Genomic DNA, 180355 nt, shown 5'->3' with positions numbered 1-180355 from the left:
GGATGTGTCCCGACGGCGCCGACTGCCCCTGGCCGATGATCTCCTCGACCTGCTGGCGCACCCCCTCGAGACTGATCCCAAGGCTCTCCAGAGCCTTGGCCGCCACACCCTCACCCTCATGGATCAAACCAAGAAGAATGTGCTCAGTGCCGATGTAGTTGTGGTTGAGCATCCGAGCCTCTTCCTGGGCCAGGACGACAACCCGCCGCGCACGGTCGGTGAACCTCTCGAACATCTGCGCTCCTCGCTGCGGCGTGACCTACAATCGGAGTCTCCACTTCGGTTACAGGCTATGAAGCGGCGAATCCGTGTGTCAATCGAGGCGTGGGGAGAGCCGAGGAAATGCCGAACGACCAACGCGTTCCCGGTCCGGACACCGCCGGAGGGCCGGCCAGGACGCTGCGCGCCGACGCCCAGCGCAACCGAACGCGCATCCTTGAGGCCGCCGAGGCCGTCTTCGCGGCCAAGGGCCCCTCCGCCTCGACCGAGGAGATCGCCCAGAAGGCCGGCGTCGGGATCGGGACCGTCTTCCGGCACTTCCCCACCAAGGAGTCCCTGCTCAAGGCGATCATGCACGCGGTCGCGGTCAGGCTGACCGAGGAGACCCGGGCGCTCGCGGCCGAGGGCGACCCCGCCACCGCCTTCTTCGCCTTCTTCACCCGCACCGTCGAGCAGGCCGCGGAGAAGAAGACCGTCGTCGACCTGCTCGCGCAGGCCGGCATCCCGGTCACCGTCGCCAAGCCCGTCCTCGCCCTGCGTGAGGCCGTCGAGGTGCTCGTCGGCAAGGCCCAGCAGGCCGGGGCCGTACGTCCCGACGTCCGGGTGCCGGAGGTCATGGCCCTGCTGATCGGCGTGTGCCAGGCGTCCCTGCACACCCGGTGGGAGCCCGATCTGCGGGCCCGTACGCTCGCGATCGTCTTCGCGGGCCTGCGCCCCGCCGCGGCGGCCGGCTGACCTCCGCCACTGGGCGGTCACGCAAAACCGCAGCTCATCGGCGTGGCGGGCACGTCGTGTGAACCCTAGCTCCCCACAGCCGCAATGATTGGCTGCGCACGGTGCCGACGAACCCGTCGACGCAGAGGGGTCCGGCGCGCCGGGCAGCGGTCACCGTTGTCAGAGAGGAGACGACGTGCGGCGCCAGGACGAGGCCGAAGATCTGGTCCAGTTGCTCACGCCCGAAGGCGAGCGTGTCGCGCACCCCGAGTACGACCTGGACCTGTCGAAGAGCCAGTATCGGGGGCTGTACCGCGACATGGCGCTGGTGCGCCGGATCGACCGGGAGGCCTTCGCTCTCCAGCGCCTCGGCGAGCTGGGGATGTGGATCCCCTGCCTGGGGCAGGAGGCCGCCCAGATCGGCTCGGGCCGGGCGCTGGATCCGGACGACCACGTGTTCCCCTCCTATCGGGAGCACGGCGTCGCCTGGTGCCGGGGCATCGCTCCCCTCACGCTCATGGGCATGCTGCGGGGCACGACGAACGGCGGCTGGGACCCCCGGGAGACCCGCTTCCACCTCTACACGATCGTCCTCGGCGCGCAGACGCTGCACGCCGTGGGGTACGCCATGGGCGTCCGCAGGGACGGCGACGACTCGGCCGTCGTGGCCTACTTCGGCGACGGCGCGGCGAGCGAGGGGGACGTCAGCGAGGCGTTCAACTTCGCGGCCGTGTTCGACGCGCCGGTGGTGTTCTTCTGCCAGAACAACCAGTGGGCCATCTCCCACCCCGTCGGGCGGCAGAGCCGGGCGCCGATCTACCAGCGCGCGCGGGGGTTCGGCTTCCCCGGCGTACGGGTGGACGGCAACGACGTGCTGGCCTGCCTCGCCGTGACGAGGGCCGCGCTGCGGCACGTACGCTCCGGGGGCGGGCCGTTCCTCATCGAGGCGCACACCTACCGGATGGGCCCGCACACCACCTCCGACGACCCGGGCCGTTACCGGCCCGCCGAGGAGGTGGACGCGTGGCGGAAGAAGGACCCGATCGCGCGCATGCGGTCGTACCTGCTGCGGGAGGGCATGGCCGACGAGGCGTTCTTCGCCGAGGTCGACGAGGAGGGCGACCGCATGGCGCTCGAACTGCGCAACGGGGTCATCACCATGCCGGACCCGCCGGTGAACGCCATGTTCGACCACGTCTACGCCGATCGGCACGCGCTGGTGGAGGAGGAGCGCGCCTGGTACGCCGCCTACCTCGACCGCTTCGAGGAGCCCGGCGCGTGACCTACCGATGCCGCCGGGCCCGGCCGTCCGCAAGGGCCCCGTCTCTCACTGCCGTAATACCTCTCGAGAAGTGAGCGCGGGAGTATGATTCCGGGTATGAGCGGAGACAGGAAGACCCGGATCACCATCACGGTGGACCCTGACGTCGTCGAATACGCCGAGCATCTCGTCGCCGTCGGCAAAGCCACCAGTGTGGCCGCAGTCTTCAACGACGCCATCGCGGAAAAGCGCATCACCGACCAGCGTGCGCTCGCCCTGTTGCGTGAGCGCGCCCGGCAGGCTGATCCTGCGCGGGTCGCCCGCATGATGCGGCATGTGAACCGCCAACTCACTGAGCACGGTTTCCCGGCGGCGTCGAGTGAGTGACTTCACGCCGACGCCCTACGTTCTCGACACCAGCGTCCTGGCCGATGTCGCCCGTGGAGACGCGGATTTGATCGGGCTCCTCCAGGACTTCGACCGCGCAGGTCAATCACTCGTCATTCCCGCGCTGGCCGCCGCCGGTGCGCTCCTCGACGGCCGTGGATCGCCGGAGGCCCAGTCGCTGCTCGCCGGCCTGGCCGCGTTCGAGCACGCGGTCGTCGCCCCACTGGACGGCATCTCCCAAGCGGCCAAGCTCGCCTCGATGATGGCCGTCACCGGCCTCGGCGTTCACGATGCCCACGCCGCCGCCATCGCCGACGTGGCGATCTGCCCGATCCTCACCTTGCATGCCGGCAGATGGCAGCAATCGAGTCGTGCCCTGGACAACCCGCTGCACGTCATCGAGATCGCCGATCCGGACGAGTGACCATGGCCCTCTAACCGCGGACCGGGCGCGGCATGCCGATCCGTACGGGGACACCGCGAGACGCGTGCACGAGCGGGTCGTGGCCGGGTGTGGGAAGTCCGGCCGCTTCGAGCAGTCCCTGTTCCAGCCCGGCGAGCCGGGCACGGTGCAGGGGCCAGCGCGGGTGCTCCACCTCCGCCGTCGCCAGGCGGCCCGCGACGACCGTGAACAGCCGGTAGCGCTCGACCAGGAAATCCGCGAGCCCGCTCCGCTCGGCCTCGGTCAGCGGAGGGCCGAGGTCGACGTCCGCGTCGCAGCGCGCCCCGGAGGGCCCCGGCCACCGGCGCCGGCAGCGGTAGCGGCGCCGTGCCCCCCCGCCGGTCACGGACATGTCCGACCAGTAGTACGGCAGCCGATACGTGGCCCGGGCACCCAGCACGGCGGGCAGTCTCCCGGCGTCCAGCGACAGGAACCACAGGCCGCCCCTCCCCCGGGCGTCCCTGGCGTACGTGCGCACGTTGGTCTCGGGGAAGCGTGACAGCCACGGCAGCGGCGGCAGGCCGGGCGCCCGCACATCCCGCATCAGGAACGGCGTGAGCCCGACGTACGCGGACCCCTCGTAGGTGTCCACGGTGAGCCCGTCCGGCAGGAACGCCTGCACGAGTTCTGGCGGATACCTCCAGTGGATGAACGTGATGTCGGCCCAGCGGTGATACATCACCGGACGGTCAACCCGTCCCGGCGGCGGCGACGACGGCATGAAGACCATGCCCCGGCCCCTACCCACGACGCTGGAGGTCGGTCGCCGCGAGCGCCCCTTTCGTGTCGGTGCGCGACGCTACGATCATGCGCATGTCGGACGACTTAGCGGGGAACGCCCGATCCTTCCAGGTCGACCTGCGCGGACTGGTCGATCTGCTGTCCCACCACCTCTACTCCAGCCCGCGGGTGTACCTGCGCGAACTGCTGCAGAACGCGGTGGACGCCGTCACCGCGCGGCTGGCGGTGGACCCGGCGGCGCCGACGGACATCCGGATCACCGTCGAGGAGAACGGGCTGCGGATCGACGACCCGGGGATCGGCCTGACCGAGGCCGACGTGCACCGCTTCCTCGCCACCATCGGCCGCTCGTCGAAGCGTGACGACCTCGAAGGCGCCCGGCAGGAGTTCCTCGGACAGTTCGGCATCGGTCTGCTGGCCTGCTTCACCGTGGCCGAGCGGATCCAGGTGCTCACCCGGTCGGCCCGCGACCCGGACGCTCCGGGCGTGGAATGGTCGGCGACCTCCGACGGGACGTACACGGTGCGTACGCTTCCGCCGGACGAGCGTGCCACCCTCGTCGGCACCCCCGGGACGACGGTGCGCCTGCTGGCCAGGCCGGGGGCCCGGCGGTGGTTCGCCCCCGACCTCGTGGCCGACCTGGCCCGCGACTTCGGCGCGCTGCTGCCGTACGCGGTGACGGTGACGGGGGGCGGGCGGACGGTCCGCACCACCGACAGCCCTCCGGTGTGGGACCGCCCCTACCGTTCGGCGGCCGAGCGCCGGGCGGCGCTGCTCGCGTACGGCGAGCGGGTGCTCGGCTTCGCGGCGCTCGACGTGGTCGAGCTCGACGTGGAGCTGGCCGGGGTGCGGGGGGCCGCCTACATCCTGCCGAACGCGGCCAACCCGGCCGCCGGGGGCCGTCACCGGGTCTACCTGAAGGGCATGCTGCTGGGCGACGCGGTCACCGGCCTGCTGCCCGACTGGGCCTTCTTCGCGCGCTGCGTGATCGACACCGACACCCTGCGTCCCACCGCGTCGCGGGAGGGGCTGTACGAGGACGAGACGCTGGCCGCGGTCCGCGAGGCCCTGGGCGCCCGGCTGCGCGACTGGCTGACCGGCCTGGCCGCGCAGGAGCCGGGCCGCCTGGCCGCGTTCCTGTCCGTGCACGCCCTCGGCGTCAAGTCGCTGGCCAGGCACGACTCCGAGCTCTTCGAGATCATGCTGCCCTACCTGCGGTTCGAGACCACCGACGGCGAGGTGACGCTCGCGGAGTTCGCCAGGAAGCACCCGGTCGTGCGGGTGACGTCCTCGGTGGAGGAGTTCCGGCAGGTCGCCGGCATCGCGGCGGCCCAGGGCCTCGGGGTGGTCAACGGCGGCTACACCTACGACGGCGAGCTGGTCGCCGCGCTTCCCGGCGTCCTGCCGGGGGTGACGGTCGAGGAGCTGGACGCGGACGCGGTCACCGCGGCTCTCGACCCGGTGGACCCCCGCGAGGAGCTGGCGATGGCCGCCTTCCTCACCGCGGCACGCGCGGCGCTCGACCCGCTGGAGTGCGACGTGATCCTGCGCGCCTTCTATCCGGCGTCGGTGTCCGCTCTCCACCTCGACTCGCGGGCCGCCCGGAGCGAGCGCGCCCGCGCGGAGACCGCCGCCGAGTCCGACGAGCTGTGGGCCGACATCCTCGGCGCGCTCAAGTCGTCCGCGCCGCGCGCGCAGCTCGTGCTCAACCACCGCAGCCCGGTGGTGCGCAGGCTGGCGACGATCCGCGACCACACGCTGCTCGTCACCGCCGTCGAGGCGTTGTACGGCCAGGCGTTGCTGATGACGCATCGGCCGCTGCGGCCGATGGACACCTCGCTGCTGAACCGGGCCTTCGACCAGTTGCTCGGCTGGGCCGCGGCGAGCGTGACCGACGCGCCGGAAGGAGAGGGGCGGTGAGCGGCACCGCCGCGATCCGCGCGGGCCTGGAGGAGTGCGCGGCCCTGCCCGAGGGGCGGCAGAAGGCCGAGCGCCTGGAGGTGCTCGCCGCGCAGGCCCGCACGGCCGACGACCGCTCACTGGAGGGCGAGGTCCTGCTCGCCCTCGTCGAGGCGTACCTGTACGCCGCCGAGGGCGACCGCATGCCGGTCGCCGCGGGACGGCTCCTGCGGCTCCTCGACGACTTCCCGGCCGAGCTGGGACCGCTGACCTACTCCATCCACTGGCGGCTCAAGTGGATGACGCACAGCCTGGTCGGCAACCCCGCCGTGCCGCTGGAGACGACCCACCGCTGGCTCGACGAGCTCCAGAGCCGTTACCGGGAGCGTGGCTACAGCGCACGCCCGGTGCTCGCGCTGCGCTCGCTCCTGGCGCAGGAGACCGGCGACTTCGAGACGGCCGCCGCCGCGATGGAGGCGTCCATCGCCGCGCCCGACGACGCGATGGCCGACTGCGACGCCTGCGAACACAACGGCTGGGGCGCCTGGCGGGATGCCGCGGGCGACGACGAGGGCGCGCTGGAGTTCTGGGCGCCGCTGCTCGACGGCGAGCTGACCTGCGCCGAGGAACCCCACCGGGTGCTCGGGCAGGCCCTGCTTCCCCTGCTGCGGACGGGCCGCGTCGAGGACGCGCGCAGCGCGCATCTGAAGGGCTACCGACTGGCCCGGCGCACGCTCTCCCTCCGCGAGACGGTGGGGCAGCACATCGAGTTCTGCGCGCTGACCGGCAACGAGGCGCGCGGCCTGGAGATCCTCACCGAGCATGTCGCATGGCTCGCCCCGCACGGCGAGGAGGTCTCGCGGCGGCTCGGCTTCATCTGCGGCGCCGCCGTGCTGCTGCGCCGCCTGACCGCGCTCGGCCACGACGACCTGCCGGTGGGCGACCGTACGGCGGGGGCCGCGCTCGGCGACCTGGAGCGGGAGATCGGCGACATCTGCGCCCGTTACGACGCCCGCAACGGCACCCGCGTCGTGAGCGAGCGGGTGGCGGCGCGGCTGAGCCGGGAGCCGCTGCTCGACCGGCTGCCGGTGGGCTCCCCCGTGCGGCTGCCTCGGCCGGCGGGGGCGGGGGCGGTGGCCGCCGTCCCGGTCCCGCCCCGCACGGCACAGGCGTCGCTTGAGGATCTCGTGGCGGAGGCGCGGCGACTGTCCGCACTGCGCCATCCGCACGCGGACGAGGCGTGGGAACGGGTCGGCGCCGCCGGGACCGAGCTGCCCGAGCCGGTGGCCGCGCGGGTCGAGCTCAGGCGGGCGGGGACGGCGATGGAGCAGGACCCCGGCGCCGCGTACGCGCGGCTCCTGGCGGTCGCCGACCGGTTCGAGCGGCTCGGCGACCGGGCCGACGCGCTGGAGTCGCGCGCCGGGGCGGCCGTCGCCCTGGCCTACGCGGGTGACCGGGCCGGCGGCGAGAGCCTCGCGGAGACCGTCACCGCCGAGGCCGCCGCCGCGTACGCCCAGGGGACGCTCGACGCCGAAAAGTACCTGGCGGCCCGCAGGGCCGGGGCGTACGTCGCGGTGAGCACGCTCGCCGGGCCGGACGGGCCGGTCGAGACCGACGTCCTGGCGGCGCGTGCCCGGGTGGAGGCGGAGCTGTCCACGGCGGAGGAGCTGGGCGGGACCGGCCGGGCCGGCACCTACCACGACATGCTGGCCCGGATCTCCCTCCTGCTCGGCGACCTCGACGCCGCGCGCACGCATCTGACGGCCGCGCTGGGTTGCTACAGCGACGCGGGCATGCCCTGGCTCGCCGCGCGGCCCGCGGGCATGCTCGGTCAGATCGCCCTCGATCAAGGGGATCCGAAGAGCGCCGAGGGCCACGTGTCGACGGCCCTGGAGCACGGCGGAGACCTGCTGCCCGCCGGCGAGGCGGCGGAGCTGAGTTCCCTGCTCGTCGAGGCGCTCACCCGGCAGCCCGGCCGCGAACTCGACGTGGTGGGGGCGGCGCTCGCCGCGGCCGCCCGGTGGGACGGCCTTTCCGAGCCGGACACGCTGCACAACACCTTCGCCGCCGCCCGCGCCTACCACGTTCTCGATCGGCACGGCGAGGCGGCCGCGCTGTTCGAGGAGGTCATGCCGCGCGTCGAGGTCCCGTACGAGGGGGAGGCCGTCGCGCGGACGCGGGCGCAGTACGGCCGGTCGCTGGCCGAGCTGGGCCGGCACCGGGAGGCCGCCGAGCAGTTCGTCACGGCCGCGCGACTGGTGCAGGACGACCCCGACGCGAAGGAACTGCACGCGGAGCTGGCCTGGTCGGCCGCCGAGGCGCTGCAGTTCGCCGGGAGGCGGGACGAGGCGCTGCCCGCCTTCCAGCGGGCCGCGCGGCTGTGGGGCGACCTCGGCATGATCGTCCCGCGTGTACGCTGCCTGCGCGCCGCCGCGTGGCTGATGGACTGGACGGGCGGGGACACGGCGGAGGACGAGGACGGGGACACGGAGCCGCCCGGTGTCACCGCGATGCGGGCCGTGCTCGCCGAGCTGGAGTCCCTGGCGGGTGCCGAGCCGTCGGAGGAGGTCGCCGCCGAGCTCGCCGAGACGCGCCGGCAACTCGACGCGATGCTCGACGACGGCTTCGACTCGTGCGACTTCGATGAGAACGAGGGCGAGGACGAGGAGTAGACCCCAGGTGACGGGCCACGGCGGTGATGCCGGGCCCGAGCGGTCGCATGCCACCATTCCATCGAACTTTCGTCACAACCCAGCAAAAGTTCTGCAGTTTTGCCCAAACTATCTTCACAATTCTCCAAAAGGCGCTTACCTTCGGGGCGGATCACCGCTACGCGGCCGGTTTGTGAAGCGAACGCGTGCTCACGACCGTGCAGCGGGCCCGCACCGCACCGACGGAAAGGAAGCCCCGCCATGCCCCCCAGGCGGCCGACCTATCGCGCCAGAAAACGGATCGCGCAGACCTGCGCCTTACTCCTGGCCTTCACGGGCCTGACCGTGCTCACCCCGGCCGCGCCCGCGCAAGCGGCGCCCGTCGACGCCGCCGACTACCAGCGCGTGGAGCTGGCCAGGGGCGTCGCCGAGATGGGCGAGCCGATGACGATGACCGTGCTGCCCGACCTGTCGGTGCTGCACACCGCTCGCGAGGGAGTCCTGCGGCGCACCGACGCGCGCGGCGACACGACCGTGGTCGGCACGCTGAACGTCTACAACCACGACGAGGAAGGGCTCCAGGGAGTCGCCGCCGACCCGGGCTTCGCGACCAACCGGTTCGTCTACCTCTACTACGCTCCCCGCCTCGACACCCCCGACGGAGACGCCCCGGCCGCCGCGTCCGACTTCTCGGCCTGGAAGGGCGTGAACCGGCTGTCGAGGTTCACCGTCAAGCCCGACTGGACGCTGGACAAGGCCAGCGAGGTCAAGATCCTCGATGTGCCGGCCGACCGCGGCATCTGCTGCCATGTGGGCGGCGACATGGACTTCGACGCCGCCGGCAACCTCTATCTGTCGACCGGCGACGACAGCAACCCCTTCGACTCGTCGGGCTACTCCCCGATCGACGAGCGGCCCGACCGCAACCCGGCGTACGACGCCCAGCGCAGCGCCGGCAACACCAACGACCTGCGCGGCAAGATCCTGCGCATCAAGGTCAAGCCGGACGGGACCTACGAGATCCCCGAGGGCAACCTGTTCGCGCCGGGCACCCCGGACACCCGGCCCGAGATCTACGCGATGGGCTTCCGCAACCCGTTCCGGCTGAGCGTCGACAAGGCCACCGGCGTCGTCTACGTGGGCGACTACGGCCCCGACGCCGGCACCGCCGACCCCAACCGCGGGCCGAGCGGCCAGGTCGAGTTCAACCGGGTCGCCCGCCCCGGCAACTACGGCTGGCCCTACTGCACGGGCACCAACACGCCGGCCGAGACCTACAACACGTTCACCTTCCCCTCCGGCCCCTCCGGGGCGAAGTACGACTGCGCCGGCGGCCCGGTCAACGCCTCCCCGCGCAACACCGGCCAGCGCACGCTGCCGCCCGCCCAGCCCGCGTGGATCAGGTACGGCGGCGACGCCGGCTCGCCGCCCGAGTTCGGCGGCGGCTCCGAGTCCCCCATGGGCGGGCCGGTCTACCACTACGACGCCGCGCTCGACTCCGCGGTCAAGTTCCCGCAGGACATGGACGGCCACCTCTTCGTCGGTGAGTTCGGCCGCAGGTGGATCAAGGCGATCGACGTGCAGGCCGACGGGACGCGCGGTGACATCGCCGACTTCCCGTGGACCGGCACGCAGGTGATGGACCTGGCGTTCGGGCCGGACGGCGCGCTGTACGTGCTCGACTACGGCACCGGCTACTTCAACGGCGACGCCAACTCGGCGCTGTATCGCTTCGAGTACATCAAGGGCCGTGACCGTTCCCCGATCGCGGTGGCCAAGGCCGACAAGACCTCGGGCAAGACGCCTCTCACGGTCACGTTCTCCTCGGCCGGCTCCGCCGACCCCGAGGGCGCCACGCTCACCTACGCCTGGGACTTCGGCGACGGCACCACCTCCACCGAGGCGAACCCGGTCAAGACCTACGACAAGGACGGCACGTACACCGCGACGCTCACGGTGCGCGACCCCGCGGGCAACAGCGGCAGCGCGAGCGTGGTCGTCACGGCGGGCAACACCGCGCCGACCGTGACCATCGAGACGCCCACGGCGGGCAGCCTGTTCCAGTGGGGCGACTCGGTCCCCTTCACGATCAAGGTCACCGACCCTGAGGACGGCGACGTCGACTGCGCGAAGGTCAAGATGACCTACGTGCTCGGCCACGACAGCCACGGCCACCAGATCAGCTCGAAGAACGGCTGCTCGGGCGAGCTGACCATCCCCGTCGACGGCGAGCACGACGACGCGGCGAACATCTTCGCCGTGTTCGACGCCGAGTACACCGACAAGGGCGGGCTGACCACCCACACCCAGCACATCCTGCAGCCGCGGCACCGCCAGGCCGAGCACTACGGGGCCTCCTCCGGCGTCAACCCGATCAGCAAGAGCCAGGCGCACGGCGGCAAGACCGTGGGCGACATCAACAACGGCGACTGGATCTCCTTCAAGCCCTACGAGCTGAGCAAGGCCAAGGGGATCGCCGCCCGCGTCTCCTCCGGCGGGAAGGGCGGCACCATCGAGGTCCGCGCGGGGTCGCCGACCGGCACCCTGCTGGGCAAGGTGAGCGTGCCCGTCACCGGAGGCTGGGAGACGTTCACCGACGTCTCCGCGCCGCTGTCGAACGCCCCGGCAGGCACGACCGAGCTCTACCTGTTCTTCAAGGGCAACGACGGCGCGCTGTTCGACGTGGACGACTTCACGCTGACGGCCGAGCCGCCCGCGGGCGGCAGCCCGGGACCGATCGTCAACGCCGGCGGCCTGTGCCTCGACGTGGCGGGCGCCAACCCGGCCAACGGCACCAACGTGCAGCTCTACCAGTGCAACGACACCGGGGCGCAGGTCTGGACGGTCAACGGCTCCACGCTCCGCTCGCTCGGCAAGTGCCTCGACGTCTCCAACGGCGGCACCGCCGACGGCACGCGGGTGCAGATCTGGGACTGCGTCGCGAATGTCGGCGCGCAGGTCTGGACGATCGGCACCGACGGCACGATCAAGAACCCGCAGTCGGGCAAGTGCCTCGACGGCTCGAACACCGGGCAGATGGTCATCAAGACCTGTGACGGCGGCAACGCGCAGAAGTGGACGACCTCGACGACCACGGGCGGCGGCGCCGAGGGCGAGGTCCTGGTCTTCTCGCGTACGGCCGGCTTCCGGCACGACTCGATCCCGGCGGGCATCCAGGCCGTCAAGGACCTGGGCTTCAAGGTCACCGCGACCGAGGACCCCGCCGTCTTCACCGCCCAGAACCTGGCGAAGTACAAGGCCGTGGTGTTCCTCAGCACCACGGGCGACGTGCTGAACGACGCCCAGCAGGCGGCCTTCGAGTCGTACGTCAAGGCGGGCGGCGGCTACGTGGGCATCCACGCGGCGGCCGACACCGAGTATGACTGGCCGTTCTACGGCGGCCTGGTCGGGGCGTGGTTCGCCTCGCACCCCGCCGTCCAGCAGGCGACCGTGAAGGTGGAGGACCGGGCCCACCCGGCGACCGCCCACCTCGGGTCGACGTGGACCCGCACCGACGAGTGGTACGACTACCGCTCCAACGCCCGCACCACCGCCCACGTGCTGGCCTCGCTCGACGAGAAGTCGTACTCCGGCGGCAAGATGGGCGAGGACCACCCGATCGCGTGGTGCAAGGAGTATCAGGGCGGCCGGTCGTTCTACACGGGCGGCGGCCACACGGCGTCCTCCTTCTCCGAGCCGGAGTTCCGGCAGCACCTGCTCGGCGGCATCAGGTACGCCATGGGCGACCTCAAGGCCGACTGCCGTCCCGAGACCGGCTACACGACGCTCTACAACGGCGGCACGACCGGCTGGCAGCAGGCCGGGCCCGGCGGATTCACCAACGCCGACGGCACCCTGACCTCGCACGGCGGCCTGGGGCTGTTCTGGTACAAGGCGAAGGAGTTCCACTCCTACTCGCTCAAGCTGGACTGGAAGATGCGCGGCGACGACAACGCGGGCGTCTTCGTGGGCTTCCCCGCCTCCGACGACCCGTGGTCGGCGGTCGACAACGGCTACGAGATCCAAATCGACGCCACTGACGTTCCGGAGAAGACGACCGGGTCGGTCTACGGCTTCCAGTCGGCGGACCTCAAGGCCAGGGACGCCGCGCTCAACCCGCCGGGGCAGTGGAACACCTACGAGCTCCGGGTGGAGGGTGAGCGCCTGCAGATCTTCCTCAACGGCGTGAAGATCAACGACTTCACCAACACCGACCCGAAGCGGTCCCTCCAGCAGGGCTACGTGGGCATCCAGAACCACGGCGACGGCGACGAGGTGGCGTTCCGGAACATCCGCATCAAGGAGCTCGGCCCGGCGGAGGGCGACGTCACCGTCCAGGCCGAGAGCTGGACCGAGGCGAAGGGCGTCGACACCTACCCCCACGCTCCCGCGCACGGCGGCACCGTGCTCGGCTACGTCAACCCGGGTGACTGGGCGGCGTACGACGGCGTGGACCTCACCGGCGTCACCCGGTTCACTGCCCGGGTGGCCTCGCCCACCCCGAGCGGCGGCTTCGAGATCCGGACCGGTTCCCCGACCGGCCCGGTGCTCGGCAGCGTCACGGTCCCGAACACCGGCGGCTGGGAGTCGTACGCGGACGTCTCCACGGCGCTCACGAACGTCCCCTCCGGGAGCGTGAAGCTCTACCTGGTGTTCACCGGGGCCGACTTCGACGTGGACGACTTCACGCTCGTCCGCGACTCGAAGGACGCGAAGGCGCCGGTGACCACGGCCTCCCTCGACCCGGCGGAGCCGGCGAGCGGCTGGTTCACCGGTCCGATCTCGGTCACGCTGAAGGCCGCCGACGAGGACAAGGGCAGCGGGGTCGACAAGACCGAGTACCAGCTCGACGGCGGGGCCTGGACCGTCTACAGCGCTCCGGTCGTGGTCTCGGGCGACGGCTCGCACACGCTGGCCTACCGCTCGTCGGACAAGGCGGGCAACGTCGAGGACGCCAAGACCCTGACGGTCAAGGTGGACGCGACGGCGCCGATGACCACCGCGTCGTTCGCTCCGGCGAACGACGAGGGCTGGCACAACGGCGCGGTCCCGGTGACCCTCGCCGCGGCGGACGGCACGTCCGGCGTGGCCAAGATCGAGTACGCGATGGACGGCGGCCCCTGGACGCCGTACGCCCAGACGGTCAGCATCACCGGTGAGGGGCAGCACGAGCTGCGCTATCGCTCGGCCGACAAGGCGGGCAACGTCGAGGAGATCAAGGCCGTGACGGTCAAGATCGACACGAAGGCGCCCACCGTCGCGGTCTCCGGCGTCGCCGGCGGCCAGAAGTACGGCGACAGCCTGGACCTGACCATCGGCTGGACGGCCGTCGACAGCGGCTCCGGCATCAAGACGGTCACCGGCACGCTGGACGGCAAGCCGTTCACGGCGGGCACGGTCCAGGCGCTGTACGAGCTGGCCCTGGGCGAGCACACGCTCACCGTCACCGCCGTCAACAAGGCCGGCAACCAGACCGTTCAGACGGTGAAGTTCTCCGTCGTCACCTCGACGGACGACATCACCGCTCTGATCGACCGTTTCGAGGCCGCCGGGAAGCTCACCGGCAAGAGCGCCCACAAGCTCCAGACCAACCTGGCGACCGTCCGCGACGCGGAGAACAAGGACAAGAAGACCGACAAGATCACCAAGGAGCTGCAGAAGTTCAAGGACGTCGCCGGCGACCAGAAGGTCGTCACCGACGCCCAGGTCCGCGCCACGCTCCTCCGGGACGCCGACGCGCTGATCGTCCAGTACGGCGGCACGCCGAAGGGCTGACGCCCTGCTGAGCCCCTGCTGAGGCTCGGTTCGCCGATCTGATTCACCCGGGGTGCCCCGTGACGCGAGTCGCGGGGCACCCGCTTTCCTTTTCAGGCCGGTCCGCTTCAGGTCTTCGCGGATCCGGAATACTCCCGGCGGAGTAGCCATACCGCGGACGGAGCAGGCCCGAGGTGCCTGTGGCCGGACGACGCGCCCCGGACGCGCCCCGGCCTAGCGTTGCGTCGTCAGTCACCGCTCCCCCATGAAGACCGCTGAAAGGCCCCGCATGGCCGCACCGCACGCACTGTCCGCAACCGCCCCCGCCGGCCGGTCCGCCCGCCCATCCGTCCGCCACGCCGGCTGGATCACCGACGTCACGTTCGCCGTTCTCACCGTGGTCCTCTTCGTCGCCGTCGCCCTCGCCACGGGCGTGCACAACCCCTGGGACGGCCAGATTCCCCTCGCGCTGTTCCTCGGCGCGCTCCTGCTCGTCCGGCGTCGCTGGCCGATGACCGTACTGCTGCTGTCGGTCGCCGCCGTCTTCGCCTACCACCTGGGGCACCCCTCTCCCGCCGGGTGGATCTGGCCCGTGGCGGCGGCGTACTTCACCGCCGCCGGCGCCTCCCGCGTGCGCTGGGTGGTCGTCGTCGGCGTCGCCCAGCTCGTCTACTCCGCCGTCGACGCCCGGTGGATCATCGACAGGAACCTCGTTCGCTACTTCGTCCACACCCTCGGTGAGGGGCTGCTGCTCGCGGCCGTCGTCGCCGCGGGCCTCGCCTACGCCGCGTCGCAGCGCCGAGGCGACCTGCTGCGCGAGGCCGAATATCGCGCCCGCGCCGCGGAGGAACGCCTGAGCGTCGCGCGCGAGGTGCACGACATCGTCGCCCACACGCTGGCCGTCGTCGGCGTCCACCTCAACGTCGCCGCCGACACCCTGCGGGAGGAGCCCGCCGAGGCCGCCGCCGCGCTGCGCCTGGCCCAGGACGTCAGGAACCGGGCGATGAAGGACCTCAACTCGCTCATCGCCGTCCTGCGGGAGGGCCCCGCCGGCACCGCGCCCCAGTCCGACGTCTCAGCCCTCGGCGCGCTCGTCGCCGACGCCCGCGCGGCCGGGCTCGACGTCACCCTCCGCGAACACGGGGACCTTTCGACGATCCCCGCCCCCGCCTCCGTCGCGGTCCACCGCATCGTGCAGGAGGCACTCGCCAACACCCTCAGGCACTCGGGGGCGACCATGGCCGAGGTGGCGGTGGGCCGCCACGCGCGTTCGGTCACCGTCGAGATCGCCGACAACGGCAAGGGCGACTCCTCGGGCGGCGCCGTCACCGAGGGGAACGGCCTCACCGGGATGCGCGAGCGGGTGCGCGCCCTCGGCGGGACGCTCACCGCGGGCCCGGAGCCCCAGGGCTTCGCCGTGAAGGCCGAGATCCCTGTGGCAGGCTCGGCGGAGTGACGATCAGAGTGCTCCTCGCCGACGACCAGGCGCTCGTACGGGCGGGCTTCCGCAGCCTGCTGGCCCGCTCGCGGGACGTCGCCGTCGTCGGGGAGGCCGCCGACGGCGCCGAGGCCGTACGGCTGGCCGCGGGCACCCGCCCCGACGTCGTCCTCATGGACATCCGCATGCCGGGGACGGACGGCATCACGGCCACCCGGAGCATCGTCACCGACCAGGACTGCCGGGTCGTCATCCTCACGACCTTCGACACCGACGAGCACGTCTTCGCCGCGCTGCGCGCCGGAGCCAGCGGCTTCCTCACCAAGGACGTCGAACCGGCCGAACTGCGCCGCGCGGTGGCCGCCGTGGCCGCCGGGGACGCGCTCCTGTCCCCCGGCGTCACCCGCCGCGTCATCGAGCGGTTCGCCCGGCGGCAGGACCTCGCGCCCGACGCCGGGGAGCGCCTGGCCGCCCTCACCACCCGCGAGTTGGAAGTGGTGCGGCTCGTCGCGCTCGGCCTGTCCAACGGCGAGATCGCCGAGCGCCTGGTCATCAGCCCGCTGACCGCCAAGACCCACGTCGCCAGGGCCATCGCCAAGCTGGACGTCCGCGACCGGGTCCAGCTCGTCATCCTGGCCTACGAGAGCGGCCTGGTACGACCCGGCCGTTGACGTCCGGTCAGGCCGTCGACATGGCGGATTCGATGCTGCGGTGCCGGGCGGCGCCGTGCGCTAAATCGGGTACGCCCGGCGTGCCGCCCTCGCGCAGGTCGTGCAGGAACCGCTGGTAGGCGTGAGCGACCGCATACGCCGGCGCGTCGGCGTGGGCGTCCAGTCGCGGGACGCGAACGTACGATTCCGGCACCGTCAGGGGAGCGAGTCCGGTGGATGTCCCGCGGCCGCCTTCGATGGTGATCGGGCTGAGCTGGAGATGGCCGATCGGAGCGGTGAGGACGAGGTCGCCCTCGGTGCCGTTGATCTCCCAGCGGAAGTTGGTGCCCCGGGAGACGCCTCCGCGGTAGTGGAAGGTGGCCACGGCGCCGCCCGGCAGCCGTCCCGAGGCCACCACCTGGTCCGCGGCGGTCATGGGCACGGGCCGTCCGCTCCCGGTGTCCACGGCCGACGTACGCCGCGACGCCAGGTCGATCCGCAGATCCTCGGGCTCTCCCAGGACGGACGCGAGTCCGTCGAGGGTGTGGGCGAAGGGGATGGTCAGCAGTGTCGCGCCGTTGGCGGCGTCGAGCACGTAGTGATCGCCGGGGCCGACGGTGGCGCCCCAGGCGCCGCCGGAGCCGACGACCGTCGTGGACAGCACCTCCCCCACGTAGCCGTCGGCCACGAGATCCCGTACGTAGGCGAGGGCCGGGTGCGACCGCGCCTGGAGTCCGACGACGGTCGGCACCGCGCGGCCGCGCGCTTGCCGCGCCATGTCGGCGGCCTCCGCGAGCCCGTTGCCCAGCGGCCACTCGCACAGCACGCTCTTGCCGGCGCTCAGCGCCGTCCGCACCAGTTCCCGATGGTGCGGCACCTTCACCGCCACGACCACGAGGTCCACCTCGTCGCAGGCGGCCAGTTCGGCCGCCGTCCCGAAGGTGCGCGGCACTCCGTGCTTGTGCCCGGAGCGCTCCGCCGACTGTTTCGAACTCGTGCTCAGGGCCCTCAGCTCGTAACCCGGGACGGCGCGCAGGGCCGGCAGGTGAGAGCGCCCGGCCCAGCCTCCGTTCGCCCCGAGTCCGATGATCCCTACTCCTATCGGCTTCCCGGACCGGGCCAGCTCGGCGAGCGGTGACGCGGATGTGTTCATCATTCGCGGCCTGTTCTTTCTGTAGACGGCACAGGGGTGCGTTCGCTGTCCAGGAGAGCCATGAGGGGTGCGGCGTAGCGGGTTCCGGCCACCGCGCCGGCAGGGACGGCCTCGTCGATAGTGCGGAGGTCCGTGTCGGTCAGGGCGACGTCGGCCGCGGCCAGGGCCTCCGCGACGCGGTGCGGCCGGCGGGCGCCCAGGACGGCCACGATGGCGCCGCGCTCGCGGCTCTGGGTGATGACCCAGGCGGTGGCGAGTTGCGCGACGCTGATGCCGTGCGCGTCGGCCAGCGGCCGCAGCCGGTCGACGAGGGTGAGGTTCGCGGCGAGATTGCCGGGGTGGAAGCGGGGCAGCCAGTGGGCGCGCGGGTCGCCTCCGGCCGGTCGCCGGTAGGTGCCGGTGAGCAGGCCGTGCGCGAGGACCCCGTAGGCGGTGACGCCGATCCCCAGCTCGCGGCAGGTGTCCAGGATGCCGTTGGTTTCGGGACCACGGCTGAACAGGGAGTATTCGATCTGCACATCGCAGATCGGGTGCACGGCGTGGGCACGGCGGATGGTCTCCGGCCCCACCTCGGAGAGCCCGACGTGGCGCACGTACCCGGCCTGGACCAGCTCGGAGATCGCACCGATCGTGTCCTCGATCGGGGTGTCGGGGGCGAGGCGGGCGGGGCGGTAGATGTCCACATAGTCGCTACCGAGGCGGCGCAGCGAGTAGGCGAGCGCGTTCTTGACGTGGGCGGGGCGGCCCTCGATGCCGACGAAGGCTCCGTCGGGGCCGCGCAGACCGCCGAACTTGACGCTGAGGAGCACCTTGTCGCGATCGCCGGCGCGCAGGGCGCGGCGGATGAGGTCCTCGTTGTGGCCCATGCCGTAGAAGTCGGCGGTGTCGAGGAGGGTGACGCCGGCGTCGAGGGCCGTGTGGATCGTGGCGACGGCGTCGGCCTCGTCGGCGGGGGCGGTGTGGTCGGACATTCCGGCGCAGCCCAGCGCGAGAGGGGCGACCTGAGGGCCGCCGGCTCCAAGGGGTCGGGTGTGCATGGCGCCTCCTGTGGGGCGAGAAGCATGGACGCCGCCGACAGGGCCGCTGCGAACGCAGCCGTCTGTTAGCGTTGATATTTCAACACTAGGAAGAGGAATGTTGACATGTCAACACAGGATGGAGAGATCACCGCATCGGACGAGGCCGCGACCGGGGTCGCACCGGAGCCTGTCGACTTCTGGGTCGCCTTCAAGCGCGCACACGAGATCGTCCGAACCCTCGTGATCACGGACACCGCCGAGGCGGCGGGCCTGTCCGAGCCGGACCTGATGATCCTCGTCAACCTTGAGAAGGCGGGAGGCGCCCTGCGCCAGAGCGAGCTCGCCGCGTCGCTCGGCTGGGATCGCACCCGCGTCTCCCACCAGCTCACCCGCATGAGCGCCCGCGGGCTCGTCGCCCGCGAGCGCACCGGCGGCGTCATCGTCACCCTCACCGACACCGGCCGCGCCGCCATCGCCGCCGCGCACCCCGGCCTGGACGCCGCGGTGCGCCGCCACTTCACCGACAAGCTCTCCGCACAGGAGATCGAAACGCTGGCCTCCGTGTTCAGCCGGCTTTGACGTGCTCCCCCGGCCCGAAGACCGGAGCACTGCGGACGACTCCCGGCAGCGGGCCGGAACGTGCCGGTCCACGGGTGACTCCCGATCGTCGGCGGCAGTGGACGCCGTGCGTCAAGATCTTTTCCTTGCGCACTAAATTCAAGTATTGACCTAAGTATCGAACGCGATCATTCTCTGGGTCAGGGTTCGCCCCGTTCACCCCCCGAAGAGGAATCGCCATCATGAGACAGCGTTCGAGGATCCATCCCACGCGCCGTGCCCTGACGGCCGTGCTCAGCGCACTGGTCCTGGTCGTGACCTGCGTCGTCGCAGCGGCGGCCGTGTCCGCGCCGGCCACGGCCGCGCCCGCGCTGCTGTCGCAGGGCAAGACCGCGACGGCCTCGTCCACCGAGAACGCCGGCACACCGGCGTCGGCCGCCGTCGACGGGAACACCGGAACGCGCTGGTCCAGCGCGTTCGGCGACCCCCAATGGCTCCAGGTCGACCTCGGCACAACGGCGACGTTGAGCCAGGTCACCCTCAACTGGGAGGCCGCCTACGCCAGGTCCTTCACGATCCAGGTGTCCGCCGACGCCTCCACCTGGACCGACGTCTACTCCACCACCACCGCGACCGGCGGCATCCAGAACCTCGCCGTCAGCGGCACCGGCCGCTACGTCCGCGTGTACGGCACCACCCGCGCCACCGCGTACGGCTACTCGCTGTGGGAGTTCCAGGTCTACGGCACGACGTCCGGCACCGCCTGCGGCACGGCCGACGCCGCCCAGGGCAGGCCCGCGACCGCCTCGTCCACCGAGAACGCCGGGACGCCCGCGTCGGCGGCCGTGGACGGCGACAGCGCGACCCGCTGGTCCAGCGCGTTCGGCGACCCGCAGTGGCTCCAGGTCGACCTCGGCTCGGTCAAGACGATCTGCAAGGTCGTCCTGACCTGGGAGGCCGCCTACGCCACGGCCTTCAAGATCCAGGTCTCCGACAACGCCTCCACCTGGACCGACCTCTACTCCACCACCACCGGCACCAGCGGCACGCAGACCCTCGACGTCACCGGCTCAGGCCGCTACATCCGGCTGTACGGCACCGCCCGCGCCACCGCGTACGGCTACTCGCTGTGGAGCTTCACCGTGAACACCACGGGCGGCTCGACGGATCCGACAACCCCGCCACCCGACGCCTTCTGGGGCGACACCTCGACCATCCCGGCGGCCAGGAACGTCGTCATGGTCAAGATCCTCAACCGGACCAACGGGCAGTATCCCGACTCGCAGGTCTACTGGAGCTACAACGGCCAGGTCCACTCGATCGCCGAGCAGCCCTACTTCGACATGCCGGCCAACACGGCGGGCCGGATGTACTTCTACCTCGGCTCCCCCAACAGCCAGTACTACGACTTCATCGAGTTCACCGTCGGGCCTTCGGTCTTCAACGGCAACACGACCCGGGTGGACGCGTTCGGCCTGAAGCTCGCGATGCGCCTGCACGCCCGCGACGGCTACGACGTGGCGGTCGGCGAGGACTACGCCACCTTCGCCGAGTCCCGCGCGGCGACGTTCCAGCGGTTCGTCGACGAGGTGCCCACCGAGTTCAAGCAACTGGCCCAGGTGCAGGCGCCGTACCGCATCCCGGCCCCGGGCAGCGCGTCGGTCTTCCAGCCCGGCGGGGCGTACGCGAACTACTTCACGGGCTACGCCGCCCAGCAGGGCGTGACGGCGACGACCTCGCAGGTCACCGGGTGCGCCGGGCCGCTCGCCGAGGCCCCGAAGATGTGCGCGGCGCTCAACCGGCACGTCGCCGGGCTGTCCGACGCCCAGCAGTCGGACGCGTCGAACTACTACAAGGCCGCGCCGGCGAACTACTACGCGAAGTTCTGGCACGACCACGCGATCGGCAAGCTCGCCTACGGCTTCCCCTACGACGACTACGCGGGCCGGTCCTCGTTCATCTCACACGGCGACCCGCAGTGGCTGCTGGTCGCGGTCGGCTGGTAACGCAGGCAGGAGACGCCATGAAGCACGCCCTTCCCCCGTTCCGGCGTGGGCTCGCTCTCACCCTGGCGATGGCGCTGGCGCTGCTCGCGAGCATCGTCGCCGGGCCCGCGCACGCCGCGCCCGTCCTGCTGTCGCAGGGCAAGACCGCGACGGCCTCGTCCACCGAGAACGCCGGCACACCGGCGTCGGCCGCCGTCGACGGGAACACCGGAACGCGCTGGTCCAGCGCGTTCGGCGACCCGCAGTGGCTCCAGGTCGACCTCGGCACAACGGCGACGTTGAGCCAGGTCACCCTCAACTGGGAGGCCGCCTACGCCACGGCCTTCAAGATCCAGACGTCCGACAACGCCTCCACCTGGACCGACGTCTACTCCACCACCACCGGCACCGGCGGCACGCAGACCCTCGACGTCACCGGCTCGGGCCGGTACGTCCGGCTGTACGGCACCGCCCGCGCCACCGGCTACGGCTACTCGCTGTGGGAGTTCCAGGTTTACGGCACCACCGGCACGTCCTCGGGTTGCGCCGGCCCCAACGCCGCGCTGAACCGGCCCGCGACGGCCTCGTCCACCGAGAACGCCGGGACGCCCGCGTCCGCGGCGGTGGACGGCGACCCCGGCACCCGCTGGTCGAGCGCCGCCGCCGACCCGCAGTGGCTCCAGGTCGACCTCGGCTCGGCCACGTCGATCTGCAAGGTCGTCCTGACCTGGGAGGCCGCCTACGCCACGTCGTTCAAGATCCAGGTGTCGGCCGACGCCTCCACCTGGACCGACCTCTACTCCACCACCACCGGCACCGGCGGCACGCAGACCCTCGACGTCACCGGCTCAGGCCGCTACGTCCGGCTGTACGGCACCGCCCGCGCCACCGGTTACGGCTACTCGCTGTGGGAGTTCGCCGTCCACACCAGCGGCGGCGGCACCACCGACCCGCCGCCGAGCGGTACGCCGATCTCGGCGTACAAGCAGGTGACGGCCTCGTCCTGGGAGGGCGGCAACGCTCCGGCGGCGGCGCTCGACGGGCGGACGACGACCCGCTGGTCGAGCCAGTACTCCGACGACCAATGGCTGCGGGTGGACCTCGGCGGGGCCGGGCACATCTCCGGCGTCTCACTCAACTGGGAGTCCGCGTACGCCACCGGCTACCGGATCGAGGTGTCCGCGAACGGCACGTCATGGACGCCGATCTACACCACGACCAGCGGCAGGGGCGGCGTCGAGAACCTGAACGCCACCGGCGACGGCCGCTACGTCCGCTTCGTCGGCACCGCCCGGGCGACGGGCTACGGCTACTCGCTGTGGGAGTTCCAGGTCTTCGGCACCGTGGACACGGCGGCCACGACCGCGCCCCTGCTGTCCCCGCCCACCAAGGCCCCGGCGACCACCGGGCAGTTCGCGCTGTCCGCCCCCGCCGACAAGGTTATGATCACCGACACCCGGCGGCCCGCGTTCTCCTGGGCGGCCGTCTCCGGCGCGGTGCGCTACGAGGTCTGGCTGAACGTCAGCCGCACCGACTACGACTTCACCGCCTCGGGCAACCTGATCGACCTCTACACCAAGGTCGCCGAACCGACTGGCACGAGCTACACGCCCACCTATGACATCCCCGACCGGTGGACGTACAAGTGGTATGTCGTCGCGGTGAGCGGCTCGGGCGCCAGGACGACGTCGGACATCCGCACCTTCAGCCTCTACCTGCCCGACATCGAGCAGGTCGCCGACGGCGTCCCGATCGTCAACGGCGTCCGCGACCTCGACAAGAACGGCACGGTCGAGCCGTACGAGAACTGGCGGCTGCCCGTCGAAACCCGAGTCAACGACCTTCTCGGCAGGATGACCCCCGAGGAGAAGGCGTATCAGATGTTCTACAACGCCCAGACCTACCCGCTCTCGGGCTGGCACTTCGGCCCGGCGTTGCCGAACGACCTGCACGCCGTGCTGCTGGGCGCGTCCGGAACCCGGCTCGGTATCCCGCCCGTGTCGGCGGGCGACACCATCGCCGGATACCAGACCACCTACCCGCTGCAGAGCACGCTCGCGGCGGGCAAGGACTACGCGCTCGACTACAGGCTCGGCGACATGCAGCGCCGTGAGGAGCTGGAGGTCGGGGCGCGCGGCGTGCTCGGCCCGCTCGCCGAGGTCGGCACCAAGGTCCTCTACCCGCGCATCCAGGAGGGCAACGGCGAGAACGCCGACGTCGCGGCCGCCCAGGTCCGTGCGCTGGTGGCCGGACTCCAGGGCGGCCCCGAGCTCAACCCCGCGTCCGTGCTGGCGACCGTCAAGCACTGGCCGGGCGAGGGCGCGGGCGGCGAGGCCGGGATCACCTACGACGCGGTGACGATCAAGTACCACATGATCCCGTTCCGGGCCGCGATCGAGGCCGGGGCGGTCAACATCATGCCCGGGTACGCCGGGAGCTCCTACCTCGACCCCGGCGGGTCGGGCGCGGGCGACAGCAAGCCGATCCTCGACTACCTGCGGACCAACCTCGGCTACACCGGTCTCATCACCACCGACTGGCTGCCGTCCTCGGTCTGGGTCAAGGCCGCGAACGCCGGCTCCGACGTGATGGGCGGAGCCGACCCCGGAGCCACCGGGTTCACCATGGCGACGTTCCTCGAAGGAGTCCCGATCGCGCGGATCAACGACGCGGTGACCCGGATCCTGCGTCTGAAGTTCACGCTCGGCGTGTTCGAGCGCCCGTACGGCGACCCGGTGAACGGTCCCTACCGCTTCCACCAGCCGTCGTACGTCGCGCTCGCCAACCAGGCCGCCCGGGAGTCCGTCACGCTGCTCAAGAACAACGGCGTGCTGCCGCTGAAGCTCAAGGCGGGCGACAACGTCGTGGTCGCCGGTCCGCGGGCCACCGACGGATCGGCCTGCTGCATCTGGACGAGCTTCTTCCACCAGGAGTACGGCTCGCAGACCCTCCTCGACGCGGTCAAGGCGCGGGCGGCCACCGCGGGCGTCAACGTCTACCAGGACACCGGGCCTTCACCCAAGCTCGCGATCGTGGCGGTCGGCGAGCCGACCTACACGCACGCCACCGCCTGGGTGAAGGAGCAACCCCAGGTGCCCGCCGACCAGCTGGCCGTCATCCAGAACTTCAGGAACCAGGGCATCCCGGTGGTCGTCGTGCTGACCCTCCCCCGGCCCATCGTCATCAGCGAGTGGAACGGCCTGGCCGACGCCATCGTGGTGACGTACCGGGGTGGTGAGGAGGTCGGCCCGGCCACGGCGGGCCTCCTGTTCGGCGACTACACGCCGCGCGGCCGCCTGCCGTGGCAGCTCCCGCGCAGCCTCGACCAGATCCTCAAACCGGGCGGCGGCGACGTGCTCGCCGACGCCGTCGAGGACTGGAACCTCCCCTACGACCTGGGCGCGACGGCCGCCCAGCGGTCGGAGATCCGGGCCCGCATCGACGCGGGCCAGACCGTCCCCACCACCTACGGCAACCCCCTCTACCCGTACGGAGCCGGCCTGCAGGGCTGGTCGTGACGCCCGCTTCAGACTGAAGTGGGCAGCGGCCCGCCGTGCCAGGTCATGGCGTCGCCCAAGGCGGCGAGGAGATCCACCTCGCCGCCTTCGGCCTCGGCGTAGGCACGGTGCAGGTTGAGCACCAGCCGCTCGGCGTCCGCCCATCCGGCGAACTCGCCCAGGTCGGCCGCCTGCGCCGCGGCCAGCGGGGTGAGCCCGTTCTCACGTCCCGCCCGGGCGGCGTCGAGGACGAAGCGGTAGTACCGCTCGTGCGCGGCCAGGACCTCCGGCAGCTCGGAGGCGGTGGCGAGCGGCCCGTGTCCCGGCACGACGTGCTCGGGTTCGAAGGCCGCCAGCCAGTCCAGCGACCGCAACGCACCCTCGAGCGACCCCATCAGCACCAGCGGCGTGAGCCCGTTGAACAGCAGGTCCCCGGCGAACAGCACCCGTTCGCCGGGAAGCCACGCCACCACGTCCCCGGGGGTGTGGGCGGCGTGGCCGGGGTGCCGCAACTCGACGCGGCGCGCCCCGGGATGGACGGTCAGCTCGGAGGTGAACACCACCGACGGCGGGCGGCGCGTCACGTGTCCCCAGTCGGGCACCGGCGTCCACACCGGCGGGCAGCCGTCGATGATCGGATCGGCCAGCAACGCCTCTCTCATCGCCGCGTGCCCGAAGACGACGGTGTCACCCGGGAGCAGGCTGTTGCCGTAGCAGTGGTCCCCGTGCTGGTGGGTGTTCACCGCCATCCGGACCGGGGCGCCGCCGGTCGCCTCGGCCACCGCGCCGAGAAACCGCCGGGTGCGCGCCTCGGTCGCGCAGGTGTCGACGATCAGGACGCCGTCGTCGCCTGCCACTGCTCCGGCGTTGTTCACCCACCAGGTGCCGTCCGGCTGCACCCAGGCGAAGACCCCCGGCTCCACCTCGTGCAACCCTGCCTCTTGCGACCCTGCACCGTCGGCCCGCTCCACCACGCGCTCACGATTCCTCTCCCCGGCGTCCTACCCAGGGGACCCTATCGACGGCCTCCCTGCCGCCGTGAGCCAGCCGCGGCCGGCCGCTCCAGGTCGGCCCGCGTCAGCTCCGGCCGTACAGAGTCGGCAGGTCGATCAGGTGCACATCATCGATGTGAGCGATTCCCATCGTGTTGTTCCATTTGGCTTCGCCGATGGCCAGAAGCGGCGGTTTGCCGCCAGGCTCACTGATGCACGGTGAGCACGATCTTGCCGATCTGGGCGCCGGACTCCATGTGCCGGTGGGCCTCCACGACCTCCTCCAGCGGGAACAGGCGGTCCACCACCGGGCGGAAGGCGCCCGTACGCAGGCCCGAGGCCACGAAGGCGACGGCGCGGCGCAGCCGCTCCGGGTCCCTGGTGATCTCCAGCACCGTGTACGTACGCATGTTCAGCGCGGGCATGCCCAGGTCGAACCCCGGATAGGGCGTCGGCTGCCCGCTCTGCGCACCCCACAGCAACAACGTCCCGCCGGGCGCGACGACCCTGGCCAGTTCCGCCACGCCCGGCCCGGCGACGGCGTCGAAGACGTACTCGGCACCCCTGCCGCCAGTCAGTTCGAGCACTCGCCCGGCGACGTCCTCCTCGTCGGAGACGACGACCTCGGCCGCGCCCTCCTCGATCAGCCGCCGCCTCTTGGCACGGGTGCGGGTGACGGCGATCGGCGTGGCCCCGATGCGGTCGGCCATGTGGATCGCGGCCAGGCCGACGCTGCTGGACGCCGCGTTGATCACCGCCACGTCTCCCGCCCGCATCCCGGCCACCTCCGTCATCGCGCCGTAGGCGGTGAGGTAGGGCATCCACACCGCCGCACCGGTGACCTCGTCCATCCCGTCGGGGCGGGACAGGAGCGCGGACGCCGGCACGATCGCCTGCTCGGCGTAGACGCCGTAGTCGTTCTGCGAGAAGAAGCCGGGCAGGACGCTGACCGCCTGACCCTCCGCGAACCCGGCCACCTCCGGACCGACCGCCTCCACCACACCGGCGGCCTCGGTGCCGAGCGTGGCGGGCAGATGCTTCACCGGCTCGATGTACCGGTCGCGCCGGAACAGGATCTCGGCCCTGTTGACGCCGATCGCCTCGACCCGGATCCGCACCTCACCGGGCCCCGGCTCGGCCGGCTCCAGGTCGTCCAGCCGCAGCACCTCGGGCCCGCCGATCTCGTGGAACCGCACCGTCTTCGCCATGTCGTCGTCCTCCGCTCGTCCTTATCGCGATCCACTGTGTCGGTTCACTGTGCGGCCAAAGTACGATCAATGTCAAACTTCGACGAAAGTCGTACTATGGGGCCATGGGACGTACGCCGCCGCACCCAGAGGTGTCGCAGTTCGACCTCCAGCAGGTGCTGGAGGCCCTCGTCGATCCGGTACGCCGGAGCATCGTCGCGCAGCTCGACGCCTCCGACGCCGACATCCCCTGCGGGGGCTTCGACATTCCGGTCAGCAAGTCCACCGCCACCCACCACTTCAACGTGCTGCGTGAGGCGGGCCTGATCCGGCAGCACTACGTCGGGACGTCGCGGATGAACTCCCTGCGCCGCGCCGAGATGGACGAGGTGTTCCCCGGTCTGCTCGACGCCCTCACCCGTCAGCCGGTGAGGAAGACCTGACGCTCCGCGGCCCTGTCGTCGAACGCCTCCAGCCGGGCCTGTCCCTCGGCGGCGAGGGTGTCCAGCATGGTGTGCAGCAGCGCGGTGCACAGGACGGTCGGGCCGGCGTGGGAGTCGAACGCGAAGCCCGAGCTCACCGGGGCGAGCAAAACCTCGTCCGCGAGGTCGGTGAGCCGGCCAACAGGCTGGTCGGTGACGAGGGCGACCTTGAGCCGGACCCGCCGCGCCCAGACGAGGCCCTGCTCCAGCTCACGCGGGTAGCGCGGCAGGCCGATGGCGAGCACCCACGCGGCACCCGACTCCGCCGCCCTGCTCAGCCGGTCTTCCAGGATCGAGCCCGGCACGTCCAGCACGCGTACGTCCGGGAGCACCTTCTCGGCGAGGTAGCCGAACAGATGGGCCAGCGGCGCGGAGATCCGCAGGCCCATGACCAGAAGCGGGCTCGACCTGGCCAGTTGACCCGCCACCCGCCGGAGCTGGCCGGGATCGGCCAGGCCGTCGCGCAGCCGTTCGAGGTCGCGGATCTCGGAGTTGACCAGTTCCTGGATCTCGTTGTAGCGGTCGTCCGTCGCGACCGGCGGCCGATCGCCGAACACGGACGTGCGCAGCGCCTCCCGGAACTCCGGGAACCCGCGGAACCCGAGCGCGGCGGCGAAGCGGGTGACCGACGGCTGGCTGACGCCGGCGCGCGCGGCGAGGTCCGCGCTGGTGAAGAAGACGGCCTCCTGCGCGTTGTCCAGCAGGTAGCGCGCGATCCGGCGTTGGGACGGCGAGAGGCGGTGGCCGTCGAAGAGCGTCCGCAGGTTCGCGACGATCCGGGCGGCGTCCAGCACGGCGAGCGACCGGCCAGGCTCTGGGACGTGCCTCATCCTGGAACACTTCCCTTCTTCGTGGAGTGACGGACCCGGCCCCCTGGCCGGTCGCCTCACTCGTGAATCGCGAAGCGCCTGCCGGATGCAACGCCGCCGGGCGGCCCCCGTGGGGACCGCCCGGCTACGCCGCGTCGTGATGTCGGTCAGTTCTTCGGGCCGTTGCCGTTGAACCTCGTCTTGCACTCCTGCAGCCGCACGTCGGCCTGCTCGCCCCGGTCGACGGTCACGTGCACCGTCTCGAGAACCTCGCCAGTCGGGCGGGCGCAGGTGAGCGTCCAGCTTTCCTTGATGAAGTTGCCCGGCCCGGTGGCGACGACGCCGGTCTCGGTGTAGGCCGGGGCCGGCCGTACGGACGGATTGACGTGCCAGGCGAACTTGCCGTTGGCCGGGGTGACCAGCGTCGACTCCAGATGGGTGGGGACCCTCTGGGGCGGATCGACCACGTTGTTCGCCTGCCGGATCGGCGCGGTCCACAGGTCGAAGTCCTTTGTGATCTTCAGGACCGCACCCTTCGGCGCCTTGCCGGTGATGACCGAGTGCCCGGCCGGATCGGCCGCGTACTCCAGGGCCACCATGAACGCCTCGCGGTTCGACTTGCCCTCGTAGCGACCCGTCCCGGTGTAGTCCTCGATCACCTCGGAGTAGGTGTTGTTGGTCGACTGGGTTTTCATGATCTCGAAGGTGAACCCGAGGCCGCGGGTCGCGTAGTACGACCAGTCCGGGGTCTCGCCGGTCGTCTCGTAGTCGAAACCCGACTTCATGCCCGTGTAGCCGTTCTCGGCCGTGATCGCGTCGGTCAGGGCGGCGTAGACGGCCTCGTCCGGGGTGTCGCCCGCGCGCTTCTCCAGTGGCGGGCGAAGGACGGTGTGACCGGAGGTGTGGTTTGTGATCAGGACGGTGACCTGGTTGTTCTTGGTCAGGTCCATGATGTTCTGCACTTCGGGCTCGGAACCGGGACCCGGGCCCCGGGTCGTCGCGTTGGAACCGGCGTTGCTGCCCCAGCCGAAGGGGTAGTTGCGGTTGATGTCGACCCCGGCGCTGCTCGCGCACGTCGGGGACAGGCCGCAGCTCGTACGCCGGTTGATGACGAATCCGTCGACGTTGACGACCGGGACGAAGACGACCCGCGCCTGGTCGAGCAGGCGCGTGACCCGGGGGTCCTTGCCGTCGTTGTCGATCAGGTCGTAGGCGAACTCCATCGTGTGCTCGCCGGAGGGCCATTCGTTGCCGTGGTGGACGCCCATCATCAGCAGGACCGGCTTGCCGTCGGCGGCGCCGACGTCGTGGGTGACCTCGATGCCGTACACCTCCCGGCCCTGGCGGGTCTTGTGCGGCAGCGTGATGTGCTTGACGAGGCCGGGGTGCCGGGCGCTCAGCGCCAGCATCTCGTCGTTGTAGTCCGTGATCGTCCGGTAGGTGGTCCGTCCGCTTGGCAGGCTCGGCGCCTGCTGCTGGACGATCGCCTGGGGGTCCGCAGTGGCCGCGGCACCGGCGCCGGCGGCCGGAATGCCGAGACCTCCCAGAAAACCGACGCCCAGCGCCAGCGTGAGAACGCGTTTCCCGAGGACAGAGGCAGTGGAGGGGGACGTGCCTCCTGAAGACATGCTGAAACCTTTCTCAGCCGCGGACGAGCGGGAAACGAAAACGCATCCTTTTCTCCGGGCCGTCTTTCGGCAGTACGCGACACCCCCCGAACAGCCGCTGACTGCAAAGTTTCAGTAAGTCTGCGTGGTGAATGTGAGCCTGTCAACCACTGATCGGCGGCCTTCTCCGCACATACGGAAAATGCGTCGGTGATTTTCCGCACCCGCATATGACGCCCGAGGTGCGGGGAGACCGAGTTTTCGTTTCGCAGCGTGCACGTCCTTCGAGCAGCCGTCATCCGCGGCTCGGGCCGGCATGCCGGACGGTCGACGAGGTCGACGCCACACGCCTATCGGTCGCGGGGAGAAAAGCCTTCGCGGGGCGTGGGCCGGGATCCCGCCCGCACGGCGAGATCGGCCGTCTCGCTTTCCCGGTGGCGGAGGCATTCGACAACGCGGGGCCCGTCTCGCCGCTCACAGGTCCCGCGGGTAGGGCCGGGTTCGCGGCCACACGACCACGACCGGGTGGGCGGCGGGGAGCGGCGATCATCGTTGGACGGCTCCGACGCCGGCCATCCGGTAATCAAAGGCACCCGATTTTCCGAGCCGGGAGGGTGAAAGTTTCACCGAGATGCGTCCCACTCCGGATCGCCCTTCACTCTCGACGAACCGTCGGCCTACATGCCTTTGTCAAGGCCGACCAGGGAGCTTCTCCCGTTTCTGACACGATCGCATGTCAGATGTTCATTGACTCGACACCTGCGATTCACCTATTGTTCCGCACGGGTTTCCGAAACTTTCTTTCTTTGTTCGAAAGTTTCGATCGGGCTTGTGTGAGGAAGCGGGCGTGCCCTGCCCACCCCGGCGGCGACTCAGGAGGAACGAACGTGTTGGCACAGCTCGTCCTGTTCGCGATCGACATCTGCGCGGTGGTGTTGCTCGTCTTCGGGCTCTACTTCCCACGACACCGCCGGCGCGACCTGGTCGTCTCCTATCTCGGGGTCAACATCGGCGTCCTCGCGGTGGCGAGCGTGCTGAGCGCGGGCAACGTCGGCGCCGGGCTCGGGCTGGGAATGGCGCTGTTCGGCGTGCTGTCCATCATCCGCCTGCGCTCGACGGAACTCGACCAGCACGAGGTCGCCTACTATTTCTCGGCCCTCGCCCTGGGCATCCTCGGCGCGGTGAGCACCACCCCGGCCTGGCTCAGCGGTGGCATGATGGCGCTCATCCTCGCGGTGATGTTTCTCGGCGACCACCGGCGGCTGTTCCGGCACTACCGGCACCAGATCCTGGTGCTCGAATCGGCCTTCACCGACCATGTCGCGCTCGTCGCGCACCTGGAACAACTCCTCGACGCCCGGGTGCACGCCGTCACCGTCCAGCGGCTCGACCTGGTCAACGAGACCACCGTGGTCGACGTCCGGTACGCGCTGACCGACCGGGCGCTGACCGCCGAACCCGAGGCGCCCGCACACGCCGGAGCACGCCGATGACCACGACGCCCATCGGGGCCGCCCTGGCGCGACTGGCCCCCGTCGGACTCGGCGAGCTGGTCGACCGGGCCGCATTGCAGACCAGGGTGGACCGCAAGTACCTGGTCCCGGCGGAGGCCCTGCCCCGTCTGCTGGAACGGCTCATGCCGTACGCCCAGGTGCTGGACATCGACGGGGAACGCACCTTCCGCTACCAGTCGGTGTATTTCGACACCCCTCAGTTGGCCAGCTACCACTGCGCGGCCTATCGCAGGCGCCGGCGTTTCAAGGTGCGCACCCGCACCTATCTCGACTCCGCTCAATGCTGGCTGGAGGTCAAGATCAGCGGTGCGCGGGGCAGCATCACCAAACACCGGCTGCCCTACGACCCGCGGGACCGCGGCACGGTGGGCCCCGGGCGCGACTTCGTCGACGAGGCACTCGCCCGCGAGTCGATCGGTCCCGCCGCCAGGAGCTCCCTCGACCCGGTCCTGGTGACCGAATACCACCGCGCCACCCTGCTGCTGCCGGACACCGCGAGCCGGGTCACCCTCGACACCGGACTCGCCTGGCGGCACGGCGACTCCGCGCTGCGGCTGCCCGGCCTCGCCGTGGTCGAGACCAAGAGCGCCTCGGCCGCCACGCCAGTCGACCGCGTGCTGTGGCGGGCCGGGATGAGACCCGCCCGCATCTCCAAGTACGCCACCGGTCTGGCCGCGCTCCGCCCCGACCTGCCCGACACGCCGTGGCGGCGGACGCTGCGCCGCCACTTCCGCGGCACCGCGTCGCCGATGGACCCGGCGCCGGACCTTTCCCACCGCCCCGAACAGGAGGCATCGTGCGTCTGACGCTCCGCAGCACCGGTGTCACGGCGGCCCGCCGCGTCACGAGGACCGCGGTCGCCGCCGTGCTCCTCACCGTGCTCCTCACCGGGCTCCTCGCCGGGCCCCTCAACGCGTACCCGTCGTCGGCGGGCGCCGGATCGGCTTCCGTCACCGGATCGGCCGGCCGCGCCGCGAGCACCGCCGACACGGCGACCGCGACCGCCGATGCCGCGGCGGCGTCCGCCGCGGCGGACGACCTGACCGGCGACATCGCCTTCTCCACGCCGAGCGGCACCTTCCAGGGACAGGTGTCGGTGTCGCTGAGCACTGCGGTCAGCGACGCACAGATCCGCTACACCACCGACGGGACGCCGCCCACCGCGCAGTCGGCGCTCTACGGTGGCCAGCCGCTGCAATTCGCCCGCACCACCCAGCTGCGCGCACAGGCCTTCGTCGGCGGCACGGCGTCCGGGAAGCCCGGAACGGCCATGTACGTCGCCCAAGCCACCACCACGGCCCACGATCTGCCGCTGGTCCTGATCGACTCGTACGGCAAGGGCAAGCCCGGCCGGGATTACCTCGACGCCGCCACCATGATCTTCGATCCGGGCAGCGGTGCGACGACGTCGCTGTCCGAGGCTCCGGCGGTCGCCACCCGCGCCGGAGTCCACCTGCGGGGGCAGTCGTCGGCCTCGTTCGAGAAGGCGCCGTATCGCCTCGAGTTCTGGGACAACGACAACGACGACGCCGACTACCCGGTGCTGGGGATGCCCGCCGACTCCGACTGGGTGCTGCGCGGGCCGTTCCCGGACAAGTCGCTGATCCGCGAGGCCCTGGTCTACGACCTCGGCAAGGAGATGGGGCTGAAGGTTCCCCGGTATCGGTTCGTGGAGCTCTACCTCAACACCGACGCCGGTCCGGTGGGCGCCGACGACTACATGGGCGTCTACATGCTCGCCGAGACGATCAAGAACTCGAAGAACCGCCTCGACCTCAAGAAGCTGGACGAGGACGACACGACCCTGCCGAAGCTCACGGGCGGGTACATCTGGAAGTTCGAGTGGATGGCCGCGGAGGAGCCGACGCTGCCGTGCAGCGGGTCGTCGGCCACCTGCTGGACCTACCTCGAGGTGGTCGACCCCTCGCCGCTGCAGCCGCAGCAGAAGGACTGGCTGCGGGGCTACATCCAGGAATTCCACAACGTGCTGCACTCGCAGAACTTCGCCGACCCGAACACCGGCTATCGGGCGTACATCGACGTGGGTTCGTTCATCGATCAGTTGATCATCTACGAGCTGAGCCGGAACATGGACGCCAACTACCGCAGCGCCTACTTCTACAAGGACCGGGACACGAAGATCTTCGCAGGCCCGCTGTGGGACTACGACCTCACTTTCGGCGTGGGCGGGTTCTTCCAGAACGACCAGACCGCGGGCTGGCAGTATCAGCAGACCCGGCAGCCGCTCGCCAACGACTGGTTCGCCCAGCTCATGCGGGATCCGGCCTTCGTCGACCAGGTCAAGGCGCGCTGGCAGGCGCTGCGCCGTGGCGTGCTGTCCGACTCCGCGCTGCAGAGCAGGATCGACGCTCTCGCCCAGCCGCTGACCAACGCCGCGCAGCGGAACTTCCAACGCTGGCCGAACCTCACGACGCGCACCATCGGCTTCTTCAACACTCCGACCGCGTCCACCTGGCAGGGTCAGGTGCAGTACCTGCGCGACTGGGCGCTGCGCCGCGCGTCCTGGCTGGACTCGACGGCGGGGTGGGGCGGTGCGGTCACCTCGCCCAGCGCCAGCCCGAGTCCCAGCCCCTCGCCGAGCCCGTCGCCCAGCGCCAGCCCGAGCCGATCGCCGAGTCCGAGCCCCTCACCGTCCGGCGGAGTGTCCGGCGCGTGCTCGGCGGCGTTCCGGGTGGTCAACTCCTGGCCCGACGGCTTCCAGGGTGAGGTCACGGTGCGCGCGGGCAACGCGGCGATCAACGGCTGGACGGTGAACTGGACCTGGCCCGGTTCGCAGACCGTCACCCAGCTGTGGGGAGGTGTGCGCTCGGGCTCCGGCTCGAACATGACGGTGCGCAACGAGTCGTGGAACGGCTCGCTCGCGGCCAACGCGAGCACGACCTTCGGCTTCGTCGGCGGAGGATCCTCGGCCACCCCGGCGGTCACCTGCACCAGCCCGTGAGATGAAGCGAATCGGCGAGGTCCCGTCCGCCGGACGGGACCTCGTGCCCTGTCGCACTCAGGAGGCATCAAGCGCCTGGCCGCGTGAGGCACCACGGGCGGTGTCACCTCGTTGGCGGCCACCGCGCGGCGGACCTCGGCATGCGGGTGCGCCACCGGATCGATGTCGGCGGCCGTCAGCAGCCCCCGCTCCACGAGCCGCGCAGCGCTCCCGGCCCGGTCAGCCCTCCTTGGTGTCGACGTAGACGACAGCGTGCTTCACGGCGACCGAGGTCCACGGCACGATGACGACGGCGCCGTTCCGCTCGAAGACCCGTGCGTCGTCCCCCTCGGTGCCGTACTTCTGCGGCAGCTGCGCCACCTCGGCCGCCTTGCCGGTGGCCGCGTCCAGGCGGACGAGCCGGGGAGGCAGGTCGCGCCAGTCGCCGACCTCCAGGGCGAGCAGGCCGTGGTCGTCGGCGCGGACGAGATTCAGCATCGTGGGCTGCGTGCCGGACGACTCCCACACCTTCTTGCCGGTCTTGAGGTCGAAGGCGAGCGCCTTGTCGCTCGATCGCGCCTTGTTCGGCACGTTCTCCGGGAAGGTCGTGAGGTAGAGACGGTCGCCGTGCACGGCGTAGCGGCGCTGCTCGAACATCCCGTCCACGAACGCCACCGTGTTCATGGCGAGCATGTCCACCTTGCCGGTCGTGAACTCGCTGAGCTTTCCACCTCGATCGTCGAGAACGAGGAAGGTGCTCTTGTCGCCCTCCTCCTGCCGGACGACCAGCGGGTCGGCCGACAGCACCAGGCTCATCAGGCTGAGATCGCCCATCTTGTAGCGCCATACGGCCTTGCCGCTCTTCGGGTCGAGCACCTGCACGAAGTTGCCCGAGCCCTCGAAGCTGCAGTCGAGGAGCAGGGCCACCCGGGTGGCCGCCGTGTTCATGTCCTTGATGTGGCAGCCCTGGGGAAACTGGGCCGTCCACTGCTTCCTCCCATCGGACAGGCGGTAGCCGGACAGGACGTCGTGCGCGTACACCACGGCGACATCGCCCGCGTCCATGATCCGGGGCACCGTGAGCGAGTTTGCCAGCCGGGACTTCTCCGCCGGAATCTTGATCTTCCAGGTGATCTTTCCTGTCGCGGCGTCGACCCCGGCCAGGTGGTCGCACAGCTGGTCGCTGCCGTACGCCACGGCGCCCTTGCCGTTCGCCAGGTCGGCGGTGGCGCCGCAGAGCTGGTCGCCGGGCGAGGGGGTGCCCCAAGCGCGCTTGCCCGAGGTCAGGTCGTAGGCGAGCACCCCGTCGCGCTGCACCCGGATCACCGTCTTGTCGGTCAGCCAGCCCGCGAACGAGAGCCCCTGGGTGAAGTCCATGCTGTCGGCACTCGCGAGCGGGACGGACCATTCCCCCGCGCTCCCACCGGAATCGGTGCCGGAACCGCCGCCCGCGACGAACCAGGCGGTCCCCGCGCCCACCGCCAGCAGCACCACCAGCCCGAGCGCGACGAACAGCGCCGTCCTGCCCTTGCCGCCGGGTGCCTGCGGCGGCGGCTGCGGTGGAAGCCCCTGGGCGGGCTGCCCCGGAGCGCCATAGGCCTGGCCCTGGCCGGGGTAGCCCCCCTGCTGACCGGGGTAGCCCGGTTGGCCCGTGTACCCCTGCTGGCCCGGATGCCAGGGCGTCTGGCCCGGCTGGGGCTGCGGCTGCCCCCAGGGCTGCGGGTACGGCGAGCCCGGGTATCCCTGACCCGGCTGCCCCTGTCCTTGCTGACCCTGACCCGGCTGGCCCTGACCCGGCTGGCCCTGACCCGGCTGCCCGTACGGCGCCGGTGCGCCGGGGGCACCCGGACCCCAGGGCGCAACTTGGCCGGGCGGGCCGTACGCCGGAGGGGCCGGGGCCTGCGGAGCCGGCCCGGCCTGCTCACCCCACTGCCCCTGACCACCCGGCTGCCCGTACCCCGGCTGCCCGTATCCCGGCTGAGCGGGGGCGGCCTGGCCATAGGCCAGCTGCCCGTATCCCGGCTGAGCGGGCGCGGGCTGGCCATAGGCCGACTGACCGTACGCTGGCTGACCGGGCGCGGCCTGGCCGGGGGCGGACTGGTGGCCCCAGCTTCCGGCGTCACCCGGTTGTCCCTGGTCGAGGTAGGGCTGTTCCTGTCCGCCGTAGGGCGATCGGCCCGGGCCATAGGGGTACGGCGAGGGCGGAGTAGACGGTGTGGGCGGCGTGGGCGGTGTGGGCCCGCCGTACGGGTCCCTGTTGTGCTGATCCGTCATGCCTCTCCCCCGATCACGCGAGCTGGGCGCGGACGTAGCCCGCCCACTGCCGCTCGAAGTCCGCCCTCGTCACGCCGAGCGCCTGGAACAGGGCGGCTTCGCTGTCGTCGCCCGGCGCCCGGTAAGCCGCGACCACGCCCTCGACCAGCTTCCGCTCGCCGTACTTCTGGGCGATGAACCGCATGGCCAGGTGCCCCATGAGGTAGTTGACGCTGGTCATCTGCTTGAAGTCCCAGAGGGCGTTGGTCGGCAGCTTCCCGTCGAACGGCATGGCGAGCTGTCCTGCCACGTAGGCGCGGCCCTCACTGACACGCCGGTTTCCGTTGATCGGCCGGCCGCGGCCGGCGACGTACTCGGCGAAGCCCTCGGTGATCCAGTTCGCCCTGCCGAACAGAGCGAACTGTGCGCTGTCGAGCCCGGCGACGAGCGAGTGCGCGAGCTCGTGCTCGGAGATCTCCGTGATCCCCTGCTCGTTCCTGAAGAACTCGGACGTCGTGTCCATGACGACGCGAGTGCCGCCGATCTTCACGGTGTCGTTCCCGATCCCCCATCTCGGCATCGGGATCGAAACGCCGGCCTCGTTCGCCTTGGCCGTACGGAACAGCTTGCCGAGCTGGGCCTTCCCCTCGACCAGCGCCACCACGAACCCGGTCGGCACCGCCGCGTCCGGATCGCCGTTCTTCTGCCAGAAGGCGAGATCGCTCGCGGCGGCGGCGGAGACGGTCGGCGCGACGCGCCGGGCCAGGGCGGCGTCCTGCGGCCTGGCGAGGACGAGGCTGGCGCCCGCCTTCGCCACCACGATGTCCGGCCAGATGTCCCACGGCCCTGGGAAGTACATCGTCTTCGACACCTCGCCGGTGATCGTCGGCGGCGCGCCCTGCACCTTCGTCACGACAAGGGGCGCGTTCGGCGACGCCTTCTCGATGGTCCAGCGATACCACTCGGACACCGGGCGCAGGTCGATGCCGGCGAACCGGTGGACGAACGCGACATCCTGCGTGAACTTCACGCCCCGCCCGAAACTGTCCTGAGCCCGGCCCTGGCGCCGCAACACCTGGTAGGACTTCTCGGCCAGCGGCATCTTGCGCAGGTTGGCGAAGACTCTCGCCTGGTCGCGGACCAGAGCGGCGTTCTTCTGGTCGAAGATCGAGGTGAACGCCTTGGCGTCACCCGAGGCCAGCGCCCTGCTGTGCGACTGGACCAGCTTGCTGATCTCGTCGTCCTTCACGACGACCGTGTTCGAGTCGGTGGCGGCGTCGCCCGTGGCGTCGTCGCCTGAGCCGCCGCCCCGCAGGACGAGGCCCACCCCCGCACCCACCGCGACGACGAGGACGAGGGACAGGATCCCGAGCGTCACCCACAGCCCGGTCCTGCGTCCGGGCGCAGGAGGCGGAGGGGGAGGGGGAGGCGGAGTCTGCCACTGCTGTGGCGGAGGGCCGTACTGCCACTGCGGCGGAGAGGGAGGTGGAGACTGCCACTGCGGCGGCGGCTGCGGCGGATACTGCTGGTGATAACCGGGCCCCGTCGTCACTCTTGCCCCGTAAATGCTCAGAGTTACCGAAAGGCGTAAAGCGTATCAGTGGTCAAGAAGCGGGCACCGGCGCTTCCTCGAATGCGCCACACGCACTCTCGCTATGTCCTCTGACCAGGCGTTTTCGAGCCTCTCCACCGAATGCGCCGGACCCTCGCGGTCAATCCGCGGAGCCGTAGGGCCATTCGCGTGGACCGGCGTGTCAGGAACGAGTCGAGCTCGCACACCACTGGGCGGACATCACCGGCCGGCCTCAACGCCCGTCGCTATGGCGCGATGCCGCAGTCGCTGCGCCGTGACCATGCCGGGACCAGCGCCTTCTTCTACCTGAACGTGTCCTTTCCTGAGACGCTCCGGCGGTTGGACTTCACGCCGGACCAGATGCGGGAGTGGTATCAGGAGCGCGACCTGCTGCTACCGGACGGGTGCGAGACGGTCATCGGCGAGGACAGCCCGCTGGACGCGTCCGTGCGGCGGGTGCTTCGTCAGGTGTGACGCGCGCGGACGGTGCCCGCCCAGGTGAGAAGGTCCAGGTTCTTCTCCAGAGCGGCCTCGCGGATGGCGAGGATATCGAGCACGTCGTCCTGCGGCAGCGTCTCCACCATGATGGACAGGCCATCGCAGTCACTGACGTGCGGAAGGATCTGCCGGGTCAGCTCGATCCCGCGCTCGGCCTGGGCCTGATCGATCTGCCCGTGGTCGGTGAGCTGCGCGAGCTCGCGAACGTTGCGAATGGCGCCGTCGTGATCGGCGACCAGCTTTCTGACGTACTCCTCACCGAAAATGGGCACCAGCCGCGGATACATCGACTCTTCCTCGTAGCGGAAGTGCGGGCCGGTGGCCTCGGCGATGGCGGAAACGATGTGGCGAGCCGTCGTCACATCGTGTGCGGTGAAAGCGTCGACCAGGGCGAACAGAAGGTTCCGGACCTCGCGGTGCTCATCACGGAACGTCTCACGGAAAACATCGGAGATGGCCAAGGAAACCCCACCCAGCTGATAGGTGCCATAGGGCGGCACCGCTTATTCGGACCGCAGACAGTACAGTCGCGGTCCCTTCCGTCTCTCCAGTGACGAAGGTCCCGTCCTGGCGGGGCGATCGTCGGTCCTCACCCGCCAGGAACGTACTGAGGACTTTGGTCCCTTCGATCGTGGGCTTTACGCCGTCCTCCAGACCGGGGGCGTTCCATAGCGTGCTCATGACCCGTAGTCGAGGCTCGACCATCGGCGGGTGGTCTGCTCGGAGTGGTCGCACTGCCGGGCATTCGCGGGATGCGCCGTGTCCGTCGTCGCGGCCTCGACTGTGAAGGTGGGGAAACCGATATGGGGCCCGTCACGGTGGTGATCGGGGAGAAGGGCGGCACGCAGCCCCCGGCGCCGCGGGCGTCATGGCACCTGCGCGCCAACGCGATCGTCGTCGCCTGGATCGCACTGGCGATCGCGGCGGCGCTGTCGCCGGGCGTGTTGCCCGCGCCGCGGTGGCTGGTGATCCACGTCTTCCTGCTCGGCGCGGTCACCACCGCGATCGTGATCTGGAGCGAGCATTTCGCCGCGGCGCTGCTGCGCGCCGGAGCGCCCGGCCGGCGGTGGAGCATCACCCGGCTGGCCGCGCTGAACGCCGCGACCGTCGCCGTGCTGTACGGCGTGGCCGCCGGGCCGTGGCCTGTAGCGGCGGCCGGGGCCGCGGCGGTGGTCGGCGTGGTCGTCTGGCATGCCACAGCGCTGGCCGGGATGCTCAAACGGGCACTGCCCGGCCCGTTCCGCCATGTCATCGGCTGGTATCTGGCCGCCGCGGGTGCGCTGACGGTGGGCGGCGCCCTGGGCGGGCTGCTCGCCGCGCACGTGGGGAACGGCCCGATGCACGAGCGGCTGCACGCCGCGCACGCCGAGACGAACCTGTTCGGCTGGGTGGCCCTGACGGTGCTCGGCACGCTGTTCACGCTCTGGCCGACGGTCCTGCGGACGCGGCTTTCCCCGCTGACCCGGCGCTGCTCCCGCCTCGCGCTGCGGCTGGCCGTGGCGGGCCTCGGTCTGACACTGCCCGGCCTGCTGCTGGGGCTGCGCTGGGTCTCGGTGGCCGGGCTGACGGTGTATCTGGCCGCAGCGGCCGTCGCGCTGACACCCGTGGTGGAGACGCTGCGACGGCGCCGCCCGCACACGGGAGCGGCCTGGACGCTGGGCGCCGCAGTGGCCTGGTTCGGGATCGCGCTCGTCACCGACCTCGTGTTGGTCGCCACCCATTCCGCCGACGACCTGCCGGCGGCTCTTGAGCCGCTGCTGCCGCTGGTGCTGGCCGGATTCGCCGCCCAGGTGCTGCTCGGTTCGCTCATGCACCTGCTGCCCGCGGTGCTCGGGGGCGGGCCGGTCCGCTTCAAGCAGAACGCGGCTCTGCTGGAGCGGGGCTGGCCCTACCGCCTGGCGGCGGCGAATCTCGGAGTGCCGCTTGTCGCGCTGCCGGTTCCCGAACGCGTCGGCCTGCTCGGCTGGGTGCTCGTCCTCACTCCCGCGGTCGCCTTCGTCGCGCTGGCCCTGACCGCGCTCGTGCGGGCGCGTCACCCTCGGGGCCGGGTGTCGCCCGTTCCCCTCGGCGTGGTCGTCGGCTGCCTGCTCACGGCCGCCGCCGTCGCTGTCGCCGTGTCCGGAGGTGCCGGGCCGGCCCGGCTGGAGGTCGTCCCCGGCGTACGGAGAACGGTCGAGGTGACGCTCGCCGCGATGCGCATACGGCCCGCCGTCATCAGCGCACCCTCCGGCGCCGTGCTGACGCTCCGTGTGACCAATGCCGACGCCCAGCGACACGACCTGAGGCTGTCCACCGGAGACCACACCCCGATGCTCGGCCCTGGCGAGACCGCCGTGGTGAAGCTCGCCCCGCTGGCCGGGACGGTGGACGGCTCGTGCACCGTCGCGGGGCACCAGGCGGCCGGCATGACCATGCGCATCGTGCCCGCTCCGGCGGCCGCGAGCGCCGAACCCGCGGAGACGGGGCACGCGGCCATGGGCCGTTCCGGCACGCAGACGTCCGGCACGCAGACAGGCGACCGCGGCACGACCCTCGATCCCGGCGCGCCGATGTCGCCGGGGTGGAAACCGTACGACGCCGCCCTGAAGCCTGCGGCGGGAGGCAAGGAGCACCGGGTCGAGATCCGGGTGAAGGAGACCGATCTCGAGGTCGCACCGGGAGTGCACCAGCGCATGTGGACCTTCGACGGCTCCGTTCCCGGCCCGACACTGCGCGGCAAGGTGGGAGACGTGTTCGTCGTGACGTTCGTCAACGGCGGGACCATCGGCCACGGCATCGACTTCCACGCCGGAGCCGTCGCCCCCGACGGGCCGATGCGCACCATCGACCCGGGGCAGCGGCTCACCTATCGCTTCCGCGCCGACCGGGCCGGAGCGTGGCTGTACCACTGCTCCACCATGCCCATGAGCCTGCACATCGCGAACGGCATGTACGGCGCCGTCGTCATCGATCCGCCGGACCTGCCGACGGTGGACCGTGAGTTCGTGCTCGTCCAGGGCGAGCTCTACCTCGGGCGGCCCGACCAGGACGACCTGGTCACGCGGATCCTTGAGGGCCGGCCGGACGGATGGATGTTCAACGGCACCGCCGCCGGTTACGACCACGCTCACCTCACGGCCAAGGCCGGCGAACGGGTGCGCGTCTGGGTGATCGCCGGCGGTCCCGCGTCGGGAACCGCCTTCCACGTGGTCGGCGTGCCGTTCGACACCGTCTACAAGGAAGGCGCATATCTGCTCAAGAGGGGTGACCCGGGTGGCGCCCAGGTGCTGGACCTGGCCCCGGCCCAGGGCGGCTTCGCCGAGCTGGTGTTTCCCGAACCCGGGCACTACCCCTTCGTCGACCACACCATGCCGCGCGCCGAGTCCGGCGCCCACGGGATCTTCGCGGTGAGCGCGCCATGACCTGGTGGTCGGTCATCCGATTCCTGCACGTGCTCGGCGCGGCCCTGTGGGTCGGCGGCCAGCTGGCGGTCTCGCTCGTCCTGCTGCCGCCGGCCCGCCGCCTGCTCGACGCCGAGCGGCGGGCCACCGTGCTCGGCGCTGTCGGGCGGCGGTTCGGCCTCTTCACCGTCACCGCGTTCCTTCCCGTCCAGCTCGCCACCGGGATCGCCATCGCCGCGCACAAGGGCGTCACCTGGGCCGCGCTGGCGCAGCCGGGTTACGGGCGGATCCTGGCCGCGAAGCTCCTGCTGTTCTGCGCGGTGATGCTGACGGCCGGGCTGCACGGCTGGGCAAGCGGCACCGGGCGGCCGGCCGCCGCGCGAGCGCTCGCCACCGCCGCGCTCGTCGGCTCGCTCGGCGTCGTACTCCTGGCCACAGCCCTGCCGGCCACATAGCTCAAGGGCCGGTCGGTCAGGCCGGCGGTGCGGTGGTGCTCGACCGGACGACCAAACGCGCCGTGCTCACCTGTCGCGAGCCGGGGGAACGGTCGTCGATCGTGTCTGCCAGCACCCGTGCGGTCTGCACGCCGTACGCCTGGATGTCCCACGAGAGCGCCGTCAGCGCCGGTCGTACCATCACGCACAGCTGCGAGTCGTCACCCGCCACGATCGACAGCTCGTCCGGCACGGCGACGCCCATTTCCTGTGCCACGTTGAGCGCGGCGGTGGCCATCACGTCGTTGTCGAACATGATCGCGGTCGGGCGGTCGCGCCGGGACAGCAGCGTTCGCGTGGCCCGCATGCCTTCCTCCCAGGTGTAGTCGGTCTCGACGACCTGTGGTTCACCGAGGCCGTGACCGAGCACGGCCTGGCGGAAGGCCGCGATGCGCACTTGGGTGTGCTCCAGTGCGGACAACCCCGCGACGCGGGCGACGCGGCGGTGTCCGAGCGCCACGAGGTAGTCGACCGCCGAGACCACGGCTGCCGCGTCGTCGGTCCACACGGCGGGTATATCCGTGTCCGGCCGGGGCCGGCCGACCAGAACGGCCGGGATCTGGAGTTCCTCGAGCACCGGGATCCGCGCGTCCTCCGTCCACAGGTCGGTGATGACCATGCCGTCGACGCGCCGTTCCGCCCAGCAGAGCCGCATCGCGTCGATCGCGGCGCGATGGTCCTCGACGACCTGCAGAAGCAGAGCGGTGCGCCGCCCGGACAGTTCGCGTTCCAGCCCGGCGATGAACCGCATGAAGAACGGCTCGACACCGAGCGTGTCCGCCGGGCGGGCGATGATCAGGCCGACGCTGTGCGCCCGGGACCCGGACAGGGACCTGGCCGCCACGCTCGGCCGCCAGCCGATCTCGTTGGCGATGTCGAGGATGAGTTTGCGGGTTTCCGCGGACACCCCCGGCCGTCCGTTGAGCGCGTACGACACGGCGCCGATCGAGACACCGGCCCTTGCCGCGATCTCGGCGATAGTCGGCCGCTTCACCGCATCCCCCCTTTGCATCCTGACCATTTTGTTGCCGCTGTTGGAAGAGGAACAGCACCGGATCGCTTTTCCCTGCCTCTGCCGGAGAGGTGGGGACGTCCCGCAACAGCAGCGAGGATCCTTAAGCGCTTAAGTCACCACGTCGGCGAGATCCCCTTGGCGGCCGCCGAGGAGCACGGCGACCATCCGGCGCGCGGTCGGCGTCCGGGGACGTACTGAAAGTTTCTCGGTACGCGCACGTCATCAAGGACCTGAGCACCGCCCGCTCCAACCCTCGGCCGCTTCGGCAGTCGCCGGCGGACCAGCACGTCCGGATCGGCTTTTCGCGTGGTGTGACGACGAGGGATCGTTTCCGTCGCTTTCCGTGTCCGGTCCGCCTCGCACCCCCGCAGTGAGACGGCCTTGACTTAAGCCCTTAAGTGACCCACCGTTCTCCCACAGCGCTGCTCTCGACGGCCGTCCGGTTCTCAGTAAGGAGGCTTCGATGCAACTTCGTGTCAAATTCGCGGCAGCCGCAGCAGGAGTGGTGGCTGCAGCAGGCATGTCCGCGATAACCGTCCCCGCCGCGGCCGCCCCCGCAGGGTGCTCGGTGCAGTACAAGGTCGTCAGCGAGTGGCAGGGCGGCTTCCAGGGTGACATCGCGATCACCAGCCTCGGCGGCCCGCTGACCGGCTGGACGTTGGAGTTCGACTTTCCCTCGGCGGCTCAGGGCGTGAGCAACGGCTGGAACGCCGACTGGTCGCAGTCCGGCGCGCATGTCACCGCCAAGAGCCTGAGCTGGAACGGCAACGTCCCCTCCAACGGCTCGGTGTCGATCGGCTTCATCGGCAAGTGGAGCGGGAGCAATCCGGTTCCCGGCGCGTTCACCGTCAACGGCGTCACCTGTACCGGCGCGTCCCCCAGCCCCAGCCCCAGCCCCAGCCCCAGCCCCAGCACAAGCCCCAGCACAAGCCCGTCTCCGAAAACGAGCCCATCCCCGTCCCCGTCCCCGAGCCCCTCCCCGTCTCCCAGCCCCCAGCCCGGCGGGCCGGCCCCGCAGTTGCATGTCTCGGGCAACACGTTGGTGACTTCGGCCGGCAAGCCCTACCGGCTGCTGGGCGTCAACCGCTCCAGCGGTGAGTTCGCCTGCATCCAGGGCAGGGGCATGTGGGACGGCCCGGCGGATCAGGCCTCCGTCGACGCGATGAAGCCGTGGAACATCCACGTGGTACGGGTGCCGTTGAACGAGGAGTGCTGGCTGGGGACCGCCGACGTGCCCTCGGGCGGCACCAGCGGCGCGGCCTATCAGCAGGCGGTCAAGGACTACGTGAAGCTGCTGGTCACCAACGGGATCACGCCGATCGTGGAGATGCACTGGAACTACGGCCAGTACACGGGGGCGGGCGCGGGCTGCTCGGATGTGGTGGCGACCTGCCAGAAGCCCATGCCCGACGCGAAGTACGCCCCGACGTTCTGGACCCAGGTGGCGAACGCCTTCAAGGGCGACAACGCCGTCATCTTCGACCTGTTCAACGAGCCCTACCCGGACGCGGCCAACAACTGGTCGGACGCCACGGCGGCGTGGACCTGCCTGCGTGACGGCGGCACCTGCACCGGAATCGGCTACGAGGTCGCCGGCATGCAGGACCTGGTCGACGCGGTCCGCGCCACCGGGGCGACCAACGTCATCATGACGGCCGGTCTGACCTGGACCAACGACCTGAGCCAGTGGCTGAAGTACAAGCCGCAGGACCCGACCGGCAACCTGATGGCCTCCTGGCACTCCTACAACTTCAACGGGTGCGTGGACACCACCTGCTGGAACAACACGATCGGCGCCGTCGCCGCGCAGGTGCCGGTGGTGGCCGGTGAGATCGGCCAGAACACCTGCGCCCACGACTACATCGACAAGGTCATGAACTGGGCCGACGCGAACGGTGTGGGCTACCTCGCCTGGACCTGGAACGCCTGGGGAATCTGCGACAGCTCGGGCAACGTCCTCATCACCGACGCCAACGGCACTCCGACCAGCACCTTCGGCGAGGGATTCAAGGCCCACCTGGTGACGCAGAACCCCTACGCGTGATCCCCTGTCCCGGCCACAGGTGATTCACCCGGGCCCAGCCACCCTTCGGCTGGGCCCGTCGCCGATCCACGGGATGCGGCGGACGCGGACGTCGACGAGGCGCTCGCCCCCTTCAGGATGCGGTCCACCACATCGGCGGCCGAGTAGTCGTCCGGCAGCCCGTCGAGGAAGCCGGTGTCCTGGCCGAGGGTGAGCAGCGGGGGTTCCGGATAACCGTCCGGTCGGTGCTGCCCGAGACCGATCGCGGCGAGCAGCCCGTTGCACAGGCACCGGCGCTCGGTGGTCTCCTCCGCGCGACCGCCCTTGCGGACGTAGGTCTCCACCGGTTCCGCCGGGCAGCGGTAGCCGACCCCGCCGTCCGGCTTCTGGTAGGGCGTGCGCAGGTAGCCCAGGTCGCACAGCCGGGACCGCTCCGCGTAGACGCCGGCGTCGGACAGCGTGCCGGGGATCTGGGCGACCTTGAAGGGGAACCCGGCAGGGGAGGCATGAGGGTCGTTGTGGACCTCAAGTGTGCCGTCGGCGGCGCGGCGCAGCAGCTGCCGCCTGAGCTCGTCGTCCAGGCCGGACTCCCGGCAGAGCGCGAACGCCGACCCGACCTGGATCCCGGCGGCTCCCCTCTCCAGCGCTCTGGCGAGCCCGTCGGGCGTGCCGTACCCGCCTGCGAGCCAGAACGGCAGGCCGAGCGCCGCGACCTTGCCGGTGTCCACCTCGTCGCGCGGGCCGTAGACGGGTTCGCCCGCCCCGTCCAGCCGCAGCCGGCCGCGCGGCGGCGCGCTGTGGCCGCCCGCCGACGGCGACTCGATCACGAATCCGTCCGGCCTGGTGGCGGCCGAGCGCGCGAGGTAGGCGGCCAGGACGTGCGAGGAGACGATCGCCAGCAGCCGGGGCCGCGCCGGAGGGGCGACCGACCGGCCGAGCAACGCCGCCGGGTCGAGGCCGACCGTGTGCGGCGTCTCACCGCCGGCCACGGTCACCGAGATCTCCGCCGCGCGGTGCGCCGCGAGATCGTCGAGCAGCCGTGGAATCTCCGCCGGGATGCCGGCGCCCATCAGCACGTAGTCGACCCCGGCGAGCATCGCCCCGTAGACCGCGGCCGGCGTGGCCATCTGGATCTTCTCCAGGTAGTTGACCCCGACCAGGCCGTCGTGCCCCTCCTTCGCGAGCAGGACCTCGGCGAAGTTGGCGACCACGGCCAGTTCGTCCGCGGCCTGGCTACGTCGCAGCCCCAAACGCGGCACCGGCCGGTAGGGCCTGCCGCTGCCGGCCCCGCCGGGAACGAAATAGCGGGCCAGGATCCGCTCGGCCGTCTCGGGGACCGGAAAGCGGGCCAGCGCCCGGCGCAGATGCCCTCCGGGATCCCCCTGCTGCAGCCGTCGGGCCAGAGTGACGTCAAGCGCCGTGCCCGACACCACACCGAGCTGGCCGGCGCTCGCCACCGCACGTGCCAGTCGCCATCCGGACACCCCCACGCCCATCCCGCCCTGTATCAGGACGGGATGGGCCACCCCTGCGAGCCCGGTCCGCGCTGCCGGGAAGCCTTCCGTACGGCGATCGGCGTCGGACAACCCGTGTCCGCCCGCGCCGGCCGAAAGCGCCGCCGCCATCCCTGTGATGGACCTCATCCGTGGCTCCTCTCGCATGCCGTTCGGAGGGTCGTCTCGCGTACGGCGGCCGGCGCGGGCGGCGTGGCCGGCACGAGCCCGCGGCGCGCGCGGTAGACGACGTACGGGCGCCACAGGTAGGCCAGCGGCGCCGACCAGACGTGAACAAGCCGGGTGAAGGGCCACAACGCCAGGAACAGGAAGCCGCCGATGGCGTGCAGCTGATAGACGAGCGGCGCGCCGATCATCAGGTCGCTGCGCGGGGAGAACCAGAACACGCTGCGGAACCAGACGGCGATCGTCTCCCGGTAGTCGTACCCATGGCCGAGCAGGTTGACGGCGACCGTGGCGGTCATGCCGAGCGCGATCATGGCCGCCAGGGCGGCGTAGAGCACCTTGTCCATCGGGGTGGTCGTGCGCCGGACCCGCCCGTCGGCGAAGCGGCGGGCGATGAGCAGGACCAGTCCGGCGACGAGCATGGCGCCGGTCAGCGTGCCGCCCCAGACCGCGGTCAGGTGGTAGAGGTGCTCGGGGATCCGAAGCGCCGCGGTCACCGAGGCCGGCACCAGCAGCCCCATGGCGTGCCCGCCGATGACCCCGAACGCGCCGAGGTGGAACAGCGGCGACCCCAGACGGAGGATCCGGCTCTCCAGCAGCTGGCTGGTGTGCGTGGTCCAGCCGAACTGGTCGTGGCGCCACCGCCACACGTGACCGCCGACGAACACCGCCAGGCACAGGTACGGCAGGACGATCCAGACGACGGTGTTCATCGGGCCTCCGTCGATGGGCAGGTGGGGTAGGGGGCGAGGCCGACGCCGTCGAGCCCGCCCGAGGCCAGGAGGTCCGGGCCGAGGGAGTCCAGACCGACGGACTCGACGGGCGGGCCGTCGATGGCCAGTTCCGCGACGGCCTCCCGGTCGGCGTCGGTCAGCTCGGGCAGGACGGCGGTGACGGCGTCGAGGAGCAGGTGGTACGGCGTGCCGAGGTCGGCGAGGGCGGCGCGCAGCAGTTCGATGCCGCGCCGGTGCTGGCGCAGCGGCGCCTCCCCTTCGCCGGGGCCGACCGTGGCGGCGAACTCGAGCACGACCGGCAGCAGGTCGGGCAGTTCACCGGCGGCCAGCCGCAGGCCGTGGGCACGATAGCGCTGCTTGAGGATGAGCAGCGCCATCCCCCGCTTGCGGGTGTCGCCGTGCAGGTAGTACGTCAGGTAGAGGCCAGACCGGCGGCGCAGGTCGAAGGTCTGCACGTAGTGCCGCTGCACGTCGATCGGCTCGGTGCCGGTCAGCCAGGCGAGGAACTCCTCGGCCTGCCCGCGCAGCCGCGGGTGCTCGATCCGGCCGGCGGCGCCGCGCAGCTCGTCGCGGGCGCCGAGCAGCTCCGCGTCCGGGTAGGTGAGCAGCACCGACGCGAGCCGGAACAGCCGGGTCCGGTCGGCCGCGGTCACCGGGGCGGCGTCGGTCGGCGGCGCGGTCACGACCGGCCCCGCGACGGGTCGACGGACAGGCCGATCCGCCCGTCGGGCCGCCGCGACACGAGCCCCCGCCGGCCGGCGTGCACGTCGTCGTCGCCGCCGACGAGGTGGAAGCGCTCCACGGCGGCCGGGCCCGATCCGCCCATTCCCTGCCCACCCATGCCGGGGCCGCCCTCGCAGTCGAGCGAGCAGCCGCCCGTCGTGGCGGCCTGCGCTTCGAGGGCGGCGGCGTCCTTGCTGTAGGCGGCCGGGATGACGTACCGCTCGTCGTACTTGGCGATCGCGAGCAGCCGGTACATCGACTCGACCTGCTCGGCGGTCATCCCGATGCCGTCCAGGAGGTCCTGCGCGACCGTGCCGTCCAGGGTGCGGGCCCGCATGTACGAACGCATCGCGGCCAGCTTCATCAGGACCCCGGCGGCGGCGTCCGCGTCGCCGGCGGTGAACAGTTCGGCCAGGTACTCCACCGGGATGCGCAGGTCGCGGATGGTGTGGAAGACGTCGTCGGCGTCGGTGTCGTCGCGGCCCGCGGCGCCCGCCGCGTCGAGCACAGGCGACAGCGGCGGGACGTACCAGACCATCGGCAGCGTCCGATACTCCGGGTGCAGCGGCAGCGCGATCCGATACTCGCCGATCAGCCGCCACACCGGGGACAGCTTCGCCGCCTCGATCCACTCCCCGGGCATGCCGGCGTCGCGGGCGGCCTGCTGCACCGCCGGGTCGTGCGGATCGAGGAAGACGCCGCGCTGGGCGTCGAGCAGGTCGCGCTCGTCCGGCACGGACGCGGCGGCGAGGACGGCGTCCTCGTCGTAGAAGACGATGCCGAGGTAGCGCAGCCGCCCCACACACGTCTCCGAGCAGATCGTGGGCTGGCCGGCCTCGATGCGCGGGAAACACAGGGTGCACTTCTCGGCCTTGCCGGTGGCGTGGTTGACGTACACCTTCTTGTACGGGCACGCCGACACGCACATCCGCCAGCCCCGGCATCTGTTCTGGTCGACCAGGACGATGCCGTCCTCCTCCCGCTTGTACATCGCGCCGGACGGGCACGCCGACACGCAGGCCGGGTTGAGGCAGTGCTCGCAGATCCGCGGAAGGTGGAACATGAAGGTCTTCTCGAACTCGAACCTGACCTTCGCCGCGGCCTCGGCGGGCATCCGGGTGATGTTCGGGTCGCGGTCGGCCCGCTCGTGCGCGCCGCCGAGGCCGTCCTCCCAGTTCGCTCCCCATTCCACGGCCGTCGGCTCACCCGTCAGCGCGGAGTACGGCCGCTTTACGGGCGTGTCGGAGAGGCCGCCGGGCGCGTTCACGAGGATGTCCTTGTCGAACGTGACCGGCTCGTAGTAGTCGTCGATCGACGGCAGGTCCGGGTTGGCGAAGATGCGTGCCAGCCGCTTCACCCGGCCGCCGGAGCGCAGGGTCAGCCGACCCTTGCCGTCGAGCCGCCACCCGCCGTGCCAGCGATCCTGATCCTCGTAGTGCTTGGGGTAGCCGATGCCGGGTTTGGTCTCGACGTTGTTGAACCACACGTACTCGGTGCCCTCGCGGTTGGTCCAGGTCTGCTTGCAGGTGACGGAGCAGGTGTGACAACCGATGCACTTGTCGAGGTTCATCACCATCGCGACCTGCGCGCGGATCCTCATCAGTACTCCACTTCCTGGGAACGGCGGCGGATCACCGTGATCTCGTCGCGCTGGCTGCCGATCGGCCCGTAGTAGTTGAAGGCGTAGGTGAGCTGGGCGTGCCCGCCCGCGAGGTGGGTGGGCTTGACCAGCAGCCGGGTCATCGAGTTGTGGTAGCCGCCGCGGCGGCCGTTCTTCTCGGCCTTGGGCACGTTCACCGTCCGCTCCGGCGAGTGGTACTGGAACACCGTGCCCTCGGGCATCCGGTGGCTGACGACGGCGCGGGCGACGACGACGCCGTTGCGGTTGTGCGCCTCGATCCACTCGTTGTCCCTGACACCGATCTTCGCGGCGTCCTCGACGCTCATCCAGATCACCGGCCCGCCCCGGGACAACGCGAGCATCAGTTCGTTGTCGTGGTACATCGAGTGGATCGACCACTTGGCGTGCGGGGTCAGGAAGCGGACCGTCACGCCGCCGTCGACGAGCTCGCCGGGCTTGCCGAAGTGGCGGGCCATGTTCAGCGGCGGGCGGAAGGCGGGCAGTTGCTCACCGAGCTCGGCGACCCAGTCGTGCTCGACGAAGAAGTGCTGCCGCCCGGTGAGGGTGTGCCAGGGCTTCGACCGTTCGACGTTGAGGGTGAAAGGCGAGTAGCGGCGGCCGCCCTTCTCCGATCCGGACCACTCGGGGCTGGTGAACACCGGCTGCGGCGCGGCCTGGGTGTCCGGGTAGGAGATGTGGTCGGTCTCGTGGCCCTCGATCAGGTCGGCGAACCGCTGCCCGGTGCGCAGTTCCAGGGCGGCGAAGCCGGCGGCGGCCACCCGCCCGTTGGTGGTGCCGGACAGCGCCAGGATCGCCTCGCACATCCGGTCGGCGGTCGCGAGCGACGGGCGTCCGGCGAACGGGCCGTCGGTGACGACGCCGTTCTGGTGGGCGAGGTACTCGATCTCCGGGGCGACGTCGACGGTGATCGCCTTGGTGGTGGTGCCGAGGGTGTCGAGCAGCGGGCCCACCGCGCGCATCTTGGCGCCGATCAGCGTGTAGTCGCGTTCGATCTCGACGAGCTTCGGCATCGTCACGCCGGGTACGGGCGGGCACTCCCCCGCTTTCCAGTCCCGCACCCGGCCGCCGGGCATGGCGAGCTCGTCGGGTGTGTCGTGCTGCAGCGGCACCGCGAGGACGTCGCGGCGTACGCCGAGGTGGGTGGCCGCGAGCTCGCTGAACCGGTCGGCGAGGGCGAGGAAGGTGTCGTAGTCGGTGTGCGCGTCCGCCGGCGGCTCGACGGCCGGGCTGAACGCGTGCACGAACGGGTGCATGTCCGTGGTCGAGATGTCGTGCTTCTCATACCAGGTGGCGGCCGGCAGGACCATGTCGGCGTGCAGCCCGGTGTTGGTCATCCGGAAGTCGATCGCGGTGAGCAGGTCCAGCTTCCCGGTCGGCGCCTCGTCGCGCCAGACCACGTCTCGGGGCCGCAGGCCGGGGTCGCACTCCTGCGCGCCGGCGAGGGAGTCCACTCCGAGCAGGTGCCGCATGAAGTACTCGTTGCCCTTGCCCGAGGAGCCCAGCAGGTTGGCCCGCCACAGGGTGAGGCAGCGGGGGAAGTTCGCCGGGTCGTCGGGATCCTCGGCGGCCGCCTTGAGCCGTCCGGCTTCGAGCTCGTCCACTATGTACTGCTGCACGGTGTGACCCGCCTCGGCCGCCTCGTCGGTGAGGTCGAGGGGGTTGCGGTCGAACGCCGGGTGGCCGGGGCTCCAGCCCATCCGCTGGGCGGCGGCGATCGTGTCCGCGAACGTCATACCGGTGAACCGGCCGGTGCCCAGCGGCGAGGACAGCTCGTCGGCGGGCACCCGCTCGTAGCGCCACTGGTCGGTGTGCAGGTACCAGTACGGTGTGGCGGCCTGGTGGCGCATCGGGCGCTGCCAGTCGAAGGCGAAGGACATGTGCTGCTGGCCGGTCAGCGGCCTGGCCTTCTCCTGACCGACGTAGTGCGCCCAGCCACCGCCGTTGACGCCCTGGCAGCCGGTCAGGGTGACGAGCGCGATGAAGGCGCGGTACGTCATGTCGGAGTGGAACCACTGGTTGGCGCCGGCGCCGAGGACGATCAGGGAGCGGCCCCGGCTGCGTTCGGCGTTGCGCGCGAACTCGCGGGCGATCCGTGCGGCGAGCGCGGCGGGAACCCCGGTGATCTGCTCCTGCCAGGCGGGGGTGTTGGGCTCGCCGGCGTCGTCGTACCCGGTCGGCCAGCTGCCCGGCAGGCCGCCGCGGCGCACGCCGTACTGCGCCATGAGCAGGTCGAACACGGTCGTGACGAGGTGTCCGCCCATCCGCGTGACCGGCACGCCCCGGCGCATCGTGGCGCCGCCTTCGGTGTCGCCGACGTCGAACCGGGCCAGCTCGACCTCGACGGCGTCGCCGGTGAGCCCGAGCAGGCCGAGTGCGGGCACGACCTCGCCGAGGTCGAGGTTCCACCGGCCGGCGTCCCGCTCGCCGTAGCGGAACCCGAGCGAGCCGTTCGGCACGACCGGCTCGCCCGTACGCTCGTCGACGAGCACCGTCTTGTGCGCCGCGTCCGGACCGTGCCCGTCGTCCTGGTCGTCGTCCTCGCCGTCGCCGAGGTCCTGGGCGGTGAGGAAGCGGTCGGGCGTCCAGGCGCCGTTGTCACGCCGCCGGAGCGTGACGAGGAACGGCAGGTCGGTGTAACGGCGGACGTAGTCGGTGAAGTAGGGCACCTCACGGTCGCGGAAGAACTCGGTGAGGATGACGTTACCCATGGCCATCGCCAGGGCGCCGTCGGTGCCGGGGTGCGGCGCGAGCCAGTCGTCGGCGAACTTGACGTTGTCGGCGTAGTCGGGGCTCACCGCGACGACCTTGGTGCCCCGGTAGCGGGCCTCCGCAAGGAAGTGCGCGTCCGGGGTCCGGGTCACCGGAATGTTGGAGCCCCACATCATCAGGTAGGTGGAGTTCCACCAGTCGCCCGCCTCGGGCACGTCGGTCTGGTCACCCCAGATCTGCGGGGATGCGACCGGCAGGTCGGCGTACCAGTCGTAGAAGCTCAGCAGGGTGCCGCCCAGCAGCGCGTGATATCGGGTGCCTGCGGCGAACGACGCCATCGACATCGCCGGGATCGGGGAGAACCCCACGACGCGGTCCGGCCCGTACGTCTTCGTCGTGTAGACGTGGGCGGCGGCCGTCATGGTGATCGCCTCGTCCCATGAGGCGCGCACGAAGCCGCCGCGGCCCCGCTGGCTCTTGTACGCGCGTGCCTTCATCGGGTTCTCGACGATGTCGGCCCAGGCGAGCACCGGGTCGCCGAGGCGCCTCAGCGACGCGCGGAACATCTCGGCCAGCACCCCGCGCACGTACGGGTGCCGCACACGGGACGGCGAGTACTCGTACCAGGAGAACGACGCGCCGCGCGGGCAGCCGCGCGGCTCGTAGTCCGGCGCGTCCGGACCCGTCGTCGGGTAGTCCGTGGCCTGGTGCTCCCACGTGATGAGGTCGTCTTTGACGAACACGTTCCAGGAGCACGAGCCGGTGCAGTTGACGCCGTGCGTCGATCGGACCACCCGGTCGTAACGCCACCGGTCGCGGTAGAACGTCTCCCAGGTGTTCGGGTCGATCTGGTGCAGGGTCCGGCCACCGTCGCCGACCGTTTCCTTCGTCAGGAAACGACGCGCGGCCAGCAGCGGCGCCGCACCGGGCACCGAGTCCGTGGCGGGAGAACCGGCGGCGTCCTGGGGCGGGCGTGGCGACACGGCGGTGCACTCCTTCGATGGAAGCAGATCGATGCGACGCGCGGCGCGCCGCGTATGCCAGGTTCCTCTGATGCGGGTTGGCACGGCAGGTGCCGGCCGTCCCGGTCGGACGGGACTTAAGTCCCCCGATGACCTGTGGGCTCGGCGGCAGCCGTTTCGGGAACGAGGAGACGCGACCCGACGGCACGGCGGGCCGTCCGGGCGACGGCGGTGGTGTCCAGCAGCAGGGCGGCCAGCGCGACCAGGGCCAGCAGCGCCAACCCCAGGGCGTAGGTGCCGTACCGGCCGTAGATGAAGCCCATCAGCAGTGGCGGCACGAAGCCGCCGAGGCCGCCCGCGGCGCCCACGATCCCGGTGACCGAGCCGACCTTGTTCGCCGGGGCGAGCAGCGCCACCAGGGCGAACGTCGCGCCGCTGCCGGCGCCGAGCGCGGCGGCCATGGACAGGAACGCGACCGTGCCGAGGGGCGCAAGCGCGGGCGTGAACGCCTGGACCGCGGCGCCGGCCACGACGACGAGCAGCGAACCGGCGAGCACCCTGGTCGGTGCGATCCGGTCGGACAGCCACCCGCCGACCGGGCGCATCAGCACCGCCAGCAGCACGAACCCGGCCATCCGATCGGAGGCGTCGGCCTGGGCCAATCCGTACGCGGTCTTCAGGTAGGCCGGCAGATAGACCGAGAACGCCACATATCCGCCAAACGCCACCGCGTACAGCGCCGAGGCCTGCCAGGTCACCCGCAGCCGCAGCGTGGCCGCAAGCCGGTGCGCCAGCGACTCAGCCGGCACCACCCGGCCCGGCGCGTCCCGCAGCAGCAGGACCGCCACCACCGCGTACGCGACGAGCACGGCGGCGGTGACCGCGAACGGGGTCGCGGTGCCGCCCGCGTCGGCCAGCTTGACCGTGGTCAACGCGCTGATCGCGGTGCCGCCCATGCCCGCGCCGAACACGCCCACGGCCAGGCCGCGCCGCGTGGGCGGGAACCAGGCGTTGACGAACGGCACGCCGATCGCGAAGGCCGTGCCGCCGACGCCGAGGAAGAAGCCTCCGGCCAGCAGCCCTGCCAGCGATGTCTGCCCCGCCAGCCCCAGGTAGAGCACCGGTACGACGGTGGCCAGCGACACCAGCGGGAACATGACGCGGCCGCCGTACCGGTCCGTCAGCGCACCGACCGGGATACGGCCGAGCGACCCGACCACCACCGGCACCGCCACCACCAGCGCCTGCTGGAAGGGGCTCAGGTGCAGGGCCTCCTTGAACTTCGGCGCCAGCGGGCTGAGCAGCGCCCAGGCCCAGAAGTTGATCGCGAAGCCGACCGTGGCCAAGGTCAGCATCAGCGCCGGACGCCCGCCGGCCGCTCGGGCGTCCGGCTGTACGGCCGGCGCGTCCCCCGCACTCATGGTTGCCTCCACTGTGTATCCGCTCCGGGCGCGGCGATCGAAAGCGTCACCGCTGAGCTCACACAGCGTCTCCGGCCGGTAGATCAATGAGACAGGGACCTTGGACCTCTCTGCGAGGGCCCCGCGTCACACCGCCGCCTGACCGCTTCAGCGGGGCCTTCCTGCGGGCGTGGTGTGCTCGAACCGACGGCGGTCCACTGAGCGAACCGGAACGTCGATCCGCTGGTCGATCTGAATGAAGATGTGACGGCGGTAAGCAGGCCGGGATGAGTACCAGACATTGGTGAGGGAAGCCCGATGCATCGTCGATCTCGCATTTCAGCGTTCGCCGCTGGTCGTTCCGTTACACACAGGTTTCTGATCGTTCTCCTGTCGCTTTCCCTTTTCGCCACAGCATGTATGGACGAGGATTTCGGGGGAGGCTCGAACGCCGCGGAGACCGAGAAGGGGCAGGTTCAGCAGCCGAAGACGTCCAAGAAACCCAAGGGCCCGGTCTGCCCCGCTCCGGGGCCCATCACGAGGTCCCAACTCCCCGATTTCCCATCGGCGGACGGGGTCAGTGTGATCACTCAGAACCCCTGCGTCAGCATCGCGGGCCTGGCCGAGGATGCCCTCGGTTTCATCCCCGAAGGGCGCTCCCAGGAGTTCAAGGAGTTCCGTGGCGGGCTCGAGCGGTTCATCACCAGGGTGAACGCGGTCAACGACGCGGCGGAATGCGCCTATGAGACCGACCACTTGGCGATCGGGGTGTACCACCACGACAACACCCCATGGTCGATCGGCATGGTCGCCGTCGTACGCGGGGACCTCGACGCGCTGGTCGACAGCGGAGTCTGCTGGCTACTGAGGAGGCTGCCGTTCGAGGTCACCACAGGGCTCGCACCTGACGAGATCCGTCCCGATTTCTGCGCCGACGCCGTCATCAGGAGAAGCAACGGCTATCGCTTCACGATCCTGTGGATCGGCTCATCGAATGTCATGTGCGGGAGCCTCGCCACCCTGTACAGGGGCACCACGTAAGGAGGCCGAACCTCTACGAAACGCACCCCCGGAATCCGCACGTCTGCCGTCCCTGCACGACGGCCTGCGCCTGGCCAGGGCCCTCCTGGCGGGCCAAGACGAGGCAGAGGGAGGGCCTCTTTTCCACGCCGCTCTTGCCGCAGGCCTGACGCGGGAGCCGTTCACGCGGGCGCGCACGGAGCTCGCCTACGGCGAACGGCTCCGCAGGCAGTCCGCCACGCCGTGCCACGACATGAATCAGATGCATAACCGGAGGTGGCCGGCGCGCCCGGGGACGATCGTCGGGCTTGCGGCCTGCGTCAGGGGGTGACGGGCGTCCGCGACTGCAGCGACACGCCCATCTGCGCGAACCACTGGCGCACGCCTGGCACCTGCGCGGGATCGGCCGCGACCCGGGCCGCGTACTCCTCGACGTCGACCTCCTTGCCCGTCGCGTCGCGCAAGGTGGCGGGGCCGGTCCACGACAAAGTCCACCGGGCCCTGCCGCTACCGATCAGCACGCCCTCGACGGCGCGGGCGAGGACCTTGGCCACCAGGTCAGGCGACGGCCGCCACCCGAGGCGGACGAGCTCCTCGTGGAGGGCTGCGGCCTGGCCGCGGGCCAGCGCCTCCAGTGCTGCGTCCAGGGACGGCTCCGGCCCGCCCGCGACCCGCTGGCCCGCGGCCGACAGGTCCCGCAGCGCCTCGTCGTTGACACCCACGTACATGCCCTGGGCGACCATCTCCTCCCAGGGCAGCGGGCGCAGCTTGAGCGCCTCCTCCGTCCAGAAGGTCTGCTCCACAGCGCGCGCGGCGACGGCGGGGTCCCGCAGGAGCGCCAGCGCGGGACGCGGGTCACGGGCGTGCGGGACGTCCTGCAGGACGGCGAGCGCGGCCAGCCGCTCCGGCAGGCTCGGGTGGGAGTCGTACGGCCCGGCCTCCTCGCCGCCCCCGTCCGCCTGGGCGATCTTCGCCCGATGCGCGTCGGCGAGGGCGTGGAAGCCGCCGAACAGATCGGCTGGACGACTGCCCGCCATGCCGGTCATGCCGACGTACCGCTCCATGAACAGGTCCCAGACGTCCGCCGTGCCGTGCACCTTGCGCAGGGCGGTCCCGGCGGCCTCACGGCTCGCGACGGCGGCCGCGAATCGGTCGGCCTCCAGCTCCTGCCGGCGGGAGACGGCCTGGGAGACCCGCAGGAACAGCCTCGCGTACAAGGAGAAGAGCTTCTGGATGAAGGCGTGGTTCCGCAGGGAGGCGACCGCCGCCAGCACGGCGATCCTGCCGCGATACACCGGCGCGCCCAGCCGCGTGTGCGCACCGCTGTAGTGGCCGAGCTCGTGTCCCAGCACCGCGCGCATCTCGTCCACCGAGAGCGTCATCAGCAGGGGCAGACCGACGTACATGATGCGCCGGCCCGCCCGCAGCCCCAGCCAGCTCGTGTCCTCCCTCACCGCCGCGTTCACCTCGGCGACCAGCCGGATCTCGTCCGGCGGGCGGGTCCCCACCCGTGCGGCCAACTCCTCGACCGTCTGCCAGAGCACCGGCTCGTCCCCGCGGCCGACCGCAACGCCCGGCTCCTCCTGGCGTCCGCGGCGGTTGACCAGGATGAGGCCGCGCAGCAGCGCCAGGGCGGCCAGGGTGAGCACGATCGCGATCTTCGCCGAGCCCGCGGTGACGTGCCGCAGGACGGCGACGTCGACGAGCACCGTGGCCCCGAACACGGCGGCGACCAGCACATAGAAGCCCGCGAGCAGGCCGAATGCGATCGTCGCGCGGAAGGCGGTGACCATGTCATAACTCCGGTGGCGGTGAGGACGAGAGGCCGAAATTAACGAATCTTGTTGGATTTGTCATCCGGAGCGCGAAAGACAGCGAACCCGCGCACCTGCCGATGTAAGGCAGATCCTCACGTCCACAGCCGACCTCACGGCCTGAGGTTCCTTACGGCATCACCCGGCGCGGGTGGAGTCCATGATCCAGTTGGTCTCCCAGGTCTGGCCGCCGTCGTAGGAGAAGGCCTGCTCCCAGTGGCACGAGTCGGGCCCGATCCCCGACCAGATGAACCGGACGCGGATCGGGCGGCCGTCATCGGTGTCGTCGGCATAGAAGGTGCCGACCCCGTCGACGAAGCGGCCGACGACCGGCACCGGATCCAGACCCCGCCTGCTGTTGACCCAGTAGATGGACCACTCGTCCCGCTCGGCGTCGTACGTCCGGACGGTCGCGCCGTCGAAGTCCTTGGTGGGCAGCGTGAGCGTGTCGAAGCTGCCCGCGCCGTCGAAGAAGCCGTACGCGACGCAGCGCCCGGGGAACTCCTCCCACTCGTCGCTGCCGACACCCCGCTTCAGCAGCCTCCGGTTGGCCACGTCCCAACTGCCGACGAGGAAATCGAAGTCCTTCACAGTCCCGCCCCTTCCGGCCGGATACCGGCCAGGTAGCCGCCGCGGCCCGGGGATTCGCCCCTCGACTCGAATGCCCGCCCGGGCCGGTCGTCGTGATACCGGCCGTCGACCGCAATCGGGTCGAGCGGCCGCATGATCTCCTGGATGAACGCCATGCCCGGGACAGTACGGCCCGTCCACTGACACGTACCGTCAGTGAATGATGTCGCCCCGCTCTTGTGGACACCTGCTCGCTCGGGACGGATGTGTCCCGGAGTTCCGGCGGCAGTCGGTGCGGCTCATCCGCGCCGGCCGGACGCCGGGAGGAGCTGCTGCAGACGTGGCGCCGCGATTCGCGAATCACTGAGCACGCCTGCGTTGAAGACGAACATCAGCCCGGCGTCCCACGGCGGTGCTGGTGGCACCCATACGACACCTGCGAGCTGGACCACCGGCGACACCCCAGCGCGAAGGCGCGGTAAGGAGGCGACGTAGGCTCCGCGTCAGGCTGGAGCGAGCACGCAGAACTCGTTGCCTTCCGGGTCGGCGAGGACGATCCACGACACATCGCCCTGGCCGACGTCGGCGAGCGTCGCGCCGAGGGTCTGCAGCCGGGCGACCTCCGCCGCTTGATCGTCACCGCGGTAGGGCATCAGGTCGAGATGGACGCGGTTCCACACGGTCTTCACGCCGGGCGTCGTGCGGAGGAACTCCAGATAGGGCCCGACACCCTTGGCCGAACGCAGCACCGCGTGATCGTCGGTCACCTCGTGCAGGGTCCAGTCCATCGCCTCGCCGTAGAACCGGGCCATGGCCCGCGGGTCCGCGCAGTCGACCACCACCGCGGCGATCGGCCCGGTGTCCCGGTAGATCTCCCGAGGCTCCAGCACGCAGAACACGTTGCCCTCCGGGTCGGCCAGAACCGTCCACGGGACGTCGCCCTGGCCCACATCGGCGGGCGTCGCACCGAGCTCCTTCAGGCGCGCGACCAACTCCGCCTGATGGGCCGCGGAGGTGGTGGCGAGATCGAGGTGCACGCGGTACCTCACCGTCTCGGGGTCCGGCACGGTGACGACACAGACGCAGACAGCGACGGAGTCGGGCCAGACGAAGCCCATGGGTCCAACGCCTGTCACAGTGGGTCCCTCGCTGAAAACACCCCAGCCGAGCGCCTCCGCCCAGAACCGGCCGAGCGCCGAGTCATCCCGGGCCTTGAAATTCAGCAGACCAAGTCGCAGCGCCATGCCGCCCAACCCTATGTTCGGCAGATCAACCGGAGTGAATCCGCGCACCTCCGGCTCGACTTGCGGTAACGGGCAGGGAAGCCCAGAGCCCTATCGGGAACGACCAACACCGCCTGCCGACATGCGGAGCGGTCAGTCGCTGACCAGGAGACCCTGGAAGGTGACGTCGCCTTCGTCGCCGTCCCATTGGTAGGCGAGCCCTTCGCCGGTCTGGATCAGGGTGATCCTGCCCGCGGCGCACTTGTCCAGCCGGAAGACGAGTGCCGTGCCGGAGCTGCGCGTCAGCGTCAGACTTCCCCGGCATGAACTGTTGGTGTCCTTCCAGCTTCCGGTGCGCCTGCCCGGCTCCAGCACGATCTGGACGTCGGTCTCGCTGGTTCCCACAAGCTGGTCGGGCTCGATATGGCCTCCCCAGGTGCCGGCGAACGCGGCCGGAACCGTCCCGCCCGGCGTGGTCGACGGCACGGGAGTGGCCTTCGGAGTCGCTGTGGCATCCCCCTCGGCGTCGTCCGTCGTCACCGTGTCGTCCTGGGCCGTGCCGCCGTCGTCCTGCCCCGCGCCGGCGTCGTCCTGGTTCGCGTCGCCGTCGGCCGTGACGGTTTCCTCCGGCGTGGTGTCGGCGGGCGGTGCCGGTGAGCCGGCGGTGTGCGAGACGGTCGTCGTCGTGGCGCCGGTCGACGAAGTGGCGGCCTTGTCGCCGGACAGCAGTCGCGGCCCCAGCAGAGCGGCGGTGACCGACACCGCGGCCACGGCGACCGCCGCCCCGGCGACGATCCCGGTGCGGGAGGCCTGCCGACGGCCACCCGCCCCGGTGGTCTCCGGGCCCGGCGGAATCGTCCCGGCCGGACCGGGAGCCGGGAAGGCCGGGAGGATCGCGGTCATCTCACCCTGCCGTACCCCTTCCGGCCTGGTGGTCGCCGCGGCCGCGCCCGCCTTGAGCGGGTCGGGGGCGGACCCGACGAGTTCCAGCAGCAGGTCGCGGGAGGTCGGCCGGCGCGCGGGATCCTTGGCGAGGCACCGTTCGACCACCCCGCGCAGCGGCCGGGGCAGCGCCGATGCGTCGGGCTCGGCGGTCAGAATCCGGTGCATGACGGCGGGGACGCTGGCGGCGCCGAAGGCCGGACGGCCGGTGGCGGCGAAGACGATCGTGGCTCCCCAGGCGAACACGTCGGAGGCGGGCGTGGCCGGGTCCCCCGCGATCTGCTCGGGAGCCAGGTAGGCCGGGGTGCCGACCGGGCCCGCCGTGATCGTGTCACTCGCACCGTGCCTGGCTATGCCGAAGTCCACCACCCGGGGGCCGTCCGGCCCCAGCAGCACGTTGGCCGGCTTGAAGTCCCGGTGCACGATCCCGGCCGCGTGGATGGCCGTCAGCGCCGTGGCCGTGCCGACCGCGAGGCGTTCCAACTCGCCGCCCCGCAGCGGACCGCCGGAATCGACCCGCTGCTGCAGAGACGGCCCGTCGATGAACTCGCTCACCACGTACGGCATCCGCCCATCGACCACCGCGGTCAGCACCCGGGCGGTGCAGAAGGGCGCGATTCCGCGCATCGCGTCGAGCTCGCGGACCAGCCGCTCCTTCACCGACGAGTCGAGCCCCGACTTGAGCACCTTCACCGCGACCGATTCACCACGGGGCGACCGGCCGAGGAACACCACCCCCTGCCCGCCCTCGCCGAGCCGTCCCCTCAGTGTGAACTCACCCAGTACGCGCGGGTCATCAGGCTCCAGGGGGGTGACCATGGCACCGAACCCTAGCGAGACGGGGGCGCGGTGCGGTACGCCTCACAACAGCCGGACGCCGACCACGGAGACGAGCCCGCCGAGGGTTTCCGATGTCCTGCGACAGCACAGCCGGCGACACGGTCTGGGACGGCCACAGGGTTAGCGCGCCACGCGGTAGCGGAGGAGAACGGAATGCCACCGCCAACCAGCGAGCCGTCAAGTGAGACGCTCATCGAATAGGTCACGCTGCGCATCAGAAGTCCTCCTCGTCAACGGGTTCGACAGTACGACCGCGAGGCGTCGGACGGCGAGCTTGTCGGAGCGGCAGGCGACGGCTCGGTGGCGCTTGAGGCGATCGATCCTGCACTCGACGGCATGACGGCGGCCCTTGTAGTCCTCGCGGTTGAACGCCGGCGGCGCGGCCTGCCGCCCGAGCGGCTACGGCGCTTGCGGTTGCGGATCTGGCCGGCCGGCTCGGGAACGATGCAGGCGATGCCGCGTCTGCACAGGTAGTTCAAGCCGCCGAGCACGATCCCAGGGCGAGCAGTCTCGAATCACCCCCTGCGTGAAGGCGAGCAAGAAGCCATCACGTGGATGAGCTTCGACCGAGGTGACGGCATCGACTACGGGCGAGTCGCGTACGCGCGTCGCCCCAGCGGAGAGCCCGTCTTCGAGGAGCCAGAGATCTTCGAGATCGGGATCCGGCCGAGGACGGATGTTCCCAAAGTTGATCAGGTCCTGACTGGGGCGAGGACGATGACGCGGTCGCGTACGGGAGCCAGACAGTTGGATGGACTGCACGCCCCATAGGTGACCACCACCTCAGCACGTCCATTTCCAGCTCGGCGCACAGGGACCGCGATGGTTACGGGACCGTCCGGGTAGACGGGCAGGTCCACGTCCAGCTCCTCGATCCGTACGTCGCTCACGGGCGCGTTTGCGATCGGCCTGCCAGCCGCTCGTAGGCTGCCGTCCGCGGTCACTGTAGTGGGCACACCGAGGCCGTTCACGCCTCCCGGTGGTAGATCCATGCTGTACAGGTGGTAGCCGGTCTTCTGCGGAGTGAATATCGCTTGCACCTGCCCGGTCCCGTCCGGCCTGGTAGTCAGCGCCGCCACGACGGTGACCCCGCTCTCATCCAGACGACCCGACAGTTCGGCAGACGAGCTGCTCGCGCCGGCTCCGACGCACCCTTGGGCGAGTGACGCGATGGCCACCATGACCAGCAGAACGCGGTGCGCCGTCAATTCTTGGACGCCCAGCGAGTCAGGAACGCGTTGACCTGATGGCTGTTCATGGTGCGTGCGTTGGCGAACGAGCCGTCATTCGTGTGCACGAGAACCCTGCCGTCGGGTGCCAGCACCACCAGCGCCGGGATGCCGCTCGTCTTCAACTTCACGTACTTCGCGGCGAAGTCGAGGTTGCGGTCGAACTCGCCGACATCCACGGCTACCACATGGTAGTTGCGCTGAAGTAGCGGCTTCGTTTGTTTCGACTGGAACAGCTTGTCGAGCACCTTGCAATCGGGACACCAGTCGGCGCCAAAATCGATCAGGACCTTCTTGCCGTCGGATGCCGCCAATGTGAGAGCCCTTTTCAGGTCCGCGGCCGGATCCCGCGCTGGGTCGTAGTCGTCCGGGACCGTGTCCGCGGCAGCAGCCGACGGCGTAGGAGCCGCCGACGACGAAGAAGCTGAGGAAGAGGTGGCGGGCGCCGAGGCAGCCGCCGTTGACCTGTCCTTGTTGGCGCATCCCGTTAAGAGCAGTGCGATACCGATGGCGGCCGCGGGGCCAATCCGTCGCAACATCAACTGGTCCTCATCACAGCGATCAGGCGCACGAGAGTAGCGCACGGCGGCACGGCATCGCGATCCCTGCTGCTCATACCGCTGTTCGGCAAAACACCCCTAGCCCAGGGGCCAAGCGGGCTCTCTTGCCACTGACCGCGCCTAGGCAGTTTTGCGATTGGCGGATTCCTCGTAGGCACTCCTCAGGAGCGCGAGCACCTCGTCACTAATGTCGCACTTCAGGTAGTTGTTCTGACCGATTTGGCCGGGAAGCCGTTCGTCCAGGCGAGCCAGTGTGTTCGGCGCCTCGGCTTGGATGACAGTGCGTTGCGGGCTGACATAGGCGCCTCCGTCATTCCAGATCGTGAACATTCCACGGCTCTGACCGGGAAGACGCGGATTGAGGATCCAGCGGCCCTTGCCCACGGTGGTGAAGAGGGTGGCCAGACCGTCTGATTGCAATCGCTCTGCCCAGTCGCACAGTCGGCGGAGCAGTTCGCGATGGGAGTGATCGGCGCTGTCGATGCTGTCGCGGAAGGAAGCCGATCCGGAAGTCGGCTTGGCCTCCCGCTGAATTCTCGAGGGCGAAACCGAGGCCGCCAAAGCGCGCTCCGGCTCGACCAGTTGCGGGACGAGCACCTGGCTGCCGCGCACGTCGTAGGCCATCACCGTCACCAGGTCGATATCCAGGCGATCGTTGGTGACGGTCTGCAGATACCCGGCGAGCTCGATCAAGTCGGTCGGCGCGGCGTCGAGGACCACGACGCAGCGGGCATTGCCTTTCTCGAATTCCTCAGCCATGCCGTTGCGAAAGGTCTCGATGTCGAACGACCCATCTCCGACCTCCGCAGCCACGGCATCGGCGACGGTCGCGTGTCCGCGTTTGGTCACATGAGGCTGCATCAGCCCTTCGAACGCGGTCGCCGACAGCCGGAATATATAGGACGCGTATCCGAGTACCTGCGCGAAGACGGTTCTCCGATCCGAATTGGCAGCGAGTTTCACCTCGATGACCACTGGTCGCCCGCTGTCGGCATCCACGGCCACGAGATCGGCGTAGCCGTTGCCGAGCTGTACCTCCCGACCCAGGATCACCAGTCGTGGCTGACCGGGAAGCGGCAACATCGCGGGAGCGCGTTCGATACTGCTGTGAAGCGCCTGCTCGTTCGCGTACGACTGCGCAGGAAGAGCTACCAGCCCATTCCCTTCGTCATGCCAAATGCCCGTCACCGATGCTCCCTTGTCCGCTACCTGTCACTGCTGACCGCTCGGCCTACTGCATGCGCAATGGTCATACGCCGGATCGAGCGCGCGCGGACGCCAGCGGGCTTTCCGTCCGCTTCTCAGCAGCAGGCGGATCAATCGTCAAACTCGAAACCGTCCGCCTCGGCGGCGGCGACGAGCCGCCGCATGCGGTCGGCGTCTGTCGCGATGGCCGCCATCAGGGTGCCCAGCTCCTCCAGCGCGCCGCGGTCTCTTCCGTACGCGCAGAACATGCCGCCTTCGGGGTCGTAGGAGAACCGGCCTTCCAGAGCGGGGGCCTCGGTGCTGACGAGCAGCTGCGCGACGCCTTCCCAGAAATATCCGTTCGGCGTGTGACCAAGCTCCTCGATCGCGTCGTCAACCTGCGTGGTTCCCGCGTCCAGCAACAGCGAGCACTCTCCCGGGGCCGACTCGATCAGCCGCAATGAATGCATCGGCGCATGCTGCCACTTTCGATCCCGGGCCGCAAGGCACGCCTGTTGACCACCTACTCTTCTGCCACTGAGCGCCGTGGTTGTAATCACGGTGGATCGGTGCCATACAAAACACCTCGCCAAGCCGGTGCGTCGCTCTTAGCATGCTTTCCCGAACGAGACACGAGACGGGGTGAGAGTGCGCCTTTCGGAGCAGACATGGTCGACGTTGATCAGCAAGGTCCGCCTTGGCCGCGACGAGTACCGAGTGGTCCGGCCAGCCCGAGCCGTGAAGCACGCGATGCTGTACGAAGGCCGGCTCGGCGCGGAGCTCAGCGTGGACAAGCGAGCAGCCGTGGTGCTCGCGATGGCCTGGGGGCTGGCTGCCCGCTCCCCGCACAGCTTGATCTACCTGCCGCTACGCACGGCCCGCCCGGCTGATTCGGCCAACCGGGAACGCCTGTTGGATCTGGTCCTGCTGCATCATCGCCTGGCGTTCCCTGTCTCCCGCTGGAAACAGGTCCGCGCCCGACTGGGACCGGGTAGGCCGCATGGCGTGACACTTCCACCTCAAGCGTTTCGCCAGCGCCCCGATGGTGATCAGCGACGGTGGACCCATCAGGACTTCCGCGATCATCTCCGCTGGGACATCGCCGCGGACACCCTCTTCCTGATCGGCAGTCGCGAGGCCTTCGAGTTGGAGGCGGACCCGGTGCGTGCGCTGGCGGAAGATTGTCCGGGGCATCTCTCGGAGAGTCCCGACGCGCATTGCTGCGCTGAAATCAACCTGGGCCGGATGCGGATGGGGTACCCGGACCGCCGCCGCCCATGGGCGGAACTACACGTCGAGTACTGTCAGCACCACCGATAGCAGCGATGCTCGTCCTCATTTGCCGCCGATGACGTGACCGGTTCCTGTGTTTCGGGGAGGCGCCCGGTGGGACCGGCGGAGTTGTCGTCGCAGCTGCGGGCGCACCAACTGCGCTGGATCCTCGACATCGGCTGATCGCGCCGCTTGTGGACGACGACCGAATCACGCGTCGTGGACACCGCTCCCTGAGCGGTGATGACGGCTCCTGCGGGCGGCGCAGGTTCGCCTCCTCCGCTTCGACGACAGTGCTGGAATGAGAAAGAAGGAGGCGTCGGCCTGCCAACGAGGGAGCTGGTAGATCGACCCGCTGGTTCGAGTTCACTTGGGGAAGCCCATACAGGCGGGAACGGGCATGACATGCGGATGTGCGGTGGTCACCTCATGTTCGAGAGCCGCTTCCACCGTCGGCTGAAGGCTCTTGGCAGCGGGGAGCGGCATACGTCTACTCATACCGATAAGCCGTTATCGCGGATCGCGTTGGTGTGTCATGATCGAATGCGATGAGCAGCGGAGAGGACTCCGATCCCGTTCTGAGTGAGGCTCGCCGGCACCACCTGGATCAGGTGAACGGTGTGCTTCGTCGCCCTGGCATGTACGGCAGGGATGAGACGGCGGAACGCCTTCTGCTGGAGGCGATGGCCGCCGTGGACGGGAGCCTGACGCGGTGGTGGGCGGAGTGCGATCGACTACGCGAACGCGACGCATTCACTGCCACGGGCGTCATGGGCGCCTACAGCGATATCCTTCCCGCCGACGCCTTGCGTGATGCCACGGCCTCCGTCTATGCCGAGATCGCTCATCGTCTCGGCTGGCTGGAGCTGGATCGGGCGCTGTCGGCGGCGGAGTATCAGCAGTTGAGCGCCGACATCGGCGGGTGGGTGACGCAGGACCGCACGCTGTCCGAGGTCATTGAGACGTTCGGGCCCCCGTCGCTGTGGATCGGCGGAACCAACCCGTTCTACTCCAAGACCCTTGCCTACGTCACCGCCGATCGCGACGACGACGTGATTTGCCTTCACCTGTGGAACGCCTTCGCGAACACCGCACCCGAGACCGGATTGCGGGGCGTCCACCCCGAACCGGTGGTACTCGCCGTGCGTCATCGGCCAGGCCCTTTCCCCGGCGCCTTCTCGTTCACGCCCGAGGGCCTGCGCCGCAGGCCCGGCGCCGACCAGCGCGATCCGCTCAGGCCGGTCGTCTGGATCTTCCAGGGTTACAACGCCCGACACGCCTCCGGGGTGTTCGACACGCTGGACGCCGGACTCGCCTGGGCAGCCGAGCACCAGGTGACCGGGATCCTGGCCGAGTACCCCCACGGCGGCGCCTACGACGTCGCAGTTAGCGAAGGCCGCTTCACACCCTCGAAAGCGCACCACGGCACCGCCGATCACGTCGCCAACTTCAGCCCGGGGTTACGTCATATCCACCTGACCGGCGGCCGTCCAGACTAATAGACGTCCACTCACGCCGCTGACCGTGCGCCTGCGGGTTGCGAGCCGGCACATTGCTTAAGTCCTAGAAGGGTGATTGCTTTGAGGACTTACGTCACTCGGGCCTGACGACGCCGCTGAACTCTCGCTCCCGGCTTGATACGCCTGCCCAGGTGTCGATACGTACCGTGCTTCCGGTGAAGGGCGGTGGACCACGCGAGTGGCGTCGATCGCAATGCCGACATGGTGGATCGTCGCTGGAGAAATGGCTGCGCGCCCAGCCCGATCAGCCCGCCACCATCACCGACTTACAGACCCTCATCGACCGCTTCGCCGACGCCTACAACCACCACCGCCCCCACCGGTCGTCGCCACACCGCGCCACCCCCGCCGCGGCCTACAACAACCGGCCCAAGGCCCAACCGGCCGGCAGCCGCGACGGCGACACCCACACCCGGGTCCGGCACGACCGCGTCGACCACACCGGCGTCGTCACCCTGCGGATCGGCGGACGGCTCCACCACATCGGCATCGGACGAACCCACGCCCGAACCCACGTCATCCTTCTCGTCGAGGATCTCCACGTCCGGGTGGTCGCCGCCACCACCGGACAACTCCTCCGCGAGCTGACCATCGACACCACCCGCGACTACCAACCCCAGTACACAAAGAAACCCCCGAACCCGTAGGTTCGAGGGTTTCCGATGTCTTGCGACATCACATGGTGCCCCCTGCGTGGCACCGACCAGATCTGCGCCGACTTCATCAGCGGTTATATCCGGACGAAGCCTGACCGTCGAAGCTCGCGTCAGTTTCCGTGTCTGACCGCATCCATTACCCGTTGTGCGTGACACGGCGACGACCGTGATCCCCAGGCGCTCCTGCTCCGCTGGGACGGCAGGGCCTTTCGTCCACAGCCGACCTCGCCGGACACGAAGATATCTGTCGTGCTGACAACCGACCGGCGTGTACGTGGCTGTAGCTGGAGGATCATCCACTTCGACAGCCGTACCTGGCGCCTGTCTTATCCCTTGCGCCCGCGGTCTCCTTATCGTCCGGGTGTTAGGACGCCCACGGCGGAGACCCTGGCCTGGTCGCGCCGATCCGGGCCCAAGGTTCCTTACGGCATCACCCGGCGCGGGTGAAGTCCATGCTCCAGTTGGTCTCCCAGGTCTGGCCGCCGTCATAGGAGAAGGCCTGCTCCCAGTGGCACGAGTCGGGCCCGATCCCCGACCAGATGAACCGGACGCGGATCGGGCGGCCGTCATCGGTGTCGTCGGCATAGAAGGTGCCGACCCCGTCGACGAAGCGGCCGACGACCGGGACCGGATCCAGACCCCGCCTGCTGTTGACCCAGTAGATGGACCACTCGTCCCGCTCCGCGTCGTACGTCCGGACCGTCGCGCCGTCGAAGTCCTTGGTGGGCAGCGTGAGCGTGTCGAAACTGCCCGCGCCGTCGAAGAAGCCGTACGCGACGCAGCGCCCGGGGAACTCCTCCCACTCGTCGCTGCCGACACCTCGCTTCAGCAGCCTCCGGTTGGCCACGTCCCAACTGCCGACGAGGAAGTCGAAGTCGCTCACAGTCCCGCCCCTTCCGGCCGGATGCCGGCCAGGTAGCCGCCGCGGCCCGGGGATTCGCCCCTCGACTCGAATGCCCGCCCGGGCCGGTCGTCGTGATACCGGCCGTCGACCGCAATCGGGTCGAGCGGCCGCATGATCTCCTGGATGAACGCCATGCCCGGAACCGTACGGCTCCTCCACTGACACGTACCGTCAGTGAATGGGGGCGCGTCCCGGCTGCTGTCCATCCTTCTGCTGCTCCAGTCGCGGGGGCACCTGACGGCCCGCCAACTCGCCGAAGAGCTGGAGGTGAGTGTCCGCACGATCTACCGCGACGTCGAGTCGCTGCATGCCACCGGCATGCCGTTGTACGGCGAGGCCGGGCACGAGGATGGATACCGGCTGATGGACGGCTTCCGCACCCGGCTCACCGGCATGACATCGCGGGAGGCGGGTCAGGATGCGCGCGGATGACCACGGCGACGGATGGAACCTTGTCGTGGCATGTCGCGACGGCGCAACCGCCGTTCTGGGATGAACCTGAGGCGGACTGAGCGACCAATCGCCGTGTTGAGGTCAGTGGGAACGGCGGCGCTGGATGGGGTCGGCTTCGGCGGTGATGCGGGCGGAGGGCTCTTCACCGAGGCGGGCATAGGCCACCGCACGGCGCAGCATTGTCACGCCCACAGCAAGCAACCACAGCTGCACGATCATGGAGCCGAGGACGCCGTACAACAACGCGCCGGGAAACAGGGGAGGCGACAGGAACAGGCCCGTCGCGGCGAGCAGTGTCACGGTGCCGACGACTGCCCCGACCCATCCGAGCCAGGAAGGGTAGTCGCCCAGAATCATCGCGACTCCGAACAGCATCAGTGGCACGCCGTACAGTAGCGCCATCGCGGCCAGGGAGGGGCCGTGGGTCGTCATCGCCACCGCGTGCGCGGCACGCACCAGTTCGGCCCGCCCGCCGGGAGCGGCCTTCGCGGCCGCCTCGGCCAGCTCCGGTAGGGCCAGGCCCTCGCTGGTGCTTTCGACGCTGAACACCGCGAGTCCGACGGCGGAACTCGCCAGCCCCACTCGGCCCAGCATCCGGGCCGTAGGGTGGGTGAGCGACTTGATCAGCGAGATCAGTCCCGCCATCGCGATCATCGAGGCGAAGACGGCGACCAGGTGCACTGCGGCGTAGGTCGGTCGTGATGCGACGAAATCCAGTGCGGCTTCGGCGTCGGCCGCTGGAGTGTCGCCGTGCAAGAGGCGGGCCGTGGTGAAGACGACGGCGCCGAGGACGGTGCATACACCGCCGATCTTCATGTTATGGGCGGTATCCCATCGCTGACCGGCTGCGATGCCGGTCGCGTTAGGCAGCGTCATGATGGGTCTCCCGTGTGAATGTGCGTGGTCGATGTAGGTGAAATCGGGCCGCTCAGCCCAGGGTGTTGACCAAGAAGGCGGTCACCGTGTCGGTGAGTTGCTGAGGGGACGGTCGTTGGCCGGGGGTGTCCAGGGTGTGCCCGGTGCCGTGGACCTCGATCAGGGTGGTGGGCACGCCGGCGGCGCGCAGGCGCCTGGCAAAGCCGAAGGAGTGGCGGGGAAAGACGTCCTCGTCGCGGTCGCCATGGAGCACAAGGAACGGCGGGGCGTTGGCGGTGACGTAGGTGTTGGGGCTCATGGCGCGGCGGGTCTCGGCAGAGTCCCCGACGCCGATCGCCAGGCACAAGCGGATGAACGGCGGGGCGTCGTCGAAGTCGTTGAGGTCGGCGGGGCCGAACATGTCCACCACGGCCTGGACGGTGCTGGACTGGTCGAGGTACTGACCGTCGTCGAATCCTGCTCCCGGCCCGGCGAGGCCGAGCAGCGACGCGAGTTGCCCTCCGCCGCTACCACCCCAGGCTCCGATCCGGTCGGCGTCGATGCCCAGGGCGGCGGTATGGGCGCGCAGGAAACGCACGGCACATTTGGCGTCCTGAATCGACGCCGGCCAGGGCGCGCCCGGGGGCATTCGATAGTCGATCGAGGCCACCACGAATCCGCGGGCGTTCAGTTGGCGTCGCAGCGGGGTGAACAGGGCGCCCTCATGGTTGGCCAGTGTCGCGCCGAGCCCGGTGGTCTTGCGGTCACCGAGGATGGTGCCGCCACCGTGGATGTACACCGCCACAGGCATCGGCCGACCGGTCCGCGCGGCGGTGGAGGGCATGTAGAGATCCATGGCCAGGGGCACGCCGTCAGGGCGGCAGTATTCCACTGTGCTGCGCTGTCCGGCGGGCAGGTTCGATGGCTCCACAGCGTCGGCGGGAAACCCGGCGCCGGCCAGTCCGTCGCTGGCCGCGGCGACTCCCACGAAACTGCCCAGCAGCACGACCAGCGTCAGTGGCGCGACCGCCGCCGTGGCCGTCGCCCTCCGCAGGCGCCGCTGCGGGCGCGGCCCGAGCACCGCCGCCCCGGCCAGACCGGCCACCGCGATGACCTCCAGCGCGGCGCAGACGTAGTCGGTGAACCCGATCACGGAGTTCCCCGGCATCCACGGATCCGGTCCGGGAAGGATCCCGGTAAGCCGGGTCAGCGCCCACAAGGTGACCACGACCAGCGCGGCCGTCGCGGCGAGCAGCAACCGCCGCGGCACCGGACGCGCCAGCACACCGGCACCGGTGCCCAGTTGCGCCGCTCCGAGGGCGAGGAACAGCAGCCCGTACGGCCAGGACATACGCCACACCGCGGCGAGCGGAGCCAGATAGATCGCGGTGCCACCCGACGCCGCCGACAACGCGATGATCAGCAGCGGCCCTCTCTTCGCCGTGGCGGGTTCCGCGTTCCCTATCGGGCCGGAGAACGCCCCGGTGCCCAGTGCAGCATCAGACATGCCCGCAATGATCGCCACCGCGAGGGGGTGGCGCGTCCGCCGTAGGCAGACACCTTCCAGCCCCCGGTACTGCGTCGGCGTACTCCAGCGGGAGTATCAACCGGGCGTGACCAGCCCCGTCTGGTAAGCGAACACCACGAGCTGGGCCCGGTCCCTCGCGCCCACCTTGATCATGGCTCGTGACACATGCGTCTTGGCGGTCAACGGACTGACCACCAACTGCGCCGCAATCTCATCGTTGGACAGCCCGGCCGCCACCAGCCTTACCACCTCGCGCTCCCGGCCGGTCAGCAGAGCCAGTTCCGGTGGCTCCAGCCGTGGCCTGGCCTCCGAACTGGCGCTGAGGGACCGGGCGATCACCGTCCGCGTGACGCTGGGCGACAACAGCGCGTCGCCGCGCGCCACGATCCGCACCGCGTGCAGCAGTTCATCAGGCTCGATGTCCTTCACCAGGAATCCGCTCGCGCCGGAACGAAGCGCGGCGAAGACATTCGCCTCCTCCGCGAACGTGGTGAGCACGACCACGCGTACCCCACAGAGCCCCGGGTCATCGGTGATCCTCCGGGTCGCCGTCACCCCGTCCACTTCCGGCATCCGGATGTCCATCAGCACGACGTCAGGCCGCAGTTCGCGTACCAAGGCGATCGCCTGCCCACCGTTGGCGGCCTCGCCCACCACCTCGATATCGGCCGCACTGTCCAGCAACGATCGAAAGCCGGCCCGTACCAGGACCTGGTCGTCGGCCAGCAGCACCCGGATCACGCTGCCTCCAGCGGTAGCCGTACCCACACCCGGAAACCGCGCCCGCGCAGCGGCCCCGCCTCGAACCACCCGCCCAGTCCTTCAGCCCGCTCTCGCATCCCCGCCAGACCATGCCCGCCCCCCGACGCTTCCGCTTCGGCGCTCACACCGTCGTCGGTCACCTCGATCGCGATCCACTCCGGCTCCCAAGCCAGACGGACCTGGGCACGCGCCGCTGACCCGGCGTGGCGCAGCACGTTGGTCAGCGACTCCTGCAAGATCCGGTACGCCGCGCGATCGACCGGTTCGGGCAACCGCCGGCTGGCCATGTCGCCGTCGAACCCCACCTCCAGACCCGCCGCCCGCACTGCGGCCAGAAGATCCGGCAACCGGTCGAGGCCGACGTCGCGATCGGTCACCAGGACGGACTCGCCGTCGGCCCGCAACACGCCCAGCGTCGTGCGCATCTCACCCAGCGCCGCCTTGCCGGTCTGCCGGATGGCCTTGAGCGCATCCCGCGCCCGCGCCGGATCCTGGTCGATCAGGTGCAGGGCGGCACCGGACTGCACTGTGATGGTGGCTATCGCATGCGCCACCGTGTCGTGCAACTCCCTGGCGATGCGCAGCCGCTCCTCGGCCACCTGGCGCTCGGCCTCGCGCCGGCGCTGCTCCTCGGCCAGACGAAGCCGTTGGCGCACCTCCTCGGCGTACGCACGCCGGCTGCGCACGAGCGCGCCCAGCAGCATCGCGACCACGACCAAGGCCATCGATGGCAGGAACACCGCGACCGCGTCGAGCGGCGGCATGCCGTCCCGCACCGCCACAACGTAGCCCATGGACAGAAACGCGACCGGCACCGGCAGCGCCCGCCACAGGTAACCCGCCAGCACCGCATCGTACAGCGGCACAGCCAGCACAACTGATGGTGGGAAGCCCGGATAACCCAGCGCGTAGAACAGCAACAGCACCGCCGAGACGATGTACAGCGCGGCCGCGGGACTCCGCCGTCGCAGCAGCAACGGCGCGGCCATCACGACCCCGAGCACGTACGCCAACCAGTCACGGGAAACGGAGTGCGCCTCTCTACCGGTAGCGATGGCGATCTCCGCCGCTGCCAGCACCACGACCGCCACGGCAGCGTCGACCATCCAGCGCCGTACAGCGGGCCGCAGCTCAAACATGCGCCAACCGTACGCACAGGACACCGTGGCTCTCTACCCCCGGACAACGTCTCGCCGAGCTGCGCCCCTGCCGGATCACAGGCCAACGATGAGGCGCCGGCTGCGGGAGCCTTGCTCCCAGAGTTCGTGCAGGTAGTCATGCGCGGACGAAGCCGAGATCAAGCGCGGCTGTCGCATGCTCCTGAAGCGCTACGCCAAGTTCCTCGACGGCCGCCAGGAGCAGAACAACCTCCGCATCGAGGCCGCATTGACCTAGTGAGGGTCGGTCCACAACTGGTCCACAGCCAGCGAGCGCCAATGAGAACGGGCGGGACTCCGTGAGACTGGAGGCCCGCCCGCTTCTACGTTGTTCGCCCTGCTCAGCGACTTGATCCGCTGGTCAAGGTCTGGTGCCCCCTGCGTGGCACCAACCAGATCTGCGCCAACTCCACCAGCGGTTGTATCCGGACGAAGACTGACCATCGAAGCCCGCGTCAGTTTCCGTAGCTGACCGCATACATCACGCGTCGCGTGCGACACGGCGGCGACGAGTGCGGCAATACCCGCTACAACCTTTCCCGCCGAATGCGCCGGATCCCGGGCCGTGTCACCGACGAGCAGCGGAACCGTCGGCGATAGCTCTGAGGAAGCGCGATCTGAGCGCGGCTCAGCCCGCAAGACGTAAAGCCGGCCACGGGTAATCATGGCGCGTGCGCTCAGTACGCCGCGTGTGGTGGTGCGCGAGCTGGACGAGACCTAGCACTTCAGGCGAGATAAAGCCGGATTGGTGCTGACAGCCGACGCCCTGTTGCCGCAGTGCCGGGCACATATCGATCTCGTTCCCGAAGCGGCGAATGCGGTGATTGCCGGAGACCCACGTGCTCCCCGTTAGACGGCGTGCAAGCAACACGACGGCCCGCATCAACCGATGCATCCCCGGCGGGCGCCCCAGTTGGCTATTCGGCGTGGATCAGCGCGGAAGCCACCCAGTGTTACTCGATGGTTAAGCCGGTGACGTGATCCGCAGTCCCTTACGGCTGCTTGGCGAGGCGGCGACATGCTCATACCGGGAACCAGTTTCCACCCGATCGCGTTGAACAATCATGGACCCCGTTGCTAGCCGATGAGGGAAGGCAGAAAGCCACATGGCTGATGAGATGGACATTACAGCTCGACTTAGCCTCGCCCAATGGCATCTGACTCGATCGGATCAGCTCCGACTGGGGCTCATCGGCAGAGCGGGCGGAATTTTGAGCGCAAATGCTCTCGTAATCACCGGAGTCGTATTGATATCGGGATTTAACTCCTCTCCCATATCGCCGATCATCGGGGCGTTAACACTGGTCAGCCTAGCGGCCACTACCTACTCAACCATAAGCGCGATCGGAGTGTTCACCGGCTCGCGGTTCATTCCAGAAGTCTCCATAGGGTACGAGGATCGCATTCCAATTGCCTTCAGTTACAGCGACACAATCAGCAAAATAAGCTCCGCAAAGGATTTTCACCACACGTTCACCACGCAAACCACGGCGGAGATATTAGATGCGGCAGCACTTGAGCTGTGGCGTTGCATCTGCGTTCATCACGCGAGGACCAAGAAACTCGGAAGCGCAACTCGGTGGATGCTGATCAGTGCCGCAACTCTCATCGCAGCGGCAGCCGCGAGGATCTTCTTGGGAATCTTCTAGGCCCGCTACCGGGAGCAGGGCGAGAGCGCCTTGCACCCCATCCAGACGACCCGAGACCCCACCGACCGCGGTCGACGCCGCCATCGTCGAACTGATCGTCCACCTCTGTAGGGAACTGTCCGCGCAGGGCCTGGACGCCGGGCCGGACACGATCGTCCGGCACCTGTAACACCATCACCAGGTCACCGTGTCCCGGGCGACGATCAGCCGCTACCTGACCCGGGTCCGACACGACCGCGTCGACCACCCCGCCGTCGTCACCCTGCGCATCAGCGGCCGGCTCCACCATCGGCATCGGACGAACCCACGTCGTCCTTCTCGTCGACGATCTCCACGTCCGCGTAGTCGCCACCACCACCGGAGAACTCCTCCGCGCGCTGATCACCGACCCCACCCGCGACTACTGACCCCAGTACACAAAGAAACCCCCGAACCCGTAGGTTCGAGGGTTTCCGATGTCTTGCGACATCACGATGGTGCCCCCTGTAGGATTCGAACCTACGCACCCGGCTCCGGAGGCCGGTGCTCTATCCCCTGAGCTAAGGGGGCTCAACCGCTGATAAGGCTACCAGCACTTGAAGGCCGTTCGTGACATCGATACGGCCGCCGGAGGGCGCGGGCATATGGATCAGCGAAAACCGCGCGCCCACCCCGTCTCATTGGCTAACTTTGCCGCCGTGGGCGAGCTTCTGGGACGCGTGCTGGTCGTGGATGACGACGAGGTCATCCGGCAGCTCATAGCGGTCAACCTGACCCTGGAGGGGTTCGAGGTCGAGACCGCGTACGACGGGCAGGACTGTTTGGACCGCGTCCATGACGTGGATCCCGATGTGATCACGCTCGACGTGATGATGCCGCGTCTGGACGGATGGGAGACGGCCACGCGACTGCGGGAGGACCCGAGCACCCGGCACATCAAGGTCATGCTCATCACCGCCCGGGCCCAGGAGGACGACCGCAGGCGGGGCTACGACATCGGCGTCGACGCCTATCTCACCAAGCCGTTCGACCCGGCCGAGCTGATCCAGATCGTACGGGACCTCGCCAAGGGCCCCGAGGCGCTCTGAGCCGCATTGGTCCACGGACACGGGCACCGATTGGCCCGGGTGTGGGGGCCGGGACGCTTCTAGCCTCGGCAAGCGTGATCGATGCCTCGACGTTGCTGGTGTACGCGGCCGCCTCGGCGGCGGTGGTGGCCGTGCCGGGCCCCAACCATCTCTACATCGCCGCCCGGGGCGTAGCCCAGGGCCGCCGCGCCGGGATCGCCTCGGCCCTCGGTGTGGAGACGGGCACACTGCTCCACATCGCCGCGGCGGCGGCGGGCCTGTCCTATCTGCTCGCGCGGTCCGCGGAGCTGTTCGCGGCGGTGAAGTGGGCCGGCGTCGCCTACCTCGCCTATCTCGGCGTCCGCGCCCTGACCGGCCGGGGCTCCGACGGCGACGAGCCGCGGCCGCAGCCGCTGCGCCGGGTCTTCCTCGAAGGCGTGGTGGTCAACGTGCTGAACCCCAAGACCGTGCTGTTCTTCCTGGCGTTCCTGCCGCAGTTCGTGGATCCCTTCGGCGACGTGCCGGGGCAGGTCCTCCTTCTCGGGCTGGTCCTCGCCGTCATCGGGCTGGCATCGGACCTCGCGTACGCGCTCACCGCCGGGTCGCTCGGCCGCCGCCTGCGCGCGAGCACGCTCAGGTACGCCTCAGGGCTGGTCTACCTGGCGCTCGCCCTCGTCGCCGCGCTGAGCGGGGCCGGGCGTACGGCGCGGGGCTGATCAGGCCGCGCAGGCGGACAGGTCCCGGGCCGCCTCGTCGATGAAGCGGGCCAGCCGGGCGGGATCGGCGAGCACGGTCAGATGGCCCCGGCCCGGCACGTGGGTGAGGCTGCCGTCGGCGCAGGCCCGCAGGAACGCCTGCTCGTCGGCCCGGAAGGGATCGCGGGTGCCGTTCAGCAGCCAGACCCGGCCGGGGTAGGCCGCCAGCGAGGCGAGGGGGTCCTCCGCCGTGACCGCCGCGACGACGGACGCCACGACCTCGCTGCTCAGCCCGCCCTCGATCATGGCTTCTCCGGCGGCCCCGGGCAGCATCCGGCGCAGCGCGAAGCGGCTCACCCGGTCGGCCAGTGCGGGGTTTCGGGCGGCCATACGCCCGGCGAGCCGGTAGGCGTGCATCCTGGGCCGGTCCGGCCGCACCGTGCAGCCCATCGCGACCAGGCCGGCGACGAGGTCCGGATGCCGCGCGGCGGCGGCGATGCCCACGTAACCGCCGAGGGACAGCCCCACGACGAGGGCCCGTCCGCCCAGGTCCGCGATCGCCTCCGCGACGACGTCGCAGGCCGCCTCCGTGCCGTACGGCAGGCCGCGGCGGCGGCCGTGGCCGGGCAGGTCGGGGGCGGCGGACGGGGCCCGCAGCAGCGCCCGGACCGGGGACCACATCGTGCCGCTCAACCGGGTGCCGTGGACGAAGACCACCGGCATGCTCATGACGCACCTCCTCAGAAGGCAACGCAACGTTGCGTTGTGAGCGCCATTAAAACACAACGGTGCGTTGCAGTAGGCTCCCGCCATGGCCCCACGCAAGAAGGACGACATCCTGAACGCCGCACTGCGCCTGCTGGCGGAGAAGGGCTACGAGGGCCTGACCATCGAGGGCGTGGCCGGACGGTCGGGGGTCAACAAGACGACGATCTACCGGTGGTGGCCGTCGAAGGCCGCCCTGCTCGGCACGGCGCTGGTCGAGGCGCGGGCGCTCGACTTCGACGTGCCCGACACCGGGAGCCTGCGGGGCGACCTGCACGCGCTGCTGGACGGCCTGGCCCGGCTGCTCACCACTCCCCCGGCGGCGGACATCGCCGTCGCGGCGCTCGGAGCCGCCGCCAACAGCCCCGAGCTCGCGGAGGCGGCCAGAGGCTTCTTCGCCGACCGGTTCGCCCGGGAACGGCCGATCTTCGAACGGGCGCGTGAGCGCGGCGAGATCGGCGATTCCGCCGACCCGATGATGATCATGGACTTGCTCGCCGGCGCGGTCTGGCTACGGGTGGTATTCCGGCAATTGCCTCTGGACGATGGCTTTACCGAGCGGGCGGTGAACGCCGTAGTCGATGGGGTAGGGCGGCCAGGGGATCCGAAGGCGGGCCGACCGGCGCGGACCGGCGGCTGACCGAACGGATCGACCGAACAGATCGACCGGACGGCCCGGCCAGGAGCGCCACTGGCCGCGGCCCTCCGCGACGGGTTCGCGGCGCCGCGCGCTCCATGCGCGGCCGCGTAGGCCCGGCGCGTCGTTCCCGCGGACGTTCCATGACCTGCAACGGTCACGTCCGCTCACGTCATTCGCGCACATCCCAGCCGCGCCGGCCACGTCAGGCCGCACCGTGTCATGGCGCACCTTGTCATGTCGCACCGTGTCATGTCGTGCCCCAGCGCCGAGTGGAGGGAGCACACCGATGACCATGTCCAGCAAGCCGCCCAAACCTCACGGCAAGCGGCCCCGGCTTCTCCTCGGAATCGCCGCGGCGCTCGCCCTCGCCACCGGCGCCGGCCTCGCCGCGGCGGGCGCTCCGGGCCACGACCAGCCGCGGTACGCCCAGGGGGGACAGCTCCGGCCCGGTCCGGAGCAGTTCGGCATGAACGAGCTCGGCCTGCTCCAGTTCGGACAGCCCCAGCAGCCGCGCACGTCCCGCGACTACCAGACCTTCACCAGCCAGACGGGTGCGGTGGACTCGGTGCAGAGCGGCTCCCTGACAGTGGACGGCCGCACCTACGCGGTCGACGAGTCGACCAGGATCGTCGCGGACTACAAGGGCCTGCAGGGGATCCAGCAGGGCGACCAGGTCTGGGTCGTTGGCACGACCGGCGGCAGCCCGAGGGCGATCATCGTCGCGGACGCCAGCCGCCCGACGCTGCCGGGGCACGGCGGCGGCGCACCCCCGCCGCAGACCCCGCAGACGCCGTCCGCACCCGCCACACCCGGTGAGTCCGTCACGCCCGGCGGATCGCCGTCGCCGGAGACCGTCTCGCCCACCGGGTGACGCCGAACGCTGCCCATGGGCGGGGACCCGCAGCGGCCCCCGCCCATGGCGTGACGGTCAGGACGTGGCGAACGTGAACCAGTTGAGGTTGACGAAGTCGGCCGGCTGACCGCTGCTGAAGGTGATGTAGACGGTGTGGGTGCCGGTCGTCGGCGTGATGTTGGCCGGGACGGTCGTCCAGCTCTGCCAGCCGCCGGTGTTGCCGACGGCGAAGTCGCCGATCGGCGTCGCCGTCGGGCTGTCGAGCCTGACCTGTACGAGGCCGCTCACGCCGGCCGCCGCGCCAGAGGCGACCCTGGCCTTGAACTGCCGCGCCGCCGTCGAGCCGAAGTTGACGCCGTCGAAGCGCAGCCAGTCGCCGTTGGAGATGTAGCCGACGTTCTGGCCGCCGCCGCTGTCCTGGGTCGTCTCCACCTGCGTGCCGCTCTGCGCCTGGTAGTTCTCCGCCTGGATGGTGGAGCGGGCGTCCACGCCGCCCGGCGGGGGCGAACTCGGCGGCGGGCTGGTGGTCGCGCCGCTCTGCCACACGGCCACGTAGTCGACCACCATCGGCCGCCCGGACACGGTGGCGGAGGTGGGCGTGGAGAACCCGGCCACGCCGTTGGGGAAGCCGCCGCCGATGGCGACGTTGAGCAGGATGAAGTATCCGGCGTGGGAGGTCATGTTCGACCACGTCGTGGCGTCGAGCTGGCTCTGGCTGATGCTGTGGAACTGCTGGCCGTCCACGTACCACCGGAGCTGGTTGGGGCTGACGCTGCGGTCCCACTCGAACCGGTAGGTGTGGAAGGCCGACTGGCAGGTCGAGCCGGGGCAGGCCCGGCTGCTGCCCAGGCCGTTGGTCTCGTTGCACGGCCCGCCGGGGTTCACCCCGCAGTGCAGGGTGCCCCAGACCGTGTTGAGCCCGTTCACGTTCTCCATCAGGTCGAGCTCGCCGATGGAGGGCCAGTTCTGGTAGTTGCCCCGGTACGGCGCGCCGAGCGCCCAGAAGGCTGGCCAGTAGCCGAGGGCGGCGTCGCCCGTGACGTTCGGCATCTGGATGCGGCCCTCGATGCGCAGGATGCGGCCGTCGGCCGGCTTGAAGTCGGCGCGGCGGGTCTCGATCCGCGCGGAGGTCCAGTTCTGGCCGCTGCCGATCGGGGTGATACGCAGGTTGCCGCTGCCGTCCAGACTCAGGTTGGAGGTGCTGGACGTGTAGTTCTGGATCTCGCCGGTGCCCCAGTTGCCCGGGCCTCCGGGGTACGAGTGGCCGGTGTCGATGATCCAGTTGGTGGACGACGGAAGCGTTCCGGCCGTGCCGTTGAAGTCGTCCGACCAGACGAGCGACCAGCCGGACGGCGTCCCGGGCACCGACGCGTCGGCGGGCCGTACGGCGAGGGCCATGACCGCGGCGGCCACGGCGAGCAGCGCCAGCACCGAGCGCCGCCATGGGGAGTGGAGCACACGCATGAGTACCTCTCTCCTCGGTCCGGTCGTCGCGGCGGGGGGATTGGGGGTGCGGGCGGCCTCACGGAGCGAAGACGGTGGACGTCTGAAGGCCGGACGGCGGTGTCCGGAGAGGGTCGTGAGGGCCCGCGCACCGCGATCGCGGACCGCTTGAGCGACACTGTCCCCTCTGAATCTCACTCGCGTCAAGGGGATCTGTGAAATCTGAGAGAGCGTTCTCAGCGAGTACCGCCCGGTGCGCGCAGTGACGAGAGAGCGCTCTCCAATCTGCCTCCGGAGGGAGCCCCGGCCCGGGCCCCGGCGCCCCCTCGCCGGCGTCAGGTGGATTCCGGTCCCGCCCGGCGTCCCGTCGCCGACGCCAGGCGGAGCCCCGTCGCGCCCAGCGTTCCGAGCAGTGCGGTCGCGGCCAGGACCAGGGCGGTCTCGCGGAAGCCCGTGAGCGGCGAGCCCGTCGCCGCGCCGCGAGTGGTGAAGAACGTGACGAGCAGCGCGATCCCGAACGATCCCGCGAGCCGCTGCGCCACGCTGAACAGCGCATTGGCGTCCGGGACGCGTTCCGGCGCCAGGCCGCCCAGCAGCGAGAGCACCAGCGGCTGGCTCGTGAACCCGATGGCCAGGCCGCGTCCGCACAGGACGAGCGTGGTGAGCCACACGGGCGTGTCCGGCGTGAACAGCGCCATCAGGCCGGTCATCACCGTCAGGAGCACCATCCCGAGCACCACCGCGAACCGCACCGACCGGCGTTCGGCCACCCTGTCACCCAGCGGGGCGGACAGTCCCATGGCCAGGCCCTGCGGCAGGAGCGCGAGCCCGGTGACGAGGCTGGAGTGGTGCTGGATCGTCTGGAGATAGAGCGGCGCCAGGAACAGCACGGCGAACAACACGACGCTCGACACCGCGCACAGGGCGAGGGTCATCGCCCGCGCCCGGTCCCGCACCAGGTCGAGCGCCAGGGCGGCCTGCGGCCGGCGGCGGGCCCACAGCACGTAGGCGGCCAGGAGCGCCAGGCCGATGGGCCACGACGGGGTGGCCCAACCGTGCGCCGCCACCCGTTCGACGCCGTAGGTCGCCAGCCCGAGCCCGGTCGCCAGCAGCATCAGCCCCGGCAGGTCCGGGCGTACGGCGCGGTCGCCCCGGACGCCCAGACCGGCCCGGTACGCCGCGAACGCGCCGGGCAGGGCAAGCAGCCCGATCGGCAGGTTGATCAGGAAGATCGAGCGCCAGCCGTACGCGCCGATCAGCAGGCCGCCCAGGGAGACGCCGAGCGCGGGCGCCGCGAAGAACGCGAGACCCGCGGCGAGCGGCACCCTGCCACCCGAGCCCGTCGCGGCTCCGCCCTCCCCGATGAGCAGGCCGATCGCCAGCGGCACGAGCGGCGCGCCGCCCAGGCCCTGCAGGGCTCTGCAGCAGATCAGCGCGCCGGCGTCGGGGCTCAGTGCGCACGCAGCGGACGCGAGCGTGAACAGGGCCAGGCTGCCGATGTACGTCGGAACCAGCCCGAACCTCCTGGCCACGAAGGACGTGAGGGCCAGGCCGACCGCCAGGGCGAGCAGATAGCCGCTCACGGCCCACTGCACGACCTCCAGGGGCCGGTTGAGTTCGCGTGTCAGGTCGGGCACCGCGAGGTTGACCACCGACGAGTCGACCATCGACAGGATCGGGCCCGCGACGAGCCCGAGGGACATGAGGCGGGTGGGCCTGCCCGCCTCGGCGCCTGTCATAAGGACTCCCGCGACGCGGGTTCCGGAAGCGCCGCCTCCAATTCGTCCAGCCAGGCGAGTTCCAGCCGGTGGCGCTCGATGTTGAATCGGAGGACGCGCAGGCCCCACGGCTCGTGTCCCGCGGCCGCGGCCAGCTCCTCCTGCGCCGCCAGTGAGTGCTCCACGCACTCCCGCCGCACCTCGATGATCCTGCGGCGGTCGGGCGTGGGCAGCAGATCGAACAGGCCCACCCTGACCTGGAACTCCTCGTCCTTCATGAGGAGCATCGGATCGGCCGTGCGCAGCAGCGCCCGCAGCCGCTCACGGCCCTTGTCGGTGATCCGGTAGACGGTCCTCGGCGGACGGCCCGGGGCGACCTCCTCCGCCACCTTCTCGATCTCGCCGCGCTGCTCGAAACGCCGCAGCGCGGGATAGAGCGTGTTGTTGTTGAGCAGCCCTCCTGTGACGCGCTCGATGTACTTCTTGATCTCGTAGCCGTGCTTCGGCGTGTTGAGCAGCCCTCGGAGGATCACGATGTCGGAGTACACTCGTCCAATTTAACCTAGGTTAGTTTAACCGTACAGACGAGATGGCGTGGGGTCAGGAGCCCCGGCCCCACCGGTAGACGCCGTAGCCCATCAGCAGCAGGCTGACCGCGCCGGCCACGGCCCGCCAGGAGTTCCACGTGGTCCACCGGGCCGAGTAGTCCGACCAGATCCGGGCGGCGGCCCCGGCCGGGTCGCCGTGGGCCGCCGCGGCGGCCAGGGCGTCGTTCATCGGCACGTTCACCGCGGCCGTGATCAGGATCACGCCGACGGCGTACACCGCGGCCGCCGCGAAGAACGGCCAGGCCGCGCCGGAGCGAGGGGTGGCCAGCAGCAGGGCGCCCGCCCCGGCTGCGGCGACCGGGGCGAGGACGAACGCCGCCAGGAACACCGGGTTCTGGATTTTCACGTTGACGGCGTTCATCGCGTCGATCGCCGAGGAGGCCGACGCCGCGTTCAGGCCCGGCATGACTCCGACAGAGAACCCGAAGAAGGTGCCCGCCATCCCGGCGGTCATGAGCATGGACAGGGCCGCCGCGACAGCGGCCAGAAGATATGTCATGACGCCTCCGCCGCGGCCCGGGCGCCGATGCCGGCGGTGGTGACCAGAATGTGCGCTGTCGTCGTCATGGCGATCAGTCAACCGGCGGACCGCTCCGGGCGACATCGCCGAGACGCTCGACCGCATATCCGGCCGTCTACGATCTGGGCATGGACGCGCTGGCCGACCTTCTGGACGGGCCCCGGGCGCGGGGGGCCTTCCTGCTGCGGGCGACCCTGAGCCCGCCCTGGTCGGTCCGGATCCAGGACGAGGCGCCGCTGTGCCTGGTGGCGATGGTGCGCGACGAGGCGTGGATCACCCCGGACGAGGACCGGGCCGTACGGGTGGGGCCCGGCGACGTGGCGGTCGTGCGTGGTCCCGCTCACTACACGGTCGCCGACGACCCGGCGACCGCGCCGCAGGTCGTGATCCACCCCGGGCAGGTCTGCACCACGCCGGACGGCCGCGCCCTGTCGGCGGAGATGGACCTGGGCATCCGCAACTGGGGCAACGACCCGGACGGGTCGGCCGTGATGCTCATCGGCACCTACCAGATGCGCGGCGCGGTCACCCAGCGGCTGCTGGCGGCGCTGCCCACGCTGCTGGTGCTGCGCGGCGACTCCTGGGACGGCTCCCTCGTCACGCTGCTCGGCAGGGAGATCGTCAAGGACGAACCGGGCCAGGAGGTGGTGCTCGACCGTCTGCTGGACCTGCTGCTGATCGCCGTGCTGCGGACGTGGTTCTCCCGCCCGGACGCGCAGGCCCCGGGCTGGTATCGGGCGCACGGCGATGCGGTGGTCGGGCCGGCGCTGCGGATGCTGCACGCCGACCCGGCCCACCAATGGACGGTCGCCGAGCTGGCGGGCCGGACGGGAGTCTCCCGCGCCGCGCTGGCACAGCGGTTCGCGAAACTGGTCGGCGAGCCGCCGATGGCCTACCTGACCGGGCTGCGGCTGGCGCAGGCGGCCGACCTGCTGCGCGAGACGGACGCGACGCTGGAGGCCGTGGCCCGGCGGGTCGGCTACGGCACCGCGTTCGCGCTGAGCTCGGCCTTCAAGCGGGAGCGCGGCGTAAGCCCCCAGCGGTACCGCGAGGGCCTGAGCCGGAAATCCGTTCGGGACGACTCCACGTACGCGTGAGTGGAGCGGCACGCCGTCGACGACGTGCCGCTCCACCGTGGGCCGCCGGTCAGGAGGTGGCGAACGTGAACCAGTTGAGGTTGACGAAGTCGGCCGGCTGGCCGCTGCTGAAGGTGACATAGACGGTGTGCCTGCCGGTGACGCCCGTGATGTTCGCGGGGATCGTCCGCCAGCTCTGCCAGCCGCCCGTGTCGCCGACGGCGAAGTCGCCGATCGGGGCGGCGGTGAGGCTGTCGAGCCGCACCTGCACCAGACCGCTCGCCCCGCCCGCCGCGCCGGAGGCGACCCTGGCCTTGAACTGCCGCGCCGCCGTCGCGCCGAAGTCGACGTCGTCGTACCGCAGCCAGTCGCCGTTGCCGATGTAGGCGACGCTCTGCCCGCCTCCGGCGTCCTGGGTCGTCTCCACCTGCGTGCCGCTCTGCGCCTGGTACGCCTCGGCCTGGATGGTCGAGCGCGCGTCCACCCCGCCGGAAGTGGGCGACGGCGACGGAGACGGGGACGGCGAGGACGACGGAGACGGAGACGGAGACGGGGACGGCGAGGACGACGGAGACGGAGAGGGCGACGGAGAGGGCGACGGCGACGGCGACGGTGACGGCGACGGCGACGGCGACGGGGACGGCGACGCGCCCGCGCTGGTCGCCGTGGACCGGGCCGGCACGGTCAGGGTCCTGCCGTCCGAGAACGTCACCAGCCTGGCCGACGAGCCGAAGTTGTGCGCGACGTACGTCCGGGTGGAGCCGTTCACGAAGACGGCGGCGGTCGGGCTGTCGGCGGTCACACCGGGGTCGACCGTGCCCATCCTGGCCAGGTTGTAGATCCAGTGGTAGACGTGCGCGAGCGACTCTCCCGACTCGGGCGCCAGCGCCGCGTATCCGGCGTCCCACGCGCCCTTCGCCGCCGCCGGGTCGGCGAGTGCCCGGAACTCCCAGATGACGTCCTTCCATTCGACCGCCGGGCCGCCGTTGTTCGCCTCCATCTCGGACAGGTTCTGCTTCACGTCGGCCTGGTACAGCCCGTGGTAGAGCGACCCGCCGGTGATCGGCAGCATGTTGATCCCGTGGATCTCCTCGGGGTTGGCGGTCCACCAGGTGGAGTACGCCGCGCCGTCGCCCCAGATCATGCCGGCGGTGTCGTGCCCGAACCCGGCCGGGAAGACCGCGTCGTCCTTGTCGAACCAGTACTGCGCGATGGCCGACGACTGGGTCGTGTAGAGGTAGACGCCGAGGTCGCGCAGAGCGGTGTCGCCCGTGGCCGCGCCGAGGAGTATCGCCCCGGTCGCGAAGTTCATCCCCTCCGACGACGACTCCTCGTTGTTGCCCGCCGCGAACCCCTGGTGGCCGGAGGCCCAGCCGTTGCCGGCGTACGGGTCGAAGTTGCGCAGGAACGGGAACCGGGTCTCCGATCTGTCCCCGTTGTTCGCGTCGGCAGCCAGGAGTTTCGCCATCGGCGCCCAGTTCGCCGCCCAGGCCGAGTCGTATCTCGCCACGGTCGCCGCGGCCATCAGGTAGTAGCCGTAGTGGAAGTGGTGGTCGTTGACCTCGGTGTCGCTGCCGTACGAGGCCGGGTAGCCGGTGAGCACGCCCCAGGTGGAGTCGTAGCGGAACTGCTCGGCTCCCCCGGCCGTGAACCAGCTCTCCAGCTTGCCCTTCAGCAGGCCGAGCAGCTTGTCGCGTGAGGTCGTGTCGCCGAGCTGGTCGGCGATGGGCACGAGCTGGGCCAGGCGGCCGAGGGCCTTGCCGGTCCAGTAGGTGTCGGTCGCGCCCTTCCACGGGTCGGCGGCGTCCGCCTCCTGCCTCACGTAGTTCCCCAGCCTCGTCCTGTCGTACGCGCCGAGGTCGGGCAGCGACGGCAGCACACCGTGGAACGTCTGGACGGTGCTGAACGACGTGCCCTCGCGCAGCTTCATCGTGCCCCGGGGCGAGACGTAGGTGTACGACGTCAGCGTGCTGCTCGTGGCCAGCCACTGGTGGCGGTAGAGCGCCAGCAGCGTGCCGGTCTGCGTGCCCTCCCTGGCCGTGGTGGTCGCCGTGTAGGTCGTGGTGAGCCGCGCCGACGGCTCGTCGTACGACCAGGTCACACTCGTGCCCGTGACGAAGCTGAAGGCGTACTTGGCGAACAGGTCCAGCGTCGCGGCGGACGCGTCGGGGAGCACGGCGACAGAGAAGTAGTTCTTCCCGCCGAGGGCGTCGGTCGCCACCGCGCCGGCGAGGCTCCAGTCGGTGCCGGACGGCCCGAAGATCCCGTAGTGGTGGCCGTTGACGGTGACGCCGAGGACGTTGCCCCGGTCGGCCCAGACCTCCGGCGTGGCCACGAACGCGACCCGGGCGTCCCCGCCGCTCGGCGTCGCGTAGACGTACGGCAGGCCGTGCCCGATGGTGGCCTTCAGCGAGCGTGCGCCGTCCGACCAGTATGGCGTGACGGTCCAGTCGGACCAGTCGTCCACCTTGGTGTCGGGCGAGTTGAGGCCGGTGACGCCCAGCGTGAGGTCGCGGGCGTGCGGGAACTCGTACATACGGCCGTCTCCGCTGATCAGCGGGGTGGTGGGGTAGCTGACCTCCAGCCCGCCCGCGACCGCGTGGAAGGCCAGCGGGTGGCCGTACATGTTCTCGGAATACGGGTTTCCGGCGTACCGCTGGAAGGCGAGCGACGACCACCAGTCGTTGGTGGGCACCTTGCGGGTGACGTTCGAGGTGACCTTGGGCGTGACCGGGGCGCCGTCGGAGTTGGCGGGACCGCTCGCTCCGGCGGGCAGGTCGGTGGTGTAGCCACCCGCGCCGACGGGGACCACGGCGGCGTCGGCGGGCAGGGCGGGCAGGGACAGGGTGAGTGCGGTCAGGACGGCGAGGCCGAGGATCCTGACAGGACGGAGTGGCATGTGCGACCTCCGCTGGGGGGGTTAACGACTGCGGGAGGCGGAACTTCTGCCGGTCCGTAACCCGGCAGCGATGCTGGAAGCGCTCTCAGCGCCGCTGACGCTAAGCGGGATGCAACTCCGTGTCAACGGGAAGAGAAAGTTTCTCGAAGATCGCGAGAGCGCTCTCTATCAGGGCTCGCTCTCACGATTCCGGCTCTCGGGCGAGACTCCGCCCGACTCCCCCACGCCCAGCGCGACGCCCCTCCCATGCTGCACCGATGTCCGTGGGAGCGCTCTCACCAGCGGTTACGCCCTTTCGAGATAACGGGAATCGTTACTGATCCGCCCCTTGACGACCTCACGGCCGACTCCCACTCTTGTGCGAGAGCGCTCTCTTCAAGATCGATTTCATATGCGGAACCCAAGGAGGGTTCATGGGCATTCCCCACGCGGGCCGCCGGTACGTCCGGTTCGTCGCCCCCATGCTCGCCGCCTCCCTGCTCACCCTCACGGCGTGCGGCGGGGGCGGATCCGACACCAAGACCGGTAGCGGCCAGTCCACGGAGAAGATCAAGCTCAGCGTCGGGCTCTTCGGCGACTTCGGCTTCAAGCCGCTCTACGAGGAGTTCAAGAAGACGCACCCGAACGTCGAGATCGAGGAGCGCCAGGCGGCGTACGCCGACCACCACACCAACCTCGCCGCACACCTCGCCACCGGGGCGGGCGCCGCGGACGTCGAGGCGATCGAGGTCGGCTACATCAGCCAGTTCACCTCGCAGCCCGACAAGTTCTACGACCTGAAGCAGTACGGCCTCGACAAGCGCCAGGGCGAGTACCTCGACTGGAAGTGGCAGCAGGGCCTCGCCCCCAACAGCGCGCTCATCGGCCTCGGCACCGACGTCGGCGGCCTGGCCATGTGCTACCGCACCGACCTGTTCGAGAAGGCCGGCCTGCCGAGCAAGCGCGACGAGGTGTCGGCCCTGTGGCCCACCTGGGAGCAGTACATCGAGGCCGGCAGGAAGTTCGCCGCCAAGGCGCCCAAGGACGCCAAGTTCTTCGACAGCCCCGGCGAGATCTTCCGGGCCATCATCGCCCAGGCCCCGGTCGGCGTGTACGACGCGCAGAACAACATCGTCGTCGCCACCAACCCCGACGTGAAGAAGGCGTGGGACCTGTCGGTCCAGATGATCGACGCCGGCCTTTCCGCCAAGATCGGCGCGTTCACGCCGGAGTGGAACACCGGCTTCGCCAAGGGCTCGTTCGCGACCGTCATCTGCCCCGCGTGGATGACCGCCTACATCCAGGACCAGGCCAAGAACGCGGCCGGCAAGTGGGACATCGCCACCGTCCCCGGCGGCGCGGGCAACTCCGGCGGCTCCCACCTCACGGTGCCCAAGCAGAGCAAGCACCCCAAGGAGGCGGCCGAGCTGATCGACTTCCTGACCTCGGCGCAGAACCAGGCCGCGGTGTTCAAGGCCATCGGCAACTTCCCGTCGATCCCCTCCCTGTACGACCAGCCGGACATCCAGAACTTCACGAAGGACTTCTTCAACGACGCCCCCGTCGGCAAGATCTACTCCGACGCCGCGAAGAACCTCAAGCCGCAGCACCTCGGCCCGCGCGAGGGCGACGTGCGCACGGCGGTCGGCAACGGCATCGGCCGGGTCGAGCAGGGCAAGCAGTCGCCCGACGAGGCGTGGGCCCAGGTCCTCAAGGACGTGGAAGGCATCAAGTAGTCCGTCGCAGGCAGGGCTCCCGGGCGATCCGCTCCGGGGGCCCTGCCCGAAGGAGGATCTCCCATGGCATCACCCCCGGGCGGGTCCCTGCGGACCGTGGCGCCCTCCCCCGGCGGCCCCCCGTCCGCCTTGCGCCCGCCGGCGCACGCGCGAGCGGCGTCGGGCCGGCGCTCCCGCCTGCACCGGCTGGACCGGCAGGCCTCGCCGTACGCGTACGTCGCGCCGTTCTTCCTGCTCTTCGCGGCCTTCGGCGTCTTCCCCCTCATCTACACGGCCTGGGTGTCGCTGCACGACTGGAACCTGCTGAGCAGCGACAACCCGTTCATCGGCCTGGACAACTACAAGGCCCTGTTCGCCGACGGCTACTTCTGGAACGCGGCGTTCAACACGCTGTCGATCGGCGTCCTGTCCGCGGTGCCCCAGCTGCTGCTCGCGCTCGTGCTGGCACACCTGCTGAACCGGCCGCTGCGGGCGCAGACGCTGTTCCGCATCACGCTCCTGCTGCCCAACGTGACCAGCGTCGTGGCCGTGGTGGTCATCTTCAGCCAGCTCTTCGGGCGCGACTTCGGGCTGATCAACATGGTGCTCGACTGGCTCGGATTCGGCCGGATCAACTGGCAGGCGGGCGTGGCCACCTCGCACGTCGCCATCGCCGTCATGATCATGTGGCGGTGGACCGGCTACAACGCGCTCATCTACCTCGCCGCCATGCAGGCCGTGCCCAAGGAGATCTACGAGGCGGCGACCCTCGACGGCGCGTCCAGCCTGAAGCAACTGTGGGGCATCACGCTCCCGATGATCCGGCCGACCGTCATCTTCACGGTCATCGTCACCACGATCGGGTCGATGCAGATCATCGCCGAGCCGCTGCTGTTCGGCGCGCAGGTCAGCAACGGCGCGGCGGCCACGGGCGGCACCGACCGCCAGTTCCAGACCCTGGCCCTCTACCTGTACGAGAAGGGCTTCCGCAGCTTCGAGTTCGGCTACGCCTCGGCGGCGGCGTGGATGATGTTCCTGCTCGTGGTCGTGGTCGTGGCGTTCAACTACCTCGTCGTACGGCGCATGCGTGGAGGACTCGATGTCTAGGGCCCGGACGGTCAAGGCGCTGCGCGGGCATCCGCTCACCTATCTCACCCTCGTGGCGGTGGCGTTCTTCTCGGCGTTCCCGGTCTACTGGAGCGTGATCGTCGCCTCGCACGACAACGCGGCGCTGGCCGAGGTGCCGCCGCCGCTGCTGCCCGGCGGCAACTTCTTCGCCAACGTGCAGCGGGTCTTCGACACCGCGCCGTTCGCGCTGGCGCTGCTCAACTCGTTCGTCGTCGCCGGGACGATCACCGTGTCGGTGATGTTCTTCTCCACCCTGGCCGGCTTCGCGTTCGCCAAGCTGCGCTTCCGCGGGCGCAACGTGCTCCTGCTGATGACCGTCGTGACGATGATGGTCCCGACGCAGCTCGGCATCATCCCGCTCTACATGCTGATGATCAAGCTGGAGTGGACCGGCACGATGTACGCCGTGATCGTCCCGGCGCTGGTCAACGCGTTCGGCGTGTTCTTCATGACGCAGTACCTGAGCCGCGCGCTGCCGACCGAGCTGCTTGAGGCGGGCCGGATCGACGGGTGCAGCACGGCCCGGCTGTTCTGGCACGTCGTGATCCCGGCCGCCAGACCGGCGGCGGCGGTGCTCGGCATGCTCACGTTCATGACGGCGTGGAACGACTACTTCTGGCCATTGGTGGTCCTCACCCCGGACAATCCCACTGTGCAGGTCGCGCTGTCACAGCTCGCCAGCGGCTACGTGCGGGACTTCACGCTCGGCCTCACGGGCACGGCGGTGGCGACCCTGCCGCTGGTGCTCATCTTCGTCCTGCTCGGCAAACAGATCATCGGAGGCATCATGCAGGGGGCGGTCAAGGGATGACGGCGACGACCATGGCTTCTCGGGGGACCGGATCGTCGAAGATGGTCTTCCCTGACGGCTTCGTCTGGGGCGCCGCCACGGCGGCCTACCAGATCGAGGGCGCCGCCGCCGAGGACGGCAGGGGCCCCTCGATCTGGGACACGTTCTCCAAGGTCCCCGGCAACGTGGCCGACGGCCACACCGGCGACGTCGCCTGCGACCACTACCACCGCTACGCCGAGGACGTGCGGCTCATGGACGGCCTCGGCCTGGCGGCCTACCGGTTCTCGGTGGCCTGGCCGCGGATCCTGCCGAGCGGGGCGGGGCAGGTCAACGCCGCGGGCCTCGACTTCTACGACCGACTGGTGGACGAGCTGCTCGCCCACGGGATCACGCCCTACCCGACGCTGTACCACTGGGACCTGCCGCAGGCGCTGGAGGACGCCGGCGGCTGGGCCGTACGCGACACCGCCGCGCGCTTCGCCGACTTCGCGGCCGTCGTGCACGAACGGCTCGGCGACCGCGTCGGCACCTGGACGACGCTGAACGAGCCGTGGGTGGCCGCCTTCCTCGGCTACTGCTCCGGCGTCCACGCCCCGGGCAGGCGCGACCCGGCCGCCGCCTTCCGCGCCGCCCACCACCTGCTGCTCGGCCACGGGCTGGCGGCGCGGGCCCTGCGCGCGGCCGGGGCCGCCGAGGTCGCGCTCACCCTCAACCTCGCGCCGGTCATCCAGACGGACGGCGGCCACGAGGAGGCCGCGCGGGTGGACGCGCTGATGAACCGGCAGTTCCTCGACCCGGCGCTGCGGGGCCGCTACCCGGAGGAGGTGCTGGAGATCGCCGCCCGCCACGGCGGCCTCGACCACATCCGGGACGGCGACCTGGCCGTCATCCACCAGCCGATCGACCTGCTCGGCATCAACTACTACAACCCGTCCTTCGTGTCGGGCGCGCCCGGCGAGCCGGCCAACCCCGCCTTCCCCGGCACGGAGGGCGTCCGGTTCGAGCCGCCGACCGGCCCGACGACCGCGATGGACTGGCCCATCGAGCCGTCCGGCCTGGAGACCCTGCTCGTACGGCTGTCGCGCGACTACCCCGAGGTCGGGCTGCTCGTCACGGAGAACGGCGCGGCCTTCGACGACCACCTCACCGATGGCGTCGACGGGGACGTCGCCAGGGACAGAGTGCACGACGACGACCGGATCGGCTACCTCGACGGCCACCTGCGGGCGGCGCACGCCGCGATCTCCGCCGGTGCGGACCTGAGGGGTTATCTCGTATGGTCGCTCCTGGACAATTTCGAGTGGGCCTACGGTTACCACAAGAGATTCGGCATCGTGTACATCGACTTCGAGACCCAGCGACGCGTTCCCAAGGACAGCGCGCTGTGGTATCGAGACGTCATCAAACGCAATGGGCTTATGGGGGAATGAATGAAGCGACCCACTCTGGAGGCGGTTGCGGCGCGGGCAGGGGTGTCCCGCGCCACCGTCTCCCGGGTCGTCAACGGGCAGATGACGGTGACACCGCAGATCAGGGATGCCGTGATGCGCGCCGTGGACGAGCTGGGATACGTTCCCAACTCGGCGGCGCGCAGCCTCGTCACCCAGCGGACCGACTCGATCGCGCTGATCGTGTCGGAGCCGCCGACCAGGGTCTTCTCCGAGGACCCGATGTTCTCCACGGTCATCCGCTCGGCCAGCCTGGAGCTCGAGGCCGCCGACAAGCAGGTCGTGCTCATGCTCGGCGGCTCGGCCCAGAGCCATGCGAGGATCGAGCGCTACATCGCCAGCGGCCACGTCGACGGGGTCATGCTGATCTCGATGCACGGCGCCGACCCGCTGCCCTCCGCCATCGCGCGGATGGGCGTCCCCGTTGTCTCGTACGGCAGGCCGGCCGTGCCGGTGCGCCTGCCGTACGTGGACAACGACAACGTGGGCGGTGCGGAGAAGGCGGTGCGCCACCTGCTGGACAGCGGACGGCGGCGCATCGCCACGATCGCCGGGCCACAGGACATGATCGGCGGCCAGGACCGGCTCAAGGGCTACCGCGACGCGCTGCGCGAGTCCGACCGGCGGTCGATCGTCGCCGTCGGGGACTTCACCCGGGAGTCCGGCGCCGTCGCCATGCGCCACCTGCTGCAGGACGACCCGGACCTGGACGCCGTCTTCGTCGCCAACGACCTCATGGCCATCGGGGCGCTGCAGACCCTGCGCCAGGCGGGCCGCCGGGTGCCGGACGACGTGGCGGTCGTCGGGTTCGACGACATCGAGGCGGCCCGCTACACCGAGCCCCCGCTGACCACGATCAGGCACCCGATCATCGAGCAGGCCGCCGCGATGGTCCGGCTGCTGCTGGGCCTGTTCAAGGACGGCCCGGCCGACCCGGTGATCCTCCCCACCGAGCTCGTCGTCCGGGGCTCCGCCTGAGCGGCCGGAACGATCAGGACGCCGTGGTCAGCGACTCGACCGGCAGGCCGGCCTCGACCCAGTCCTGGATGCCCTCCCGATACTTGCGCACGTCGGTGTATCCGAGCGCGGTCAGGCGGTTGGCCACGGCCTGGCTGTTGGGGCAGGAGGGATTCGAGCAGTAGGTGACGATCGCGGCGTTCTTGTCCGGCAGCAGTTCGGCGGCCCGCTCGGCCACCTCGGCCTCCGTCAGCGCGATCGCTCCCGGAAGGTGCTGCTGCGCGTAGTAGTCGCCGCCCAGCGCGTCGACGACGGTGACGGCGCCGGCGTCGATGGCGGCCTTGAGCTCGTCCCTGCTGATGAGAGCGGTCATTGCGTCCTCCAAGTAACTGGACTACAGTCCGTTTGTGTGAACAGCTCGGAACTTACCGGACCACAGTCCGGATCGTCAAGGGAGCTCGCCTCCCTGCTGGCAGACCCGCCCCGTGAACGCGCGGACGCCGCCCGTAATCGGCGACGGGTGCTGGAGGCGGCGGCGAAGCTGTTCCGGGAGCACGGTGTCGAAGCCGTCTCGATGGACGCGGTGGCGGCGGAGGCCGGGGTGGGGAAGGGCACGCTCTTCCGCCGGTTCGGGGACAAGTCGGGGCTCGTGGCGGCCCTGCTCGACGACAAGGAACGGGAACTGCAGGAGCGGATCCTGTCCGGGCCGCCGCCGCTGGGGCCGGGCGCCTTACCGGGCGATCGGGTGCGGGCGTTCGTCGCGGCCTACGCCGACTACCTCTTCACACACCTCGACCTGCTGCGCGTCTCAGAGACCGCGAGCCCCGGAGCCCGATATCGGATCGGCTCCTATCGCTTCTGGCACCGCCACCTGGCGATCCTGCTGGCCGAGGCGCGCCCCGGCGCCGACGCCGACTACCTCGCCCACGCGCTGCTCGCCCCGCTGGCCGCCGAGCACGTCACCGCCGTGCTGCGCGAGTGCGACGCCGCACGGGTCGCCGCAGGTCTGGCCGTCCTCGCGGACGCCCTGGTCACCGACCGGCCGTGATGCTCAGGCGAGCGCCTCGGTGATGCGGCCGAGCGCCTCGAAGGGCACCAGGCCGTACGCGTAGAAGTCGGCGGCCCCGGCCCCGGCCGTACGGGCCGCGCGCACCTTGGCGGCCAGCCGGTCGGCGGAGTCGGTATCCGGGCCGCCCGGGCGCAGCACGACCCTGAGCTCCGGGTTCTTGCCCACGGAGCGGCGGTAGGCCGCGACGTCGTCGGCCACCCGGGCGGGGTCCCTGGCGTACCCGAGGACCGCGAACGACGGAACCAGGTCGCCGAGCGCCACCAGGTCGATCCCGAGCTGCCACGAGTCGTGCGCGGCCAGGCCGGCAGAGGGCAGCCCGTGGGCGTAGCCCTTGGCCGCGCCCGTCGCGTCCATGAAGGTCAGCCGCGCGCCTTCGGCCGTCACCGCCGCCGCGACCTCCCCCACCAGCGACGTGACGCTCTCGGAGCGGGCCCGCGCGTACGCCACCGTCTCCGGGCCGGCGTAGGCCGTCAGGGCCGCCCGCGTGACCTCGCCCTCCGCGGGAGGATCGCCGTCGAGCACGCCCCCGACGATCCTGGCGCACTCCTGCCTGGCCACCTCGGCGTTCACCCCGAGGTCGGCGGCCCGGCGCATGCAGTGGGCGCAGAAGCACAGGCCGAACAGGAAGGCGTCCATCGGGCCGAGCGCCACGAAGCACCGCTCGTACGCGAAGGCCCCGAAGTGCAGCGACTCCGCGACGACCGTGTCCACCCCCTGCCGGGCGACGGCCCGGGCCAGCGCCACCGCGTACGCCCGCACGTCGGGATGCGAGGGGCACAGGTCGGACGGGGAGCCGTGGTCGCCGAAGCAGTTCTCCACCGTCACGTCGGGGTGAGCCAGGCCGAGGGTGGCGTTGTGCAGGAACACGGTCCAGCCGTGCAGCCGCATCCCCCGGTCCGCGCAGGCGCGGCGGAGCTCGTCGATCGGCCGGTCCTGCGCTCCCGGCTGCACGGGCGGGGTCAGGCGCAGCCCGTCGAACAGGTCGTCCGGAGGCGGGAAGTGGACGCCGTCGCGACGCAGCGTCAGCCGCGACGCGCCGTGCGGGGTCACGTCCCTGGCCTGGTGGTAGGCCGCGGCCACCGCGACGCCTCGCACGCCGTACGCCGAGGCCCGGTCGAGCAGCCCCCGCACACCCTCGGCGCGCAGGTCCTCGACGAAGACGTACAGGGCGCTGTCCATCGTCAGCGGCCCGCGTACGCCACGAAGTCGATCTCGACGAGGATGTCCATGAGATCCGAGCCCACGGTGGTGCGCACCGGGTAGGGCCGGGTGAAGTAGGACTGGTAGACCTCGTTGAACGCGGCGAAGTCCTCCTTGAGGTTCTGCAGGTGGACCGTCGCCTTCACCACGTCGTCGAACGTCAGGCCGCGTGCCTCCAGCACCGCCCCGAGGTTGCGCATGGTCCGGTGCGTCTGGGCGGCCACGTCGTCGCCCACGACGTCGCCGGTCCCGGGGTCGAGCGGCCCCATGCCGGAGGTGTAGAGGAAGTCGCCCACCACGAGCCCCTGGGAGTACGCACCGATCGGCGGGGCCCCGGCGGTCGTACGGATCTCCTGCTTGCCAGCCATTGTCACCGCTCCATCAGAAACACGTATTGATCAAATCAATCACGATGTCGTCGTCGTCCACCACGGGGACGACGCGCCATTTGTCGAAGGCCGTACACGGATGGGACAGCCCGAACGACACCAGGTCTCCCGGGCGCAGCCCGGCGTCGCCGTCGAGATAGGCGTGCTGGTCCTGCACCTTGACGACCGTCACCCCGGTCAGCGGCTCGGCCGGACCCCGGCCTCCGCGCCGTACGGCCCTGGGAAACGGCAGGTGGATGTCGTGCGGGACGTCCCGCTTGCCCATGCCGACCAGCACGAGACCGGGCTCAGGCACGGACAGGACCTGGGCCCAGACCTCCAGCGCCGGCCGCAGCTCGCCCTCCAGCCGGTTGTACGGCGTGCGCTCCCGGTAGTAGCCGTCGTCGTGGGCGATGTAGGCGCCGCTGCGCAGCACCACGGTGGCGCCCAGCTCCCCGGTCAGCGGCGCGAGCTCCTCGGCCACCAGGTCGAACCACGAGCTGCCCCCTGCGGAGACCACCATGGAACCGGCCACCTCCGGAGCGAGCGTCCGGGCCGCGCGGGCCAGGTCGCGCAGGAACCCGCGCACCTCGGCGGCCTCGTGATGGGTCCCCTCGTATCCGGCGACCCCGGCCGGCTCGGTTCCCCGCGCCTCCCGCGCCGCGCGGGCCACCGCCAGCAGCTCGTCCTGGCCGCGGCAGCCGGTCCGGCCACCCGGGTGGCCCAGCTCGATCAGCACGCGGAACGGCACGTCGCCGGCCATCTCGTCGAGCACGCGCACGCCCTCGACCGAGTCGACGTAGCAGAGGAAGTCGAAGCGCCCGATCTCGCCGGCCAGCCAGCGCAGCGCGCCGCGGTCGAAGATCTCGTTGGCCAGCAGCACGCGGGAGACGCCGAAGGAGCGGTGGACGAGCACCTGGCCCGGCGTGGCGGCGGTGATCCCCCAGGCCCCGGCGTCGAGCTGGGCCCGCACGAGCTGCGGCGACATCGTGGTCTTGGCGTGCGGCGCGAAGGCCAGCCCGTGCCGGTCGGCGAAGCGCGCCAGCGTCGCGATGTTGTGGTCGAGGGCCGAGCGCCTCACCGTCATCACCGGCCAGGTGAACGCGCCGTCGAACAGGGAGTGCCGGGCCTCGGCGAACTCCCGCCCGCCGATCGGCTCGCCCGGCCACAGGAAACCGCGCGTGCGCGCGTCGACGACGATCTCCGGGAGTCCCCGCGGCCGCGCCGGCGGACGCTCCGCGCCGTCCTGTGGGGAGACGCCCGCGAAACCCACGCCGCCCCCTCGTCGTCCCGGTTCAGATCACCTCGTGGATCGTACTGGACCACCGCCTCGGAGGTAGACTCGCGACCTCGCAGCGCGGTGATCACGATGGGATCGGGATGAGCGGCGACGTACGACTCGAACGGGCCGGGGCTCTCTACGAGCAGGCGGTCTTCAGCGGCGACGCCTCGGCTCTCGCCGAGGCCGACCGGGAGCTGGACGCGGTGGAGGCCGACCTGGCCACGGTGGGAACGGGACGGGACATCGGCGCGGTCGAGGCCGGGCTGGCGCTGGCCCGCGGCCGGGTCGTCCACGCGCGGTTCCTCGAACACCGCGAGGAGGACCCCCGCGAGCTCGAGCTGTTCGAGCGGGCCGCCGATCTCTATCGGCGGCTCGGCGACGGACGCGGCGAGGGCGAGGCGCTCTTCTGGATCGGCTGTTTCCACCAGGTCGTGCGGCACGACGACGAGGCGGCCGGGCCCGCGCTGCGGCGGTCGTACGAACTCGCCGCGAGGGCCGGCGACAGGCTGACGATGTCCTACGCGCTCAGGCACCTGGGCATCGCCGAGCACAAGGCCGGACGGCTGAAGGCGGCGCGGGAACGGCTGGAGGAATCGGTCCGGCTGCGCCGGGAGCTCGGTTTCGATCCGGGTGTCGCGGCCAACCTGGTCGGGCTGGCCTACATCGCCGCCGCCGAGGACCGGCGGGACGACGCCCAGCGGCTGCTCGACGAGGCGGCCGCCCTCGCCGAGGCGAGCGGGGCCCTGGGCATCGCGCGGCACGTGGAACAGGCGCGTACGGCCATGTGACCACGGCCGGTCGGCGGCGCGTCGCATCGCGGTGCCGGTTCCGCGAGTCGGTCAGCATTCGATGACACGTTCGAGATAGGGTGGGCTGCCTCACACGCGTCGAAGAGGAGCGACCCCATGACCGAGCCCAAAACCCACACCCTTGAGGTGCCCGGCTGCGTTCTCCACTACGACGTGCGCGAGGCCGAGGGAACCACCGAGCCGATCCTGCTGCTGATCGGATCGCCGATGGGCGCCGCCGGGTTCGCCGCCCTTGCGCGGCACTTCCAGGACCGCACGGTGGTCACCTACGACCCGCGCGGAAGCGACCGGAGCACGCGGACCGACGGCACCACCGAGTCGACCCCCGACCTGCACGCCGACGACCTGCACCGCCTGATCGGCGCGCTCGGAGGCGGGCCGGTGGACATCTTCGCCAGCAGCGGAGGCGCGGTCAACGGGCTCGCGCTCGTCGCCCGGCATCCCGAGCAGGTGCGCACGCTCGTGGCGCACGAGCCGCCCGCCGCCCAGGTGCTGCCGGACCGGGAGCAGGCGCTGGCCGCCGTGGCCGACATCCGGCGGACGTACGACCGGGAGGGTTTCGGCCCGGCGATGGTGAAGTTCATCGCGGTCGTCGGCCACCAGGGCGAGATCCCGGCGGACTTCGCCGATCAGCCCATGCGGAGCCCGGCCGAGTTCGGGCTGCCGGCGGAGGACGACGGTGCGCGTGGCGACGTGATGTTCGAGCAGAACCTCATGACCTGCACACACTTCGAGCCCGACTTCGAGGCGCTCCGCGCGGCCCCGACCCGCATCGTCGTCGGCGTCGGCGTCGAGTCGGAGGGGCAGCTGGCCCGCCGCGCGGGCGAGGCGGTCGCCGAGCGGCTCGGCACCAAGCCCGTGGTCTTCCCCAGCAACCACGGCGGGTTCCTCGACGACACGTTCGGCACGCCGGGCGACCCGGACAACTTCGCCGTCACGCTGCGCCGGGTCCTGGCCGAGTAGGCCGGAGACGAGCGGCCGTACGACGCCGGGCGAGCCGCGGATCGCGGGCGGGCGGGTGGTGCTGCGCGGGCTGGCGAGAGTCCCGGGACGCACCGCTTCTGGGCGGTGGGCGCGGCCTTCCCCGTGTCGCCGGAGATGTCGGCGTCCACCTCCGTCATCTACGGCTGACGGCCCTGATGGCGCTGCGGCCCGGCGCGGCGGCGTCTGCGGCCGGCGCAGGCCGGGCGCCTGCCGTGCCCCGGGTGCGGGCCGTGGATGCGAGTGCGAGCAACAGCAGGAGCGCGCAGGCCCAGGCGAACCAGTCGCCGGACCTTGTGTAGAGCGTGTCGGCCGAGCCGCTGGGCAGCGTGGCGAGGGCGGTCACGAACGGCGCGTCCGCGCTGTGCGCCTCGGTCCGGATCCGGCCGTTGGCGTCGCTCACGACCAGGTCGCCGTCCCGCGCCGCGCGCGCCACGGTGAGCCCGGTCTCGACGCCCCGGGTGACCGCCATCCTGCCGTGCAGCCAGCGGTCCCGGTCGAAGTCCCAGGCGGGCACGAAGATCGTCGTGGCGCCGCTCCTGCGGTAGTCGCGCACCAGGCCGGGCAGGTCCAGGTCGAAACAGATCGCGATCCCCCAGCGGGAGCCCGAACCGGGCACGAATGCCTTGCGGTTCCCGGGTTGGAAGTCGCTTTCCAGTCCGGGGATGAGGTGGTGCTTGAAGTACTCGACCGGCCGGCTCCCGTCTGCGGGGAAGTCGACAGCCGCGTTGCGGAGGCTGCCGGACCGCTTGAGGATCAGCCCGACGATGATGTCGACGTGGTGGTCGGCGGCGAGCCGCGCCAGCGGCGCCGCCAGGACGGGCAGCGTCGCGTCGTCGGCGATGAAGACCTTCTCCGGCATGACCACGACCCGCGCGCCGCGTGCGGCGAGGCCCGGTATCCGCGCCGTGTACCGCCCGAGGAGGTCGCGTCCCTCCGCCGAGGCGACCGGGACCCAGCCGTCCCGGTCGGTGGCGAGCAGCGCCACCTTCTCCGAGCCCTCGCCGTACGGCGCGCGCAGCCGCCAGGCGCCGTACCCCAGCGCCAGGGCCAGGATGATCACGGCAGTGACTCCCACCCGCAGCCGCCCGGCCGCCCGCGGTGCCAAGAACACGGCGATGGCCGCGGGAACCCCGAGGACCAGGAAGGTGATTCCCCACGGTCCGGTGACCGAGGCGGTCTGCAGGACCGGAAGGACGTCGGCCTGGGTGTAGGCCAGGCTCCACCATGCCCCGTTCGGTGACAGCACCGACAACGCGTACTCGACGGCGACCCAGGCCGCCGGCACGACGGCGGCGGCCGCCAGCGGACGTCCCCTCAGCACCAGCGCCCGTGACAACAGGACGACCAGCCCGAACAGCAGGGCCGACCCGACGATCATCGACACGGCCATCGGCGGCGGGATCCGCACCGTGTCAAGGAAGTAGCCCCACATCGTCGTCTCACCGCCGAGCCACGCGGCCGACGCCGCGAGGAACGCGGCGCGGGCGCCGACATGGTGAGCGAGGACGAGCACCGGCAGCGGTGCGAGCCAGGTGAGCCAGGGCACCGGCGTGAGCCCGGTGCCGAAATGGAACAGCGTCGCCGACAGCGCCGTGGCGGCGAGCGCCACGGCCAGACGCCGAATCGGTGAGTTCATCGTGCAGCCTCCTTCTCCAGCCGCCTCGACCCTCCAGGCATCCGGCCCTGACCCACATCACCGGCGGGAGCGATCCGGGTATCGCTCGCAGGGACCGGGACCTCTCGGAGAGTCGTGGCACCGGGTTTCACTCGAAGGAGTGAGACGGCCATCAGCCGAGCGGTGGAGGCGACGGCGGGCGCCGCGCGCGTAGTCTTGCCGGGTTCCCTCTGACACCCCCGGAGCCGGTCATGCGGGCGATCATCCTCAGTCCATCAAGGGCCGACGTCGCGATCGCCGTCGTCGTCACCGTGATGACGGTGACCCCCGTCCTCGTCCCATACCGGCAGCCGTGGTGGGCAGTGGCGCTCGCCGTCCTGATGTCGGTGCCCGTGGTGTGGCGGCGCCGCGCCATCCTCCCCGTCGGGGCGGTCGTGGGTTGCGCCACGACGCTCCTGGCGATCGCGGCGAAGTCGCTGCCGCACTCCGGGGCTCTGGTGCTGCTGCTGCCATACGGCGTGCTGGTGTGCACCTACACGTTCGCGGCGGCGGATCTCTCCCGGGTGCGGCGCGCCGGGGGCATCGCGGGTCTCGTCGTCGGCGTGGCCGTGTCGCTCGTCGTCCCGCACGAGAATCTGGAGACCTACCGTTACCTCCTCACCGCGATCGTCGCCGCGTACGCCGTAGGCGCCGGCGCACGGGCCCGGAGGGCCGGCCGGGACGCCGAACGGGAGCGCGAAGCCCGCATCCGCGAGGAACGCGCCGCCGCGGTCGCACGCGAACGCACCCGGATCGCCCGCGACATGCACGACATCGTGACCCACTCGGTCGGCCTCATGGTGATCCAGGCGGAGACCGGCCCGCTGGTGATGCGCGATCGACCGGACAAGGCCGAGGCGGTCTTCGAGGCGATCGCAGCGGCCGGGCGGGACGCGATCGGCCAGCTCCGCCTGATCCTCGGCGCGCTGCGCGGAAGCGAGGCGCCCGGTGGTCCGGCTCCGGCCAGGGGGCCGCAGCCCGGGCTCGACGCCCTGTCCGGCCTGTTGGACAACGCCCGCCGGGCGGGCCTGGACGTCTCCGCCGACGTGCGTGGCGAGCCGCGGCGCCTTCCCTCCGACGTGGACATCGCCGCGTACCGGATCATCCAGGAGGCGCTGACCAACACGATCCGGCATGCCGGAGCGAGCACCGTCCGCGTGGGGCTCCGCTGGTCCGGTGACACCCTGGACGTCGAGGTCGCCGACGACGGCCGGGGCGGGCGGGAGCTACGGGAAGGACACGGCATGATCGGCATGCGGGAGCGGGTCACGGCCTGCGGCGGCCGGCTTGCCGTCCGGCCGGGGAACCCGGGTCTCACCGTCACCGCGACCCTGCCGATCGGCTGACGGCATGCTGCGCGTACTCGTCGCCGACGACCAGGACCTGTTCCGCGGTGGCTTCGCGATGATCCTCAACGCCCATGACGACATCACCGTGGTCGGCGAGGCGGCCGACGGCGCCGAGGCCGTCACCAAGGCGGTCGAGCTGGAGCCGGACGTGGTGCTCATGGACATCCGGATGCCCGGCGTGGACGGCGTCGAGGCCACCGCCCAGGTGTGCCGCAGGACCGACGCCAAGGTGCTGGTCCTGACGATGTACGACGTCGACGAGTACGTCTACGACGCCCTACGCGCCGGGGCCGGCGGCTTCCTGCTCAAGGACGTACGGCGGGACGACCTCGTACGCGCCGTCCGCCTGGTCGCCAAGGGGGAGTCACTGCTGGCCCCTGCGATCACCCAGCGCCTGATCGCCGAGTTCGTCGGGCGTGGACGTGCCCGGCCCCGGCTGCGGCAGCGACTCGGCGAGCTGACCGACCGGGAGACGGATACGCTGCGGCTGCTCGCACGCGGCCGGTCCAACGCCGAGATCGCCGCGGATCTCGTGGTCAGCGAGCACACGGTCAAAAGTCACGTGAGCAACCTGCTGACGAAACTGGACCTGCGCGACCGCGCCCAGGCCGTCGTCTTCGCGTACGAATCCGGCCTGGTCGTCGCCGGTGACCAGGACATGTCCTGCACCGATCGACGATGACGAGTCGGTGCCCAGGCAGCCGCAGCGGGGTGGGCAGGGTGTGGGCAGGGTGCGGGCAGGGTGCGGGCCTTCAGGCGGGGCGCAGCGCGCGGCCGGGGGTGGCCCCGGTGAGTTCGCCGCCGCGCAGCACCGGCACGCCGCCGACGAGCACGTCGTCCACGCCCACGGCGAGCGATCGGGGCTTCTCGTAGGTCGCCGTGTCGGCCACCGTGGCCGGGTCGACGACGACCAGGTCCGCGACCTGGCCACGCCGTACGAGGCCGCGGTCGGGCAGCCGGAAGCGGCGCGCCGGGTGTGAGGCCAGGTGCACGGCGGCCTGTTCCCAGGTGAGGTCGCCGAGTTCGCGTACGTGCCGGCCGAGGTAACGGGCGAACGCGCCGAAGCCGCGCGGGTGCGGATGGCCGCCCACGTAGATGCCGTCGGAGCCGCCGGTGTGGCCGGGGTCGCGCATGACGGCGCGCACCGACTCCTCCCCCGCCGGGCCCTCGTCGGGGCGGGCCCGCACGCAGCCCGCCTGGAGCCGGGTCTTCACCAGCAGCACCCGGCAGAACTCCGCGGGGGTGACGCCGTACTCGGCCGCGGCGGCGGGCAGGGTCATCCCCTCGGCCCACTCGAACCCGGGGGCGTGCGAGAGGGTGATCCGCGGCCACAGGTCGTCGCGTCCGGCCCACTCCCCGGCGAGGCGTTCGCGTTCCGAGGACAGCTCTGAGGACAACTCGGAGGACAGCATCGCCACGGCGCGGTCGGGGTCGGCGGCGGGCACCCACGGCGGCAGCGTCACCATCGCCAGGATCGTGCTGGCGCGCAGGTAGGGATAGGTGTCGAAGGTCAGGTCGACGTCCTGCCGCCGGGCGTCCTCGACCAGCGGCAGCAGGATGGACGCCGGGCCGTGGAGGTGTGAGACGTGCACGGCCGCGCCGGACCGCCGGGCGATCTCCACGACCTCCGTCATCCCCACCGACGCGGACGCGCCGTAGGCGCGCATGTGGGTCACGTACGGCAGGCCGCCCAGCGGCGCGCACAACGCCGCCAGTTCGGCGGCGTCGGCGTACCGGCCGGGGGCGTATTCCAGGCCCGACGACAGTCCGGCCGCCCCTTCGGCCAGGCCCGTCTCGACCGCGCGCAGCATGGCGCGCAGCTCGTCCCCGTCCGCGGCGCGGTCCGCGGGGCCCATCGCGTCGAAGCGGATCGTCGCATGCGGCAGCAGGTAGACGGTGTTGAGCGCGGTCCTGCCGTCGTATCCGGCGAGCAGGTCGGCGACGCTCACCGGCCCGTCCACGTGCGGGTGCGGGCCGTTGACCGCCGCGAAGTAGCGGCTCGCGTAGGCGAAGGCGGCCGGGGAGGTGGCCGGCGCGAACGACAGCCCGTCCTGTCCCAGCACGAACGTCGTGACCCCCTGCCGCAGTGCGGCGTGCTGCACGAGAGGGTCGAACACGGCCGCGTCGCCGTGCGCGTGGCAGTCGACCAGGCCCGGCAGCACGAGTTTGCCCGCCGCGTCGATCCGCACCGCCGCCTCGGCCGCGCCGAGGCGGCCCACCGCCTCGACCCGGCCCCCGCGCACGCCGACGTCGGCGCGGAACGCGGGGGCTCCGGTGCCGTCCACGACGCGGCCACCGGTGATCAGCACATCGAAGGTCACGTCTCGATTAGATCAGTCGTACGGACCGGGCACACGCGACGAGCCGGGGCAGTCGTCGGGCCGCACGACGGGCCGCCGCTCCAGCACCTCGCGGGCGCGGGCCCGGGCGAGGTTCCAGCCGTTCCAGGGGTCCGGCGTGGACAGGTCGTTGACCGCCACCACGTCGCTCAGCACGCAGCTGCGGTCCGGCTCGGGCAGGCGGTCGAGGATCGGCACGGCCTCCGCCCCCAGCTCGCTCAGGTAGCCGTGGTCGAGCCGCTCCACACCCCGGACCGTCAGCTGGGTCTCGGCCACCCGCGCGTCGGGGTCCCACACCGCGAACGCCAGCAGCGACACCCCGGTGAGCAGCACGAGCGCGCGGAAGAACCAGGACGTGCCAGCGCCGGACAGGCGCACCGCTCCCGCCGCCAGGACCAGCACGAACACCGCGCCGAGCCACCAGATCGTCGCCTCCACCGAGGCCCGCAGCCGCGACAGGCCGTAGGCGTCGGTGTAGAGGCCGAGCCGGTGCAGTGCCGAGGCGAGGATGACCAGCGTGAACGCGCACAGCAGGCCGAGCAGCACGGCGAGCAGCCAGCGGTCGGCCCGGCTCTCGCGGCGCAGCAGGGCGACCGCGCCCGCCACGATGCCGAGCACGAAGAGGCTGACCGTGACGAGTTCGAAGAAGCCCGACCTCGCGTACTGCGCGTAGGTGAGGCCCGCCGTCGTCAGCACCCTGCGGCTGCCGCCGAACAACACCGTGATCTGCACGGCCACGAACGCCGCGAACAGCAGGTTCAGCCCGAGCAGCGGGATCACCCACACCTGGCGGCCGAGGGACATCCGCAGGTCGGGGGCGGCGGGCTCGGCCACCGGCCGCAGGCCCACCAGCACCGCCGCCCCAGCCGCCGCCGCGAACACGCAGAACACGAAGATCCGGTATGGCAGGCTCTGTGCCCATTCCGGCGTCCGCAGCAGGTCGCTGAGGAAGGCCGAGAAGACGGCGTCGGCGGAGGAGAACAGCAGGCCGAAGACGGCCAGCAGGACGACGGTCACGACGGCGCTGACCAGCGTGGGCAGCATCCGCCGCCGCCGCGTCAGGGTCCGGAGCGGCCCGGCCAGGAACCACGGCAACGGCAGCACCGCGAACGCGACCGAGACCCCTCCCCTGATCACCGCGAGCCAGCCCCGTCCGCCGCCCGACACCGCGAGGGACCCGACTCCGAACGCGGCCAGCAGCACCGGCCCGACCAGCCAGTCGGCGTCGCGGAAGAGCGCCACGGAGACCAGCGCGTACGCCAGGAGGCCGAAGGCCACCGTCCACGGCGTGATCCGGCCACGCCGGAGCGGCAGCACCGCCGGGAACGCCGCCGCCCCCATCGCGACCGCCGTCAGCGCGAATCCCAGCCCGGGCGACGCGTACGGCAGGGCGACGGCGGCGACCAGGCCGGCCGCCGCGGCGGCCGGCAGCAGCCACCGGGGCGCATCCGGCAGCTCCGGCCGCGGGAACAGCGGCGGCGGAACGTACGCGGGCGGCGGCGGGTATCGCCCCGGCCCCTGCGGGCCGGTCACGGGCGGCTCCGGGGAGACCGGCCGCTGCTCCGCGGACGCCGGGCCGGTGAGCACCGCGGGCGGCGGGGAGTCGCCCACGCCCTGGGCGACGGCCTCGGCGGAGCCCATACGAGCGACCGGCGCGGGTGCCGGCACGGGTGTCGGCACGGGCATCGACACAGGGGCGTGCCAGGGCGACGGCGGCACGCCCGCCGCCGCGGCTCGCTGGGCCGATGACGAGCCGCGCACCACTCCCGCGATCGTGCCGGCGACGGTGAACAGCAGCAGCGTCATGACGCCCAAGCCGAGGATGACCGAGACGATCAGCCCGGTGAGGAATCCGGCGAACATGCCGACGCCCGCCCCCAGCGCCATCCGCGCCAGGTGCCCGGCACGGTCGTAGCCAGGATGTGACGCAAGCGCGTGTGACGCGAACATGTGTGGCGCGAGCATGTGTGGCGCGAGCATGTGTGGCGCGACCATCCGCGGGCCGGCACCGTCGGCCGATGCGGCCGCGTACGGCTGGTCGGCTCGTGCGTGGACGAGGCCGGGCCGCCGGGACTCCTTCCGGTCCTCGCCGTCGCCGACGGCACCGGTGCCGTCCGGAGAGCCGCCGTGGTCACCGAGGTGGGAGGCAGCCGTCTCCGCGCTCTCGGTCCGCGGGGACGGAGCCCAGCCCTCGTGAAGGGGCTCCGACCTGAGAGGCTCCGACCTGAGGAGCTCCGGTTCGAGGAGCTCCGGTTCGAGGGGCTCCGGTCTCTCCCCCTGGCTGTCCTCCGGTCGCTCACCACCGTCCGGGGTCCCGGACGGCCGGGCATCCTCGTCCGGCGCGTCGTGTGCGTGCCGCTCCGCGCCCCCGCCTGTCCGATCGACCGCGGCACCGGTCTCCCCCGGCCCCTCGGCCGCGACGAGAGCGCCTTCGCTCAGGTCGTCACCGTCGTCCCCGGCTGAGTCGTTCCCGCCGGGCCGACCGGCGGTGCGGCCCGCGCCCGCTTTCCGGACGTCCATGTCTCCCCTTCCGGCGTGGACGGGTCCGTCCGCGCTCTCCCCTGCCCCGTTCTCCCCGGGCGCGGTCTCCCCGCGACACGGCAGCACGACGACCATCCGGCACCCCGGGGCCGTCCTCCGGCCTCCCCCTGCGGGCCGTCTCGCGGCAGTGAACGCGGCAGAAATCGCGGCCGGGACCGGGTCCGACACCGCGATCGACCCGCCGTGCAACTCGACGATCTCCTTGGCGATGGCGAGCCCGAGCCCGGCCCCGCCCGCGTCGGCGGCCCGTCCGGCGTCGAGCCGCGAGAAGCGTTCGAACACCCGGGCCCGCTCCGCCGCCGGGATGCCGGGCCCGTCGTCGGTCACGCTGATCTCCAGGTTCGGCCCGGCCTGCCGCGCCTCCACCCGGACCGTCCCGCCGGGCGGGCTGTGCCGTACGGCGTTGTCGAGCAGGTTGGCCAGCACCTGCGCGAGCAGGGCCGCGTCGGCGGACAGCACCGTCCCCGGCGTGACCGCGCTCGCCACCGTGACGTCGTCACGCGCGAGAGTCGCCTCGGAGACGGCCTGCCGGCACAACGACGCCAGGTCCAGCTCCTCCGGCTCGATCAGCCGCGCCCCCGAGTCGAGCCGCGACAGGTCGAGAAGCTGGGCCACCAGGCGGCCGAGCCGCTGCGTCTGGGCGAGGGCCGTGCCCAGGGTGTCGAGGTCGGGCGGCGTGACGCCGTCCACGATGTTCTCCAGCACCGCCTGGAGGCCGGTGATCGGCGTGCGCAGCTCGTGGCTGACGTTGGCCACGAGTTCGCGCCGTTGGCGATCGACCTCGGCGAGGTCGGCCGCCATCGCGTTGAAGGCCCGCGCCAGCTCCCCCACCTCGTCCCGGGACGTCGCGCTCACGCGCAGGCCATAGCGGCCCTTGGCGATCGTCTGCGCGGCGGCGGCCATCTCGCGCAGCGGCCGGATCATGCCGCGGGCGAGGAGCTGCACCATGATCAGCGCGAGGACGACGGCGATCGCGATCCTGAGGTCCCGGGACAGGCCGCCGTTGATGCCGACCTCGTTGACGACGAACGCCGCGACCACGGCGAGCACGATCACGATGCCGAGCTTGACCTTGATCCGGCCGAGGAAGTCGAGCGGCCTCAACGCCTGGCTCTCCTTAATGAAGCGTCACGGGCGGACGAGCGCGTATCCCACGCCATGGACGGTGCGGACGACCTCCGGGCCGAGCTTGCGGCGCAGCGCGCGGACGTGACTGTCCACGGTCCGGGTCGCGGCGGCCTCGGAGAAGCCCCAGATGTCCGACAGCAGCCGTTCGCGCTCGAAGACCTGGCCGGGCCGCTCGGCGAGACGCCGCAGCAGGTCGAACTCGGTCCGGGTGAGCTGGGCCTCGGCCCCGCGGACGAACACGCGGCGCTCGGCCGTGTCGATCTCCACGTCGCCGACCCGGATCACCGTGTCCTCGTGGGCCAGCAGACTGGCCCGCTCCACCCGCCGCAGCAGCGCGTGGATCCTCGCGACGAGCTCCCGCATGCTGAACGGCTTGGTGATGTAGTCGTCGGCCCCCACCCCCAGGCCGACCAGCACATCCGTCTCCTCGCCGAGCGCGGTGAGCATCAGCACCGGCACCGGCCGGGCGGCCTGCATCCTGCGGCACACCTCGAGCCCGTCCAGGCCGGGCAGCAGCCGGTCGAGGACGACGACGTCGGGCTCCGCCTTCGCGTAGGCCTCGAGCGCCCCCTCGCCGTCGCTCACGACACGTACGTCGAAGCCCTCCGCCGCGAGCCGGAGCCGTACGGCGTTCGCGATGGTGTCGTCGTCCTCGACCACGAGGACGCGACGTTGCTGAGGGGTAGCCATGGAGGGAAGCGTAGATGCCCTCTGTGCAGAGCCGTCGTCCGGAAATGTGCAGATCCCGTGCATCGGTGAACGCCGGCCGCCCCCGCCGGGCGTGTCGTGACCGCAAGCCGTGTCACCGCCCCCGCGAGCCGAAATCGCAGGTCAGGGGTTTCGCTCCCCGGTTACGGGTAGCCCCGATATGACCAGAAAGGAGGCGCTAATGGACCGCCAGTCAAGGCCGGAGACCATGCGGGAGAACGACGTGATCGATCTCCTGACGCAGCAGCACGTTCTCATCCGGGACCTGTTCGACGAGGTCGACAGATGCCAGGGGGAGCAGCGCAGGGAGGCCTTCAGCCGCCTCGTCCGCCTGCTCGCCGTCCACGAGACGGCGGAGGAGGAGATCGTCCACCCCTTCGCGCGGCGCAAGCTGGTCGGCGGCGACACGATCGTGGACAACCGCCTCCAGGAGGAGGAAGAGGCGAAGGAGATGCTCAGCCGCCTCGACGACATGGACGTGACCACGCCGGAGTTCTCCCAGGAGCTGGAGAGACTGCGGGCCGCCGTGTTCGCCCACGCCGCCGCCGAGGAGCGCTACGAGTTCTCCGAGCTCAAGGCGTGCACGTCCGAGGGCGAGCGCAGGGCGATGGCCGTGGGCGTCAAGGCAGCCGAGGCGATGGCTCCCACGCACCCGCACCCCGGGGTCGAATCGGCGACGGCGAACATCCTGGTGGGGACGCCGGTCGCGATCATGGATCGCGCCCGCGACCTGATCCGCAAGGCGATGGGCAAGTCGGAGTCCGGCGAAGGCTGAGTCTCCGGGCGGGCCGCCGTACGGGAACGGAGATCGTCCCGTCGACATCGGGAGCGCGGCCCATGCCGGAGACCGGGGAGCGTGCGCGGCGTCGCGGAGCCGGGCGGAGACGGTCACTCGTCTCCCGGGCGCCGCGGCGCCGCGGCGTGGAAGAGAGCCGGCCGGGATCGGACCGTCTTCCCGCGGGCGTTCGCGGAACTCCGCCGGGACTTCGGACGTTCTCCCAGGTGACGTGGGACGACGTCCCGCGCGGGACCCGACACGAAAGGCCTGACGATGTCGCCACTGGGCAAGTACTACGTGGGCGCGGCGGTGGTGGCCGTGCTGGTCTTCATCCTTCCGGTGCCGACGCTCCTGGCCTGGCTGGTCGCGATCGGCGCGCTGGGGGCGCCGATCGTCGCCTACTTCATGCTCGACGAGTCGCAGCGGGCGCGGCTGCGGCGCATCCGCCGCCGCCAGATCGGCGGCTGAAGCCCCCGCGAAGACCCGACGAAGGAACACCGGCCGGGCGGCCGTCGCGGCGCCCGGCCGTTCCGCTTCGCTCAGGAAGCGGTGGCGATCCTCCTGCGGACCCGCTCGGTGACGTTCCGCTCCAGGATGAAGGACAGGAACGGGATCGTGCCCGCGATGAGCACCAGCAGCAGGTATCCCACCGACCAGCGGGCCTTGATCAGGCCCAGGTTGATCGCCGCCACCAGATAGACCATGTACAGGAAGCCGTGGATCGGCCCGACGACCGCGACCATCGTGCCGCTGTCGAAGCCGTACTTGACGACCATCGCGGCACACAGCACGAGCAGCATCACGCCGACGATGTACGCCATGACGCGATAGAAGTTGAGCGCGGATTCCACGTCGATCTTCACCTCTGCTGGGGAAACGGTCACCACACGATATCCGTGCCACCCGGCGGTCCAGGCTCCAGGGCCGATCAGGCCTCCACGGGCGCGGTGGGCTCGGCCGGCTGCGGCTCCTCACGCTCCCGCTCCCGCTGCCCGCGCAGGGCGTCGCGGACGAAGTGGAACCACATGTACACGGCGAACAGCGCGAAGATCCACCACTGGAGGGCGTAGGCCAGGTTGCGCCAGGTGAAGCCGCCGCCTTCGGTCGGCGCCGACACGGCCACCGGCGTGACGCGGGACGGCGGCTCCTGCGCGGTCGCGACGACGAACCCGTCCCGCACCCGCGCGTCCGGCCACACGTTGATCAGCTCCGCCGTCGACACCGTCGCCACCTGGCCGCGTGGCAGGTTCCCGCTGCGCATCACGTCGTCGGTCTGCTCGGCCGGCCGCAGCCGGCCCGTCACGGTCACGGTGCCCTCGGGCACGGCCGTGGCGGGATCGGCCGCCGCGGGAACCCAGCCGCGTACGACGGGGACGACCGTGCCGTCCGCGAGCCGCAGCGGCGTGAGCAGCCAGAACCCGCTCCCCCTGGCCGCCCGGCCGCCGGGGGCGGCGACGTCCGCGACCCGGTCGGCCACCAGCAGCTGGTTCGCGGCGTCGTAGGTCCCCGTGGCGGTCACCCTGCGGCTGATCGCGGTGCCGGCGACGTGCTGTCCCACCCGGGTCAGCTCGGTGACGGCCACGGGCGCGGGGTCGGGGGCCCGCCTCGGGCCGCCCGACGCCTCGAAGACGCCGAGTTGCCAGCGGCCGAGGAAGGTGAAGGACACGAGCACCCCGATGACCAGCAGGTGCAGGGCCACCAGCCGGGGAGCCAGGAGGGTGCGGAGCATGGATACAACGCTATCCGCCGCCCCCACCGGTCCGGTATTCGCGCCGGTGCCTTGGATGAACACCAAGGCACCATCAGGAGAGGGCAAAATCCGACAAATCACAGCCAGGGCGCACCATGTGTCGCTAGAGTCATGCCCATGTCCGACCCTCAGATCGACCCGGCCGGAAACACCCAGGCTTTCCGGGCGTTCGCGCAGCAGCAGGACACGGAGGCCTCCCGGGAGCAGCCGTCCCGCCTGCCGATTTGGATCGCCGTCGGTGCGGCGCTCGTCGTGATCCTCGCCGTGGTGGCGTACCTCCTGGTTCGCTGACATACCTGTACCAGCCGCCGACGACCGCGCCCGTCGGCGGCTTTGTCATGCCCGCCGACGGATCGGCCCCTCACTGCCACGACGTACAGTGACGGGGTGCCCGCCGGCGTCCTATGAGGGCCCCGGGAGCACTCCCGGCTGCTCCGGCCGTACGCATCGGCACCTGGACCCAGCCCGCCCGCAGGAATATATTGGACAAATCTTCCAATAGGACGGGGAGGACCCATGCCCAGTCCGGGCGTCACGATCATCGGTTCCGGGTTCGCCGGGCTGTGCATGGCCATCAAGCTCAAGGAAGCCGGCTATCACGACTTCGTGATCCTGGAGAAGGCCGGCGAGCTCGGCGGCACCTGGCGGGACAACACCTATCCCGGCTGCGCCTGCGACGTCCCCTCGCCGCTGTACTCCTTCTCGTTCGAGCTCAACCCCGGCTGGTCGCGGCTGTTCTCCCCGCAGGACGAGATCTGGGACTACATGCGGGCCTGCGCCCGCAAGTACGGCCTGGAGCCCCACCTGCGGTTCGGCAAGGAGGTCTGCGGGCTGGAGTACGACGACGAGCGGGCCCTGTGGCGGGTGTCGACCGGCGACGGGGAGACCTTCGAGACCCACGCCGTCGTGTCCGGCGTCGGCGCCCTGCACGTGCCGTCGCTCCCCGAGATCCCCGGCCGTGAGCGCTTCACCGGCACCGCGTTCCACTCCGCCCGATGGGACCACTCCGCGGACCTGAACGGCAGGCGCGTCGCGGTCGTCGGCACCGGCGCGTCGGCGGTCCAGTTCGTCCCGGTCGTCGCCGAGCGGGCGAGCCGGCTCACCGTCTTCCAGCGCACCCCGCCGTGGATCCAGCCCAGGCCGGACCTGCCGATCGACGGGCGGCTGAAGCGGGCCATGGAGACGCCGGCCGGCGCCCGCCTGCTGCGCGACGCCTTCTACTGGCTGCTGGAGGCCCGGGCCGTGGGCTTCACGATCAACCCCCGGCTGATGAAGGCCCACCAGGCGATGGCCGAGCGGCACCTGGCTCGGCAGGTGCCCGACCCCGAGCTGCGCGCGAAGCTGACGCCCGACTACACCATCGGCTGCAAGCGCATCCTGCAGTCCAACGACTACTATCCCGCACTGACCAGGGACAACGTCGAGCTGGTCACCGACCGGATCACCGAGATCAGGGAGCGGTCGGTGGTGGACGCCGCGGGGCGCGAGCACGAGGTCGACGTGATCGTGTACGGCACCGGCTTCCGGGTGGTCGACTCCCTCAACGAGCAGCGGATCGTCGGCAGGAACGGCGTCAAGATCCAGGACGCGTGGCGCGACGGCATCGAGGCCTACTACGGGATCACGACCGCGGGCTTCCCCAACCTGTTCTTCCTGCTCGGTCCCAACACCGGTCTCGGGCACACCTCGGTCGTCTTCATGATCGAGTCGCAGGTCCGGTATGTCATGGACTGCCTGCGGCTGCTGTCGAAGACCAAGGCGAAGGCCCTGGACGTACGGCCGTCGGCGCAGCGGGCCTTCAACGACCGCCTGCAGCGGCGGCTCGACCGGCTGGTGTGGAGCGACGGCGGCTGCACGAGCTGGTACCTCGACGAGCACGGCAGGAACCGCACGCTGTGGCCCGGCTTCACCTTCGAATACTGGGCGCGGACCCGGAAGATGAAGCCGGCGGCCTACGAACTCATCGGCGCCCGAGGCCGGCTGGGCGGCTGATCGAATCAGCGACGCGGGCTGACCACGAGGGCGCTGCCTCCCCCACGCCTGGCGGGCTCGGCGACCGCCTGGACACGGCCGTTCCGAAGGAACTCCAGGCCGGTCGCCGCGCCGATCTCCCCCGCCGGCGGCCCGGGGACGTCCGTCAGCGTGTGACCGAGCGCGGTCAACTCCGCGCCGTACCGCTCGGTGAACGCGGGCTCGGCCTGCGTGGCGGCGGTGTTGCGCTGCGAGGCGCGCGGCGCGGCCACGGCCTCCGGGAGCGACATGCCGAAGTCGAGCCGGTTCACCAGGATCTGCAGCACGGTCGTGATGATCGTCGCGCCGCCGGGCGAGCCGACGGCGAGCAGGGGCCTGCCGTCCTTGAGCACGATGGTCGGGGCCATCGACGACCTCGGGCGCTTGCCGGGAGCGGGCAGGTTGGGGTCGCCCGGCGCGGGGCCGAAGGTGAAGTCGGTCAGCTCGTTGTTGAGCAGGATGCCGCGGCCCGGCACCACGATCCCGCTGCCGCCGGTCTGCTCGATCGTGATGTTGTAGGCCGCCACGTCGCCCCACCGGTCTGTCACCACGAGGTGCGTGGTCTCAGGCCCCTCCTTCTTCTCCTCCGGGACCGAGGCCCCCGGGGTCGCTGAGGGGCACGGCGCGTAGGAGCCGTCGGGCGAACCCGGGGCGGCGGGGTGCGCAATCGCCCGCGGGCCGATCAGGCAGGCGCGCGCCTTGGCGAACCCGTCGGAGAGCAGCTGATCCAGCGGCACGTCCACGTACGCCGGGTCGCCGACATAGGCGTTGCGGTCGGCGAAGGCCAGCCGGGACGCCTCCAGGTATTCGTGCAGGCCGACCTTCGGGAGGGCCTCCAGGATCTTCAGCGCCTCCCCCACGGTGGATCCGCCGGACGACGGCGGCGCCATGCCGTACACGTCGAGGCCCTTGTACGTGACCTTCGTGGGCGGCCGTTCGAGCGCCCGGTAGGCCCTGAGGTCGGAGACCTCCATCAGGCCGGTCCTGACGTTCCTGGTGGCCCCCTGGCGCACCGGCGGCTTCTTCACGGTGGCGACGATCTCCCGGCCGAGCGCCCCGCCGTACAACCAGGCCGGGCCGCGGATGCCCAGCTCACGGTAGGTGCGTGCGAGGTCGGGGTTGCGGAAGACCGAGCCGACCGGCGGCGGCTGCCCGCCCGGCAGGTAGAGCGAGGCGGTCGAGGTGAAGTCGGCGAAGCGGCCGGCGTTCTGCTGCGTCTGGTCGTGGAACGTCTGGTCGACGACGAAGCCCTTCTCGGCGATCTCGATCGCGGGGCGCAGCGCCTGCCGCAGCGGCATCGTGCCGTACCGGCGCAGCGCCGTGTCCCACTGCGCCACGCTGCCCGGGACGCCGACCGACAGCCCGCTGGTGACGGCCTCGTCGAACGGGATGCCCTCGAACGCCGCCGAGGTCATCGCCCGCGGGGCGGTCTCCCGCCCGTCGATCGTCGTCACCTTCCGCTTGCGGGCGTCGTAGTAGACGATGAAGCCGCCCCCGGCCAGCCCGGCCGAGTAGGGCTCGGTCACGCCCAGCGCCGCCGCCCCCGCCACCGCCGCGTCCATCGCGTTCCCGCCCTGGCGCAGCACCGAGAGCGCGGCCGTGCTCGCGTCCAGGTCCACGGTGGCCACGGCCCCGCCGTACCCCTCCGCGACCGGCCGCTTGACCTCCGCCGCGGACTCCACCGGTGCGGCGTGGACGGGCGGCGCGAGGAAGCCCGCGAACGTGACCAGCCCCAGCGACGTGACGACGACGCTCTTCATGCCCCGGCACCTCCACCACTTGAGCGATCACTCCAGCATGACTCACGGACGTCAATATCGCTGCGGGATTGTCCGCTTTTGGACGCCGACGCGGGCTACTCCTCCCGGCGTACGGCGGACTGCCGCGCCGGGCGGATGCGGTGACCAGCGGCGATGGCCTAGCGTGCGGGTGTGCGTTCCCGTTCCGCGATGTACCACCGCATCGATCCCGTTCTGCCGGTCATCATCGGGATCCTCCAGGTGTTCCTGACGATGGGCGCCCAGTACTGGCAGTTGCGTAACCCGGACCTCGGGCGGGTGCCGCTGACCGGGTGGGGCTACGCGCTGCTGCTGGTCGGGCCGCTCGCGATCGCGGTGCGCCGCCGCGCGCCGGTCGCCGCGCTGGTCGTCACGCTCACCTCGACCTCGGTCTACATGCTGCTCGGCTACTCGTACGGGCCGGTGTTCCTCAGCCCGATCATCGTGATCTTCAATGCGGTGCTGTCGGGGCACCGTCGCGCGGCGTGGCTGTCGTCGGGGGCGTTCTTCCTGTTCGTGGTCGTCTACGCCACCTGGTTCATCCCCCACCGGGCGAGCCTCTTCCACCACACCGCGGTCGCGGCCTACCTGCTGCTCACGCTCACCGTGGCGGAGTTCCACCGGATGCGCCGCGAGCGCCTCGCCGAACGCGAACGGGTGGCGCGTGAGGAGGCCAGGCGGCAGGCGAGCGAGGAACGGCTCACCATGGCCCAGGAGCTGCACGACGTGCTCGCCCACAACATCTCGCTGATCCACGTGCAGGCGTCCACCGCCCTGCACATCCTGGACGACCACCCCGAGCAGGCCCGCACCGCGCTGACCACGATCAAGCAGGCGTCCAAGGACGTGCTGACCGAGATGCGCGGCGTGCTGAGCCTGCTCAGGGACGGCGCGCCGCGCTCCCCCACCGCCGGGATGGCCCACCTGGCCGACCTCGCCGAGCGCAGCGGCCTGCCGGTCACACTGGAGGTCACCGGGCAGACGCGCCCGCTGCCCGCCGGCATCGACCGGGCCGGCTACCGGATCGTGCAGGAGTCGCTGACCAACGTCTCGCGGCACGCACCCGGCTCGCGGGTGACCGTACGCGTGGCGTACGCGCCTGAGGAGCTGACCGTGGTGATCGAGGACGACGGCGCGGGAACGGCGCGGGCCGAGGCGGGCCTCGGCAGCGGCAACGGCATCCCCGGCATGCGCGAGCGGGCCGCGGCGCTCGGCGGGTCGCTGGCGGCCGGCCCCCGGCCCCGCGGCGGCTTCCGCGTCGAGGCCCGCCTCCCCCTCCCCCTATCCGCCACCCCCAAGGAGCCGAATTGATACGCGTCCTGCTCGCCGACGACCAGGCACTGGTCCGGGCCGGGTTCCGGGCCCTGCTCGACGCGCAGGAGGGCATGACCGTCGTCGGCGAGGCCGGCGACGGCGAGCAGGCCGTCCTGCTCACCCGAGACCTGCGCCCCGACGTGGTGCTGATGGACATCCGCATGCCCGGCACCGACGGCCTGACGGCCACCCGCCGCATCGGCGACGACCCCGCCCTCGCCGACGTGAAGATCGTCATGCTCACCACGTTCGAGCTGGACGAGTACGTCTTCGAGGCCCTGCGCGGCGGCGCGAGCGGCTTCCTGGTCAAGGACACCGAGCCGGCCGAGCTGATCCAGGCCGTCCGGGTGGTGGCCTCCGGCGACGCCCTGCTGTCCCCAGGCGTGACGCGCAGGCTCATCGCGGAGTACGTCGCCCGCGCCAAGGAGCCCGGCATCGTGACCCGCCTCGACCCGCTCACCGAGCGGGAGCGGGAGGTGCTCGCGCTCGTGGGCACCGGCATGACGAACGACGAGATCGCCACCAGGCTCTACATGTCCCCGGCGACGGCCAAGACCCACGTGAGCCGCACGATGAGCAAACTCCACGCCCGCGACCGGGCCCAGCTCGTCGTCATCGCGTACGAGTCGGGCCTGGTCAAACCCGGCTGGCTCTGACACGCCGTACGGCCGCACCCGGCGGCAACGTACCTCAGCCGGCGAGCGGCTCCTGGAGTTCGGTGACCCACCGGGCGGGATCCTCCCCGGCCTCCAGGTAGAGCTCCCTGGCGTACCCGGCGGAGCGGTGGCCGCCGTCGGCGATCCACCGGGCCAGCGTCTGCGCGGCCGGGAGGACGTCGTCCATCGGGCCGCGATGCACGATGGTGGCCGCCTGCTCGATCACGGGCAGGTCCACGATCGCGAAGTCGTGACCGTCCTCGGGCGCGGCCGCGACCGGCATCGCCACGTGGGCGAGGATCCCCTCGCCGCCGGGGGCGTCCTCGTAATAGGCGATCGCCGGCCCCACCGGGGTCACCGCGGCCTCGTCCAGCCTGCGGCACAGCTCCTGGAACAGCGGGCCGACGACCGGGCCGATGTCCTCGGGTTCGTAGCTGCGCGCCACGCCGCTGAGTTCCGCCACCCGGACGGCTGGGATGCGCTTGACCACCACGTCGTCGGTGTTCATGTGTCCCTCACTCTCGATCGTCCGGAGCCTCGCCTCGACCTGGGCCAGCCGGGCCGCCGCGGCGGCCATCGCCGCCTCCAGCTCCGCCTGCCGCAGCCGCAGCATCCCGCGCAGTTCCTCGGCGCTCACCTGCTCGTCCAGGACTTCCCGCACCTGTCTGAGCGTGAAGCCCAGATCCTTGAGCGCCGTGATCCGGTTGAGGCGGGCAAGCTGGCCCGCCTCGTAGAAGCGGTAGCCGTTCGCGGGATCGACGCGGGCCGGGCGGAGCAGCCCGATCGCGTCGTAGTGGTGCAGCATGCGGACCGACACGCGGCCGTGCCTGGCGAAGTCTCCGATGATGAACATGGTGTGACCGATTCCAGCGCCTCACACGGTGTCAGGGTCAAGCGCCGCCTCTCAGGCCGCCGGTGGCAGGGGGCGCGCTCCCTCGGATCGCAAGCCGTCGAAGATCAGGTGAAGGTATCGGCGCCAGGCCCCCGTGACGTCCTCGTCCGGCGCGGCGGCCTGGCAGGCCGCCGTCAGCATCCGGATCACGTCCTCCCCGGTGATGTCACCGCGGATGACACCCTTCCTTCTGGCTCGGTCGGTGAGCGCCTCCGCGACCCCGGACAGGCGGTCGGCGGCGGCTCGGACCACCGGATCCCTCCGGACGTCCGTGGTCGCCGCCTGGCAGAAGGAACGGTCGCTCACGTGCAGCTCCACCCCCGCCGTCATGAACTCCAGCAGGGCCGCCTCCGGGTCCGCCGCCTCCAGCAGCGTGCGCCCCGTGACCGCGAGCTCGTCGAGCCGGTCGGACACGATCGCGGCCGCCAGCGACTCCTTGGTCGCGAAGTGGCGGAAGACCGTGCCCTTCCCGATGCCCGCGCGCTGCGCGATCTCGGAGATCGACACCTCCATGCCGTGTTCGGCGAACGCCTCACGCGCGGCGTCGAGCAACGACTGACGGTTGCGGACGGCGTCGGCTCGCGGGCGGCGTGTCTGCGATGGGGTCGGCACGTGTCGCCTCGCCTCCCAGCTGTTCTCTCCGGCGACCCTAGCACAAGTTGACCGCACGGTCCGGTTATGTCAGATTCAACGTGACCATGCGGTCCGCTTATCGGTGTGACCCGGTCGACGCCGCTGCCGGCCGCGGGAGCGGCCGCGCATCGAGATGAACAGGAAGGTCGGATCATGGACGACAGACGGCACTCGGTCCTGGTCGTCGGAGCGACCGGCACCCAGGGATCGGCCGCGGTGCGCGGCCTGTCGAGCCGCGGCCACCGGGTCCGCGCCCTGACCCGCGAGCCCGCCCGCGCCCGCCACCTGGCCGAGTTGGGCGCCGAGGTGGTTGTCGGCGACCTCGGCGACCCGGCCGCGGTAGAAGCCGTTCTCGACGGTGCGACCGCCGTGTTCGCGGTGCCTGTCCGCGATCCCGGAGACGACACCGCCGAGCTGAGAAACGCCACCTTCCTCATCGAGGCGGCCAAGCGCTCCGGCGTCCGGCACTTCGTCCAGACCTCTGTGGCCGGCACCGGCGATCTCCCCCGCATGCCCCGCTGGGGCAGCGGCCACTGGAACGAGGAGTACTGGGAGACCAAGCGCCGGATCGAGGAAGCCGTTCGCGACGGCGGCCTGCCCGCCTACACCATCCTCAAGCCGTCATTCCTCATGGAGAACCTCCTTCCGCCCAAGGCGCCGCTGATGTTCCCCGAACTGGCCCGGGGCGAGATCGTCACCGCCGTCGGGCGGCATGTCAGAGTGCAGATGATCAGTGCCGACGACATCGCGGCCTTCGCCGTCGCGGCGCTCGAACGGCCCGGCCGCTTCTCCGGGCAGAGCATCGAACTGGCCGCCGAGGCGCTGACCATGCACGAGGTGGCCGCCATAATCGGCGCCGTCACGCAGCGGACCGTCAGGGCGGTCTCGCTCGCCCCGTCGCAGGCCGTCGCCGCGGGTCGTCCACCGGCGGTCGTCCGCGGCGAGGAATGGCTCAACGAGGTGGGGTATCAGGCCCCGATCGACGCGCTCGCCTCCTACGGCGTCGCCCTGACCGGCTTCAGGAGGTGGGCGGAGACGCACCGCTCCAGGCTTCTCGGCCAGGCCGGCGGCTGATCAGGACTTCCAGCGCCTCACCCGGGCGCAACGGCGCTCATGCGGATGCGGCTGGGCGGCGCGACGAGCGGTTCCGGCAGCCGCAGCGGCCCGCGGCCCGGGGTGATGGTGCCGAGCACCCGCGATCCGGCCGCGCCGGTGCAGGCGGGCACCGTGCCGGGCAGGCCGTGCGCGGTCAGCCAGCCGAGGTAGGAGAACGCGACGGCCTCCTTGGCGTCCGAGGGCACGCCGAGGTCGTCGCTCGGCAGCAGCCGTACGCCTCGGGCCCGTTCGCGCAGCGCGCTCATCAGGGCCGGGTTGCGCACGCCGCCACCGGAGACGACGACCGTGCCGAGCCCGTGCCGCCGGATCTCCGCCGCGACCGTCTCGGCGGTGAGCGCCGTGAGCGTCGCCACCAGGTCCGGCAGGCCCAGCGCGTACGGCCCGGCGACCCGGTCCAGATAGCCCGCGTGGAACAGTTCCTTGCCCGTCGTCTTGGGCGGCGGCCGGTGATAGTACGGCTCGGCGAGCAACTCGGCCAGCAGGCCCTCGTCGACCTTCCCCGCCGCGGCGAGCCTGCCGTCCTCGTCGTACGGCATGCCGGTGGCGGCGCGTACGGCCGCGTCCGTCAGCGCCGAGGCCGGGCCGGTGTCGTAGGCGAGCGGGGGCTCGCACACGGTGAGGTTGGCGATGCCGCCGAGGTTCAGCGCGCCGGCCCGGCCCGCAGAGGCGGGCAGCCCGGACAGCAACGGCAGGTCGAAGGCGGACACGAGCGGCGCGCCCTGCCCTCCTGCGGCCACGTCGCGCACCCGAAGGTCCGACACGACCGGCACGCCGAGCCGTTCGGCGACCCAGGCGGGCTGCCCGAGCTGGAGCGTCCCGCGCACGCGCCCGTCCTCCACCCAGTGGTACATCGTCTGCCCGTGCGAGCAGACGAGGTCGGCGGCCGGGCAGGTCGCCGCCGCCTCGGCGAACGCCCGGCCCACGAGTGTGTCGAGGCGGCAGACCTCGCCCATGTCCGTACGGTTCGGCGGCAGCGCGGCGACGATCGCGGCCCGCAGGTCAGGCGGGTAGGACACCGTGCCGGTGTGCTCCACGACACCGGTGAGCAGGTCGCCGTCCCGCGACCAGTGGACGAGCGCGCAGTCGATCCCGTCGTGGGAGGTCCCCGACATCAGCCCGAGTACGCGCACGCCCGCCTCGCAAGGATTGTTCAGCCGGCTCTCGGCGGGAGGCCGACGAGCTTGATGAGGAAACGGTCGATCTGCTCCTCCGCCGGCGGCCAGGGCAGGTCGGGCTCGTTGATCCGCTGAGACAGCATGCCGTTCACCGCCGTGCGCAGGTCGATCGCGACCGTCGTCGCGTCGTCGCGCGGGGCGACCCCGGCGTCCATGCAGCGCCGGACCGCCTCCGTGGTCCTGGCGACCAGCACCTCCTTGAACGGCATGCCGAGCCGGCGGTGGACCGCGCTCTCGTGCAGCACCTTGTAAAGGCCCGGATGCTCATGCGCCCAGGCGGCCTGCGCGAGGATGCGCGCCCGCAGCCGCTCCCCGGGGTCCTCCTGCGCCGCGTCCGCCTCGTCACCGGTCCGCACCAGTTCCTCGTGACAGCGCCGCAGCACCGCGAGCACGAGCGCATCACGGTCGGGAAAGTGCAGGTAGACCGAGGTGGCCGCGATCGACACCTCGCGCGCCACGGCACGCAGCGACAGCGCCTCGTCGTCGGCGAGGTCGTCGAGCATGCGCATGGCCGCCGCGACGATCTCCTCGCGCAGCCGCTCGCCCTGCCCTCGCGCGTTCGGACGGCGGCGGGCGGCGGGAGTCGGGGGCGTGGTGGATTCCATGACGGGCCCATTGTACGAGGACGTCAATCACGCTACAGTCGTAGCGCTACAACCGTTCACCAAAGGAGCGATTCCTGTGACCGTCCACGCTTCCACGGACTTCGACACGATCAACGAGATGGACCCGGTGTTCGCCCAGATGGCGGCCGCCAGCGCCGGACACTGCTGGGCGGTGCCCGAGCTCAGCGACCGCGAGAAGGTGTTCCTGGCCCTGGTGGCGGACGTCTGCCAGCCGGCCCTCGGGTTCCCGTTCGAGATGCACGTCCGCGCGGGCATGCAGCGCGGCGTGTCGACCGCCGACATACGGGCGCTGTTGCGCCTGATCGCCTACGACAGCGGGTATGTCGCGGCGCTGGCCGCGCTGGAGCGGCTCGCCGAGATCGAGGCCGCCGCCGGGCTGCCCCGCCCGGACGCCGAACCGCTGCCCCGGGAACTGCTGGAGACCGGTCCCGGCGCGGCGCCGACCCCGCTGCCCGCGCCGGTGCGGGCCGAGCTGGCCGAGCTCGACGCGTACTTCCTGGAGTACTTCGACCTTCAGTCGCGGATGCGGGGCGTCCAGGGTCCGGGCACGTTGAGCGTCCGGGAGCGGGCGTTCACGACGATGAGCATCGACGTGCACTACCAGACGCTGGACGAGACGTTCCGCATCCACGTGGGCCGCGCCCTCGGGGGCGGCGCGTCGCACGAGGACGTGCGGGCCGTGCTGCGCTTCAACGCGCAGTTCGGGGTGACGCGGGCATGGCAGGCGTGGAAGGCGCTCAACGCCTGTCTCGCCGAGCTCGCCCCCGCCCGCTGACGCCGTACGCCACGGCCCGCACCGCCTGACCGTGCGGGCCGGCCGGGCGGGACGCCGGTGCGCTACGGCGTCCCGCCCGGCCGGAGGACTACTCGGCCCTGCGCTCAGTGCTCTTGTGGACCCTGCTCAACGCGCCCTGCTCAATGCGCCCTGCGTTCGTGGCTCGGCTCGCTCTGCCGGGACGCCCGGTCGACCGCCGTGACGTGGTAGCGGTGGCCGGGCGCACCGTCCGGGTCGATCCAGCGGACGTGCCTGCCCGCCGGGACGACCGCGACCAGGTGCGCCGCGTCGGCGAAGTCCTGCCGGCGGGCGGGCCGGTCGAACCGGAAGACGGCGAACTGGAACGGGGCTCGGGGTCCCGTGGCCTCGACGTGCAGCTCCACGCCCCCGCTCACGCGGCGGGCCGAGGCGAGCACGGGACGACGCGGCGGCTCGCCGCCCGCGAGCCTGGGCAGCAGCGGCGCGAGCGCCGGACGCGTGTAGTGCCCGCTCACGACCGCGCCGATCGACCCGAGCCGGTCGTCGCGGACGTCGGCCGCGTTGTACCAGATGTCTCCGCCGACCTCCGGATGGTCACGGTTGAGCGTGAGGTGCCGGGACAGCTCGTCCGGCTGGGACCACTCGGCGGGCTGCCCGGCCGCCCCCGCCTTGTACGCCGCCTGGCCGATCCACAACTGCACCCCGGTGCCGGCGGCCACGTCGGACCACCAGGGGACGAGCTTGGCGTAGTCGGCGTTCGACTGGCCGATGTACCAGTAGAGCTGCGGCGCGACGTAGTCGAGCCAGCCCTTCTTCACCCAGCCGCGGGTGTCGGCGTGCAGGTTGTCGTACGACTGGCCGCCGCTGGTGTCGGAGCCGAGGGGGTCGGTGGCCTTGTTGCGCCAGATGCCCGACGGGCCGATGCCCCAGATCACCTCGGGCTTGGCCTGCCGTACGCGCTGCTGCATCTCCCGGACCAGCAGGTCGACGTTGTCGCGCCGCCAGGCGGCCAGGTCGGGGAAGCCCGCGCCGTACGCCGCGTAGGCCGCGCTGTCGTCGAACGCCGTCGTGTTGACCGGGTAGAAGTAGTCGTCGAAGTGCACGCCGTCGATGTCGTATCGGGTGACGGCGTCCATCATCGCGTCCTGCACGAACGCCCGGACCTCGGGGATGCCGGGGTTGTAGTAGAGCTTCCCGCCGTACGGGACGATCCACTCGGGATGGCGGCGGCCGGGGTGGTCGGGGTGCAGCTTGGCCGGGTCCGCCTGCATCGACACGCGGTAGGGGTTGAACCAGGCGTGGAACGCCAGGCCCCTCCGGTGGGCCGCCTCGACGGCGAAGCCCAGCGGGTCGTAGCCCGGATCCTGCCCCTGGACCCCGGTCAGATACTGCGACCACGGCTCGTACGGCGAGGGCCAGAAGGCATCGGCGGTCGGCCTGATCTGCACGAACACGGAGTTGAGCCGGCGCGCCACGGCCAGGTCGAGCCAGGCCGTGAACTCGGCCTGCTGCTGCTCGGGCGTCAGGCCGGTCCTGGACGGCCAGTTGATGTTGACGACCGAGGCGATCCACATGCCGCGCATCTGGCGCAGCGGCGGGACGTACCCGGCGGGAGAGACGGAGAAGGCGGAAGCGGGGGATGCGGCGAGGGCCGGCAGCGGGACGGCCGACGCCGCGGCGGCGAGGGCCAGGCCGCGCAGCACGGCACGCCGGGAGGGGGAGCTCAATCGGACCTCCGAAGGCCGGGGGGATGCGGCGATCACGACACTGGCAGAAACTTACTTTCAGATCAATGCGGATAAAAGAAAGTGTCATCGACGTGTAATCTGCCCCAAGAGGTCCTCATGGGAGACGGCGGCGGGCGTCCAGGTCACGCCGCATATATCTCGACATGTGGACTTCTGGTCCGTTGTCCCGCACCGGCGGGCGCATGGATCTAAGCTGATCGCGCACAGGAGAGGCTGCAGGTGATGAACGAGAACGAGGGCGCCGCACCGGTCAACCCGATCGCGACGGTGCGTGCGGTGCTGCCCTCGCTCACCCCCGCCGCCCAGACCATCGCGCGCCTCATCCTCGACGACCCCGCCATGGTGGCCCGCAGCACCATCACGGAGGTCAGCGCGGTCTCGGGGATCAGCGAGGCGACGATCGTGCGGACCGCACGGGCGCTGGGCTTCGCCGGCTACTCCCAGCTGCGGTTCGCCCTGGCGGCGGCCGTGGCCAGGGACACCCCCGAGCGGCTCGTGCCCGGCGACCTCGCCCCGGACGACCCCCTGACCGACGTGATCGCCAAGGTCACCCGGGCCGAGTCGCAGGCGCTCGCCGACACGGCGGCCCAGCTCAACCCCGACGGGCTCGGCGCGGTGGTGGACGCCGTCGCCGGAGCCCGCCGCGTGGACGTGTACGGCGTGGGCGCCTCCGGCCTCGTCGCGGCCGACATGGCGCAGAAGCTGATGCGGATCGGGCTGCCCGGCCACTACTTCACCGACGCGCACCTCGCGCTCACCAGCGCCGCGCTGCTCCGCGAAGGAGACGTCGCCGTCGGGGTGAGCTGCACCGGCGAGACGCCCGACGTGCTCGGCCCGGCGCGGGTCGCCCGCAAGGCCGGCGCGACCGTCGTGGCCATCACGAACAACCCGCGCTCGTCGCTGGCCGGGCTCGCCGACCACGTCCTGATCTCCGCCGGGCGCGAGACGGCGTTCCGGCCGGGCGCGCTGGCCAGCCGGATCAGCCAGTTGCTCATCGTCGACTGTGTCTTCGTCGGCGTCGCGCAGCGCACGTTCGACACCTCCGACGCCGCCTTACGCGCGACCCGCGACGCGCTCGCCGACTACCTCGGCGACGCCCACCGCCGCGCCCGCTCGGCCTGACCCACCCGCAGGAAGCCATCCGCTCCGCCGGTCTCGCGAGGGCGCGGCCGCCTCGAAGCGCCCTCTGCCCCGCCCGGCCGCCCCTCCGTGGGGGAAGGCCGGGAAGGACCGGCACCTGTCAGGCGGCGCCTCCGGCGTGGCGGGCGGCCTCCAGCCGGTCGCCGTTGGCCTTCAGCAGCGCACGGGCGCCGTCCGGGCCGAGGTCGCGCTCGACCATCAGCACGGCCACCTTGACGTTCCAGTCCGCCGCCTCCAGCGCGGCCCGCGCGGCGGCGGAACCGGCGCCGGTGATGTCGCCGACGATCCGTGTCGCCCTGTGCGCGAGCTTCTCGTTCACCGCCGAGACCTCGATCATGGCGTTCCCGTACGTCCTGCCGAGCCGGATCATCGCGATCGTGGAGATCATGTTGAGCACGAGCTTCTGGGCGGTCCCCGCCTTGAGCCGGGTCGAGCCGGCCACCACCTCGGGGCCGACGACCACCTCGATCGGATGCTCGGCCCGCTCCGACAGCGGCGACCCCGGGTTGCAGGACAGGCTCACGGTCAGCGCCCCCCGGCGGGCGGCCTCGCCCAGCGCCCCGAGCACGAACGGCGCGCGACCGCTGGCGGAGATCCCCACGAGCGAGTCGAGCGGGCCCAGGCCGCGGCCGGCGACGGCCGCCGCCCCGCCGTCGTGGTCGTCCTCGGCGCCCTCGACCGACCGGGTCAGCGCGGCCTCGCCGCCCGCGATGACGCCCTGTACGAGTTCGGGGTCGGTGCCGAAGGTCGGCGGGCATTCCGAGGCGTCGAGGACGCCCAGCCTGCCGGACGTCCCCGCCCCCACGTAGAACAGGCGTCCGCCCCGTGCCATGCGGGCGGCGATCGCGTCGATGGCGGCCGAGACGGCCGGAATGGCCCTGGCCACCGCGCCGGGCACCGTGGCGTCGGCCGCGTTCATCAGGCGGGCGATCTCCTCGGTCGGCAACCGGTCGATCTCGCGGTAACGCGGGTCGCTCTGCTCCGTGTAGAGCTCGCTGTGCTCGGTGTTGAGCTCGCCGTGCTCGGTGTTGAGCTCGCCGTGCTCGGTGTTGAGCTCGCCGTGCTCTGTGGACAGGCCCGTCAGTGGGTCAGTCATCTTGTCCCTGTCGTCGGTTTCCAACTCCGGCCTCCCCCGATCGCCGTACGCGTCCGAAACGACTCCTCACCGGCGGCTCACCGGCACGGCGACCACGCTGCGGCGCTCGGGATGGAAGCAGGCGTGCTCCTGCGGCGTGTCGCCGTCGCGGCCGAGCGCGGGCCGCTCGCGTTCGCACCGCTCGGTCCTGAAGGGGCAGCGCGGCGCGAACAGGCAGCCGTCCGGGTGCTCCCCCGACGCCTCCACCGGCACGACCCGCTGCTCGCCCGGCGACTCCAGGCCGTGCAGCACCGGGATGGCCGACAGCAGCGCCTGCGTGTAGGGATGCACCGGAGCCGAGATGACGGTCTCGACCGGGCCACGCTCGACGACCTGGCCGCGGTAGATGACGTACAGCTCGCCGTCGGTGCCGATGTAGCGGGCCGTCGCCACGTCGTGCGTGATGAACAGCACGCTCACCCCGAGCCGCTCGCGCAGGTCCTTCAGCAGCGCGAGGATGCCCAGGCGCAGCGACACGTCGATCATGGAGACCGCCTCGTCGGCGACCAGGACCTCGGGATCGACGGTGAGCGCGCGGGCGATCACCACGCGCTGGCGCATGCCGCCGGACAGCTGGTGGGGATAGCGCGGCAGCACGTAGCCCGGGTCGAGCCCGACCAGGCCGAGCAGTTCCCCGGCCCGCTCGTCCGCCCACGAGCGCGGCCGGCCGGTCTGCCTCGCCCGCAGCGCGAGCGGCGCGGCCAGCGCCTGGTGGATCGTGCGCGTCGGGTTCAGCGCGGAGTACGGGTCCTGGTGGATGAGCTGGACCCGGCGGAAGTACGGCTGCCGCCCGCGGTGGCTCAGCGACGACATCGCCACGTCGTCGATGACGATCTCCCCGGAGTCGCAGGTCTCCAGCCCGGCGATGATCCGGCCGAGCGTGGTCTTGCCGCAGCCCGACTCGCCGATGAACGAGACGGCGCCGCCCTTCGGAATGGCGAAGTCCACGCCGCGCAGCGCGGGCACCTCCCGGGCGCCGAGCACGCCGCCGCGCTGCCGGAACGTCTTCGTGATGCCGGTCCCGCTGATCATGCCTGCTCCTCCCCCGTCGCGGCGGCCACGGCCGGTCTGTCCCCGTCGTCGTCCCGTACGGCGTGGCAGGCCGCCGACCGGGAGCCCGAGACGACAACCGGCGGCCGGCCGGTCTCGCACACGTCCATGCGCAGCGGGCAGCGCTCGCGGAACACGCACCCGTCGGCCGGGATGTCGGCCAGCGTCGGCGGGCGGCCCGGCAGGGCGTGCGCCTCGCCGATGTCGCCGACGAGGCGCGGGATGGCCCCGAGCAGCCCCCGCGTGTACGGGTGGCGCGGCTCGGCCAGCACCTCGCGGGTGGGACCCTGCTCGGCCACCCGCCCGCCGTACATGACCGCGAGCCGGTCGGCGACCTCGGCGACCACCCCGAGGTCGTGGGTGATGACGAGCGTGGTGAGGCCGCGCTCGGCGTGCACCTCCCGGACGATACGCAGGATCGTGGCCTGCGTGATCATGTCGAGGGCGGTCGTGGGCTCGTCCAGCACGACGAGGCGGGCGTTCAGCACCAGGGCCAGCATGATGCCGACCCGCTGGCGCATGCCGCCGGACAGTTCGTGCTGGTAGGAGTCGAGCACCCGGGCGCCGTCCAGGCCCATCCGGCCGAGCAGGTCGCGGGCCTCCGCCAGCAGGCCGCGTGGGTTCTCGACGCCGTGGGAGCGGCCCAGGTCGAGCACCTGTCTGCCGACCGTCTTGAGCGGGTTGAGGGAGTTCTGCGCCGCCTGGAAGACGTACCCGACGTGCCGCCCGCGAGCCCGGCGCAGCCCCTCGCCGCCGAGCGCGACGACGTCGCCGAGCCCGTCGATCTCGACGCTGCCCGCCGCGATCCTGCCGGGCGGCTGGACGGCGTTGAGCAGCGACAGCGCGAGCGTGGACTTGCCGGAGCCCGACTCGCCGACGACGCCGGTGATCGTGCCGGGCGCGAGGTCGAGGTCGACGCCGGACACCGCCGGCAGCTCGCCGGCCGGGGTGCGGTAGACCACGGTCAGCCCGCGGATCCGCACGCCGGGAGGACTCTGCTCGGGAGCCATGCTCACTCCTCCCGCAGCCGGGGGTTGAAGATCTCGTCCATGGCGTCGACGACCAGCACGATGCCGAGCGTGAGCAGCAGGATCGCCAGCAGCGGCGCCAGCAGATACGGCAGCGCGGCCGTCGTGGTCAGCGCGCCGCCGCCGAACACGGCGAGGTTGAGCATGACGCCCCAGTTGTTCGCCTCGAACGGCAGCACACCCAGGAAGAACAGGCCCACCTGCGCGTAGACCGCGCCGGTCACCGCGATGAGCGCGTTCATCGCGATGTACGGAGCCATGCCGGGCAGCAGCTCCCTGCCGACGATGTGCGTCGTGGACAGGCCGAGCCCCCGTGCGGCCTCGATGAAGCCGCGCTCGCGCAGTGAGAGCGTCTGCGACCGCACGGCCCGGGCCACGCCGCCCCAGCCGAGCAGCCCGAGCACCAGCCCCATCTCGACGGCGTCGGTGAACTTCCACACCGTCGACAGCACCAGCAGCAGCGGCAGCCCGGGGATCGTGAGCTTCATGTCGGTGAATCGCATGAGCACGGTGTCCCAGCGCCCCCGCCGGAACCCGGCGAACAACCCGACACCCGCGCCGACCACGACCGTGATGACGGCCGTCACGACGGCGGTCAGCAGGACGTACCGGGAGCCGGTGACGACGAGGGCGAGCACGTCCGTGCCCTCGAAGTCGGTGCCGAACGGATGCCGCAGGCTCGGCGGGGCGTAGAGCGCGCTCGTGTCGCGGGGCAGGGGGTCGGGGTAGAGCATCGGCCCGAAGATCCCCATGAAGGCGAACACCGCGAGGATGACCGCCCCGGCCATCCGGCTCGGCTTGCGCCGCATGACCCGCCAGACGCCCCGCCAGAAGTTGCGGCGGACCGCCGCGGCGCCCCCCGCCTCCGCCTCCGGCACGATGGTCGCGCTCATGCCACCCCCTCGCCTGACGGCTCGGGGTCGCATGCGCGCAGCGCCCTGTGCCTGATGACTCGCTCGCTCCGCTCGCTCACGCCGCCTCCCCTCCGCTGCGCACCCGGGGGTCGATGACCGTGTAGAGGAGGTCGGCGGCGATGTTCGCGACGACGACCGCCGTCGTGATGAGCAGGAACGCCCCGCCCATCAGGGAGTAGTCGCGGTTGTTGATGCTGTCGATGAGCATCAGCCCCAGGCCCGGGTAGTTGAAGATGCGCTCGATGAAGATCGCGCCGCCGAAGAGCAGGCCCAGCGAGAGCGCCAGGATCGTGAACAGCGGGAGGATCGCGTTGCGCGCCAGGTAACGGAAGACGATCGACCGCTTCATTCCGCGCAACTCGGCGGCCAGGATGAAGTCGTCGCCGAGCACGGTCACCACGCTCGACTTCATCGCGAGGATCCACCCGCCGTAGCCGGCCAGCGCGTACGTGACGACAGGCAGGGTGGCGTGCTGAACCAGCGAGCCGATGTAGTCGGCGGTGAAGCCGGGGTCGATCATGATGTCGGCGGTCCCCCCGGCGGGGAGGATCGGGACCAGCGTGGTGAAGATCGCCCCCAGCAGCAGCGCCAGCACGTACTGCGGGACACCGTGCAGCAGCGATCCGGAGATCGCGAGGAGGTCGCCCAGGACGCCGGTCCGCTTGATCGCCGCGTAGACGCCCATGACGACGCCGACGAGAAAGCTCAGCAGCGTACCGGCGAGCACCGGGATCACGGTCCACTTGGCGGCCGAGAACAGCACGGTGGACACGCCGGCGCCGGGCACGGACAGCGACTGCCCGAGGTCGAGGTGGGCCAGCCCGCCCATGTAGTCGAGGTACTGCTCCCAGAGGCTGCCCTTCGGCGTGAAGCCGTACAGCGCCTCGACCGCGCGCTGGGCGGCGTCGGGGGCCATGCCCTGCTCGACGAGCTTCTGGTAGCGGGCCGCGAGCGGGTCGCCGGGCACGCTCCTGATGATCAGGAAGCTGATCGTCGTGACGACCAGGATCATGACGAACCCGCGGGCCACATGGCCCGCGAGCCGCCGGAGGAGAACCGCCATGGACTACTGCTTCTTCTTGATCATGCCGAGCTGGATCCAGACGCCGGAGGGCTGGCGCAGCAGGTCGCTGTCGTCTTCGGGGAAGCCGGTGAAGCGGTTGGTGTTGACGAACTGGGTGTTCACGTAGTCCCAGAGCTGGATCACCGGCAGGTCCTGGTTGGCCGCCTTGGCGAGCTTGGCGATGACGGCCTTCTGCTCGTCGCCGCTGACGCTGTTGAGCTGGGCGGTCAGCTCGCCGGGGTTGACCGCGCCGACGCCCTCGACGTCGATCGTCTCGGGGCCGCCCATCCAGTTGCCGTCCTTGCCGGCAGCCGAGTGCTTGACCTTGCCGCCGAGGATGTTCCAGCCGTTGGAGGTGCCGTACAGGCGCTGGAAGATGTTGTACGGCGCGGGGCCGAGCGCGATGAGCCAGAAGCCGAGGTCGTACTTGCCCTCGGCGAGCTCAGACAGATAGAGCGGGTAGTCGGCGGTGGTGACCACCTCCGCGTCCACGCCGGCCGTGGTGAGCTGGCTGGTGATGGCCTTGGCCGCGGAGACCCAGTCGGAGAACGGCGCAGGGATGTGGATGGTCACCTTCCACGGCTTGCCGTCGGCCAGCGTCCACTTGCCGTCCTTCTTCTGGAGGCCGGCCTCCGTGAACTCCTTGTCCGCCGTCGCCGGGTCCAGCTTGTACGGCTCCAGCGCGTCGAGTTCGGCGCCGAGCCATTCCCTGGCGGCCTTCTGATGGATGCCCGAGGTGGTCACGGCCGCCGTGCCGCCCTCCGGAGAGGCGATCTGCGTGACCTCCTCACGGTTGATCAGGTAGGCCAGCCCGCGCCGCACGTGCACGTTGTCGTACGGCTTCTTGGCCTGGTTGAACGCCAGCGAGACCGCCACCGGGGAGTAGCCCTTGATGACCTGGTTGCCGGGCGTCGCCTTGATACGCGTCATCACGTCGGCGGGCACCGCGGTGAACGGGGCGTTGTCGAGCTTGCCGGAGGTCAGGTAGTTCCAGATCTGCTCGTTCCCGGTGGTGTTGAGCAGCTTGAGCTGGTCGGGCGCGACGTTGGCGGCGTTGTAGAAGTTCTTGTTCTTCACCAGCAGCGCCTCGCCGGGGTTCATCCGCTTGAGGACGAACGGCCCGGCCGACACGTCCTGGGCCGGGGCGAACGCGAGCACCTTATCCGACAGCGCCTTGACCTGCCCGCGCGCCGCCTCCGCCTCCGGGCCGTCGCCGCGGGCGGCCTTGAGCGTGTCCCAGAAGTCGGCGGGGACGACGCTCTGCCACACGTGCTGGGGCACCACGAAGGCGTCCATGACCCCGCGTACGAACGTGACGCTGGGGTTCTTCATGTCCTGGGTGATCTTGATGGTCTTGTCGTCGACGACTTCGATGTCCGAGGCGGCGCCGGCCGCGCCGGGGTCGACCGCGAAGGCGGTGCTGCCCTGGGTGTAGGCCAGCGCGATGGAGAACTTCACGTCCTCGGCGGTGACGGGCTTCCCGTCGGACCACTTGTTGCCCGGCTGCAGGTGGAGGGTGATGGAGGAGTTGTCCGGCGCGATGTCCCAGCTCGCCGCGATGCCCGGGTAGAACTGGTTCGGGTCGGTGAGGGTGTTCTTCGCCCAGGCGATCCTCATCGCGTTGTAGCCCCAGAACGCGTTGCCCTTGGGGTTCCACGGGTTGATCGGCGCGTTGACGTCGAGCGACGGTTTGTTGATATCGACCGTGGTGTAGACGCCGCCACCGCCGCCTGTGGAGTTCCCGTTCGTGCCGCCGCCGCTGCATGCCGCGACGGCCGCGAGGCTGAGCAACGCCGCGACCGCTGTCAGACGTTTCATTGACCGCTCCGGGGGGTTGTGCTGATGCGGATCTTGTCCGGACCTTATGCGGCGGCCCAAGCGTAGGTCAATAATCTGCAAAACTCGTGAGGGTTCTGCAACTTTCCTTCATTCCGATCACGGCGAAACCGAGCGCCGTGATCGCCCACCGGGAGTGGCGGTCTTCTCTCCGGCCGGTCAGCGAACTGTTACTGGTCGCCTCCGTGCGATCACATTACGTTGCGAGCAAAAGGCCCCGCCGTACGAGGAGGACTGGCGTGAAGTCCATCGCCCGATTCTGTGGCAACTGCAGCTGCGGCTGCCCCGAGCTGTTCGTGGACGCCTCCGCCCCGGCAGAGCGTCAGGTCGTCATCACCGACGACTTCGGCCAGAAGGTGGAGATGAGCCTCGACCAGCTCGGCTCGCTCGTGGAGGCGGCGAAGACCGGCGCGCTGGACGACCTCGCGCTCACCGGCTGACCGTGAACCCGGCCGCCCTGTTCGCCGGGGGCCTCGCCGCCGGCCTGGCCGCGGGCACAGCGTCGTGCGCCGCGGTCCAGGGCGGTCTCCTCATCGGCCTCGTCTCCCCCTCCGGCAACCGGCACGGCCCGCCGCGCGGCCTTCCGCCGGTGGTCGCGTTCCTGACCGGCAGGCTCGCCGCCCACACCGCCCTCGGGGCGCTGCTCGGACTGGCGGGCGCGGTCGTCCAGGTCGGCCCCCGCACCCGCGCCGCGCTGCTCGTCGCCGCCGGAACCGCGGTGGTCGTCCTCGCCGTACGGATGCTCCGCCGGCGCCGCGAGGCGGGCTGCACGCCGGTGAGGAAGGAGCCCGCCTCGGCAAGCCGCGACCCGAGCGGATGCCCGTGCCCGGACGGCGGGCACGGACAGGATTGGGCGCCACCGGATAGCGCGGCCCGCGGGACCGGTGCCCGCTCCCCGGCTCTCGTGCGGGCGGCGGCACTGGGCATGACCACGATCTTCGTACCCTGCGGCGTCACGATCGGCATGGAGATCGTGGCCGTCTCTTCGGGGTCGGCGCTCGGAGGCGCGGCCGCGCTCGCGGGGCTCGCCCTCGGCACGGCGCCCGCCTTCGCCGCCCTGGGACTGCTGCTGCGCACGCTCGCCTCGACCAGGCTGGCCGCCCTGGCGGGGATCGCGGCTCTGGCCGCCGGGCTCTTCACCGTCGGCTCCGGTCTGCGGCTCGGCGGCTGGTCGCCGGACTTCTCGCTGCCACAGTTCGGCTCTCCCGCCGCCGCCGCGGGACGCGCCCTCACCGGAGCGGACGGCGTCCAGCGGCTCACCATCTGGGCGACCCCGGAGGGTTTCCGGCCCGGCATCGCCGTCGCCGTCGCCGGCCGGCCCGTCGAAATCGCCTTCAGGACCGACGACAACCGGGGCTGCACGCGCACGCTCGCCATCGACGACCGCGACGTCGTGCTCCCCGTGACGGGCGAGCGCGTGGTGCGGCTCGCCGCCCATCCGGAGGGACGGCTGCGCTACGCCTGCGGGATGGGAATGTACGTGGGCTTCGTCAGGTTCGAGCGCGTCCCTTGATGCCAAGGTCTTACCAATAACCCTCCGTGACGACTCGGTTACGTGTCACCCTGTCTCCCATGACACTAGTGGGAGCGACGGAGGCGACCGCGTGGCCCGGGATACCGGTCCCGCGTACCCCTGAACCCCTGGACCCGGCCGAGGCGAACCTGGTCGACAGGGCCCGCGACGGCGACCGCGACGCGGCGCACCGGCTGGGCCGGCTGTGCGCGGAGCGCGACGACCGACTGGGCGCCCGGCACTGGTGGGAACGGGCGGCGCGGGCGGGCAACGTCGACAGCGCCTACAACCTGGGGCTGTGGCACCGCACGCACGGGACGACCGAGGAGGCCATCGGCTGGTTCGAGCTGGCGGCGGCCACCGGCGACACCGACGCGGCGACGAACCTGGCCTCGCTGCTGCTGGAGCGGCGCGGCGACACCGACGGAGCGCGCACGTGGTTCGAGCGGGCGGCCGAGGACGGCTCCCGCCACGCGGCCCGGCGGCTGGCCCTGCTGTGCGAGGACCAGGGCGACGGCATGGGCGCCCGGCGCTGGCACTTCAGGGCGGCCGTGGACGGCGACCTGCGCTCGGCTCACGACCTGGGCTTTCTGGGCTACGCCGCGGGCGACGAGGCCGAGGCGCTGCACTGGTGGGAGTACGCGGCGCGCGGCGGCCACGCGGAGGCCGCCTATCACATGGCCCTGCTCCTGCACGCGGCCCGCGACGAGAAGGGCGCCGAGGCCTTCTACCGGCTCGCCGCCCGCGCCGACCACCCCGGCGCGGCCTTCCGGCTCGGCGACATGGCGCTGTGCCGGGGCGACCTGCCCACGGCGCGCGCCTGCTTCGAACGGGCGGCGAAGACCGGGCGGCCGGACGCGCGGCGGATGGCCGGCCTCGTCTGTGCCCGGATGGACGACAAGGCGGCGACCGCCCACTGGTACGGACGGGCCGCGGCCGACGACCCCGAGGCCGCCTTCCGGTTCGGGCTGCTGCTCGTCGCGGAGCACAACGACCTGAAAGGCGGGCGCCACTGGTTCAGGCGGGCGGCCGAACGCGGGCACCACGGCGCCATAGTCGAGCTGCGGACGCTGCTGCCCCTGCTGGGCGCGTCGCCCGAGGCCGAGGAATGCCTGCTCGACCCGGCCGCGCCGTACTGGAGCCGGCCCGCGGAACCCGAGCAGGCCGCGCGCGCGGAACTCGCCGTGGCGGCGGCGCGCAGGCGCGGCGACCCGGCGGCGGAGCCCGCGGACCTGGTCGAGATCCTCGGCACGTGGGATCTGGTCACAGGAGGCGTGGTCACAGGGGGCGTGGTCACAGGAGATCTGGTGACAGGGAATACGGTCACCGGAAATCTCGCCGCCGGAGGCCTGTCGAGCGCCGACGTCCCCAGCGGCGCGTTACCCGCCGGGAACGAGGTGGGCCCGGCGGACACCGTGGGGTGGCTCGCCAGGGCGAGCGGGCTGCACCGGGCCGCGATCGAGCACCTCGGCCTGGTGCGCGCGACCCTGCTGCGGCCGGGCACGGCCCCGTGGCCCACCCCTGCCGAGGTCGAGCACGTGCTCGGCACCGCGAGGGATCTGCGCAGACGCCTCGGCCTGCGCTGATCCCCCACGTCTGCGGTCAGGCGGCGAGGATCTCCGCGACCGGCGTGTACCGCAGGTCGTGGGCCGCCGCGACCGGCTCGTTGGTGAGCACGCCGGCGTGGGTGTTGAGGCCCAGGCCGAGCGCCTCGTCGCCGCGCAGCGCGTCCTTCCAGCCCTTGTCTGCGAGCTTCACGGCGTAGGGCAGGGTCGCGTTGGTCAGGGCGTAGGTGGAGGTGTTGGCCACCGAGCCCGGCATGTTCGCCACGCAGTAGAACACCGACTCGTGCACGCGGAACGTCGGCTCGTCGTGCGTGGTCGGGCGGGAGTCCTCGAAGCAGCCGCCCTGGTCGATCGCGATGTCGACGAGCACGGAGCCCGGCTTCATGCGGGAGACCAGCTCGTTGGACACGAGCGTCGGGGCCTTGGCGCCCGGGATGAGCACGGCGCCGATGACCAGGTCGGCCTCGATCACGGCCCGCTCGATCGCGTACGACGTGGAGACCAGCGTCTTCAGCCGGCCCTGGTAGATCGCGTCGATGAAGCGCAGCCGGTCGATGTTGACGTCGAGGATCGTCACGTCGGCGCCCATGCCGACGGCGATCTGCGCCGCGTTCAGGCCGGAGACGCCGCCGCCGATCACGACGACCTTGGCGGGGGCCACGCCGGGCACCCCGCCGGGGAGCACGCCGCGGCCGCCGTTGAAACGCATCAGGTTGTACGCGCCGACCTGGGGCGCCAGCCGCCCGGCGACCTCCGACATCGGGGCCAGCAGCGGCAGGCCGTTGCCGACCTGGACGGTCTCGTACGCGATGGCGGTGGTGCCGGCGGCGAGCAGCGCGTCGGTGCAGGGCCGGGAGGCGGCCAGGTGGAGGTAGGTGAACAGGATCTGGTCCGCGCGGAGCCGGTGGTACTCCTCCGCGATCGGCTCCTTGACCTTGAGGATCATCTCGGACTCGGCCCACACCTCGTCGGCGCCCTCGACCAGCTTGGCGCCGGCCGCGAGGTACTCCTCGTCGGTGATGTGGGAGCCGAGCCCGGCGCCGCGCTGGACGCTGACCTCGTGGCCGTGACGGACGAGCTCGTGGACGCCGGCCGGGGTGGCGGCGACGCGGTATTCGTGGTTCTTGACCTCGGCGGGCACGCCGATCTTCATGAGTTGTGTCCTTTCAAGCGGTCACTCGTCACGGTCGCCCCCTACCCGGCCGCACGAGCTCCATGGTCTACAGGCGGGCCCACGCCTCGGTGAGCACCGAACGGAGGATCGACTCGATCTCGTCGAACTCCTTGGGGCCGCAGATCAGCGGCGGGGCGAGCTGCACGACCGGGTCCCCACGGTCGTCCGCCCGGCAGTACAGGCCGGCGTCGAACAGCGCCTTCGAGAGGAAGCCGCGCAGCAGGCGCTCCGACTCCTCCTCGTTGAACGTCTGCTTGGTGGACTTGTCCTTGACCAGCTCGATTCCGTAGAAGTAGCCCGAGCCGCGGACGTCGCCGACGATCGGCAGGTCCCGCAGCCGGTCGAGGGTCGCCTTGAACACCGGCTCGTTGGCCGTGACGTGCTCGAGCAGACCCTCACTCTCGAAGATGTCGAGGTTGGCCAGGGCGACGGCGGCCGACACCGGGTGGCCGCCGAAGGTGTAGCCGTGCGCGAAGGTCTCGTTGCCGTGCTTGAACGGCTCGAACAGCCGCTCCGAGGCGATCATGGCGCCGATGGGCGAGTAACCGCTGGTCAGGCCCTTCGCACAGGTGATGATGTCCGGCACGTAGTCGAACTTCTGGCCGCCGAACATCGTGCCCAGCCGGCCGAAGGCGCAGATGACCTCGTCCGATACGAGCAGCACGTCGTGGGCGTCGCAGATCTCGCGCAGGCGCTGGAAGTATCCGGGGGGCGGCGGGAAGCAGCCGCCGGCGTTCTGCACCGGCTCGACGAAGACGGCGGCCACGGTGTCCGGGCCCTCCATCTCGATGGCCTTGCCGATCTGGTCGGCGGCCCAGCGGCCGAACGCCTCGGGGTCCTTCTCCAGGCCGGGGAAGCCGGAGATCTCGTCGGCGCGGTAGAGGTTCGTGTTGGGGGCCTTGATCGCGCCGGGCACCAGCGGCTCGAAGACCTGCTTGAGCGCCGGGATGCCAGTGATCGACAGCGCGCCCTGCGGGGTGCCGTGGTAGGCGATGGACCGGCTGACGACCTTGGTCTTCAGCGGCTTGCCCTTGAGCTTGTAGTACTGCTTGGCCAGCTTCCAGGCCGACTCGACGGCCTCGCCGCCGCCGGTGGTGAAGAAGACGCGGTTGAGGTCGCCGGGGGTGAGCTCCGCGAGTCGCGCGGCGAGCTCGGCGGCCTTCGGGTGCGCGTACGACCACAGGGGGAAGAACGCGAGCTCCTGGGCCTGCTTGGCGGCGGCCTCGGCCAGTTCGGCGCGGCCGTGGCCGACCTGGACCACGAACAGTCCGGCCAGCCCGTCGAGGTACCGCTTGCCGTGGATGTCGTAGATGTAGGCGCCCTCGCCGCGCACGATCATGGGCACCTCCCCTCCCTCATAGGAGGAGTGGCGCGTGAAGTGCATCCAGAGATTGTCGTGTGCGGCCTTGAGAACGTCGGGGCGCGTCATCGCAACCTTCCCTCAGGTGATCCGTCGCTGTTGGACAGTGTGCATGCCACTTCCGCGTTTTGCCAAGTGATTACGTGGCGTCACTGTGAAAGAAGTTCGGATTCCGTGACATCGACATGTAACGGCAACGAAATCCGTCACGGTAGATTGAGGCCGTCCAGGCCTGGGAGATGGGTCCGCCGGACCTGTGGTCAAATGGGGTCCACCAGCCGGGAAGATCCGCGTACATCCGGGAGAACGTCGTGACACCAGAGGAGATCGAGCGCGCCGTCGAGGAGGGCATGCCGCAGACGGTCGAGGACCTCAGGCGCCTGGTCGCCATCCCGTCCGTCGCGTTCCCCGGCCACTCCGAGGCCCCGGTCCTGGAGGCCGCGGCGCTCGTGGAGCGGCTGCTGCGCGCCGCCGGCCTCCCGCACGTCCGGCAGATACCCATCGAGGGCAGCTTCCCCGCCGTGTTCGCCGAGGCGCCCGCCCCCGACGGGGCCCCGACCGTGCTGCTCTACGCGCACTACGACGTGCAGCCCTCCGGCGACCTCGCCCTCTGGCGCACTCCGCCGTTCGAGCCCACGGTCGCCGACGGCATCATGTACGGCCGGGGTGCGGCCGACGACAAGAGCGGCGTCATCACCCACGTGGCCGCGCTGCGCGCCTTCAACGGCCGGTTCCCGGTCGGTGTGAAGGTCATCATCGAGGGCCAGGAGGAGTACGCCGGCGAGCGCCTGGAGGCGTTCGTCGAGGCCAACCCCGACCTGCTGCGCGCCGACGCCATGGTCATCGCCGACGTGGGCAACCCCGAGGTGGGCGACCCCGCGATCACCACGTCGCTGCGCGGCATGGCCGCGTTCACCGTGGAGGTCCGCACGCTGGCCGAGGCCGTGCACAGCGGCGCGTTCGGCGGCGCCGCGCCCGACGCGCTGGCCGCGCTCATGCGCATGCTGACCGCCCTGCACGACGACCAGGGCAACGTTCGGGTGCCCGGGCTCGAACCGGGGACCTTCCCCGGCGCGGCGCTCGCCGATGAGGAGTTCCGCGCGCTCGCCGGGGTGCTCGACGGCGTGTCGCTGGTCGGCGACGGCTCGCTCGCCGACCGGCTCTGGGCGTCGTACGCGATCACGGTGACCGGGCTGGACGTGCCGACGGTGACCGGCGCGATCAACGCGGTTCAGGCGGTGGCCCGGGCCCGCGTCACGATCCGCATCCCCGCGAGCGGGGACGCCAGGCAGGCGCTGAACGACGTGACGGCCTTCCTGGAGAAGGTCGCCCCGTGGGGGGTCAAGGTCTCCTTCGGCGACTTCGTCAGCGGCTCGGGCTTCCAGATCGAGCCGGGCGGCCCTGCGATGAACGCCGCGGAGCGGGCGCTGGAGCGCGCCTTCGGCCGGACGCCGCGCCAGGTCGGCCAGGGCGGCTCGATCCCGCTGGTGGCGGCCCTCGCCCGGCAGTTCCCCAAGGCCGAGATCCTGCTGTACGGCGCCGAGGACGACGGCGCCTCGATCCACGCCCCCAACGAGCGGGTGGTGCTGGAGGAGCTGCGCCGCACCATCACGACCGAGGCTCTGTTCCTCGCCGACTACGGCGGCTGGCACGGCGCGGCCTGACGCCGATCGTGCAAGCGGGAAGGCCCGGTGGCTGGGGGGACCACCGGGCCTTCCGTCTTTCTCGCACCGCCGTCACACGTGGCCCCGAGGATCTCGGGACCGGCCGGTGCGCTTACTGGTAGTGGATGTCGGAGGAGCTGTAAATGCAGTTCGTCCCGTCGGCGCCGCTACCGATCTCGGTCGGCTCGCTGCCCTTCGGCACGCCCTTGTACTTCAGGCACACGATCATCTTGTGGTCGGGGTCGTTCTTGATCGTGATGTTCGAGAAGCGCGCGGTGTCGCCCCAGTTGGTGTTGATGCCCGCGAGCGCCTTGCCGGGGTAGGTCGCCACGATGTTCGACATCTGGACGTGCCGCTGGTAGGAGTTCGTGCAGTTGCCGCAGGCACGGTAGAGCTTCCCGAAGTTGTCCACCTGGAAGTTCTTGATGACCATGGTGCCGGGGCCGTTGTGCTGGAACACCTTGTCGGATGCGCTCTTGGCGCCGCCGCCGTCGATGGTCATGACCTGCGACGACGAGCTGCCCAGCAGGGTCGCGGCGTCCTCGCCGACGTCCTCCCACCAGACGTTCTGCAGGGTGCAGCTACCCAGGCAGTGGATGCCGTCGGCGCCGGGCGAACCGATGACGACGTTCTTGAGCGTCGCGCCGTTGGCCAGCTCGAAGATCGGGTCCTGGCTCTCGCTCTGCCCGCCGTCGCCCATGTCGCCGCTGGCGTAGTAGCGCTTCAGGCCGCCGTCCATGGTGCCGGAGACGCTGATCGTGCTGGTGACCGCCTGCGAGCCGTTCGGGCTGGGCCAGCCCGACGGCGGCGTCGGGTTGGTGGTCGGGCTCTTCGTCGGCGTGACGGTGGGCGTGGACGACGGCTGGGAACCGGCGGGCTGGAGGGTCCACTGCTTGGTGGACACCGAGTCGCAGGAGTTCTGCTGCACCAGTGCGCCCGAGGAGGTGGAGTTGTCCTTGGTGTTGAGGCACTTGTCGCTGTTGGCGTTGACGACGCGGTAGTTCGACCCCGAGGCGGTGAGCTCCCAGGTCTGCGACGAGGCGCCGGTGCACGACTCCTGCTGGACGGCCTTGCCCGCGGAGGTGGAGGCTCCGGCGACGCCGGCGCACTTGCCGCTGTTGCCGGCGGCCAGGCGGAAGCCGCTGCCCTGGGCCGACAGGTTCCAGGTCTGGTCGCTCGCGCCGTTGCAGCCGGCGACCGTGAGCTGCACGCCGTCCGAGCCGCTGCTGCCCGGAACGGTGAGGCACAGGCCGCTGGCGCCGTTCACGATCCGGTAGGCGCCCGCGCTCGGCGCCGCGTTGGAGACGCCGGCGAAGACGCCGCCGACCAGGGCGGCGACCCCGACGACGGCGCCGATCACTCCGACTCCGGTTCTGGTACTCCTTCTCAAAGCCGAGCTCCTCGCAGGTCGTGCAGGACCCCTGACCGAGGCGGTGGCCGGCGCCACTTCTGGTCCCGCGGGGGGAATTCATAGATGTGAACAAAATCCATGAACCGGAACACGGCCAAAATTACGGACCTCGGGAACTCGGGTCAATGGCCTGTGTCGGCCAGTTGACGACCCCGTCCGGGCACCCGCCGATTCGGGCAGGTGAGAGCCGATGCATCCGGCGTCCGCCGGTGAAATTTTCATGAAACACGGACATGCCAGGGAAGCGTCCGCTCGTCCTCGCCTCATGTCGGTGAAATCACACCATGACGGGCATAGGGCGGGAAGCTCTCGGCGCTACGCTTTTGTACCGACTGGTCAGTGCAAAAGAATGGAGCACAGACGTGGATGCCGGGCGGACCGCCGGGGACGTCACCCCCTCAGCCGGAGCTCCCGCCGGGCCGTCCGGCGGCGGCGTGTTCGGCGGCGTCGAGGTGGAGGCGCGGGAACTGGGCGTGCGGGGTGGTCACGGCTGGGTCTACCGGCACGTCTCGCTGCACGCGGCTCCCGGGACGCTCACCGTCGTCACGGGCGAGGCGGGCAGCGGGCGTACGAGCCTGCTGCTCACTCTCGCGGGGCGGATGAAGCCCACCGAGGGGACGCTCACCGTCGGCGGCCTGGCGACGCCCCACAGGATCAGGCAGATCGCCGCCCTCGGGCTCTTCACCGAGGTGAACCCGTTCGACGACGCCCTGACCGTACGGGAGCACCTGCAGGAGCGGCTGCGCCCGCACGGGTTCCTGTGGCGCAGGCGGCACCCGGACGCCGCGCGGTCGGCGCTCGCCCGCGCCGGCCTCGACCCGGACGAACTGCCGCACGGCGACCGGACCCTGACCAGGGAGCTCACCCGGGACCAGGCGGTGCGGCTGGGCGTCGCCCTCGCCCTGCTCGACCAGCCGGGCCTGCTCCTCGTGGACGACGCCGACACCGGCATCCCCGCGTGCAGGCGGCACGAGCTGTGGGACATCCTGCGCGGCCTCGCCGACCAGGGGCTCACCGTCGTCGCGGCGTGCACCGACGCCGAGGAGGCGACCGGCGCGGCCACCACGCTGCTGCCGCTGCCCGTCCCCGCTCCCCCGCCGCCTCCCCCACCGCCCGTCGCGGCGGACGACATCGGCGTGGCGCGCGGCGATGAGGCGGAGGAAGGAGAACGTCGATGAGGGTCCCCATCCCCGGCCGGCTCGAACTGCGCAGGTTCATGCGCTCGCGGCTCACCAGAGCCGCTCTGGTCGCCGTGATCATGCTGCCTTTGCTGTACGCCGGGCTCTACCTGTGGTCGTTCTGGGATCCCCAGGCGAACCTGAACCGCGTACCGGTGGCCCTCGTCGTGGAGGACCGTCCCGCCACCGCCGCCGGCGCCGCAGGAGGCCCGCCGAGCACGGTGGACGCGGGCCGCGAACTCGCCTCCGAACTGGAGCAGCGCAAGGTCTTCGCCTGGCACCGGGTCGACGCGGCCGAGGCCGACAGGGGTGTCCGCGATGGCCGCTACTACCTGTCGCTCACGATCCCGGCCGACTTCAGCGCCGACCTCGCCTCCCCCTCCGGTGACGGCACGACGCGCCCGGCCCAACTCGGCGTACGGGTGGACACCGGGCGCAGCTACATCATGCGGACGATCTCGGACGCCGTGTTCCGCGAGGTCAAGGAGGCGGCCGGGCGGAGCGCGGTCAGGGACTACCTGGACCAGATCTTCCTGTCCTTCGGCGAACTGCACGACAAGACCTCCCAGGCGGCCGACGGCGCCGACCGGTTGCACGACGGAGCCGCCGCCGCGAGCGACGGTGCCGCCTCGCTGGCCAAGGGGCTCGGGTCCGCGCAGGACGCGACCGGCAAGCTGTCGTCCGGAGCGGACGCCCTGTACGGCGGATCGAAGCGGCTGACGAGCGGGCTGCACCAGGCCAGGACCGGCTCGGCCTCCCTGTCCGCCGGCCTGTCGAAGGCGGCCACGGGCGCGGCCGACCTTCGCAAGGGCCTGGCCGCGCTCGACAAGGGGGCGGCCAAACTGGCCGAGGGCAACCGCGAGGTCTACCGCCAGGTCCACACCCTGTCTCCCACCGTCAACCGAGCGGCCGACAAGTACGTCCCCGTGCTGGAGAAGAACGGCGACCGCATCCGGCAGGCCGCGCTCACCCTCGCGGAGGGCGCCGACGGCTTCGCCGACGCGCTCGACGGCCTGCCCCGGGAGGTGCAGGGATCGGCGGGCACGGCCAGGCATGACCTGCGCGCGGTCCAGCGCTGGCTGAGCGCCCATCCCGACGCCGACCCCGAGCTGCGCGCGCTGGTCGAGCGGGCCGCCGGGTCGGCAGGCGACCTCGCGTCGGCCGCCGGACGGCTGCAGAACCGCCTCGGGGCCCAAACGGGCCGGCTCGACGGCCTCGCCGGCACGGCACGGGCGGTGGCGGACGACGCCCGTGAGCTGGCCGCCGCCGCGCCCGGCCTCGGCAGCGCGCTGGACGACGCCCGCGACAAGTTCAACCAGCTCGACAAGGGGCTCAGGCAACTGGCCGACGGAGCGTCCGTCCTCAACGACGGCACGGGCAAGGCGCTGAGCGGGGCGTCCTCGCTGTCGCGCGGTCTCGCCACGCTGAACAGCGGCGCGCGGAGCCTGTCCACCGGCCTGGCCAGGCTCGACAACGGAGCGAGCAGTCTCAACACCGGGCTCGCCACGCTCGCCTCCGGTGCGGGCAAGCTCGACAACGGCATCGGCAAGCTGCAGCGGGGAGCCGGCAAGCTCGACTCCGGGCTGGTCAAGCTGACCGACGGCTCGGGCGAACTGGCCGGCAAGCTCGGCGACGGGGCCGCCCGGATCCCCGACTACGGCACGCAGGAGCGCGACAGCCGTACGGACATGATGAGCGACCCCGTCCGGCTCGCCACCGAGGTGGACAACGAGGTGCCCAACTACGGGACCGGGTTCGCGCCGTTCTTCGTGCCGCTCGCGTTGTGGGTCGGCGCGATGGTGACGTACATGCTGCTGCGGCCGCTCAACCCGCGCCTGCTCGCCGGGTCGGCGCCGGCGTGGCGCACGGCCCTCGCGGGCTGGCTGCCCGGGCTCGCGATGGGGGCGCTCCAGGTGGCGGTGCTGCTCGCCGTGCTGCGCTTCGGCCTGGGGCTGGAGGCGGCGAACTGGCCGGGCGTGGTGGCCTTCCTCGTGCTGGTCACAGCGGCGTTCCTCGCCGTCGTGCAGGCGGTCAACGCGCTGCTCGGGCCGCCCGGACGGGTGGCGGTGCTGGCACTGCTCATGCTCCAGCTCACCTCGTCGGCGGGCACCTATCCGATCGAGACCTCCCCCGGGTTCTTCCAGGCCATCTCGCCGTGGCTGCCGATGAGCTGGGTGGTGTCGGCGATGCGCCGCCTCATCAGCGGTGGCGACACCGCCGTGGTGTGGCAGGCTTGCGGCGTGCTGTCCGCGTTCGTCGCCCTCGGTCTCGCCCTCACCGTGCTCGCCGTCCACCGCGGCCGTACGTGGTCGATGCGCCGCCTCAAGCCGGAGCTCTCCCTGTGAGCCGCCCCGTGGACGGTCCGGCGAAGGAGCAGAGCGGCAGGCGGGCCGAGACGCGGCAGCGGCTCTACCGGGCCGCGGCCGACCTCATCGCCGAGCAGGGCTTCGCCGCCACGACCGTCGACGCGATCGCCGAACGTGCGGGGGTGGCCAAGGGCACCGTCTTCTACAACTTCGGCAGCAAGGAGGCGCTGTTCGCCGGCCTGCTCGACCACGGGATCGAGCGGCTCGCCGACGCCCTGGCCGAGGCCGCGCGCGGCCCCGCCGCCTCGCCGGTCGCCGTGCTCGACGCGCTCATGCTCGCCCAGCTCCGCTTCTTCGACGAGTACGGGCCGTTCGCCCGGGTGCTGCTGGCCGAGATGTGGCGGGCGGCCTGGCAGGACGCCGTCCTGAGGCTGCGTACGAGCGTGCTCGCGGTGTACGAGCGGGTTCTCGCGAACGCCGTGGAGGCCGGGGAACTGCGCCCCGGCCTCGACACCGGCACCGCCGCCACGGCCGTCTTCGGCATGGTGCTCACCGTCGCCATCGAGCGTCGCGCGCTGCGCCCCGACCAGCCGGTCGAGGACGTGCACGCGACCCTGGCCGAGCTCGTCCACCGCCGCATCTCGCCCTGACCGCCCCTCGATGACCGGCCTTCCCGGCGACGACTCCCGCTCGAGCCGAGACTCGTCGCCGGCGTCGTCGGGAAGTGCGCGGCCTCAGACGAAGAGTTCGTCCACCGACGTCACCGTCACCGCCCGGCGAATCCACTTCTCCAGTAGATGCAGGTCGGAGCATCGGCTGATCCGCTCACGTGCTTCGGCGGGAATGTCCAGCCCACGGGCGTCGAGCACGGTGAGGATCGCCTCGATCTCGCCCTCCGCGCGGCCCTGTTCCAGACCCTGTTCCAGACCCTTGTTCACCCACTCGGAGAAGTAGCGGGCGCCGATCACCTTCTCGTAGTCGGCTGACGCTGTCATCAGAAGCTCCTTCAGGCGCTCACCCACTACTGTGGGTACCAGACCGAACACGTAACTCAAATATAGCTGGGCGCCCTTCCGGTCCAGCTCGTTCAGGCCCTCCAGCATGACCTCCATCGCCTTGTCGATGTCGGGGTGGTCGCCGTTCATGGCCACCGACAACACGGCCAGCTCGGGGTGCCTGCGCGCCTCGTCCGGGTCGGTGACCAGAGGCAGGCGGTCCGAATGAATCGCCACCGGGGTGACGGTCCCGCTCGGCCCCATGGAGATGGGCTGCTCGCACCAGCGGCCCACCGCCCGGTTCATGCAGATCACCAGCAGGGCGGTGTCACACTGCAGCCGGGCCCGCAGCGCGGCGGCGTACACAGGCCAGCTGAAGCGCTTCTTCGCGTCACGACGCAACTGCACCTCGACGATCACCGCCAGGCGGGCCGTTCCCGACCCGTCTCGGAGCACCACGACCGCGTCCGCGCGGTACTCCACGGAGGTAAGTTGCGTGGCGTCCACCGCCTCTGCCGTGGCCCTGGCGAACCGGGGCAGCTCGATGCCGCCGACCTCACGTAACAGCGCCACGGCGGCGATGGGCTGGTTGTGGAAGAAGTCGACGGTCTGCTGATGGATGAACTTCGGCACGCGGGAGACATTACTCAAAGTGTTCGAGTCATTACCGAGAATTACCAAGCTCTGTGGATGGGCGCGGGAACGGGGCTGGGGCGTTAGCAGGACGAGATGATCGGCAACTAACGTGATCCGCCGTTCGTCGGGATAAATGCAGGTATCCCGTGACAATGGAGGAGACCGTGTACCCCCCACCGCAGCAGAAGCGCCGCCGCAGCGTGGCTCCGTTCGTCATCGCGGTCATCTTCGCGGGAGCGCTCATCGTCGGGCTGAAGTTGCTGTTCGGCGGGGCCTCGGGCGGCGGCGGGAACGCCGGTGACGACGAGGGCGGGAACGCGAGCAGACGCGCCTGCGGCGACGACGGGATCACGCTGACCATCGCCGCCTCGAGTGAGAAGGCCGAACTGCTGCGCACGATGGCCAACGACTACAACGGCCACAAGGTGGACGGGCAGTGCGTGGACGTGGTCGTGAACTCCAAGGCGTCCGGTGGGGCGATGCAGGCCCTGGCGCGCGGCTGGGACGAGCGGCAGGACGGCCCGAAGCCGGACGTCTGGACGCCAGCGAGCACCGGCTGGGTCACCCTCCTGCGGCAGCGCGGCGAGGGCGGCGACCAGGCGTCGCCGGTGGCCGCGGACAACCCGACGATCGCCACGTCTCCGCTGGTCATCGCGATGCCCAAGCCGATGGCCCAGGCGCTCGGCTGGCCGTCCAAGAAGATCGGCTGGTCGGAGATCCTGGACCTCGCCAACGACCCCAAGGGCTGGGCGAAGTACGACCACCCGGAGTGGGGCAAGTTCCGCCTCGGCAAGACGAACCCGAACTTCTCCACTTCCGGTCTCAACGCGACCGTCGGAGCGTATTTCGCGGCCACCGGGTTGTCGGGCGACCTGACGGAACGGGACGTCGCCGCGGCGAAGACGCGTGACTTCGTGAAGGGGGTCGAGCGGTCCATCGTCCACTACGGCGACACGACTCTGACCTTCCTGTCCAACCTCCAGCACGCCGACGACTCGGGAACGGCCATGTCATACATCTCCGCCGTGACGGTGGAGGAGAAGTCGGTGTGGGACTACAACCAGGGCAACCCGACGGGCGATCCCAAGACACTCGGCGACCACGCCAAGCCGAAGGTGCCGCTGGTGGCGATCTACCCCAAGGAGGGCACGCTCTTCTCCGACCACCCGTACGCCGTGCTGTCCTGGGCGGACGCCGCGAAGAAGGCCGCGGCGGCGGACTTCCTGAAGTACCTGCGGGAGCCCGATCGGCAGCGGGAGTTCGAGAAGTACGCCTTCCGGTCGTTCGACAGCAAGCCGGGCGACCTCATCACGACCGCCAACGGCCTCGACCCCAAACAGCCGGCGACCACGCTCAGCACCCCGACTCCGCAGGTGCTGGACCGGATCCTCAAGAGCTGGGCCGAGCTGCGCAAGCCCGCCAACGTGCTGATGGTGATGGACGTCTCCGGCTCGATGGGCGCCGACGTCGCAGGCACCGGCAAGACCAAGCTCGACCTCGCCAAGCAGGCCGCGATCAACGCGCTGCCGCAGTTCGGACCCAACGACCGCGTCGGCCTGTGGTTGTTCAGCCTCAAGCAGGACGGCGACAAGGACTACCGCGAGCTCGTCCCCCTGGGCAGGGGCAACCAGTCGCGGCTCAAGAGCCGCATCAGCGGCCTGATCCCCAACGGCGGCACGGGGTTGTACGACACGGCCCTCGCGTCGTACCAGTACGTGATGCGGCACCAGAGCGGCGACGCGATCAACGCGGTCGTGTTCCTGACGGACGGCAAGAACGAGGACAACCACTCCATCTCGCTCGAGAACCTGCTGCCCGACCTGCGTAAGGAGGCCGGGCAGGAGACCGTGCGGATGTTCACCATCGCGTACGGCGGCGACGCCGACCTCGACGTCCTGCGGCGCATCTCGCAGACCACGGACGCGGCGGCCTACGATTCGCGCAAGCCGGGAAGCATCGACGAGGTGTTCACCGCCGTCATCTCCAACTTCTGATCGACCCCACCGTCCGACCTGGGAGCCCCCTTGTCCCGCTTCACCGAGGAACTCCGCGACCCCTGGGCGCTGCTCCTGGGCGCCACCGCCGCGGGCGCGGCCTGGGCGGTCGGCGTCCCTGTTGTGGGGGTGCCCGTCGCCGGGGTCGCGGCCTGGCTCATCAAGGCGTTCGCCTCCGCGTGGCAGTCCACCGGAGGCGAGAGCCGTACGGAACCGCAGGCACCGCCGGTGGCGAAAGGGAGCGCCGAGGAGGCGTGGCTGCGGCGGGCGGAGCGGGCCGCCGCGTCGTTCGCCGACCTGACCGCCTCGATGCGCGGGCAGCTCCTGCTCGACCGGATCGCGGCGATGCGCCCGCAGGTGGACGACACCGTCGGCACGCTGCGCCGGCTGGCCGGGCACGCCTCCGTCACCGGCTCGGCGCTGGCCCGCTTCGACCCCCGGTTCCTGGAGCAGGAGCACGTACGGCTCACGCAGTCGCGGCGGACGGCCCGGCAGGAGGTCGCGGGCGAGCTCGACCGGTCGATCGCCGCCCTGGACGCGCAGCGCGAGGTGTACGACAGGTTGTCGGGCGCACGCGAGCGGGTGCTGGCCCGGCTGCAGTCGGGCGCCATCAGCCTGGAGGGCCTGGTCGCGCGGGCCGTCGAGATCTCCGCCATGACGGCGGCCTCCGACGGCGCGGGCGGCGGCGCCCAGGCACTCGACGAGCTGACCTCGGAGCTCGAACTGACCCGGCAGAGCCTGCACGAGGTCGAGGAGTCCGCCCGGCACGACATCGGCCCCTGAGCCCTGTTTCCTCGCTCAGCCCGAGGAAACGGTCAGCGCGTGCCACAGGACCGCCCTGTCCACCGCGCCGACCTGCCACGTGCGGGAACGCAGCGTGCCCCGATGCCGGTACTCGCGCATGATCTCGACATGCGCACGCAACCGCACGAACTCCCGCAGATCACTCTCACTGCGCCACACCGACAGCGAACCGACCCGGCGGCCGGGGATGTCCGCCCACAACCACATGCCGACCGCGCCGGGCAGCGACGGCCACAGGCGGCTCAGCGACAGGCCGCGCCGCGCGATGCCGGGCAGGTCGAGCATCCGGTCCGTCCGGAAGTCCGTCAGCGCGGCCACCAGCGGTCCCGGCCGCTCCGCCGCGGGCCCGGCGATCCAGCGCGACCTCAGCACGGCGCCGCCTCCGGCAGCACCGCGAGCGCCGTGCGCAGCAGAGGCGCGGCGGCCTCGCGGATCTCGTCGCTGAACGGCGTCGGCCGGAAAGTGGCCGGATCCAGGTTGACGTTGACGCGGTAGCCCTCGGCGTGCACGGTGGATTGGTCCGAGGCGCGGTCCGCGGACAGCACGCGAAAGCCGTACACCCCGCTGGTGCGTCCCATCCGCTCCAGCCAGAAGTGCACCAGCCGCTCGCCCGGCTCCGCGATGGGCACGTGGTAGGTCACCTTGAACTCGCGTACGGCCATCAGCACGTCCCTGAAGGCCGACCGGCCGGGGTCGGCCGCCCAGCCGAGCCGGTGCCAGTAGGCGCCGATCGCCCGCTCGACCAGCACGGCGTAGCGCGAGTTGTGCAGCAGCCCCATCGCGTCGAGGTCGTCGAAATACACCTGGACGGTCTCGTGGACGCCACCTGCGGTCATGTCAGTCCTCCGGGAGAAGTGCGGGGTCGGGGCAGAGCGCACGCAGGCGCTGCAGCACGCCGCGGCGGGCATGGACGAGGGCCTGCGCCCCGTCGTGCAACCGGGAATGGATGATCACCATCTCGCCGAGCGCGTCGATCTCGTAGGCCAGCTGGGCGGGATCGGCGCCGCCGGTCAGTTCGCCCAGCGTCACGGCCTCCGCGACCAGCCGGCGGATGAGCCCCTGCCACTCGCGCATGGCGCGCGAGAGCCGGTCGCGGACGGCTCCGGGACGGTCGTCGAACTCGGCCTGCACGGCGAAGAAGAAACACCCGCCGGGCAGCACGCCGTCGCCGTAGAAGGCCAGCCGCGCCTCGTGCAGCGCGAACAGGCGCCGTACGCCCGCGGGGGCGCGCAGAGCGGGCCCCACCACCTGCTCGGTCCACTGCCGGACGGCCCACTCCACGGCGTCGAGCTGCAGTTGCTCCTTGTCACGCCAGTGCGCGAAGAGCCCGGACTTGCTGACGCCGGTCGCCGTCGCCAGCCGCCCCAGGGAGAGCCCGTCGAGCCCTTCGACGGACGACAGCTCCACCGCCTGCCGGAGGATCGTCTCGCGGCTGCGCAACCCGCGCAGCCGCCGACCGTCTTGTGTCACCCGGGCAAACTATACGAGCGACCGGTCGGTCGTCTACTTGGCTGCGGCCAGGAGACGGGCGAGTTCGGCCGGGCCGGCGTTGCCGCCCGTGCACACCACGGCGACCGTGCGCCCGGCGAACTCCTCGCGCCGGGCCAGCAGTCCGGCGAGCGCGGCGGCCCCCGCCCCCTCGGCCAGGGTGTGGGCCTCGGTGAGCAGCAGCCGCTGGGCCCGCAGGATGTCGTCGTCGTCCACCAGCACGAAGTCGGCCAGACCATCCCGCATCACGGCCTGCGGGAGCGCGAACGAGGACCCGGTGGCGAGCCCTTCCACGACGGTCTTTATGGGCCTGGTCACCGGTTCCCGCAACCGCCAGGAGTCGTGCGCGGCCGGAGCCTGGGCCGACTGGACGGCGATCACCCGGCAGCCCGGCGCGAGCGCGGCGGCGGCGAGGCACGCGGCGGCGGCCCCGCTGCCGCTGCCCACCGGCACGAACACCGCCTCCAGGTCCGGCCGGGCGGTGAACATCTCGACGTAGAGCGTGCCCACCCCGGCCAGGATGTCCGGCTCGTCGGCCGGGCTGATCAGCCTGCGTCCCGCGCGTTCGGCGAGGTCGCGCGCGTGCTCGGCGGCCTCCACCATCGTCGCGCCCCGGACCTCGACGGTCGCCCCGAGCGCCTCGACCGCGGCGACCTTGGCGGGGTTCGGGTTCTCCGGCATCAGGACGGCGCACGGCACGCCGTACAGGCGGGAGGCGTACGCGACGGACTGGGCGTGGTTGCCGGTCGAGTACGTGACGACCCCGCGCCGGCGATCGGCCATGCGGGCCAGTAGCGTGATGCCGCCGCGCACCTTGAAGGCCCCAGTGGGCTGGACGTTCTCGTGCTTCACATGGACCTCGGCGCCGACCGCCGCGTCGAGCACGGGATAGGACCACATGGGGGTCTCGGGCAGGTGCGGGGCGATGAGCCGCCGGGCGTCCAGGATGTCGCGGATGTCGGTCATGGCCCCCAGCCTGGCCGCCGACGGGACAATAGGTCCAACTGAAGTTCTGAGGCGAAACCATAGACGGGATCGATGAATGCCGCTCGACGTCGTACGACTGCGGGTGCTCGTGGCCGTGGCCAGGACCGGCACGGTGACCGCCGCGGCGCGGGAGCTGCACTACTCGCAGCCCTCGGTGAGCCACCACCTCGCCCGGCTGGAGGCGGAGACGGGCGCGAAGCTGGTGCGGCGCGTGGGGCGCGGCATCCGCCTCACCGAGGCGGGCCGCCTGCTCGCCGAACGGGGCGCCGAGATCCTCGGCCGCCTCGACGCGGCGTCCGCGGAGCTCGCCGCGCACGTCGGGCTGCGGGCCGGACGCGTACGGCTGGCCGCGTTCCCCTCGGCTCTCGGCACGTTCGTACCGGCCGCCGCCGCGCGGCTCGCGCAGGACCATCCGGGGCTGGACCTGCGGCTGATGGAGGCCGAGCCGCCCGAGGCACTGCGCCTGCTGCGGGCCGGCCGGGTGGACGTCGCCGTGGTCTTCCGCTATGGCGAGACGGCTCCCGAGGACGACGGCGTCCGCCTCGTCCACCTGCTCGACGACCCGAGCCTCCTCGTCACCCCCGCGGCGTACGGCGGCGCGGGGGATCTGGCGGCGTGCGCGGACGGGCCGTGGATCGCGGGGTGCGAGCGGTGCCGCGCGCACCTGCTCGCGCTGTGCGCCGAGGCGGGCTTCGAGCCGCGCGTCTCGTTCACCACGGACGACTACGTGGCCATGCAGGCCATGGTCGCGGCCGGGCTGGGCGTGGCGCTCCTCCCCCGGCTGGCGCTGTCGGCCCACCGCCACCCGGACGTGCGGGTGTCCGAGCTGCCGGGGTCGGACCGCCGGGTCTACGCCGCGACGTACGGCGAGCCGCCCGACCCGCCCGCCGTCGCCGCCCTGGTCACGGCCCTCCTCCCCTGGCCGGCGCAGACGGCCCCGATAGCCCAGGCAGATGCGTGATATGTCTGCGGCGACGACGTTGATCCACTAGAAATTGGACATGCAGAAAATGTCGCTGTTCGCGTCCACATCTGAGGATCAGGGAGGTCTGAGCAGGAGGAACTTCCTCCAAATGGGCGCCATCGCGGTGCCCGCCCTCACGTTCGGTTCGAGGATGCTCCCCGCGCCCGTCGTGGAGGCCACCGGGGTGGCGCCGGCCTCGCTCGCCGGGTTCGACACGCTGATGAAGACCTACATCAAGGAGCGAGGGATCACCTGCGGCCAACTCGCCGTCTCCAAGGGCGGCAGGCTGGTGCTCGCGAGGGGCTACCGATACTCCGACGGCAGCCATGCCGTTCCCGCCGTGTCGCCCACGTCGCTGTTCCGCATCGCGAGCCTGAGCAAGCACATCACCGCCATCGCGATCATGCGGCTCGCCCAGGAGGGCAAGCTCAGCCTGACCGCCTCGGCCGCGAAGCTCCTCGGCCTGTCCACCTCGGCCGACTCCCGGCTGGCGAACGTGACGGTGTGGCGGCTGTTGCAGCACACCGGGGGCTGGGACCGGGACGTCTCCGGCGACTACCTGCACATGGACCTCACCATCGCCAAGGCGCTCGGCGTGCCGCTGCCGATCACCCAGGACCACATCGTCACGTACGCGAGCGCCCGGCCGCTCGACTTCGCCCCCGGCACGAAGTTCGCCTACAGCAACTACGGTTATCTGCTGCTGGGCCGGATCATCGAGAAGGTCTCCGGGATGGGCTACGAGGCCTACGTCAGGCAGAAGGTCCTGGCGCCTCTCGGCATCACGCGTCCACGGCTGGGCCGTACGCTCCGGACGCAGGCCGCCTCCGGTGAGGTGATCTACGAGTCGCGCTACACGGGCCAGACCGTCCTGGACCAGTCCGGCCAGGCCCTGCCCGCGCCGTACGGCGGCGGGTTCAGCATGGCCTGCCAGGGCCCCAACGGCGGCTGGATCGCCTCCGCGGCCGACCTGGTGCGCCTGGCGAAGGTGCTCGACGCGCCGAACACGGTGCTCAACTCGACCTCCATCGCCAGGATGCTCGCCAAGCCCGAGATCGGCGTGAACCAGTACGGCTCCTGGTATGGCGCCGGCCTGTGGGTGCGCCAGGTGACGGGGCACGTCAACACCTGGCACGACGGCTCACAGCCCGGCACCTACACGTACATCGCGCGCCTGCAGAACGGCGTCACCTACGCCGCCCTGTTCAACCGGCGGGAGGAGAGCGGCTCGCCCGACTTCGACGTGCTCGCCGACCTGTTCAACACCCAGATCGGGAAGGTGCGCAGCTGGCCTGCCGGCGACCTCGGCTCGCGCTACTTCTGACGGGTTCAGGTGGGACTCGGCGTGGGGACGTCGTTGTCCAGCTCCATGGCGCTCCACTCGGCGACACCGCTGCCCGGCAGCTGACTGATCCGGGACTGGAACGTGGCGGTGCCGTCCGTCGCGTCGTCGTCCTCCTCGGCGAAGACGAGGAGGGACTGCCAGGTGCTCCATCTGTCCGCGGGGAAGAGCAGCCGGGGGCCGATCGACAGGTCCGGGTCGCCGAACAGCCGCTCGCTGTCGACGGTCACCCAGCCGTACGACGGCCTCTGGCTGAGCCGTACGTAGATGAGCGCCGAGCCTCCTTCGGGCACGACCACCTGGGCGGGCGTGACGATGACGCTCGGCGTGGCGCTCACACTCGGCGTAGGAGTGGGAACCGGGGTGGACAGCAGGTGGGCCACGCGAGCCGATCCGCGCGGCGCGGCGTCGGCCGTGCCCGGGACGAGCCCGGTCACCGCGGACGCCGTGGCCACGACGGCCGCGAGGACGGCCGAGTGACGCAACCGGCCGTGGGGGAATCGCATCGGGCACCTCCATGGTGAGCTGACCACACCGCCTCGGGCCGGCTGCCACCACTCGCCGGCGATGCTCCCAGCGTCCGGTCTGCCTCGCGGCCTGTACAGGAATCGCCCCTGCGGCGGCGGCCCGAGACCGCGGGCGCGCGACCGGCCGCCCGCCGTCCACCTGAGGGAAACGCCGCCGGACACGGACCGCCCAGCCGGCGACGACCGGTGAAAGATTCAGCGGCCGGCATCCCGGCCCGCCGTAGGGGCCGCACCGTGCACCCTTGCCGGGCGACGCCGGCGAGCCGTCAGCCGGCTTGGCGGAACTCGGCGGCCTGAGGACCTTCGGCACAGGCTGCGGCCAGTTCGTCCAATGACAGGCCCAGCGCGGCGGCGAGCGCGGCGACGGTGAAGAAGGCCGGGGTCGGCGCGCGGCCGGTCTCGATCTTGCGCAGCGTCTCGGCCGACAGCCCGGCCGCCGCGGCGACCTCGACCATGCTGCGCTCGCCGCGCGCCTGCCGGAGCAGGACGCCGAACCGCTCCCCCCGCTGCCGCTCCTCGGGGGTCAGGGGCACTCTCACCATGACCGTGATACTAATACCGGTATAGTTATTGGTGCCACCCCGGGAGGGCATGTCATGGTGGAGATCAAGACCGACGCCGCGCTGGACGCGATGCGAGAGGCGGGACGCGTCGTGGCCGGCGCGCTCGACGCCGTACGGCGGACCGCGGCCGTGGGGGTGCGGCTCACCGACCTGGACGAGGCGGCGCGGGCGGAGCTGCGCGAGGCCGGGGCGAGCTCCCCGTTCCTCGGCTACCGGCCGCACTTCGCGCCGACCCCTTTCCCCGCCGTGATCTGCGTGTCCGTCAACGACGCCATCGTGCACGGCATCCCGACCGATTACCGGCTGCGTGACGGGGACGTCGTCGGCGTCGACTGCGGCGCGGTACTGGACGGCTGGGCGGCCGACGCCGCCGTCACGTTCATCGTGGGCACGCCGCGGCCCGGCGACCTGGAGCTCGTCGACACCACGCGCCGGGCGTTGGAGGCCGGGATCGCCGCCGCGACCGTGGGCAACCGCATCGGGGACATCTCGGCGGCGATCGGCGCGGTCGCCCAGAAGGCCGGGTACGGCATGCCCAGGGACTTCGGCGGCCACGGCATCGGCCGCCGCATGCACGAGGACCCGTCGGTGCCGAACCACGGCCGGCCCGGCCGGGGCTATCCCCTGCGGCACGGCCTCGCGCTGGCCATCGAGCCGATGTTCATCGCCGGAGGCCGGGACGGTTACCACACGGCGGCCGACGGCTGGACGCTGCACAGCGTGGACGGCAGCCGGGCCGCCCACATGGAGCACACCATCGCGATCACGGAGGACGGCCCCCGCGTGCTGACCCTGCTCTAGGGCGTGAAAAATCCACGTGCCGGAACGGGCGCGGTGTCCGTACCATCCGAGCCATGCCGACTCTGCCCACACTCGCCCTGTTCGCGATCGCAACGCTGGCGCTGCTCCTGGTTCCGGGACCCGCCGTGCTCTACATCGTCACCCGCAGCGTGGCCCAGGGGCGTACGGCGGGGCTGGTCTCCGTTCTCGGCGTCCACACCGGTTCGCTCGTCCACATCGCCGCCGCGGCGTTCGGGATCACCGCGCTGCTCGCCGCCTCGGCCACGGCGTTCGCCGTCGTGAAGTACCTGGGCGCGGCCTACCTCCTCTACCTGGGCGTCCGCAAGCTCATGCGGCGGACGGAGGCGGAGGAGGCCGAGGTCAAGGTGGCCTCGCCCCGGCGGCTGTTCGGCGAGGGGTTCGTGGTCAACGTGCTGAACCCGAAGACGGCCATGTTCTACCTCGCGTTCCTGCCGCAGTTCGTCGACCCGTCGCGCGGTCCCGTGGCGCCGCAGGTGCTCGTGCTCGGGGCCGTGTGGGTCGCGCTCGGCATGGCCAGCGACGGCACGTACGCCCTGCTGGCCTCGGTCCTGGCCGGGCGGCTGCGTTCCTCGGCGCGGGCCCGGCGGCGGCTCGACAAGGGCAGCGGCGTCGTCTACCTCGGCCTCGGCGCCGTGGCCGCGCTCGCGACCGAGGGCGCCAAGAAGCTCTGACGGCTACCCAGGACATTTGTACTGCCGCAATCGGGATCGCTGAATCTGCCCGGCCCCTCCGGTTTTCGAGACGCTTGACGCACACGGAGACGCCCTGGAGGAGCCGATGACCGAGACCCTGACCGCCCCGGTGAGAGCCGCGCAGCCCCGGCGGGGCACCCTCCGCACCTTGCTGATGCCGCTGGCGGTCGACGTCGCCGCGCCGATGGCGTGCTACTACCTCCTGCACGGCGCGTTGGGCACGAGCGAGGTCACCGCGCTGGCCGTGAGCGGCGTGATCCCGGCCGTCCGGGTGGTCGCCGGGATCGTCAGGGACCGCACGCTGAACGGGCTGGCCGGGCTCACGCTGGCGGTCAACGTGGCGGGCATCGCGCTGAGCTTCGTCACCGGCGACGCCCGCATGATGATCGCCAAGGACTCGGCCCTCAGCGGTGTGATCAGCCTGTTCATGATGCTCTCGGCGTTCACCGCGCGCCCGGTGATGACCCCGGGAATGCGCGCGTTCATCACCCGGGGGAACGCGGTGCGGGAGGCCGCCTGGGAACGGCTCGCGAGCTCCACCCGGTTCCGCCGCGCCGAGCGCCGCTTCACCGGCATCTGGGGCGCGGCGATGCTCGCCGACTGCGTGGCCCGGCTGATCGGCGCGTTCACGCTGCCGGTGTCCACCATGGTCTGGCTGTCCAACGTGCTGCTGATCGCCGCACTCGCGGTGGGGCTCGTGGTCGCGGGCGCGTTCGGCTCCGGGCCGATCATGTGGATGATCAACAACGAGACGAGGGACGCGCGATGAGGGGCAGGGGCATCAACTACGACACCGGTTTCCTCCCGGGCGGGCACATCAGCCGGGAGACGTTCGACCCGGAGACGGTCCGCGCGGAGATGCGGGTCATCGCCGAAGAGCTGCACTGCACCGCGGTCCGCATCACCGGCGGGCACCCCGAACGGCTCAGCGTCGCCGCGCGGCACGCCGCCGAGGCGGGGCTGGAGGTGTGGTTCGCGCCCTTCCCCTGCGAGATGACGACGCGGGAGCTCGCGCCGTACTTCCTGGAATGCGCCGAGCGGGCCGAGGAGGTGCGGCGCGACGGCGCGGAGGTGGTGCTCGTGACCGGGTGCGAGCTGAGCTTCTTCTGCGCCGGTTTCCTGCCCGGGGAGACCTTCTTCCACCGCATGGCCGCACTCGGCACGGGGGATTCCGAGCTGTACGCCCGGTTCGCCGAGATCCCCGCGCGGCTGAACCCCTTCCTGGCGGAGACCGCCGAGGCCGTCCGCACGCTCTTCGGCGGACGGGTGACGTACGCCTCGGGCGACTGGGAGGACGTCGACTGGAGCCCGTTCGACATCGTCGCGGTGGACGCCTACCGCGACGAGCGCAACGCCGCGACCTACCGCGAGGAGCTGCGCTCCCGCTTCCGGTTCGGCAAGCCGGTGGCGGTCACCGAGTTCGGCACGTGCGCCTACACAGGGGCAGGCGCACGCGGCGGCATGGCGTGGGCCATCGTGGACTACACCGTGAATCCGCCCCGGCTGGACGGCGACTACCGCCGCGACGAGGGCGAGCAGGTCCGCTACCTGCGCGAACTGCTCACCGTGTTCGAGGAGGAGGGCGTGGACAGCGCCTTCTGGTTCACCTTCGCCGGCTACGGGACGACGTACGACCCGGACCCGCGCAGCGACCTCGACATGTCCTCCTACGGAGTGGTCCGGCTGCTGAAGGACGGCGGCAGGGAGCCGAAGGCGGGCGGCAGGGAACCGAAGGAGGTCTTCCACGCCCTCGCCGCCGCCTACTCGGGCTGACCCGCGGCCGGCTGAGATGCGACGGCGGCCACCTGGCCGGCCCACCGGTAGTCGGCCTTGCCCGCCGGGGAGCGGAGGATCTCCTCCACGAACGCGTAGGTCCGCGGCACCTTGTAGCCCGACAGCCGGGTGCGGCAGTGGGCGTCGAGCTGCTGCGCCGTCGGCGAGGTCCCGTCGTACGGCTGGACGACGGCCGCGACCCGCGAGCCCCAGCGTTCGTCGGGGATGCCGGTGACCACGGCGTCGAACACGGCGGGATGCCCCTTGAGCACCGCCTCGACCTCCTCGGGGAAGACCTTCTCCCCGCCGGTGTTGATGCACTGGGATCCGCGGCCGAGGATGCGGATCGTGCCGTCCTCCTCGACCGTGGCGAGGTCGCCGGTGAGCAGCCACCGGACGCCGTGGGCGTCGGTCACGAAGGTGCGGGCGGTCTTGTCCGGGTCGTTGTGGTAGCCGGACGCGATCCGGCCGGTCCTGGCCACGGTGCCGATCCGCCCCGAGCCCGGCTCGACCGGGGTCAGCGTCTCGTCCAGCACGGCGACGGAGGCGTTGGCGTTGGGCCGGTAGCGCAGGCCCGACTCCGGCGACGACCCGTCGACGGCGGACGCCGTGTATCCGGACTCGGTCGAGCCGAAGTTGTCGAGGATCATCCGGCCCGGCAGGAGCTCCTCCAGCCGGACGCGTACGGCCCCGCTGAGGATCGCCCCGGTCGAGCTGAGCGCGAACAGCGACGACAGGTCGTAGGAGCCGGCGGCGATCTCGTCGGCGAGCGGGCGGGCCATCGCGTCGCCGGTGACGTTCAGGCTGACGACCTTCTCCCGCTCGATCGCGCGCAGCACGGCGGCGGCGTCGAACCTGCGGACGTACACCATCGTGCCGCCCATCCACCAGGCGATGAAGGTGCCCACCTGCGCGGCGCCGTGCATCAGCGGCGCCGCCGTCATCATGACGATCGGCGACGCCGCGCCGTGCGCCTGCTCGATCACCGCCTCGGGCGTCTTCAGCGGCTCGCCGTACGGGTTGCCGCCGCCGAAGGCGTAGAACAGGTCCTCCGACCGCCACATCACGCCCTTGGGCATGCCGGTCGTGCCGCCGGTGTAGATGACGTACACGTCGTCGCCGGACCGGGGCGGAAATCCTCTGCCCTCGGGCTGCCCCGCCACCGCCTCCTCGTACGGCACCGCGTCCGGCACGTCCGTGGGGCCGCCGACGGCGACGAGGTGGCGCAGCCCGGGGACCTGCGCGGCCACGGCCGCGACGCGGTCGTCGAACTCCACGTCGAACAGCAGGGCCGCGACGCCGGAGTCCCGGTAGAGGTAGAGCAGCTCCGACTCGACGTACCGGTAGTTGACGTTGACCGGCACGGCCCGCAGCTTCAGCGTCGCCAGCAGGCCCGCGACGTACTCCACCCCGTTGTAGAGCTGCATGCCGACGTGCGTGCCGTGGCGGACGCCGTGCGCGGCCAGGTGGTGGGCGAGCCGGTTGGCGCGGGCGTCGAGCTCGGCGTAGGTCAGGCGGTCGTCGCCGCAGACCACCGCCACGCGGTCCCCGATGGCGTCGGCGAGCCCCTCGAAAAGATCGGCGTGGTTGAACTCCATCCGGCGGACCTCCCGCGCTCAGGGTTTACTGCTGCCGACGATCCACATCGCGAAGAACTGGGCGCCTCCGCCGTACGCGTGGCCGAGCGCGAGGCGCGCCCCCTCGACCTGGTGCTCCCCCGCCATGCCCCGCACCTGGAGCGCCGCCTCGGCGAAGCGGATGAGGCCGGAGGCGCCGATCGGGTTGGACGACAGCACGCCGCCGGAGGCGTTCCAGGGGGTGTCGCCGTCGAGGGCCGTGCACCCGGCCTCGGTGAGCTTCCAGCCCTCCCCCTCGGTGGCGAAGCCGAGGTTCTCCAACCACATCGGCTCATACCAGGAGAACGGAACGTACACCTCGGCGACGTCGATCTCCCGGCGCGGATCGGTGACCCCGGCCTGGCGGTAGACGTCGGCGGCGCAGTCGTGGCCCGCCCGCGGGCTGACGACGTCGCGGCCCGCCACCATGATGGGTTCCGAGCGCATCGCCGTGCCGTGGATCCAGGCGGGCGTGCCGGTCACCTTGTCCTCGGCCGCGAGCACCATCGCGCAGGCGCCGTCGGACGACGGGCAGGTCTCCAGGTAGCGGATCGGCTCCCACAGCATCGGGGTCGACTCGACCATCTCCCGGTTGATCCCGGGGATGCGCAGGTGGGCGTACGGGTTCTTCAGCGCGTTCAGCCGGTCCTTGACCGCGACCAGCGTGCCGATGTGGTCCGGCGCGCCCGACCTGCGCATGTACTCCCTGATGTGCGGCGCGAAGTAGCCGCCCGCGCCCACGACCAGGGAGGCGTTGAAGGGCAGGTGCGTGGTCAGGGCCCAGGTGGCGTTCGACTCCGACTGCTTCTCGAAGGCGACCACCAGCACCCGCCCGTGCACCCCGGCCTGGACGAGCGACGCGCCGACCAGCGCGGTCGAGCCGCCGACCGAGCCCGCCGTGTGCACGCGCATCACCGGCTTGCCGGCCGCGCCGAGCGCGTCGGCGAGGTACGCCTCCGGCATCATCACGCCCTCGAACAGGTCGGGGGCCTTGCCGATGACGACCGCGTCGATGTCGGCGAACGTCAGGCCGGCGTCCTCGAGCGCCCGCAGAGCGGCCTCGCGGACCAGCCCGGCCAGCGACACGTCCCGCCGTCTGGTCTGGTAGCGGGTCTGGCCCACGCCGATGACGGCACAGCGGTTTCCCACGGCGACTCCCTACGCGGACGTTTCGAGCACGGCGACGAGGTTCTGCTGCAGGCACGGTCCCGAGGTGGCGTGCGCCACCGTGCGGCCGGCCGAGCCGTCGAGGATCCGCCGGGCCGCCTCGCCCACGCGGATCAGGCCGGTGGCCATGAGCGGGTTGGCCGCGAGCGGCCCGCCCGACGGGTTGACCGTCACGTCGGCGGACAGGCCGAGCGCCTCGCGCAGGATCGTCTCCTCGTGGCTGAACTGGGTGTGGAGTTCCGCCACGTCGACCGGGCCCTTGCCCACCCCGGCCGCCCGGCCCGCGTCAGCGGTGGACACCGACCGGGAGAGGTCGCGCATGCCCAGGTAGTGGGGCTCGGCGCGGTGCGCGATGCCGGTGATCCAGGCGGGCCGCCCGGCGAGCTCACGGGCGCGGTCCCCCGCGGCCAGCACCACGGCGGCCGCCCCATCCGTGACCGGCGCGACGTCGTACGGCCGCAGCGGCTCGACCTCGAACTCCTCCCCTGAAGGGTCCGGCAGGTCGAGGGCGTACGGGTTGGCCCGGCCGTCCGCGCGGCTGCGCCGTACGATCTCGTCGAGCACGGCCCGGTCGGCGCCCGCGGCGGCGGCCTGCAGGGCGGCATAGGACACCTGGTCGAGCCCGAGCGGCGCCAGATAGTACGGGTCGAGCTGGAGCGTCATGATCTCCCGGATGTCCGACATCGACGACTTGCCGAAGCCGTAGACCAGCGCGGTGTCGATGTCGCCGTGCTGGAGCCGCACCCACGCCTCGTACAGCGCGAAGGCGCCGTCCATCTCGACGTGGCTCTCGCTGATGGGCGGCCAGGCGCCGACCGCGTCGAGCGCCGAGACGAACGAGAACGGCGCCCCGGCCAGGTAGTCGCACGAGCCGGAACACGTGAAGCCGAACCTCTTCAGCCCGGTCGCCCGCTTGACCTCGTCGATCACCGGCAGCAGCAGCTCCGGCTCGGCCAGCCCGGTGTCGTGGCCGGTGTGGACGGTCTGGGCGAAGGCGACGACGGCCACCTCGCGCACGAGCCCACTCATCGGGCACCTCCGGTGGAGTCGTCGAGGTCGGCGTCCGGCTCCCCGGTCGGCTCGAACCACTTCACGTTGGTCATCGACAGCGTCCGCTCCTCTGGCGGCACCCACACGGCGCGCACCCGCATGCCCTGCCGCACCTCGTGCGCCGGCACCCCGCCGATCAGCGTGATCATCGGCGTGTCCGCGCCGTCCAGCAGCACGTACGCGGAGACGAACGGCACCTCGGGGGCCCGGGGGTCGGGCAGGTTGTTGATCGCGAAGGTGGTGACCGTGCCGGTGTCGACGACCTCCACCTCCTCCTCGACGACCGAGCCGCACGCGGGGCACGACTCGCGGTAGGGCACGTAGACGGCGGCGCACGCGGCGCACCTGCCGCCGACGAACCTCCCGTCGCGCACGCCCTCCAGGAACCGGGTGAGCGCACGGCCCGGCGTGACGCGATACTCGGCCCGCACGGGCGCGACGAGCGAGGTGACCTCGGGCAGGAAGCACTCGATGTCCGTGATGTGCCCGGTGGTGGCGGCCCGCCAGCGCGGGCGCACCCGCATGCCCGGCCGAAGCGCCTTCGGGCTCCCCGCGTCCACCGCGTGGACGAGGGCCGTGTCGGCGCCGTCGAGTCTGATCAACGCCCAGGCGAACGGCCGGTCGAGCGGGTGTCCGGGGCGCGGGGAGCCCACCCAGGCCCACGCCTGGACGGTCCCGGCCGGCCCGACCTCCACGTACTCCTCGGTGACCACGTCGCCCGTGTCCGGGTCGTACTCCAGCGGCGGCACCAGCACCCGCCCCCCGGCCGTACGGACCCCGACGAGCCGCCGGTCGCGCAGTTCGGTGAGGAACCGCCCGATGACCGGCCCGGTCGTCCGGGTGTAACCGCCGGGGAACTCCAGGACGTGCGTCGCGACCAGGTCCTCGGACATGTCAGATGGCACGGTCCCTGCCTTCCCAGTAGGGGGCGCGCAGCTTGCGTTTGAGCAGCTTGCCGTTCGGCTCGCGGGGCATCTCGTCGATGAAGTCGATCACGCTCGGCCACTTCATGCGGGCCAGGCGGCCCTCCAGCGAAAGGACGATCTCCGCGGCCAGTTCCTGCCCGGGGACGGCGCCGGGCGCGGGCTCGACGACGGCCATGATGCGCTCGCCCCACTCGTCGTCCGGGATGCCGAAGACGGCCACGTCGGCCACCTTCGGGTGGACCATGAGCTCCTTCTCGATCTCGGCCGGATAGATGTTCGCCCCGCCCGAGATGATCATGTCGGCCTTGCGGTCGCAGAGGAACAGGAAGCCGTCCTCGTCCAGGTAGCCGATGTCCCCGACGGTGAAGTAATCGCGCAGCCGGTTGGCCGCGGTCTTCTCCGGGTCGCCCTTGTACTCGAAGGAGACGCCCATCTTCATGTAGACGGTGCCGGGCGTGCCCGCGGGCACCGGCGCGAGCTCGTCGTCCACGATCAGCAGCTCGCTGCCCGGCCAGGCCTTCCCGACCGTGCCCGGCCGCTTCTTCCAGTCCTCGGGAGTGGCGATCGTGCCGCCGCCCTCGGTGGCGGCGTAGTACTCGTAGATCACGTCGCCCCACCACTCCAGCATCTGCCACTTGACCGGCACCGGGCAGGGCGCGGCGGCGTGGATCATCCAGCGCAGCGACGACAGGTCGTAGGAGTCCCGCGTCTCCTCGGGCAGCGACAGCAGCCGTTTGAAGTGCGTCGGCACCATGTGGGAGTTCGTCACGCGGTGGCGTTCGCACAGGCGCAGGGTCTCCTCCGCGTCCCACCTGTCCATGAAGACAAGCGTGTGCCCCATGTGCAGCGCCGTACCGGCGAACTGGGTGACCGCCGTGTGATAGCTCGGCGACGTGACCAGGTGGGCGTTCGGCCGGCCCGGCGTCACGCCGAACAGCCGCAGCAGCCCCGTCATCAACTCGGCGGAGTCGTCGGGGTCGAGGCCGGTGAGCGCGCGCCGCACACCCTTCGGCCTGCCGGTGGTGCCCGAGGTGTAGTGCATGGTGGCCCCGGCCGTACGGTCGGGGGGCGTGCTGTCCGGCCTGCCGTCGGTCAGCTCGGCCACGGGCCGGAAGCCCTCGACCTCGCCGTAGGAGAAGCACCGGTCGGCGGCGATCCCGGCTTCCTGGGCGCCCCTGACGGCCTCCGCGGCGTACCGCTCGTGGGCGAAGAACGCGGCGGCCTCGCTGTCGGCGACGATGTAGCCGATCTCGGGCCCGGTGAGGTGCCAGTTGACCGGCGTGTAGTACCACCCCGCCTGCAGGGCGGCGAGGTAGAGCACGAGGCCGTCCGCGCCGTTGGGCAGCAGGCCGCAGATGCCGTCCCCGGGACGCAGGCCCAGCTCGCGCAGGCCGTGGACCACGCGGTTGGCCTTGGCGAGCAGCTCGTCCGCGGGATGTTCCGTTCCGTCGGGATCGACCGCGGCGATCCACGCCGGGTCGGCCTGCGCAAGTCTCCAGAAACCGAGTGAGCCCATATGCCAGCTCCCTTTATGGCCGCACTGCCGGGGCGTCCGCGGCGTGAGCGGCCCCGAAGTGAAGCACGCCGGCACGACGCTGACAAGACCTGGCAATGCGGAGCGACTCAGATGAGAATCGGTTCTAGTTCTTGCGGGCAGACTAACCCCGCTCGCCATGTCTAACAAGCGCTTGATCGAACCGGTGACGCCGCCCAGCTGGAGGACACCTGTGGAGCTCCTGCCCATCAGCACCCCGCACTGCCGGATCGAGCGCGACGATCACGTGGTGATCGTCACGATGGACCGGCCCGAGGCCAGGAACGCGCTCTCGCAGGACATGCTGGTGGGGCTCGCCGAGGCATGGCAGTACATCTCGGACGAGCCCGAGGTGCGGGTCGGCATCCTCACCGGCGCGGAAGGAACGTTCTGCGCCGGGGCCGACCTCAAGGCCATGGGCACGCCGTCCGAGGACGAGCGGGTGCGCCGCCGTGCCGCCGAGATCCCCGACTACCACTGGAAGGGCCTGCTGCGCGATCCCGAGGCGCTGCCCGCCAAGCCCATCGTGTGCGCGGTCGAGGGGTACGCCGTCGCGGGCGGCACCGAACTGCTCGTCGGCACCGACCTGCGCGTCGCCGGAGAGGGCGCCACGCTCGGGCTGTTCGAGGCGCGGCGGGCGCTGTTCCCGATGGGCGGCAGCGCCGTACGGCTGCCGCGCCAGATCCCGTACGCGTTCGCCATGGACGTGCTGCTCACCGGCAGGGCGATCACGGCGGCCGAGGCGCTCGCGATGGGCATGGTCAACCGGGTCGTGCCGGACGGCCAGGCGCTCGCGGCGGCCCGCGAGCTCGCCGGCCAGGTGGCCGCCTGCGGGCCGCTGGCCGTCCAGGCGATCCTGCGCGCCTACCGCGAGACGCTGGGCATGCCGGAGGCCGAGGCCTTCAAGGTCTCCGACGCGATCGGCTGGCCGGTCATCGGCTCCGAGGACGCCAAGGAGGGCTCCCGCGCCTTCCGCGACAAACGCCCGCCCGTCTATCAGGGCCGATAGCCGCCTCAGGGGCGAGCCTGGACCATGGCGTGGGTGCCGGTCGTACGCCAGGGGCGGCCGGCCGCGTCCAGCTCCGCCAGCGTGCGCTCCGGCACGCCGACGAGCGCGTCCGACTTCAGCGTGCGCAGCGCGACGACCGGCCCGGGGAAGTAGGCGGTGACCGCGGCGAAGGGCGTGGTCGCCGGCCACATCCGGTCGCCGACGAGCCGCCGGTAGTTCAGGTCGCCCTTCATGACGGTCAGCGAGGCCGACGCGAACTCCTCCCGCAGGTCGTCCGGCATCTCCGCGTAGGGCAGCGGCGCGCAGGCGAAGGGATGCGCCCGCAGCGTGAGGCGTCCCTCCTCCATCGCGCCCCACAGGCGGGCGCCCGCCTCTCCGGCCCTGCCGGGCGCCGCGGCGAGCCGCCGCAGGCACGCGAGCACGTCGGCCGGGGTGGCGTCGGACACGAAGTACGGGAAGGGCTTGACGTGGAGGACGACCTCGCCCGCGAGCCCGCCGGCGAGGAGGTGGTCGGCCAGCACGAGGTCGGGCAGCAGTTCGCGCCCCGCGTTGTCGGCGACCAGGCAGATCCTTCCCGGTGCGGCGGCCTCGATGAGCGACCACAGCAGCGGGCGGTCGTCCACCACCAGATCCGCCGCCCTCTCCCGGTCGCCCTTGAGGGTGACGCCGAAGGACAGGTCCGCGCGGTTACCCCAGAGCGAGCCGAGCAGCAGCGCATCGGCCCGCTCGGCCGGGGAGAGCGTCGCCGTCCCGTCGAGCGCCGCCAGCTCCCCGTCCACGACCGGGCCGTCGAGTTCGGCCTGTTTCATGGGCCCGAACGGATCGACCCCGCGCCACGGGCCGTCGCCGAAGTATCCGGTGGCCTCAAGCACCTTGCGGTAGAAGTAGCTCTCCCCCCACAGGAACGGCACGTCGACGTAGCGGCGTCCGATCTTGCCGCGTCCCCACTCGGCCCAGGCGGCGCCGTCGTGCGCCGACGGCTTCAGCGGCTCCATGACGTCGCGTACGACCTCGTCGAGCAGCCGGTCGAGCGCGCGCCGCCGGTCAGGCGGGTAGGGCAGCGCCCGCGCGACCTGGCGGACGAGGACCGGATGCCGCTCCCTGAAGACGCTCAGGGCGTAGGAGCCGGGGACGTTCCCCATGATGGGCGGGGCCTCCGTCACGGTCTCGTCGCGGGCACCACTCATCCCCGGCATCCTCCCTCGGCTCGCGGAACTGCACCGCCAGTAAATCGCAGCGGCCGAGCGACCGAGGGAGGCGGGGCGGCGGGCGGCAGGGGTGGACGACCGGGTGCGCGAGGGCCCCCGCCGCTCGCGGCGTCACCCGTCGCCGGTGATGCGGCCCAGGCGCTCCATGGCCTCGATGTACTCCTCCACCATCTCGAAGACGACCTGTCTGGCCGGCTTGACCTGGTTCATCGCGCCGATGATCTGTCCGGCCGGGAACGTGGCCAGCTCGGTCGCGTCCGATCTGCCGATCCGCCGCAGCGCGTCGGAGATCAGCATGAACTGCAGCGGCATCGGCAGCGTGCCGGGCGACTCGGCCGACTCCCACGCGTCGGTCCACTCGTTCTTCAGCAGGCGGGCGGGCTTGCCGGTCCAGCTCCGCGACCTGACCGTGTCGCGGGAGGTGGCCGCGATGATGCGCTGCCGCACGGTCTCGGAGGTGTCGGCCTCCTCCACGGCCAGCCAGATCGAGCCGGTCCACACGCCTTCGGCGCCGAGCGCCATGCCCGCGGCCATCTGGCGGCCGGAGCCGATGCCGCCCGCGGCCAGGACCGGCACGTCCACCGCGTCCACCACCTGCGGGATCAGCACCATCGTGGAGATCTCTCCGGTGTGGCCGCCCGCCTCGGTGCCCTGCGCCACGACGACGTCCACGCCGACCTCGACCTGTTTGATCGCGTGGCGGGGTGTGGAGGCGAGCGCGGCCACCTTCACGCCCTTCGCGTGAGCCTGCTCCACGACGTCGGCGGGCGGCGGGCCGAGGGCGTTGGCGAGCAGCGCGATGGGATGCCGGAGCGCGACCTCGACCTGCGGCCGGGCGGTCGCGTCGGTCCAGCCGAGCAGCACCTTGCCGGAGTCGGAGCCGTCCAGCGGCGGGACACCGTGCCGGGCCAGCAGGTCCTCCACGAAGGCCCGGTGCCCCTGCGGGATCATCCCCTGCAGCCGCGCCACCAGTTCGGCCGGGGAGTCCACGTCGAGGTCCGCGCCCTCATAGGAGGCGGGCATCACCACGTCCACGCCGTACGGACGGCCGTCCACGTGGTCGTCGATCCACTTCAGCTCGATCTCGAGCTCTTCCGGGGTGAAGTACAGGGCGCCGAGCACCCCCATGCCGCCGGCACGGCTGACCGCGGCGACGACGTCCCGGCAGTGGCTGAACGCGAAGACAGGGAACTCGATACCGAACATGTCGGTGACACGTGTCCGCATGCCTCGAACCTACGACGGCTCCCAGCGAACTGCAACGCGTTCTAGTAAGTCGCGCGGGACGGGTTCCTACCAGCCGGTAACCAGGCGTCGAGAGGCGGCCGAAGGCCATGCGAGAACACGTTCCACGCGGCCGCCGCCTCCCTGCGAGCCGGCTCACGGGCACCAGGCGTCACAGGGGTGACGACAGCTCACGGACCAAAGTCAGATTTCATGACAATGCGGGATTGCGGCCATATCACCGGGGTCGTACCGTCCCACTATGGATCTGGAGATCCGCCACCTGAGAATCGTGCACGCGGTCGCCGAAGCCGGGAGCGTCACGAAAGCGGCCACCCGGCTCGGCCTCGCCCAACCGTCGCTCACCGCGCAACTCAAGCGCATCGAGCGCTCACTCGGGGGTCCGCTGTTCGAACGCGACCGCAACGGCGCCCGTCCCACTCCTCTCGGCGAGATGGTGCTCGCCCGCGCCCGGGTGCTGCTGCCCGCCGTACGGGACCTCCAGGAGGACGCGGTGCGATTCGCCAACACCTCCGTCAAGCTGCCCGGCTACCGTCTCGGCGCGACGAACGGGCCCATACTCGGCGGGCTCGTCGAGCGTCTGACCGCCGACCAGCCGGGCATCCCGGTCACCACCCGCACGTCCTGGTCGGCCGGTGAGCTGACCGCGCTCGCCGTGGCAGGCCGGCTCGACTTCGTGCTGCTCGGGACGTGCGGCGACAGCCCGCCTCCCCCTGCCGAGGCGATGAACTGGACCACGGTCGGCACCGACCCGGTCTTCGTGCTCCTGTCCGAGGACCACCCCCTCGCGGGGGAGAAGGAACTGGAGCTGTCCAGCCTCGCCGACGAACGCTGGACGGTCGCCCCCGGCGACGGCTGTTTCGCCGACTGCTTCGCCGCCGCCTGCGCCCGGGCCGGGTTCGTCCCCGAGTCCATCTACGAGACGGATGTGGCGACCTGCCTGCACCTGGTCGGGGTGGGCAAGGCGGTCGCCCTGTGCCAGGCCACCTTCCTGCTCACCGCCGGGCTGGTCATGATGCCGCTGGCCGGTGCGCCGCTGCGCTGGCGGCACCTGCTCGGCTGGCACGCCGACTCGATCGGCGCGCGGGCCGCCGCCCCCGTCGTCGCCGCCCACGCCAGGGCCGCGTACGCCGACGCGGTGCGGCGCAGTGCCCGCTACGCCGACTGGCTCGTCACCAACCCCGAATACGGAGCGGTTCCCTAGACAAGCGCCGCGTCAGGCGACGTTCGCCCTGCCGACGACCTGGCGTAGCCGTTCGCCGGCCTGCCGACCCGCGCTTCGCGGCAGGCTCCAGCCCGCAGTGTAGAGCTGCCCGTCATCGGCGTGAGCGTGCCCAGGATCGGCCGGACGCCGTGCTCCTGGGCCAGGCGACCTTGCCGGAGCCCTGCGAGGGCGCCAATTTCGGGCCAGCGAATCTTCAGACGAGGGCGGTTCCATAACTCGGTGATAGGGGCGAACTGATAGATCCACGTGACAGCGGAGGTCGGTTACGTTGACGGCACCCCCCACAGACAAGGAGAGCCCCACATGCTCCACAGACGCACCGTACTCGCCGGATGCGCTCTGGCCGTCACGGCCCTCGCCACGGTCGCCACCCCCGCCATGGCCGAGCCGAGCAACTCTCCCGCCTCCTCCGCCGTCAAGCCCCCGCCCGCGATGGTGGACGCCATGCAGCGCGACCTCGGGCTCACCCCCGCCCAGGTCAACACCCGCCTGGCCAACGAGGCGAAGGCCATGTCCACCGACGCCAAGGTCCGTGCCGCGATCGGCGACGCCTACGCCGGATCCTGGGTCTCCGGCGCCACCTCCGAGAGCTTCATCGTCGCCACCTCCGACGCCTCCAAGGCGGGCGCGGTGCTGGCCGCCGGCGCGCAGCCGAAGATCGTCAGCCGCAACCTCGCCGCCCTCGACTCCGCCGAGGCCGCGCTGGACCGGGCCGCCGCCGACGCGCCCGCCTCCACGTCCGTCTGGTATGTCGACGTGCTCAGCAACAGCGTCGTCGTGCTGTCCTCCAACACCGCAGAGGCCGCGGCGTTCGTGGCCGCGAGCGGCGCCGACAAGTCGGCCGTACGCGTCGAGCAGTCGAACGAGCAGCCGCAGACCTTCTACAACGTGCGCGGCGGCGACGCCTACTACATCGGCAGCTCGGCCCGGTGCTCGATCGGCTTCTCCGTACGCAAGGGAACCACACCCGGCTTCGTCAGCGCCGGTCACTGCGCCACCGTCGGCAGCACGCTGTACGGCTACAACCGGGTCTCCATGGGCAGCTTCCAGGGCTACTCGTTCCCCGGCAACGACTACTCGTGGGCCGCTGTCAACAGCAACTGGACGGTCACGCCGTACGTCAACAACTACAGCGGCGGCAACGTCACCGTGAAGGGCTCGTCCGTGGCCCCCGTGGGCTCGTCGATCTGCCGGTCCGGCTCGACCACGGGGTGGCACTGCGGCTCCGTCCAGCAGCTCAACGCCAGCGTCCGCTACTCGCAGGGCACGGTCAGCGGGCTGACCCGGACCAACGTCTGCGCCGAGCCCGGTGACTCCGGCGGCTCGTTCATCTCGGGCAGCCAGGCCCAGGGCATGACCTCCGGCGGCTCGGGCAACTGCTCCTCCGGCGGCACCACCTACTTCCAGCCCGTCAACGAGGCCCTCTCGGTCTACGGACTGACACTCGTCACCGGCTGATCCCAGCCGACCGGGGAGCTCCCCCGCCGGCCCGTTTTCCGGGTCAGCGGGGGAGCCTTCGCCATAGGGGCCGGGGCAGCAGCCGCATGACGGTGAACGCGAGCCGCAGCCGGGCGGGCACCCACACGGTCACCTTCCGCGTGTCCAGGGACTCCACGACCGCGTCCGCGACCTCGGCCGCCGTCACCGACATCGGGGCGGGGGTCATCCCCCGCGTCATCCGGCCGATCACGAACCCCGGCCGGACGACCACGACCCGGGCCCCGGAACCGTGCAGCGCGTCGGCCAGTCCCTGGGCGAAGCCGTCCAGCCCGGCCTTGGCCGAGCCGTACACGAAGTTGGCCTTCCGCACCCGCACGCCGGCCACCGACGACAGCACGACGAGCGTGCCGTGGCCCTGCTCGCGCAGCCGCCGTGCCGCGGCCAGGCCGATAGAGACGTGGCCGCCGAAGTTGACCGCGACGTCGCGGGCGGCGGCGACCGGGTCGGCGTCGTAGACCGCCTGGCTGCCGAGCACGCCGAACGCCGGGATCACCACGTCGAGGTCGCCGACCTTGGCGGCGGCCTCCTCGATGAGGGCGGCATGCGTCTCCGGGCGGGCGGCGTCGAAGTCCAGCACATGGACCTCGGCCCCGAGCCGTTCGAGGTCGTCCACCGGCACGGCTCCGCCGCCATCCTTCATGGACGCGGTGGCGTCACGCGCCGCGAGCACGACCCTGCGGGCGCCCCGCCGGACCAGCCGCTCCACGATCGCGAGGCCGATCTCGCTGCGCCCGCCCAGCAGCAGGACGGTGTCGACCGAGCCCAGCGCGTTTCTCATGGCCACTCCCTCGACGACGGAATCAGCACAGGCGCAGCCTACGGGCGAGATCGGAGACGAAGACGCCGTCCGGGTCGGCCCGGCGCCGGATCTCCCGCCATTCCCCCAGCCGGGGGTACGTCGCGGCCATGGTGGTGGCCGACATGCGGGAGTCCTTGGCCAGGTAGAGGCGGCCCCCGGCCGCCGCGACCCAGCCGTCGAACTCGGTCAGCATCGCGGCCAGCCCGCTCTGCCCGGCCGGGATGTCCAGAGCCAGCGTCCACCCCGGCATCGGGAACGACAGCATGCCGGGCGTCCCCGCCCCGAACCTCTTCAGCACGGTCAGGAACGACACGACCCCTGCGCCGGACAGCCGCTCGACCACCCGGCGCAGCGTGTCCTCCGCCCCGAGCGGCACCACGAACTGGTACTGCACGAAGCCGCGCGGGCCGTACATCCGGTTCCAGCCGCCCACCCCGTCAAGAGGGTGGAAGAACGGCGCGACACCCTGGACGATCCGGCGCGGGGTGGCGGGGGCCTTGCCGTACCAGGCGGCGTTGAAGGCCCGCACCGTGGCCCGGTTGAGCAGGCCGCCGGGCGCCCAGGGCGGGGCGGACAGCAGGGGCCGCGGCGCGAAGGCGAGGGGGTTCCCGCGCGCGCGGGCGGGCAGGTCGCCCGGCGCGGCGTGGTCGCCGCGGGTGAGCACGCCCCGGCCCATCCGCCCGCCCCGCGCGAGCAGGTCGATCCACGCGACCGTGTAACGGTGACCGTCGTCGGTCGCGGCCATCGTCTCCAGGGTCTGGTCGAGGTCGCGAGTGCGCTCGACGTCCACCCGCATCCACGCGGTCTCGATCGGCACGCACTGGAACGTCGCCTCGACGATGACGCCGGTCAGCCCCATGCCGCCCACGGTGGCCCAGAACAGGTCGTCGCCCGGTTCGAGCGTACGCACACTTCCGTCGGCGGTGAGCAGGCGCAGCGAGCGCAGGTGGGCTCCGAAGGAGGAGTCCACGTGGTGGTTCTTGCCGTGCACGTCGGCCGCGACGGCCCCGCCGACCGTGACATACCGGGTGCCGGGGGTCACCGGCACGAACCAGCCGCGCGGGACGAGCCCGGTCATGAGGTCGTGCAGGCTGACCCCCGCCGACGCGGTGACGAGCCCCGTGGCACCCAGGCTCCACGACGGCTCGAGCGCCGTGCAGTCGAGCACGAGCCCGCCCGCGTTCTGCGCGGCGTCGCCGTACGCGCGGCCGAGGCCGCGGGCCACGACTCCGCGCCTGCCCGCCTTCGCCACGAGTCCGGCGGCCTCCTCGGCGGTGCGCGGGCGGGCCACCGTCGCACGCGTGGGCGCGGTGCGCCCCCATCCCGTCAGCAGCGTCATGCCAGTTGGATACCGCATGCCAGCAGGATCAGCATCAGCGCGAGGAACACCTGGAGCGGCCGGTCGCGCAGCACCAGTTCCTCGGGTTCCTCCCCCACCCCACGGTCGACCAGCAGCGCGTGCCGCAGCACGACCAGCACGAACGGCACGATGCTGAGCGCGCAGAACGCCCTGGCCGGCCCGGTGTGCTCCTGGAGCGCCCACAGGCAGTAGGTGACGATCATCGCCCCCGAGGCCATGACGCGCACGTGACCGAGGTAGCTCGCGGTGTACGTCTCCAGCGTGGCCCGGGCGACCCGGCCGTCCCCGGGCCCGGCGCGGAGCTCGGCCTCCCGCTTGCCGGCCACCAGCAGCAGCGAGCCGAGCGAGACGACGACCAGGAACCAGCTCGTCACCGGCACGGCCACGGCGACCGCCCCCGCGTACGCGCGCACGACGTGGCAGCCGGCCACCGCGACGAGGTCCACCACGGGCTGGTGCTTGAGCCAGAGGGTGTAGGAGAAGGTGAGCGCCAGATAGGCGGCGACGACGGCGGCGAGCGGCCACCCGCCCGCGAGCCCGGTGAGCAGGCCGGCCGCCAGCAGCGCCGCGCCCGCGGTCCGCGCGAGCCGTACGGACACGATCCCGGCCGCGATCGGGCGCAGCCGCTTGCGGGGGTGGCGCCGGTCGGCGGCGACGTCGGCCGCGTCGTTGAAGAGGTAGGAGCCGCTGGCGGCCAGGCAGAAGGCGGCGAACGCGACGAGCGAGCCGCGCAGTCCCGCCCCGGTGGTCAGCACGCCGGCGGCGGCCGGGGCGGCGAAGACGAGCGCGTTCTTGAGCCACTGCCGGGGCCGGCAGGCCCGCAGCAGCCCCGCCGCGCGCGAGCGCCGGGAGGGCGTGCCCGCCGGAGGCGTCGCCACCGGCGGGCCCATCGGCGGGTTCAGGGCGCTGTCCCGCTTCACGGGTCGGCCGGCTTCCCGGGTCAGTCCACGCGGCCCGGCCGCAGCAGCAGCCACACCCCGACGACGGCGAGCGCGAGCCCGAGGATGAGCGCCACCAGCGGGAGCGTCGTCTTGATCAGCGTGATCTGAGCCATGTTGTCGCGGGCCGTCTGGACGAGCTCGCCGACGGTCTGCGGCGTGAACGAGGCGGTGGCGATGAGGGCGGGCATGCGCTCGACGCCGTCGGCCGTCTTCAGCACCTCGTGGCGCTGCTGCTCCTGCTTGACCGGGACGCCGGTGGTCGGCTCGACCCAGAAGGTGTTCACGCCGTCGTAGACGCGGTCGACCTGGATGTCGCCCGTCCCCTTCATGCCGAGCACGGAGGCGGGCGCGCTGAGCTTCTCGACGGGCGTCGGCGGGATCTGCTGCACGAAGCGGTAGACCGGCAGGCCGTTGACCGTGTCCTCACCGTCGAACGTCGCGTCGTACGCCTTGCGGGTGTCGGTGTTGAACACCTGGTAGGTCTTCTTCTCGACGCCGAACGGGAACAGGAAGATCTGGCCCTGCAACTGCACCGGCTGCGCGCCCGACCCGCTGTTCACGCTCGTGCCGCAGCAGGTGACGCCCTGGCCGTTGTATTTGTTGAACGCGCTGCGGAACTGCGTCATGGAGATCTGCGGATTGTTGTTGGTCACGTCGTTGGCGTTGGTGAACTGGTCCCACACGACGTGGTCGTCCTTGGCGTCCTTGACGTCGCCCCTGGTCGTGACCGTGATGTCGAGGGTGCCGGTGAGGACCTTCAGATCCCGCTTGCTGAAGTACTGCGCGTTCTCGGCGGTCAGCCGCGTGATGCTGTACTGGTTCGCCGGCGCCTGCACGAGTTTGTCCGCGACCTGGAACCTCAGCAGCGGCGCGAGAACGACGAGGAACGCCCCGAGTCCTACGAGGACCACTCCTAATCCGCGGCGCATCGCTCCTCCTGGGGCAGGCCAGCTACTGCCTATTTGTCCTGAAACACGTTCCTATTTCGCTGTATGTTAGACGGGGCAGTGACCGACGTCACCAGGGATGCGGAAAAGTGACCGAAACAGGTTCTAGCTCGACGGCGACTCGTGACATGTTACCGGCCGGTTCGCAACCTGTTCGTGACACACCCGTGCTTTCCGGTCAGGTTCCCTCCGGCCATGTGGACGCCCTCGACGGCGTGCGGGCGCTCGCGGCCGTCGCCGTCCTCGTCTTCCACGTCGCGATCGAGTCGGCGGCGGCGTTGCGGGACAACTTCTTCAGCAGCCTGCTCGCCCGGGGCGACGTCGCGGTCCCCATCTTCTTCGCGCTGTCCGGGCTGCTCCTCTACCGGCCCTACGCGCGTGCCGCGCTGCTCGGGGAGCGTCCCCCGGACACCCGCGTCTACCTGATCAAGCGCGCCCTGCGCATCCTCCCGGCGTACTGGCTGGTCGTGGCCGTGGCGATGGCGCTGTGGGCCGGGCCGCACCTCGGCGACGTCAAGACGTGGCTGCAGCTGCTGCTGCTCGGCCAGACCTACGAGATCCACCCCTGGTGGTTCGGCCTCGGGCCACGCGGGCTCGCCCAGATGTGGAGCCTGTGCGTCGAGGCCGCCTTCTACGTGCTGCTGCCGCTGGTCGCCGCCGCGCTGGCGGCGTACGCCCGGCGCGGCGGCCCCGGCCTCGACACCCGCGCCAGGCGGCTGCTGACCGGCGTCGCCGTGCTCGCCGCGTCGTCGTTCGCGTGGGCGCTGCTCACCTATTTCCCCGTCTACCGGCCCTACCTGAATACCTGGCTTCCCCGGGCCTGGGTGTTCTTCGCGGTCGGCATGGCGCTGGCCGTCGTCTCCGAATGGGCCCGCCAGGAAGCCGGCGAGAACGGCCCGGCGCACCGGTTCGTCCGGGCCGTGGGCGCGTCGGCGGGCTCGTTCCTGCTCGTCGCCGCCCTCGCGTACGCCGTGGCGGCCTCGCCGCTGACCGGCACGCGCTTCAGCGGCGTGGACGGCGTGTGGGCCGACCTGTCGGAGCTGGCCCTGTACGCCACCGTGGCGGCCGGGCTGGTGACCCCGGCCGCGCTGCTGCCGGCCGAGGGCTCGACGTACGGCCGCTTCCTGAGCAGCCGGGTGATGCGCTTCCTCGGCCGGGTGTCCTACGGCGTGTTCCTGTGGCAGTTCGTGGCCCTCTATCTCTGGTACGACTTCAGCCAACAGCAGGCGTGGAGCGGGAACTTCGCCGGCAACCTCGTCGTGGTCGGCGCGCTCACGCTGCTGCTCGCCACGCTCACCCACCGCTACGTCGAGGAGCCGGCGAGGCACCTCGCCCGCTTGGCGACCTCTTCGCAGAAGGGGGCGCGGAAGGTGACACCGACGGAGACGCCGACGGAGACGCCGACGGAGACGCCGACGGGGACGGGGACGGCTGCGGCGGCGCCGCGGCCGTAGGGGCGGGCGTTCCGGGCACCGGGTCGCCGTAGGCGAAGCCCTTCAGGCAGACCGCCGCCGGGTCGTCCAGCCGGATCAGCAGCCCCTTGCCGATGGCCGTGACCGGGAACTGCACCAGCGCGCCGCCGGAGCCGGTGGCGTGGAACTGCAGCTGCCCCCGCTGCCCGTTCATCTCGTAGCTGCCGGTGCCGGCCCGCTTGGCGGTGTAGGCCAGCCCGGCGATCGGCCCCGGGCCGCCGAAGGACACGACGTCAGGGAAGAAGATCGCGTCGCCGAGGAGCGGGAAGCACGAGCGGTCCCCCGGCGGCACCACTCCGATCGACGCCTTCACCTCGGCCGGCGCGAGCCGGCCCTTGTCGTCGAAGACGAGCGCGTGCTCCGACGGCTCGGGCACGCGCATCCGGGCGCGCAGCGCGGGCCGGGCGAGCGGGGCCAGCAGGTGGTGGCTGAGCCTGCGGTTGCCGTTCCACGGCAGCACGATGTACTCGGGGAGCGGGCTGGAGTAGATCACGGCCGTGTCCGGGACCTTGGCGAGGGAGGCCCGTACGGCGGCCAGGTAGGCCCGCACCCGGTCTCCCGACAGCGTGTCGCGGTAGTTCTGGATCGACACGATCGACATCGCGAGGTAGGCGCCCGCGAGGAGGCCCGCCGCCGTCGGCAGCTCGCTCCCCGCGGGAATCGGCCGCCGGTAGGGCTCGGTCTCGTCCCGCAGGGGCAGCAGTGCGAGCCCCAGGCAGACCGCGAGCACGATCGCGGCGTCCGCGACGTAGCGGGTCTCGGAGCCGACGACCTGGGTGAGCCCGGTGCCCCGTGCGATCGCCGTCGGCACGCCGTCCGCGGCGACCAGGTAGCCCGCCAGGATCAGCCAGGCGCGCGCGGCCCGCCGCCGCCACAGCACGGTGGCGACCACCAGGGCGGCGAGCACGGCCCATCCGGCGGCCACCAGCAGCGGGCTGGGATCGGCCAGCCCGCCGTTGGGCAGCACCGGGCCCCATGACAGCGGCCCGCCGACCACCCCGGCGGGGAAGACCTGGCCGAGCAGGCGGCCCAGCAGGTCGGCCGCGTTGCCCGGCGCCGGGACGGCCGCGCCCTCGCCCGGCGCGGTGCCGCGGCGGGCGAGGTACAGCGCCGCGTATCCGCCCATCAGCAGCACGTAGGAGCCCCACAGCCGCCAGTGGGAGCGCAGCTCGCGGAGCATGAGCGCGATCCACGGGCCCGCCCACGGCCGCAGGTGCGACGTGGTCAGCGCGAACAGCAGGAACGGGACGAAGACCCCCTTCGTGCTGAACGCCATGCCGGCGAGGACCCAGTAGAAGGCCCGGCGGGCGTGCCGCGCCCCGCCCTCCCCGGCCCACCTGACCTGGGCCGCCAGAGCCATGACCATCGTGAGCTGCAGCGGCACCGCGTTGATGGCGGCCGACCACCAGCCGAAGGCCGGGACCGTCAGCGGCGAGAACAGGGCGAAGGTGAGCGGCAGCAGGATCCCGGGCCGCGTGCCGAACAGCCGCACGAGCAGCCGCAGCAGCATCACCGCCACGGCCGCCTGGACGGCGAACGTGACCGCCGAGACCAGCAGCCAGTCGTACGGCGACAGCCTCGACAGCACCCAGGTGAGCCCGAGCGCCCCCGGCATCAGATGGCCCTTGTGGACGCGGAACAGGAAGTCGAACGTCAGGGAGTGCTCGTAGGCGTCGCCCACGAACAGGAAGTCGTCCTCGACGAAGGAGGAGGACGTCATGACGGGGATCCGGACCGCCAGCGACGCCACGACCAGCAGGACCGCCGTGATCATGACGGGGTTCGCCAGGCCCTCGCGCCATCTCGGCGCGATGCCGGGCCGTTCCGTACGCGTGATCTGACTCATCGGGATTCTCCCAGCGCCATGGGACAAAAGGGGGTGTTATGCTCCGGCGCACCCGACAGGAGAGGGACGTCGTGCACGCCGAGCCGTTCCGCGCCGACCTGGCCCGTTCGATCCGCCTGTTCAGCGCCTTCCGCAAGGAGCAGACCGACCCCGACTTCTTCTACGGCCTGCTCGCCCGTGACACCGTCGCCCAGCTCGCGGCGTACGCCGACCTCGACGGCGCGCTCGTCGCGGACGTCGGCGGCGGGCCCGGCTACTTCACCGACGCGCTGCGCGCCGTGGGCGCGCGGCCGGTGTGCGTCGACTGCGACGCCGGGGAGATGAGCGCGCGCACCGGCGCCATTCCCGACGGCGCGGTGCTCGGCAGCGCCCTCGACCTGCCGTTGAAGACCGGATCCGTCGACGTGTGCTTCTCCTCCAACGTGCTGGAGCACGTGCCCGATCCGTGGCGGATGGGCGACGAGATGGTGCGGGTGACGCGGCCGGGCGGCATCGTCTACCTGTCGTTCACCAACTGGCTGTCGCCCTGGGGCGGCCACGAGACCTCGCCGTGGCACTACCTGGGCGGACACCGCGCCGCGCGCCGTTACGCGCGCCGCCACCGCCGCTCTCCCAAGAACGTGTACGGCACGAGCCTGTACGCCGTCTCGGTGGCCCGGGCGCTCGCGTGGGCCAGGCGGCATCCCGGCGCCGACCTCGTCGGCGCCCTGCCGCGCTACCACCCTCGCTGGGCGACCCCGGTTATCCATCTACCCGGCGTTCGCGAGATCGTGACCTGGAACCTGCTGCTGGTGCTGCGCCGCCGGTGACCTCCTCGGCCGGGTGGCGATCCGGAAGACGACGGCCAGCACCACGGTGAGCAGGGCGGCGAGCAGGCCGCATGCCAGCGGGATCCACTCGCGCGTCAGCAGGATCCACCGGCGGAACCTGGCCGCCTCGTCCGCGAAGGCGCGCACCTCGGCGGCGCTCGTCATCAGGTCGGCGTCGAAGGCGACCTGCCGCTCGACCTGGTCGGGCGTGCGCAGGGTGTCGCGCCGCCGCTCCTGCGTGCGCACGGTCAGACCGCTTTCCGGTTCGACCCAGATCGTGCGGGTGATCTCGGTGTACCGCGCCACGGCGACCCGCTCCTCTCCCGGCATGCCGACCGTCGTGCCGGGCACCGGGCCGGGCAGGTCGGCCGTCTTCACCGGCCCGGCCGAGTAGGTGTAGCGATAGGTCGGCACGCCCTCGACGGTCTCCTCGCGCTCGAACCGCATCGGCGCCTCCCGCCGCAGCACCGGGTCGAACACCGTGTACGAGCGCGGCTCGGCTCCGGCGGGCAGCCGGAAGGCCAGCCCGGTCTGCCGTACGCCGGGGTCGTCGTCGACGTACTCCCCGCAGCACTCGACGGCCAGGCCGGTCCGCCGGTCGAAGGCCGTGCGGCGCTCGTGGTAGTCGACGCGCTCGCCGTCCCGGGTGTCCAGCGAGGAGAACTCCACCCAGACGGCCGTACGGTCGTCACCCGCCCGCGGATCGCCATAGACGGCCACCGTGTTCTGCACCGGCACGTTCCGGTGCAGGCGGAAGGTGGCGGTGTCGAGGTAGGTGGCCGAGGGCGAGACGAGCCGCTGGACGCGGGTCTGCTCCAGCGGCAGGACCGTGGTCCGCGGGTAGACGTAGAAGTGGAACAGCGCCCCCACGGTGATCAGGAAGGCGATGCCCGCCAGGAGGAGCGTGCGCCGAAGCCGCACGAACGCGCCCGTCATCGGGCCACCTCCCCCTGCTGATCTCGTACGGCGGCCAGCAGCCGGGCGAGCACGACGAGGCAGAGCACGTCGGCGGCCGGGCCCTGCCCGGCGGCCTGGGCGAGCCCGGCGAGGCCGAGCGCGACGAGCGCCACCCACGCGGAGGCGGCGTGCCGGGCGAAGGCCCGAAGGCGGCTCGGCCCCGCGTGCTGGGCGCCGGCGATCCCGCGCAGCCACAGGAACGCCGCCAGCGCGGCGGCGACGACGACCACGCCCGCCACGCCCCCGGCCAACAGTCCGGCGATCGGCGCCGCGATCCACACCCACAGCGTGCGGACGCGGCCCGGCCCCACCGGGCGCAGCCGCGACCGGCCGCGCACCAGCGCCAGGGCCACCACCGCGAGGGCCAGGCCCAGCCCGGCGAGCAGCGCGATGCGGTAGGCCGGGTCGGGCTCGTAACGCAGCACCACCTCTCCGCCGCCGGCCGGCAGTTCCCAGGCCTGCCGCCAGCCGTCGAGCCTCGCCGGGGTCAGCCGTACGCCGTCGAGGTACGCCTGCCAGCCGGCGTTGTAGTTCTCGTTGACCACCAGATAGGAGGGCGCGGCGGCGGTGACCCGGAGGCGGCGCTCCTGCGGTCCCCACGACGTCACCGTGGCGGGGGTGGCCGTCACCGCCGCGCGGTCCTCTCCTGCCCCGTCGTCCAGCATCACAGAGCGCACCCGGAAGGCGTCGCTGGGCGCCACGCCGACCCGGCTGCGGCCCTCGGTCAGGTGCACGGGCGCGCACCCCGAGTA

At 71.3% G+C, this 180355-nt stretch carries 152 protein-coding genes, 1 tRNA gene and 1 pseudogene (1 of these 154 cut by a window edge); 70 read left to right on the top strand and 84 right to left on the bottom strand.

Annotated features, from left to right (window positions below; all coding sequences use genetic code 11):
• A partial coding sequence (locus tag QSK36_RS07790) for a Clp protease N-terminal domain-containing protein (RefSeq protein WP_285781838.1) occupies positions 1-235 on the bottom strand: 235 nt, incomplete at its 3' end.
• Positions 236-342: 107 nt separating this feature from the next.
• Here QSK36_RS07790 and QSK36_RS07785 point away from each other — a divergent pair.
• The 4 genes from QSK36_RS07785 to QSK36_RS07770 all read left to right on the top strand — a co-directional run bounded on the left by QSK36_RS07785 (position 343) and on the right by QSK36_RS07770 (position 3005).
• A complete protein-coding gene (locus QSK36_RS07785; RefSeq protein WP_183535131.1) occupies positions 343-954 on the top strand; it encodes a TetR/AcrR family transcriptional regulator in 612 nt (203 codons plus the stop codon).
• A 175-nt stretch (positions 955-1129) separates the two neighbouring features.
• On the top strand, positions 1130-2215 hold the full coding sequence (gene pdhA, locus QSK36_RS07780; protein ID WP_285781837.1) for a pyruvate dehydrogenase (acetyl-transferring) E1 component subunit alpha: 1086 nt from the start codon (positions 1130-1132) through the stop codon (positions 2213-2215).
• A 96-nt stretch (positions 2216-2311) separates the two neighbouring features.
• Entirely contained in the window at positions 2312-2581 is a 270-nt protein-coding gene (locus tag QSK36_RS07775) for a hypothetical protein (protein ID WP_182903888.1), read from the top strand.
• Positions 2574-3005, top strand: coding sequence for a hypothetical protein (locus tag QSK36_RS07770; RefSeq protein WP_183535127.1), 432 nt, complete (start codon positions 2574-2576; stop codon positions 3003-3005). Before QSK36_RS07775 ends, QSK36_RS07770 begins: the two co-directional genes overlap by 8 nt.
• Positions 3006-3015: 10 nt before the next feature.
• On the opposite strand, the gene QSK36_RS07765 is transcribed toward QSK36_RS07770, so the two are convergent.
• The gene (locus QSK36_RS07765) at positions 3016-3702 is read right to left on the bottom strand and encodes a YqjF family protein (RefSeq protein ID WP_285781836.1); all 687 of its coding nucleotides are present in this window, start codon (positions 3700-3702) and stop codon (positions 3016-3018) included.
• A gap of 134 nt (positions 3703-3836) precedes the next feature.
• Between QSK36_RS07765 and QSK36_RS07760 the strand changes: the two genes are divergently transcribed.
• From QSK36_RS07760 to QSK36_RS07740, 5 genes are all read left to right on the top strand, one after another.
• Positions 3837-5684, top strand: coding sequence for an HSP90 family protein (locus QSK36_RS07760; RefSeq protein ID WP_285781835.1), 1848 nt, complete (start codon positions 3837-3839; stop codon positions 5682-5684).
• Positions 5681-8335, top strand: a complete 2655-nt coding sequence (locus tag QSK36_RS07755; protein ID WP_285781834.1) for a tetratricopeptide repeat protein — start codon at positions 5681-5683, stop codon at positions 8333-8335. The genes QSK36_RS07760 and QSK36_RS07755 overlap by 4 nt, the downstream gene beginning before the upstream one ends.
• Before the next feature lie 240 nt (positions 8336-8575).
• A complete protein-coding gene (locus QSK36_RS07750) occupies positions 8576-14089 on the top strand; it encodes a ThuA domain-containing protein (protein WP_285781833.1) in 5514 nt (1837 codons plus the stop codon).
• Between the two features lie 244 nt (positions 14090-14333).
• The gene (locus QSK36_RS07745; RefSeq protein ID WP_285781832.1) at positions 14334-15524 is read left to right on the top strand and encodes a sensor histidine kinase; all 1191 of its coding nucleotides are present in this window, start codon (positions 14334-14336) and stop codon (positions 15522-15524) included.
• A complete protein-coding gene (locus QSK36_RS07740) occupies positions 15521-16177 on the top strand; it encodes a response regulator (RefSeq protein ID WP_285781831.1) in 657 nt (218 codons plus the stop codon). The genes QSK36_RS07745 and QSK36_RS07740 overlap by 4 nt, the downstream gene beginning before the upstream one ends.
• Before the next feature lie 7 nt (positions 16178-16184).
• Here the strand turns inward: QSK36_RS07740 and QSK36_RS07735 are convergent, their stop codons facing one another.
• Together QSK36_RS07735 and QSK36_RS07730 are read right to left on the bottom strand one after the other, a co-directional pair.
• Entirely contained in the window at positions 16185-17312 is a 1128-nt protein-coding gene (locus QSK36_RS07735) for a Gfo/Idh/MocA family protein (protein ID WP_285781830.1), read from the bottom strand.
• Positions 17309-18346, bottom strand: coding sequence for an aldo/keto reductase (locus QSK36_RS07730; RefSeq protein ID WP_285781829.1), 1038 nt, complete (start codon positions 18344-18346; stop codon positions 17309-17311). Before QSK36_RS07730 ends, QSK36_RS07735 begins: the two co-directional genes overlap by 4 nt.
• Before the next feature lie 105 nt (positions 18347-18451).
• Here QSK36_RS07730 and QSK36_RS07725 point away from each other — a divergent pair, with 105 nt between their 5' ends.
• The 3 genes from QSK36_RS07725 (at position 18452) to QSK36_RS07715 (ending at position 24389) form a co-directional block, all read left to right on the top strand.
• Positions 18452-18907 carry a MarR family winged helix-turn-helix transcriptional regulator gene (locus QSK36_RS07725; RefSeq protein ID WP_285781828.1) on the top strand — a complete coding sequence of 152 codons (456 nt, stop codon included), beginning with the start codon at positions 18452-18454 and terminating at the stop codon, positions 18905-18907.
• 221 nt (positions 18908-19128) lie between these two features.
• Positions 19129-20892 (top strand): discoidin domain-containing protein, encoded by a 1764-nt coding sequence (locus QSK36_RS07720; RefSeq protein WP_285781827.1) that lies wholly within the window; start codon positions 19129-19131, stop codon positions 20890-20892.
• Between the two features lie 17 nt (positions 20893-20909).
• Positions 20910-24389, top strand: a complete 3480-nt coding sequence (locus QSK36_RS07715; protein WP_285781826.1) for a discoidin domain-containing protein — start codon at positions 20910-20912, stop codon at positions 24387-24389.
• Positions 24390-24397: 8 nt separating this feature from the next.
• Here the strand turns inward: QSK36_RS07715 and QSK36_RS07710 are convergent, their stop codons facing one another.
• Positions 24398-25300, bottom strand: coding sequence for an MBL fold metallo-hydrolase (locus QSK36_RS07710; RefSeq protein WP_285781825.1), 903 nt, complete (start codon positions 25298-25300; stop codon positions 24398-24400).
• Positions 25301-25566: 266 nt separating this feature from the next.
• On the bottom strand, positions 25567-26568 hold the full coding sequence (locus QSK36_RS07705; RefSeq protein WP_183535107.1) for a zinc-dependent alcohol dehydrogenase family protein: 1002 nt from the start codon (positions 26566-26568) through the stop codon (positions 25567-25569).
• Between the two features lie 104 nt (positions 26569-26672).
• Between QSK36_RS07705 and QSK36_RS07700 the strand changes: the two genes are divergently transcribed.
• On the top strand, positions 26673-26990 hold the full coding sequence (locus QSK36_RS07700; RefSeq protein ID WP_182903875.1) for an ArsR/SmtB family transcription factor: 318 nt from the start codon (positions 26673-26675) through the stop codon (positions 26988-26990).
• Here QSK36_RS07700 and QSK36_RS07695 read toward each other — a convergent pair.
• Both QSK36_RS07695 and QSK36_RS07690 read right to left on the bottom strand, forming a co-directional pair.
• Complete coding sequence (locus QSK36_RS07695; protein WP_183535105.1) at positions 26969-27859, bottom strand: MurR/RpiR family transcriptional regulator; 891 nt, start codon at positions 27857-27859, stop codon at positions 26969-26971. The two genes, QSK36_RS07700 and QSK36_RS07695, sit on opposite strands and share 22 nt — an antisense overlap.
• A gap of 146 nt (positions 27860-28005) precedes the next feature.
• The gene (locus tag QSK36_RS07690; protein ID WP_285781824.1) at positions 28006-29466 is read right to left on the bottom strand and encodes a M14 family zinc carboxypeptidase; all 1461 of its coding nucleotides are present in this window, start codon (positions 29464-29466) and stop codon (positions 28006-28008) included.
• 866 nt (positions 29467-30332) lie between these two features.
• Here QSK36_RS07690 and QSK36_RS07685 point away from each other — a divergent pair.
• Genes QSK36_RS07685 through QSK36_RS07675 form a run of 3 tightly spaced genes read left to right on the top strand, consistent with a single transcriptional unit; the run spans position 30333 to position 33921 of the window.
• Positions 30333-30938 (top strand): DUF4956 domain-containing protein, encoded by a 606-nt coding sequence (locus QSK36_RS07685; RefSeq protein ID WP_285781823.1) that lies wholly within the window; start codon positions 30333-30335, stop codon positions 30936-30938.
• Positions 30935-31765: a polyphosphate polymerase domain-containing protein gene (locus tag QSK36_RS07680; protein WP_285781822.1), complete on the top strand. Its 831-nt coding sequence runs from the start codon at positions 30935-30937 to the stop codon at positions 31763-31765. Before QSK36_RS07685 ends, QSK36_RS07680 begins: the two co-directional genes overlap by 4 nt.
• Positions 31756-33921 (top strand): CotH kinase family protein, encoded by a 2166-nt coding sequence (locus tag QSK36_RS07675; protein WP_285781821.1) that lies wholly within the window; start codon positions 31756-31758, stop codon positions 33919-33921. Before QSK36_RS07680 ends, QSK36_RS07675 begins: the two co-directional genes overlap by 10 nt.
• A 219-nt stretch (positions 33922-34140) precedes the next feature.
• On the opposite strand, the gene QSK36_RS07670 is transcribed toward QSK36_RS07675, so the two are convergent.
• On the bottom strand, positions 34141-36174 hold the full coding sequence (locus tag QSK36_RS07670) for an outer membrane protein assembly factor BamB family protein (protein WP_285781820.1): 2034 nt from the start codon (positions 36172-36174) through the stop codon (positions 34141-34143).
• Positions 36175-36187: 13 nt separating this feature from the next.
• Positions 36188-37531: a hypothetical protein gene (locus tag QSK36_RS07665; RefSeq protein ID WP_183535098.1), complete on the bottom strand. Its 1344-nt coding sequence runs from the start codon at positions 37529-37531 to the stop codon at positions 36188-36190.
• Between the two features lie 363 nt (positions 37532-37894).
• On the opposite strand from QSK36_RS07665, the gene QSK36_RS07660 reads away from it, so the two are divergent.
• On the top strand, positions 37895-38200 hold the full coding sequence (locus QSK36_RS07660) for a P-loop NTPase family protein (RefSeq protein ID WP_285781819.1): 306 nt from the start codon (positions 37895-37897) through the stop codon (positions 38198-38200).
• Here the strand turns inward: QSK36_RS07660 and QSK36_RS07655 are convergent.
• Positions 38191-38685 carry a hemerythrin domain-containing protein gene (locus QSK36_RS07655; RefSeq protein WP_161628110.1) on the bottom strand — a complete coding sequence of 165 codons (495 nt, stop codon included), beginning with the start codon at positions 38683-38685 and terminating at the stop codon, positions 38191-38193. The genes QSK36_RS07660 and QSK36_RS07655 overlap by 10 nt on opposite strands.
• Positions 38686-39027: 342 nt before the next feature.
• Here QSK36_RS07655 and QSK36_RS07650 point away from each other — a divergent pair, with 342 nt between their 5' ends.
• A complete protein-coding gene (locus QSK36_RS07650; protein WP_285781818.1) occupies positions 39028-41625 on the top strand; it encodes a multicopper oxidase domain-containing protein in 2598 nt (865 codons plus the stop codon).
• Positions 41622-42059 (top strand): hypothetical protein, encoded by a 438-nt coding sequence (locus QSK36_RS07645; RefSeq protein ID WP_285781817.1) that lies wholly within the window; start codon positions 41622-41624, stop codon positions 42057-42059. Before QSK36_RS07650 ends, QSK36_RS07645 begins: the two co-directional genes overlap by 4 nt.
• Before the next feature lie 16 nt (positions 42060-42075).
• Here QSK36_RS07645 and QSK36_RS07640 read toward each other — a convergent pair whose 3' ends face one another.
• Positions 42076-43092: a LacI family DNA-binding transcriptional regulator gene (locus QSK36_RS07640; protein WP_285781816.1), complete on the bottom strand. Its 1017-nt coding sequence runs from the start codon at positions 43090-43092 to the stop codon at positions 42076-42078.
• A 541-nt stretch (positions 43093-43633) separates the two neighbouring features.
• Here QSK36_RS07640 and QSK36_RS07635 point away from each other — a divergent pair.
• A complete protein-coding gene (locus tag QSK36_RS07635; protein ID WP_285781815.1) occupies positions 43634-45157 on the top strand; it encodes a cellulase family glycosylhydrolase in 1524 nt (507 codons plus the stop codon).
• Here the strand turns inward: QSK36_RS07635 and QSK36_RS07630 are convergent.
• From QSK36_RS07630 to QSK36_RS07605, 6 genes are all read right to left on the bottom strand, one after another.
• Positions 45148-46779 (bottom strand): nitronate monooxygenase, encoded by a 1632-nt coding sequence (locus QSK36_RS07630; RefSeq protein ID WP_285781814.1) that lies wholly within the window; start codon positions 46777-46779, stop codon positions 45148-45150. The genes QSK36_RS07635 and QSK36_RS07630 overlap by 10 nt on opposite strands.
• Positions 46776-47528 (bottom strand): respiratory nitrate reductase subunit gamma, encoded by a 753-nt coding sequence (narI, locus tag QSK36_RS07625; RefSeq protein ID WP_352239852.1) that lies wholly within the window; start codon positions 47526-47528, stop codon positions 46776-46778. Before narI ends, QSK36_RS07630 begins: the two co-directional genes overlap by 4 nt.
• Positions 47525-48232 (bottom strand): nitrate reductase molybdenum cofactor assembly chaperone, encoded by a 708-nt coding sequence (narJ, locus tag QSK36_RS07620; RefSeq protein WP_285781813.1) that lies wholly within the window; start codon positions 48230-48232, stop codon positions 47525-47527. Before narJ ends, narI begins: the two co-directional genes overlap by 4 nt.
• Positions 48229-49872, bottom strand: coding sequence for a nitrate reductase subunit beta (gene narH / locus QSK36_RS07615; protein WP_285781812.1), 1644 nt, complete (start codon positions 49870-49872; stop codon positions 48229-48231). Before narH ends, narJ begins: the two co-directional genes overlap by 4 nt.
• Positions 49872-53606, bottom strand: coding sequence for a nitrate reductase subunit alpha (locus tag QSK36_RS07610; RefSeq protein WP_285781811.1), 3735 nt, complete (start codon positions 53604-53606; stop codon positions 49872-49874). Before QSK36_RS07610 ends, narH begins: the two co-directional genes overlap by 1 nt.
• Before the next feature lie 116 nt (positions 53607-53722).
• A complete protein-coding gene (locus QSK36_RS07605) occupies positions 53723-55006 on the bottom strand; it encodes an MFS transporter (protein WP_221263433.1) in 1284 nt (427 codons plus the stop codon).
• A 561-nt stretch (positions 55007-55567) separates the two neighbouring features.
• Here QSK36_RS07605 and QSK36_RS07600 point away from each other — a divergent pair.
• Entirely contained in the window at positions 55568-56026 is a 459-nt protein-coding gene (locus tag QSK36_RS07600) for a hypothetical protein (RefSeq protein WP_182903860.1), read from the top strand.
• Between the two features lie 299 nt (positions 56027-56325).
• Here the strand turns inward: QSK36_RS07600 and QSK36_RS07595 are convergent, their stop codons facing one another.
• The 8 genes from QSK36_RS07595 to QSK36_RS07560 form a co-directional block, all read right to left on the bottom strand.
• Positions 56326-57798, bottom strand: coding sequence for a M48 family metallopeptidase (locus QSK36_RS07595; RefSeq protein WP_285781810.1), 1473 nt, complete (start codon positions 57796-57798; stop codon positions 56326-56328).
• 159 nt (positions 57799-57957) lie between these two features.
• Positions 57958-58410, bottom strand: coding sequence for a hypothetical protein (locus tag QSK36_RS07590; protein WP_183535081.1), 453 nt, complete (start codon positions 58408-58410; stop codon positions 57958-57960).
• The gene (locus QSK36_RS07585; protein ID WP_285781800.1) at positions 58407-58565 is read right to left on the bottom strand and encodes a hypothetical protein; all 159 of its coding nucleotides are present in this window, start codon (positions 58563-58565) and stop codon (positions 58407-58409) included. Before QSK36_RS07585 ends, QSK36_RS07590 begins: the two co-directional genes overlap by 4 nt.
• 327 nt (positions 58566-58892) lie before the next feature.
• Complete coding sequence (locus QSK36_RS07580; RefSeq protein ID WP_285781809.1) at positions 58893-59633, bottom strand: VOC family protein; 741 nt, start codon at positions 59631-59633, stop codon at positions 58893-58895.
• Between the two features lie 132 nt (positions 59634-59765).
• Positions 59766-61373 carry a serine/threonine protein kinase gene (locus tag QSK36_RS07575; RefSeq protein ID WP_285781808.1) on the bottom strand — a complete coding sequence of 536 codons (1608 nt, stop codon included), beginning with the start codon at positions 61371-61373 and terminating at the stop codon, positions 59766-59768.
• Positions 61374-62598: 1225 nt separating this feature from the next.
• A complete protein-coding gene (locus QSK36_RS07570; protein ID WP_285781807.1) occupies positions 62599-63162 on the bottom strand; it encodes a thioredoxin family protein in 564 nt (187 codons plus the stop codon).
• Positions 63163-63303: 141 nt separating this feature from the next.
• Positions 63304-64371, bottom strand: a complete 1068-nt coding sequence (locus QSK36_RS07565) for a PDDEXK family nuclease (protein ID WP_285781806.1) — start codon at positions 64369-64371, stop codon at positions 63304-63306.
• Positions 64372-64499: 128 nt separating this feature from the next.
• Positions 64500-64838 carry an Imm51 family immunity protein gene (locus tag QSK36_RS07560; protein ID WP_285781805.1) on the bottom strand — a complete coding sequence of 113 codons (339 nt, stop codon included), beginning with the start codon at positions 64836-64838 and terminating at the stop codon, positions 64500-64502.
• 208 nt (positions 64839-65046) lie between these two features.
• Here QSK36_RS07560 and QSK36_RS07555 point away from each other — a divergent pair, with 208 nt between their 5' ends.
• The 3 genes from QSK36_RS07555 to QSK36_RS07545 all read left to right on the top strand — a co-directional run bounded on the left by QSK36_RS07555 (position 65047) and on the right by QSK36_RS07545 (position 67807).
• Positions 65047-65688 carry a hypothetical protein gene (locus QSK36_RS07555; RefSeq protein WP_285781804.1) on the top strand — a complete coding sequence of 214 codons (642 nt, stop codon included), beginning with the start codon at positions 65047-65049 and terminating at the stop codon, positions 65686-65688.
• Positions 65689-66188: 500 nt separating this feature from the next.
• Complete coding sequence (locus QSK36_RS07550) at positions 66189-67139, top strand: DUF7710 domain-containing protein (protein WP_285781803.1); 951 nt, start codon at positions 66189-66191, stop codon at positions 67137-67139.
• Positions 67140-67315: 176 nt separating this feature from the next.
• A complete protein-coding gene (locus QSK36_RS07545; RefSeq protein WP_285781802.1) occupies positions 67316-67807 on the top strand; it encodes a hypothetical protein in 492 nt (163 codons plus the stop codon).
• Between the two features lie 439 nt (positions 67808-68246).
• On the opposite strand, the gene QSK36_RS07540 is transcribed toward QSK36_RS07545, so the two are convergent.
• A complete protein-coding gene (locus tag QSK36_RS07540; protein ID WP_285781801.1) occupies positions 68247-68699 on the bottom strand; it encodes a hypothetical protein in 453 nt (150 codons plus the stop codon).
• Positions 68696-68854, bottom strand: coding sequence for a hypothetical protein (locus tag QSK36_RS07535; RefSeq protein ID WP_285781800.1), 159 nt, complete (start codon positions 68852-68854; stop codon positions 68696-68698). Before QSK36_RS07535 ends, QSK36_RS07540 begins: the two co-directional genes overlap by 4 nt.
• 40 nt (positions 68855-68894) lie before the next feature.
• Between QSK36_RS07535 and QSK36_RS07530 the strand changes: the two are divergent.
• A pseudogene (locus QSK36_RS07530) lies at positions 68895-69131 on the top strand (helix-turn-helix transcriptional regulator); the annotation flags it as partial.
• Between the two features lie 123 nt (positions 69132-69254).
• Here the strand turns inward: QSK36_RS07530 and QSK36_RS07525 are convergent.
• The 4 genes from QSK36_RS07525 to QSK36_RS07510 all read right to left on the bottom strand — a co-directional run bounded on the left by QSK36_RS07525 (position 69255) and on the right by QSK36_RS07510 (position 73457).
• Positions 69255-70049 carry a DUF4386 family protein gene (locus QSK36_RS07525; RefSeq protein WP_285781799.1) on the bottom strand — a complete coding sequence of 265 codons (795 nt, stop codon included), beginning with the start codon at positions 70047-70049 and terminating at the stop codon, positions 69255-69257.
• 52 nt (positions 70050-70101) lie between these two features.
• Entirely contained in the window at positions 70102-71535 is a 1434-nt protein-coding gene (locus tag QSK36_RS07520; protein WP_285781798.1) for an alpha/beta hydrolase, read from the bottom strand.
• 96 nt (positions 71536-71631) lie between these two features.
• The gene (locus QSK36_RS07515) at positions 71632-72297 is read right to left on the bottom strand and encodes a response regulator (protein ID WP_285781797.1); all 666 of its coding nucleotides are present in this window, start codon (positions 72295-72297) and stop codon (positions 71632-71634) included.
• Positions 72294-73457, bottom strand: coding sequence for a sensor histidine kinase (locus QSK36_RS07510; RefSeq protein ID WP_285781796.1), 1164 nt, complete (start codon positions 73455-73457; stop codon positions 72294-72296). Before QSK36_RS07510 ends, QSK36_RS07515 begins: the two co-directional genes overlap by 4 nt.
• A gap of 1124 nt (positions 73458-74581) precedes the next feature.
• Here QSK36_RS07510 and QSK36_RS07505 point away from each other — a divergent pair.
• Positions 74582-75124 carry a hypothetical protein gene (locus QSK36_RS07505; protein ID WP_285781795.1) on the top strand — a complete coding sequence of 181 codons (543 nt, stop codon included), beginning with the start codon at positions 74582-74584 and terminating at the stop codon, positions 75122-75124.
• 474 nt (positions 75125-75598) lie between these two features.
• On the opposite strand, the gene QSK36_RS07500 is transcribed toward QSK36_RS07505, so the two are convergent.
• A tRNA-Arg gene (locus QSK36_RS07500) sits at positions 75599-75673 on the bottom strand.
• A gap of 149 nt (positions 75674-75822) precedes the next feature.
• Here QSK36_RS07500 and QSK36_RS07495 point away from each other — a divergent pair.
• Positions 75823-76191 (top strand): response regulator transcription factor, encoded by a 369-nt coding sequence (locus QSK36_RS07495; protein ID WP_139578658.1) that lies wholly within the window; start codon positions 75823-75825, stop codon positions 76189-76191.
• 74 nt (positions 76192-76265) lie between these two features.
• The gene (locus QSK36_RS07490; protein WP_139578458.1) at positions 76266-76886 is read left to right on the top strand and encodes a LysE family translocator; all 621 of its coding nucleotides are present in this window, start codon (positions 76266-76268) and stop codon (positions 76884-76886) included.
• Here QSK36_RS07490 and QSK36_RS07485 read toward each other — a convergent pair whose 3' ends face one another.
• The gene (locus QSK36_RS07485) at positions 76887-77594 is read right to left on the bottom strand and encodes an alpha/beta fold hydrolase (protein WP_285781794.1); all 708 of its coding nucleotides are present in this window, start codon (positions 77592-77594) and stop codon (positions 76887-76889) included.
• Between the two features lie 82 nt (positions 77595-77676).
• On the opposite strand from QSK36_RS07485, the gene QSK36_RS07480 reads away from it, so the two are divergent.
• Together QSK36_RS07480 and QSK36_RS07475 are read left to right on the top strand one after the other, a co-directional pair.
• A complete protein-coding gene (locus tag QSK36_RS07480) occupies positions 77677-78270 on the top strand; it encodes a TetR/AcrR family transcriptional regulator (RefSeq protein WP_285781793.1) in 594 nt (197 codons plus the stop codon).
• 286 nt (positions 78271-78556) lie between these two features.
• Positions 78557-79141 (top strand): DUF5666 domain-containing protein, encoded by a 585-nt coding sequence (locus QSK36_RS07475; RefSeq protein WP_285781792.1) that lies wholly within the window; start codon positions 78557-78559, stop codon positions 79139-79141.
• A gap of 57 nt (positions 79142-79198) precedes the next feature.
• On the opposite strand, the gene QSK36_RS07470 is transcribed toward QSK36_RS07475, so the two are convergent.
• The 4 genes from QSK36_RS07470 to QSK36_RS07455 all read right to left on the bottom strand — a co-directional run bounded on the left by QSK36_RS07470 (position 79199) and on the right by QSK36_RS07455 (position 83391).
• On the bottom strand, positions 79199-80587 hold the full coding sequence (locus QSK36_RS07470; RefSeq protein WP_285781791.1) for a glycoside hydrolase family 16 protein: 1389 nt from the start codon (positions 80585-80587) through the stop codon (positions 79199-79201).
• A 314-nt stretch (positions 80588-80901) separates the two neighbouring features.
• The gene (locus tag QSK36_RS07465) at positions 80902-82305 is read right to left on the bottom strand and encodes a DHA2 family efflux MFS transporter permease subunit (RefSeq protein WP_285781790.1); all 1404 of its coding nucleotides are present in this window, start codon (positions 82303-82305) and stop codon (positions 80902-80904) included.
• The gene (locus QSK36_RS07460; protein WP_183534999.1) at positions 82302-82832 is read right to left on the bottom strand and encodes a PadR family transcriptional regulator; all 531 of its coding nucleotides are present in this window, start codon (positions 82830-82832) and stop codon (positions 82302-82304) included. Before QSK36_RS07460 ends, QSK36_RS07465 begins: the two co-directional genes overlap by 4 nt.
• A 52-nt stretch (positions 82833-82884) precedes the next feature.
• Complete coding sequence (locus tag QSK36_RS07455; protein ID WP_183534996.1) at positions 82885-83391, bottom strand: anthrone oxygenase family protein; 507 nt, start codon at positions 83389-83391, stop codon at positions 82885-82887.
• A 149-nt stretch (positions 83392-83540) separates the two neighbouring features.
• Between QSK36_RS07455 and QSK36_RS07450 the strand changes: the two genes are divergently transcribed.
• Positions 83541-84509 (top strand): AraC family transcriptional regulator, encoded by a 969-nt coding sequence (locus tag QSK36_RS07450; RefSeq protein WP_285781789.1) that lies wholly within the window; start codon positions 83541-83543, stop codon positions 84507-84509.
• Between the two features lie 49 nt (positions 84510-84558).
• Here the strand turns inward: QSK36_RS07450 and QSK36_RS07445 are convergent, their stop codons facing one another.
• Positions 84559-87387, bottom strand: coding sequence for a glycosyl hydrolase (locus QSK36_RS07445; RefSeq protein ID WP_285781788.1), 2829 nt, complete (start codon positions 87385-87387; stop codon positions 84559-84561).
• Between the two features lie 413 nt (positions 87388-87800).
• Between QSK36_RS07445 and QSK36_RS07440 the strand changes: the two genes are divergently transcribed.
• From QSK36_RS07440 to QSK36_RS07420, 5 genes are all read left to right on the top strand, one after another.
• A complete protein-coding gene (locus tag QSK36_RS07440) occupies positions 87801-89102 on the top strand; it encodes an ABC transporter substrate-binding protein (RefSeq protein WP_285781787.1) in 1302 nt (433 codons plus the stop codon).
• A 63-nt stretch (positions 89103-89165) separates the two neighbouring features.
• Positions 89166-90188 (top strand): carbohydrate ABC transporter permease, encoded by a 1023-nt coding sequence (locus tag QSK36_RS07435; protein ID WP_285781786.1) that lies wholly within the window; start codon positions 89166-89168, stop codon positions 90186-90188.
• Positions 90181-91020, top strand: coding sequence for a carbohydrate ABC transporter permease (locus QSK36_RS07430; RefSeq protein ID WP_183534987.1), 840 nt, complete (start codon positions 90181-90183; stop codon positions 91018-91020). Before QSK36_RS07435 ends, QSK36_RS07430 begins: the two co-directional genes overlap by 8 nt.
• Positions 91021-91031: 11 nt before the next feature.
• Positions 91032-92432, top strand: a complete 1401-nt coding sequence (locus QSK36_RS07425) for a GH1 family beta-glucosidase (RefSeq protein ID WP_285781785.1) — start codon at positions 91032-91034, stop codon at positions 92430-92432.
• On the top strand, positions 92433-93428 hold the full coding sequence (locus tag QSK36_RS07420) for a LacI family DNA-binding transcriptional regulator (protein ID WP_183534985.1): 996 nt from the start codon (positions 92433-92435) through the stop codon (positions 93426-93428).
• A 13-nt stretch (positions 93429-93441) separates the two neighbouring features.
• Here QSK36_RS07420 and QSK36_RS07415 read toward each other — a convergent pair whose 3' ends face one another.
• The gene (locus QSK36_RS07415) at positions 93442-93780 is read right to left on the bottom strand and encodes a rhodanese-like domain-containing protein (protein ID WP_183534983.1); all 339 of its coding nucleotides are present in this window, start codon (positions 93778-93780) and stop codon (positions 93442-93444) included.
• Positions 93781-93816: 36 nt separating this feature from the next.
• Between QSK36_RS07415 and QSK36_RS07410 the strand changes: the two genes are divergently transcribed.
• On the top strand, positions 93817-94455 hold the full coding sequence (locus QSK36_RS07410) for a TetR/AcrR family transcriptional regulator (protein WP_285781784.1): 639 nt from the start codon (positions 93817-93819) through the stop codon (positions 94453-94455).
• Positions 94456-94458: 3 nt separating this feature from the next.
• On the opposite strand, the gene QSK36_RS07405 is transcribed toward QSK36_RS07410, so the two are convergent.
• From QSK36_RS07405 to QSK36_RS07395, 3 genes are read right to left on the bottom strand one after another with little or no spacing between them, the layout of a single operon-like run.
• Positions 94459-95655 (bottom strand): hypothetical protein, encoded by a 1197-nt coding sequence (locus tag QSK36_RS07405; RefSeq protein WP_183534979.1) that lies wholly within the window; start codon positions 95653-95655, stop codon positions 94459-94461.
• Between the two features lie 2 nt (positions 95656-95657).
• Complete coding sequence (locus QSK36_RS07400; RefSeq protein WP_285781783.1) at positions 95658-96044, bottom strand: Rid family detoxifying hydrolase; 387 nt, start codon at positions 96042-96044, stop codon at positions 95658-95660.
• A 13-nt stretch (positions 96045-96057) separates the two neighbouring features.
• Complete coding sequence (locus QSK36_RS07395; RefSeq protein ID WP_285781782.1) at positions 96058-97317, bottom strand: type III PLP-dependent enzyme domain-containing protein; 1260 nt, start codon at positions 97315-97317, stop codon at positions 96058-96060.
• Positions 97318-97424: 107 nt separating this feature from the next.
• On the opposite strand from QSK36_RS07395, the gene QSK36_RS07390 reads away from it, so the two are divergent.
• Together QSK36_RS07390 and QSK36_RS07385 are read left to right on the top strand one after the other, a co-directional pair.
• Positions 97425-98114: a hypothetical protein gene (locus tag QSK36_RS07390; protein WP_285781781.1), complete on the top strand. Its 690-nt coding sequence runs from the start codon at positions 97425-97427 to the stop codon at positions 98112-98114.
• Between the two features lie 117 nt (positions 98115-98231).
• Positions 98232-99098, top strand: coding sequence for an alpha/beta fold hydrolase (locus QSK36_RS07385; protein ID WP_285781780.1), 867 nt, complete (start codon positions 98232-98234; stop codon positions 99096-99098).
• Positions 99099-99252: 154 nt separating this feature from the next.
• On the opposite strand, the gene QSK36_RS07380 is transcribed toward QSK36_RS07385, so the two are convergent.
• Complete coding sequence (locus QSK36_RS07380; protein WP_285781779.1) at positions 99253-100755, bottom strand: nitrilase-related carbon-nitrogen hydrolase; 1503 nt, start codon at positions 100753-100755, stop codon at positions 99253-99255.
• Between the two features lie 230 nt (positions 100756-100985).
• Between QSK36_RS07380 and QSK36_RS07375 the strand changes: the two genes are divergently transcribed.
• Positions 100986-102119, top strand: coding sequence for a sensor histidine kinase (locus tag QSK36_RS07375; RefSeq protein ID WP_285781778.1), 1134 nt, complete (start codon positions 100986-100988; stop codon positions 102117-102119).
• A 4-nt stretch (positions 102120-102123) separates the two neighbouring features.
• Positions 102124-102804 (top strand): response regulator, encoded by a 681-nt coding sequence (locus tag QSK36_RS07370; protein ID WP_285781777.1) that lies wholly within the window; start codon positions 102124-102126, stop codon positions 102802-102804.
• A gap of 70 nt (positions 102805-102874) precedes the next feature.
• Here the strand turns inward: QSK36_RS07370 and QSK36_RS07365 are convergent, their stop codons facing one another.
• From QSK36_RS07365 to QSK36_RS07355, 3 genes are read right to left on the bottom strand one after another with little or no spacing between them, the layout of a single operon-like run.
• Entirely contained in the window at positions 102875-104443 is a 1569-nt protein-coding gene (locus tag QSK36_RS07365; RefSeq protein ID WP_285781776.1) for an N-acyl-D-amino-acid deacylase family protein, read from the bottom strand.
• Between the two features lie 12 nt (positions 104444-104455).
• The gene (locus QSK36_RS07360) at positions 104456-108106 is read right to left on the bottom strand and encodes a DUF4153 domain-containing protein (RefSeq protein ID WP_285781775.1); all 3651 of its coding nucleotides are present in this window, start codon (positions 108104-108106) and stop codon (positions 104456-104458) included.
• Positions 108107-108130: 24 nt separating this feature from the next.
• A complete protein-coding gene (locus QSK36_RS07355; RefSeq protein ID WP_285781774.1) occupies positions 108131-108820 on the bottom strand; it encodes a response regulator in 690 nt (229 codons plus the stop codon).
• Positions 108821-109019: 199 nt separating this feature from the next.
• Between QSK36_RS07355 and QSK36_RS07350 the strand changes: the two genes are divergently transcribed.
• On the top strand, positions 109020-109613 hold the full coding sequence (locus QSK36_RS07350) for a hemerythrin domain-containing protein (protein WP_285781773.1): 594 nt from the start codon (positions 109020-109022) through the stop codon (positions 109611-109613).
• Between the two features lie 276 nt (positions 109614-109889).
• Positions 109890-110084, top strand: a complete 195-nt coding sequence (locus QSK36_RS07345) for a tail-anchor membrane protein (RefSeq protein WP_183534958.1) — start codon at positions 109890-109892, stop codon at positions 110082-110084.
• Between the two features lie 71 nt (positions 110085-110155).
• On the opposite strand, the gene QSK36_RS07340 is transcribed toward QSK36_RS07345, so the two are convergent.
• Complete coding sequence (locus QSK36_RS07340; protein ID WP_240809292.1) at positions 110156-110500, bottom strand: DUF3817 domain-containing protein; 345 nt, start codon at positions 110498-110500, stop codon at positions 110156-110158.
• Positions 110501-110544: 44 nt separating this feature from the next.
• Entirely contained in the window at positions 110545-111345 is an 801-nt protein-coding gene (locus tag QSK36_RS07335) for an SURF1 family protein (protein WP_285781772.1), read from the bottom strand.
• Between the two features lie 138 nt (positions 111346-111483).
• On the opposite strand from QSK36_RS07335, the gene QSK36_RS07330 reads away from it, so the two are divergent.
• On the top strand, positions 111484-111657 hold the full coding sequence (locus QSK36_RS07330; RefSeq protein ID WP_167538797.1) for a hypothetical protein: 174 nt from the start codon (positions 111484-111486) through the stop codon (positions 111655-111657).
• Between the two features lie 225 nt (positions 111658-111882).
• Positions 111883-113358 (top strand): flavin-containing monooxygenase, encoded by a 1476-nt coding sequence (locus tag QSK36_RS07325; RefSeq protein ID WP_285781771.1) that lies wholly within the window; start codon positions 111883-111885, stop codon positions 113356-113358.
• Positions 113359-113363: 5 nt separating this feature from the next.
• On the opposite strand, the gene ggt is transcribed toward QSK36_RS07325, so the two are convergent.
• A complete protein-coding gene (gene ggt, locus QSK36_RS07320) occupies positions 113364-115136 on the bottom strand; it encodes a gamma-glutamyltransferase (protein ID WP_285781770.1) in 1773 nt (590 codons plus the stop codon).
• A gap of 171 nt (positions 115137-115307) precedes the next feature.
• On the opposite strand from ggt, the gene QSK36_RS07315 reads away from it, so the two are divergent.
• Together QSK36_RS07315 and QSK36_RS07310 are read left to right on the top strand one after the other, a co-directional pair.
• Positions 115308-116465, top strand: coding sequence for a sensor histidine kinase (locus tag QSK36_RS07315; RefSeq protein WP_285781769.1), 1158 nt, complete (start codon positions 115308-115310; stop codon positions 116463-116465).
• Positions 116462-117124: a response regulator transcription factor gene (locus tag QSK36_RS07310; RefSeq protein WP_139578549.1), complete on the top strand. Its 663-nt coding sequence runs from the start codon at positions 116462-116464 to the stop codon at positions 117122-117124. The genes QSK36_RS07315 and QSK36_RS07310 overlap by 4 nt, the downstream gene beginning before the upstream one ends.
• A 34-nt stretch (positions 117125-117158) precedes the next feature.
• On the opposite strand, the gene QSK36_RS07305 is transcribed toward QSK36_RS07310, so the two are convergent.
• Both QSK36_RS07305 and QSK36_RS07300 read right to left on the bottom strand, forming a co-directional pair.
• A complete protein-coding gene (locus QSK36_RS07305; RefSeq protein ID WP_183534951.1) occupies positions 117159-117977 on the bottom strand; it encodes a MerR family transcriptional regulator in 819 nt (272 codons plus the stop codon).
• A 51-nt stretch (positions 117978-118028) separates the two neighbouring features.
• Positions 118029-118628 carry a TetR/AcrR family transcriptional regulator gene (locus QSK36_RS07300; protein ID WP_285781768.1) on the bottom strand — a complete coding sequence of 200 codons (600 nt, stop codon included), beginning with the start codon at positions 118626-118628 and terminating at the stop codon, positions 118029-118031.
• A 174-nt stretch (positions 118629-118802) separates the two neighbouring features.
• Here QSK36_RS07300 and QSK36_RS07295 point away from each other — a divergent pair, with 174 nt between their 5' ends.
• Positions 118803-119723, top strand: a complete 921-nt coding sequence (locus QSK36_RS07295; RefSeq protein ID WP_183534949.1) for an NmrA/HSCARG family protein — start codon at positions 118803-118805, stop codon at positions 119721-119723.
• Between the two features lie 17 nt (positions 119724-119740).
• Here the strand turns inward: QSK36_RS07295 and QSK36_RS07290 are convergent, their stop codons facing one another.
• Entirely contained in the window at positions 119741-120895 is a 1155-nt protein-coding gene (locus QSK36_RS07290) for an anhydro-N-acetylmuramic acid kinase (RefSeq protein WP_183534948.1), read from the bottom strand.
• Between the two features lie 20 nt (positions 120896-120915).
• Entirely contained in the window at positions 120916-121545 is a 630-nt protein-coding gene (locus QSK36_RS07285) for a TetR/AcrR family transcriptional regulator (RefSeq protein ID WP_183534946.1), read from the bottom strand.
• Between the two features lie 76 nt (positions 121546-121621).
• Between QSK36_RS07285 and QSK36_RS07280 the strand changes: the two genes are divergently transcribed.
• Entirely contained in the window at positions 121622-122341 is a 720-nt protein-coding gene (locus tag QSK36_RS07280; protein WP_285781767.1) for a carboxymuconolactone decarboxylase family protein, read from the top strand.
• Between the two features lie 140 nt (positions 122342-122481).
• Here QSK36_RS07280 and QSK36_RS07275 read toward each other — a convergent pair whose 3' ends face one another.
• The gene (locus QSK36_RS07275) at positions 122482-124047 is read right to left on the bottom strand and encodes a glycoside hydrolase family 10-like protein (RefSeq protein WP_285781766.1); all 1566 of its coding nucleotides are present in this window, start codon (positions 124045-124047) and stop codon (positions 122482-122484) included.
• Positions 124048-124290: 243 nt separating this feature from the next.
• Here QSK36_RS07275 and QSK36_RS07270 point away from each other — a divergent pair, with 243 nt between their 5' ends.
• Complete coding sequence (locus QSK36_RS07270) at positions 124291-125190, top strand: MurR/RpiR family transcriptional regulator (protein WP_139578558.1); 900 nt, start codon at positions 124291-124293, stop codon at positions 125188-125190.
• A gap of 118 nt (positions 125191-125308) precedes the next feature.
• Here the strand turns inward: QSK36_RS07270 and murQ are convergent, their stop codons facing one another.
• The 6 genes from murQ to QSK36_RS07240 all read right to left on the bottom strand — a co-directional run bounded on the left by murQ (position 125309) and on the right by QSK36_RS07240 (position 132216).
• On the bottom strand, positions 125309-126304 hold the full coding sequence (murQ, locus tag QSK36_RS07265; RefSeq protein WP_285781765.1) for an N-acetylmuramic acid 6-phosphate etherase: 996 nt from the start codon (positions 126302-126304) through the stop codon (positions 125309-125311).
• 66 nt (positions 126305-126370) lie between these two features.
• Positions 126371-127375 (bottom strand): ABC transporter ATP-binding protein, encoded by a 1005-nt coding sequence (locus QSK36_RS07260; protein WP_285781764.1) that lies wholly within the window; start codon positions 127373-127375, stop codon positions 126371-126373.
• Positions 127372-128403, bottom strand: coding sequence for an ABC transporter ATP-binding protein (locus tag QSK36_RS07255; RefSeq protein WP_285781763.1), 1032 nt, complete (start codon positions 128401-128403; stop codon positions 127372-127374). The genes QSK36_RS07260 and QSK36_RS07255 overlap by 4 nt, the downstream gene beginning before the upstream one ends.
• Positions 128404-128405: 2 nt before the next feature.
• Positions 128406-129314 carry an ABC transporter permease gene (locus QSK36_RS07250; protein ID WP_285781762.1) on the bottom strand — a complete coding sequence of 303 codons (909 nt, stop codon included), beginning with the start codon at positions 129312-129314 and terminating at the stop codon, positions 128406-128408.
• 76 nt (positions 129315-129390) lie between these two features.
• The gene (locus QSK36_RS07245) at positions 129391-130398 is read right to left on the bottom strand and encodes an ABC transporter permease (RefSeq protein WP_183534935.1); all 1008 of its coding nucleotides are present in this window, start codon (positions 130396-130398) and stop codon (positions 129391-129393) included.
• Between the two features lie 3 nt (positions 130399-130401).
• Positions 130402-132216 carry an ABC transporter substrate-binding protein gene (locus tag QSK36_RS07240; protein ID WP_183534933.1) on the bottom strand — a complete coding sequence of 605 codons (1815 nt, stop codon included), beginning with the start codon at positions 132214-132216 and terminating at the stop codon, positions 130402-130404.
• Between the two features lie 257 nt (positions 132217-132473).
• On the opposite strand from QSK36_RS07240, the gene QSK36_RS07235 reads away from it, so the two are divergent.
• Genes QSK36_RS07235 through QSK36_RS07225 form a run of 3 tightly spaced genes read left to right on the top strand, consistent with a single transcriptional unit; the run spans position 132474 to position 135333 of the window.
• Positions 132474-132674 (top strand): hypothetical protein, encoded by a 201-nt coding sequence (locus QSK36_RS07235; protein WP_143737724.1) that lies wholly within the window; start codon positions 132474-132476, stop codon positions 132672-132674.
• Between the two features lie 2 nt (positions 132675-132676).
• A complete protein-coding gene (locus tag QSK36_RS07230) occupies positions 132677-133747 on the top strand; it encodes an urease accessory protein UreH domain-containing protein (RefSeq protein ID WP_285781761.1) in 1071 nt (356 codons plus the stop codon).
• Between the two features lie 59 nt (positions 133748-133806).
• On the top strand, positions 133807-135333 hold the full coding sequence (locus tag QSK36_RS07225; protein WP_285781760.1) for a tetratricopeptide repeat protein: 1527 nt from the start codon (positions 133807-133809) through the stop codon (positions 135331-135333).
• Between the two features lie 16 nt (positions 135334-135349).
• Here the strand turns inward: QSK36_RS07225 and ald are convergent, their stop codons facing one another.
• Both ald and QSK36_RS07215 read right to left on the bottom strand, forming a co-directional pair.
• On the bottom strand, positions 135350-136465 hold the full coding sequence (gene ald, locus QSK36_RS07220; protein ID WP_183534928.1) for an alanine dehydrogenase: 1116 nt from the start codon (positions 136463-136465) through the stop codon (positions 135350-135352).
• A 67-nt stretch (positions 136466-136532) separates the two neighbouring features.
• A complete protein-coding gene (locus tag QSK36_RS07215; protein ID WP_183534926.1) occupies positions 136533-137915 on the bottom strand; it encodes an aspartate aminotransferase family protein in 1383 nt (460 codons plus the stop codon).
• Between the two features lie 242 nt (positions 137916-138157).
• Here QSK36_RS07215 and QSK36_RS07210 point away from each other — a divergent pair, with 242 nt between their 5' ends.
• Positions 138158-139510 carry a M20/M25/M40 family metallo-hydrolase gene (locus QSK36_RS07210; protein WP_285781759.1) on the top strand — a complete coding sequence of 451 codons (1353 nt, stop codon included), beginning with the start codon at positions 138158-138160 and terminating at the stop codon, positions 139508-139510.
• A 112-nt stretch (positions 139511-139622) separates the two neighbouring features.
• Here the strand turns inward: QSK36_RS07210 and QSK36_RS07205 are convergent, their stop codons facing one another.
• Positions 139623-140900 (bottom strand): pectate lyase, encoded by a 1278-nt coding sequence (locus QSK36_RS07205; RefSeq protein ID WP_285781758.1) that lies wholly within the window; start codon positions 140898-140900, stop codon positions 139623-139625.
• Positions 140901-141283: 383 nt separating this feature from the next.
• On the opposite strand from QSK36_RS07205, the gene QSK36_RS07200 reads away from it, so the two are divergent.
• From QSK36_RS07200 to QSK36_RS07190, 3 genes are read left to right on the top strand one after another with little or no spacing between them, the layout of a single operon-like run.
• Positions 141284-142099, top strand: a complete 816-nt coding sequence (locus tag QSK36_RS07200) for an ABC transporter ATP-binding protein (protein WP_285781757.1) — start codon at positions 141284-141286, stop codon at positions 142097-142099.
• Positions 142096-144444, top strand: coding sequence for a YhgE/Pip family protein (locus QSK36_RS07195; protein ID WP_285781756.1), 2349 nt, complete (start codon positions 142096-142098; stop codon positions 144442-144444). Before QSK36_RS07200 ends, QSK36_RS07195 begins: the two co-directional genes overlap by 4 nt.
• A gap of 8 nt (positions 144445-144452) precedes the next feature.
• Complete coding sequence (locus QSK36_RS07190) at positions 144453-145055, top strand: TetR/AcrR family transcriptional regulator (protein ID WP_183535881.1); 603 nt, start codon at positions 144453-144455, stop codon at positions 145053-145055.
• A gap of 84 nt (positions 145056-145139) precedes the next feature.
• On the opposite strand, the gene QSK36_RS07185 is transcribed toward QSK36_RS07190, so the two are convergent.
• The gene (locus QSK36_RS07185; protein ID WP_183534920.1) at positions 145140-146033 is read right to left on the bottom strand and encodes an RpnC/YadD family protein; all 894 of its coding nucleotides are present in this window, start codon (positions 146031-146033) and stop codon (positions 145140-145142) included.
• Positions 146034-146200: 167 nt separating this feature from the next.
• Between QSK36_RS07185 and QSK36_RS07180 the strand changes: the two genes are divergently transcribed.
• Positions 146201-148030 (top strand): substrate-binding and VWA domain-containing protein, encoded by a 1830-nt coding sequence (locus QSK36_RS07180; RefSeq protein ID WP_285781755.1) that lies wholly within the window; start codon positions 146201-146203, stop codon positions 148028-148030.
• Positions 148031-148060: 30 nt separating this feature from the next.
• Positions 148061-148813, top strand: a complete 753-nt coding sequence (locus QSK36_RS07175) for a hypothetical protein (protein WP_285781754.1) — start codon at positions 148061-148063, stop codon at positions 148811-148813.
• Positions 148814-148828: 15 nt separating this feature from the next.
• On the opposite strand, the gene QSK36_RS07170 is transcribed toward QSK36_RS07175, so the two are convergent.
• From QSK36_RS07170 to QSK36_RS07155, 4 genes are read right to left on the bottom strand one after another with little or no spacing between them, the layout of a single operon-like run.
• On the bottom strand, positions 148829-149206 hold the full coding sequence (locus tag QSK36_RS07170) for a hypothetical protein (RefSeq protein WP_285781753.1): 378 nt from the start codon (positions 149204-149206) through the stop codon (positions 148829-148831).
• Positions 149200-149670 carry an acyl-CoA thioesterase gene (locus tag QSK36_RS07165; protein WP_285781752.1) on the bottom strand — a complete coding sequence of 157 codons (471 nt, stop codon included), beginning with the start codon at positions 149668-149670 and terminating at the stop codon, positions 149200-149202. The genes QSK36_RS07170 and QSK36_RS07165 overlap by 7 nt, the downstream gene beginning before the upstream one ends.
• Position 149671: 1 nt before the next feature.
• Positions 149672-150304 (bottom strand): TetR/AcrR family transcriptional regulator, encoded by a 633-nt coding sequence (locus tag QSK36_RS07160; protein WP_182898862.1) that lies wholly within the window; start codon positions 150302-150304, stop codon positions 149672-149674.
• Positions 150305-150337: 33 nt separating this feature from the next.
• Entirely contained in the window at positions 150338-151288 is a 951-nt protein-coding gene (locus tag QSK36_RS07155) for a threonine ammonia-lyase (protein WP_285781751.1), read from the bottom strand.
• A gap of 76 nt (positions 151289-151364) precedes the next feature.
• On the opposite strand from QSK36_RS07155, the gene QSK36_RS07150 reads away from it, so the two are divergent.
• Together QSK36_RS07150 and QSK36_RS07145 are read left to right on the top strand one after the other, a co-directional pair.
• Positions 151365-152270 carry a LysR family transcriptional regulator gene (locus QSK36_RS07150; protein ID WP_183534911.1) on the top strand — a complete coding sequence of 302 codons (906 nt, stop codon included), beginning with the start codon at positions 151365-151367 and terminating at the stop codon, positions 152268-152270.
• A 112-nt stretch (positions 152271-152382) separates the two neighbouring features.
• Positions 152383-153597, top strand: a complete 1215-nt coding sequence (locus tag QSK36_RS07145) for a serine hydrolase domain-containing protein (RefSeq protein WP_285781750.1) — start codon at positions 152383-152385, stop codon at positions 153595-153597.
• 5 nt (positions 153598-153602) lie between these two features.
• Here QSK36_RS07145 and QSK36_RS07140 read toward each other — a convergent pair whose 3' ends face one another.
• Positions 153603-154121, bottom strand: coding sequence for a hypothetical protein (locus QSK36_RS07140; RefSeq protein ID WP_285781749.1), 519 nt, complete (start codon positions 154119-154121; stop codon positions 153603-153605).
• 287 nt (positions 154122-154408) lie between these two features.
• Positions 154409-154684 carry a helix-turn-helix domain-containing protein gene (locus tag QSK36_RS07135; RefSeq protein WP_142562592.1) on the bottom strand — a complete coding sequence of 92 codons (276 nt, stop codon included), beginning with the start codon at positions 154682-154684 and terminating at the stop codon, positions 154409-154411.
• 54 nt (positions 154685-154738) lie between these two features.
• Here QSK36_RS07135 and map point away from each other — a divergent pair, with 54 nt between their 5' ends.
• The 4 genes from map to QSK36_RS07115 all read left to right on the top strand — a co-directional run bounded on the left by map (position 154739) and on the right by QSK36_RS07115 (position 157992).
• On the top strand, positions 154739-155506 hold the full coding sequence (map, locus tag QSK36_RS07130; RefSeq protein WP_285781748.1) for a type I methionyl aminopeptidase: 768 nt from the start codon (positions 154739-154741) through the stop codon (positions 155504-155506).
• A 53-nt stretch (positions 155507-155559) separates the two neighbouring features.
• The gene (locus QSK36_RS07125; RefSeq protein WP_285781747.1) at positions 155560-156198 is read left to right on the top strand and encodes a LysE family translocator; all 639 of its coding nucleotides are present in this window, start codon (positions 155560-155562) and stop codon (positions 156196-156198) included.
• 106 nt (positions 156199-156304) lie between these two features.
• Entirely contained in the window at positions 156305-156988 is a 684-nt protein-coding gene (locus QSK36_RS07120; protein WP_221263425.1) for a VC0807 family protein, read from the top strand.
• Positions 156985-157992, top strand: coding sequence for a glycoside hydrolase family 113 protein (locus QSK36_RS07115; RefSeq protein WP_285781746.1), 1008 nt, complete (start codon positions 156985-156987; stop codon positions 157990-157992). Before QSK36_RS07120 ends, QSK36_RS07115 begins: the two co-directional genes overlap by 4 nt.
• On the opposite strand, the gene QSK36_RS07110 is transcribed toward QSK36_RS07115, so the two are convergent.
• From QSK36_RS07110 to QSK36_RS07090, 5 genes are read right to left on the bottom strand one after another with little or no spacing between them, the layout of a single operon-like run.
• A complete protein-coding gene (locus tag QSK36_RS07110) occupies positions 157980-159590 on the bottom strand; it encodes an acyl-CoA synthetase (RefSeq protein ID WP_285781745.1) in 1611 nt (536 codons plus the stop codon). The genes QSK36_RS07115 and QSK36_RS07110 overlap by 13 nt on opposite strands.
• Before the next feature lie 18 nt (positions 159591-159608).
• On the bottom strand, positions 159609-160757 hold the full coding sequence (locus tag QSK36_RS07105; protein WP_285781744.1) for a thiolase family protein: 1149 nt from the start codon (positions 160755-160757) through the stop codon (positions 159609-159611).
• A gap of 9 nt (positions 160758-160766) precedes the next feature.
• A complete protein-coding gene (locus QSK36_RS07100; protein ID WP_285781743.1) occupies positions 160767-161804 on the bottom strand; it encodes a thiolase family protein in 1038 nt (345 codons plus the stop codon).
• Positions 161801-162718, bottom strand: coding sequence for a Zn-ribbon domain-containing OB-fold protein (locus QSK36_RS07095; RefSeq protein ID WP_285781742.1), 918 nt, complete (start codon positions 162716-162718; stop codon positions 161801-161803). The genes QSK36_RS07100 and QSK36_RS07095 overlap by 4 nt, the downstream gene beginning before the upstream one ends.
• A 1-nt stretch (position 162719) precedes the next feature.
• Positions 162720-164267 carry an acyl-CoA synthetase gene (locus QSK36_RS07090; protein ID WP_285781741.1) on the bottom strand — a complete coding sequence of 516 codons (1548 nt, stop codon included), beginning with the start codon at positions 164265-164267 and terminating at the stop codon, positions 162720-162722.
• A 211-nt stretch (positions 164268-164478) separates the two neighbouring features.
• Here QSK36_RS07090 and QSK36_RS07085 point away from each other — a divergent pair, with 211 nt between their 5' ends.
• A complete protein-coding gene (locus QSK36_RS07085; RefSeq protein WP_285781740.1) occupies positions 164479-165294 on the top strand; it encodes a crotonase/enoyl-CoA hydratase family protein in 816 nt (271 codons plus the stop codon).
• 5 nt (positions 165295-165299) lie between these two features.
• Here the strand turns inward: QSK36_RS07085 and QSK36_RS07080 are convergent, their stop codons facing one another.
• Together QSK36_RS07080 and QSK36_RS07075 are read right to left on the bottom strand one after the other, a co-directional pair.
• A complete protein-coding gene (locus QSK36_RS07080) occupies positions 165300-166481 on the bottom strand; it encodes a damage-control phosphatase ARMT1 family protein (RefSeq protein WP_285781739.1) in 1182 nt (393 codons plus the stop codon).
• Between the two features lie 132 nt (positions 166482-166613).
• Positions 166614-167729, bottom strand: coding sequence for an NAD(P)H-dependent flavin oxidoreductase (locus QSK36_RS07075; RefSeq protein WP_139578637.1), 1116 nt, complete (start codon positions 167727-167729; stop codon positions 166614-166616).
• A 259-nt stretch (positions 167730-167988) separates the two neighbouring features.
• Here QSK36_RS07075 and QSK36_RS07070 point away from each other — a divergent pair, with 259 nt between their 5' ends.
• Together QSK36_RS07070 and QSK36_RS07065 are read left to right on the top strand one after the other, a co-directional pair.
• Positions 167989-168951, top strand: a complete 963-nt coding sequence (locus QSK36_RS07070; protein WP_183534892.1) for a LysR family transcriptional regulator — start codon at positions 167989-167991, stop codon at positions 168949-168951.
• A gap of 324 nt (positions 168952-169275) precedes the next feature.
• Complete coding sequence (locus QSK36_RS07065; RefSeq protein WP_285781738.1) at positions 169276-170430, top strand: S1 family peptidase; 1155 nt, start codon at positions 169276-169278, stop codon at positions 170428-170430.
• Between the two features lie 43 nt (positions 170431-170473).
• Here the strand turns inward: QSK36_RS07065 and dprE2 are convergent, their stop codons facing one another.
• The 4 genes from dprE2 to pgfA (QSK36_RS07045) are packed head-to-tail and all read right to left on the bottom strand — an operon-like array spanning position 170474 to position 174501.
• Positions 170474-171250: a decaprenylphospho-beta-D-erythro-pentofuranosid-2-ulose 2-reductase gene (gene dprE2 / locus QSK36_RS07060; RefSeq protein ID WP_285781737.1), complete on the bottom strand. Its 777-nt coding sequence runs from the start codon at positions 171248-171250 to the stop codon at positions 170474-170476.
• 22 nt (positions 171251-171272) lie between these two features.
• Positions 171273-172628: a decaprenylphosphoryl-beta-D-ribose oxidase gene (dprE1, locus tag QSK36_RS07055; protein WP_183534888.1), complete on the bottom strand. Its 1356-nt coding sequence runs from the start codon at positions 172626-172628 to the stop codon at positions 171273-171275.
• Positions 172607-173521: a decaprenyl-phosphate phosphoribosyltransferase gene (locus QSK36_RS07050; RefSeq protein ID WP_139578672.1), complete on the bottom strand. Its 915-nt coding sequence runs from the start codon at positions 173519-173521 to the stop codon at positions 172607-172609. The genes dprE1 and QSK36_RS07050 overlap by 22 nt, the downstream gene beginning before the upstream one ends.
• A 50-nt stretch (positions 173522-173571) precedes the next feature.
• A complete protein-coding gene (pgfA, locus tag QSK36_RS07045; RefSeq protein WP_183534886.1) occupies positions 173572-174501 on the bottom strand; it encodes a cell envelope lipid trafficking protein PgfA in 930 nt (309 codons plus the stop codon).
• A 215-nt stretch (positions 174502-174716) separates the two neighbouring features.
• Between pgfA (QSK36_RS07045) and QSK36_RS07040 the strand changes: the two genes are divergently transcribed.
• Both QSK36_RS07040 and QSK36_RS07035 read left to right on the top strand, forming a co-directional pair.
• Positions 174717-175973: an acyltransferase family protein gene (locus QSK36_RS07040; protein ID WP_285781736.1), complete on the top strand. Its 1257-nt coding sequence runs from the start codon at positions 174717-174719 to the stop codon at positions 175971-175973.
• 1902 nt (positions 175974-177875) lie between these two features.
• Positions 177876-178646, top strand: coding sequence for a class I SAM-dependent methyltransferase (locus QSK36_RS07035; protein ID WP_182898840.1), 771 nt, complete (start codon positions 177876-177878; stop codon positions 178644-178646).
• Here QSK36_RS07035 and pgfA (QSK36_RS07030) read toward each other — a convergent pair.
• Both pgfA (QSK36_RS07030) and QSK36_RS07025 read right to left on the bottom strand, forming a co-directional pair.
• Positions 178587-179582 carry a cell envelope lipid trafficking protein PgfA gene (gene pgfA, locus QSK36_RS07030; RefSeq protein WP_183534880.1) on the bottom strand — a complete coding sequence of 332 codons (996 nt, stop codon included), beginning with the start codon at positions 179580-179582 and terminating at the stop codon, positions 178587-178589. The genes QSK36_RS07035 and pgfA (QSK36_RS07030) overlap by 60 nt on opposite strands.
• On the bottom strand, positions 179579-180355 hold the 3' portion of the coding sequence (locus tag QSK36_RS07025; RefSeq protein WP_285781735.1) for an alpha-(1->3)-arabinofuranosyltransferase domain-containing protein. It continues 3363 nt past the right edge of the window; the window shows 777 of its 4140 coding nt (coding positions 3364-4140); its start codon lies beyond the right edge, outside the window; it ends in the stop codon at positions 179579-179581. Before QSK36_RS07025 ends, pgfA (QSK36_RS07030) begins: the two co-directional genes overlap by 4 nt.

The organism is Microbispora sp. NBRC 16548 (assembly GCF_030268985.1).
GTDB lineage: Bacteria > Actinomycetota > Actinomycetes > Streptosporangiales > Streptosporangiaceae > Microbispora > Microbispora catharanthi.
The sequence above is the reverse complement of the archived record's forward strand: the minus strand, read 5'-3'. Positions and strand labels throughout refer to the sequence as shown.

Excerpts from the sequence above, each read along its gene's own strand:
- QSK36_RS07785 (WP_183535131.1), top strand. The coding sequence starts at position 343 with ATGCCGAACGACCAACGCGTTCCCGGTCCGGACACCGCCGGAGGGCCG.
- QSK36_RS07775 (WP_182903888.1), top strand. The coding sequence starts at position 2,312 with ATGAGCGGAGACAGGAAGACCCGGATCACCATCACGGTGGACCCTGAC.
- QSK36_RS07765 (WP_285781836.1), bottom strand. The coding sequence starts at position 3,702 with ATGTATCACCGCTGGGCCGACATCACGTTCATCCACTGGAGGTATCCG.
- QSK36_RS07760 (WP_285781835.1), top strand. The coding sequence starts at position 3,837 with ATGTCGGACGACTTAGCGGGGAACGCCCGATCCTTCCAGGTCGACCTG.
- QSK36_RS07750 (WP_285781833.1), top strand. The coding sequence starts at position 8,576 with ATGCCCCCCAGGCGGCCGACCTATCGCGCCAGAAAACGGATCGCGCAG.
- QSK36_RS07745 (WP_285781832.1), top strand. The coding sequence starts at position 14,334 with ATGAAGACCGCTGAAAGGCCCCGCATGGCCGCACCGCACGCACTGTCC.
- QSK36_RS07735 (WP_285781830.1), bottom strand. The coding sequence starts at position 17,312 with ATGATGAACACATCCGCGTCACCGCTCGCCGAGCTGGCCCGGTCCGGG.
- QSK36_RS07730 (WP_285781829.1), bottom strand. The coding sequence starts at position 18,346 with ATGCACACCCGACCCCTTGGAGCCGGCGGCCCTCAGGTCGCCCCTCTC.
- QSK36_RS07725 (WP_285781828.1), top strand. The coding sequence starts at position 18,452 with ATGTCAACACAGGATGGAGAGATCACCGCATCGGACGAGGCCGCGACC.
- QSK36_RS07720 (WP_285781827.1), top strand. The coding sequence starts at position 19,129 with ATGAGACAGCGTTCGAGGATCCATCCCACGCGCCGTGCCCTGACGGCC.
- QSK36_RS07715 (WP_285781826.1), top strand. The coding sequence starts at position 20,910 with ATGAAGCACGCCCTTCCCCCGTTCCGGCGTGGGCTCGCTCTCACCCTG.
- QSK36_RS07705 (WP_183535107.1), bottom strand. The coding sequence starts at position 26,568 with ATGGCGAAGACGGTGCGGTTCCACGAGATCGGCGGGCCCGAGGTGCTG.
- QSK36_RS07700 (WP_182903875.1), top strand. The coding sequence starts at position 26,673 with ATGGGACGTACGCCGCCGCACCCAGAGGTGTCGCAGTTCGACCTCCAG.
- QSK36_RS07695 (WP_183535105.1), bottom strand. The coding sequence starts at position 27,859 with ATGAGGCACGTCCCAGAGCCTGGCCGGTCGCTCGCCGTGCTGGACGCC.
- QSK36_RS07690 (WP_285781824.1), bottom strand. The coding sequence starts at position 29,466 with ATGTCTTCAGGAGGCACGTCCCCCTCCACTGCCTCTGTCCTCGGGAAA.
- QSK36_RS07680 (WP_285781822.1), top strand. The coding sequence starts at position 30,935 with ATGACCACGACGCCCATCGGGGCCGCCCTGGCGCGACTGGCCCCCGTC.
- QSK36_RS07670 (WP_285781820.1), bottom strand. The coding sequence starts at position 36,174 with ATGACGGATCAGCACAACAGGGACCCGTACGGCGGGCCCACACCGCCC.
- QSK36_RS07650 (WP_285781818.1), top strand. The coding sequence starts at position 39,028 with ATGGGGCCCGTCACGGTGGTGATCGGGGAGAAGGGCGGCACGCAGCCC.
- QSK36_RS07645 (WP_285781817.1), top strand. The coding sequence starts at position 41,622 with ATGACCTGGTGGTCGGTCATCCGATTCCTGCACGTGCTCGGCGCGGCC.
- QSK36_RS07635 (WP_285781815.1), top strand. The coding sequence starts at position 43,634 with ATGTCCGCGATAACCGTCCCCGCCGCGGCCGCCCCCGCAGGGTGCTCG.
- QSK36_RS07630 (WP_285781814.1), bottom strand. The coding sequence starts at position 46,779 with ATGAGGTCCATCACAGGGATGGCGGCGGCGCTTTCGGCCGGCGCGGGC.
- narI (WP_352239852.1), bottom strand. The coding sequence starts at position 47,528 with ATGAACACCGTCGTCTGGATCGTCCTGCCGTACCTGTGCCTGGCGGTG.
- narH (WP_285781812.1), bottom strand. The coding sequence starts at position 49,872 with ATGAGGATCCGCGCGCAGGTCGCGATGGTGATGAACCTCGACAAGTGC.
- QSK36_RS07605 (WP_221263433.1), bottom strand. The coding sequence starts at position 55,006 with ATGAGTGCGGGGGACGCGCCGGCCGTACAGCCGGACGCCCGAGCGGCC.
- QSK36_RS07595 (WP_285781810.1), bottom strand. The coding sequence starts at position 57,798 with ATGGTCACCGCCTTCCGCGCGACGATCGCATTCGGCCTGCTCGCGGGC.
- QSK36_RS07585 (WP_285781800.1), bottom strand. The coding sequence starts at position 58,565 with ATGGCGTTCATCCAGGAGATCATGCGGCCGCTCGACCCGATTGCGGTC.
- QSK36_RS07580 (WP_285781809.1), bottom strand. The coding sequence starts at position 59,633 with ATGGCGCTGCGACTTGGTCTGCTGAATTTCAAGGCCCGGGATGACTCG.
- QSK36_RS07575 (WP_285781808.1), bottom strand. The coding sequence starts at position 61,373 with ATGGTCACCCCCCTGGAGCCTGATGACCCGCGCGTACTGGGTGAGTTC.
- QSK36_RS07570 (WP_285781807.1), bottom strand. The coding sequence starts at position 63,162 with ATGTTGCGACGGATTGGCCCCGCGGCCGCCATCGGTATCGCACTGCTC.
- QSK36_RS07560 (WP_285781805.1), bottom strand. The coding sequence starts at position 64,838 with ATGCATTCATTGCGGCTGATCGAGTCGGCCCCGGGAGAGTGCTCGCTG.
- QSK36_RS07550 (WP_285781803.1), top strand. The coding sequence starts at position 66,189 with ATGAGCAGCGGAGAGGACTCCGATCCCGTTCTGAGTGAGGCTCGCCGG.
- QSK36_RS07535 (WP_285781800.1), bottom strand. The coding sequence starts at position 68,854 with ATGGCGTTCATCCAGGAGATCATGCGGCCGCTCGACCCGATTGCGGTC.
- QSK36_RS07525 (WP_285781799.1), bottom strand. The coding sequence starts at position 70,049 with ATGACGCTGCCTAACGCGACCGGCATCGCAGCCGGTCAGCGATGGGAT.
- QSK36_RS07520 (WP_285781798.1), bottom strand. The coding sequence starts at position 71,535 with ATGTCTGATGCTGCACTGGGCACCGGGGCGTTCTCCGGCCCGATAGGG.
- QSK36_RS07510 (WP_285781796.1), bottom strand. The coding sequence starts at position 73,457 with ATGTTTGAGCTGCGGCCCGCTGTACGGCGCTGGATGGTCGACGCTGCC.
- QSK36_RS07505 (WP_285781795.1), top strand. The coding sequence starts at position 74,582 with ATGGCTGATGAGATGGACATTACAGCTCGACTTAGCCTCGCCCAATGG.
- QSK36_RS07485 (WP_285781794.1), bottom strand. The coding sequence starts at position 77,594 with ATGAGCATGCCGGTGGTCTTCGTCCACGGCACCCGGTTGAGCGGCACG.
- QSK36_RS07480 (WP_285781793.1), top strand. The coding sequence starts at position 77,677 with ATGGCCCCACGCAAGAAGGACGACATCCTGAACGCCGCACTGCGCCTG.
- QSK36_RS07475 (WP_285781792.1), top strand. The coding sequence starts at position 78,557 with ATGACCATGTCCAGCAAGCCGCCCAAACCTCACGGCAAGCGGCCCCGG.
- QSK36_RS07470 (WP_285781791.1), bottom strand. The coding sequence starts at position 80,587 with ATGCGTGTGCTCCACTCCCCATGGCGGCGCTCGGTGCTGGCGCTGCTC.
- QSK36_RS07465 (WP_285781790.1), bottom strand. The coding sequence starts at position 82,305 with ATGACAGGCGCCGAGGCGGGCAGGCCCACCCGCCTCATGTCCCTCGGG.
- QSK36_RS07455 (WP_183534996.1), bottom strand. The coding sequence starts at position 83,391 with ATGACATATCTTCTGGCCGCTGTCGCGGCGGCCCTGTCCATGCTCATG.
- QSK36_RS07450 (WP_285781789.1), top strand. The coding sequence starts at position 83,541 with ATGGACGCGCTGGCCGACCTTCTGGACGGGCCCCGGGCGCGGGGGGCC.
- QSK36_RS07445 (WP_285781788.1), bottom strand. The coding sequence starts at position 87,387 with ATGCCACTCCGTCCTGTCAGGATCCTCGGCCTCGCCGTCCTGACCGCA.
- QSK36_RS07440 (WP_285781787.1), top strand. The coding sequence starts at position 87,801 with ATGGGCATTCCCCACGCGGGCCGCCGGTACGTCCGGTTCGTCGCCCCC.
- QSK36_RS07435 (WP_285781786.1), top strand. The coding sequence starts at position 89,166 with ATGGCATCACCCCCGGGCGGGTCCCTGCGGACCGTGGCGCCCTCCCCC.
- QSK36_RS07430 (WP_183534987.1), top strand. The coding sequence starts at position 90,181 with ATGTCTAGGGCCCGGACGGTCAAGGCGCTGCGCGGGCATCCGCTCACC.
- QSK36_RS07425 (WP_285781785.1), top strand. The coding sequence starts at position 91,032 with ATGGCTTCTCGGGGGACCGGATCGTCGAAGATGGTCTTCCCTGACGGC.
- QSK36_RS07420 (WP_183534985.1), top strand. The coding sequence starts at position 92,433 with ATGAAGCGACCCACTCTGGAGGCGGTTGCGGCGCGGGCAGGGGTGTCC.
- QSK36_RS07415 (WP_183534983.1), bottom strand. The coding sequence starts at position 93,780 with ATGACCGCTCTCATCAGCAGGGACGAGCTCAAGGCCGCCATCGACGCC.
- QSK36_RS07405 (WP_183534979.1), bottom strand. The coding sequence starts at position 95,655 with ATGGACAGCGCCCTGTACGTCTTCGTCGAGGACCTGCGCGCCGAGGGT.
- QSK36_RS07400 (WP_285781783.1), bottom strand. The coding sequence starts at position 96,044 with ATGGCTGGCAAGCAGGAGATCCGTACGACCGCCGGGGCCCCGCCGATC.
- QSK36_RS07390 (WP_285781781.1), top strand. The coding sequence starts at position 97,425 with ATGAGCGGCGACGTACGACTCGAACGGGCCGGGGCTCTCTACGAGCAG.
- QSK36_RS07385 (WP_285781780.1), top strand. The coding sequence starts at position 98,232 with ATGACCGAGCCCAAAACCCACACCCTTGAGGTGCCCGGCTGCGTTCTC.
- QSK36_RS07380 (WP_285781779.1), bottom strand. The coding sequence starts at position 100,755 with ATGAACTCACCGATTCGGCGTCTGGCCGTGGCGCTCGCCGCCACGGCG.
- QSK36_RS07375 (WP_285781778.1), top strand. The coding sequence starts at position 100,986 with ATGCGGGCGATCATCCTCAGTCCATCAAGGGCCGACGTCGCGATCGCC.
- QSK36_RS07370 (WP_285781777.1), top strand. The coding sequence starts at position 102,124 with ATGCTGCGCGTACTCGTCGCCGACGACCAGGACCTGTTCCGCGGTGGC.
- QSK36_RS07355 (WP_285781774.1), bottom strand. The coding sequence starts at position 108,820 with ATGGCTACCCCTCAGCAACGTCGCGTCCTCGTGGTCGAGGACGACGAC.
- QSK36_RS07350 (WP_285781773.1), top strand. The coding sequence starts at position 109,020 with ATGGACCGCCAGTCAAGGCCGGAGACCATGCGGGAGAACGACGTGATC.
- QSK36_RS07345 (WP_183534958.1), top strand. The coding sequence starts at position 109,890 with ATGTCGCCACTGGGCAAGTACTACGTGGGCGCGGCGGTGGTGGCCGTG.
- QSK36_RS07335 (WP_285781772.1), bottom strand. The coding sequence starts at position 111,345 with ATGCTCCGCACCCTCCTGGCTCCCCGGCTGGTGGCCCTGCACCTGCTG.
- QSK36_RS07330 (WP_167538797.1), top strand. The coding sequence starts at position 111,484 with ATGTCCGACCCTCAGATCGACCCGGCCGGAAACACCCAGGCTTTCCGG.
- QSK36_RS07325 (WP_285781771.1), top strand. The coding sequence starts at position 111,883 with ATGCCCAGTCCGGGCGTCACGATCATCGGTTCCGGGTTCGCCGGGCTG.
- ggt (WP_285781770.1), bottom strand. The coding sequence starts at position 115,136 with ATGAAGAGCGTCGTCGTCACGTCGCTGGGGCTGGTCACGTTCGCGGGC.
- QSK36_RS07305 (WP_183534951.1), bottom strand. The coding sequence starts at position 117,977 with ATGTTCATCATCGGAGACTTCGCCAGGCACGGCCGCGTGTCGGTCCGC.
- QSK36_RS07295 (WP_183534949.1), top strand. The coding sequence starts at position 118,803 with ATGGACGACAGACGGCACTCGGTCCTGGTCGTCGGAGCGACCGGCACC.
- QSK36_RS07285 (WP_183534946.1), bottom strand. The coding sequence starts at position 121,545 with ATGGAATCCACCACGCCCCCGACTCCCGCCGCCCGCCGCCGTCCGAAC.
- QSK36_RS07270 (WP_139578558.1), top strand. The coding sequence starts at position 124,291 with ATGAACGAGAACGAGGGCGCCGCACCGGTCAACCCGATCGCGACGGTG.
- murQ (WP_285781765.1), bottom strand. The coding sequence starts at position 126,304 with ATGACTGACCCACTGACGGGCCTGTCCACAGAGCACGGCGAGCTCAAC.
- QSK36_RS07260 (WP_285781764.1), bottom strand. The coding sequence starts at position 127,375 with ATGATCAGCGGGACCGGCATCACGAAGACGTTCCGGCAGCGCGGCGGC.
- QSK36_RS07255 (WP_285781763.1), bottom strand. The coding sequence starts at position 128,403 with ATGGCTCCCGAGCAGAGTCCTCCCGGCGTGCGGATCCGCGGGCTGACC.
- QSK36_RS07250 (WP_285781762.1), bottom strand. The coding sequence starts at position 129,314 with ATGAGCGCGACCATCGTGCCGGAGGCGGAGGCGGGGGGCGCCGCGGCG.
- QSK36_RS07245 (WP_183534935.1), bottom strand. The coding sequence starts at position 130,398 with ATGGCGGTTCTCCTCCGGCGGCTCGCGGGCCATGTGGCCCGCGGGTTC.
- QSK36_RS07240 (WP_183534933.1), bottom strand. The coding sequence starts at position 132,216 with ATGAAACGTCTGACAGCGGTCGCGGCGTTGCTCAGCCTCGCGGCCGTC.
- QSK36_RS07225 (WP_285781760.1), top strand. The coding sequence starts at position 133,807 with ATGACACTAGTGGGAGCGACGGAGGCGACCGCGTGGCCCGGGATACCG.
- ald (WP_183534928.1), bottom strand. The coding sequence starts at position 136,465 with ATGAAGATCGGCGTGCCCGCCGAGGTCAAGAACCACGAATACCGCGTC.
- QSK36_RS07215 (WP_183534926.1), bottom strand. The coding sequence starts at position 137,915 with ATGACGCGCCCCGACGTTCTCAAGGCCGCACACGACAATCTCTGGATG.
- QSK36_RS07195 (WP_285781756.1), top strand. The coding sequence starts at position 142,096 with ATGAGGGTCCCCATCCCCGGCCGGCTCGAACTGCGCAGGTTCATGCGC.
- QSK36_RS07165 (WP_285781752.1), bottom strand. The coding sequence starts at position 149,670 with ATGACCGCAGGTGGCGTCCACGAGACCGTCCAGGTGTATTTCGACGAC.
- QSK36_RS07155 (WP_285781751.1), bottom strand. The coding sequence starts at position 151,288 with ATGACCGACATCCGCGACATCCTGGACGCCCGGCGGCTCATCGCCCCG.
- QSK36_RS07150 (WP_183534911.1), top strand. The coding sequence starts at position 151,365 with ATGCCGCTCGACGTCGTACGACTGCGGGTGCTCGTGGCCGTGGCCAGG.
- QSK36_RS07145 (WP_285781750.1), top strand. The coding sequence starts at position 152,383 with ATGGGCGCCATCGCGGTGCCCGCCCTCACGTTCGGTTCGAGGATGCTC.
- QSK36_RS07140 (WP_285781749.1), bottom strand. The coding sequence starts at position 154,121 with ATGCGATTCCCCCACGGCCGGTTGCGTCACTCGGCCGTCCTCGCGGCC.
- QSK36_RS07135 (WP_142562592.1), bottom strand. The coding sequence starts at position 154,684 with ATGGTGAGAGTGCCCCTGACCCCCGAGGAGCGGCAGCGGGGGGAGCGG.
- map (WP_285781748.1), top strand. The coding sequence starts at position 154,739 with ATGGTGGAGATCAAGACCGACGCCGCGCTGGACGCGATGCGAGAGGCG.
- QSK36_RS07125 (WP_285781747.1), top strand. The coding sequence starts at position 155,560 with ATGCCGACTCTGCCCACACTCGCCCTGTTCGCGATCGCAACGCTGGCG.
- QSK36_RS07120 (WP_221263425.1), top strand. The coding sequence starts at position 156,305 with ATGACCGAGACCCTGACCGCCCCGGTGAGAGCCGCGCAGCCCCGGCGG.
- QSK36_RS07115 (WP_285781746.1), top strand. The coding sequence starts at position 156,985 with ATGAGGGGCAGGGGCATCAACTACGACACCGGTTTCCTCCCGGGCGGG.
- QSK36_RS07110 (WP_285781745.1), bottom strand. The coding sequence starts at position 159,590 with ATGGAGTTCAACCACGCCGATCTTTTCGAGGGGCTCGCCGACGCCATC.
- QSK36_RS07100 (WP_285781743.1), bottom strand. The coding sequence starts at position 161,804 with ATGAGTGGGCTCGTGCGCGAGGTGGCCGTCGTCGCCTTCGCCCAGACC.
- QSK36_RS07095 (WP_285781742.1), bottom strand. The coding sequence starts at position 162,718 with ATGTCCGAGGACCTGGTCGCGACGCACGTCCTGGAGTTCCCCGGCGGT.
- QSK36_RS07090 (WP_285781741.1), bottom strand. The coding sequence starts at position 164,267 with ATGGGCTCACTCGGTTTCTGGAGACTTGCGCAGGCCGACCCGGCGTGG.
- QSK36_RS07080 (WP_285781739.1), bottom strand. The coding sequence starts at position 166,481 with ATGAGTGGTGCCCGCGACGAGACCGTGACGGAGGCCCCGCCCATCATG.
- QSK36_RS07075 (WP_139578637.1), bottom strand. The coding sequence starts at position 167,729 with ATGCGGACACGTGTCACCGACATGTTCGGTATCGAGTTCCCTGTCTTC.
- QSK36_RS07070 (WP_183534892.1), top strand. The coding sequence starts at position 167,989 with ATGGATCTGGAGATCCGCCACCTGAGAATCGTGCACGCGGTCGCCGAA.
- QSK36_RS07065 (WP_285781738.1), top strand. The coding sequence starts at position 169,276 with ATGCTCCACAGACGCACCGTACTCGCCGGATGCGCTCTGGCCGTCACG.
- dprE2 (WP_285781737.1), bottom strand. The coding sequence starts at position 171,250 with ATGAGAAACGCGCTGGGCTCGGTCGACACCGTCCTGCTGCTGGGCGGG.
- dprE1 (WP_183534888.1), bottom strand. The coding sequence starts at position 172,628 with ATGCGGTATCCAACTGGCATGACGCTGCTGACGGGATGGGGGCGCACC.
- QSK36_RS07050 (WP_139578672.1), bottom strand. The coding sequence starts at position 173,521 with ATGGGCCCGCCGGTGGCGACGCCTCCGGCGGGCACGCCCTCCCGGCGC.
- pgfA (WP_183534886.1), bottom strand. The coding sequence starts at position 174,501 with ATGCGCCGCGGATTAGGAGTGGTCCTCGTAGGACTCGGGGCGTTCCTC.
- QSK36_RS07035 (WP_182898840.1), top strand. The coding sequence starts at position 177,876 with ATGCTCCGGCGCACCCGACAGGAGAGGGACGTCGTGCACGCCGAGCCG.
- pgfA (WP_183534880.1), bottom strand. The coding sequence starts at position 179,582 with ATGACGGGCGCGTTCGTGCGGCTTCGGCGCACGCTCCTCCTGGCGGGC.